Annotated in this window: 235 protein-coding genes, 2 tRNA genes, 1 other RNA gene and 4 riboswitches (2 of these 242 running past the window's edge); of the genes, 126 read left to right on the top strand and 112 right to left on the bottom strand. The window is 52.8% G+C overall.

Going from position 1 to position 230,686, the window contains the following annotated elements; translation table 11 throughout:
* Both BJU60_RS02650 and BJU60_RS02645 read left to right on the top strand, forming a co-directional pair.
* Positions 1–198: the final stretch of a mandelate racemase/muconate lactonizing enzyme family protein gene (locus BJU60_RS02650; protein ID WP_070327364.1), read on the top strand. It extends 933 nt beyond the left edge of the window; the window shows 198 of its 1,131 coding nt (coding positions 934–1,131); its start codon lies off the left edge, out of view; it ends in the stop codon at positions 196–198.
* The gene (locus BJU60_RS02645; RefSeq protein ID WP_070327363.1) at positions 185–856 is read left to right on the top strand and encodes a hypothetical protein; all 672 of its coding nucleotides are present in this window, start codon (positions 185–187) and stop codon (positions 854–856) included. The genes BJU60_RS02650 and BJU60_RS02645 overlap by 14 nt, the downstream gene beginning before the upstream one ends.
* Positions 857–891: 35 nt before the next feature.
* Here BJU60_RS02645 and BJU60_RS02640 read toward each other — a convergent pair whose 3' ends face one another.
* Positions 892–1,641, bottom strand: coding sequence for a GDSL-type esterase/lipase family protein (locus BJU60_RS02640; protein WP_070327362.1), 750 nt, complete (start codon positions 1,639–1,641; stop codon positions 892–894).
* Positions 1,642–1,758: 117 nt separating this feature from the next.
* Here BJU60_RS02640 and BJU60_RS02635 point away from each other — a divergent pair, with 117 nt between their 5' ends.
* From BJU60_RS02635 to hfq, 6 genes are all read left to right on the top strand, one after another.
* A complete protein-coding gene (locus tag BJU60_RS02635; protein WP_070327361.1) occupies positions 1,759–2,679 on the top strand; it encodes an ABC transporter ATP-binding protein in 921 nt (306 codons plus the stop codon).
* On the top strand, positions 2,672–3,670 hold the full coding sequence (locus BJU60_RS02630) for an ABC transporter permease (protein ID WP_070327360.1): 999 nt from the start codon (positions 2,672–2,674) through the stop codon (positions 3,668–3,670). The genes BJU60_RS02635 and BJU60_RS02630 overlap by 8 nt, the downstream gene beginning before the upstream one ends.
* A gap of 179 nt (positions 3,671–3,849) precedes the next feature.
* The gene (locus tag BJU60_RS02625) at positions 3,850–5,379 is read left to right on the top strand and encodes a M4 family metallopeptidase (RefSeq protein WP_070327359.1); all 1,530 of its coding nucleotides are present in this window, start codon (positions 3,850–3,852) and stop codon (positions 5,377–5,379) included.
* Positions 5,380–5,538: 159 nt separating this feature from the next.
* Positions 5,539–6,132, top strand: a complete 594-nt coding sequence (locus BJU60_RS02620; protein ID WP_070327358.1) for an AmiS/UreI family transporter — start codon at positions 5,539–5,541, stop codon at positions 6,130–6,132.
* A 237-nt stretch (positions 6,133–6,369) separates the two neighbouring features.
* Complete coding sequence (miaA, locus tag BJU60_RS02615) at positions 6,370–7,320, top strand: tRNA (adenosine(37)-N6)-dimethylallyltransferase MiaA (RefSeq protein ID WP_070327357.1); 951 nt, start codon at positions 6,370–6,372, stop codon at positions 7,318–7,320.
* Between the two features lie 12 nt (positions 7,321–7,332).
* Positions 7,333–7,581: an RNA chaperone Hfq gene (hfq, locus tag BJU60_RS02610; RefSeq protein ID WP_016509830.1), complete on the top strand. Its 249-nt coding sequence runs from the start codon at positions 7,333–7,335 to the stop codon at positions 7,579–7,581.
* Between the two features lie 41 nt (positions 7,582–7,622).
* Here hfq and BJU60_RS02605 read toward each other — a convergent pair whose 3' ends face one another.
* The gene (locus BJU60_RS02605; RefSeq protein ID WP_236633493.1) at positions 7,623–8,135 is read right to left on the bottom strand and encodes a hypothetical protein; all 513 of its coding nucleotides are present in this window, start codon (positions 8,133–8,135) and stop codon (positions 7,623–7,625) included.
* A gap of 157 nt (positions 8,136–8,292) precedes the next feature.
* Here BJU60_RS02605 and BJU60_RS02600 point away from each other — a divergent pair, with 157 nt between their 5' ends.
* From BJU60_RS02600 to BJU60_RS02575, 6 genes are all read left to right on the top strand, one after another.
* Positions 8,293–9,474, top strand: a complete 1,182-nt coding sequence (locus tag BJU60_RS02600; protein WP_236633494.1) for a DNA-binding protein — start codon at positions 8,293–8,295, stop codon at positions 9,472–9,474.
* 15 nt (positions 9,475–9,489) lie between these two features.
* The gene (locus BJU60_RS02595) at positions 9,490–10,425 is read left to right on the top strand and encodes a CobW family GTP-binding protein (protein WP_070327354.1); all 936 of its coding nucleotides are present in this window, start codon (positions 9,490–9,492) and stop codon (positions 10,423–10,425) included.
* Positions 10,422–11,204, top strand: coding sequence for a 5'-3' exonuclease (locus BJU60_RS02590; RefSeq protein ID WP_070327353.1), 783 nt, complete (start codon positions 10,422–10,424; stop codon positions 11,202–11,204). The genes BJU60_RS02595 and BJU60_RS02590 overlap by 4 nt, the downstream gene beginning before the upstream one ends.
* Positions 11,185–11,574 carry a reverse transcriptase-like protein gene (locus BJU60_RS02585; protein WP_070327352.1) on the top strand — a complete coding sequence of 130 codons (390 nt, stop codon included), beginning with the start codon at positions 11,185–11,187 and terminating at the stop codon, positions 11,572–11,574. The genes BJU60_RS02590 and BJU60_RS02585 overlap by 20 nt, the downstream gene beginning before the upstream one ends.
* Positions 11,575–11,685: 111 nt before the next feature.
* Positions 11,686–13,086, top strand: a complete 1,401-nt coding sequence (gene fumC, locus BJU60_RS02580) for a class II fumarate hydratase (RefSeq protein ID WP_070327351.1) — start codon at positions 11,686–11,688, stop codon at positions 13,084–13,086.
* A 171-nt stretch (positions 13,087–13,257) separates the two neighbouring features.
* Entirely contained in the window at positions 13,258–14,748 is a 1,491-nt protein-coding gene (locus tag BJU60_RS02575) for a GGDEF domain-containing protein (RefSeq protein WP_070327350.1), read from the top strand.
* A 14-nt stretch (positions 14,749–14,762) separates the two neighbouring features.
* Here the strand turns inward: BJU60_RS02575 and BJU60_RS02570 are convergent, their stop codons facing one another.
* Together BJU60_RS02570 and BJU60_RS02565 are read right to left on the bottom strand one after the other, a co-directional pair.
* Positions 14,763–15,248, bottom strand: coding sequence for a dihydrofolate reductase (locus tag BJU60_RS02570; RefSeq protein WP_070327349.1), 486 nt, complete (start codon positions 15,246–15,248; stop codon positions 14,763–14,765).
* Positions 15,245–16,039 (bottom strand): thymidylate synthase, encoded by a 795-nt coding sequence (locus BJU60_RS02565; RefSeq protein WP_070327348.1) that lies wholly within the window; start codon positions 16,037–16,039, stop codon positions 15,245–15,247. The genes BJU60_RS02570 and BJU60_RS02565 overlap by 4 nt, the downstream gene beginning before the upstream one ends.
* A 173-nt stretch (positions 16,040–16,212) precedes the next feature.
* On the opposite strand from BJU60_RS02565, the gene BJU60_RS02560 reads away from it, so the two are divergent.
* The 3 genes from BJU60_RS02560 to BJU60_RS02550 all read left to right on the top strand — a co-directional run bounded on the left by BJU60_RS02560 (position 16,213) and on the right by BJU60_RS02550 (position 18,694).
* Positions 16,213–16,737 (top strand): type 1 glutamine amidotransferase domain-containing protein, encoded by a 525-nt coding sequence (locus tag BJU60_RS02560; RefSeq protein ID WP_070327347.1) that lies wholly within the window; start codon positions 16,213–16,215, stop codon positions 16,735–16,737.
* 27 nt (positions 16,738–16,764) lie between these two features.
* A complete protein-coding gene (locus BJU60_RS02555) occupies positions 16,765–17,499 on the top strand; it encodes a Bax inhibitor-1/YccA family protein (protein ID WP_083273956.1) in 735 nt (244 codons plus the stop codon).
* Positions 17,500–17,578: 79 nt separating this feature from the next.
* Entirely contained in the window at positions 17,579–18,694 is a 1,116-nt protein-coding gene (locus tag BJU60_RS02550) for an NAD(P)/FAD-dependent oxidoreductase (RefSeq protein ID WP_070327346.1), read from the top strand.
* A 36-nt stretch (positions 18,695–18,730) separates the two neighbouring features.
* Here BJU60_RS02550 and BJU60_RS02545 read toward each other — a convergent pair whose 3' ends face one another.
* The gene (locus BJU60_RS02545; protein WP_254281626.1) at positions 18,731–19,306 is read right to left on the bottom strand and encodes a TetR/AcrR family transcriptional regulator; all 576 of its coding nucleotides are present in this window, start codon (positions 19,304–19,306) and stop codon (positions 18,731–18,733) included.
* Between the two features lie 111 nt (positions 19,307–19,417).
* On the opposite strand from BJU60_RS02545, the gene BJU60_RS02540 reads away from it, so the two are divergent.
* The 6 genes from BJU60_RS02540 (at position 19,418) to BJU60_RS02515 (ending at position 28,980) form a co-directional block, all read left to right on the top strand.
* Positions 19,418–20,290 carry an ABC transporter ATP-binding protein gene (locus BJU60_RS02540; protein WP_201740699.1) on the top strand — a complete coding sequence of 291 codons (873 nt, stop codon included), beginning with the start codon at positions 19,418–19,420 and terminating at the stop codon, positions 20,288–20,290.
* A complete protein-coding gene (locus tag BJU60_RS02535; protein WP_070327343.1) occupies positions 20,291–21,076 on the top strand; it encodes an ABC transporter permease subunit in 786 nt (261 codons plus the stop codon).
* A gap of 64 nt (positions 21,077–21,140) precedes the next feature.
* Positions 21,141–21,953 carry an aldo/keto reductase gene (locus BJU60_RS02530; protein ID WP_070327342.1) on the top strand — a complete coding sequence of 271 codons (813 nt, stop codon included), beginning with the start codon at positions 21,141–21,143 and terminating at the stop codon, positions 21,951–21,953.
* Between the two features lie 122 nt (positions 21,954–22,075).
* The gene (locus BJU60_RS02525) at positions 22,076–22,822 is read left to right on the top strand and encodes a TspO/MBR family protein (RefSeq protein ID WP_070327341.1); all 747 of its coding nucleotides are present in this window, start codon (positions 22,076–22,078) and stop codon (positions 22,820–22,822) included.
* A 270-nt stretch (positions 22,823–23,092) separates the two neighbouring features.
* A complete protein-coding gene (gltB, locus tag BJU60_RS02520) occupies positions 23,093–27,532 on the top strand; it encodes a glutamate synthase large subunit (protein ID WP_070327340.1) in 4,440 nt (1,479 codons plus the stop codon).
* The gene (locus tag BJU60_RS02515; protein ID WP_070327339.1) at positions 27,529–28,980 is read left to right on the top strand and encodes a glutamate synthase subunit beta; all 1,452 of its coding nucleotides are present in this window, start codon (positions 27,529–27,531) and stop codon (positions 28,978–28,980) included. Before gltB ends, BJU60_RS02515 begins: the two co-directional genes overlap by 4 nt.
* Before the next feature lie 148 nt (positions 28,981–29,128).
* Here BJU60_RS02515 and BJU60_RS02510 read toward each other — a convergent pair whose 3' ends face one another.
* The 3 genes from BJU60_RS02510 to BJU60_RS02500 form a co-directional block, all read right to left on the bottom strand.
* Positions 29,129–30,448 carry a Na+/H+ antiporter family protein gene (locus BJU60_RS02510; protein WP_070327931.1) on the bottom strand — a complete coding sequence of 440 codons (1,320 nt, stop codon included), beginning with the start codon at positions 30,446–30,448 and terminating at the stop codon, positions 29,129–29,131.
* 147 nt (positions 30,449–30,595) lie between these two features.
* Positions 30,596–31,309, bottom strand: a complete 714-nt coding sequence (locus BJU60_RS02505; RefSeq protein ID WP_070327338.1) for a YebC/PmpR family DNA-binding transcriptional regulator — start codon at positions 31,307–31,309, stop codon at positions 30,596–30,598.
* A 79-nt stretch (positions 31,310–31,388) separates the two neighbouring features.
* Positions 31,389–31,835 (bottom strand): MarR family winged helix-turn-helix transcriptional regulator, encoded by a 447-nt coding sequence (locus BJU60_RS02500; RefSeq protein ID WP_070327337.1) that lies wholly within the window; start codon positions 31,833–31,835, stop codon positions 31,389–31,391.
* Positions 31,836–32,221: 386 nt separating this feature from the next.
* On the opposite strand from BJU60_RS02500, the gene adhE reads away from it, so the two are divergent.
* A complete protein-coding gene (gene adhE, locus BJU60_RS02495) occupies positions 32,222–34,813 on the top strand; it encodes a bifunctional acetaldehyde-CoA/alcohol dehydrogenase (RefSeq protein ID WP_070327336.1) in 2,592 nt (863 codons plus the stop codon).
* Between the two features lie 40 nt (positions 34,814–34,853).
* Here the strand turns inward: adhE and BJU60_RS15140 are convergent, their stop codons facing one another.
* The 7 genes from BJU60_RS15140 to nikA form a co-directional block, all read right to left on the bottom strand.
* A complete protein-coding gene (locus BJU60_RS15140; RefSeq protein WP_141737213.1) occupies positions 34,854–35,138 on the bottom strand; it encodes a hypothetical protein in 285 nt (94 codons plus the stop codon).
* Between the two features lie 74 nt (positions 35,139–35,212).
* Complete coding sequence (locus BJU60_RS02490; protein ID WP_167615656.1) at positions 35,213–36,526, bottom strand: MATE family efflux transporter; 1,314 nt, start codon at positions 36,524–36,526, stop codon at positions 35,213–35,215.
* Positions 36,513–37,283, bottom strand: coding sequence for an ABC transporter ATP-binding protein (locus BJU60_RS02485; protein ID WP_070327335.1), 771 nt, complete (start codon positions 37,281–37,283; stop codon positions 36,513–36,515). The genes BJU60_RS02490 and BJU60_RS02485 overlap by 14 nt, the downstream gene beginning before the upstream one ends.
* The gene (locus BJU60_RS02480; protein ID WP_070327334.1) at positions 37,267–38,037 is read right to left on the bottom strand and encodes an ABC transporter ATP-binding protein; all 771 of its coding nucleotides are present in this window, start codon (positions 38,035–38,037) and stop codon (positions 37,267–37,269) included. Before BJU60_RS02480 ends, BJU60_RS02485 begins: the two co-directional genes overlap by 17 nt.
* 18 nt (positions 38,038–38,055) lie before the next feature.
* Positions 38,056–38,835: an ABC transporter permease gene (locus tag BJU60_RS02475; protein ID WP_070327333.1), complete on the bottom strand. Its 780-nt coding sequence runs from the start codon at positions 38,833–38,835 to the stop codon at positions 38,056–38,058.
* Positions 38,832–39,773, bottom strand: a complete 942-nt coding sequence (locus BJU60_RS02470) for an ABC transporter permease (protein ID WP_070327332.1) — start codon at positions 39,771–39,773, stop codon at positions 38,832–38,834. Before BJU60_RS02470 ends, BJU60_RS02475 begins: the two co-directional genes overlap by 4 nt.
* Before the next feature lies 1 nt (position 39,774).
* The gene (gene nikA, locus BJU60_RS02465) at positions 39,775–41,274 is read right to left on the bottom strand and encodes a nickel ABC transporter substrate-binding protein (RefSeq protein WP_070327331.1); all 1,500 of its coding nucleotides are present in this window, start codon (positions 41,272–41,274) and stop codon (positions 39,775–39,777) included.
* A gap of 266 nt (positions 41,275–41,540) precedes the next feature.
* Here nikA and BJU60_RS02460 point away from each other — a divergent pair, with 266 nt between their 5' ends.
* The 10 genes from BJU60_RS02460 to BJU60_RS02415 all read left to right on the top strand — a co-directional run bounded on the left by BJU60_RS02460 (position 41,541) and on the right by BJU60_RS02415 (position 53,508).
* Positions 41,541–42,737 carry a hypothetical protein gene (locus BJU60_RS02460; RefSeq protein ID WP_070327330.1) on the top strand — a complete coding sequence of 399 codons (1,197 nt, stop codon included), beginning with the start codon at positions 41,541–41,543 and terminating at the stop codon, positions 42,735–42,737.
* 111 nt (positions 42,738–42,848) lie between these two features.
* Positions 42,849–43,745: an alpha/beta hydrolase gene (locus BJU60_RS02455; protein ID WP_254281625.1), complete on the top strand. Its 897-nt coding sequence runs from the start codon at positions 42,849–42,851 to the stop codon at positions 43,743–43,745.
* 142 nt (positions 43,746–43,887) lie between these two features.
* Positions 43,888–44,634 carry a DeoR/GlpR family DNA-binding transcription regulator gene (locus tag BJU60_RS02450; protein ID WP_070327328.1) on the top strand — a complete coding sequence of 249 codons (747 nt, stop codon included), beginning with the start codon at positions 43,888–43,890 and terminating at the stop codon, positions 44,632–44,634.
* Positions 44,631–45,560 carry a 1-phosphofructokinase gene (pfkB, locus tag BJU60_RS02445; RefSeq protein ID WP_070327327.1) on the top strand — a complete coding sequence of 310 codons (930 nt, stop codon included), beginning with the start codon at positions 44,631–44,633 and terminating at the stop codon, positions 45,558–45,560. Before BJU60_RS02450 ends, pfkB begins: the two co-directional genes overlap by 4 nt.
* Positions 45,557–47,464: a PTS fructose transporter subunit IIABC gene (locus BJU60_RS02440; protein ID WP_070327326.1), complete on the top strand. Its 1,908-nt coding sequence runs from the start codon at positions 45,557–45,559 to the stop codon at positions 47,462–47,464. Before pfkB ends, BJU60_RS02440 begins: the two co-directional genes overlap by 4 nt.
* A gap of 132 nt (positions 47,465–47,596) precedes the next feature.
* Complete coding sequence (locus BJU60_RS02435; protein WP_070327325.1) at positions 47,597–48,118, top strand: GNAT family N-acetyltransferase; 522 nt, start codon at positions 47,597–47,599, stop codon at positions 48,116–48,118.
* Positions 48,119–48,196: 78 nt separating this feature from the next.
* Entirely contained in the window at positions 48,197–48,709 is a 513-nt protein-coding gene (locus BJU60_RS02430) for a hypothetical protein (RefSeq protein WP_070327324.1), read from the top strand.
* A 165-nt stretch (positions 48,710–48,874) separates the two neighbouring features.
* A complete protein-coding gene (locus BJU60_RS02425; protein WP_070327323.1) occupies positions 48,875–49,735 on the top strand; it encodes an SDR family NAD(P)-dependent oxidoreductase in 861 nt (286 codons plus the stop codon).
* On the top strand, positions 49,716–51,275 hold the full coding sequence (locus BJU60_RS02420; protein ID WP_254281624.1) for a class I adenylate-forming enzyme family protein: 1,560 nt from the start codon (positions 49,716–49,718) through the stop codon (positions 51,273–51,275). The genes BJU60_RS02425 and BJU60_RS02420 overlap by 20 nt, the downstream gene beginning before the upstream one ends.
* Before the next feature lie 253 nt (positions 51,276–51,528).
* Positions 51,529–53,508 (top strand): methyl-accepting chemotaxis protein, encoded by a 1,980-nt coding sequence (locus BJU60_RS02415; protein ID WP_070327321.1) that lies wholly within the window; start codon positions 51,529–51,531, stop codon positions 53,506–53,508.
* 63 nt (positions 53,509–53,571) lie between these two features.
* Here BJU60_RS02415 and BJU60_RS02410 read toward each other — a convergent pair whose 3' ends face one another.
* Both BJU60_RS02410 and cls (BJU60_RS02405) read right to left on the bottom strand, forming a co-directional pair.
* Positions 53,572–54,414, bottom strand: coding sequence for a GGDEF domain-containing protein (locus BJU60_RS02410; protein WP_158625523.1), 843 nt, complete (start codon positions 54,412–54,414; stop codon positions 53,572–53,574).
* Between the two features lie 228 nt (positions 54,415–54,642).
* Entirely contained in the window at positions 54,643–56,100 is a 1,458-nt protein-coding gene (cls, locus tag BJU60_RS02405; protein ID WP_070327319.1) for a cardiolipin synthase, read from the bottom strand.
* Positions 56,101–56,225: 125 nt separating this feature from the next.
* Between cls (BJU60_RS02405) and BJU60_RS02400 the strand changes: the two genes are divergently transcribed.
* From BJU60_RS02400 to BJU60_RS02390, 3 genes are all read left to right on the top strand, one after another.
* Positions 56,226–56,621 (top strand): OsmC family protein, encoded by a 396-nt coding sequence (locus BJU60_RS02400; protein WP_438802336.1) that lies wholly within the window; start codon positions 56,226–56,228, stop codon positions 56,619–56,621.
* An 85-nt stretch (positions 56,622–56,706) separates the two neighbouring features.
* Positions 56,707–57,195, top strand: coding sequence for a GNAT family N-acetyltransferase (locus BJU60_RS02395; RefSeq protein WP_070327317.1), 489 nt, complete (start codon positions 56,707–56,709; stop codon positions 57,193–57,195).
* 61 nt (positions 57,196–57,256) lie between these two features.
* The gene (locus BJU60_RS02390) at positions 57,257–58,252 is read left to right on the top strand and encodes a Gfo/Idh/MocA family oxidoreductase (protein ID WP_070327316.1); all 996 of its coding nucleotides are present in this window, start codon (positions 57,257–57,259) and stop codon (positions 58,250–58,252) included.
* 40 nt (positions 58,253–58,292) lie between these two features.
* Here the strand turns inward: BJU60_RS02390 and BJU60_RS02385 are convergent, their stop codons facing one another.
* On the bottom strand, positions 58,293–59,327 hold the full coding sequence (locus BJU60_RS02385) for a PTS sugar transporter subunit IIC (RefSeq protein ID WP_070327315.1): 1,035 nt from the start codon (positions 59,325–59,327) through the stop codon (positions 58,293–58,295).
* Between the two features lie 247 nt (positions 59,328–59,574).
* On the opposite strand from BJU60_RS02385, the gene BJU60_RS02380 reads away from it, so the two are divergent.
* The gene (locus tag BJU60_RS02380) at positions 59,575–62,238 is read left to right on the top strand and encodes a cation-transporting P-type ATPase (RefSeq protein WP_070327314.1); all 2,664 of its coding nucleotides are present in this window, start codon (positions 59,575–59,577) and stop codon (positions 62,236–62,238) included.
* 57 nt (positions 62,239–62,295) lie between these two features.
* Positions 62,296–62,427 carry a hypothetical protein gene (locus BJU60_RS15420; RefSeq protein WP_016509559.1) on the top strand — a complete coding sequence of 44 codons (132 nt, stop codon included), beginning with the start codon at positions 62,296–62,298 and terminating at the stop codon, positions 62,425–62,427.
* Between the two features lie 71 nt (positions 62,428–62,498).
* On the opposite strand, the gene BJU60_RS02375 is transcribed toward BJU60_RS15420, so the two are convergent.
* The 3 genes from BJU60_RS02375 to BJU60_RS02365 form a co-directional block, all read right to left on the bottom strand.
* Positions 62,499–62,753 carry a hypothetical protein gene (locus BJU60_RS02375; RefSeq protein WP_070327313.1) on the bottom strand — a complete coding sequence of 85 codons (255 nt, stop codon included), beginning with the start codon at positions 62,751–62,753 and terminating at the stop codon, positions 62,499–62,501.
* Positions 62,754–62,859: 106 nt separating this feature from the next.
* The gene (locus tag BJU60_RS02370) at positions 62,860–63,492 is read right to left on the bottom strand and encodes a hypothetical protein (RefSeq protein WP_016509573.1); all 633 of its coding nucleotides are present in this window, start codon (positions 63,490–63,492) and stop codon (positions 62,860–62,862) included.
* An 86-nt stretch (positions 63,493–63,578) separates the two neighbouring features.
* Positions 63,579–63,935: a PilZ domain-containing protein gene (locus BJU60_RS02365; protein ID WP_070327312.1), complete on the bottom strand. Its 357-nt coding sequence runs from the start codon at positions 63,933–63,935 to the stop codon at positions 63,579–63,581.
* 147 nt (positions 63,936–64,082) lie between these two features.
* On the opposite strand from BJU60_RS02365, the gene BJU60_RS02360 reads away from it, so the two are divergent.
* Positions 64,083–64,343: a hypothetical protein gene (locus BJU60_RS02360; RefSeq protein WP_254281623.1), complete on the top strand. Its 261-nt coding sequence runs from the start codon at positions 64,083–64,085 to the stop codon at positions 64,341–64,343.
* A gap of 16 nt (positions 64,344–64,359) precedes the next feature.
* Here BJU60_RS02360 and BJU60_RS02355 read toward each other — a convergent pair whose 3' ends face one another.
* From BJU60_RS02355 to BJU60_RS02330, 6 genes are all read right to left on the bottom strand, one after another.
* The gene (locus tag BJU60_RS02355; protein WP_070327311.1) at positions 64,360–65,055 is read right to left on the bottom strand and encodes a queuosine precursor transporter; all 696 of its coding nucleotides are present in this window, start codon (positions 65,053–65,055) and stop codon (positions 64,360–64,362) included.
* A 146-nt stretch (positions 65,056–65,201) separates the two neighbouring features.
* Positions 65,202–65,762, bottom strand: a complete 561-nt coding sequence (locus BJU60_RS02350; protein WP_070327310.1) for a hypothetical protein — start codon at positions 65,760–65,762, stop codon at positions 65,202–65,204.
* A gap of 137 nt (positions 65,763–65,899) precedes the next feature.
* Positions 65,900–65,970, bottom strand: a tRNA-Thr gene (locus BJU60_RS02345).
* Between the two features lie 109 nt (positions 65,971–66,079).
* The gene (locus BJU60_RS02340) at positions 66,080–68,461 is read right to left on the bottom strand and encodes an immune inhibitor A domain-containing protein (RefSeq protein ID WP_070327309.1); all 2,382 of its coding nucleotides are present in this window, start codon (positions 68,459–68,461) and stop codon (positions 66,080–66,082) included.
* Between the two features lie 147 nt (positions 68,462–68,608).
* Positions 68,609–69,400 (bottom strand): class I SAM-dependent methyltransferase, encoded by a 792-nt coding sequence (locus BJU60_RS02335; RefSeq protein WP_254281622.1) that lies wholly within the window; start codon positions 69,398–69,400, stop codon positions 68,609–68,611.
* A 41-nt stretch (positions 69,401–69,441) separates the two neighbouring features.
* A complete protein-coding gene (locus BJU60_RS02330) occupies positions 69,442–69,753 on the bottom strand; it encodes a hypothetical protein (protein WP_070327307.1) in 312 nt (103 codons plus the stop codon).
* A 181-nt stretch (positions 69,754–69,934) separates the two neighbouring features.
* Here BJU60_RS02330 and BJU60_RS02325 point away from each other — a divergent pair, with 181 nt between their 5' ends.
* From BJU60_RS02325 to BJU60_RS02285, 9 genes are all read left to right on the top strand, one after another.
* Positions 69,935–70,798: a cation diffusion facilitator family transporter gene (locus BJU60_RS02325; protein WP_070327306.1), complete on the top strand. Its 864-nt coding sequence runs from the start codon at positions 69,935–69,937 to the stop codon at positions 70,796–70,798.
* 86 nt (positions 70,799–70,884) lie between these two features.
* A complete protein-coding gene (locus BJU60_RS02320) occupies positions 70,885–71,361 on the top strand; it encodes a GNAT family N-acetyltransferase (protein ID WP_070327305.1) in 477 nt (158 codons plus the stop codon).
* A 46-nt stretch (positions 71,362–71,407) separates the two neighbouring features.
* A complete protein-coding gene (locus BJU60_RS02315; RefSeq protein WP_070327304.1) occupies positions 71,408–72,397 on the top strand; it encodes a LacI family DNA-binding transcriptional regulator in 990 nt (329 codons plus the stop codon).
* Positions 72,398–72,506: 109 nt separating this feature from the next.
* Positions 72,507–73,451 (top strand): carbohydrate kinase family protein, encoded by a 945-nt coding sequence (locus BJU60_RS02310; RefSeq protein WP_070327303.1) that lies wholly within the window; start codon positions 72,507–72,509, stop codon positions 73,449–73,451.
* Complete coding sequence (locus BJU60_RS02305) at positions 73,448–74,878, top strand: sucrose-specific PTS transporter subunit IIBC (protein WP_070327302.1); 1,431 nt, start codon at positions 73,448–73,450, stop codon at positions 74,876–74,878. The genes BJU60_RS02310 and BJU60_RS02305 overlap by 4 nt, the downstream gene beginning before the upstream one ends.
* A gap of 18 nt (positions 74,879–74,896) precedes the next feature.
* Positions 74,897–76,315 (top strand): glycoside hydrolase family 32 protein, encoded by a 1,419-nt coding sequence (locus BJU60_RS02300; protein ID WP_070327301.1) that lies wholly within the window; start codon positions 74,897–74,899, stop codon positions 76,313–76,315.
* Between the two features lie 125 nt (positions 76,316–76,440).
* Positions 76,441–76,734, top strand: a complete 294-nt coding sequence (locus tag BJU60_RS02295) for a hypothetical protein (protein WP_070327300.1) — start codon at positions 76,441–76,443, stop codon at positions 76,732–76,734.
* A 77-nt stretch (positions 76,735–76,811) separates the two neighbouring features.
* Positions 76,812–77,234 carry a hypothetical protein gene (locus BJU60_RS02290; RefSeq protein WP_070327299.1) on the top strand — a complete coding sequence of 141 codons (423 nt, stop codon included), beginning with the start codon at positions 76,812–76,814 and terminating at the stop codon, positions 77,232–77,234.
* Between the two features lie 82 nt (positions 77,235–77,316).
* Positions 77,317–77,733, top strand: a complete 417-nt coding sequence (locus BJU60_RS02285; protein ID WP_070327298.1) for a hypothetical protein — start codon at positions 77,317–77,319, stop codon at positions 77,731–77,733.
* Positions 77,734–77,758: 25 nt separating this feature from the next.
* Here the strand turns inward: BJU60_RS02285 and BJU60_RS02280 are convergent, their stop codons facing one another.
* On the bottom strand, positions 77,759–78,604 hold the full coding sequence (locus tag BJU60_RS02280; protein ID WP_070327297.1) for an alpha/beta fold hydrolase: 846 nt from the start codon (positions 78,602–78,604) through the stop codon (positions 77,759–77,761).
* Between the two features lie 116 nt (positions 78,605–78,720).
* On the opposite strand from BJU60_RS02280, the gene BJU60_RS02275 reads away from it, so the two are divergent.
* The 3 genes from BJU60_RS02275 (at position 78,721) to BJU60_RS02265 (ending at position 81,565) form a co-directional block, all read left to right on the top strand.
* Positions 78,721–79,716 (top strand): helix-turn-helix transcriptional regulator, encoded by a 996-nt coding sequence (locus tag BJU60_RS02275; protein ID WP_070327296.1) that lies wholly within the window; start codon positions 78,721–78,723, stop codon positions 79,714–79,716.
* A gap of 221 nt (positions 79,717–79,937) precedes the next feature.
* Positions 79,938–80,798, top strand: a complete 861-nt coding sequence (locus BJU60_RS02270; protein WP_070327295.1) for a metal-dependent hydrolase — start codon at positions 79,938–79,940, stop codon at positions 80,796–80,798.
* 8 nt (positions 80,799–80,806) lie between these two features.
* Positions 80,807–81,565, top strand: coding sequence for a DUF817 domain-containing protein (locus tag BJU60_RS02265; RefSeq protein WP_070327294.1), 759 nt, complete (start codon positions 80,807–80,809; stop codon positions 81,563–81,565).
* A gap of 38 nt (positions 81,566–81,603) precedes the next feature.
* On the opposite strand, the gene BJU60_RS02260 is transcribed toward BJU60_RS02265, so the two are convergent.
* Entirely contained in the window at positions 81,604–82,011 is a 408-nt protein-coding gene (locus tag BJU60_RS02260; protein WP_070327293.1) for a hypothetical protein, read from the bottom strand.
* A gap of 300 nt (positions 82,012–82,311) precedes the next feature.
* On the opposite strand from BJU60_RS02260, the gene BJU60_RS02255 reads away from it, so the two are divergent.
* The 3 genes from BJU60_RS02255 to BJU60_RS02245 all read left to right on the top strand — a co-directional run bounded on the left by BJU60_RS02255 (position 82,312) and on the right by BJU60_RS02245 (position 85,024).
* Positions 82,312–82,725: a hypothetical protein gene (locus BJU60_RS02255; RefSeq protein WP_070327292.1), complete on the top strand. Its 414-nt coding sequence runs from the start codon at positions 82,312–82,314 to the stop codon at positions 82,723–82,725.
* A 383-nt stretch (positions 82,726–83,108) separates the two neighbouring features.
* On the top strand, positions 83,109–83,969 hold the full coding sequence (locus tag BJU60_RS02250; protein ID WP_167615653.1) for an ABC transporter permease subunit: 861 nt from the start codon (positions 83,109–83,111) through the stop codon (positions 83,967–83,969).
* Positions 83,969–85,024 carry an ABC transporter permease gene (locus BJU60_RS02245; RefSeq protein WP_070327290.1) on the top strand — a complete coding sequence of 352 codons (1,056 nt, stop codon included), beginning with the start codon at positions 83,969–83,971 and terminating at the stop codon, positions 85,022–85,024. The genes BJU60_RS02250 and BJU60_RS02245 overlap by 1 nt, the downstream gene beginning before the upstream one ends.
* A gap of 42 nt (positions 85,025–85,066) precedes the next feature.
* Here the strand turns inward: BJU60_RS02245 and arr are convergent, their stop codons facing one another.
* Together arr and BJU60_RS02235 are read right to left on the bottom strand one after the other, a co-directional pair.
* Entirely contained in the window at positions 85,067–85,483 is a 417-nt protein-coding gene (gene arr / locus BJU60_RS02240; RefSeq protein WP_070327289.1) for an NAD(+)--rifampin ADP-ribosyltransferase, read from the bottom strand.
* Positions 85,484–85,613: 130 nt separating this feature from the next.
* Complete coding sequence (locus tag BJU60_RS02235; RefSeq protein WP_367946372.1) at positions 85,614–86,075, bottom strand: GNAT family N-acetyltransferase; 462 nt, start codon at positions 86,073–86,075, stop codon at positions 85,614–85,616.
* Positions 86,076–86,139: 64 nt separating this feature from the next.
* Here BJU60_RS02235 and BJU60_RS02230 point away from each other — a divergent pair, with 64 nt between their 5' ends.
* Complete coding sequence (locus tag BJU60_RS02230) at positions 86,140–86,379, top strand: hypothetical protein (protein WP_070327288.1); 240 nt, start codon at positions 86,140–86,142, stop codon at positions 86,377–86,379.
* Between the two features lie 188 nt (positions 86,380–86,567).
* On the opposite strand, the gene BJU60_RS02225 is transcribed toward BJU60_RS02230, so the two are convergent.
* From BJU60_RS02225 to BJU60_RS02200, 6 genes are all read right to left on the bottom strand, one after another.
* Positions 86,568–87,413 carry a GGDEF domain-containing protein gene (locus tag BJU60_RS02225; protein ID WP_070327287.1) on the bottom strand — a complete coding sequence of 282 codons (846 nt, stop codon included), beginning with the start codon at positions 87,411–87,413 and terminating at the stop codon, positions 86,568–86,570.
* Between the two features lie 643 nt (positions 87,414–88,056).
* Positions 88,057–88,587 (bottom strand): hypothetical protein, encoded by a 531-nt coding sequence (locus BJU60_RS02220; protein ID WP_070327286.1) that lies wholly within the window; start codon positions 88,585–88,587, stop codon positions 88,057–88,059.
* Entirely contained in the window at positions 88,584–89,000 is a 417-nt protein-coding gene (locus tag BJU60_RS02215; protein ID WP_070327285.1) for a group-specific protein, read from the bottom strand. Before BJU60_RS02215 ends, BJU60_RS02220 begins: the two co-directional genes overlap by 4 nt.
* A 10-nt stretch (positions 89,001–89,010) precedes the next feature.
* Positions 89,011–89,289: a hypothetical protein gene (locus BJU60_RS15320; RefSeq protein WP_070327284.1), complete on the bottom strand. Its 279-nt coding sequence runs from the start codon at positions 89,287–89,289 to the stop codon at positions 89,011–89,013.
* Positions 89,286–89,732 (bottom strand): hypothetical protein, encoded by a 447-nt coding sequence (locus BJU60_RS02205; RefSeq protein ID WP_141737212.1) that lies wholly within the window; start codon positions 89,730–89,732, stop codon positions 89,286–89,288. Before BJU60_RS02205 ends, BJU60_RS15320 begins: the two co-directional genes overlap by 4 nt.
* A gap of 13 nt (positions 89,733–89,745) precedes the next feature.
* On the bottom strand, positions 89,746–90,201 hold the full coding sequence (locus tag BJU60_RS02200; RefSeq protein ID WP_070327282.1) for a helix-turn-helix transcriptional regulator: 456 nt from the start codon (positions 90,199–90,201) through the stop codon (positions 89,746–89,748).
* A gap of 174 nt (positions 90,202–90,375) precedes the next feature.
* On the opposite strand from BJU60_RS02200, the gene BJU60_RS02195 reads away from it, so the two are divergent.
* The 5 genes from BJU60_RS02195 (at position 90,376) to BJU60_RS02170 (ending at position 93,606) form a co-directional block, all read left to right on the top strand.
* Entirely contained in the window at positions 90,376–90,675 is a 300-nt protein-coding gene (locus BJU60_RS02195; RefSeq protein WP_070327281.1) for an SMI1/KNR4 family protein, read from the top strand.
* An 11-nt stretch (positions 90,676–90,686) separates the two neighbouring features.
* Positions 90,687–91,262 (top strand): hypothetical protein, encoded by a 576-nt coding sequence (locus tag BJU60_RS02190; RefSeq protein ID WP_141737210.1) that lies wholly within the window; start codon positions 90,687–90,689, stop codon positions 91,260–91,262.
* A 152-nt stretch (positions 91,263–91,414) separates the two neighbouring features.
* On the top strand, positions 91,415–91,783 hold the full coding sequence (locus tag BJU60_RS02185; RefSeq protein WP_070327279.1) for a PH domain-containing protein: 369 nt from the start codon (positions 91,415–91,417) through the stop codon (positions 91,781–91,783).
* Between the two features lie 805 nt (positions 91,784–92,588).
* Entirely contained in the window at positions 92,589–92,876 is a 288-nt protein-coding gene (locus BJU60_RS02175; RefSeq protein ID WP_070327277.1) for a hypothetical protein, read from the top strand.
* Positions 92,854–93,606 carry a hypothetical protein gene (locus tag BJU60_RS02170; RefSeq protein ID WP_070327276.1) on the top strand — a complete coding sequence of 251 codons (753 nt, stop codon included), beginning with the start codon at positions 92,854–92,856 and terminating at the stop codon, positions 93,604–93,606. Before BJU60_RS02175 ends, BJU60_RS02170 begins: the two co-directional genes overlap by 23 nt.
* Before the next feature lie 434 nt (positions 93,607–94,040).
* Here the strand turns inward: BJU60_RS02170 and BJU60_RS02165 are convergent, their stop codons facing one another.
* Positions 94,041–94,757: a DUF5694 domain-containing protein gene (locus BJU60_RS02165; RefSeq protein WP_070327275.1), complete on the bottom strand. Its 717-nt coding sequence runs from the start codon at positions 94,755–94,757 to the stop codon at positions 94,041–94,043.
* Positions 94,758–95,036: 279 nt separating this feature from the next.
* Between BJU60_RS02165 and BJU60_RS02160 the strand changes: the two genes are divergently transcribed.
* The 3 genes from BJU60_RS02160 to BJU60_RS02150 all read left to right on the top strand — a co-directional run bounded on the left by BJU60_RS02160 (position 95,037) and on the right by BJU60_RS02150 (position 96,998).
* The gene (locus BJU60_RS02160; protein ID WP_167615650.1) at positions 95,037–95,519 is read left to right on the top strand and encodes an SRPBCC family protein; all 483 of its coding nucleotides are present in this window, start codon (positions 95,037–95,039) and stop codon (positions 95,517–95,519) included.
* A 77-nt stretch (positions 95,520–95,596) separates the two neighbouring features.
* On the top strand, positions 95,597–95,998 hold the full coding sequence (locus BJU60_RS02155) for a GNAT family N-acetyltransferase (protein WP_254281621.1): 402 nt from the start codon (positions 95,597–95,599) through the stop codon (positions 95,996–95,998).
* A gap of 19 nt (positions 95,999–96,017) precedes the next feature.
* A complete protein-coding gene (locus BJU60_RS02150; RefSeq protein WP_070327273.1) occupies positions 96,018–96,998 on the top strand; it encodes a Gfo/Idh/MocA family protein in 981 nt (326 codons plus the stop codon).
* Positions 96,999–97,134: 136 nt separating this feature from the next.
* On the opposite strand, the gene BJU60_RS02145 is transcribed toward BJU60_RS02150, so the two are convergent.
* Positions 97,135–100,515: a dynamin family protein gene (locus tag BJU60_RS02145; RefSeq protein WP_254281620.1), complete on the bottom strand. Its 3,381-nt coding sequence runs from the start codon at positions 100,513–100,515 to the stop codon at positions 97,135–97,137.
* Positions 100,516–100,531: 16 nt separating this feature from the next.
* Positions 100,532–101,152 (bottom strand): NAD(P)-dependent oxidoreductase, encoded by a 621-nt coding sequence (locus BJU60_RS02140; protein WP_083273951.1) that lies wholly within the window; start codon positions 101,150–101,152, stop codon positions 100,532–100,534.
* A gap of 187 nt (positions 101,153–101,339) precedes the next feature.
* On the opposite strand from BJU60_RS02140, the gene BJU60_RS02135 reads away from it, so the two are divergent.
* The 15 genes from BJU60_RS02135 to BJU60_RS02065 all read left to right on the top strand — a co-directional run bounded on the left by BJU60_RS02135 (position 101,340) and on the right by BJU60_RS02065 (position 115,409).
* A complete protein-coding gene (locus tag BJU60_RS02135) occupies positions 101,340–102,431 on the top strand; it encodes an FUSC family protein (protein ID WP_070327270.1) in 1,092 nt (363 codons plus the stop codon).
* A 117-nt stretch (positions 102,432–102,548) separates the two neighbouring features.
* Complete coding sequence (locus tag BJU60_RS02130; RefSeq protein WP_070327269.1) at positions 102,549–102,974, top strand: hypothetical protein; 426 nt, start codon at positions 102,549–102,551, stop codon at positions 102,972–102,974.
* Positions 102,975–103,699: 725 nt separating this feature from the next.
* On the top strand, positions 103,700–104,209 hold the full coding sequence (locus BJU60_RS02125; protein ID WP_070327268.1) for a PH domain-containing protein: 510 nt from the start codon (positions 103,700–103,702) through the stop codon (positions 104,207–104,209).
* The gene (locus tag BJU60_RS02120) at positions 104,206–105,708 is read left to right on the top strand and encodes a PH domain-containing protein (protein WP_070327267.1); all 1,503 of its coding nucleotides are present in this window, start codon (positions 104,206–104,208) and stop codon (positions 105,706–105,708) included. Before BJU60_RS02125 ends, BJU60_RS02120 begins: the two co-directional genes overlap by 4 nt.
* A 610-nt stretch (positions 105,709–106,318) precedes the next feature.
* Positions 106,319–107,581, top strand: a complete 1,263-nt coding sequence (locus BJU60_RS02115; RefSeq protein WP_016508713.1) for an NCS2 family permease — start codon at positions 106,319–106,321, stop codon at positions 107,579–107,581.
* Positions 107,582–107,644: 63 nt separating this feature from the next.
* A complete protein-coding gene (locus BJU60_RS02110) occupies positions 107,645–108,238 on the top strand; it encodes an Imm64 family immunity protein (protein WP_070327266.1) in 594 nt (197 codons plus the stop codon).
* A 109-nt stretch (positions 108,239–108,347) separates the two neighbouring features.
* Positions 108,348–108,836 (top strand): DinB family protein, encoded by a 489-nt coding sequence (locus tag BJU60_RS02105; protein ID WP_016508708.1) that lies wholly within the window; start codon positions 108,348–108,350, stop codon positions 108,834–108,836.
* Positions 108,833–109,324 (top strand): DUF3916 domain-containing protein, encoded by a 492-nt coding sequence (locus tag BJU60_RS02100; RefSeq protein WP_141737208.1) that lies wholly within the window; start codon positions 108,833–108,835, stop codon positions 109,322–109,324. Before BJU60_RS02105 ends, BJU60_RS02100 begins: the two co-directional genes overlap by 4 nt.
* Positions 109,325–109,486: 162 nt before the next feature.
* Positions 109,487–110,260: a hypothetical protein gene (locus BJU60_RS02095; protein WP_254281619.1), complete on the top strand. Its 774-nt coding sequence runs from the start codon at positions 109,487–109,489 to the stop codon at positions 110,258–110,260.
* Positions 110,257–111,180 carry an AAA family ATPase gene (locus BJU60_RS02090; RefSeq protein ID WP_070327264.1) on the top strand — a complete coding sequence of 308 codons (924 nt, stop codon included), beginning with the start codon at positions 110,257–110,259 and terminating at the stop codon, positions 111,178–111,180. The genes BJU60_RS02095 and BJU60_RS02090 overlap by 4 nt, the downstream gene beginning before the upstream one ends.
* Before the next feature lie 2 nt (positions 111,181–111,182).
* Positions 111,183–112,250 carry a DUF58 domain-containing protein gene (locus BJU60_RS02085; RefSeq protein WP_236634089.1) on the top strand — a complete coding sequence of 356 codons (1,068 nt, stop codon included), beginning with the start codon at positions 111,183–111,185 and terminating at the stop codon, positions 112,248–112,250.
* Between the two features lie 14 nt (positions 112,251–112,264).
* Positions 112,265–112,969 carry a hypothetical protein gene (locus BJU60_RS02080; RefSeq protein ID WP_070327263.1) on the top strand — a complete coding sequence of 235 codons (705 nt, stop codon included), beginning with the start codon at positions 112,265–112,267 and terminating at the stop codon, positions 112,967–112,969.
* Positions 112,966–114,339 carry a barstar family protein gene (locus BJU60_RS02075; RefSeq protein ID WP_070327262.1) on the top strand — a complete coding sequence of 458 codons (1,374 nt, stop codon included), beginning with the start codon at positions 112,966–112,968 and terminating at the stop codon, positions 114,337–114,339. The genes BJU60_RS02080 and BJU60_RS02075 overlap by 4 nt, the downstream gene beginning before the upstream one ends.
* 26 nt (positions 114,340–114,365) lie before the next feature.
* Positions 114,366–114,827: an NUDIX hydrolase gene (locus BJU60_RS02070; RefSeq protein ID WP_070327261.1), complete on the top strand. Its 462-nt coding sequence runs from the start codon at positions 114,366–114,368 to the stop codon at positions 114,825–114,827.
* A 27-nt stretch (positions 114,828–114,854) separates the two neighbouring features.
* On the top strand, positions 114,855–115,409 hold the full coding sequence (locus BJU60_RS02065; protein ID WP_070327260.1) for a suppressor of fused domain protein: 555 nt from the start codon (positions 114,855–114,857) through the stop codon (positions 115,407–115,409).
* A gap of 48 nt (positions 115,410–115,457) precedes the next feature.
* On the opposite strand, the gene BJU60_RS02060 is transcribed toward BJU60_RS02065, so the two are convergent.
* On the bottom strand, positions 115,458–116,168 hold the full coding sequence (locus tag BJU60_RS02060; protein WP_070327925.1) for a GntR family transcriptional regulator: 711 nt from the start codon (positions 116,166–116,168) through the stop codon (positions 115,458–115,460).
* Positions 116,169–116,332: 164 nt separating this feature from the next.
* Between BJU60_RS02060 and BJU60_RS02055 the strand changes: the two genes are divergently transcribed.
* Together BJU60_RS02055 and bglA are read left to right on the top strand one after the other, a co-directional pair.
* Positions 116,333–118,222 (top strand): beta-glucoside-specific PTS transporter subunit IIABC, encoded by a 1,890-nt coding sequence (locus BJU60_RS02055; protein ID WP_070327259.1) that lies wholly within the window; start codon positions 116,333–116,335, stop codon positions 118,220–118,222.
* A gap of 12 nt (positions 118,223–118,234) precedes the next feature.
* Complete coding sequence (gene bglA, locus BJU60_RS02050; protein WP_070327258.1) at positions 118,235–119,689, top strand: 6-phospho-beta-glucosidase BglA; 1,455 nt, start codon at positions 118,235–118,237, stop codon at positions 119,687–119,689.
* Positions 119,690–119,776: 87 nt separating this feature from the next.
* Here bglA and BJU60_RS02045 read toward each other — a convergent pair whose 3' ends face one another.
* Positions 119,777–119,992 (bottom strand): hypothetical protein, encoded by a 216-nt coding sequence (locus tag BJU60_RS02045; RefSeq protein ID WP_035386030.1) that lies wholly within the window; start codon positions 119,990–119,992, stop codon positions 119,777–119,779.
* 118 nt (positions 119,993–120,110) lie between these two features.
* On the opposite strand from BJU60_RS02045, the gene BJU60_RS02040 reads away from it, so the two are divergent.
* Entirely contained in the window at positions 120,111–120,374 is a 264-nt protein-coding gene (locus tag BJU60_RS02040; RefSeq protein WP_016508727.1) for an excalibur calcium-binding domain-containing protein, read from the top strand.
* A 32-nt stretch (positions 120,375–120,406) separates the two neighbouring features.
* Here BJU60_RS02040 and BJU60_RS02035 read toward each other — a convergent pair whose 3' ends face one another.
* Together BJU60_RS02035 and BJU60_RS02030 are read right to left on the bottom strand one after the other, a co-directional pair.
* A complete protein-coding gene (locus BJU60_RS02035) occupies positions 120,407–120,946 on the bottom strand; it encodes a hypothetical protein (protein WP_070327257.1) in 540 nt (179 codons plus the stop codon).
* The gene (locus tag BJU60_RS02030) at positions 120,936–121,802 is read right to left on the bottom strand and encodes an alpha/beta fold hydrolase (RefSeq protein ID WP_167615648.1); all 867 of its coding nucleotides are present in this window, start codon (positions 121,800–121,802) and stop codon (positions 120,936–120,938) included. Before BJU60_RS02030 ends, BJU60_RS02035 begins: the two co-directional genes overlap by 11 nt.
* A gap of 194 nt (positions 121,803–121,996) precedes the next feature.
* Here BJU60_RS02030 and BJU60_RS02025 point away from each other — a divergent pair, with 194 nt between their 5' ends.
* A complete protein-coding gene (locus BJU60_RS02025) occupies positions 121,997–122,755 on the top strand; it encodes a glucose 1-dehydrogenase (protein WP_070327255.1) in 759 nt (252 codons plus the stop codon).
* Between the two features lie 29 nt (positions 122,756–122,784).
* Positions 122,785–123,705 (top strand): NAD(P)-dependent alcohol dehydrogenase, encoded by a 921-nt coding sequence (locus tag BJU60_RS02020; RefSeq protein ID WP_070327254.1) that lies wholly within the window; start codon positions 122,785–122,787, stop codon positions 123,703–123,705.
* 85 nt (positions 123,706–123,790) lie between these two features.
* On the opposite strand, the gene BJU60_RS02015 is transcribed toward BJU60_RS02020, so the two are convergent.
* Both BJU60_RS02015 and BJU60_RS02010 read right to left on the bottom strand, forming a co-directional pair.
* Positions 123,791–124,603, bottom strand: coding sequence for a helix-turn-helix transcriptional regulator (locus BJU60_RS02015; protein WP_070327253.1), 813 nt, complete (start codon positions 124,601–124,603; stop codon positions 123,791–123,793).
* A 165-nt stretch (positions 124,604–124,768) separates the two neighbouring features.
* The gene (locus BJU60_RS02010; protein ID WP_035386026.1) at positions 124,769–125,029 is read right to left on the bottom strand and encodes a DUF1294 domain-containing protein; all 261 of its coding nucleotides are present in this window, start codon (positions 125,027–125,029) and stop codon (positions 124,769–124,771) included.
* A 208-nt stretch (positions 125,030–125,237) separates the two neighbouring features.
* Here BJU60_RS02010 and BJU60_RS02005 point away from each other — a divergent pair, with 208 nt between their 5' ends.
* Together BJU60_RS02005 and cls (BJU60_RS02000) are read left to right on the top strand one after the other, a co-directional pair.
* Entirely contained in the window at positions 125,238–126,020 is a 783-nt protein-coding gene (locus BJU60_RS02005) for a LysM peptidoglycan-binding and 3D domain-containing protein (protein WP_035386025.1), read from the top strand.
* Between the two features lie 170 nt (positions 126,021–126,190).
* On the top strand, positions 126,191–127,657 hold the full coding sequence (gene cls, locus BJU60_RS02000; RefSeq protein WP_070327252.1) for a cardiolipin synthase: 1,467 nt from the start codon (positions 126,191–126,193) through the stop codon (positions 127,655–127,657).
* Positions 127,658–127,706: 49 nt separating this feature from the next.
* Here cls (BJU60_RS02000) and BJU60_RS01995 read toward each other — a convergent pair whose 3' ends face one another.
* The 5 genes from BJU60_RS01995 to BJU60_RS01975 form a co-directional block, all read right to left on the bottom strand.
* A complete protein-coding gene (locus BJU60_RS01995) occupies positions 127,707–128,684 on the bottom strand; it encodes a hypothetical protein (protein ID WP_070327251.1) in 978 nt (325 codons plus the stop codon).
* On the bottom strand, positions 128,681–129,709 hold the full coding sequence (locus BJU60_RS01990) for a DUF58 domain-containing protein (protein ID WP_070327250.1): 1,029 nt from the start codon (positions 129,707–129,709) through the stop codon (positions 128,681–128,683). The genes BJU60_RS01995 and BJU60_RS01990 overlap by 4 nt, the downstream gene beginning before the upstream one ends.
* Before the next feature lies 1 nt (position 129,710).
* Positions 129,711–130,619 carry an AAA family ATPase gene (locus BJU60_RS01985; protein ID WP_070327249.1) on the bottom strand — a complete coding sequence of 303 codons (909 nt, stop codon included), beginning with the start codon at positions 130,617–130,619 and terminating at the stop codon, positions 129,711–129,713.
* Between the two features lie 95 nt (positions 130,620–130,714).
* A complete protein-coding gene (locus BJU60_RS01980; RefSeq protein ID WP_016508715.1) occupies positions 130,715–131,410 on the bottom strand; it encodes an amino acid ABC transporter permease in 696 nt (231 codons plus the stop codon).
* Positions 131,411–131,416: 6 nt separating this feature from the next.
* Positions 131,417–132,265, bottom strand: coding sequence for a transporter substrate-binding domain-containing protein (locus BJU60_RS01975; protein ID WP_070327248.1), 849 nt, complete (start codon positions 132,263–132,265; stop codon positions 131,417–131,419).
* 422 nt (positions 132,266–132,687) lie between these two features.
* On the opposite strand from BJU60_RS01975, the gene BJU60_RS01970 reads away from it, so the two are divergent.
* Positions 132,688–133,197 carry a flavodoxin family protein gene (locus BJU60_RS01970; protein ID WP_070327247.1) on the top strand — a complete coding sequence of 170 codons (510 nt, stop codon included), beginning with the start codon at positions 132,688–132,690 and terminating at the stop codon, positions 133,195–133,197.
* Between the two features lie 254 nt (positions 133,198–133,451).
* On the opposite strand, the gene BJU60_RS01965 is transcribed toward BJU60_RS01970, so the two are convergent.
* The 3 genes from BJU60_RS01965 to BJU60_RS01955 are packed head-to-tail and all read right to left on the bottom strand — an operon-like array spanning position 133,452 to position 135,263.
* Positions 133,452–133,901, bottom strand: coding sequence for a GNAT family N-acetyltransferase (locus BJU60_RS01965; RefSeq protein WP_016508735.1), 450 nt, complete (start codon positions 133,899–133,901; stop codon positions 133,452–133,454).
* Between the two features lie 18 nt (positions 133,902–133,919).
* On the bottom strand, positions 133,920–134,636 hold the full coding sequence (locus tag BJU60_RS01960) for an MBL fold metallo-hydrolase (protein ID WP_070327246.1): 717 nt from the start codon (positions 134,634–134,636) through the stop codon (positions 133,920–133,922).
* 15 nt (positions 134,637–134,651) lie between these two features.
* Complete coding sequence (locus tag BJU60_RS01955) at positions 134,652–135,263, bottom strand: NUDIX hydrolase (RefSeq protein ID WP_016508712.1); 612 nt, start codon at positions 135,261–135,263, stop codon at positions 134,652–134,654.
* Between the two features lie 173 nt (positions 135,264–135,436).
* Here BJU60_RS01955 and BJU60_RS01950 point away from each other — a divergent pair, with 173 nt between their 5' ends.
* Positions 135,437–135,946, top strand: a complete 510-nt coding sequence (locus tag BJU60_RS01950; protein ID WP_070327245.1) for a DinB family protein — start codon at positions 135,437–135,439, stop codon at positions 135,944–135,946.
* Between the two features lie 71 nt (positions 135,947–136,017).
* On the opposite strand, the gene parC is transcribed toward BJU60_RS01950, so the two are convergent.
* The 3 genes from parC to BJU60_RS01935 form a co-directional block, all read right to left on the bottom strand.
* On the bottom strand, positions 136,018–138,423 hold the full coding sequence (gene parC / locus BJU60_RS01945) for a DNA topoisomerase IV subunit A (protein ID WP_070327244.1): 2,406 nt from the start codon (positions 138,421–138,423) through the stop codon (positions 136,018–136,020).
* A gap of 2 nt (positions 138,424–138,425) precedes the next feature.
* Positions 138,426–140,393 carry a DNA topoisomerase IV subunit B gene (parE, locus tag BJU60_RS01940; protein ID WP_070327243.1) on the bottom strand — a complete coding sequence of 656 codons (1,968 nt, stop codon included), beginning with the start codon at positions 140,391–140,393 and terminating at the stop codon, positions 138,426–138,428.
* 132 nt (positions 140,394–140,525) lie between these two features.
* Positions 140,526–140,930 (bottom strand): CoA-binding protein, encoded by a 405-nt coding sequence (locus BJU60_RS01935; protein WP_016508698.1) that lies wholly within the window; start codon positions 140,928–140,930, stop codon positions 140,526–140,528.
* Positions 140,931–141,282: 352 nt separating this feature from the next.
* Here BJU60_RS01935 and BJU60_RS01930 point away from each other — a divergent pair, with 352 nt between their 5' ends.
* Both BJU60_RS01930 and BJU60_RS01925 read left to right on the top strand, forming a co-directional pair.
* Positions 141,283–142,335 carry a GGDEF domain-containing protein gene (locus BJU60_RS01930; RefSeq protein ID WP_070327242.1) on the top strand — a complete coding sequence of 351 codons (1,053 nt, stop codon included), beginning with the start codon at positions 141,283–141,285 and terminating at the stop codon, positions 142,333–142,335.
* A gap of 16 nt (positions 142,336–142,351) precedes the next feature.
* Positions 142,352–143,362 carry a tyrosine-type recombinase/integrase gene (locus BJU60_RS01925; protein WP_070327241.1) on the top strand — a complete coding sequence of 337 codons (1,011 nt, stop codon included), beginning with the start codon at positions 142,352–142,354 and terminating at the stop codon, positions 143,360–143,362.
* A gap of 58 nt (positions 143,363–143,420) precedes the next feature.
* Here BJU60_RS01925 and BJU60_RS01920 read toward each other — a convergent pair whose 3' ends face one another.
* The 3 genes from BJU60_RS01920 to BJU60_RS01910 all read right to left on the bottom strand — a co-directional run bounded on the left by BJU60_RS01920 (position 143,421) and on the right by BJU60_RS01910 (position 147,011).
* Positions 143,421–144,560, bottom strand: a complete 1,140-nt coding sequence (locus BJU60_RS01920) for a hypothetical protein (protein WP_070327240.1) — start codon at positions 144,558–144,560, stop codon at positions 143,421–143,423.
* Positions 144,557–145,768, bottom strand: a complete 1,212-nt coding sequence (locus BJU60_RS01915) for a hypothetical protein (RefSeq protein ID WP_070327239.1) — start codon at positions 145,766–145,768, stop codon at positions 144,557–144,559. The genes BJU60_RS01920 and BJU60_RS01915 overlap by 4 nt, the downstream gene beginning before the upstream one ends.
* A 70-nt stretch (positions 145,769–145,838) precedes the next feature.
* Positions 145,839–147,011: a MalY/PatB family protein gene (locus BJU60_RS01910; protein WP_070327238.1), complete on the bottom strand. Its 1,173-nt coding sequence runs from the start codon at positions 147,009–147,011 to the stop codon at positions 145,839–145,841.
* Positions 147,012–147,128: 117 nt separating this feature from the next.
* Here BJU60_RS01910 and BJU60_RS01905 point away from each other — a divergent pair, with 117 nt between their 5' ends.
* Positions 147,129–147,785 carry a M48 family metallopeptidase gene (locus BJU60_RS01905; RefSeq protein ID WP_070327237.1) on the top strand — a complete coding sequence of 219 codons (657 nt, stop codon included), beginning with the start codon at positions 147,129–147,131 and terminating at the stop codon, positions 147,783–147,785.
* Positions 147,786–147,833: 48 nt separating this feature from the next.
* Here BJU60_RS01905 and BJU60_RS01900 read toward each other — a convergent pair whose 3' ends face one another.
* The 4 genes from BJU60_RS01900 to BJU60_RS01885 all read right to left on the bottom strand — a co-directional run bounded on the left by BJU60_RS01900 (position 147,834) and on the right by BJU60_RS01885 (position 152,157).
* Positions 147,834–148,739: a methyl-accepting chemotaxis protein gene (locus tag BJU60_RS01900; protein WP_167615645.1), complete on the bottom strand. Its 906-nt coding sequence runs from the start codon at positions 148,737–148,739 to the stop codon at positions 147,834–147,836.
* A 368-nt stretch (positions 148,740–149,107) separates the two neighbouring features.
* A complete protein-coding gene (locus BJU60_RS01895) occupies positions 149,108–150,358 on the bottom strand; it encodes a hypothetical protein (protein WP_070327236.1) in 1,251 nt (416 codons plus the stop codon).
* Positions 150,359–150,367: 9 nt separating this feature from the next.
* Positions 150,368–151,669: a hypothetical protein gene (locus BJU60_RS01890; protein WP_070327235.1), complete on the bottom strand. Its 1,302-nt coding sequence runs from the start codon at positions 151,667–151,669 to the stop codon at positions 150,368–150,370.
* Between the two features lie 104 nt (positions 151,670–151,773).
* A complete protein-coding gene (locus BJU60_RS01885; RefSeq protein ID WP_070327234.1) occupies positions 151,774–152,157 on the bottom strand; it encodes a DUF302 domain-containing protein in 384 nt (127 codons plus the stop codon).
* A 174-nt stretch (positions 152,158–152,331) separates the two neighbouring features.
* Between BJU60_RS01885 and BJU60_RS01880 the strand changes: the two genes are divergently transcribed.
* Positions 152,332–152,727, top strand: a complete 396-nt coding sequence (locus BJU60_RS01880) for a Spx/MgsR family RNA polymerase-binding regulatory protein (protein ID WP_070327923.1) — start codon at positions 152,332–152,334, stop codon at positions 152,725–152,727.
* A 30-nt stretch (positions 152,728–152,757) separates the two neighbouring features.
* Here the strand turns inward: BJU60_RS01880 and BJU60_RS01875 are convergent, their stop codons facing one another.
* The 5 genes from BJU60_RS01875 to BJU60_RS01855 form a co-directional block, all read right to left on the bottom strand.
* A complete protein-coding gene (locus tag BJU60_RS01875) occupies positions 152,758–153,420 on the bottom strand; it encodes a methionine ABC transporter permease (RefSeq protein WP_016508742.1) in 663 nt (220 codons plus the stop codon).
* Complete coding sequence (locus BJU60_RS01870; RefSeq protein WP_070327233.1) at positions 153,392–154,426, bottom strand: methionine ABC transporter ATP-binding protein; 1,035 nt, start codon at positions 154,424–154,426, stop codon at positions 153,392–153,394. The genes BJU60_RS01875 and BJU60_RS01870 overlap by 29 nt, the downstream gene beginning before the upstream one ends.
* 9 nt (positions 154,427–154,435) lie before the next feature.
* Positions 154,436–155,257 (bottom strand): MetQ/NlpA family ABC transporter substrate-binding protein, encoded by an 822-nt coding sequence (locus tag BJU60_RS01865; RefSeq protein WP_141737206.1) that lies wholly within the window; start codon positions 155,255–155,257, stop codon positions 154,436–154,438.
* A 77-nt stretch (positions 155,258–155,334) separates the two neighbouring features.
* Positions 155,335–155,438, bottom strand: a riboswitch (SAM riboswitch).
* Between the two features lie 41 nt (positions 155,439–155,479).
* Positions 155,480–156,496: an iron-containing alcohol dehydrogenase family protein gene (locus BJU60_RS01860; protein WP_070327232.1), complete on the bottom strand. Its 1,017-nt coding sequence runs from the start codon at positions 156,494–156,496 to the stop codon at positions 155,480–155,482.
* Positions 156,493–157,668: an aminotransferase class I/II-fold pyridoxal phosphate-dependent enzyme gene (locus BJU60_RS01855; protein WP_070327231.1), complete on the bottom strand. Its 1,176-nt coding sequence runs from the start codon at positions 157,666–157,668 to the stop codon at positions 156,493–156,495. Before BJU60_RS01855 ends, BJU60_RS01860 begins: the two co-directional genes overlap by 4 nt.
* Before the next feature lie 76 nt (positions 157,669–157,744).
* Positions 157,745–157,845, bottom strand: a riboswitch (SAM riboswitch).
* 177 nt (positions 157,846–158,022) lie between these two features.
* Here BJU60_RS01855 and BJU60_RS01850 point away from each other — a divergent pair.
* The 3 genes from BJU60_RS01850 (at position 158,023) to BJU60_RS01840 (ending at position 162,261) form a co-directional block, all read left to right on the top strand.
* On the top strand, positions 158,023–159,123 hold the full coding sequence (locus BJU60_RS01850) for an AI-2E family transporter (RefSeq protein WP_070327230.1): 1,101 nt from the start codon (positions 158,023–158,025) through the stop codon (positions 159,121–159,123).
* Positions 159,124–159,381: 258 nt separating this feature from the next.
* Positions 159,382–160,626, top strand: a complete 1,245-nt coding sequence (locus BJU60_RS01845; RefSeq protein ID WP_070327229.1) for an MDR family MFS transporter — start codon at positions 159,382–159,384, stop codon at positions 160,624–160,626.
* Positions 160,627–160,767: 141 nt separating this feature from the next.
* Positions 160,768–162,261: a peptide MFS transporter gene (locus tag BJU60_RS01840; protein ID WP_070327228.1), complete on the top strand. Its 1,494-nt coding sequence runs from the start codon at positions 160,768–160,770 to the stop codon at positions 162,259–162,261.
* A gap of 53 nt (positions 162,262–162,314) precedes the next feature.
* Here BJU60_RS01840 and BJU60_RS01835 read toward each other — a convergent pair whose 3' ends face one another.
* Positions 162,315–163,610, bottom strand: coding sequence for a glutamine synthetase family protein (locus tag BJU60_RS01835; RefSeq protein ID WP_070327227.1), 1,296 nt, complete (start codon positions 163,608–163,610; stop codon positions 162,315–162,317).
* A 306-nt stretch (positions 163,611–163,916) separates the two neighbouring features.
* On the opposite strand from BJU60_RS01835, the gene BJU60_RS01830 reads away from it, so the two are divergent.
* Positions 163,917–164,954, top strand: coding sequence for an SDR family oxidoreductase (locus BJU60_RS01830; RefSeq protein ID WP_070327226.1), 1,038 nt, complete (start codon positions 163,917–163,919; stop codon positions 164,952–164,954).
* A 51-nt stretch (positions 164,955–165,005) separates the two neighbouring features.
* Here BJU60_RS01830 and BJU60_RS01825 read toward each other — a convergent pair whose 3' ends face one another.
* Both BJU60_RS01825 and BJU60_RS01820 read right to left on the bottom strand, forming a co-directional pair.
* A complete protein-coding gene (locus BJU60_RS01825; protein ID WP_035386614.1) occupies positions 165,006–165,329 on the bottom strand; it encodes a general stress protein in 324 nt (107 codons plus the stop codon).
* A 103-nt stretch (positions 165,330–165,432) separates the two neighbouring features.
* Positions 165,433–165,660: a hypothetical protein gene (locus BJU60_RS01820; protein ID WP_070327225.1), complete on the bottom strand. Its 228-nt coding sequence runs from the start codon at positions 165,658–165,660 to the stop codon at positions 165,433–165,435.
* A gap of 119 nt (positions 165,661–165,779) precedes the next feature.
* Between BJU60_RS01820 and BJU60_RS01815 the strand changes: the two genes are divergently transcribed.
* Entirely contained in the window at positions 165,780–166,838 is a 1,059-nt protein-coding gene (locus tag BJU60_RS01815) for a GTP pyrophosphokinase (protein ID WP_236633674.1), read from the top strand.
* An 89-nt stretch (positions 166,839–166,927) separates the two neighbouring features.
* Positions 166,928–167,365: a MarR family winged helix-turn-helix transcriptional regulator gene (locus BJU60_RS01810; protein WP_070327224.1), complete on the top strand. Its 438-nt coding sequence runs from the start codon at positions 166,928–166,930 to the stop codon at positions 167,363–167,365.
* Positions 167,366–167,848: 483 nt separating this feature from the next.
* Here BJU60_RS01810 and BJU60_RS01800 read toward each other — a convergent pair whose 3' ends face one another.
* The 5 genes from BJU60_RS01800 to BJU60_RS01780 form a co-directional block, all read right to left on the bottom strand.
* Positions 167,849–168,403, bottom strand: a complete 555-nt coding sequence (locus BJU60_RS01800; RefSeq protein WP_254281618.1) for a class F sortase — start codon at positions 168,401–168,403, stop codon at positions 167,849–167,851.
* A 31-nt stretch (positions 168,404–168,434) separates the two neighbouring features.
* On the bottom strand, positions 168,435–169,232 hold the full coding sequence (locus BJU60_RS01795; RefSeq protein ID WP_070327221.1) for a DUF4397 domain-containing protein: 798 nt from the start codon (positions 169,230–169,232) through the stop codon (positions 168,435–168,437).
* Positions 169,233–169,482: 250 nt separating this feature from the next.
* Positions 169,483–170,196 carry a glycerophosphodiester phosphodiesterase gene (locus BJU60_RS01790; RefSeq protein WP_070327220.1) on the bottom strand — a complete coding sequence of 238 codons (714 nt, stop codon included), beginning with the start codon at positions 170,194–170,196 and terminating at the stop codon, positions 169,483–169,485.
* Positions 170,197–170,207: 11 nt separating this feature from the next.
* The gene (locus tag BJU60_RS01785) at positions 170,208–171,674 is read right to left on the bottom strand and encodes a carboxypeptidase M32 (RefSeq protein ID WP_070327219.1); all 1,467 of its coding nucleotides are present in this window, start codon (positions 171,672–171,674) and stop codon (positions 170,208–170,210) included.
* Between the two features lie 66 nt (positions 171,675–171,740).
* Positions 171,741–173,273 carry an FAD-dependent oxidoreductase gene (locus tag BJU60_RS01780; protein ID WP_070327218.1) on the bottom strand — a complete coding sequence of 511 codons (1,533 nt, stop codon included), beginning with the start codon at positions 173,271–173,273 and terminating at the stop codon, positions 171,741–171,743.
* 202 nt (positions 173,274–173,475) lie between these two features.
* Here BJU60_RS01780 and BJU60_RS01775 point away from each other — a divergent pair, with 202 nt between their 5' ends.
* A complete protein-coding gene (locus BJU60_RS01775) occupies positions 173,476–174,453 on the top strand; it encodes a D-alanyl-D-alanine carboxypeptidase family protein (RefSeq protein ID WP_070327217.1) in 978 nt (325 codons plus the stop codon).
* Between the two features lie 351 nt (positions 174,454–174,804).
* Entirely contained in the window at positions 174,805–176,286 is a 1,482-nt protein-coding gene (putP, locus tag BJU60_RS01770) for a sodium/proline symporter PutP (RefSeq protein WP_070327216.1), read from the top strand.
* A 59-nt stretch (positions 176,287–176,345) separates the two neighbouring features.
* On the opposite strand, the gene BJU60_RS01765 is transcribed toward putP (BJU60_RS01770), so the two are convergent.
* From BJU60_RS01765 to BJU60_RS01740, 6 genes are all read right to left on the bottom strand, one after another.
* The gene (locus BJU60_RS01765; protein ID WP_236636158.1) at positions 176,346–176,642 is read right to left on the bottom strand and encodes a hypothetical protein; all 297 of its coding nucleotides are present in this window, start codon (positions 176,640–176,642) and stop codon (positions 176,346–176,348) included.
* A gap of 14 nt (positions 176,643–176,656) precedes the next feature.
* Positions 176,657–177,211 (bottom strand): hypothetical protein, encoded by a 555-nt coding sequence (locus tag BJU60_RS01760; RefSeq protein WP_070327215.1) that lies wholly within the window; start codon positions 177,209–177,211, stop codon positions 176,657–176,659.
* 78 nt (positions 177,212–177,289) lie between these two features.
* Positions 177,290–178,111 carry a YihY/virulence factor BrkB family protein gene (locus tag BJU60_RS01755; RefSeq protein WP_070327214.1) on the bottom strand — a complete coding sequence of 274 codons (822 nt, stop codon included), beginning with the start codon at positions 178,109–178,111 and terminating at the stop codon, positions 177,290–177,292.
* 110 nt (positions 178,112–178,221) lie between these two features.
* Positions 178,222–179,640 carry an alanine/glycine:cation symporter family protein gene (locus BJU60_RS01750; RefSeq protein ID WP_254281617.1) on the bottom strand — a complete coding sequence of 473 codons (1,419 nt, stop codon included), beginning with the start codon at positions 179,638–179,640 and terminating at the stop codon, positions 178,222–178,224.
* A 60-nt stretch (positions 179,641–179,700) separates the two neighbouring features.
* A complete protein-coding gene (locus BJU60_RS01745; RefSeq protein WP_070327213.1) occupies positions 179,701–180,606 on the bottom strand; it encodes a Gfo/Idh/MocA family protein in 906 nt (301 codons plus the stop codon).
* A gap of 69 nt (positions 180,607–180,675) precedes the next feature.
* Positions 180,676–180,858: a hypothetical protein gene (locus BJU60_RS01740; protein WP_016509062.1), complete on the bottom strand. Its 183-nt coding sequence runs from the start codon at positions 180,856–180,858 to the stop codon at positions 180,676–180,678.
* Between the two features lie 197 nt (positions 180,859–181,055).
* Between BJU60_RS01740 and BJU60_RS01735 the strand changes: the two genes are divergently transcribed.
* Both BJU60_RS01735 and BJU60_RS01730 read left to right on the top strand, forming a co-directional pair.
* Positions 181,056–182,018 (top strand): DNA/RNA non-specific endonuclease, encoded by a 963-nt coding sequence (locus BJU60_RS01735; RefSeq protein WP_070327212.1) that lies wholly within the window; start codon positions 181,056–181,058, stop codon positions 182,016–182,018.
* 242 nt (positions 182,019–182,260) lie between these two features.
* Positions 182,261–182,482: a hypothetical protein gene (locus BJU60_RS01730; protein ID WP_254281616.1), complete on the top strand. Its 222-nt coding sequence runs from the start codon at positions 182,261–182,263 to the stop codon at positions 182,480–182,482.
* Between the two features lie 99 nt (positions 182,483–182,581).
* Here BJU60_RS01730 and BJU60_RS01725 read toward each other — a convergent pair whose 3' ends face one another.
* Together BJU60_RS01725 and rnpB are read right to left on the bottom strand one after the other, a co-directional pair.
* Positions 182,582–183,748: a THUMP domain-containing class I SAM-dependent RNA methyltransferase gene (locus BJU60_RS01725; protein ID WP_070327211.1), complete on the bottom strand. Its 1,167-nt coding sequence runs from the start codon at positions 183,746–183,748 to the stop codon at positions 182,582–182,584.
* A gap of 110 nt (positions 183,749–183,858) precedes the next feature.
* Positions 183,859–184,226, bottom strand: an RNA gene (rnpB, locus tag BJU60_RS01720) — RNase P RNA component class B.
* A gap of 120 nt (positions 184,227–184,346) precedes the next feature.
* On the opposite strand from rnpB, the gene BJU60_RS01715 reads away from it, so the two are divergent.
* Complete coding sequence (locus tag BJU60_RS01715; protein ID WP_070327210.1) at positions 184,347–184,751, top strand: hypothetical protein; 405 nt, start codon at positions 184,347–184,349, stop codon at positions 184,749–184,751.
* Between the two features lie 55 nt (positions 184,752–184,806).
* Here the strand turns inward: BJU60_RS01715 and BJU60_RS01710 are convergent, their stop codons facing one another.
* Both BJU60_RS01710 and BJU60_RS01705 read right to left on the bottom strand, forming a co-directional pair.
* Positions 184,807–186,261 carry a S8 family peptidase gene (locus tag BJU60_RS01710; RefSeq protein ID WP_236633378.1) on the bottom strand — a complete coding sequence of 485 codons (1,455 nt, stop codon included), beginning with the start codon at positions 186,259–186,261 and terminating at the stop codon, positions 184,807–184,809.
* A 106-nt stretch (positions 186,262–186,367) separates the two neighbouring features.
* Positions 186,368–186,775, bottom strand: coding sequence for a hypothetical protein (locus BJU60_RS01705; protein WP_070327208.1), 408 nt, complete (start codon positions 186,773–186,775; stop codon positions 186,368–186,370).
* Between the two features lie 169 nt (positions 186,776–186,944).
* Here BJU60_RS01705 and BJU60_RS01700 point away from each other — a divergent pair, with 169 nt between their 5' ends.
* The 5 genes from BJU60_RS01700 to BJU60_RS01680 all read left to right on the top strand — a co-directional run bounded on the left by BJU60_RS01700 (position 186,945) and on the right by BJU60_RS01680 (position 191,635).
* Complete coding sequence (locus tag BJU60_RS01700; protein WP_070327207.1) at positions 186,945–187,835, top strand: hypothetical protein; 891 nt, start codon at positions 186,945–186,947, stop codon at positions 187,833–187,835.
* Between the two features lie 79 nt (positions 187,836–187,914).
* Positions 187,915–188,580 carry a response regulator transcription factor gene (locus BJU60_RS01695; RefSeq protein WP_070327206.1) on the top strand — a complete coding sequence of 222 codons (666 nt, stop codon included), beginning with the start codon at positions 187,915–187,917 and terminating at the stop codon, positions 188,578–188,580.
* Positions 188,577–189,932: a sensor histidine kinase gene (locus BJU60_RS01690; RefSeq protein WP_070327205.1), complete on the top strand. Its 1,356-nt coding sequence runs from the start codon at positions 188,577–188,579 to the stop codon at positions 189,930–189,932. Before BJU60_RS01695 ends, BJU60_RS01690 begins: the two co-directional genes overlap by 4 nt.
* Positions 189,933–189,998: 66 nt before the next feature.
* Positions 189,999–191,003 (top strand): ABC transporter permease, encoded by a 1,005-nt coding sequence (locus BJU60_RS01685; protein ID WP_070327204.1) that lies wholly within the window; start codon positions 189,999–190,001, stop codon positions 191,001–191,003.
* On the top strand, positions 191,000–191,635 hold the full coding sequence (locus BJU60_RS01680; RefSeq protein WP_070327203.1) for an ABC transporter ATP-binding protein: 636 nt from the start codon (positions 191,000–191,002) through the stop codon (positions 191,633–191,635). Before BJU60_RS01685 ends, BJU60_RS01680 begins: the two co-directional genes overlap by 4 nt.
* Positions 191,636–191,801: 166 nt before the next feature.
* Here the strand turns inward: BJU60_RS01680 and BJU60_RS01675 are convergent, their stop codons facing one another.
* Positions 191,802–192,215 (bottom strand): hypothetical protein, encoded by a 414-nt coding sequence (locus BJU60_RS01675; RefSeq protein ID WP_217265635.1) that lies wholly within the window; start codon positions 192,213–192,215, stop codon positions 191,802–191,804.
* Positions 192,216–192,392: 177 nt separating this feature from the next.
* On the opposite strand from BJU60_RS01675, the gene BJU60_RS01670 reads away from it, so the two are divergent.
* Entirely contained in the window at positions 192,393–193,271 is an 879-nt protein-coding gene (locus BJU60_RS01670) for an alpha/beta hydrolase (protein ID WP_070327201.1), read from the top strand.
* Here the strand turns inward: BJU60_RS01670 and BJU60_RS01665 are convergent.
* Positions 193,249–193,947: a CPBP family intramembrane glutamic endopeptidase gene (locus BJU60_RS01665; protein WP_070327200.1), complete on the bottom strand. Its 699-nt coding sequence runs from the start codon at positions 193,945–193,947 to the stop codon at positions 193,249–193,251. The two genes, BJU60_RS01670 and BJU60_RS01665, sit on opposite strands and share 23 nt — an antisense overlap.
* 87 nt (positions 193,948–194,034) lie before the next feature.
* Between BJU60_RS01665 and BJU60_RS01660 the strand changes: the two genes are divergently transcribed.
* Entirely contained in the window at positions 194,035–194,718 is a 684-nt protein-coding gene (locus BJU60_RS01660) for a lysozyme (RefSeq protein WP_236633385.1), read from the top strand.
* Between the two features lie 33 nt (positions 194,719–194,751).
* Positions 194,752–195,339: a DUF1643 domain-containing protein gene (locus BJU60_RS01655; protein WP_016509024.1), complete on the top strand. Its 588-nt coding sequence runs from the start codon at positions 194,752–194,754 to the stop codon at positions 195,337–195,339.
* A gap of 13 nt (positions 195,340–195,352) precedes the next feature.
* Here BJU60_RS01655 and BJU60_RS01650 read toward each other — a convergent pair whose 3' ends face one another.
* The 9 genes from BJU60_RS01650 to BJU60_RS01610 all read right to left on the bottom strand — a co-directional run bounded on the left by BJU60_RS01650 (position 195,353) and on the right by BJU60_RS01610 (position 204,196).
* Positions 195,353–196,090 carry an energy-coupling factor transporter transmembrane component T family protein gene (locus BJU60_RS01650; RefSeq protein WP_070327199.1) on the bottom strand — a complete coding sequence of 246 codons (738 nt, stop codon included), beginning with the start codon at positions 196,088–196,090 and terminating at the stop codon, positions 195,353–195,355.
* Entirely contained in the window at positions 196,090–197,418 is a 1,329-nt protein-coding gene (locus BJU60_RS01645) for an ABC transporter ATP-binding protein (RefSeq protein ID WP_070327198.1), read from the bottom strand. The genes BJU60_RS01650 and BJU60_RS01645 overlap by 1 nt, the downstream gene beginning before the upstream one ends.
* Positions 197,411–197,986 (bottom strand): ECF transporter S component, encoded by a 576-nt coding sequence (locus BJU60_RS01640; protein WP_070327197.1) that lies wholly within the window; start codon positions 197,984–197,986, stop codon positions 197,411–197,413. Before BJU60_RS01640 ends, BJU60_RS01645 begins: the two co-directional genes overlap by 8 nt.
* Entirely contained in the window at positions 197,979–198,572 is a 594-nt protein-coding gene (locus BJU60_RS01635) for a YkoF family thiamine/hydroxymethylpyrimidine-binding protein (protein ID WP_070327196.1), read from the bottom strand. Before BJU60_RS01635 ends, BJU60_RS01640 begins: the two co-directional genes overlap by 8 nt.
* 79 nt (positions 198,573–198,651) lie before the next feature.
* Positions 198,652–198,752: riboswitch (TPP riboswitch) on the bottom strand.
* Between the two features lie 65 nt (positions 198,753–198,817).
* Entirely contained in the window at positions 198,818–200,011 is a 1,194-nt protein-coding gene (locus BJU60_RS01630; RefSeq protein WP_070327195.1) for a GTP-binding protein, read from the bottom strand.
* Positions 200,012–200,346: 335 nt separating this feature from the next.
* Positions 200,347–200,613 carry a hypothetical protein gene (locus BJU60_RS01625; RefSeq protein WP_016509018.1) on the bottom strand — a complete coding sequence of 89 codons (267 nt, stop codon included), beginning with the start codon at positions 200,611–200,613 and terminating at the stop codon, positions 200,347–200,349.
* Positions 200,614–200,625: 12 nt separating this feature from the next.
* Complete coding sequence (locus BJU60_RS01620; RefSeq protein ID WP_070327194.1) at positions 200,626–201,507, bottom strand: SMP-30/gluconolactonase/LRE family protein; 882 nt, start codon at positions 201,505–201,507, stop codon at positions 200,626–200,628.
* A 163-nt stretch (positions 201,508–201,670) separates the two neighbouring features.
* Complete coding sequence (rlmN, locus tag BJU60_RS01615; protein ID WP_070327193.1) at positions 201,671–202,732, bottom strand: 23S rRNA (adenine(2503)-C(2))-methyltransferase RlmN; 1,062 nt, start codon at positions 202,730–202,732, stop codon at positions 201,671–201,673.
* Positions 202,733–202,801: 69 nt separating this feature from the next.
* Entirely contained in the window at positions 202,802–204,196 is a 1,395-nt protein-coding gene (locus BJU60_RS01610) for an amidase family protein (protein WP_070327192.1), read from the bottom strand.
* A 326-nt stretch (positions 204,197–204,522) separates the two neighbouring features.
* Positions 204,523–204,622, top strand: a riboswitch (SAM riboswitch).
* A gap of 61 nt (positions 204,623–204,683) precedes the next feature.
* Between BJU60_RS01610 and msrA the strand changes: the two genes are divergently transcribed.
* On the top strand, positions 204,684–205,202 hold the full coding sequence (gene msrA / locus BJU60_RS01605; RefSeq protein WP_070327191.1) for a peptide-methionine (S)-S-oxide reductase MsrA: 519 nt from the start codon (positions 204,684–204,686) through the stop codon (positions 205,200–205,202).
* A gap of 29 nt (positions 205,203–205,231) precedes the next feature.
* Here the strand turns inward: msrA and BJU60_RS01600 are convergent, their stop codons facing one another.
* Positions 205,232–206,095, bottom strand: coding sequence for a GRP family sugar transporter (locus BJU60_RS01600; protein WP_070327190.1), 864 nt, complete (start codon positions 206,093–206,095; stop codon positions 205,232–205,234).
* Between the two features lie 144 nt (positions 206,096–206,239).
* Between BJU60_RS01600 and BJU60_RS01595 the strand changes: the two genes are divergently transcribed.
* From BJU60_RS01595 to BJU60_RS01585, 3 genes are all read left to right on the top strand, one after another.
* A tRNA-Ala gene (locus BJU60_RS01595) sits at positions 206,240–206,312 on the top strand.
* A gap of 115 nt (positions 206,313–206,427) precedes the next feature.
* On the top strand, positions 206,428–206,760 hold the full coding sequence (locus BJU60_RS01590) for a four-helix bundle copper-binding protein (RefSeq protein WP_070327189.1): 333 nt from the start codon (positions 206,428–206,430) through the stop codon (positions 206,758–206,760).
* Positions 206,761–206,827: 67 nt separating this feature from the next.
* A complete protein-coding gene (locus BJU60_RS01585; protein WP_070327188.1) occupies positions 206,828–207,394 on the top strand; it encodes a 3'-5' exonuclease in 567 nt (188 codons plus the stop codon).
* A 27-nt stretch (positions 207,395–207,421) separates the two neighbouring features.
* Here the strand turns inward: BJU60_RS01585 and BJU60_RS01580 are convergent, their stop codons facing one another.
* From BJU60_RS01580 to BJU60_RS01560, 5 genes are all read right to left on the bottom strand, one after another.
* Positions 207,422–208,483, bottom strand: coding sequence for a bifunctional glycosyltransferase family 2/GtrA family protein (locus BJU60_RS01580; RefSeq protein ID WP_070327187.1), 1,062 nt, complete (start codon positions 208,481–208,483; stop codon positions 207,422–207,424).
* Between the two features lie 110 nt (positions 208,484–208,593).
* The gene (locus tag BJU60_RS01575; RefSeq protein WP_070327186.1) at positions 208,594–209,583 is read right to left on the bottom strand and encodes a sodium:calcium antiporter; all 990 of its coding nucleotides are present in this window, start codon (positions 209,581–209,583) and stop codon (positions 208,594–208,596) included.
* A 213-nt stretch (positions 209,584–209,796) separates the two neighbouring features.
* On the bottom strand, positions 209,797–210,645 hold the full coding sequence (locus BJU60_RS01570) for an HD domain-containing protein (protein WP_070327185.1): 849 nt from the start codon (positions 210,643–210,645) through the stop codon (positions 209,797–209,799).
* 115 nt (positions 210,646–210,760) lie between these two features.
* Complete coding sequence (locus tag BJU60_RS01565) at positions 210,761–211,465, bottom strand: SDR family NAD(P)-dependent oxidoreductase (RefSeq protein WP_070327184.1); 705 nt, start codon at positions 211,463–211,465, stop codon at positions 210,761–210,763.
* Between the two features lie 38 nt (positions 211,466–211,503).
* Positions 211,504–212,061 carry a glycerol-3-phosphate responsive antiterminator gene (locus BJU60_RS01560; RefSeq protein WP_070327183.1) on the bottom strand — a complete coding sequence of 186 codons (558 nt, stop codon included), beginning with the start codon at positions 212,059–212,061 and terminating at the stop codon, positions 211,504–211,506.
* A 121-nt stretch (positions 212,062–212,182) separates the two neighbouring features.
* Between BJU60_RS01560 and BJU60_RS01555 the strand changes: the two genes are divergently transcribed.
* From BJU60_RS01555 to BJU60_RS01545, 3 genes are read left to right on the top strand one after another with little or no spacing between them, the layout of a single operon-like run.
* Positions 212,183–212,602, top strand: a complete 420-nt coding sequence (locus BJU60_RS01555) for a GNAT family N-acetyltransferase (protein ID WP_070327182.1) — start codon at positions 212,183–212,185, stop codon at positions 212,600–212,602.
* Between the two features lie 37 nt (positions 212,603–212,639).
* Positions 212,640–213,833, top strand: coding sequence for a cation:proton antiporter (locus BJU60_RS01550; protein WP_070327181.1), 1,194 nt, complete (start codon positions 212,640–212,642; stop codon positions 213,831–213,833).
* Positions 213,834–213,839: 6 nt separating this feature from the next.
* A complete protein-coding gene (locus BJU60_RS01545) occupies positions 213,840–214,250 on the top strand; it encodes an arsenate reductase ArsC (protein WP_070327180.1) in 411 nt (136 codons plus the stop codon).
* 36 nt (positions 214,251–214,286) lie between these two features.
* Here the strand turns inward: BJU60_RS01545 and BJU60_RS01540 are convergent, their stop codons facing one another.
* Positions 214,287–214,916 (bottom strand): DedA family protein, encoded by a 630-nt coding sequence (locus BJU60_RS01540; protein WP_070327179.1) that lies wholly within the window; start codon positions 214,914–214,916, stop codon positions 214,287–214,289.
* A gap of 71 nt (positions 214,917–214,987) precedes the next feature.
* On the opposite strand from BJU60_RS01540, the gene BJU60_RS01535 reads away from it, so the two are divergent.
* The 7 genes from BJU60_RS01535 to BJU60_RS01505 all read left to right on the top strand — a co-directional run bounded on the left by BJU60_RS01535 (position 214,988) and on the right by BJU60_RS01505 (position 222,086).
* Entirely contained in the window at positions 214,988–215,578 is a 591-nt protein-coding gene (locus tag BJU60_RS01535) for a DNA-3-methyladenine glycosylase I (RefSeq protein ID WP_174545500.1), read from the top strand.
* Positions 215,579–215,705: 127 nt separating this feature from the next.
* Complete coding sequence (putP, locus tag BJU60_RS01530; protein WP_070327177.1) at positions 215,706–217,193, top strand: sodium/proline symporter PutP; 1,488 nt, start codon at positions 215,706–215,708, stop codon at positions 217,191–217,193.
* 138 nt (positions 217,194–217,331) lie between these two features.
* Positions 217,332–218,468 carry a CapA family protein gene (locus tag BJU60_RS01525; RefSeq protein ID WP_254281654.1) on the top strand — a complete coding sequence of 379 codons (1,137 nt, stop codon included), beginning with the start codon at positions 217,332–217,334 and terminating at the stop codon, positions 218,466–218,468.
* Between the two features lie 128 nt (positions 218,469–218,596).
* On the top strand, positions 218,597–219,808 hold the full coding sequence (locus BJU60_RS01520; RefSeq protein WP_070327175.1) for an argininosuccinate synthase: 1,212 nt from the start codon (positions 218,597–218,599) through the stop codon (positions 219,806–219,808).
* Complete coding sequence (argH, locus tag BJU60_RS01515; protein WP_070327174.1) at positions 219,801–221,186, top strand: argininosuccinate lyase; 1,386 nt, start codon at positions 219,801–219,803, stop codon at positions 221,184–221,186. The genes BJU60_RS01520 and argH overlap by 8 nt, the downstream gene beginning before the upstream one ends.
* Positions 221,187–221,296: 110 nt before the next feature.
* Positions 221,297–221,827 carry a biotin transporter BioY gene (locus tag BJU60_RS01510; RefSeq protein ID WP_016510846.1) on the top strand — a complete coding sequence of 177 codons (531 nt, stop codon included), beginning with the start codon at positions 221,297–221,299 and terminating at the stop codon, positions 221,825–221,827.
* Between the two features lie 64 nt (positions 221,828–221,891).
* Complete coding sequence (locus BJU60_RS01505) at positions 221,892–222,086, top strand: hypothetical protein (protein ID WP_070327173.1); 195 nt, start codon at positions 221,892–221,894, stop codon at positions 222,084–222,086.
* Between the two features lie 28 nt (positions 222,087–222,114).
* Here BJU60_RS01505 and BJU60_RS01500 read toward each other — a convergent pair whose 3' ends face one another.
* The 7 genes from BJU60_RS01500 to BJU60_RS01470 form a co-directional block, all read right to left on the bottom strand.
* Positions 222,115–222,957 carry a sulfite exporter TauE/SafE family protein gene (locus BJU60_RS01500; RefSeq protein WP_070327916.1) on the bottom strand — a complete coding sequence of 281 codons (843 nt, stop codon included), beginning with the start codon at positions 222,955–222,957 and terminating at the stop codon, positions 222,115–222,117.
* 95 nt (positions 222,958–223,052) lie between these two features.
* Positions 223,053–223,409 carry a hypothetical protein gene (locus BJU60_RS01495; RefSeq protein WP_070327172.1) on the bottom strand — a complete coding sequence of 119 codons (357 nt, stop codon included), beginning with the start codon at positions 223,407–223,409 and terminating at the stop codon, positions 223,053–223,055.
* Positions 223,410–223,634: 225 nt separating this feature from the next.
* Entirely contained in the window at positions 223,635–224,045 is a 411-nt protein-coding gene (locus tag BJU60_RS01490) for a WapI family immunity protein (RefSeq protein ID WP_070327171.1), read from the bottom strand.
* A gap of 91 nt (positions 224,046–224,136) precedes the next feature.
* Complete coding sequence (locus BJU60_RS01485; protein ID WP_070327170.1) at positions 224,137–225,024, bottom strand: alpha/beta hydrolase; 888 nt, start codon at positions 225,022–225,024, stop codon at positions 224,137–224,139.
* 41 nt (positions 225,025–225,065) lie between these two features.
* On the bottom strand, positions 225,066–225,848 hold the full coding sequence (locus BJU60_RS01480; protein ID WP_070327169.1) for an aminoglycoside N(3)-acetyltransferase: 783 nt from the start codon (positions 225,846–225,848) through the stop codon (positions 225,066–225,068).
* 5 nt (positions 225,849–225,853) lie between these two features.
* Positions 225,854–228,865: an AAA family ATPase gene (locus tag BJU60_RS01475; RefSeq protein ID WP_070327168.1), complete on the bottom strand. Its 3,012-nt coding sequence runs from the start codon at positions 228,863–228,865 to the stop codon at positions 225,854–225,856.
* Positions 228,862–229,968: an exonuclease SbcCD subunit D gene (locus tag BJU60_RS01470; protein WP_070327167.1), complete on the bottom strand. Its 1,107-nt coding sequence runs from the start codon at positions 229,966–229,968 to the stop codon at positions 228,862–228,864. The genes BJU60_RS01475 and BJU60_RS01470 overlap by 4 nt, the downstream gene beginning before the upstream one ends.
* Before the next feature lie 105 nt (positions 229,969–230,073).
* Here BJU60_RS01470 and BJU60_RS01465 point away from each other — a divergent pair, with 105 nt between their 5' ends.
* Positions 230,074–230,686, top strand: the start of a protein-coding gene (locus BJU60_RS01465; RefSeq protein ID WP_070327166.1) for an ABC transporter ATP-binding protein. Its footprint extends 1,121 nt past the window's final position; 613 of the gene's 1,734 nt are visible here — the first part of the coding sequence; the start codon lies at positions 230,074–230,076; its stop codon lies beyond the right edge, outside the window.

Genomic DNA, 230,686 nt, shown 5'->3' with positions numbered 1-230,686 from the left:
TCGAGTAAAATCGTTCAATCGGTCGAACTGACCGGCCCGCTCCGGTTCGCTACGGACGTCGGCAATTTGACGTACGATTTACCGTTCATCCGCTTGAACGACCGCCCGGGTCTCGGTGTCGACGTCGATGAGGACGTGCTCCGTCGCCTGACGACCGATTACTACGAAGTCGGAGGCGCCGATCATGTGGCACGGTGAATGCAATGGACTTGAACTCGACGTTCGGCATCTGACCGATATAGACATGACGGCCATCGAAGCGGTGCAACAAACCGTGATTGCTGATTTGGCCGAAGGTAGCCATTACCAAGCGCTCACGACAGACGAATTCATGAAGCTGTTGTCGGATCAGACGATCATCGGCGCGTTCCATCAAGGGGTGTTGATCGCGTTTCGGGCGTTGCTCATCCCGCCGCTCGATGACGAACATTTAGGTCGTGACATCGGGCGGCGTGAGGATGAACTCGATCGCATCATCTATCAGGAGGTGACGAACGTCGATCCGTCTTATCGGGGCTACCGTTTGCAGCAGCATTTAGGGAAGCTGTTGATGGAAGAGTTGAGCCAAGACGAGCGGTTTGACCTCGTCTGTGCGACCGTCGCCCCGTTCAACATCCCGAGCTTGAAGGACAAGTTTGTCCTGGGCCTAAGAATCGGCGCCCTCAAACAAAAGTATGGCGGTAAACTTCGTTATATCTTTATGAAAGAACTGCATACGGGTTGGCGACCGTTAGGTGAGACGGCGTGGCTTGAGATGAGTGATACGGACGGCCAAGTCGAATTATTGAAGACGGGTTGGTACGGCACGGCGATGAAACGAGTCGACGAGACGTGGCTTATCCAATATGAACGGTAAAAATGGCCTGATCCATGTGATCAGGCCAAACGTGTTTAGTCGAGGATAAATAAAATGTCATCGGCAAGTTTTTCATACGTCCGATCGCTCGGGTGGAACTGATCGCTTGCGAGGTCTCGGGTGACGTCGCTCACGTACGCGAACGGATCGATCACGTCGATGCGGTACGTATTCCCAAGGTTAGCCGCCGCAGCGTTCCAGTCGAGAATCAGCTGGTTGAACGCCTGTCCGTTCGTGTTCTCGGGGAACGGGTTGTAAAGCGCGATATAGACGATTTGAGCCGTGTCGTTCAGACCACGGATTTGTGCAAAGATATCATTTAAGTTTGCTTTAGCGTCCGTGACGACTTGTTCGATATCGACAGATTCGAAGTTATCGACGTTCTCGCCCCGGTTGAACAGGTCGTTGCCGCCGATCGTGAGCGTGATGTAGCGGGCGTTTTTGATTGTCCGCTGAACTTCCGGTTGAGCGAGCTGAGCGAGCAGGTCCTCGGTGCGTGCCCCCGATATGGCCAAGTTTTGTGTGCGGATATCTTGGTCTTCGAGAGCGGCGCTGACCGGTTGAACGTAACCGGCGCCTGACGTCGAACCGACGCCGCGTGTGATTGAATCACCGAGAGCGACGAAAATCTCGCCGTCCGGTTCAGGTCTCGTATCTTCGCTGACCGAGAGCGTACGCTCCGGCGGGTTGACGATGTCTTGATACCCGATCCAAAGACCAAACAAGGCCGTTGCCGTCAACAAGACAGAGCCGATTAAAAAAGCATACCATTTCCCATTTTTCATCTGATGACCTCACTTTCTATGTAACCATCATATCAAATATATTTGAACCTGCCCTATGTGAATGTTCGAATAGGACAGAAGCGGACGAGTCCGCTAGAATAGAGTTGAGGTGAGACGATGCAACCAACATTGAAAATAGACCATTTGACAAAAGTAATCGGGAAAAAAACCATCATCGACGATATCTCGTTCGATGTGTTTCCTGGGGAAGTGTTCGGCTTTTTAGGACCGAACGGTGCTGGTAAGACGACGACGATCCGGATGATCGTCGGCTTGATCAAACCGACGAAAGGGTCCGTCTCGATTTGCGGTTTTGGCGTCGAGCGCCAGTTCGTCCAAGCGATGAACCAGATCGGGGCGATTGTCGAGAATCCCGAGCTGTATAAGTTTTTGAGCGGCCGCGAGAACTTGAACGTGTTCGCGCGCATGTTACCGGGTATCACGGAGGCCCGGATTCAAGAAGTGATCGACCTCGTCGATTTGACGGCCCGGATCGATGACAAAGTGAAGACGTACTCGCTCGGGATGCGCCAACGGCTTGGAATCGCGCAAGCGATGCTCAACAACCCGCGTGTCTTGATTTTAGATGAACCGACGAACGGGCTCGATCCGATGGGGATCCGTGATTTGCGACTGTTTATCCGTCGCCTCGTCGAAGAAACCGGACTCAGTGTGCTCGTTTCAAGCCACATCTTGGCGGAAATTGAGTTGCTCGCTGACCGTGTCGCCATCATGTCGCGCGGCAAGATTGTGAAAGTCGGTACCGTTCAAGAGCTGATCAATGAATTGGCGTCGACGGTCGACGTTCACGTGGCGGACAGTTTTGAGGTGTTGCCGATTGTTCGTGGTTTTGAATCGATCGAGCAGGCGGACGTCGTCGACGAACGGACGATCCGTGTCTCGATGAACTTAGAAGACACGGCCCGATTAAATCGTTATTTGCTTGATCGAGATGTGGAAGTCTTTGGTCTCGAACGACGTGTTCAGACGCTCGAAGAACTGTTTATCACATTGACCGGGGGTGACCATATTGTCTAATCCATCTTTACTCGGCCTGATTCGTAACGAAGTGTTGAAGATCCATAATAAACGACGACTATTGGTCGTCTCGGTCATCCTCGTCGTACTCGTCTCGATGTTCACGTACGCTAACTATCGTCAAATCGAGAAGCAGCGTGAAGAGCAAGGGACGATCGACTGGCGTGTCGACCTGCAGCAAGAGATTGTCGATACGCAAAACCGGCTCGCCTCGGCGAACGTCCAAGACGAGTTCCGGCAAATCCTCGAGTTCCAAGTGCAACAAAATCAATACTACTTAGATAACGACATCAACCCGAGTTATCCTGGGGCGCCGACGTTCATGCGTGTCTTCTTCTCCCAAGGGACGACGCTCGTCCTGCCGCTGTTCATCATCGTTCTGATGGCAGACATCGTCAGCGGCGAGCATAACGACGGGACGATCAAGACGCTGTTGTCACGTCCGGTCCGGCGCTTTAAGATTTTGTTGGCGAAATGGATGACGACGCTGTTGTACACATCGATCCTCATCTTCATCACGGCGTTCGTCAGTTACGCCATTTCCGGGATCGTGCTCGGATGGGACGGTTGGACCGCACCGATCTTGACCGGATTCCAGGCCTCAGCGACCGGGACGTTCTCGACCGACTTCGTCCATACGCTGCCGATGTGGCAATACTTGCTCATGTCGGTCGGTCTATCGTGGTTCGTCGTGGCGGCCGTCGGTACGATCGCACTCATGATTTCGGTCCTCGTCAAAAATACGGCGACCGGGATCGGGATCATGATGGCCATCCTCATTTCGGGACCGCTCCTCACGTCGCTCGGTTCGAACTGGGACAGCTCGAAATACTTGGTGAACGTCAACTTCGGTCTTCATACCTATCTCGAGGGGCAAGCCCCGCCGATCGATGGGATGACACTGCCGTTCTCGCTCATCGTCATTTTCGTTTGGACGCTCGCGGCGTTGGCGTACGCGTTCTATCACTTCACCCAAAAAGATGTCTATTAAATGAGAAAGTGTCACCATCCCGGTGACGCTTTTTTTATACGGTTGAAAGCACTAAACAGGAAGACTGAATAGGTTAAATGTCTCAATAGTTAGAATTGTCAAAATAATCAATAAGTTGGATTCCTTAACTGTGGGAAACTATGTAAAGTAAGAGACACCACATAAGGAGGGAAACACATATGAAAAAAGTTTTATCGACATCATTGATCGCAGGCGTCTTACTCGTTCCACAATTCGCCGGGGCGGCAGAACTGAAGACAGGCACGTTGACAAAACCATCGACTGAGGCGCCGGCGACGATCGTCAAAGAGTTCGCCAAAGCGAAAGGAGAATTCAAAACGATCGAATCGAAGCGCGACAAAGTCGGACAAGTCGTCAAACTCCAACAGACGGTGGACGGTGTTCCCGTATTCGGCGGTATCGTCGTCGGAGTGGTCGACGAGGCCGGGCAATTGAAGACGGTCGTCGATGACACGAAACAACTGAAAGGACTACATAAATCGATCAAACTGAACGAACGAAAAGCAGTCGCCCGCTATAAAGAACTTGTCGGTCATACAGGCGCCTACGAGCTCGAGCCGGCAGCGGAACTCGTCATCTACCCGAACAAAGGTGAAGCGGCTTATGCCTATGAGGTGACCGGGACGATCCTCGATGCTGAGGAACCATCACGTTGGACGTACTTCATCGATGCGTCGAGCGGCGAGGTGTTGAACAAATACAACCAGTTGGCCCACGCCAAACCGGCGAACGGCGTCACAGGAACGTCGTTTACCGGAACGGGCATCGACGTGCTCGGACAGAGCCAAACGTTCAAGACGACGAAGAGCGGTTCATATTACTATTTACAAGACTCGACGCGCGGTAAAGGCATCTACACGTACGATGCCGGCAACCGGACACGTCTTCCCGGATCACTTTGGGCCGACGTCGATAACGTCTTGAACACGACGTATGACCGGGCCGCGGTCAGTGCGCACGTGAATGCGACGAAAACGTACGATTTCTTCAAAAACACTTACGGCCGCAATAGTTACGACAACAACGGGGCGGCCCTCAACTCGACGGTCCATTACAGCCGCAGTTACAACAACGCGTTCTGGGACGGCAGCAAGATGGTTTACGGGGACGGGGATGGACAGACGTTCACGTACCTCTCGGGTGCGCTCGATGTCGTCGCCCACGAGTTGTCACACGCCGTCACCGAGTACACGGCCGGTTTGATCTACCAGAACGAATCGGGTGCGATCAACGAAGCGGTGTCTGATATCTTTGGTACGGTCGCCGAATACAGTGTCGGATCGAACTTTGACTGGTTGGTCGGGGAGGATATCTACACGCCAGGCGTTGCAGGGGACGCTCTACGTTCGATGTCGAACCCGGCCGCTTACGGTGACCCGGATCACTATTCGGTGCGTTATACAGGAACGCAAGACAATGGCGGTGTCCATATCAACTCAGGAATCGTCAATAAAGCGGCCTACTTGTTAGGGAATGGCGGATCGCATTACGGTGTCTCGGTCCAAGGTGTCGGCGTCATGGAGATGGGGGACATCTACTACCGCGCCCTCACGGTCTACTTGACACCGACTTCGAACTTCTCGAGTCTTCGCCAAGCGGTCGTCCAATCGGCTAAAGACCTTTACGGTTCGACGAGCACACAAGCCGTTGCTGCCGCGAAATCGTTTGACGCGGTCGGCATCTACTAAGCTGAAAAACATCTCTTCCCACGTGGAAGAGATGTTTTTAGTTTGGAAGGTGAGTCCACCCTGTGAACGAATCATTTCCCTCTTGCGTTGAAAGCGAATCCAATGTACAGTGGACGTATCGAATCAGACGTCAGACATCTATACAAAGGAGCAATCATTGTGGGGAATATTAGTTTGTTGTTCGGCGGCGTGGCACTGTTCATTAACAGCCTCGTCCTGTTTGGGAAAGTCGATATGAAAAGTGCCGGGGTGTTCAGCCTGTTCACCGGTATGTTCCAGGCGTTCATCGCGACATGGCTCGTCATCGGGGCGAGCCCGTCAGAACTGTTTGGATACGCAGGTATTTACTTGTTCGCATTCACGTATTTGTACGTCGGTGTGACGTTCATCTTTAACTTGGACGGACGCGGTGTCGGCTGGTTCTCACTGTTCGTCGCGATTTCGGCACTATTTTACGCCGTCGTCGGGTTCGCGAACGGTGACAGCATGGGCGCGGTGACGTGGTTGTTCTGGTCGTTCCTTTGGGGATTGTTCTTCTATGGGATGGCGCTGGAACGAGCGAGCGACGGCGTGACAGCACGCGTCGCCTTCGTCCTCGCTTGGTTGACGTTGATCGTACCCGCATTGCTCGGCTTGGCCAATTTGATGACGCCGCTCTATGACGTCATTTGGTGGGCGGCGAGCGGTACGGCTGTTCTCTACTTTGCCTTCGCGATGTCGCGGTTCAAACGCCAAGTCGAGACGGCAAACTAAAAACGCTCATCCTGAGCGTTTTTAGTTTGCATGTTAAATTGTGTCTAAAGTGTGAAAAGTGGGAAAGGAGTAGGTAAAGGAGGCGGTCACAGATGAGTGATGGCTTGATTTTACTGCTCGGTTTATTAATCTGCGGTTGGATGCTGTTTGCGGTCGTGTTTGATGATACAATTAAAAGAAGAATTTGACGGGCCGTTTCCTTTTTAGGAACGGTCTTTCGTTTGAGGAGTGACAGAAATGAAAAAGACACCAGTCATCGTGATTGTCGGGCCGACGGCAGTCGGGAAGACGAAGACGGGCATCGAGCTCGCCAAGGCGTTCGACGGAGAAATCGTATCAGGCGACTCGGTCCAAGTGTACCGCGGAATGGATATCGGTTCCGCCAAAGTGACGGTCGAAGAGGCGGAAGGCGTACCGCATCATTTGATCGACATTTGTGACCCGGATGAAGCGATGAGCGTCGCCAAATTTCAACGTCTCGCCCGCGCGGCGATCGACGATATTTACTCGCGCGGGAAGGTGCCGATTGTAGTCGGTGGGACGGGCCTGTATATTCGGGCGATTTTATACGATTACGAGTTCACGGAGCGACCGGTCGATACGGAACTGCGTGCAGCGCTTGAAGCCGAAGCGGAAGCGCATGGCGCGGAGGCTTTGCACGACCGCTTGCGTGGCCTCGACCCGAGGCGCGCCGACATTATTCATCCAAATAATGTCCGCCGTGTCATCCGTGCCCTCGAAGTCGCGCTCTCAGGTGACGAGCAGGCAATGGATAGTGCCCCATCTGAGCACTACGATTACAAGTTGTTCGTCCTGCACGCCGATCGCGACGTCTTATATGAGCGGATCAATCATCGCGTCGATTTGATGATCGAAGCGGGTCTCATCGAAGAAGTCGAGCGCTTATTGCGTGCCGGGTACCGGGAGACACAGGCGCTACGGGCCATCGGCTATAAAGAAGTCGTGCCATACTTAGACGGGAAGCTGACGCGAGAGCGGATGACCGAGACGTTGAAACAACATACACGCCAGTTTGCAAAACGGCAATTAACGTGGTTCCGTCATCAATTTGATGGGATTTGGGTAGATATGGGAAAAAAATCATTTGAACTATCGTATAAAAATATCTATGATGAGGTTGAGGAGTTTTTTCGAAAATTCCGATTATTTGAACGAGACATAGACTAGGGGGAATGCAACATGAAGGCAAGCTATAACATCCAAGATCATTTTCTGAACCAATTGCGCAAAGAGATGGTTCCGACGACCGTGTTTTTAGTCAGTGGCTTCCAAATTCGCGGAGTCATCAAATCATTTGACAACTTCACAGTGATCGTCGAGTCGGAAGGGCGCCAACAGTTGATTTATAAACATGCGATTTCGACGTTCTCGCCAGCACGGAACGTCACGTTGTTCGAACCGGAAGCGGTCGAGATGACGGAAGGTTAATTAAAGCATAAGAAAAGAGCGGCCCGGGGACCGCTCTTTTCTTATGCCGTTTTTATGTTGCGGTCATCATGGAGCGCCTCGAGGACGCGATGGATGGCGCAGCCACCGAGCAACGAGTCGAGTTGCTCGCACATTTGGGCGGGACTCGACCGATACAAGTGCGTATACGTCCGTTTCCACGAGCGGTCGGCCGACTGGATGCGGACGAGCAGGTCGGCGTGACCGAGCTCTTTCAGCTTATCGATATTCATCCGGTTCGTCCGGGCGAAGGCAGATAAGACGACCGCTTTCGCGAGCGGTGTTTGCACCGGATACCCTGAGACGATTAAAGCGGCCATCGCCCCTTTCATCTCATGCGCGACTACCGAGTCGATGAGGTCGTCGTGCGTATATGGATTTCCAGCGTGACCGGCGACTGCCTGCTCAAGCTCATTGTCTGATACGGGACAGACCGCCCCTTCAAGGATACCGTCAATCGTTGGATGGACATCTGCATAACGTGCCGCTTCCCCTGTCGCGATCAACCGTTCATACGTGTCTAGTAGTGAAATCATCATCATTCCCCCTTTTTGTAACTACTTATATCGTAACAATATAGGTAAGCGCTTTCAATATATTCCTCGCAAGTTTCTGACCAGTAACGAAAGTATGTTCGCCTCGAACGATAAAACACGATACAATGGGCAAAGAGAAGAAAAAGGGGGTCATATCATGAATTATTATCAACAGATCGACGCGGTCGCGGGTGGTGGTACGTTCGACCGGGCCAGGTTTCAAGTTCCGAAAGTCGAGAAGTCGACGCTTCGGCTAACGGATTTGTCGGACGGGACACCGATTCAGACGAATGCGCTCGTCAGTTCGGTCGAGGTGCGGGAGGGGAAGTCTGGCGCCAAATGGTTGCAACTTAATTTGACGACGTCTGGCGGGCTGATCCGGGCCAAACACTGGCTGCGGGGAAACGAAGATCAACTGCTACCGATTTACGAATCGGGCGTGATCGCCTTAGAAGGAAAGATCGACGTCTATCCGAAGCCGGACGGCGCCAAATCGATCACGATCGATCGTGTCCAACCGATGTCCCGGGACGAGGCGGTGTCGCTCTTACCTGGACTTCCAGGCGACGAGACGTTCGATCAGTATGCCGAAGAGCTGTTCGCGATTTTGTCGACGCTGTCTCCGGACTATGAGGCGATCGCGTTGGCGCTCCTCGATCAATATTGGGACGATTTCGTATTGGCGCCGGCTGCGCTCTATCATCACCACAACTACGTCGGTGGACTGTTAAAACATACGGTCTGCATGCTGCGACTCGGCTACCGCATCCAAGAGCAAGACGATTATTTAGCGACTGCGTTCCGGATCATCAAAGAAGCGGAGCAGTTGCACAAAGTAGACGTATGGAATACGATGAACGGTGTTAAAGTCGAGCAGGCGTTCCGTGGGACGTTTGAGTCGCTCTATACGGCGTGTGAGGCGATGGCAGAACTGAAAGAACCGCTCCGCTGGGACGAGCTCGCGCTCGGTATCTTGTTCCATGATATCGGCAAGTTGTTCGAATACAGTCATCTGTTGTCGTCACCGAGACGGTTCGAGCAGCTGTTTTACGTCACCGGCACGAGTGAGACGACAGGGATCGCCATCAATCCGATGGGGAGTCTGGTCGGTCACATGCCATACGGAGGGCTGTTGTTCGAGAAGAGTCAGCAAGCCGCCGGCATCACGTTGCCGCTTGACGTCCACCACCGGATTTGGCATATGATCTTGTCCCACCACGGAAAACGGGAATGGGGTTCTAGCGTCCTGCCGGCCACGACCGAAGGGTGGCTGCTCCATTTGATCGACTTATTGGACGCTCGCTACGAGAAGTGGGCACGGGTCCACGAAAATTTATAAAGTGAGGTGCAAGGCATGATTCCCGTGCAATTAGTGACCGGCTTTCTAGGCGCCGGAAAAACGACATATATGAACCGTCTTTTAAAAGCGACGGACGAACGATTGCTCTTGATCGTCAACGAGCTCGGCTCGGTCAACATTGACGAACAATTGATCGTCAACATGGATCAAGAACAGATCGAACTGTCGAACGGTTGTATTTGTTGTTCGATCCAAAATGATTTGAGCAAGACGTTTTATCAACTCGCCTCGCGAGGCGAGTCGTTCGATCGCATCGTCATCGAGACGACAGGTGTTGCCGACCCGGCCCCAATCATCCAGACGATTTATTACGACGATTACTTACGCTCGCGCTTTAAACTGACGGCGATTTTGACCGTCGTCGATGCGAGCCAGATGGACCGCGAACTGTTCATCGAAGGTATCCATCAAATCGCCTATGCCGATGTGATCTTGCTCAACAAAGTCGATCTCGTCAGCGAGGCCGAGCTCGGTCGTGCCCACGGCCGGATTCGTGAATTGAACCCGACCGTACGTGTCATCGAGACCGAGCAGACGGTCGGAGCGTATGAGTTACTCGAGAACACGTTCCAGCTCTCCCGCATCGATGAACGTCTGCTCGGCGAGCTGACAGCCGGACATACGTCCGTCTCGACGCTGCGGGCCATCACGATCACGACCGACGTGCCGTTAAACCGCGAGCGGGTCACGCGTTACGTCAGAGAAGTGCTCATGCACTATGAACAAGACGTCTATCGTCTCAAAGCGATTGTCCGTATTGAAGGCGAGTCTTCAAAATTTGTCGTCCAGGCGACGAACCAGTTGATGGGCGCGACGTTCGCCAATGAACCGAGCGACGATACCCGGTCTGTTTTTGTCTGGATCGGCAAAGAACTTGACCGGGAAGCGCTTGAACGCGGGATGAAAGCTTGTGAGGTGAATGAACGATGAGGTTGATGCTAGTAGATGGATTTAACTTATTATCGCGTTATTATTTTGCGACCGAACGGCGCCGGGCGCTCGACCCCGAAGTGACGTTGAAAGGTTTGCTCCGTAAAGTCGACGGCTGGACGAACGAGTTTACCCATATCGCTTTCTTTTGGGACGGACCAAGAGAGACGACCCATCGGTTCGCCTTGTTTCCCGACTATAAGGCGACCCGGACCGGTCTGCCGGAACCGTTGTTTCATGATTACGTCAAACTGCGGGCCGCGCTCACGGAACGCGGCATCTTTCAGTCTGAGCTGGCCGGGTACGAGGCGGACGATTTGATAGGGGCCGTCGCGACGGCGTTCCCCGGGGAATCGTACATGTACTCGTCCGACCGGGACTTGCATCAACTGTTATCTTCGAACGTGTTTCAAATTGTCCCTAAAAAAGGCGAGGAACTGTTGATGAGCCGGGAATTGTTCGAAGCGACGTACGGGGTGAGACCGTTACAGTTCGTCGATGTGAAGGCGCTCCAAGGCGATGCGTCGGACAACATTCCGGGCGTCAAAGGGATCGGTCCGAAGACGGCGACGATCCTCGTGCAGTCATACGATACCGTCGAGCAATTATACGAGCTGTTGCGAACGGAACAGTTGCTTGAAGCACATCAAAAGTATGCGAAAAAATTGGACGGTCACGAAGAAGTCGCGTTGCTGTCGAAGCGTCTGTCACAAATCGATATCGACGCTCCGATCGAGACCGACTGGGAGGCGTACCGCTTTGGTTCACGTTTATTTTGACGCGGCCACGAATCAACAGACCGGGGAGAACGGGCTCGGTGTCTGGCTAAAGGCGACCGATGGGACGGTCGTTACGTTCACAGAGAAGCGGACCGGGCTATCGAGCGTTCAAGCCGAGCTCGCGGCACTCGTCTTCGCGCTCAAACAAGCTGAAGCGCTCGAAGGGGAGTCGACGTTCCTGTTTTATTCAGACGCCGAGACGATTGTGCGTGCGCTCGAGCAACGCTTTATGAAAGACAAATCGGTCAAACCGCTATTTCTTGAGGCGTTGATCGCCTACGACGAACTGCCGGTCACGTTCATCAAGTGGATCCCACGGGCAGACAACCGGGCTGACTCGGTCGCAAAGGCAGCGCTGCTTGGCAGATGAAGAAGTCGAGACGTGTCTCGACTTTTTTTCGATTCTCATAGGCGCACGTTTCTTTTTTGCAAAAATTTCGCTAAAATGAAAGCGTAGTCAAAAAAAGAGGGGGAATTTTTCATGGATTATCGGATCGAACGGGACACGATGGGGGAAATCAACGTCCCAGCTTCAGCAAAATGGGGAGCACAAACACAACGAAGCTTAGAGAACTTTAAAATCGGGACGGAGAAAATGCCGCTCGAAGTCGTTCATGCGTTCGCGATTCTGAAAAAAGGCGCGGCCTTGGCCAACGCTGAATTAGGGGTCCTCGAGCAGGGCAAGGCGGACATTATCGCCGAGGTCGCAGATGAGATTGTGGCGGGTGATCATGACGCCGAGTTCCCACTCGTCGTCTGGCAGACAGGATCAGGCACACAATCCAATATGAACGTCAACGAAGTGATCGCCCACTTGGCGAACGACAAGTTAAAAGCACGCGGGCAGACGCTGACGATTCATCCGAACGATGACGTCAACAAGTCACAAAGTTCAAACGACACGTATCCGACTGCGATGCATATCGCCGCCATCCTTGCCGTCGAGGATAAAGTCATTCCGGCGATTGAAGCGCTCCATGCGACGCTCGACAAGAAGGCCGAAACGTATATGGACGTCGTGAAGATCGGGCGCACCCACTTGCAGGACGCGACGCCGGTCACGCTCGGGCAAGAGATCAGCGGCTGGGTCCGCATGCTTGAACTATCGAAACAGATGATTGAACGGACGCTTGAACCGTTAACAGAACTCGCGCTCGGAGGGACAGCGGTCGGGACAGGCATCAACGCGCATCCGGATTTCGGTGAAGTTGTCGCTGCCAAAATTTCGACTGAGACCGGTAAACGTTTCGTGACGGCCGTGAACAAGTTCCACGCGCTCACGAGTCACGATCAACTCGTCTTCACGCACGGGGCGTTGAAGGCGCTCGCGATGGACGCGATGAAGATCGCCAACGACGTCCGCTGGCTCGCTTCTGGTCCTCGTGCCGGGATTGGCGAGATCACGATTCCTGAAAATGAACCGGGTAGCTCGATCATGCCTGGAAAAGTGAACCCGACGCAAAGTGAGGCGTTGACGATGGTCGCGGCCCAAGTTCTCGGCAACGATACGACGATCGGGTTCGGTGCGAGCCAAGGGAACTTCGAATTGAACGTCTTTAAGCCGGTCATCATGTACAACTTTTTACAGACGTGCCGTTTATTGACAGACAGCCTTCATTCGTTCGATGTGCACTGTGCCGTCGGGATTGAGCCGGATTTAGATGTGATTGCCCATAACGTTGAGCGCTCGCTTATGCTCGTCACGGCGTTGAATCCGCACATCGGCTATGAAAATGCTGCGAAGATTGCCAAGCATGCCCATAAAAAAGGCATCTCATTGAAGGAGTCAGCGCTCGAGACAGGTCTATTAACTGAAGAGCAGTTCGATCAGTGGATTCGTCCGGAAGAGATGACATCACCTAATCTAAAAGTTGGTAAATAACAGGGAGAGCGGTCGTTGAACCGCTCTTTTTTTTGATTTTATAGGACGTTTGAACTAGTTTAATGTCAAACAATAGGAATTAAATGAGGAAATAGTTGTATTTTCGTGGGTGAAGTCGCATAATCAGAGACAGAAGCGAATATCGGGGAGAACGAAACTGGGGGATCGGGCATGGAGCAACATCAACTCACAGATCGCGTATATGGAATTTTGGCGAAAATCACAGAAGCTAGACAGATTCAAAAAACCGAAATCGAATTTTTATTAGATTGGATGAAAACGGAAGTAAAAAACCGTCGACTCATGCATCTGCTTGAGATTTTTAGTCGGGTCGAGTCTGACGTGCGTGAACTGCCGCCCGTCTTGACGCAGTCAGAAGCGATTGCGTTGATTGCGCCGGTCAAACGTTATATTCATACGGTTTTGGGAATCGAACAAGAAGATGAAGACTTAGTATTGATTTTATCGGGTAGTTTCTCTACGTTTAGTCGCTACAAACCGAGAGTTGAAAAGTTAGGGGCGAGGCCGGTGTTTCTGCAGACGATCGCAGAAGCGGTCGAGTACGATTATGAAGACGTCCCGAAAGCGATCGTCATGGATGTCGAACTATGGTCTCACTTCCCAGAGCGAGACATTCAGTCGTTCGTCAGCAAAATGAAGAAACTCTATGTGCCGCTCATCGTCATCGGGACGAATGAGCATTATCGCTTGGCCGCTTATTCATACGGCTTTGATGATTACTGGGAATCGTGGATCCCGATGGAAGAACGGCTCGTCCGGCTCGGCTTACATATTGAAAAGGCACGGCTCGTCTCGAACGCGCTTCTCGTCGATGAATTGACGGGCGCTTTTAACCGTAAATACTTAAAAGCGACGTTCAGCCGGTTCGTCTCCCGCTTAGAACGTTCCGGAGAGAGCTTCACGCTCGCACTTTTAGACATCGATCACTTTAAGCAGTTAAATGACACGTTTGGCCATGCGTATGGCGACGAAGTGTTGCATCGCATCGCCGAAGAGATCCGTCTAGCCATCCGCTCGAGCGATGAGTTGATTCGGTACGGCGGCGAAGAGTTTTTGGTCATCCTTAACGTTTCCGACCGGACCGTCGTCGACGCGGTACTTGAACGGGTCAGGACGCGGATCGAGCAGATGGAGTTTCCTTATGAGCACCATGTCACCGTGTCGATCGGTTATACGCGCGTCTGCCAGACCGGGATGACGCTCGGAGAGTGGTGCGCCTATGCCGACGAGGCCTTGTATAAAGCGAAGCGTGACGGGCGTAACCGCATCATCCGTTATTCGTCTGCAGTTCGAGAAGAGAAGCGTCTCGCTTATGTGACGATGAGCCCGCAAAAATACGCCTCACTAGCCGAACAGCTGCCGAAACAGCATCGTCGCTACGAGGTCGTCTATCGACCGTACGACTTATACGCCTGTAACGATAACGTCGAGATGTTCATCTTAGACGAGTCGGGGTCGACCGCGACGAAAGGGACGCTATCGGCCGTGAAAGAACAACGCGGCAAGTATAGCCATATCCTTGCCGTCACGAAGCGAACGGCGACCGAGCTCGGGACGCTGTACGATGATTTGGCGGAGCAAGACCGTAACGACATCATCACAGAAAAAATTGAGCAATGGCTTGAAAAATTACCAGATTGAAAAAGACATCGATCTCATTCGATGTCTTTTTTGTCGTATTGGCGGAACGTGAAACTATAATCATGCCGCTCATCTTTCGGATGGAACTGTTCGTCCGTGACGATGAGATTTTGCGGCGTGAGCGGGTAATACGTGTCTGCCTCGAACGTCCCGTCGACTTCGGTAATATAGAAGCGTTCGGTGACTGGCATCGTCTGTTCATAAAGCGTCGCCCCGCCGATGACCAAGAAGTCCTCGGTGTCGCGCGCGGTGAGGATGCGATCGAGGTCGTGCCAGACTTCGACGTCGGGTGCTGAAAATTCACGGTTCGATGTGACGACGATGTTGCGCCGGTTCGGGAGCGCCCGGCCGATCGATTCAAACGTCTTTCGACCCATGACGACCGTCTGACCCATAGTGACGGCTTTGAAGTACTTCAAGTCGTCAGGCAGGCGCCAGAGCAAAGCGTTGTCTTTCCCGATTTCACGATTTGATCCACAAGCGACGACATGGATGATCATACGCTGACCGCTCCTTTAATGTGCGGGTGCGGGTCGTAACCGACGAGTTCAAAGTCCTCGAACCGGAAGTCCTCGATCGATGATACGTCACGCAAGATGTTCAGTTTCGGAAGCGGGCGCGTGTCACGCGTCAGCTGCAGCTGCACTTGCTCGAGGTGATTATGATAGATGTGCGCGTCACCGAGCGTGTGGACGAAATCGCCGACCTCAAGACCGGTCACGTGGGCGACCATGTGCGTCAACAAGGCGTATGACGCGATATTGAACGGCACGCCGAGGAACGTGTCGGCGCTGCGTTGATACAACTGGCACGACAGTTTGCCGTCGGCGACGTAAAACTGGAACAACAGATGGCACGGCGGGAGCGCCATGTCCTCGAGTTGACCAGGGTTCCAAGCAGACACGACGAGTCGACGAGAGTCGGGATTCGTCTTGATCTGTTCGATCACTTGGGCGAGTTGATCGACACTCGAGCCGTCTGGTTTCGGGAACGAGCGCCACTGGGCACCGTATACCGGGCCAAGATTGCCGTCCTCATCCGCCCATTCGTTCCAGATACGGACACCGTTGTCTTGTAGGTAACGGACGTTCGTGTCGCCAGAGATGAACCAAAGCAGTTCATGGATGATCGAGCGCGTATGTAATTTCTTTGTCGTGATGAGCGGGAACCCGTCCTGCAGGTTGAAGCGCATCTGATAGCCGAACACGCTCGTCGTTCCGGTACCGGTCCGGTCTTCTTTGACGACGCCGTGGTCGAGAATATGGTTACATAAGTCGTGGTATTGTTTCATGGTAGGTGTGCCCCCTTTTCAATCATTCATTTCTAACGTTATCACATCTACCACAAGATGTAGATGATTTCTTGACTGTAAAATCGATATACAGCTACGAGACAGTGATTATTCGTTTTCGGGATGTCCGATTTCGGGTATACTAGGGAAAGACAATTAAAGGGAGGGATTCGATGAAGTTACAAGGTATGAATATTTTGCAGATCGTCAGTGACGACTTTGAAGATTTAGAACTCTGGTATCCGGTCCATCGCTTACGTGAAGAAGGGGCGAACGTCATCCTCGCCGGCGAGAAAGCGGATCACGCTTATATTGGAAAGTATGGCGTCCCGGCAAAGTCCGACGTGGCGTTCGATGATGTCGACATCTCTTCATACGATGCATTGCTCGTCCCGGGCGGTTGGTCGCCCGACTTGTTGCGCCGTTTCGACTCGGTGAAAGGCTTCGTCCGCTACATGGATGAACAAAAGCGACCGATCGGTCAAATCTGTCACGCCGGCTGGGTATTGATCTCAGCCAATATCCTTCAAGGCGTCAACGTGACGAGTACGCCGGGCATTAAAGATGACATGGAAAACGCGGGCGCGATCTGGCACGATGAGCCGGTCGTCGTCGATGGCCATATCGTCTCGAGCCGTCGTCCGCCAGATCTGCCTGACTATATGCGAGAGTTCATCAAGGTCATGGCCAAAAACTGAAAAACGAATTAAAGGAGCTAGTCACAGTTGAACTTAAAATCTAACCCAATTCTCCGTAAATCGATGGAGTCGACGTCTTACAGCACGGAGCCGATGACGAAAGCCGGTACGTGGTCGAAAGTGTTCACGTTGCTCTTGCTCGTCACGGCCGCGGCTGGCACGACATGGCTGCTCGTGCCGACGATCGGTGAAGCGCTCTTGTTCCCACTTATGATCGGGTCGCTCATTCTCGGCTTGATCATGGCGCTCATCATCACGTTCAAACCGAACACGGCGCCTGTCGTCGCACCGCTGTACGGCATCGTCGAAGGTGTCTTCGTAGGTTCAATTTCGTATTTCTTTGAAGCGATGGCACCTGGCATCGTCGGCCGCGCCGTCTTGACGACGTTTATCGTCGCCTTCGCGATGTGGTTCGTCTATTCGACCGGGCTCGTCAAAGTGACGCAAAAGTTCCGGGCCGGTGTCACGGCTGCGATCTTCACGGTCATGCTGTTGTACCTCGTCCAGATCGGGATGAGTTTCTTCGGTTCCGGACTTCCGTTCATGACGGGGTCGTCACCGCTCGCGATCGGTGTCCAGTTCGTCATCGTCATCATCGCCTCACTCGCGCTCGTCCTCGACTTCGACTATATCGCTCGTCAAGTCGAAGACCGGGCACCGAAGCAGTTGGAATGGGTGGCGGCGTTCGGATTGATCGTGACGCTCGTCTGGCTCTATATCGAATTGCTCGATTTATTGTACCGCCTCGCGATGCGAGACTGATCATCGGCCTTGGGCCGATGATTTTTTTAGGAAGACAAGAAAGGATGTGACCGCCCCCGCAATCAAGGGGGCGCAACTTATGAAAAAAATAGTTATCATCGGTTCGGGCATCGTCGGTATCTCGGCCGCTTACCATTTGGCCGGAAAAGCCGACGTCACCGTCATCGATCGAAAAGAAGTGGGGCGGGCGACCGACGCGGCGGCGGGCATCGTCTGTCCGTGGATCGCCCAACGCCGCAATAAAGCCTGGTACGCGCTCGCCAAAGGCGGTGCCCGCTATTACAGTGACATCGTCGCCGAGTTACTGGCTGAAGGTGAGCGTGACACCGGCTATAAACGTGTCGGGACGCTTGCGTTACATGAAGACAAGAAGTTGAACGAGATGCTCGAGCGGACGACGCTGCGCCGGGACGAGGCACCCGAAATCGGTGAGTTGACAAGACTGTCCGCAGACGAGGCGGTTAACCTCTTCCCGCCACTGTCAGATGAATACGATGCGCTCCTCGTCGAAGGCGGGGCCCGTGTCGACGGCGAGAAATTGCGCGCGGCGCTAGAACGTGTCGCCATCAAACGGGGCGTGAAACTAGTCGACGGCTCTGCCGTTCTCGTTGAAGAAATCGGCTATCACGTCGAATGTGACGGGGTCCGCTACGACGCGGATGAAGTCATTTTGGCGTGTGGGGCCTGGTTGCCTGAACTGCTCGAGCCGATCGGCTACACGGCGCACGTCTCGGGGGAGAAAGCTCAGATCGTCCACGTTCAGCTACCAGACGTCGATGCGTCAGATTGGCCGGTCGTCATGCCGCCGCGGCGCCGGTATTTGCTCGGGTTCGAAGGGGGGCGGGTCGTCATCGGCTCGACCCATGAGCGGGGTAAGGCGTTCGACGCACGCCCGACGGCGATCGGTGTCCATGAAGTGCTCACAAAAGGGTTAGAGTCGGCACCCGGCTTAGCCGAAGCCGAATTGATCGAGACACGTGTCGGCTTCCGTCCGGTCACACCGAACTCGATCCCGGTCCTCGGCCGTGTGCCCGGGGCAGAGAACTTACTCGTCGCCAACGGTCTCGGTTCATCGGGCTTGACGGTCGGCCCGTTTATCGGCAAAGTGCTAGCTGACTTGGTGCTGACGGGAGACTGCGAACTTGATCTGTCGCTTTATCCGATAGAAGACCATGTCTACCGACAACTGCAGTAACCGAAACAGGCGACAATCCGCGGATTGTCGCCTGTTTTAATCACTTCGTCGCATGATCCCGTGCAAGAAAAAATGAAAATATTCCTGCATCGTCTCGGTCATTGCGTGTAAAGTGAAATCTGGATCTGATAAAACTGCCTGTTGCATCAAGCGAACGTAGCGAAGGTAAGCATCGGTCGATACGTCTGGGTCGATCGCCCCGGTCGTCTTGCCGTACTCGATCAAGCTTCGAAACGCGGCATAGCCACGGGCAGCGAGTTGCTGCCACGCCGGGTCGGCCGTGACGATTGATAACACCGCGTCATCGAACAATGCCGCCGATTCAATTTTCCGTCTTAATATCTCAATCAGTAACTCCTCGAACAGGATGTGTTCCCCGATGCGCTCCTCGATCCAGCCCATCTCATCTTCGGTGAGACGCGTGAGCACTTGAAGGACGACTTGTTCCTTCGAGCCGAAGTAATTGTAAATTGAGACAGGTGAGACTGAGGCAGAGCGGGCAAGTTCACTGATCGTGAAGCGTGACTGCTTCTCGCTCATCAGCGACTTGGCGGCGTCAAGTATGGCCCGTTGTTTCGTCTCCGTCCGTTTCGTAAAACCGTCCACCTTCATCCCTCTTCTCCATTGTTTTGTAATCAATATACCATTTCCATTTCAAAAAATAACGTGATATACTAGTTTTGTAATCATATCATGTTTATATTTCAAAAAGGAGAGGGCGAAATGATCCAAATTGAGAAGTTGACGAAACGGTTTGACCAGACGCACGGTATTTTCGATGTCTCATTCCGTGTCGAGCCCGGCACCGTTTTTGGCTTCATCGGTCCGAACGGGGCCGGGAAGTCGACGACGATTCGTCATTTGATGGGACTGCTCCACGCCGACTCAGGGAAAGCGACCGTGATGGGGCATGACTGTTGGAAGGAGACCGAGACGGTGAAGGCGCTCGTCGGCTATTTGCCAGGTGAGATCAACTACCCACAAGACATGACCGGGGAAGAAGTCATCCGTCTCACGAGACGCCTCCACGTGACGAGTGCGGAGCGGGAGCGTCAATTGCTCGACGTGTTCGCTTTCGATACGGGTTTGAAAGTCCGGAAGATGTCGAAAGGGATGAAGCAAAAACTCGCTATCGTCACGTGTTTCATGAAAGACGTTCCTGTATATGTCCTCGACGAGCCGACGAGCGGGCTCGACCCGCTCATGCAAGAGCGTCTCGTCGACTGGGTGCTCGCTGAAAAAGCGGCCGGGAAAGCGATTTTGATGAGCTCGCACCACTTCCCGGAAATGGAGAAGACGTGTGACCGGGCCGCCCTCATCCGCGACGGCCGGATGATCATCGAAGAAGAGATGGCGGAACTGAAACGGCGAAGCAAAAAGACGTATCGCATCGGCATGAAAGACGAGGCGGCGGCGATCAAATTGAGCGAACAGATCGGTACACGTGAACAGACATTCGTCACGGTATCGTTATCGACGTCAGAAGAGTTGAACGGCTTGATCGAGCTGCTCGCCCGACACGACATCGCGTCTTTGACGAGCGGCACCGACGAACTCGAGCACATGTTCATGCAATATTACGGGGAGGCGACTTAAATGGTACTCGTATCGTCACTGTTCAAGCAAAATCGGGGTTGGATATTAGGTTACGCGCTCGGGACGAGTGTGTACTTGTTCTTCTTGGCGGCCATCTTCCCATCGATTCAAGAGACCGGCCTGATCGAAGGGAAGCTCGATTCACTACCGCCAGAGCTGCTCGACGTGTTCAAGATCGACCCGAATCTCGCGATGGACAACGTCATCAACCTGCTCGCCGGGAACTATTATGGGCTCATCTTCTACGTGCTCGCCATCTTGTTCGCGTCAAGGCTCATGGCCAAACCGGTCGACTCGGGCGAGGTGATGCTCTACATGGCGGCCCCGATTTCAAGAAGCGGCTACGTGACGGCGAGTATCGCCTTGCTGGTCATCGCGACCGTCTTGTTCGTCGGGTTGAACGGGCTCAGCCTCATGCTCGCGAACGTGTTGTTCTACTTAAACATCGATAGCGGTCTGTTGTGGACGTTGCAACTCAACGCCGGTCTCATCTTGCTCGTCCTCGGATCGCTCGCTTACGTGCTCGCGAGCCTGTTCGATGACAGCACCCGGTCGTACATGGTCACAGGCGGCATCTTTTCAATCTTCTTGATTGCCAACATCTTCTCAGGCTTCAGCGATCAACTCGACTGGTTGCGAAACCTGTCGATCTTCTCTCTATTTGACGCGAACGCATTGATTCAAGGCGATTCGGTTTGGTTGTCGTTGTTTTGGCTGACAGCGCTGAACGTGTTGATCATCGTCTCCTGCTATGGCTGGTTCACACGGAAAGACTTGACGATTTAGTTTTTCGGAATAAGATGTCGGGTATGTTACAATCAGCTCGACAGATTAGAAAGGGGAATGATTTATGCAACTCGCAACGTTACGAAACGGCGTTCAAATCCCGATGATCGGATTTGGCGTCTGGCAAGTAGACAATGAGACCGAGGCACCGCAAGCTGTCGCCGAGGCGTTGAAAGTCGGGTACCGTCACATCGATACGGCGGCCGTCTATAAAAACGAAGAAGGCGTCGCCAAAGGGATTATGACTTCAGGCGTCAACCGCGCCGACATCTTTTTGACGTCGAAGATTTGGAACGAGGACATTCGTCAAGGACGGACGAAGGATGCGTTCGACGAGTCGCTCGCTCGCCTCGAGACCGACTATTTGGACTTGTGCCTGCTTCACTGGCCGGTCGACGGTTTCGTCGCCGCTTGGAAAGATCTTGTCGACTTGTATGAGGCCGGAAAAATCAAAGCGATCGGCGTCTCGAACTTCAAAGAGCATCATCTTGAAGCGTTGAAAGAAGCGGGTCTGATGACGCCACTCATCAACCAAGTTGAACTTCATCCGCAACTCCCGCAACCGGACCTCGTCGAGTACTGCCAAGATGAAGGCATTCAAATCGAGGCGTGGAGCCCGCTCATGCAAGGAAAATTCCTCGATGTCCCGGTGTTTGCCGAAATCGCTGACAAGCATGGGAAGACACCGGCCCAAGTCGTCCTCCGTTGGCACTTAGAGACAGGGAACGTCGCCTTGCCGAAATCGGTCACACCACACCGGATCGAAGAAAACTTCAACGTCTTCGACTTCACACTCGATGCGGACGATATGGCGAAAATCGATGCGGTCGCGACACATGAACGCATCGGTCCAGACCCTGACACTATTGAATTTTAAACCGATTGAGACTCATTATTTGAGTCTCTTTTTCATTTCGCTTGTGTATGAGCAGAGACACACGGGTATAGAATACTATGTTAATAAAGGAGGTGTCAGGTCTTCTTCGGAAGATCCTATTTATGGACTTGTCAAAATGGCCTTTAGTCAACTGGCTGGCGTTTTTAGCAACAGTCGTCATCAACTACTTCGCGAGCGGTAATAACGCGGCCGTGTCAGACCGGATCGATATTTATTTCAAACCGGCTGGATACGCTTTCTCGATTTGGGGACTCATTTACGTCGCGCTCGCAGTATGGCTCGTACTCCAATTGAAGAAAGGGTCGGTCGCGAACCGACAGGCTAACCGGATGAAGGCAGGCTTCCTCGTGTCGTGTATTTTGAACGGTCTTTGGCTGCTCGCGTTCACAAACGAGTGGTTCATCGCCTCGCTCGTCGTCATGGCGGCGTTTTTAGCGACGCTCGCTTGGTTGTATTACATCGCCTTCCGCACGTCGACGAGCTGGCTTGACCGTTTCCCATTCTCGGTTTACCTCGGTTGGGTGTCGGTCGCGACGATCGTTAACGTCTTCATCGTCATGAAGACGGAACGGATTACGACGTTGCTCGGCTTAGATGAGTTGGCATGGACGTCACTCATGCTCATGGTCGGGGTCGTCCTCGCTTTGGTGTTCATGTGGTGGCACCGCGACTTCATCTACCCGCTCGTCTTCGCCTGGGCGTATGTGGGCATCTTCGCCCGAATCGACAACGGGACGCTTTACGTCGTCCTCGTGAGCGCGCTCATCGTGCTCGCGCTCGGTTACGTCGGCTTGATCATTTGGAAACGGCCGCGTTCATTTTTGCATCACTCCAGAAAAACAGTATGACAAGCAAAAAGATAGCCTAAAACGGGCTATCTTTTTCTTTGGGAATAACAAGTTCTGATGAACCTATACATAAATATATTTGATGGATAAATATTCATTATGGATTATAAGTTGTTTTTAGAAATCCCTTGATATCAAATATGTATCCGCTTTCAAAAAATATTCATTCCGTTACCGTTATGCAAAAATTCATTCAACATACTTGATTTTTCAGAATATTTAGAACAGAATAAAAATTACGAACAAGATGGATAGAGAGGGGCTGATTCGATGGAGCGAACAAGTTTGTACGATCCACGATTCGAAAAAGATGCATGCGGTATTGGGTTATATGTCAATTTAATGGGAGAAACAAAGCACGATATCGTCAGCAAATCGCTATCGATGCTCTGTAAGCTCGAACATAGAGGTGGGCAAGGCGTCATCGACGCTGGTGACGGGGCCGGCATCATGACCGAGTTGCCCCACGAGTTATTCACTCAGACGATGAACTTGCCAGCGCCGGGGGGCTATGCGGTCGGCATGGTGTTCTTCCAACCGAACGAGACAAAGCTGCGCGACAAGCAACAACAAATGGAGCGACTCGCCGATGAACTCGATTTCGCGACAATCGCCTGGCGGGAAGTACCGGTCGACAGTTTGGCGATCGGTGAACACGCTCGGGTGACACAACCGACGATTTATCAATGGTTCGTGTCGTGCCCGTTCGCGGACTATGATTCAAACGAACGCTCGCTCTATCAGCTTCGCCGGATGATCGAGAAAACAGACGAATTAAACCTTTATCTTCCGAGCCTATCGACGAAGACAATCGTTTATAAAGGAATGTTGACGCCGATCCAGATTGAGCGGTTTTATCTCGATCTGCAATCGCCGGCTTATAAGAGCACGTTCGGGATCGTCCATTCACGGTTCTCGACGAACACGTTCCCGTCATGGGAGCGGGCCCATCCGAACCGGATGATCGTGCATAACGGTGAGATCAACACGTTGCGCGGGAACATCGATGCGATGCGTGCCCGCGAAGGTGTGACCTCGACCGACCTGTTCGATGATGTGAACGAACTGTTCCCCGTGCTCCAAGAAACGGGCAGTGACTCCTCGATGCTCGACAACGCGTTCGAGTTCTTCACTCGGACCGGTCGTTCGATCGCACACACGGCGATGATGCTCATCCCTGAGCCGTTCGCCGAAGTATCGATGGATCCGTTCAAAAAAGACTTTTATCAGTACCATTCGTCGATCATGGAGCCGTGGGACGGACCGACGGGCGTCGTCTTCACGGACGGGCGTCAAATCGGGGCAATCTTGGACCGGAACGGCTTGCGGCCGATGCGTTATATCGAGACGATGGACGGGGAACTCATCCTGTCGTCTGAGAGCGGGGTCATCCCGGTCCATGCGGAGAACGTCAAGACGAAGCAGCGTCTCCGTCCCGGGCAGCTCCTCCTCATCGACTTGGAATCGAAACGTCTCATTCCGGATGCTGAGATCAAACAGACAATCGCCCGGGCCGAACCGTACGGGAAATGGTTGAAGCAGATGACGACGATTGCGGACCAGCCTGTGAATGAACCGGTCGTCGAACAGGTGCACCGTAAACAACGGGCGTTCGGATACACGAAAGAGGATATCGAGCAGTATCTCGTGCCGCTCATCCTCGAGAAAAAAGATCCGATCGGCTCGATGGGCCATGACCAACCGGTCGCGGTCTTGTCAGAGCGACCGCGGTCGCTGTTCCATTACTTTAAGCAACACTTCGCCCAAGTGACAAACCCTCCGATCGACGCGTTGCGCGAGAAAATCGTCACGGCGACGTTCACTTGGCTCGGTCCTCAAGCGAATCCGGTTCATACCGGTCGGGGACACGCCCGCCGCGTCTGGCTCGAACATCCGATCATTGACGCGGCGACAGTCGAGGCGGTGAAGTTGAAAATGAACGTCGTCCGCATCACGACAACGTATGAAACAGACCTCGAACGTTCGCTCGAGTCATTGTTTGAACGTGTCGATGCGGCCGTCCGAGATGGGGCTGAAGTCATCGTCTTGTCTGACCGTGACATGTCCGAGTCATCGCTCGCGATGCCGGCCCTGCTCGTCATGAGCGCGGTCCATCAACATTTGATTCGGTCGAACTTACGGGCGTCATGCAGTCTCATCGCTGAAAGCGGAGAAGTGAGAGAAGTGCACCAAGCCGCCGCTTTGATCGGATACGGGGCCGATGCGGTCTATCCGTATTTAGTGTACGCGACGATCGCCGAAGCGGTAGAAGCCGGATTGATTTCGTTCTCGGTCGAAGAAGCGATCCGCCGCTATCAAACGGCTGCAGTCGATGGAATCGTCAAAATTATGTCGAAGATGGGGATTTCGACCGTGCAAAGTTACCGGGGAGCACAAATTTTTGAGGCGGTCGGCATCGACCGCGCATTGATCGACCGTCATTTCCGCGGGACGACGTCACAACTGTCCGGGATCGGGTTCAAGGAGCTCGAAGCAGAATCACGGCGTCAGCACGAATCGGCGTTTAGCCGTGACCGTCCGCTTGAAGCGGGAGCAGATTTCCAGTGGCGAGCCGACGGAGAAGAGCACGCCTTTAACCCTAAGTCGATTCACTTGTTGCAACGGGCATGCCGCGAGAACGAACGCCGTTACTATGACGCTTACGTCAAACAGCACGAAGCATCCGGTCAATTTTTAAGACAGTTGTTCGACTTTAAAACGCAAGAGCCTATCCCGATTGACGAGGTCGAATCGGTCGCCTCGATCGTCAGTCGTTTCAAGACGGGCGCGATGTCGTTCGGCTCCCTGTCGAAAGAGGCACATGAGACGCTCGCCATCGCCATGAACCGGATCGGCGGGAAGAGCAACTCAGGTGAAGGTGGCGAAAACCGTAACCGCTTCACTCCTGACGCGGACGGGAACGAACGCATCAGCCGGATCAAACAAGTGGCAAGTGGACGATTTGGTGTCACGGCCGAATATTTGTATCATGCCGATGAGATTCAAATCAAGATGGCGCAAGGTGCGAAACCAGGGGAAGGTGGGCAGTTGCCTGGCAATAAAGTCTACCCGTGGGTCGCCGAAGTGCGCGGCTCAGTCCCAGGTGTCGGGCTCATCTCGCCGCCACCGCACCATGACATCTACTCGATCGAAGACTTGGCCCAGTTGATCTTTGACTTGAAGCACGTCAATCCGCAAGCAAAAGTGAGCGTCAAGCTCGTCTCGAAATCCGGTGTCGGAACGATTGCGGCCGGCGTCGCGAAAGCGAACGCCGACACGATCGTCATCAGCGGCTACGATGGCGGGACAGGTGCTTCGCCTCGAACGTCGATCAAGCATACGGGTCTCCCGTGGGAGCTCGGATTGCTTGAGACACACCAGACGCTCGCATTGAACGGACTTCGTGGACGCGTCACGCTCGAGACGGACGGCAAGCTCATGACCGGACGCGATATCGTCCTCGCCGCCATCTTTGGGGCGGAGGAATACGCGTTCGCGACGGCACCGCTCGTCGTGCTCGGCTGTATCATGATGCGGGCCTGTCATCTGGACACGTGTCCGGTCGGCGTCGCGACACAAGACCCGGCGCTTCGCCAAAAGTTCATGGGTAAACCGGAACACGTCGTCAATCTTATGACGTTCCTCGCCGAAGAAGTGCGCGAAATACTCGCCTCGCTCGGCGCGAAGACGATCGGTGAGGTCATCGGCCGAACGGACTTGCTAGAAGAGAGCGCCTGGAAACAGGAGCACACGAAAGCGAAAATGCTCGATTTGACACCGATGTTATCGGTCCCGACAGCGTTACCGGGGAAGGAAGAGTTAGCTCATCCGGCTTTTCAGTCGTACGACCATCGAAAATTGATCCCAGCCGTATCGCGTTCGATCAAATCGCTTCAACCGACGTTCTTCGTCGGGCGGGTCCGCAATACGGACCGGGCCGTCGGGACGATGCTCGGCTACGAAGTGACGAAAGTTCACGGTAACATCGGTTTGGCTGAAGATACGATCTCACTCCGACTGAGCGGATCGGCCGGACAAAGTTTAGGCGCATTTCTTCCTCATGGCATCACGATCTCCGTGATCGGGGATGCGAACGATTATGTCGGAAAAGGGTTGAGCGGCGGGAAACTCGCGGTCATCGCTGAGAAACATGCCCCGTTCGACGAGAGCGAACAAATCATCGCCGGCAACGTCTGCCTGTACGGGGCGACATCGGGGATGGCATTCTTCAACGGACACACGGGGGAACGGTTCGCGGTCCGAAACTCAGGTGCCGTCACCGTCACTGAAGGCGTCGGGGATCACGGGTGTGAATATATGACCGGTGGGACGGTCGTCGTCCTAGGAACGGTCGGCCGCAACTTCGCGGCCGGGATGTCCGGAGGTGTCGCCTTCCTATACGGTGACCAAGACTATGACCAACTCGTCAACACGGAACTCGTAGCGGTCGAACGCGAGTTGACCGATGAGGACACAGAACAGATTTACACGCTGCTCGAGATGCATCAATTCCACACGGATAGTGTGAAAGCGAGTCGTATCCTCGAGTCGTTCGATGACGAGCGGAAGCGCTTCGTCAAAATCGTACCTCGCGATTATGCGAACGTACTTGACGTCATGCGTCAAATTGAAGCCACTCGTCCGGAACTGAACGAGGCAGACCGTGCCCTCGAACTGTTCCGGGTCGTGACTGAAGGAGGCGTAGTATGAGACATAAATTTATCGATATCCCACGTGAGACGCTCCCTGAGCGTACAGTGCTCGAGCGGATACGTGACTATGATGAGTATGCATCCCGGATGGACGATGAACCGATCGTCAAGCAGGCCGAGCGCTGCATGGACTGCGGGACCCCGTTTTGTCACGTCGGTGACATGATCGGGCAAGAGACGATCGGGTGCCCGATCCACAACTTGATTCCGGAATGGAACAAGCTCGTCTCGGACCAAGACTGGTATCGTGCCTACGAGCGGTTGATGGAGACGAACAACTTCCCAGAGTTCACGGGCCGCGTCTGTCCGGCCCCATGTGAAGGGTCGTGTACGCTCGGCATCAGCGAAGACCCGGTCGCCATCAAATCGATCGAACGGACGATTATCGACCGCGCCTTTGAAGAAGGGTGGGTCCAGCCGCGACTCGTCCAGATGCGGACCGGACGCTCGGTCGCCATCATCGGCAGTGGTCCGGCGGGTCTCGCTGCGGCGGACCAGTTGAATCAAATCGGTCATCACGTCACTGTGTATGAAAAAGCTGACGAGGCGGGCGGGTTGTTGTTTTACGGGATCCCAAACATGAAGCTTGATAAAGACGTCGTCCGGCGCCGGATTCACTTGCTGGCAGCGGAAGGAATCCGCTTTAAGACAGGTGTCAACGTCGGTGTTGATGTGACGGTCGAGTCACTCCGCCACAAGTTTGATGCCGTCATCCTCGCGACGGGGGCGCAGAAACAGCGAATGCTCGGGATCGAAGGGGACGACGCGACCGGCGTCGAACCGGCGATGGACTATTTGACCGAGTCGACACGGGTGCTCGGCGGAAAAATGATCGACGCACAGTATGACGCGGCCGGGAAAGACGTCATCGTCATCGGTGGCGGTGACACCGGGGCCGATTGTGTCGCGACGGCGATCCGGCAAGGTGCGAAATCGGTCACACAGTTCGGCAAACACCCGGAAAAAGGCATGTTCCGGGCGCCAGAACGTCCGTGGCCACTTCAACCAGACACGCTTTCGGTCGATTATGCTTACGCCGAGGCGATCGAACGTTATGAGCATGACCCGAGAACGTATTTGATCCGCTCGAACCGAGTTATTAGCCAAGACGGTCGCGTCGCCGGCATCGAGACGGAACGGATGGAGAAGATCGTCAAACCAGACGGTCACGCGACGTTCTTCGTCGTCGAAGATTCAGTTAAGACGTATCCGGCCGACCTCGTCCTCGTCGCCATCGGTTTTGAACGTCCTGAATCCGAATTGCGCAAACTTGGCGTCGAAGCGAAGCAAGACTACGTTTCGAACGTAGACGGCGTCTTCGTCGCCGGGGACGCGAGACGCGGACAAAGCTTGATCGTCTGGGCGATCCGCGAAGGGCGAGAAGTCGCCGAAACGGTCGACGCTTACTTGGAGGCTTGTCAATCTCGTCTAAAAACTTCATCATAAAAAGGAGCGACGCGATGTCGCTCCTTTTTAGATTGATCAATAGGAGGAGTCAGAGATGCTAATAGAAGTCCTCATGTATACGGGTTTTTGGTTTTTACTCGTGCTCGTCTTGCTCGGCACGATTTACGCGCGGCGTAACCGGAAGTGATTACAGCACCATTGCGGCAATCAAACCGAAGACGATGAGCGGGATGTTGTAGTGGAGGAACGTCGGCCAGACCGTCTCACGCAAGTGGTCGTGTTGCCCGTCCGCGTTCAAACCGCTCGTCGGTCCGAGCGTCGAATCACTCGCCGGGCTACCGGCGTCACCGAGTGCTCCGGCCGTTCCAATGATGGCGATCGTCGCCTCGACCGAGAAACCGTACTGGATACATAACGGCACGAAGATAGCGGCGATGATCGGTATGGTCGAAAAGCTCGAGCCGATACCGAGTGTGATGACGAGACCGACGAGGAGCATGACGAGGGCGGCGAGGAACTGCGAGTCACCCATCAAGTTGCTTGCTCCGCTCACGAGCGGTTCAATCGCACCCGTTTCACGGATGACGGCGGCGAATCCGCTCGCAGCGATCATGACGAAACCGATGAAGGCCATCATGCGCATGCCGCTCGTAAAGATATCGTCTGCTTCTGACCAAGGGATGAGACGGAAGAGCGTCAACAGGATCAAACCGGTCACGGCCGAAGCGATCATCGATTCGGTCTGCAATTGAACGACCAAGACGACCAAGACGACGATCGCCGTCAACCAAATCTTCATGTTGCTCAACGTGCGGACCTCATAGTCGCTCGGACCGAGTTGGATCGTTTCATACGACCGCGGTTTCCGGTAGTGGAAGAAAGCGGTGATGAGTCCGACGAGCATACCGAGTGCCGGGATGGCCATGATGCTGACGATATTGACGTCACCGACGGCCATCCCGTTCGTCTCGACGTTCGGGAGCAAAATCTCGTTCAAGTAGATGCCGCCGAAGCCGACCGGTAGCAACATGTACGGTGTGACAAGCCCGAACGTGAGGATCGTCGCGACGAGCCGGCGATCGAGTTTCAACTCATTGAACAAGACGAGTAACGGCGGTACGACGATCGGGATGAAGGCGATGTGGATCGGTAAGACGTTCTGTGAGCTGATAGCGAGTAAGAGCAGCAGCGACAGCAGTATCGCTTTGACGCGACCGACACTCTTGCCGGTCACATCACGGCCAGACATGCTGATCAACCGTTCAGCCAGGACATCAGGCAGGCCGGTCTTTGACAAGCCGACAGCGAACGCGCCGAGCAGGGCGTAGCTGAGGGCGATCGTGGCACCGCCACCAAGCCCGTCGCTGAAAGCGGTCAACGTGTCGTTGAAACCGAGTCCTCCGACAAGTCCACCGACGATGGCGGCGAGGATGAGCGATAAGACGATATGGACACGACTGATCGCGAGAGCAAATAAGACAATGACAGCTAATAATACAGCATTCATGAGTTCCAACACCTTTCGAATCATAAGTTCTTTCTCTTGTTATCGCTTTAATACGATAAAGACTTTTGAAATTTAACATACGTTTTATGACTTGTCAAATCATGAAAACAAAAAAAGCGACAACTTCGAAAAGTTATCGCTTCTTCATCATAGTTCGACGTTATGGTACACCTGACGAACGTCTTCTAAGTCTTCGAGTACGTCGAGTAGTTTCTCGAATTGCTCTTTCGACGCTTCGTCGAGTTCGACTTCGTTTTGCGGTAGCATCGTCAGCTCGGCGACTTCGAACGTCTCCACACCCGCCGCTTTGAACGCGGTCTGGACGGCATGGAATTCTTCCGGCTCGGCATAGACGATGACCGTCTCGTCTTCTTCGATGACGTCACGGACATCGAGGTCGTGCTCCATCATGAGTTCGAGCACGTCGTCTGCTGTCATCCCGCCGACACCGATGACGGCCGTCGCATCGAACATATACGCGACCGACCCGCTGACTCCCATGTTACCACCGTTCTTGCCGAACGCGGCCCGAACTTCAGAGGCGGTCCGGTTGACGTTGTTCGTGAGCGTGTCGACGATGAGCATCGACCCGCTCGGCCCAAAGCCCTCATAGCGGAGTTCGTCGAAGTTCTCTTCGTCGCCGCCTTTCGCTTTGTCGATGGCCCGGTCGATGATCGCTTTCGGGACGTTATACGTCTTCGCGCGCTCGACGACGAACTTGAGCGATTGGTTCAATTCCGGATCAGGTTCACCTTGGCGGGCGACGATGTAGATCTCGCGGCCGAACTTCGCGTAGATACGACTCGTATTGGCGTCTTTAGACGCCTTTTTCTCTTTAATGTTGTTCCATTTACGACCCATTACGTGTCATCTCACTTTCCATTGTTCGATAGATTCACTGTTGATTATATAAGAAGAAGCGAGCGTTGACGAGAGAAAATCATCCCTCGCTCTTGTCCATCTTCTCAACGATCTCGGTCAGCGTCTTTAAACTGTCGATCAAGCGGTCGGTCTCATCCTCATCGAGGAACGCTAACCGATCCTCGAACAGGCGCCGAAACGAGTCGCGCCGCTCGAGGAGCACGCGCTCTCCTTGGTCGGTCAATTGGTTCCAGATGACACGGCGGTCGCGCTCGTCAGGGACACGTGTAATATACCCTTCGTCGACGAGCTTCGTGATGAGCGGCGTCACGTTCGGCGGGGCAATCGATAACGTCTCACTAATTTGTCCGTTCGTGACCGCGCCTTCATCCTCGATCAACATCAGTAGATGAAAGTGAGAGAAGTTCAAGTTCGGGATTTGCGGGAGGTCGGAGCGGCGGAGCAGTTTTCTTCTGATTAACGGGATCAGTTTCACAAACTGATCGGCTGCATCTTGTCTTGGCATAGTCATAGTCACTTCCTAGTCAGGTTCTTTCTTCATTATACACGACCACAGGCGGGGTGGACGAGCAATCATCGGACTGTGAGCATTTACACACCGATTCCGCCAAACTAATGACACAAACAATGTAAGCGTTTACATATGGATCTGTCCTTGTTTTCATGAAAACGCATACGATTTTACTGAGCTGATCTGTAAAAATCAAGACCTATCCTCAAACAGCAAAAAAATATTGTGAAAGAGTTCACATTGTTGTCACGCACAAATTGAATGAAACGGTGTATTCTATGAATGTGAAGGAAAGCACAAACTCTTATCAGGCAAACCGATTATCCCGTGCTCTCCATCAAGTCAGAAGATCAGCTCTCATTCATGAGGAGGAAACCAACATGGCAGTTAAAGAGAAAGCAGTAGTGGAAACATCAGCAGAACAGATGGTCGACACGCTCGTCAAGCAAGCGCACACGGCACTCGACACGTTGATGACGTTTGACCAAGAGAAAATCGACACGATCGTCCAAGCGATGGCGTTAGCCGGACTCGAGCAACACGTCGCACTCGCTAAACATGCATTTGAAGAAACAGGTCGCGGTGTGTTTGAAGACAAGATGATCAAAAACATCTTTGCGACAGAATATATTTTCAACTCACTTCGCGGTGAGAAAACAGTCGGCGTCATCGAAGACGATGAGCAAAACGGCATCACATACATCGCCGAGCCGGTCGGTGTCGTCGCCGGGGTCACACCGGTCACGAACCCGACATCAACGACGATGTTCAAAGCGATCATCGCCATCAAAACACGTAACCCGATCATTTTCGGCTTCCACCCGTCAGCACAACAATGTTCAAGTGCAGCGGCCCGCGTCCTTCGTGACGCAGCGATCGCAGCAGGTGCACCGGAACATTTGATCCAATGGGTCGAAAAACCGTCACTCGACGCGACGAAAGCACTCATGAACCACCCAGGCGTGGCCATGGTACTCGCAACAGGCGGCGCGGCAATGGTGAAGTCGGCTTACTCGACAGGTAAACCAGCGCTCGGCGTCGGACCTGGTAACGTCCCGGCTTATATCGACAAGACAGCGAAAGTAAAACGCGCCATCTCGGACGTCATCTTATCGAAAACGTTCGATAACGGCATGATTTGTGCGTCAGAACAAGCGATCATCGTCGACCAAGAAGTATATGAAGACGTGAAACGTGAAATGACAGCGCTCGGCTGCTACTTCTGCTCACCAGAAGAAAAAGCCAAACTCGAAACACTCGTCATCAAGACAGACACATGTGCGGTCAACCCTGAGATCGTCGGGAAACCGGCAGCATGGATCGCCGAGAAAGCTGGACTCAGCGTCCCGGCCGACACGAAAATCTTGATCGCTGAACTCGAGACAGTCGGCGCAACAGAACTGCTCTCACACGAGAAGCTCAGCCCGGTGCTCGGCGCTTATAAAGTTCAATCACGAGAAGAAGGCTTCGCGATCGCTGAGAAAATGCTTGAAATCGGTGGTCTCGGTCATACGGCCGCAATTCACTCGACAGACGACGACGCGATCCTCGCGTTCGGACTTCGCATGAAAGCTTGCCGCATCATCGTCAACTCGCCAACGGCACACGGCGGTATCGGTGACCTTTACAACGAAATGACACCATCACTCACACTCGGTTGTGGGTCGTACGGTAAAAACTCCGTCTCTGAGAACGTGACGGCGAAACATCTACTCAACGTGAAAAAGGTGGCGAGACGTCGCGTGAATATGCAATGGTTTAAAGTCCCTGAAAAAATTTACTTCGAGAAAAACTCGGTTCAATACTTGCAGTCGCTCACGTCAAAAAAACGAGCAATGATCGTCACAGACGAAATGATGGTCAAACTCGGATTTGCTGACAAAGTCATCAAAAACTTGCCGGCTGGTGTTGACTACCGCATCTTCGACCAAGTCGAACCAGATCCATCGGTCGAGACGGTCATGGCAGGTGCTGAAGCGATGCGCCAATTCCAACCGGATATGATCATCGCGCTCGGTGGTGGATCACCGATGGATGCTGCGAAAGGGATGTGGCTCTTCTACGAACGTCCAGAAGAGAAGTTCTCAAACCTTCGCCAGAAGTTCATGGATATTCGCAAACGGACGTACAAGTTCCCGACGCTCGGCAACAAGTCGATGTTCGTCGCGATCCCGACAACGTCAGGTACAGGTTCAGAAGTGACACCGTTCACGGTCATCACTGATAAAAAACGGAACGTCAAATACCCGATCGCCGACTACGCGATCACACCAGACGTCGCCATCATCGACCCTGAGTTCGTTATGACGGTACCGGCTTCAATCACGGCTGACACAGGAATGGACGTCTTGACACACGCCATCGAAGCGTACGTATCGGTCATGGCGAACGACTATACAGACGGACTTGCCCTCCGTTCGATGAAGATGATCTTCGACTACCTCCCGAAAGCTTACGAAAACGGAAGCGACGCTGAAGCTCGTCAAAAAGTGCACAATGCCTCAACAATGGCCGGTATGGCATTCGCGAACGCGTTCCTCGGAATCAACCACTCGATCGCGCACAAAATCGGTGGCGAGTTCCACGTGCCGCACGGTCGGACGAACGCGATCCTCATGCCGCACGTCATCCGCTACAACGCGACACGCCCATCGAAACTTGCGGCGTTCCCGAAATATGAGTCATTCATCGCTGACGAGCGCTACGCTGAAATCGCACGCTTCCTCGGACTCCCGGCGAAGACGACTGAAGAAGGCGTCGAGTCACTCGTCCAAGCGATCATCGAGCTCGGACAGCGCTTGAACATCAAACTCTCGTTCAAAGCACAAGGCATCAAGAAAGCGGACCTCGATGCGAAGATCGACAAAATGGCGGTCGACGCGTTCGAAGACCAATGTACGACGGCGAACCCGAAAATGCCGCTCGTCGAAGAATTGAAAGAAATCATGTACGCAGCGTACGAAGGCGTATAATCAAAAAAAGGCGATCACTCCAACGAGTGGTCGCCTTTTGTCATGCAATTAAGGAAAGTCCCATGAACAGGAGGATGACGGATAAAGCGATGACGTTGAACCAGACGACAAACTTGATCGCGATCTCAGCCCACGCTTTATTTCTCAGCCCAAAATAAAGCAAGAATGCATAAAAAACTAGACCGCCGACGAGTCGGTACGGAGAGGATGCGTCAAAACCAATGTCGTATGCATGTTGTACTGTATTGAGCAAGGCGAGGAGGAGGAAAGCGCACAGGTAGCGCTTTTTCTTTATTTGTTGATTCGGATTGTAAACATTATTCATAGATTGCACCAACCGTCTTTGGGTTTTCGTATTTCTATCTTTCGACTTTGTAATATCTTTTCACTATACCATTTTTATGAAAGGTGAGATGGCGAAAACAGACAATTTCGTCTCCTGCGTTCATTCATCGCCAACGAGAGCGACCGTGTGAGACTGAAGCAAAGAAAAGCTAACCAAACCCCATGATTCCCGATGGAGGGGACGAGCAAGAAGGCCACAATCGTAAACACGATAAACGCATAGATGAGTGAGTTACGGACGGGCCGAGCGTCTCCGATGCCGGCAAAGACACCTTCATACAACATGGCCAAACCACCGATGAACGGATACAAAATAATCCACATATAATACGTCTCAATCGTCGAGCGGAGCGCTATATCTTCCGTGAAGAGGTGAATGATTCCATCCTGTGCCACTGACAGTAGTACGGTGATAATAACCGTTGACCACAAAATAAACCGAGAGCCGATCTGAACCGTGAGTCGATAGGTTTCATTCGATTTTTGCCCGATTGCGCGCCCAATCAATACGGTGGAAGCTTGACCGATGCCGCTGAACCAATAAGCGATCACATACTGAAATTGAAACAAGATGGCATTCGCACTCAATGCCTCGACGCCTTGTTTGGCTCCAAGTGCAGTGAACGAGCCCGTCATGAGAAGTAAGAAGACGGTACGGATGAACAAGTCACGGTTGACGGTCAAATAAGTAATATAAGCGCCCGTGTTCATCAAATCGCGGCTTATCTGTGCGGAAAACGTGATACGGCTTTGTACGAACAGCCAACCCAATCCAAACGTCATCACTTCTGACAAACTCGTCGCAAAAGCAATCCCGGCAACCGGATCGTAAAACACGTGGATAAACCAAACGTCTAAGATGATGTTCATCAGGTTGCCACCGACTTGGATGACTAAGGCGGTGCGCACGCTCCCATGCCCAATCAGCCAGCCGAGTAGGACGTACGTACCAAGCGCGAATGGAGCGGCGTAAAGTCGCGTCGTAATATAAGTCCGAACGGAGTCGGCCATGGATGCATCCGTTACAAGTAGATGAATGGCGGTTTCGCGAATCGGGATCAGGAACAAGAGAAAACTTGTTCCAACAACAAACGCGATGACGAGCGGCCGGAACAAACTCATTTGAACGCGTGTTGCATCTTGTTTCCCGAGTGCTTGCGCTGTGAATCCGCTCGTACTAATCTTTAGAAAGCCGAACAGCCAATAAAGGGTGTTAAAGACGACCGCACCGACGGCGACTGCACCAATCGCGGTCAATTCGTCCGTGTTCGCGATTACAATCGTATCGACGACACCAAGCAGCGGCGTTGAGAAACCGGCGAGCACGAGCGGGTAAGCGATGAGCCAAAATGATTTAGTCGACACCATGCAAGAACCGACCCTTCTCGACGAAGGCGTCGCGCAATGCAATCGTGTACGGATGGCGCGAGTCATCAAACAATTCATTGCCGTTGAAAGAGTCCACGATCGTCCCTTCGGACAAGACAAGGATACGGTCACACAGTTTCGATACGACCGATAAATCGTGGGAGATGATTAAAAATGCCATCGACTGGTCGCGATGATAGGACTTTAGCATGTCGACGATGTGATGTTGCGTGATGGTGTCCAGTGCTGTCGTTGCCTCATCGAGAAGAATGAGTTGAGGATTCAGGCTAAGAGACCTGGCGATGGCGGCACGTTGTTTTTGCCCTCCGCTCAATTCACGAGGATACGAGGCCATGCATGTGTGCGGAAGTTGAACGATGTCAAACAAGTGTTCTAACTTGGCCCGTTCATCGTACGGTTCAATCAAACGAAAATGACGAAGCGGCTCCAAGATGGAATCTGCGAGCGTCCATCTCGGGTTGAACGATTCGGCGCTGTCTTGAAACACAGCTTGAATGCGTTGCCTCATCTGTGTGACTTCCCGACATGAAGCGGTCTGCCAAGACAGATCACATAGCTGAATCTGTCCTGCGTCAACCAGCTCAAGTCCGAGTATACAGCGAGACAAGGTGCTCTTTCCGCTACCGCTCGTCCCAATCAAGCCGACCGATTCGCCAGCCTGAACCGTGAACGTGACGTCACATAATACAGAGTGGCTACCATAGTTTTTCGAGACTTTTTCAACGTGTAATAACATGTTCGAGTCGTTCCTCTCGTTTTAAAATCGGTGCCGCTTGAAGCAAAGACTTGGTATACGGGTTCTCCGAGGCGATCAGGTGCTCACGATTTCCCGCGTCAACGATGCGCCCATCTTTCATGACGAGGATGTGATCGGCATAGGTCATCGCTTCGGCTAAATCGTGAGTGACCCACAGCATGCTCGATGTTTGACCGATCATCGACTTCAACCATTCGGTCACTTGCCGAGCCGTCAGCACGTCGAGCGCATTCGTGATCTCGTCCGCGATGATGAGTGTTGGTTGAAGAATGCTCGCAAGTAATAAGCAAAACCGCTGAAGTTGACCACCGCTCAGTTCGAGTGGATAGCGATTGAGGAGTTCTTCCGATAAATGAATCTCGGCCATGGCGGAGCGGATACGGTCTTTGTCGTATGCCTCGTCATGACTTTCGAACAAGTCCCGAATATGCTCATCCATCGTCAAAAATGGTGCGAACGACGTCGTGTAATGTTGTGGGATGTATCCAATCTCGCACCCATAAATGGAACACGTTTTACTCGCATCCCCAATCTCTTGGTCGTTCCAATAAATTGTACCTGTCGTCTGAAGCGTGTTGGGAAGCATCTGCAAAATCGATTTGACGAGAAGTGATTTGCCGCTTCCGCTCGCGCCGACGAGACAGACCCACTCATTTCGTTCGATGGCGAATGAGACGTCTTGTAAAAGTGGACGTTCGTCATGCTTGATAGAAAGTTGATCAATGACTAACATTACGTTGCCTCCTAACGCTTAAACTTGAAAATGACGTGTCAGTTTTGTCGAGAGTCTCGTCGACCCGATAATGGTTAACACGATACAGAACGCCGGCCAAAAAACGAGCGCCGGATTCGTTGCAAGGTAATGTCGTCCTTCACTGATCATCCCCCCCCATTCTGGTAACGGTAATTGAACACCTAGTCCAATGAAGGAGAAGGCGGAAATCAAGAGAATGACTTTTCCAAGGTCAAGACTCATGACGACAAGAATGTGCGGACAGACGGCAGGAAGGACGTGCCGGAGTGCGATTTTCGGTTTCGAAAGACCGTTCACGCGCGCAGCGAGGACGTGTCCCTTCGTGCTCTCTTGCAGGACGAGCGTGTGTACGAGGCGTGTATAGGACGTCCACTTAATCAAACTGATGGCGAGCACAAGGCTTTGAATGCTCGGACCTAGGACTCCAGCGAGGACGATGGCGAGCACCGTATCCGGAAAGATGATGGTCGCATCTGTCACTTTTGTGACGATTCGCTCCAATTTGCGATAGACGAACCCGCTGATCGTCCCAAGAATGATGCCGACCGTCGCTGTGATGAGAATGATGACGGTACTTAAACCGACCGTGATCCCGCCTGCAAGAAGGAGTCGTGACAAGACGTCTCGCCCTAGATGATCGGTGCCGAGCAGATGATGCAGCGATGGTGAGGCAAGTCGATTCGTCACGTTCGTCGCGAACGGGTCGACCATCGATGTCAATGCATACATCACGACGAAGATTGCCAAACCGCTTATGATGAATCGGCGCTGTTTCATCGGGACACATCCTTTCGATAGAGGTGAGGCTGCAGTAAACGTAACATCACGTTGGTCACGAGATTGATACTGACGACTAAACAAGTCGTAAAGACGAGATACCCTTGCAAGACGGGGAAATCACGGCGTAAAACAGAATCCACCATCAGTTTGCCGACCCCGGGATAAGCGAATAACACTTCGAGCACGACGACTCCTCCCATGAGGCTCGCCACGCTCACGCCGAACATCGAGATGACAGGGGGCAAGGCGGCCCGGGCGATATAGCGCGTCAGTAACTTTTTTGAACGGATTCCCCGAACTTTTGCTATCACGACGTAATCAGCCGCCATCACGTCGAGTAATGTCGAGCGGATGAGCCGGATATAGACGCCGCCAACGGCAATGCCTAACGTCAAAGACGGTAAGACGAGGCTGTCCCAGCCGTTTCGTCCCATTACAGGGAACCATTGGAGTGACACGGCGAATACATACATCAAAAACAAGCCGATTAAAAAACTAGGGACCGATGACCCGACAATCGACAATCCGGTTGCTAGCTTGGAAAAGACAGACATTGGTCGGAAAGCGCTGATGGTACCGAGCGGGACGGCGAGCACAATCGCCACGAGGAGACCTCCGGCCGCGAGTTCGAACGTCGCGGCATAGTTGTTTTTAAACAATTGTGTCACAGGCTGACCGGTGATGAGTGAATCGCCTAAGTTTAATCGAACGATTTCAGAGAGCCAATTCACGTATTGGACCCATACCGGATCCGTGAAGCCAAGCTCCTCGCGGAGGCGGTCAATCTCGGCGACATCGACTTGCAGTTCGTCGACCTTCAATAAGTATAGGACGGGATCTCCCGGGACGAGTCGGAGAAGCAAAAAACTGAAAAAAGTGAAGACTAGAAAAGCTAGTCCCCACTCAAGCGATTTACGTGCCACGAATCGCGTCATATCACAACACATCCAAATCTTTTGTGATCATATAGTATTCGCTCTTTTCAGTGACCCACCCATGCACGTTGTCTTTCAAAGCAACATTCGTCGAAGGGTGGACTAAAAATGAGTTGATGACACGTTCATCGACATATTGCGCAATTTCTTCGGTCATTCGGTCGCGTTCAGCACGGTCGACCGTCTGATTCAAGCGGTCGATTTTCTGCGTCAATGTCGCATCTTCTACGCCACTGAAATTCAACGCGCCGTTCGGATGGAACGTGGCGTTCAAGTAGTAGCCGCCGTCCCCACGTGGTGCGGTCAAATTGCTATACGTCGCAAGGTCCCAGTCTCGTTCGGCGGCCATATATTCTTCCGGTGTGTCAATCATTTGAATATCGATTTCTATCCCGACTTGCTTCGCATCCGATTGAATCAACTGTGCGATGAGTGGTAAGTCAGGTCGTGAGCTATACGTCAACAGATTGAGCCGAACCGGCTCACCGTCTTTCATCAACACGCCGTTGACTTGCTCGTAACCGTCTTGTTTGACCAGGTCCAGGACATCTTGTCCCTCGTCAGAAGGGTAGGACGGGGCGAACGGGAAAGACGGTAAGAATGGACCGACAGCAGGTGTGGCATAGCCATTCAAAATGCCGTCCACGATTTGTTCGCGATTGATGAGCGAGTCAATCAGGCGGCGCATCGCGAGTGACTGCATATGTTCACGTTCAAGGTTCATCGTCAACTGATGGACACGGAACGTCTCCGCCTTGTCGACGACGAACCCGTCCTGCTCCAACGTGTCGATCATCTCGATTTCTGGACGATAGACGATGTCTGCTTCGCCAGACCGGAGCGCCATCGTGCGCGACCCCGGGTCTTCGTTGAACGTGAACGTGACCGTATCGAGTTTCGGTTGACCGTCCCAGTATGCATCATGCCGTTCAAGTTGGATGTTCGAGCCGGGTTGGAACGACGTCACTTGATAAGGGCCGGTCCCGACAGGTATTTGATCGATGGCATCATCTGCAGTGACGTCAATGATGGATGTGTTCGGATGGACGAGTTCATTGACGAGTTCTGGATAAGGGACGGTCGTCTCGATTAGGAGGCTCGATGCTTCCGCTGTAATCGATTCGATACGCAATGCGCTGCGGATCCCTGTATTCTCTTCGAGAGAACGGTCGAGTGAACGTTTGACGGCCTGCGTGTCGAGCGGTTTCCCGTTATGGAACGTCACATCTTCTCGTATGTAAACGCGCCACGTCGTTTCGTTCACTTGTTCGAACGATTGTGCGAGCCAGGGGTCGACCGATAACGTCTCATCGTTCAATTTAAAAAGCGTCTCTGTCACACCGGCCCGGAGCGGAACGTAACTTGAATCGCGGTGGGGGTCTAGCGACTGAGTTGAGAAGTTATAGACGAAATGTAAATGCCGATCGTCTTGATTGGAATCGTTGCAAGCCGTTAAAAAAAATAGAGCGATAGTACATATGAGCGGAACTACATATTTCATAGAGATGACATCCTTCTTTCAAATTGTAATGATTACGAATTACATCATAGCGTAATCATTACAATGTATCAACTGGTGAATTTTATGTTTAAATTAACAGGTAACACTGGTGGTGATTGAATGGTTATGTGTTGTTAAATATATTTAAACCTATAAAAAATTAAATGCAAAAGTACTAAAAGCCATTTATAATAATAATTTCCAAGTTATCCATTGTTTCTTGATCATTGGTTGAAATTATTACTTAGTTATTGGAGACAACTCGTATGAACATTATGTTTAGCTTACTATCGGTACTATATGTCGTCTTTTTGTACGTCAGTCCGTTCACAAACGCCACCCCGTATGAGACGGCCGAATACTTTGCGTCGTTCGACCGAGACGTTAACAGTTGGGAGAACGTCGAGCTGTTCGAGTCGCTCGGGACCGAGCTCGATCTTGAGATGAACCGTTTCGTCCATTATGCCTCCGTACCGAGCCATTGGACGACGTTGACCATTGAAGATGACGAACGATTCGATGGTGTATCTCATTTCATCTTAGAAGCTGGATTTGACGGTGAAGTGATTCAAACGGATTGGAACGAACCGATTGATGATGTAGAAGGAAAAGTCGTCGTTTTGCCGATGACGGTCAAATCACTCGAGCTTGACAGGAGGGACACGTCGGCTGATCCATATGGAGAGGTCCTCATTGATGATGAGGCGAATCGCCACTTACTCAACCTGTTGGAGGCAGGAGCCGAAGGGTACATTGTCACGCCCGATGAACAAGAAGAGGCTTATTACGGAACCATTTATACTTCGCCACGGACGCGGCTGCCCGGCATCGGCGTCGACGTTGAGACAGCAGATCGTTTGACGGACGGGACGCATGTCTCGGTCGAACCGTTCGTCGACGACGAGGTGCCGTATGTCGAATTTATTCAACCTGGTAAAACAGACGAGGAGATTGTGATCTTGGCTAGGCTTGACGGCACGAGTTACGGGGACCATGCGTTATGGAGCCTTGGTGGTTCATCGATATTGTACGCGCTCATCGAACAAATGGATGGCATTGATACGGATGCGACGATCCGTTATGTCTTCTTGAACGGAAGTGGGGGTGGCTACGAGACCGCCATGGATTATTTAGAAACAGCGAAACAGGGTGAAACTTTGCCGTCTTTAGTACTGTCATTAGATATTCTTGGTACCGGGGAAGATGCACGTTTTGTAAGGACAAAAGGGATGACAAGACTGCCGGTCCTTGAGCAAGGAAGCTGGTCATCACTTGATGTGAAGCCACTCGGGACGTCGTATTTAGATGAATTTCATGCGGAAGGCGTACCGGTCATGTCATTAAGCGATTCATTGACGGCTGAGTTTGATGCTTTAACTGAAGCCGATACAATCGACCGTTTGTCGAACGAGGCGATGGAAGACCACGTCGCTTGGCTAACAGATTGGCTCGCCACACAATGATGTCTTGAACCGTCCCCGTGTGAGGGCGGTTCTTTCTTTTTGACTGAAACACTCGTCCTCTCTCGAATTGTTCGGTATGATGAAAGAGGAGGCGATACAATGGAACGAAACATGAACATTACAAGACATTACGGTGAACTGGCCGGTACGCTTTTATTGCATGACACGCCGCGAAAGACGGTCGTCATCTTGAGCGGGAGCGGGCCGAGTGACCGGAACGGCAATGTCGGACCTGTCCAGTTCAATACGTATAAAAAACTAGCCGACGCGCTATATGGCATGGGCGTCAACGTATTTCGGTACGACAAACAAGGGATTGGGGAGTCGGATGGTGACTTTAATAAAGTCGGACTCCATGACTTGGTCAACGATGCGATCGAAGTCGTGAAAACGATCCAACGGTTGCCTGAAACAGGCGATGTCTACGTGCTTGGCCATAGCGAAGGGGCGGTCATCGCCCCGGCCGTTCAACTCGAGACAAATGCGTCCGGATTGATCCTACTCGCCGGCTTCAACGACTCGTCGAAACAGATGTTTTTACATCAAGCCGACGCGCTCGCGTCCGAGATCGGGCGCGTGAAAGGGTTGAAAGGGATGTTTTACCGGTTGACCGGCGTCCCGAAAAAAGTCAGACAACGGCAAGACGATCTGCTCGAGCGCTCGCTCCGGACGAACGTCGCTGCGTTCAAATACCGAGGCCAAGTCGTCAACGCCAAATGGATTCGTGAACATGCGTCGTATGACGTCCGGGAACGGCTCGAGCTCGTGCGCGTCCCGCTGCTTGCCATCACCGGTGACCGTGACGTCCAAGTCCCGCCTGAACACGTCCATTCACTGCAGACGAAAGGCGATGTCGACAGCTATATCATTAAAGATATGAACCACCTGCTCGTCGAACGGACGAGCCCGCATTCACTTTTAACGTTGCACAAAGAATATCGTGAGGCGATCGAGGCTCCGCTTCATCCACAGTTGTTACAGAAATTGAACGATTGGTTAATCAAATAGTGAAAAACAGTCGTAAACGGTCACTTAGTGACCGTTTTTTGTGTTATAATTGTGACGATAAGATAAAAAGTGAATGAATTTGAATGTTTTTGATTGTTTTTTGAATGTAAACGCTTTATATTGGAGATACGGAGGGAATACGATGTTAACGAAACAACGACATCAGATGATTTTGCAACGGTTGTCGGAACAAAAGATCGTCAAGCTGAAAGAGTTGGTCGAATGGATGGGGGCGTCAGAGTCGACGATCCGCCGTGATTTGACGGACCTTGAGGCCGAAGGCTACCTTGAACGGGTCCATGGCGGGGCGACGCTCGTCGTTCGCGCTGAAGACGAACCGACGTTCGAGGAAAAACGGGATCGGCACGTCGATGAGAAAGTCGCGATCGCACGGAAGGCCGCGACGTTCATCGAAGACGGGATGTCCGTCTATCTCGATGCCGGGACGACGACACAGGCGATGGTCCCTTACTTGACAGGTAAGAAAGTCATCGTCGTCACGAACAGCCTCCCGATTGCCAACGACTTGTTCGATCTCGACATTAAGACGTTCGTGATCGGCGGCGAGTTGAAACGTTCGACGCAGGCGCTCGTCGGCTACAACGCCCGCGAAAGCATGATGAACTATCGGGTCGATGTCGCTTTTCTCGGTATCAACGGGGTCGACCTAGAAGCGGGCTATACGACGCCTGACCCAGAAGAAGCCCTCGTCAAAAAAACAGCGATTGAACTGGCTCGGGACGCCTACATCTTGGCGGACGATTCAAAATTCGGGAAACGTTCGTTCAGCCGAGTGGCGCCCCTCGAGGCGGCGACACTCATCACGATGAGCGGTGCACCGTACGTCAGTTCAGTCGAAACATTAACAAAGGTGGTGAACGCCCAATGATTTACACGTTAACACTTAACCCATCAATCGATTATTACGTCACATTGCCAGAAGTCGTCTTAGGTGAGGTCAACCGCATCCAAGAGACGACGCAACGGGCCGGAGGAAAAGGTATCAACGTCTCGTTCGTCTTACGTGAGTTTGACGCCGATACGGTCGCCCTAGGATTCATCGGCGGAACGACAGGTGAATTTATTAAGAAAGCGTTGACGGACAAGGGTGTCGAGACCGATTTCATCGAAGTCGATGGCGAGACCCGAATCAACGTCAAGATCCGGGCGAAAGAAGAGACGGAATTGAACGCGAGTGGTCCTGTCATCTCGGACACGGAACTTGAACAGTTGACAGCACAGTTCGAACACGTCCAAGCAGGTGATATCGTCGTCTTGGCCGGAAGTATTCCTGGCAATCTGCCGAGCACACTTTACCGGACGCTCGCTGAGAAAGTTCGAGCGAACGGAGCCGACTTCGTCGTCGATACAACAAAAGAGGCGATGCTCGAGGTGCTCTCGCTCGAACCACTCATGATCAAACCGAACCATCACGAACTCGGTGAACTGTTTGATGTCGATATCGAGACGTTTGACCAGGCGCTCCCTTACGCGGAACAGTTAGTCGAGCGTGGCGCCAAAAACGTCATCGTCTCGTTCGCAGGAGACGGCGCGATGCTCGTCAACGGTTCAGGCGCCTATACGGCGAACACGCCGAGCGGGAAACTCGTCAACTCGGTCGGAGCGGGTGATTCACTCGTCGCCGGTTTTGTCGCTAACATTTTAGACCACGACGCAACCAAGGCGTTCCGCTATGCGGTCACGACCGGCAGCGCGTCTGCTTATACGTTTGGCCTCTGTACGAAACAAGACGTGGACCGCTTGGTCGGCGAAGTCGACGTCACCCCACTATCCCGATTGGAGGAAACAACATGAACATCACGGACCTACTCAAAAAGGACACGATCCAACTGAATCTCCGCAGTCGTTCAAAAGCAGACGTCATCGAAGAGCTCGTCGACGTGCTCGACCGGGCCGGTAAGCTATCGGACCGGAACGGTTATCGCGACGCCATCTTGGCCCGCGAAGCGCAAAGCACGACCGGACTCGGTGAAGGGATTGCCATCCCGCACGCGAAGACGAAAGCTGTCAAAGCACCCGCAATCGCCTTTGGTCGCTCGAGCGGGATCGACTATGAAGCGCTCGACGGCCAAGACAGCCGCCTGTTCTTCATGATCGCAGCAGGCGAACACGCCGACAACGAGCACTTGGAAACACTCTCGAAATTATCCGTCTTCCTTATGGATCCAAAATTCCAGGAACGTCTCTATGCGGCAACGTCAGAAGATGACGTCATTCGCGCGATCGAAGAGAAAGAAGCGGCCGAAGCGGCACCGGTTGCTGAAAAAACGGTCAAAAAGGATGCACCTTATATCCTTGCCGTCACAGCTTGCCCGACCGGCATCGCTCACACGTATATGGCAGCAGACAGCCTGAAACAAAAAGCAGAAGCGATGGGTGTCGACATCAAGGTCGAGACGAACGGTTCGACTGGCGTCAAAAACGAATTGACGGCAGCTGATATCGCCAAAGCGACAGCTATCATCGTCGCGGCCGATAAAGCCGTCGACATGGAGCGGTTCGCCGGGAAACACGTGATCGAAGTACCGGTCGCGCAAGGCATCCGCAAACCGGAAGAGTTGATCAACCGGGCTGTGAAACAAGATGCACCGGTTTACCGTTCGACAGGGACGTCAGGCGCTCCTAAAGAACAGCGCACCGGCATTTACAAACACTTGATGAGCGGGGTATCAGCCATGCTGCCACTCGTCGTCGCCGGTGGTCTGTTGATTGCCCTCAGCTTCTTCTGGGGCATCAACTCGGCAAACCCAGATGACCCGTCTTACAATGAATTTGCGGCTCAGCTCATGACGATCGGTGGCGCGGCGTTCGGTTTCCTCGTCCCAATCCTTGCCGGTTTCATCGCGATGTCGATCGCCGATCGTCCGGGTCTCGCACCTGGTCTCGTCGCCGGTGTGCTCGCGAGCGAAGGGAATGCCGGATTCCTCGGTGGACTCATCGCCGGTTTCTTAGCTGGTTACGTCGTCCTGTTCTTGAAAAAAGCACTCGCGAAATTGCCAGCGACGCTTGAAGGAATTAAACCAGTCCTCCTGTATCCGTTGCTCGGCTCGTTCATCTCAGGGATGATCATGCTACTTGTCGTCAACGAACCGATTGCAGCGTTCATGACATGGTTGATGGATACGCTCAACAGCATGAGTGGTGCTAACGCCATCTTGCTCGGTGTCATCGTCGGTGGGATGATGGCCGTCGATATGGGTGGCCCGATCAACAAAACGGCGTACGTGTTCGGTACGGCGGCGCTTACAGCCGGTAACCAAGAAGTCATGGCGGCCGTCATGGCAGGTGGAATGGTGCCACCGCTTCTCGTCGCGCTCGCGTCAACCGTGTTCGCTCGTCAGAAGTTCTCGAAACAAGAACGTGAAGCTGGTAAGACGGCGTACATCATGGGCGCCTCGTTCATCACAGAAGCGGCCATCCCGTTCGCTGCGGCCGATCCGATCCGGGTGTTGCCGTCAGCGATCCTCGGGTCAGCACTCGCCGGTGGATTATCTGCCTTCTTCGCGATTCAACTGCCGGCGCCGCACGGTGGGATCTTCGTCTTCCCATTACTTGAAGGAGCTGGAAACGTCGCGATGAGCATGGGTCTCTACGCACTTGCGATTCTCGCAGGGGCTCTCGTCGGAGCACTCCTCCTCTCATTCTTGAAAAAACCACTTACGACTGCGACGGCAGAATCAACGCGTAACGTTGCTTAATACACTCGACCGTAGGGATTCCTACGGTCGTTTTTTGTCAAATGATTGTCAGTCGTTTCTGGAAGAAGTGTGATTTCGATTCGGTGATTTGTGGTAAAATACTTGTAAAACTTAGGGTAGGAGGGGGTACGGATGCAAATACGGAAAGCTGAGCCGAAAGACGCTTACGGGATCGCGCGCGTCAGGGTCAATGGTTGGCGAACGACTTATCGGGGAATCGTTCCGACCGAGTTTTTATTAAAGCTTTCTTCTGGGTCGATCGAGTGGTCGGAAAAAGTCCGGAGTGCCCTTTCCAACCGCGAAATCAGCGGATTCGTCGCCATGGTCGATGAGGAGATTGTCGGTTTCGTTTTGTATGGGGACGAGCGGACGGGTGACTACCCGGACCATCCGAACGAGATTTACGCGATTTACATTTTAGAAAATCATCAACGGAACGGAATCGGCTCACTCTTACTCGAACGCGCGGTCCAAACGATGTCTAGCCGTGGACTACTCATTTGGGCGCTCGAGCTGAACCCGCATCGGGCGTTTTATGAACAGCGCCAAGGGCGAGTCGTCGATGCGAAAGAGCGCTTGTTCGGCGAACTCGCGTTGCGCGAAGTCGCCTATGGCTGGACGGAAGCGACCCATGATGCGATCATCGGGGCATGAACGGACGCGACAAAACTGTCGCGTCCGTTTTATTTAGACAACACACAAATATATAGCAAAATAGGTGACTGCATGTACATGTATAACGTAACTAAATATCATCCTGAAACTAGAGGGAAGATTGACGAGTGGACGGAAATCTCGGACATCGATCAAACGTTTGAAGGTGTCGTCTTCACGTTGGAGGAATATCTCCGCATGGAGTCTAATTACGTTAAAGCGATTGAGCGAATCATGGGCTATTTAGGAGTGAAGACATTGACCGTCTCCTATCTTGAGCGACGTGACTATGCGTATCGAGCCTCTTCGAAATGCGCGTTCAATGCGCTCTATCCAATCCGGATGAGAGACCTTCGCAAAAAAGTGAAGCCAGGGAAGGTGCTGTCACGAGACCAAATCCCGAACATGCTTCGCCTCATGTTAAGGAATACGCTTTACGCCGAGTTAGAGTATAAAGTGAATGAGTCAGACGAAGAATATAGGTTCAAAGTGTTCTTCGGATACGACTATATGATGGGTGTCCATTCGATGAACGATTTGTCGCCGCTGCGACATGAGTTGTTGCATTTGGATATGTATCTCGAAGATTGATGCAGAGGTGACACCTAAAAAACGATTACAAGATAAGGGGAGGACGATGTTTATCTTTTCTCCTTACCCATTCCATTAATCGGGTTTAAATAGTAAAATTTATAAAAATAAGAGTCGGAAGATTCCTGATTTTATAACGATATCTTACAAAAAGGTGCTGGCTAAATGCATAACTACACTCTACTGGAGAGAGCCCTATTTTTATCGCCTTCCCTCAATTTCGAGAAGATGAAAAAAGAGATGGATGGAAAGACTGTCCTGATTACTGGAGCGAGTTCAGGAATCGGCAAGGAGTTCGCCTATCTATTAGCGAATACAACTGCGCATCTGATTCTGGTGGCCCGCAGAGAAGCAAACATGAACGTCATGAAAGTCGAAATCGAAAAAGCTACAGCCAGTGTAACGGTATTCCCGGCAGATTTGCGCAATGAAGAGGAACGAAAAGGATTGCTAACATTTCTTCATCAATTAACGGACGGAGTGGATGTTGTCGTCAGCAATGCCGGCATCTCCATCAACCGTCCAATCGTCCAGTCGCTGGATCGTTACCATGACTTCACACGTACCATGGCGCTTAATTATTTTGCTCCGGTACAGTTGTTGCTATCGCTCATTCCGGTGCTTGAGAAAAAGAACGGGCACATCATCAATGTCTCCACCATAAATGCTTTGCTATTCCCTATACCTCACTGGGCTGCCTACCAGGCGTCGAAAACCGCTTTTGATACGTGGTTGCGCTCGGCGGAGCCGGAACTGAAAATCAAAAACATTTCCACCACTTCCATTTATCTGCCGCTCGTGAAAACACCCATGATAAAACCGACGATTGCTTATCAGACTTCCCCTGCCATGTCACCGGTTCACGTGGCGGAAATTATAGGACACGCCTTGTATACGAAAAGAAAAGTTTATAAACCGTGGTGGCTGATTCTAGGTCAATGGGCTTCAGCTATTTTCAGATCACCGTTATCGTTTATCGTCCTCAGGTTATTAAGAAAAAAGGAGCGTGAAAGAGGCAATGTTTAATTTGCTGAAAATATTGTCGCAACTCAATCTTCTTTCCCCATCAAACTTAGGACGTCTTTGCTTCGCGATCCATCAAAACGGTGTAAACCTTATGCTTCTTTTTTCATTGACGGAAAAGACGGGAGGCCAAAAAACTGCTTTGGTGGATAGTCGGGAAACACTCAATTATCTGGAGCTGCAGAAGCACTGTGAAAATCTCGCTCATCTTCTAGCGGAGAGGTATGGGATTTGTAAAGGACATAAAGTGGCGTTCTTCTGTAAAAACCACGCGTCCTTCGTGCAGGGCATTTTTGCTGCTTCGCGGCTCGGCACAGATATATACTTGCTCAATTGTTCCATGAGTCAACTACAGTTCGATCGACTAGTGCAAGAACATCATTTCGACTTGCTGATTTACGACGAAGAGTTTAGCGGATTGATTGAAAAATCGTCTTACCAACATTCAAAAATCGTCAGTTATCATGAAAAAATTGAATCCATTAACAGTTTGTCGGATTCGGCTATACATAGAAAAGATAAATTGACGGCTTCTTCCAGCGGAAAGATTGTGCTGTTGACCGGTGGCACCACTGGAAAGCCCAAACAAGTGATTCACCGCCCATCCCTCTTTAATTTCCTGGATCCTTTTGCTGCTTTACTGAACCGACTGCAGCTGCCAACATACAGCACTGCCTATATTGCGACGCCGATTTACCATGGCTATGGCATCGCTGTACTGTTATCATTTCTTGCTTTGGGAAAGAAAGTTGTCATTCAGGAGAGTTTTGATGCGAAAGGAGCATGCGCCCTTATTCGGCAGCATCAAGTAGAAGTTGTCACGGTAGTTCCTTTGATGATTCATAAAATGTTGAAGCACGATAAAGAAGCGCTCGGCTCCCTAGCTTGCATTGCGTCTGGGGGTGCAAAACTAAATCCGGTTTTAGTGAATGAAGTAAACAATCATCTGGGGAATGTCTTATACAATCTATACGGAACTTCGGAAGCCGGCTTGAACATCATTGCTACACCCGAAGATTTAAATTTTCATGCAAACACGCTTGGAAAAGCAATTTCGGGAAGTCAATTGCAGGTAGTCGTGGACGGGAAAAAAGTTGAACCCGGCAGTATTGGACAATTTTGTATTCGGAATAAATGGTCCATGAAAAACAGCCCAAGCCACTGGATTCAAACTGGCGATATCGGATACCGGGACGAGAACGGCTATTATTTCCTGTGTGGACGAACAGACGACTTGATCATTTCGGCCGGCAACAACATCTATCCTTCGGAAATAGAAGTTGCATTGTGCAGCCATCCGAGTGTTGAAGACGTCGCTGTAATCGGTGTAGAGGATGTCTACGCTGGCAACATTCTGAAGGCATATGTGCAGTTGTATTCTGAGAAAAAAATGAGTGAAGAAGAACTTTTCAGCTGGTTACGCACACGAGTGGCAGCATACCAAATCCCTCGAGAAATCGCTTTCGTTGAAGAGCTGCCTTATACACCTGTAGGAAAGCTGGACCGAAAACGAATTCAAACAATTACTCGTATCGGGGGTTAAGTGATCTAAGAATAGAGTTATAAAGATGTTGAGAGTACTTTGATCGCGGGGGAAGGAAGTGGAATTGAACGAGGTAATCATCGAACGGATGAAGTGTTGCGCTTAATTCGACAAACCGCCGGATGTAAAGGTTTTCAGGTTAGAAAAATAGAAAAACGGTGACGATTTTTTGTCTAGGTCATCAAAAAGCCCCAGTTCTAGCCGATAGATAGAATAACGCAGCGGGAATTATTCTCGGGAAAAGGGGTTTTCTATGAATCGGACGAAACAACGAACTATCAGCATTAAACAAAAGTTGATCACGATGTCATTGCTCTTATTATTGATTCCATCGTTATTGATCGGCTTTGTCGCCTATTATCAGGCGAAACAAAAAATTACGGATCAAATCATGCAGTCGGCGCACGCGGGTGTGGAGCGGATGAATGATGAGATCACGAATTTGATTGAACCGATTGAGCGCGACGTCGCCTTTTTTGCGGGGCGGATTGACGAGTCGCTCTACGAAGAAGGAGAAGACAACCTTGGGTTAGAGGAGAAGTTCGTCGAATATTTGGCGACCCATCCGAAAGTGACGAACATCTATTACGCGTCGACGGAAGGCGTGATGACGATTTACCCTGTTCAGTCGTTGCCTGACGGCTATGATCCCCGGACACGTCCGTGGTACGAAGCGGCAGATGGTGCCGGAGGGAACGTCGTCATCACGGACCCTTACGTCGATGCGTCATCAGGTAAAATGATGGTCACGCTATCGCAGACAACCGATGACGGTCGTGGCGTCATCGCAGTCGACGTTGACGTTGATGACATCGCGAGTGTTGCGGCTGGCATTCAAATCGGGAAAGAAGGCTATGTCACGATCCTTGATGCGAACCAGCAGTTCGTGACCCATCCGACGTTAGCCGCAGGCGAGAAGGCATCAGGCGATTGGGTCGAATCGCTTTACGACGGCAAAGATGGCAGCTTTTCATATGTGTTCGAAAATGAAGACAAACAGATGGACTTCATGACGAACGACTTGACGGGCTGGAAAGTGGCCGGGACGCTGTATGATAAAGAAATTACAGATGAGACGGTCGGTATCCTGTGGACGACATTAAGTGTCATCGCCGGGATGAGTTTGCTTGCTGCCGTCATCTTATACTTCATCTTACGCTCGATCATTCGACCGTTGAACCGGTTGACGACGGGCGCGGAACGGATTCAGGCGGGAGATTTGACGGAAGAAGTCATCATCGATTCGAACGATGAGATCGGCCGGGTCGCTGAAAGTTTCAACGGCATGACGGCGTCACTCCGTTCGATCATCATCAACCTCGATCAATCGATTGGACAAGTCGCCGCATCGTCGCAAGAACTGATGGCCAACTCGGCGCAAAATACAGCATCTTCTGAGCAGATTGCCGGAGCGGTCCAACAGATGGCGGCAGGCGCCGACGATTCGAAACGTCAGCTCGACGACAACGCCGTCTCGCTCCAAGCGATCACGGCAGGCATCATGCGCATCGCTGAAAGCTCAACGGACGTATCGGAACTGTCTCGCGAGACGGCGATCGAAGCGGAAGACGGGACTGCTGCCGTCACCCATAACGTGACGCAAATGAAAGCAATCGACACATCGGTCGAGACGTTCGGTGCAGTCATCGAGTCGCTCGCCCACCGCTCGAATGAAATCGGGAATATTGTCGATGTGATCAACGGGATCGCGACGCAGACGAACTTGCTCGCCTTGAACGCGGCGATCGAGGCTGCCCGCGCCGGTGAGAACGGGAAAGGGTTTGCCGTCGTCGCGAGTGAGGTCCGTAAGTTAGCCGAACAGTCACAGGACTCGACGAAGCAAATTTCGCAGTTGATTGAGAACATCAAGCAAGAGACGGAGCGGTCTGTCACGTTGATGAAAGAAGTGTCGGCCCATACGAAAGCGGGTCTTGAGACGACCGAGAACACGGCGGAGCGTTTCAAGAAGATTATGTTACGGACGCAGGAGATGACGCCACGGATCGAGGACGTGACGGCCACTGTCGAAGAGATCGCGGCGAACGTCGAAGAAGTATCGGCTTCGGCGACGCAAATTGCGCACATCGCCGACGAGAATTCGAACGCCTCGAAACAAGTCGCGGCAACGACAGAAGACCAGCTCGGTTCGATGGAGGAAGTGTCGCAATCCGCGAAAGCACTCGCCGATATGGCGGAGGAGTTGCAAGAACTCGTATCACGATTCAATGTATAAACGAAAGGCAGAGCGGATCCGCTCTGCCTTTTTGGTACACTTCGATTCTTCTTAGAGTTCATATCATCGTTTGCTCGACACTTGGTTGCGGCCTGAGTTTTTTGCCACGTACAGCGCCTCGTCCGCGTCTTGAAGTGCTTGTTCGACGGTCTTTCCGCCATCAAGCGAACTGACGCCGAACGAACATGTGACGTGCGGGACCGGACCGAACGGTTCGTCGTTGATCTTTTGACGTAACTTGTCGGCCAACTGGATGCCATCAGTAAGTGTCGACTGCGGGGCGACGATTAAAAACTCCTCGCCACCCCAGCGACCGATCGAATCGGTCTTCCTTATATTGCGGCGGAGCAATTGAGCGATCGAACGTAACACGAGATCGCCGGTCGGGTGACCGAACGTGTCGTTGACGAGCTTGAAGTAGTCGATATCGAGCATGATGACGGCGGCAGGTGCTTTCGTGTCGACCGTATCTTGGACAGCCGAGGTCAGGACGTCGCCGACTTTTTTACGGTTGAATAACTCGGTCAACGGGTCGAGTGACGACAGATGCTCCATCCGTTCTTCATAACGTCGCTGTTCGGTCATGTCTTCGATGACGCCGACCCCGCCGTCGATTCGGCCATCAGCCTGAAAGCTTGGTGACATCGTCGTCCGGACGAAACGGGGCTGTCGATTCGGAGGGGTATACCAACCGGCTAAACGGACGGTCTCGCCTGCCAATACACGGGCGACGGCACCGTATAAGTCAAACGTTGAGGTCGTGCACCGTTCAAACGTCGAGCTTGTCATCGGGACGACCCCGAGTAAGTCGACGAATGAATCGTTGTAACTGATGATGCGTCCGAACGTATCGAATGCAAAGAGACCGATCGGTAACTGGTCCCACGAGGAAGGATCGGGTTTCATGGTGTGGGTGTCTTGGTGAATTCGTTCTTGATCAGCCATAGAATGACATATGCGCGAACGCATACTTCCTCCTTTCTTTAACGAAACGAGAGTTTAGGACGTTCGTACTGATACTTTATACCCTTATTTGGAAGAATATTAGCTAAAACATGATAAAAATAAGCTGAAATCTAGAATCTGTCGGCTGATGGACATAAAAAAGAGACCGCTGGCGCGATCTCACAACGGTCATAAGATTGGGCTGAGCAACCGTGACACACCTTCGCGCATCCGGATGCTCCACTTCCGGACCGCATAGTCGTCGACCGTATAGCGCCGACTGACGGCGACGTCCGACTCGAACAACGAGGCGAGCTCAAGAGCGACCCGCTCATCGTAGATGATGGCGTTCACTTCGAAGTTCAAGCGGAAGCTGCGGGCGTCCAAATTCGTCGTGCCGACGGTCGAAATTTCGTCATCGACGACGAGCGTCTTCGCATGCAGGAAGCCCTCATCGTACATGTAGACGTTCGCTCCGTGATCGAGTAGCTCGCCGAGGAACGACAGCGACGCCCACATGACGAACGGATGGTCCGGTTTTCCAGGGATCATGATGTCCATCTCGACACCGGAGAGGAGTGCCATCTTACAGGCGTCCATGAAGCTCGTATCCGGGATGAAGTAAGGCGTTTGGATGATGACTCGCTGCTTGGCCGACGCGATCATTTTGATCATCATATTTTTCAAGTGCTCGGTGTCCGAGTTCGGTCCGCTCGTCACGATTTGCATCGGTGACTGCTCTTTAATATCGTGGCGCGCGAAGCAGAACGAGTTTTCAGGATCGTGATGTTTGCTCCCCGAAAAGTTCCAGTCTAAGATGAACCGGTGCTGCAGGTGATAGACGACGTCCCCCTCGACCCGGAGATGAGTGTCACGCCAGTAGCCGAACTTCTCGACGAGACCGAGATACTCGGTACCGACGTTGAAGCCGCCGACGTAGCCGATCTTCCCATCGATGATGACGACTTTCCGGTGGTTCCGGTTGTTCAACTTGAAATTGATCAAGCCGAACGTCGGTGGGAAAAAGACACGGACTTCACCGTTATGCGCGATCAACTCCTTAAAGTCTGAATCGCGCAGGCTGCGCGATCCGACCGCGTCATACAACAGCCGGACTTTGACGCCCGCTTTGGCGCGCTCGATCAGTTCGTGAATCAGTGCCTTCCCGAGGGCATCACGCTGGATGATGTAGTACTGGATGTTGATCTCGGTCTCGGCGCTCCGAATATCGTCCATCAGCGCCTTGAACTTCTGTTCCCCGTCATGCATGATGGTCGACTTGTTGTGGACGCTGATGAGTGACTTCGATGAGCGCAAGTTCATCTCGAGCAACTGCTCGTACTTCTCAAATAGCGGTTGGGCGAGCATCGTCTCTTTACGGTGAATCTGCTCGATTTGACTCTCGACTTGCAACGAATGAAACGATCGTTCCTCAACACTCAAATTAAAGAAATTATCTTTTTTCAGCTGTCTACCGAGGAACAAGTAAATGATAAATCCGAGGATCGGTAGGAAAAACAAGACGAGCAGCCAGGCCCAGGTGGCACCGACATCGCGGCGTTCCGCGAAGATAACGGCTATAGCGAACAATAAATTTAACCCGAGGACGATATACAGCCCCCAACTGATCATGACCGACCACTCCATGCGACCCACTCCTAAACGACAAATTGTGCAACTAGCTTTATAATACCTCAATCGAGGGAATAGTATGCTAGTGAAAAAATAAGGGGGAGACTGAGATGAACTTGAAAGTGGATTGGCAACAAGGGATGGCGTTTCAAACGACGACACCTTCCGGACATAGCGTGACGCTCGATGCGGCGGCGGATGTCGGGGGATTGGATACGGGGCCACGGCCGACCGAGATGTTGCTGCACGCCACGGCGGCCTGTACGGGCATCGATATCGTTTCGATTTTGCACAAGATGCGCCTGCCGCTCGAACGGTTCGGGATGGAAGTCGACGCGGTGCGGGCGACCGAGCACCCGATGCGGTTCACGACGATCCATATTTTATATGTACTCGAAGGGGAGATGCCGGAGGAACGGGTCCGCCGTGCCATCGAACTGTCCGTCGACCGCTATTGCTCGGTATCGCATAGCTTGAACGCGACTTTGACGTATAGTTATCAATTGAACGGGGGCGACGTCATCCCGTTCCCATGACATCGCTCAGGCAAGATGGTTGAAATCGGTCAAACGTCTCCGTTATATTGGTATTTCAAATACTGTATATATAAAGGAGGACGTTATGATTCGACTCGCGACGAAACGCGATGCTAAACACATCGCGCACCTAATCGAACAACGAGCCGTAGCGCTTAATGAAACAGGAAGTGACCAGTGGACGGAATATTTGGAGCTAGATTTGTTAGAACGCGTGCGAACCGACATTGCGACGGGAAGTGTGTACGTGTATGAACAACATGGCTATGTCTTGGCCTCGATCGCCTTGCTTCCTCCGGATGAATGGGATCACAATTTATGGGAAGATGGCGAGCGCGGTCAATACATCCATCGCATCGTCGTCAGTGAGCAATTGAAAGGCCGTGGCGTCGGTCAACAGCTGATGCAACATGTACTCCGCGAAGCCGTTGGTAACGAGCCGATCCGTCTCGACTGTGTCGCCGACAACGAGTTTTTGAACGAGTATTATCCACGTTTTGGTTTCGTTTACGTCGATTCACGTAACGGATACAACACGTTTGAATATGGTTTGGATGAAAGTGTCAGTGCGTGAGGGGTCAATGTACCCCTTTTTTTGTTACAATCAATCATGAAGAAACAAAGGAGGAATAGATATGATCAACACTATATTGGTCGGTTTCGGCTTCTCGGCGACAACGTTCCACCTGCCATTTTTGACGACGCTCGAGGAATTCAACATCACTGGGGTGGTCTCCTCTAGACCGGATGACGTCCGTGCCGTGCTCCCTGATGTGGACGTATATGCGACGCTCGAAGAAGCGATCGCGACCGATGCGACGCTGTTCGTGATCACGACACCGTCGAACTTACATAAAGACATGGTAACGACGTGTCTCGACGCAAACAAAGACGTCCTCGTCGAGAAGCCGGCGTTCCTAACGTCTGAGGAAGGGGAATCCCTCATCGCCCTCGAGAAGACGCGTGACGGGATCGTCAACGTGTTCCACAACCGACGCATGGACGGAGATTTCTTGACGGTGGCGTCACTGCTCGAATCAAACCGAATCGGAGACTGGAAAGTGTATGAATCACGCTTTGACCGGTTCCGTCCGCTTGTCCGGGACAGATGGCGTGAGAACGCAGGTCCTGGGTCTGGTATTTTGTTCGACCTCGGCAGTCATTTGATCGATCAGGCGCTCGTGTTGTTCGGCGAACCGGACCACGTCTCAGCAGATGTCATGGTCCAACGAGACGGCGGACAGTCCGACGACGGCTTCAACGTGACGCTGCACTACGGTGAAAAGCGCGTCTACTTACGTTCGAACCCGTTCGTCGCCGTTGAAGCGCCTCGCTTTGAAGTCCACGGTACGGCAGGCAGCTTTATGAAATACGGTCTCGACCCGCAAGAGGCCGCGCTCCGAGACGGCACGATCGAAGCGGGTGTCCGTGAGACGGGGACGCTCGTTGTAAATGAGCCGCAAATGATTGAAATCGAGCCGGGGCGTTATTTGGCATTTTATCGCCAGCTCGCTGACAGTTATTCGACGCGACGGCCGGTCGTTTCCCTCGAGGACGCTTTGTTGACGACGCGTGTGATCGAACTTGCACGGCAATCGTCTCGAACGCAAACAACGTTATCGTTTGAATAACGAAAAAGCAGGAAGTCCGCGAATTGGACTTCCTGCTTTTTCATGCGGCTTCCTCTTCCGGATTTGCCATCTTTTCCGTATGTCGAACGATCGGGAAATTGCTGAACAGTTTGCTGCCGACGAGACCGGCGATGATGCCGACGGCGAACACGATGATTGCCGTCACCGTCACCGTCTGCCAGTCATTAAAGCCATACATGACGAGCAGTCCCGGGATACCGGCGGCAGACCCAGGTGCGTTGTTCACCATTCCGGTCATCGCGACGATGAGTCCGGCGATGGCACCACCGACAAAGTTGACGCTATAGATTGGAATCGGATTCGCCGAGATGAGGTCGGCTTGTGTGAGCGGTTCGATCGCGACCGAAAGTTGGTCTTTCTTCGAGCCGATGTTCAATCGCTTAAAGAGTAAATAGTTCATCGAAATCGACGCCGTCAAGGCGAGGGCCGCGATTGCCATCGGGACACCGGTCAGACCGAGCATCGCCGTGAGCGCCATCGAACTGAGCGGTGATGTCGAGACGACCGTGACGATTCCGCCAAGGACGAGTCCCATCACAATCGGATTTTGCGTCGCTGCGAGCTCGATGACCGCCCCGATTTGAGCGAGCGTGTTCGAGACGAGCGGATCGACACCGATGGCGACGAGACGGGCGAGCGGTGCCATGATGATGACGTAAAAGATCATGTCGACACCGGCCGGAAGGTGCCGGTCGAGCTTGCCGCCGAGTAAGGCGAGGACGTACCCTGCGAAAAAGCCGGGGAGAATCCCGAAGCCTGACACGGACAAACCGAGCATCAACGCGTAGACCGGGTTGATGCCGAGCGCAATCGCGACAAGTGCCGCTGCCGCAGGTCCCGACAGCGCACCGGCAGCTTGGCCGACTTCTTCATATAAAGGGAGCGGCAGTAACCCACCGATCGCGTAGGCGTTGAACGCTTCGACGAGGAAGCTCGCGATTGCGGCGCCGGCGAGTGCTCCCATCGCTTTCATCCCGAACGGTGCTTTGTAACTGAATAACGTGAACAAGGCGAGAATCAACAGCAACAGGGCGATCCCTTGAATAATGACCATACGTGTACCTCTTTCTCTCTGTTTTATTTTCTCTATAGTTAACCATTCAGACCTTTATGTAAAGCCATTTCATCCATCTGACACGACTTTTTTTGGATGAGAGCGTTTCCAAATGGGAAACGAGACAAATGTGAACGGTTTTTTTGAAAAAGTTGTGAAAATGTGTCGTCTGATGTGTCAGGAAGTCGTGGAGTGGGAACATAAAAGAGATAGATTTTCATATAGGATCGACCAAGGAGGAGTAGAGATGCAGATGGAGAACAAAAATTGGCACGCACTCGAACCGGAAGAGGTGAGGAGTAGTCTTGAGACAGACGTAGACAACGGGCTGTCGAAGCAAGAAGTGTCGAGTCGGCAAGAACAGTTCGGGAAGAACGTTCTGCCGGAAAAGGAAAAGACACCTGAAATCATAAAATTTTTGAGACAGTTCAATGACATTCTTGTGTACGTCCTGATCGGTGCGGCCGTCGTCACTGGCTTTTTAGGTGAGTATATCGATACGATCGTTATCGCGCTCGTCGTCACGATCATTGCCGTCGTCGGCTATTTGCAAGAAAACAAGGCTGAACAGGCGCTTGAGGGGATTAAAAAGCTGCTCGAGACGAAAGCAAGCGTCATCCGAGACGGCAAGCAGTTCCAAATCGAATCGAGCGAACTCGTCGTCGGAGACGTCTTGGTGCTCGCCGCCGGTGACAAAGTCCCAGCCGATGCGCGAGTCATTCTAGCCGAGAAGTTCAAAGTCGAAGAATCGGCTTTGACAGGTGAAGCGACGACGGTCGAGAAGAAAATTCAAGTCGTGGCGGAAGATGCTGTCCTCGGTGACCGGAAAAACATGATTTATTCAGGAACGAGTATAGCGACGGGCAGCGCGAAAGCAATCGTCACGTCGATCGGTGAAGGGACGGAGCTCGGTCAAATCAACGCATCGATTGCTGAAGTCGAGACGGTGAAGACACCGCTTATCCGTCAGACGACGAAATTCGGTCAAACGGTCTCGATTGCGATCCTTGTGATCTCGGTCATCATTTACGCGTTTGGTTACTTTGTACGTGATTTCGATCCGATCGAACTGATGCTGACGACGATCGGGTTAGCGGTCGCAGCAATCCCGGAAGGTCTCCCTGCCGTCATCTCGATCATTCTCGCACTCGGTGTTCGTAACATGGCCGAGAAGAAAGCAATCGTCCGTAGTCTACCGTCCGTCGAGACGTTAGGGGCGGTCTCTGTCATCTGTACCGATAAGACGGGTACGCTGACGAAAAACGAGATGACCGTCAAGCAAGTCGTCACGGCGAAGCACGATATCGAAGTGTCAGGCGGCGGATACGCTCCAGATGGTGACCTCGAACAAAACGGTCAACCGTTCGACCTCGATGACGACGAGTCGATGATCGATCTGCTCACGGTCGGGAAGACGTGTAACGATGCCCAATTGTATGAAGAAAACGGCGAATGGGTCATCAATGGCGACCCGACAGAAGCTTGCTTGCTCACGCTCGCCGAAAAAGCGGAGCGACCGATTGAACGGCTGAAAGTCATCTCGAAAATCCCGTTCGATTCGGAGTATAAGTACATGGCGACGCTCGTCGACTATAAAGATGAGCGGATGATCTTCATCAAAGGGGCGCCAGACCGCCTGTTCGATATGGCTGAAGATACGGAATTTGACCGCACCTATTGGGATGAGAAACGTAAAGAGATCGCCGACCGCGGACAACGTGTCCTCGGTGGCGGATTCAAACGGGTCGATCGCTCGAAAGAGACGGTCGACCATGAGGACGTCCAATCCGGTATCACGTTCCTTGGTTTGTACGGAATCGTCGATCCACCACGTCCAGAGGCGATTGAAGCCGTCGCGGCGTGCCGTGACGCCGGTATCCGCATCAAGATGATCACGGGTGACCATAAAGACACAGCCGTCGCCATCGCCCGTGAACTCGGCATGGAAGTCGAAGGCGCACTTGAAGGGAAAGAATTGACGAACATGTCGGACGAGGAGATCAAAGAAGCGTCGGTTCATAACGATGTGTTCGCCCGGACGAGCCCAAATGATAAGCTGCGTCTCGTCAAAGGATTGCAGCAAAACGGGCTCATCACATCGATGACCGGTGACGGTGTCAACGATGCCCCGGCCTTGAAACGGGCCGATATCGGTGTCGCGATGGGTATCAAAGGGACCGAAGTCGCAAAAGAGGCGTCGCAGATGGTCCTCGTCGACGACAACTTCAAAACGATTTACAACGCGGTGCGTGAAGGCCGCCGTGTATACGACAACTTGAAGAAGACGATCTTGTTCTTGCTCCCGACGAACGGTGGACAAGCGCTCCTCGTCGCGATGAGCATCTTGCTCGGTGCCGCGGCACCGCTCAGCCCGGTCCAAATCCTTTGGGTCAACATGGTCGTTGCCATCACGCTGTCGCTAGCGATCGCCTTCGAACCGCTCGAAGAGAGCACGATGAAACGTCCGCCGCGTCCGGCGAACGTCCCGCTGTTGAGTCGCTATTACGTATTCCGGATCATCTTCGTCTCGATCTTGATCGGGGGAGGCAGCTTGATCATCAACTACATGTTAGCTGATTTTGATTTCTCGACTGCGAAGCTGCAGACGATCACACTCAATACGATCGTCATGGCCCAGTTGTTCCACTTGTATAACTGTCGGACCGAACTCGCTCCGGCGTTTAACCGCCACTTTTTCGATAACAAGATTGCGTTTATCGTATCGGCACTATTGATTGCACTTCAACTGTTCATCACGTACGTGCCGTTTATGCACACGTTGTTCGGGACAGCGGCACTTGATTTGAATGATTGGATCTATCCGGTCGTCTTCGGTGCCATAGTCTTCGTCATCGTCGAGATTGAAAAAGCGATCTCACGTCGTGTCATCGGCAATAAAGACATACACTGATGTTTCGACTCTTGATCAATGTGGAATTAGTCCACTATGACAGAGGAGGGATGCTCAATGAAACGTGACGAATCGCAACCTGGGGTTCACCCAGACCCGATGCCAGACGATGAGTCTGATCCGGCGAAAAAACCGGCTCCGACGCAACATCCAGATCCAGACCCGGAAGAAGATAACGAGGAGTCATAACGCACGTCGATGACTCGAACGATAAAAAGGCGACTTTCCCGATTAAATGGGAAAGTCGCCTTTGCTGTGGGTCACTTTTTCGGTGCGACCACACGATACTCGTTCATTTTATCAAACTCTTTTTCATTGAAGTATTCGACGACGACGAAGTCACCGACCGGGCATTCCCACCGGTCTTTCGCGACTTGGCACTCTTTGAGCGTCACTTTCTCGTCGAACATGTCGAGCTCTAACGTATCTTTGAGGAATTGTTCAGCCTGTTTGTCGGCGATTTTGAAATACTCGCTTAGGATGACGTCTTCTCCCTTGTCGTTCGTGTGTGTCATTACTTTAAAAAATCTCATTGGATTTGACCCTTCTTTCTCTAGATAAACTCTCGCTCTAGTATAAAGGAAAGAGTGGGTTTTGGGAAACCCACTCTCAAGTACAACATCAAACCACTTTCGGCCGTCGCGGCGGCGCCTCGTTGAACGGTTGCTTATGACGAATGATGAGCCAAAACAATAAACCGAATAACGGGATGTACGGGAGCGGCCACAAGCTCATCTTATAGCGCTTCGCATCCCGGGTCATCAATGTCATTTGGACGAAGGCGAGCAAAAAGAAATCGACCGTCATCGTGCGGACGAATTGATTCTGTTCGACGTATGACCAATACTGTGCGACATTCCCAGTCATCGCGGCAGCGATGAATAAACCGATCGTGACGAGGAGCAACACGACCCCGAGCAGTCTCGTCGGCAACGGCTTGATTGGCGTCGGGTAGGGCGACTGCCGTGCGAACGCGAGATACGGAGCGATGATGAATCCTCCGACGACGAAACCGGTTGCTGCCGGTAGGAGTGGATTCGGCCGCAGTTGGTTCACTTCCGACCAAAGCAGCGGGAACAGCGCGAGCGGGTAGACGCCTAGCACGCTAAAGAGGGACAAAGAATATCCTTCATAGGCATCGGTATTGTACGTCAGGAAGTCGAGCAAGAACCGGCTCGAGAACGGGGTGTTGGGACCAAGTAGCGCGATCGCGATCGCGGCGGCCCAAGGAATCAATAAAAATTTTCTGGTCATGGCTACACCTCTAATCTGTCTCTGTTGTCATTAGTATACCCTGTTATCGGACGAACAAAAAATGAGAAGTGTCTGACGACACGTTCTCATTGGTTCTCTCTTGCATAAGCTTTGATCATCGTCACGAGCTGTTGGGCTTCTTCTGAATTCGCTTCAAGACGGATCCCGTAATCGTACATGCTTCCCATTTGACTACGGTGACGGACGTGACCAGTCAATTCGATTGATTGGATTAAAGGAACGAGGTCGAGCACGACCTGAACTTTCAGCCCTTCCGACAGTGGGAACAAGTAGTCGCAGCGCAACTTCAAGCCGTGGGCACTAATGTTGAGCAGCATGCCTTCACCGTCATGCAACTCCTTATCTTCCCATACGAGGCGGTAGGGGATGAAACGGGGGTTCGGTAAAATGTAGCGGAACGTTTCTTGTCGGCGATAACGCATCGGTTCACCTCATTTCTCTTCTAGATTATCGGTTCGATTCCACCATTTTTGAAGCGTTGGACTGCCAAATTTTCGGGAAGCACGGTTTACAGAATCGTAAGCGCTTTCTATAATGAGGATAAAGGTTTGGTTTAAGGAGGGGATCGCGTGAACGTGTCTGATTTACTCCGACGTTACTCGATTGACGAACCAATCATCTATGTGAAGAACCTGCACGGGCAGTGGGTCAAGCTCGAACATCTGCCGCCCTACACCATACTTGAGGTCGAGATGACGGACGAGACCATCGAAGCGCTCGCTATCGACGCTTACATGGCGCTCACTGTTTGTCGGGAGACGTCGTCACTCGAAGATGCGCGGCCTTACGCGGTGCGTCTGCAAATTCGAGAAAAAACCGCAACCCGTTGAGGTTGCGGTTTTTTATTTAGGCTGCTTTTTCCGTCTCGTCGTCTTGTGGTTCGGTCCGTTTCGCATAATACATGAACGGCGTGGCCATCCAAGCGATGATGAACTTCGCGACATACGTCGTGACGAAGATGTTCCACCAGATATCCCATTCCATTCCCCAAAAGGCGATTGTACAGAACGTGAGCGTATCGATCAACTGTGAGACGACCGTCGATCCAGTCGTCCGGAGCCACAGTTTCTTCTCACCCGTTTTCGCCCGAATCTTCGAATAGATGAAGACGTCGAACAGTTGCGAGACGAGGTACGCCGCGAGACTGCCGAGCGTGATGAGCGGGAGCATCGAGAACAACGCCTTGAAGCTCTCATGCATATAGAGCGCTTCTTCGAACGGTTCGTAAAGCAAGGCGAACTGCATGAGTACCGTCGAGACGATCAAGATGAAGAACCCGAGCCAGACGCCTTTGCGGGCGGCGTGACGGCCATGTTTCTCGTTCAAGATGTCTGTCGCTAAATAAAGGGAACCGTAGACGATGTTCCCGAGTGTGAAGATGAAACCACCAATCACAATCTGCTGCGTCACTTGGATGTTGGCGACGACCGAGGCCATCGCGATCCAGGCGTACAGTCCGACCCGTCCGAACAGTTTATAGCTGAGGACGAGCAGACCGAGCGTGAGCAGGGCAGAAGGGATCCATAACCATTCATTCAGCATCTGTCATGCTCCTTCCGAAAAATCATTCAATTCAACTTTTCAAGTTTATAGAGGAACCGGAGACGTGTCAAGACAGTTTCCATGACTGTAAGAAAAAAGCCCTCACCCGAGTTTGGATGAGAGCAGCCTATGTAGTTGATATAATGTCACACACCACTTAGATAAATGGCGATGCCTTTCATAATCGAAGATAGGTGATTCAATCGGGTACGGGCATCTTCCCAATAAGCCCAATCGTCAGCCTCTAAAAACTGCGTCAACCCCTCACTAACGGATGTGAGTTCGTTCAATACGCTGGTCAGCCCTTCACGATCGATTCCTGATACGTCAGATGACACAAGGTGGTCAAGTGCCGGAAGAATTTCATCAATATCGGCACGGATTGATTCAAGCTCTTCACGGTTACTGTCGATTTGAGTAGAGATTTCTTCGAGCGGACGGTCTTCACAAGACGTCCCACAGGCGAAGATGGATTGCTCGGATTGACGCAGCGCACCGAGCGTATCACTGCTCAGTGACTCGAGATAGCCTAAAAATATCGAGACTTCTTCTTCGGTCGGGACAGGTTCGGAGAAAGGTTGCGTCTCAGATACATCGATCACGATATTTTCATTCTTTGGTGGTGAGTCAATCGGACGATCCGTTGTCTCTTGGGTACAAGAGGCCAACAAGGCGACGGCAGCTAGTAGTGTGATGAAACGTTTCATATCTAGTCTCCTTTAGGTATGTATCTGCTCATTATACCATTTATTGGAATATCAAATCGGATTAGATACAATAAAAAGCACTTTCTCTATTTTTCGAGAAAGTGCTTTTTATCGCTCCGTAAAACGGATTCAGTTGATGCCTCCGACGAGAATCGAACTCGTGCTGCAGCATTACCATTGCTGAGGTCTGCCACTAACCTACAGAGGCGTTACAACTAGTATGTTACACAGTCTCGATTGAAAATTCAAGCTTTTTTAGAATAATAAGACCCCCGTTCTTCTCTTGATGAGAAGGGCGAGGGTCAAACAAATCATGCTTACTTCGTCCGGACCCAAACAGCTCCAGCCGAATTGTCTTTCGCTTCGCCGACGACGTCGACGACGAGTCCGTATTGTGGAAGCTTACGGCCCGCATCCGGGATGAGCGAGTTGATGTACGTATTGGCGTCATTGAACTGTTTCACGCCAGATTGCGCCTTGTAGTCGTAAATTCCGCGGCTCGGAGAATCGAGGTACCAAGCGAGCGTTTTGTCTAAACTGAACGCGGCGTCCGCGATTTGGTAGCGCGTGCTGCCTGAAACCGTTTCTTTGCCGTTCAAGTTACCGACAATCGCCTCTGGATGTGAGTCGACGACTCCGAGGAAACCTTCACCCGGGTGGATACCGACCCAGTTGTCCGAGAACGAGTCGTCGGCATACCAGACGACGAGACCGGTGTTGTACTTGACGCCACGGCCGTTCAAGAGACCCGTGTCAGCGCCTGCGTGGTTACGCCATTCGAGGTAGTAGTAGTGCGGTTTCGTGTCATAACCGTCCGACTTGACGAAGCCGTCGAGCGTGACCGCCTCAGCACCTTCCGCGTCATCTGCGAGAAGTGTCTGTCCGCCTGACGTGATCGCCAAGTTGTCGAGGGCGAATCCTTCAAGGGCGAGACCGCCGTCTGTCACGTATTCGAACACGATCTGGACGTCTTGACCGGCGAACTGTGACAAGTCGTACGATTTGTTCACCCACGCGCCGTTTGTTGACTCGGCGTCATTTCCGGTGTTGTCGTCACCATAGACGTCAAGGACGACTTCTTTGCCGCCGCTCAGTGCTTTGACGTACAAGTAATCGTAATCATATTCGATATCGAACCGTGTATCGAAGGCGAGTGTGCCGTCAGCACCGAGCTTGACGCTTGGTGTCACGAGTTCAGTGTGCAAGTTATCACCTTTTGTCGAGTAGTAGTAGTACTGTCCGAACTCAGGTTCAATACCTTTCACTTTCTTGTCCGGAAGGTTCACTTTCAACAACCCTGGGTTGTTCGATTTCGTCACCGATTGATCGAGCTTCGAGACGAAACCTTGCTCAGTGATGTCTTCAAGATCGACTTCCGTGATGTTGGCCCAGTTGCCGCCCATCAATTTTTGGAAGTATTCCTTGTTTTGTGGCGAGAAGCTCGTCGGCTCCGTTCCTGCCACTTTACCAGCCCAACTGCCGCCGCTCATGATCGACCATGATTGGACCGGCTCGCCTTGGCCTGTGTACTGCGTGTCATATTCGTCAGGAAGACCGAGGTCATGACCGAATTCGTGGGCGAATACGCCGACCGCTCCATCTTCAGGTTGGATTGTATAATCGTATGCGGCCATTTTACCGCCCCAATACGGGACGTCAGCCGTCGTGTTCTCAACACCATATACGCCATCCAGTACCCAACGGTGTGACCAGACCGCGTCGTCACCGAGGACACCGCCGCCCGCTTCTTGGCCGGTACCAGCATGAATGATCATCAAGTGGTCGACCAAGCCGTCCGGTTCGTTGAAGTCGCCGTCGCCGTCGAGGTCATACAAGTCATACTCATCGTATTCGGCGAGGTCCATTCCTGAAGCGACCGCCGCGTTCAACGTGTCTTTGACGAGTTGACGGGGACCTGGACCGATGTTGTCATTCCCGCCGGCCGGGTTGTCACCGCCGTAGTCTTTCGCCGTACCTGGTACGGTCAACCATTCAGAGACGGTACCGTCGACCGTGTAGCTGCCGCCAGACTGTTCTTCATAATACTGTTTGAACGTCTGAACTTTCTCACCGTTGAACAGTTCGAACGACTCATCGCCGAACATATACTGCTCGTAGTGTTCTTTGCTGAAATTGTCGCTATACATATAACCGGGATCTTGGACAATGTTGTTATGCTTGAAGTCGCTGTACTCGACGAGGAGGACGAGCACTTTGTCTTCACGAACCGCACCGTTATAGCCCGTTGCTTTGGCCGGATCGACTTTGATTTGGCCATTCGGTTTGCCTTTTCGATAGTTGCCTTGACCTTTTTTCGCTTTGTCGAGGAGACGTTTCGATTCTTTTTCGAATTGGTTATGTATCTTCTCTTTCGCTTTCGCCGCTTTGTCATTCAATTTGTCATCATGTTTGTGATCGTGGGCATCTTTCGCTGTACCTTGTTTCTTTTTAATATACGCGTCGACGGCTTTCTGTCGCTCTTTCGTTGAAAGCCCTTTTTTGATGACGCCACGCTTTTCGAGCGCTTTGGCGAGACGATCCTCATCGATGATATTGTGATCGAATGGGGCAGTATTTGTTGCGGTTGGTAACGGTGAAGCGGCAAGTGGAGCGGCACCGACGGCCGGGATCGCACTGACGCTCATGACCGATGTCAGCGCGACGGCGAGCGTCGTACGACGGATGGAACGTTTTTTCATTTGGACTGACCTCCTGTAAAAATAATGGGAAATTGTGTGAGCTTGATGTAAACGTTAAACTTGTGTCTGATTAATGTCAATATTCAGAAAATAATAATTATGAAAAATAAGAAAAAAGAGACTTTCGTCCCGATTAAGTCAAATTACCTAATCCGAACGAGTCTCTTTTTCGATATATCCATAATGGAACTTCGAAGTTTTGCGTGAAAGTCGCTTAAATCCATACTTTTCGAAAGCCGGGCTCTCATAATGTGCTTTTAGGACAATTCTGTTTTTCGCAACGCGTTTGGCTTCTGAAATCAGTTCATCTGACAACTGCGCTTCGTTTGCCAACGCTCGTAACGGGTTCAGATGAACTGATTCTGAAATCGTTTTTTCGAACATCGGATCGAAATAGACGACCTCAAATTCGTCATCCGCACAATTTTTCAAATAAGTGAGGGCGTCGGTCCAAACGACCTCGATGTGTCGCATCGCTTCATTCAAAGCGTTCTCTTTCTCTTCCCAGACCGACATGCCTTCTTTGACGAGTGTCGCTGTGATGAATTCGCTCTCGAGGCCGACGACGCGACCGCTCGGGCCGATGGCGTGGCTCATGACGATACTGTCGGAACCGAGTCCGAGTGTACAATCGAGCACGCGGTCTCCGAGTTGAAGGTCGGCCGCATCAATCAGTGGGTCGCTGCCATCACGAAGCAGTTGCTTGACACGGAAGACCGAGCTTGATGGATGGAAGAAGAACGGCTCTTTGGCGCCGAGCGGCGTATACTCAACGCGGCGCTTATCGAAAACGAGGACGGCGGCACCGTGCCGGCTCATCAACGTCTCGATTGAATGCTTTCGCCGCGAGACGAACGGCACATCGTGTAGCAATGAGTGCTCGTTTGCCTTATGAATGATTGCTTCAGTCGGCCGTAGACAAGTTGTGACGATATACATCATTTAATCTCCTTACTTAAAAAATGAGACGCGGTGGCGTCTCATTTTTTCTTACTGAGTAGATCCGACAACTCATCGATGAGCGCCTTGTTCGAGGCGAGTTCTTTCTTTTTCTCATCGTTCGGGTTGATCGGGCGTTTCGAGCGGGTTTGGAGCGCTTCGAGCGTCTCATCGATCGACGTTTTGAGCGTATCACGATCTTCTGGCTTAAGTGACGCTTCTTGTGGGCTCTCACCACTCGCATCAAGTTCGCGTAAGCGTACCATCAATTGTTTCGCTTCACGATTCAAATCGGATAACAATCTGTCAATTTGTTCCAAACGAAGTTTAATACCATCACGTTCTGTGAACATATGTTTCACCTCTTTTACGGTTTAACCACAAGGGTCTCTTCTTGTTTACTTTACCATAATTTTCGGAAGACGAAACTACCGGGAATATATTCCATTTATTTTGACTTCGGGAAACACTGTTTCTCTATGCCCACACGAAGAACAACTGGTATACTAACCTAGCTAAAAAGGAGGTGGGCGGATGCATTCGACAAATCATCCACCAAAAGCGCTCAAAGGAGCCATTTTATCAATCACGACTTATTTGATTTTATCTGTCCTCAAAGTCGTCTTCGGCTATATTTACAATTCGGAAGCCGTGCTCGCCGACGGTTTCAACAATACGACCGACGTCATCGCATCAATTGCCGTCTATATCGGGATTCGTGTGGCGGCAACGCCGCGGGATGCTGAACATAAGTATGGCCATGCGAAGATGGAGACGATTGCCGCGCTCGTCGCTTCGCTCATCATGGTCGCGGTCGGGGTGTTCGTGTTATTGAACAGCATCGCCAACCTGCTCGCCGGTGTCTACGTCGAGCCGAACCCGCTCGCCGCCGTCGTCGCATTCTTTAGTGCGATCGTCATGTACGGTGTCCATCGCTACAATTTGAACTTGGCGAAACAGACCAAATCACTCGCGCTGAAAGCGGCCGCGAAAGACAATTTGGCCGACGCCTTGATCTCGATCGGTGCGACGCTCGGCGTCTTGTTCGCTTACTTTAAGCTGCCGTGGATGGATACAGTGCTCGCGGTCGTCATCGCCGGACTCATCATCCGCACCGCCATCCAAATCTTTCTCGATGCGACGCATCAACTGTCTGACGGGTTCCCGCCTGATCTCGTCGAGTCTTATGAAGAGACGATTCAACATTTTGATACCGTCAAAGAAGTTCGGGAGATCAAAGGCCGGCATCTCGGTAACCACGTCATGCTCGACGTGACGATCGCCGTTGACGGTGCCTTGACCGTCGACGAGGCCCACACGCTTTGTGACGATATCGAACGGGAACTCGATAAACACCACGCCGTCGATTCGGTCCACATTCATATCGAACCGGTCTGATTTAGGTTATCTTTTGCGCTTCGTGACGCGCTTCGTATATAATGAGTTTGGAAAGACGTTGGAATAACTGTTAAGGAGGGCACGGGATGAAAATCGTGCGTCAACCTATTCGCCAGATCGATGAGATCGAATATGAACATTTTCAGAAATATGGTCAAAGCTCTTACGGCATCTCAGCCGAAGAATTAAAAGGTATTTTCGTCGAGATGGGGGCCGAGCATGTATACACGGCCGACGAACATAGTTATGGGGAGGACTTTTACTTCGACCTCGTTCAAGACGGACAAATCGTCGGTAAAGTACTGCTTCTCAAGCTTGCTCGCGTCTATCAGCTCGATTTGATGGTGTTTGACCCGTATAAAGATAAAGGTTATGCGACAGAAGGATTGCGCCTCGCGCTTGAGCAATCCGATTTAAAAGACGGTCATACCGTCCGCGCCGGCATTCCGCCGACGAGTCCACATAAAGATGCGATGCGTCGCGTCCTTGAAAAGAACGGCTTCGAGAAACGCAACGGACTTTATTATTTAAACTTTAAAAAACGATACGTGATGAACCACTGAACTGACGGCGTCTAGCGCGTCAGTTTTTTCGTATGGAGGTTTTAAGATGAAACAAGTGACGATCAACGACATCGCTAAACTCGCCGGTGTTGCCAAAAGTACTGTCTCCCGTTATTTAAATGGAGGATCGGTCGGGAAGGCTACCCGCGAAAAAATCGAGCGGGTCATCCGTGAGACGAAATATGAACCGAACCAGTTCGCCCAAAGTTTGAAGTCGAAGCAGACGAAAATGATCGGCGTCATCGTCCCACGGCTCGATTCGTACGCGGCTTCAAGGACGATGATGGGGATTGACGAACGCTTGACCGAGTACGGCTATCAGATGCTCGTCGTCAACACTGCCCAACAGACCGAGCGTGAGATCGAGCAACTGTATAACTTAGCCAAACAAAAAGTGGCCGGCATCATTTGGCTCGGGACGACGGTGACACAAGCGCATCTACAGGCGATCGCAGCGATTCAAATCCCGGTCCTGTTGATCGGTCAACAGCACGATGACGTGCACAGCCTCGTCTATCCGGACTATGAGTCGGCGTATGCGCTCGGGCAACAGTTCATGGAGTGGGGGCACCGGGACATCATCTATGTCGGAGTGGCAGAGGATGATATCGCCGTAGGACAAGCCCGTCGTGACGGATTTTTGAGAGCGTTCAATGAAGCTGGCGCCGTCGTCCGTTCGATGACGACGACGTTCAGAATCGACGACGCCATCCCGATCGGTGAGCAGCTCGCGACCGACGTGACGGATGCGACGCTCGTCGTTTGTGCGACCGACAATATCGCGCTAGGTGTCTTGAAAGGGTTAGCGAACGGCGGCAAACGAGTGCCGGACGACATCTCGGTCAGCGGTTTCGGTGGGTACGATTTCACAGAAGTATTGCATCCATCGCTGACGACGGTCCACCTTCCATATCGGCGGACTGGTTCTCGTGCGGCTGACATGATCCTCCAGTTGCTGACAGGTGAAGCCACCCCGATGAAAACGTTCACAACTTTCGAATTAAAATTGCGAGAAAGCGTTGACATGTTGAATTAAATCGTTTACATTTGTGTTGCGGAACCGGTTCCGCAACATTTTTTATTTGTTTATGGAACCGGTTCGATAAACGATACGAAGCAATACATTCAAACATGGAGGTGGACGAATGAACACCGTACATTGCATTGGTGAACTATTGATTGATTGGGTTTGTGAAGACGCGTCGAGCGATCTCGTCAATGGGACGACGTTCGTGAAGAAAGCAGGTGGCGCACCGGCGAACGTGGCCGCCGTCGTCAGTAAACATGGGGGACGCTCAAGTTTTCTCGGACAGGTCGGAGCCGACCCGTTCGGACAATTTTTAAAACAGACGCTCGTCGACAACGGCGTCGGCGTCGAGAATCTAGTCGAACAGGGTGACACGACGTTCGCTTTCGTCTCGATCCAAGCGGACGGGGAGCGCGACTTCACGTTCCGTCGTGGGAGTGACGGCGACTATGCGTTCGAAGCGATCGATTTGACCGCTTTCAAGCCAGGCGACATCGTTCATTTCGGTTCAGCGACGGCACTGCTAGACGGTGAGTTGAAGAATGCTTACTTCAAACTGTTACAGTTCGCCAAGCGTGACAACTTATTCGTCTCGTTCGACCCGAACTACCGGGACGCGCTCGTCACAGATATCGACGCGTTTAAACAAGACTCGCTCCACTTTATCGCAGAAGCCGATTTTGTGAAGTTGAGCGAAGAGGAAGCGCAACTTTTGACCGGGCATGACGATTTAGATCAAGCGGTCGCGTCACTTCTCGAAACGGGTGCGACACGGATTGCCATCACGCTCGGCTCGCGCGGGACATTGATCGCCACGAAGGACGGCAACAACGTGATTTCGTCGGTGAAGATTGACAGCGTCGATTCGACGGGAGCAGGTGACGCCTTCGTAGGTGCCTACTTGTATCGCTTAGCGACACTCGGGGTCGATGACGCTCGTTTAGTAAAGGATATCGAATATGCGAACGTGACCGGCGCGCTTACGTGCACCGCTTACGGCGCGATTCCAGCCATACCATCACAACAACGTGTGCTTGAAGCGCTAGGAGGGAAATCAGAATGAACTACAGACAAGAAGCAGAAGCGATTTTAGAAGCGGTCGGTGGAAAAGATAACGTCGCCGCCGCGGCCCACTGTGCGACCCGGCTCCGCCTCGTCCTAAACGACGAGTCGAAAGTCGATGAGAAAAAACTCGACGCACTTGACGTCGTCAAAGGAACGTTCTCAACAGGCGGCCAGTATCAGGTCATCATCGGCCAAGGTACGGTCAACAAAGTGTACGCCGAATTCGCCGAATTGACAGGTCTCGGTGACATGTCAACGACCGATGTCAAGTCGGCCGGGGCGAAGAAGATGAACCCGCTCCAACAGTTCGTCAAGATGCTATCTGATATTTTCGTACCGATCATCCCGGCCATCGTCGCCGGTGGTCTCTTGATGGGGATCAACAACTTGCTCACGGCACCTGATTTGTTCTTCGACGGCAGCTCGCTGATCGATCAGTACCCTGGTATCGCCGACCTCGCTGCGATGATCAATACGTTTGCGAACGCCGCCTTCGTCTTCTTACCCGTCCTGATCGGGTTCTCCGCCGCCAAGCGGTTTGGGGGTAATCCATACCTCGGCGCCGCGCTCGGGATGATCATGGTCCACCCGGATCTCGTCAACGCCTACGCACAAGCGACGGTCGGTGACATCCCGGTTTGGAACATTCTCGGCTTTGAGATTGAGAAGCTTGGTTACCAAGGACAAGTGTTACCGGTCCTCGTATCGGCTTATATCTTATCGAAACTTGAGATCAACATCCGCAAATTCATGCCGGTATCACTCGACATCTTGCTCACACCGCTGCTTACACTCCTCATCACGGCGTTCGTCACGTTCGCCTTCGTCGGACCGATCACGCGTGAAGCAGGTAACTTGATCATCGATTCGCTCGTTTGGACGTATGACTCACTCGGCTTCTTCGGTGGTCTCGTCATGGGTCTCTTGTACGCCCCGATCGTCATCACAGGGATGCACCACAGCTTTATCGCCATCGAGACGCAGCTTCTCGCCGACATCGCGCGCACAGGTGGTTCGTTCATCTTCCCGATCGCGGCCATGTCAAACGTCGCCCAAGGCGCGGCTACGCTTGCCGTCTTCTTCTTGACACGCGATAAGAAGATGAAAGGTGTCGCTTCGGCATCAGGCATCTCGGCACTGTTAGGAATCACTGAGCCGGCCATGTTCGGGGTCAACTTGAAACTACGCTATCCGTTCATCGCCGCCATCATCGGTTCTGGGATCGCCTCGGCGTTCATCGTCGGTCGTGAAGTCCTCGCCGTCGCCCTCGGCGCAGCAGGTCTTCCAGGGATCATCTCGATCGCACCGGCATCGATCGTGTCGTATATTATCGGCATGGCAATTTCGTTCGCGGTCGCATTCGGATTGACGTTCGTCCTTGCGAAACGCCAAGCGAAAAAAGAAGCAGTCAAACAAGCAGCTTAAGAAAAAGGAAGTGATTGTATGAGTTGGACGAAGGCAGAGCGTTACCGCTCGTTACGTGACGTGAGTGCCCTCGAGATGGAGACGCTCCGCACGAAGACGGCCGCTTCCCCGTGGCGGTTCGGATACCATATCCAACCGCCGACAGGACTCCTGAACGATCCGAACGGATTCACGTATTACAACGGGGAGTATCACATGTTTTATCAGTGGTTCCCGCTCGGACCGGTACACGGTCTGAAGCATTGGTATCATGTCACATCACCCGATCTCGTCACGTGGACGGACCGCGGGGTGGCGTTAGTCCCGGAGACGACCGAAGACTCACACGGTGCCTATTCGGGCAGCGGCTTCGTGAAGGACGGTGAACTCCACGTCATGTACACCGGCAACCACCGGACGGACGACTGGACGCGTCACGCCTCGCAAATCATCGGCGTGCTACGAGACGGCAAGATCGAACGCCGGAACGTCGCCATCCCGGACGTACCGGCCGGCTACACGGAACATTTCCGTGACCCGAAAGTGTGGCTCGAGAACGATGCCTATTACGCCATCGTCGGAGCGCAGCGTGATAACGAGACGGGATGTGTCGTCTTGTATCGTTCAGCTGATTTGAACGACTGGACGTTCCTCGGCGAAGTCAAAACGGGTCTCGACCCGTTCGGCTACATGTGGGAATGCCCCGACGTGTTCGAACTGAACGGTCAACACGTCCTCGTCTTCTCGCCACAAGGCATCGAGCCGGATGGCCACCGTTATCACAACATCTATCAGTCTGGATTCTTGATCGGCAAACTCGACGTCGAGACGTTGACGTTCACACACGGAACGTTCGAAGAACTCGATTTCGGGTTCGACTTCTACGCACCACAGACGACCGAACATGAAGGCCGCCGTGTACTTGTCGGTTGGATGGGTTTGCCGGAGATTGACTACCCGACGGACCGCTACGGCTGGGCCCACGCCTTGACGTTGCCGCGTGAACTCTCGCTCGAGGACGGATTGCTCAAACAGCGTCCGGTGCAAGCGATGACGAAGCTACGCCAAGACGAATTCGTCAACACATCCGGTACGGTGATTGAAACTTCGACACCGGACCGTTACGAGCTCGAGCTGAAAACGGACGGATCTGACTTCACGCTCGACCTGCTTCAAGTCGGGAATGAGTCACTCGTCATTCGTTATGATGCAGCGACGCATGAACTGACGATTGACCGGACGAACGCCGGTGAGCCGTTCGCGACCGAGTTCGGAACGACCCGGACGAAAACGATCGCCGTCGAATCACTTCACGTGTTCGTCGACTCGTCGAGTGTCGAATGTTTCGTCAATGACGGCGAGGCCGTCGCCACGCTCCGCGTGTTCCCGAGCGAGCTTGAAAAACAGTTGCGTTATGAAGGAGCGACTGCGAGCCTGACCGGTTGGACGTATCAATAAGGAAGAGCTGGGCTTCGGCCCGGCTTTTTTTGTTGTCCTAAAAATCCGACTGCTTCATTCCTTGCGTGTGTTATTCTGGGAATAGGAAATAACTTACATATCAAACAACAGGAGACGATAGGACAATGTGGATCATATTTGGATTACTTGCGATTGGGGCGACGTTATTTAATTTATATACGTTCAGTGTAGGGAAAGATTACAAGCTGCCGATGGCAATTGCTTTATCGCTGACCGCGTTGACGCTGTGCGCGGATTATAGTTATTTAACAGTCTGGGTCGAAGCGGAGGATTGGAGTGCGTTGGCGGATGTCGTACCGGGCATGGGACGAGCGTGGTGGGTGCTGACGAGCATCTCGATTGGATTGAACATGTTGCCAATCTTTTTAGAACGAAGCATGAAGAAACGAAGATTATAATTCCGAAATGCAAGTGAAACCAAGCGCTCACTTTTTGCGTATGAAAGGATAATCATAAACTTGGGAGTGATGTAATTGTGGACCGACTGTTTGATTTTATGAAAGAAGTAAGGCGGATCACGTTGCCATATGGATATGGCAGAGAACGACTCAAGGCGATTGACGCTGAAGAGATGGATCAGGTGAAAATCGCTGAGTCCTCAGGGCGGACGCGATTCAGTGAACAATTTTTAGTCGAGTTGAATCGATTAAATGACATTAAAGTGTTCGCGGACATGCTTCGAAATGCTGATGAGTTTACGGGCGAAACGATTCACAATGAACCGGATTTTGATCTCGAAATCCGTTACAAGGGCGATGACGTGGAACGCTATCAACTTTGGCTCGGAAGAAGGGGGACTCCGAGTGTGTTGATGAATGTCGCCCACACACACCTCGTCTACAGAGTACCGGCGGACGTCACGGACCGCTTGATTTTTACGCTCGGGATTGACGACTAAAGAAGTTAATTGTGTTCATCCATGAAACCTAGCATACGCGTCTCTCGTATAGATACAAGACAACATGTGGAGGTGAGACTAGATGAAACGCCGGGATAAATGGATGACAGGTATAGCTGCACTGACCGTAGGGTTAATGGGAGGGTGCGAAACGAGCGAGCTCGTCGCGGAAGACATCGCGCAAGTCCGTATCGCTGAATCGGTCGACTTTGGTCGGTTCCAGGAGCAGGCCGTCGTCACGTACGACAGACTTGAAGACGTCAAGGTATTCGCGGACATGATTCGAAATGCTGACGAACAACCAGGAATCGTGAATATGGCGACACCCGAATATGATGTGGAAGTTCGATTTAAGAGTGACGAGACGGATCGCTATTACGTCTGGATTGGGGAATCCGGTAAACCGACTAGCCTGATGAACGTGAATGATACGAACACGGTGTACCTCGTCCCGGCTGACGTGACGGACGAGTTGATTGAACTGCTTGAGACGGATTGAAAAAAGACACCTGACTAAAGGTGTCTCACGAGTTGAAGCGGATAAAGCGCTCGATCTGTTGTTCGCTCTTCCGGGCGTGGCGGCCGATCCAAATCAAGTGGCCGGGGCTGTTCAAGATGATAAGTTGAGCGTGCGAGATGAGCCGCTTCGCATAATAGGCGTGACGGATCGGGACGGCCTTGTCGTTTTTAGAGTGAACGATGTACGTCGGACAAGTCACCCCGAGCAACGCCTCGGCGGCGACACGTTGCCTAAGATCGAACTGGGCGCCAAGCCCGAACGTCATCTGACTCGCGACCCGCTTCAATAAGAAGATATCGTACGGCGTCACTTCGTCGCGAACGGCGTCTAGTGCGAGCAGACTCGTCGATTCGATCATCCGCGCCGTCGCCTCGAACGGTTGCTTTTGAAGCGCTTTAAAGACGAAGTACTTCATCGCATATTGCGCCAGGATGAACGCGGGCTGGGCGACGTTTCGGCTGACGTAGTCTCGGTACGGGAAGTCGACCGCGCTCGTCACGGCGGCGGCGAGCGTCAAACTCGACGCCCGCTCATTGTCAGAAGCGAGCTCGATCGCCGTCGGTCCACCTGCCGAGATGCCGTAGATGTGATAGCGATCGATGGCCATGACTTCCATCAAGCGCTGTAAGTGTCCTGCGAACTGTTGGGGCGTGGCCGAAAATGAGTACGGAGTCTCACCGTATCCAGGTCGCGATGGGACAATGACCCGGAATCCGGACAAGACGAGACGGTCCACATGGTACGGTTCTAGACTCGACGATTGGGTCCCATGAATCAAGATGACGACCGGACCATGACCGCGGTCCATATATTCGATTTTCGTGCCGTTGACATGGGCATAGTGTTTCACAGCGGCGTGCGCCTCCTTAAATGAATTGTAATGGAAAATAACTTTATTTCATGGAAATTACATGATAATGTCTGTTTATACATCATACATATAGAGAACTGAAAGGGGATTAAACCGTGAACAACCGAGAACGGTTACTCGAGGTGAGACGGTTTTTCGAACGCCACACAGATGACAATCATCCAAAGACGTTAGAAGACTTGCTCGAATACTTATCGACAATTGGAGATACTTCTAAGTTAGCAAAAAAATCGGTGAAAGACGACATTCAAGCATTGACCGATTCGGGGTTCGAGGTGCAGGATGAGCTTGAAAAGAACGGTCTCGCCAAAAAATACTGGCATTCGGCCCGTCTATTTGAAATTCACGAGCTTCGCATGATGGTCGATGCGATCGTCGCGGCCAAGTTCATCTCGGAAGATGTGACGGAAAGTATCGTCGAGAAGCTCCAGAAGCTGACGAGCATCCCGGAAGCAGAGACGCTCCAATCGATCATCAAGACACCGAAGAAAAAGCATGGACAGATCCCGTACCATATCGACCGCATCCAACGGGCGATCCAAGAACAGAAGGCGATCTCGTTCCAATACACGGACGTCGTCGGCTTTGACGTCACGAAACGCACGTTCCCGCTCCGCCGTGACGGCGAGCGCTACGTCGTCAATCCGATCGACCTACACTGGAACCATGAGCAGTACTATTTGATCGGCATCGACGAATCGATCGGGGAGATTCGCAACTACCGTGTCGACCGCATCGTCAATTCGGAAATCGTCGAGGACGACACGCCGCGCCTGAAGCATCATCTGGCGGACGATTACTTCCAAAAATCGTTTAACATGTATAACGGGCTCGATGAGGAGATCATTCTCGCCGTCGATGAGCGGGTGCTCCCGGTCATCTTCGACAAGCTCGGGGAAGACGTGTCGATCACACGTGAAGAGGAACGATTCCTCATCCGCTTCGACGCGGCCGTATCAGACGGTTTCGTCTTCTGGCTCCTGTCGCTCGGTACGCAAGTCGAGGTGCTCGAACCGGTCACGCTGCGCGACCATATGCGTGAAACGATTGAGTCGATGGCAAGCCGTTACGCCAAGGCGAGCATCCACTAAAACGATTGATTTGAAACTGTGATATACTGCTTGCGACACTTGTAGAAGGGGGACAGGCGGATGTTGAATTGGATGCCTTTGATCATTCCGATTGTCGCTGTCATTTTTGTCGCCGTCGTCGCAAGACGCGCCATGAAAATGGACCAAGAGAAATAAAGCACGGACGGACATCCGCCTCGCGATGAGGGGGATGTCTTTTCAAAACAGAAAGAAGGTGTTGCATGGATACGATCACACATACGTTGTTCGGCTTGACGCTGTACGGGGCGGCCGACAAACGTGAACTACAAAAAAACGAAAAGCGGGCGCTGTTCGTGACAACACTCGTCGGGAGTCAGATTCCGGACAGTGACGTCGTCTCGCGGTTATGGGACACGGAAGGGATGTATCAGATGTGGCACCGCGGCATCACCCACTCGATTTTCCTCGTGCCGCTGTTCGCGTTACTGATTTACATACTCGTCCGCGTACTGTTCAACGTGACCGATGTCCGCTATTTCTGGTGGGCGCTCTTATCCGTCTTCATCCATAATACGGCCGATTTGTTCAACGCCTGGGGGACCGGTTATTTCGAACCGTTGTCCGACGTCCGGGTCACGTTCGGCGTCATCCCGATCGTTGACTTCGTCTATTGGGGGATTTTCCTCGTCGCTTGGCTGATCGCGCGTCGGGCGGACGTCCGGCATACGGTGTATCGCTACGCTTGGGCAGCCATCGTTGTCCACGTCTTGGTTCAAAGTGCGCAGGGTGCGTACTTGTATCAGACGTACGCCGCCGAGCACGATGAAGTGGCACTATCGGCCTCGTTCATCCCGACCCAGTTCACGGTCGTCACGAAAACGGACGAGAGCGTCTCGATCTTCAGTGACTCGATCTATCAGACACCTGAGCTCGAATACGAGCTGACGAGCGCGGACGATGCCGACTTGACGCCGCTGTTTGATGAGAATAAAGAAGCGATCACGCTCAAACAGTGGTCCCCGTTCGTTGTCGTCGTCGAAGAGGATGAACGTCTCGGTCTATACGATCCGCGTTTCTTTGACGGCGAGTCGTCATTCCTCTATGAATACATCGAATTGTAGGTGACATCATGCGACGTATCCGCTATTTGTTCATTTTCGGTTACGAGCAGGCGCTCAGTTGCATCTTCCCGGTTGCGATCTTCGGTGCGCTCGCGCTGACAAAATGGCTCGACTTTCCGCTGCCACGCTATGACGTGCTGCTCATTTGGTGCCTGCTCGTCCAAGTCGTGCTCGTCAAAACCGGGCTCGAGACGATGGAAGAACTGAAAGTCATCAGTTGGTTCCACGTCATCGGTCTCGGCCTCGAACTGTTCAAAGTACAGATGGGGTCGTGGAGCTATCCCGACGAGGCGCTGACGAAACTTTTTGGCGTCCCACTTTACGCCGGCTTCATGTATGCGAGCGTCGGCAGTTACGTCGTCCAGTCGTGGCGCCGGCTCGACCTCGAGTTTTTGAAGATGCCACCACCGCTGATCGCTTTCGGGCTCGGTATTGCCATCTACTTCAACTTCTTTTGGCACCATATTTGGCTCGATTTGCGCTGGCTGTTGATCGGACTCGTCTTTCTCACGTTCGGTCGGGCCATCGTCACGTACCGGCTTGACGACCGCCGTTTCACGATGCCGGTCGTCGTCGCTTTCTTTTTGATCGCCTGCTTCATCTGGTTCGCCGAGAATATCGTCACGTTCTATAACGGTTGGGCGTATCCGAATCAGTTGAGCGGCTGGGCACTCGTCGACCTCGGCAAGTTGTCGTCGTGGTTCTTGCTCGTCATCATCAGCATCTTGCTCGTGGCGTGGCAGAAGCGACGCCAGGAACTCTCGTAAAAAACGTGTGCAACCGGAATCGGTCGCGCACGTTTTTTTTAGGTCGTTTGTTGTTTGGAGCGGGCCCACATATGGACGATGAATATATAGAGTGGGAACGTGAGCGTGAGGGCGATGATCAATAGCCCGAAGGCGGGACTCGGCCAGGCTGCTTCGTTAGGAGGAGGGATGATACGCGTCCAGCCGTATGTGAACAGCGCCAAATAAGGGAGCCATGAAACGTACAGGGATAGGTTCCATGGTGAAGGTGCGAGTCGCCTGATGCGTTTGACGATGACCTGTGTGAACAAGACGAGTGAAGCAAGACCGATAGTAGCGATGACAAGCATATAAACATGATCCATTATCAAATAGAGCCGTCCACTGTTGGCGAGCAGTTGAATGTTCAAACATAGTAGGACCGCTAGCAAGATGGAGATTGTTTGTAATTTTAGAAAATGGGTCATAACAGTCTCCTTGGAAATGAAGAATTGATGAAACATTATTCAGAAGAGTTCGTATAGTATGGAAGAAGTGATTAGGTTGGCATAATTAACTGCGTTTTGGTTTGTTGGATTCATGTGTGTGCTCTCGACGTTTATGTATGCATCACAGTGGCGGAGCGAGCGCAAACTGATGAAATTGTTGGGAGCCATGTTTAGTATTCTCTTTACCATCATGTGTTTCCTGCTTGCCGTTCCGGATACATATAGTCGATATATATTCAAATGTTTTCTCCTACACACTGAAGAATAGGTAGTGATGGCATGATTGATTTGATTGGTTTTTGGTGCATCGCGCTCGCACTTATTGGTGCGACATTGATGTATTATGTCCAGTGGCGAAAGGAACGGAAAGTTGCAAAGCTGTTTGCGTCCATAGGATCGATGCTATTAGTGGTTCTCGTGTTACTCATAACAGTCCCTGATACGTATGACCGGGCGAGCGGTCGATATAAAACGGAGACGGGTTCGTGTTATGTCGTTGATAACGGGGCGAGAGCCCGTGATATCGACGTCTATATGAATGACATACCGTATGAGACGCGCGTTCGGCCCGATATACCGTACGGTCCGGGAAATGAATTTGATTGCATTGTTACGTTGACGCAACAATTGAATACGCTCGTCGATTATGAGTTACGGTCTGAGGATGGTGACGTTCTGTTTTCGACATACTAAAGTATTCCTTTCAAATGGGAATACTTTTTTTAAAGAATAATATGTAATAGGCTGCTTTATTTTGTGAAATGCCTATAAGGCCTAGCACTGCCATTAGTTACGATTAGATGTTACTCCGTCTTAAATACATAATTTTCGGAATATTGTTTTTATTTCTATATGGATTGTGATAGAATCATAACAGTGTATATGGATATTTTTTACTTTCGTATCAACGATATGCTTTATTTTGGTTTGGCTTCTTTATTACCGATAAAGATTTTTCGACTAGATGTTCCTTTCATAAAGAACACAACGGTTAGAAAATCCCATGGCTCATTGCTTATTTGCAAGCCCAACGACCTCATCAAAAATCGATTTATTTTTAGAAAGGGGAAGACATGATGAATTTGATTGCTCAAAAATCGGCTCAGTTTTTCATCACACTGTTTGTGTTGATTGCGATCAGTGCCTTGCCGTCACTCGTCGCGCAGCTCGAGTTCGTGCCATCGAATTACTGGAACGGGCTGCAACAACAATTTAGTCAGTTGGCGAAACTTGATGAGATTACATACTATAACGTCACAGCGCAACGAGAGTTACCGTTATTGCCTGCACTCGGTCCGCTCATGAAAGAGACGGTCATCATCTTTATGACGTCACTCGTCGTCTCGGTCGGGTTCGCTCTTCTATACGCTTATTTCTTTTATCGAAGCGGGAAGCGTGTGCGCACGGTGCTCCAACAAACGAGCCAGACGCTCGAGATGATTCCGGATTTATTTTGGCTCATCTTCTCGCAATTCCTCGCCATCACGATTTACAAGCAGACGGGGTTTGATCGGATTGAAGTCGCAGGCGGGTTTGCCGAATACATACGCTTTTTGCCGATTGTGACGTTGACGCTCACCATCCTGTTCTTCTTCCTCAAATGGTTGACGAAACACATCCTTGAGGAGGAAGCGACGCTGTTTCTCGAGCTGGCGCGGGCCAAAGGCGTCCGACCGGCCGCCCTGTTCTGGAGACACTTGCTCCCGAATTTGGTGTATCGCTTCTATCTCTTTTTCCGCTCGAACCTAATTACGGTATTATCAAGTCTTTTAATCATCGAATATTTATTTAACGTACAAGGGATTTTCCGTTTCGTCGTCTATAATCCTGTCATGCCGATCCTACTTGTCATCTTGTTGGTCGTCTATATCCCGATCTTTATATTGGATTTACTGGCGGAATGGCTCATCCCGAACGCTTGGAAAGGAGGGATTTGATGCGTCGTACACTCCTGCGTGACCCAATTTTTATGATCGGTTTTATAATTTTTGTAAGTCTGCTGTTACTCAGTATCGGGAATACCGTGTTCCGTGATGGGCAAGTCGATCAATTCCTGAACCGTTACTCTGACGAGGGCCGCTTGATCGGCATCCCACCACTCGAACCATCTAAAGATCAATGGCTCGGAACCGACCGGGCCGGGAATGACTTGTTCCAAATGATGATCGAAGGTTTTAAGTGGACGGTCGGCATTTGTGCGACTGTCGCGCTCGGACGGATGGCGCTCGGCTTACTCGTCGGGATTCCGCTCGCGTTTCGCGGGGCACGCTTGAACCGAATCTTCAAAATGGTGTTAGATGGATTCTTGATTCTGCCTATCTCATTGTTGGCCATGATGATGTTATTCCCGTCCTTTTTCTTCGCAGACTCGACGATGGTGCCGCCGTTATTAGACCGCGTAACGCTTCAGTTGACGGTCTTCGTGGTGCTCGGATTGCCTGCCGTCACGCTCTATTTGACTACAGAGGTACGGCAATTACTTAAACAAGAGTTTATGATCGTCGCCGAGACGTTAGGAGGCAGCGTCTGGCATCGGACGAGGCGGCACCTGTGGCCGCACCTTGTCCCGACGTTGGTCATTGTCTTCATGCAACAGTTCGTGCAAACACTGATGTTGCTCATTCATCTCTCTCTGTTTGGGGTCTTTTTCGGAGGGACCGTTTTCCTGTTTGAAGGGGTCCGACCGACACTGTTTGAATGGTCGTCGATGTTCGGTTTTTATTTCAAGCAGTTCACGGCAATGACTTGGATGACGAACCATATGTTCCTCGTTCCGGCCCTCGGGCTGTCCATGCTCGTCTTCCTCAGCAACTTGTTGACGAGTCGGCTCGAGCGGGCGTTCCGATTACGACGTCAAAAATCAGTCGTCACCGATGACACGACGTCTCAAGCCGAGGCTTCAGCAGCAACGCTTGCGGATCCGTTCACACTCGTGCATGCGAATACCTCGTTTCAACAGATGAATCAAAAGAAAGCGGATGACATCATTTGATGACATCCGTTTTCTTATTCTTCAATGTGTTTCTCCTTCGTGTCAATCGTCAATCACATCTTCTCCAGCTTGCCGCAGTTTCTCAAGCGAGACGAGCATGTGCGCAATCACTTCGTCAGGATGACGTTCCCAAGCCCCGAGTACGGCCACGACTTTGAGCGGTGCCGTCGAGCGGTACGACCGGGTCGGGTTGCCGGGAAACCGTTTGTCGGTCAAGTTCGGATCGTTCTCGAAGTCACCGGTCGGTTCGACGAGATAGATGCGTTCACGGGCATCGGACTTCGCAAGCTCCGCTCCCCATTTGGCGGCATCGAGCGTCGCCGTGAAGTAGATATAATTCGATTGCTTGTCTTGATAATTTGAGTCGCGTCGGGGCTCAAGTACCTCCCCAAGCTTCAGTTCGACTTTTGTCCCGTGGAAGAACGGGCCCGGATCGAGCGGTTTTGATTCATTTGTCATGAGGCATCTCTCCTTTTGTCATGTATCCAAAGTATAGTGGCTAAAATTAGGAGGAGGTAGTCTGTTTTTGGTTACGGAATCACGATACAATGAGGCTAGGAAGAGCGGCTCGCTCTTCCCTTTTCCATATCTACAATTGTTTCCGGAACGAATAGCTGGTGATGGCGTAGCCCATCTTGTCCGTATAAAAGCGGTGCGCATCGGTCCGGGCGAGCCCAGACTCGAGCGCGACACATGTCGCCCCCTGATCACGGGCATACTCTTGGACGAAATCGAGCAACATCTCACCATATCCGCTTGAACGGTGGTTCGCACACGTGACGAGGTCGTAAATGAAGATGTGCTTCCCGAGATACAGGTTGACGCGTACCTCGATGCCGGCTAATGATACGATGTCGTCGTCCGCATATAATGCATGCAGCTCATACCCTTGTGGCCGCATCTTGGCGACGAGGTCTCGATACGACGCGAGGGTCAGGTCGGGCCGAAGCTGGTTCATGACAGCGAACGATTGGTCGAGTGCGAACGGCGTCTCGATCGGTTTGATCGAATAGATGGTCGATTGAATCGGAATCAGGCCTCCTTGGCTCAAATGGATTGTATCGTTTCAGTTCGCCTTCAAATGGCACAATTCCTGTTCGTAAGCGTCAGACGAAATGAATCGAGAGGGTGGGGGGGATGAGACATGCGTTGGTGATTACCATGACAGCATCCAAATGGCGGAGTCGGTGAGACAAGCAGTTGCCGAGCGAGGAGGAATCGACGTAATCGTCGCCTGGATCCATTCTGACGCGCCTGACACAAGACGTTGGTTGACGCACGAGGAGATTGCCGGGGGCGTGATCATGGCGATTCAGGAGAGCAAGTTGTGTCACATTGTAGGAGTTGTAGACTAACAAAACGAGTTATTCGTCATTTGATACAGCTAGGGATGTGGCAATATGAAAATTCTTATTGGTCAACCGAAGCTTGAACAACATCTACAGCAATTCATTCACCTCAAATGAATAGAACGTGCGATTACATATAAAAAACCTTGAATGACCACTTGTACCCAGTGATGATCATTCAAGGTCTTATAGTCTTATACGTCTAGGCTAGTTGCTGATGCTTTAGAGAGGATTTGCTCGACGACCGCATTGCAATTCTCTCGACTCACTTCATAAAATGTATCCTCATACGTCAATCCAACGTGTTCGCCGCTCTGCAGTTCATATTGTTCGAGCAGTGGGCGGATGCGATCATGGACGACTTGTGCAGATTCAGGTGATGTATACGGGAAAATGATAGCGAACGTATCGTGTGCGATCCGATATTTTTGATCGGTTCGTCTTGTTGCCATGTGGAGTTCGTCACTGAAGTAATTCAAAAACCATTCATATTCGGTGCGTCCATAACGTTCCTCGAAATGCGTGAACTCGTGCAGCTGGATAAACGAGACCGCGAAGGAACCACCGTGGCGGATGAGACGGTCTCGTTCTGAGTTGACGTCCATCCGAAACCGTTCGGCGTTGTCGAGCCACGTCTCGGGATCGACGGCAATCAGTTGCCGGGCCCGTTCTTCTAGCTCATGTCGTGACAACTGGACCTTCTTCACGAGTTGATGAATGAGGCCAGACACGATAGACATGGTGAGGAGGAGAGCTGTATAGCTAAGCCCTTTCCAGTTGAAAAACTGAACTTCTCCTTCTTGATAGATAGGAGCGAACCACAAGAAGTAGACAAACAAGAATGCCAGCAAGGCGACAGAAAACGTCAATCCTGCCCGCATCCCAAAGGCGAGCGAGGCAATGACGATGATTGGTAAAATGACTAACCCGATGACTCCAACGTCACTCATCAAGAGTAGAGACACGTATAGGATGGTGCCGATGATGAGGCAAGAGATGAGCCCGAATAGTTTAATTGATTCTTGAGTCCATTGATTCATGATCATTCCTCTTTCTGAGTTCGTGTTGTCCCATGTTTACGGAAATTCCTCGTTTATCTAGTAATAGTATAGACTAAACTATTGATTATAGACTAAGCAACAGAATTGGTGTCTGAATTCATCCCAATACTTTTTAAATAAATTTGACGACAGCTTATATGATCATACGTTAGTATCACGGCGGACAGTACATTCAAACTCACTATTATCTTGTGGCACTTACAGATACGTTGGCGTCGAGCCAGATTGATCAAGATATTTCAGCTGTGCAGTGGGTGTCGATTGATTCAATGCATACAATCAGTCATCTCTACCAAGAAGATGTTCAAATCATTTTGGATACGTATGAGCGATTTCAAAATAAACTTGAAATCTATAACTTATAGCTGGGGCATTTAGCAAACGATTCTCTCGGCGGATAGCCGACTTGTGATTGCGGAGCAAGCGTCGCACGCAATCCATTTAGATTGTCCAGACGTCATTATTTCGGTCGTAGAGGAATGTTTGTCTCGGCTGAAAACGAGTAGACATATTGAATAAGGACTTATTCAATATGATTTTAGATTCAAATAAAAACCGGCTAGTGAGAGTTTTTTCTCAATCAGCCGGTTTTATTGGATTACGACTCTTCTATTTAGAAGGATCAATTTTTGGCGTTAAGTAATTCGATTTTAAATACGCTCGTCATCCCCGATCGATCTTTCATCAGGATGACTGAGATTAAATCCTCTTCAGACAAGTCAGAGAGTTGGATGATTTTATCCTGTCGATAGATGCTCACCTGTTCTTCCACAATCTCATATCGAAGCGCGCCTTGATCAGTTGCGTCATCGAACGACATCTTTTGCACTTCAATGGCATCGTCTTCCACTTCTCGTACTTCTGCATAAAATGTTTCAATGTCAGACGGTGAAAGGACCCAGACATCTTGTTCATACGCTTTGTAGGCGTCGGTGTATCCTGCAACATAACTGATCAAGACGCTCACGACTATAGTGACGATGAATAAGACAATCGCAAGTTTATCAGGCGGTGCGATGGCGGCACCTTGGCCTGGATTTGATTGTACAGTGTTAGTTCGACGTCGTTTGTACACTTTGATATAAATGGTGGTAGCAGTTGCGACCAGAACCAAAATGACAAACCCTGTGACTAAATAAATCGGGAACATCATAAACTATCCTGCTTTACATATGACGTTACGTAATGGGCAGCGATACATGAAGGAATGTCCTCGAGCGGTCCCGTCAACTTGATGACGTGGGGGAGATGATAAAACGTGCTCGTCGTCTCGAAGTCATCGAAACGATTTGCTGCGTCATGGATGAACAGTGGTACGTCCGCGCCGAGGGCGATCCCGAGTTCGACGTGGCTGCTCTTCCCGGCCGGTAGCAAGATGACGACAAAATCAGATGTACGAATCGCTTCGTATTCTTTGGCGCCGATGTCTCGCAAGTCCTCGATTGTCGCTGCTCGTTCATTCATGGTCCAATCGTATGTATGGGTGTGGCCTTGTTCGATGAAATGGTCCCGCAATTGCCGGACGTGATTGATGTTATAAAAACCGGACCCGATGTAAAACTTCATAAGTAGCCTCCTAAATCGTGTTCATGTTGTATGCGACGACTCGCCATAATAGAAATAGAAACGCGAGAGCATAGGCTGTGAGCAAGCCGATCCCGAAAGTAATGCCTTGTCGTCGCGTCCACTTTCGACTGTGACATATGTGAAAGCTGAAACCGATGGCCGAAATGATGAGCAAGGTGGCTGTACCGCCTATCCAGACGAATCCAGCATGCGTCCAGTTCGGAGCGAGTAGAAAGTAGGGAATGGCAATCAGCAGGCTTGAAGATCCGATGAGTTGCGCTTTTGTCATAGCCGTTCGCGTGAAGCCGTGATCGCGACCTCGTGGATGATGAGTAACAGAATCGCGATGAAGAAAGTGATCAACGCGACGTATTCCGCTCCAACGTTCAAAAAGAAGTTGAGGCCGAACAACGGAGACACGAATAGAATGTAGAGCGGATATTGGATTGAAAATAAAGCGTCCAAAAGAAGGATGTCACGCATATATGTCTCGAAGCTGTTCAATGTAAAAACGGTGACACTCGCGAACAGGAGTGCCGTGATATATAGCTTGGCAACCTGGTTTCGTAATAAACAAGTTCCTAGTAGACAGAACAGGAGCGCGACCGAGGCTGCTGCATGCAGGGGACGAATCGTTGCGTCGGGGAAGGTGGCCGACGGGATAATGTTCACGATCAACGCGATGACATACACGACTGACAACGTCACGATGCATCTTTTATTAGTTTTCACGATCTGACTCCTTTCATGCGTCTTGCGCTAGTTTGACCAACACGAGTGTGGCTTCTTCTACGTCGAACGAGCTGTGCCACCGGACGTTTTGACGATCTAAAATCCGGTAATGGCCGCTGATCAAGTTTTGTTGCAACACATAATCTCCTTCTGTTGCGGTTTGCTTCCACCAGACACGACCACCGAGTGTCTTTGACTTCGGTTCGTACGAGACGTCTTTGGCGATCAGTCTGACGAACTCGACTGGGTCGTCCCCGATTTCGCTCAAAAGAATCTCGCTATCATTAAACAGGGCGCACAATGTGACGACCGTGCTCCAGTTGGCGATGGTCCGCTCTTTTTCGATTTGAATGAGCGTCTTTTTGGATAAGCCTAAGATGTCAGCCATCTCTTCTTGAGAATATTGTCGTTCAAGACGAACCGTTTTTACTTGTTTCGATACGAGTTGGATGAAATCCGATTTGTTCATCGAGCACCTCTTTGCTTGAAAGCATTAACCCTTTTCCAGGTGTTTTATTTACAATTAGTTACAAGTGTAATTTTACACTTAATGAGGTTGGTGTCAATGCAATTTCTCATTTCATGTATATAACTAGGTATCATTATTGCGATAAACTAGAGAAAGTTGGAGAGGAGAATGAGTATGACGAAAGAACAGTTGATGGCGCTGTTGCCGACTTCCGAGATAGAAATTAAACTTGAGGATACAGAAGGGCTAAAGCGTTTCGCATTTTTAAATGAACGCGATCGCTTCGACGAGGAAGAACCGTGGCCAAACCATCTCCCCATCATCGGGTATGAAGACTTCCTCGGTGACCTCGTCTGTGTCGACTTGAAGACGAACGAAGTCGTCATTGTCGACCATGAGACAGGTGAACGTGTCGAACAAATCGTGCCTTCGTTTGAAGATTGGCTACGTTCAGCCGATGGCGACTCACCATGACATGTGAAGACGTGCTGAAATCACTCCTGACCGAAGAGCGTCCCGTCAGCATTACGACATTTTCGGGTGAGCGGTTTCATGCGACGCTGCTCACTTTCGAGGATGCTTCGCGTCTTACGTTCTCTCGGCTCGGGCAACGACTCGGATATGACGCTTCTGGTGACTGGCTCGTCTATGGACGGGATGAGACGCTCTCTTTATGGAATGAGACGACTGATCAAATCAAGTCGATTCGGACGCCGATTGAGATGGTGCTCGACATTGTGCCGACGAATCACCGGCTGATCGAGCTCTTCAAGCAGGTGAACCGTGGCGAGTTGACGCCAGACGAGCTCCCGAGGCGCCGAATCCCACCTTTACGAGAGGATCTTGTCGATTGGTTATCCGCTGTCCGTACAGGCGCGCTGACGTTAGAAAACGTCTCCGACTTGGCCGCACATGCATTATGGCGGACGGAAGACATGCACCTTGATGCGCGCGTGATGGCCGGATTGGCGTTTTTGCACGGAGTCGATTTTCAAACGGAGCCCGGTGTGTATCTGTATGGGGAAGAAGAGCTCGGTTGGTGGCTACGATACCTTCGATAATTTCGATAATTTCGAAATATGATGAGAACTTAAGTACTGACTTTATAGTTAGCGATCGTTCGATTGTTTGTTCGATAACTTCTTGAGTATGGATAAATTAAATTGTAAAATATAGTTAATGCTATAAAAATCAAGAAAAAGGAGAACTTTATATGTCTAACTCTTTAACGCAATTAACTTGGACTTTTAATTCTGAGTGTGAAGTCCCACAAGATGTTTCGGATTTACTTATTTCAGGAGAAAACCCGGTCGCAGCTTATAAAACTATTCGTGATGTTGCAATTTTCACAAACAAACGACTTATTTTACGTGACGCACAAGGGCTTAGCGGAAAGAAAGTGGAAATTTATTCACTTCCATATCATTCGATTAATATGTACTCGACAGAAAATGCTGGTGGAATGTTTGATTTAAACTCAGAGGTTCAGCTTTTTACAAAAGCGGGTACAATCAAAATCAATTTAAACAAAAAAGTGGATATTCGAAAATTTGATCGTTTAATAGCGGAAGCGATTTTATGATTAATTTCAGCTGAGGTAGTTTGCCTCAGTTTTTTAATTCATTGATATTCTCAAAATTCTCCACCGCTATGGATTCTTACTGTCCATGTAGTGACTCATGGAAGGGACCTGATGAAACCGGATGGATTCATTGCTTTTATTTGATGTCTAGTCAGTCACTTGAGAAATAGTGCTTAGAGCGTTAATCGTACCAAGTATAAAGTCATATCGTTTATCTATTGCAAGAATGAGCGCACGGTGAAAAACGTATGTATGATGATAACGATATAAATCAACATAAGAGTTAAATAAAGGCGAGGGTTGTCGTTCTTTTTGAAGTAGCGAATCGTGTATTCAGAGATGATTACGCTACATACAGGCGCAATCGCCAAGGTCATCATGAATGGTAAGAAGAGAAGATGATCAAAAGCTACCAAATCAAGGAGTGCACTATCCCTTTCAATAAGTTTCACTTCAACTTTGAAATAAGATGTATTTAAAATGCAGTTCCAGGCTAAAAACGAGATAATTCCTATCAATCTTGTTCGCATAACACGACTCCCGTTAAACCAAATTTTAGATAATGATTACATAAATTATATGATAGGTTAAAAGTATAAACAAATTTATTATTGGTTCGTTGATGCGTTCATTCATCCATCAAATATTTAGAGCAGGGGTGAAATATGCGGTAACTATCTTATTCCAAGAACTTATCGGTTAAGATACGAATTGAGGTTTGCTTTATTGAAAGAACCATCGGGCGAAGATGTGCAACATTTCGAACGAATCTTGATGGGAGTCACTTCAAATCGGAGGGAATCACGTGGAGCTGCATTTGCCTAAGCGAATAAATCCGTTTTTCTGGTCGATGTTTCCGTTTGTTTTTGGGCTGGTCGGTTATTATCAAATTTTTATCAGTTGGGAGATTCCACAGTTTGGTTTTCGTGAGCTTGAAGACGTCTGGCGATTGGCTTTCATCCTATTCACGAGTGCCTGTGAGGCTGCCTGGATCATTGTCATTTTATGGATTGGGATTCAGTTGCTGAAAAAATGGTTTAAGTCAGCCAAACAAAAAGGAGTGAAACGCGATGACGATGAGCGGATCACATAACCGGTTACTTGATGCCGACTTGTGGGGCGGGACACTCATCACGCTGCATCAAGCAGACGACGCTGCCATCGTGACGTGGCGAGGCGAAGAAATAAAACTCGCACTCGCATTGACAGATCCGTTCATTCGCGTGATGGATGAAACCACATTTGTGCTTGTCGACTTCACACGCGATAACTTGCGACCAAACGCCTGGGTCGTTCGAGCGGACGGTTCCATCGAGACAAGTTTTCACGCCGGTACGTTTATCGCGTCCATCGTCGTCGATGAGTCGGGTATTTGGGTCGGCTATGGAGATGAGGGAATCTTTGGCGAGGGGATATCGACCGAGGCGCTCGTCTGTTTCTCAAGAAGCGGGTACGTCTTGTTTCGCTATAACCACGACACGCGTAAAGCCCCGATTATCGTCGACTGTGAGTTGATGATCACGACTGCCTCTGGCGTGTGGCTTTGTCCGTCCATTTGGTATGCCTTGATTCATCTCCATCGTGACGGTCGACTCGTCACATACCGGACGCCGAAGATGCTCCATGACAGCGAGGCGATGACGATTGAGGGCGAGACCGCGTATTTCGTGAAAGAGGGCGTACTGTATCGCTGGGCGTTCGGTCTGCGGGAGAAAGCGGTCGAATGTGGACAGCTTTCAGGAAAACTACGAGGCGCCCACGATAACGAAGGTGCCGGTTTTCTTCAAATCGAAGGGACGGATGTCACGTTCGTTTGTGTATGAATGGTACTTTTACCCGATTAAAGACGAGCGGTTTTTCAACAAGACATGGGACGACATCATCCGGGCGAACACGAATTGACGTGACGGGTTGTTGTTATTTCAACGCGTGAGCTTCCACTCGCATGCCAAGTGGAAGAATGGGTGAGCTATCCTCTGATTGAGTTGCCGTTTGAATTGTTATGCGGACTGGTCGATTGATTTGGAAGGGGTGGAGTCCATCCTGAGGCAATCATCGATTATATAGAAAACGATATAAGTTTATGATATTTCACATACCGTAAACGTTCATATATTTCAAAAAAAGTGGATACGATGATAAGTCGCTTCACGCATAAACACAACCATCCGCTTGCCGTCGAAAGGCTTCAAGACATCCCAAAGGAGAGAAGCGGAGAGCTTGCCCAGGCCATTCACCGAGGAGAACGGTAGAAAGCTTAGCCGAGGACTTGACTGAGCGTATGAACAGTATAGCGTTCGTTCGCTTCAAAAAGATGCCGCAACAGGTGGACGTGCGCCAATCCGTATAACATCACGATGCGGTCTCCTGTTTTAGCATCACGTGTCACGTGGTCATAGATTCGATGATTTCGGTAATTCCAATAGGATTCGACCCAGTGTGCACCAGTCGGACCAGTGGCGGCGATGTCCATATAAGCTTGATGCATGAAACGTGTAACCTCTTCTTGATTGATGTAGGTATAGAAATCGTTGATTGAATGTTGATGGAAAACAGTCTCCACGTTTTGCATGAGTGCGCGTTGTGTTGCGATAATCGCCTGCATCTCGACCGGATGCGTGTCTATCACGTCACCGAGGCTGACACCGTCGACCGTCTCGTTCCAATCAACGGCTCGAACGAAAGGTAAGCCGCACGTCTTGGCGAGCCGGAATCCAATTTGTTCACGTTCATCTTCAGTTGCAGCGAGCGGATCTGCCACATACGCTTGATAACGTTGATTAAACGAATGCTGATCAGTTTTCGCGACTTCGAGACAGACGGTGGTCGGCTCGAACCGAGCTAGTACACGGATAAAGTCGTCGATCTCTTGTTGACGTTTTGCGCCAAGAATATCGGTCGTCCCCGGCATGATCACATCACCGTTGTTCGGCATGTTCAGATGCGTTGTTCCGACGATTAATAGTTCGATCATGTTAACATCTCACTCCCTATCAAACATAATGTATAGTTTCCTTTTACGGATTATTGAATAAAAGGTTTCACTGCAAAATTCACGAACAGGAGAGCCGATTGAATCGAGACGACCTATGTGTATTTCGTTCGGTAAACGGAGAACAATCCATTCATCAAGCGACATGGACAATGCTTATCCGAACCGGACTTTTTTTGAAAACTGTATGGACAATGCGCTAAAACCAATGCTTCAATGAGAAGAAGAATGGGCGTCTATACCGATGAAGGAGGGTTTGATTTGAAACAACTTGAAGTAGCTACATACCACATGACAATTGACGCACCAATCGACCATGTTTTCTCCTGCCTCGCAGAAGATGAACATATCGTCAAATGGAACGACCATTTGATTGAAAACATTTATGAGGATGGGGACGCGTCACTCGTGACGGGGAAACGGTTCATCTCGGTCCAACAGTTCGAGAAGAAAGAGATTCGGGTCGAATCCGAATTGACGTATGTGAATCGCCCTTATGAGTGTGAAGTGCTAGCGATGACGAATCAGGGAATATCGACGTTTACTTATGTGCTGACCGAGACCCCGAATGGGACGGACGTAATAATTCGCCTCACACTCATCCCATCATCATGGTTTTATAAATTATACGTGAAAGGCTTTGCTTGGGCGATTCGACTCATTTACGACGATCAGTTCAAACAATTTCGGATCTATACGGAAGCGAGCGCACCGAAGCAGCCTTCCGTTCAGGGGGCGGAGTGACAATGATTCGACCTATTATTCCGACGCTGCGTGAGCCGGTGCGTGACGTCTTTATCGCTGAGTGGGGATAACCTCAAATGGTCATCTCGACCGGGACGTATGACTGCGCTACGCTCGACGGTTTCGTCGCGATGGAAGAAGCGACAATCATCGGGCTGATCACGTATGTCATTAGAGAAGAGGAACTTGAAATCATCTCGCTCGATAGTTTACGAGAAAACCGCGGCATCGGGTCGTCACTACTCGATGAAGTGGAGCGCTTGGCCCGGCTTCATCGACTCAAGCGTATGTCGCTCATCACGACGAACGACAACCTGAAGGCGCTTGCTTTTTATCAAAAGCGGGGTTGGCGCCTCGAACGAATCATCCCTGGTGCGGTTGATGAGGCCCGCCTACAAAAATCGTCGATTCCAATGATCGGCGAGCACGGCATCCCGCTCCATGACGAAATCATCCTACATAAAATTATCATCCACTAAAGAAACGAGGTACATCCTTATGATTCGATTCGGTATCATCGGCACGAACTTTATCACCCATTCATTTTTAGAAGCCGTCCACGAAGTCGAAGGTGCGACCGTTGCGGCCGTCTATTCACGGACAGCGGAGCGGGCGACCGAGTTCGCAAACGAGTATGGGATCGTCCATACGTTCACATCGCTTGACGATATGGCGATGAGCGACGTCATCGACGCGGTCTATATCGCAAGTCCGAACTCGCTCCATGCCGAGCAGAGTATCCTGTTCATGCGGCACGGCAAGCACGTCCTCTGTGAGAAACCGTTCGCCTCGAACGTCGACGAGGTCAAACTGATGCTCGAGACGGCGCGCGAGCACGACATCGTCCTCCTTGAGGCACTCCGCAACATGTTCATGCCGAACTTCCAAATATTGCGTCAAGCGCTGCCTCGCATCGGTCCCGTCCGGCGTGTCATCTTGAACAAATCGCAATACTCGTCGCGCTACGACTTGTATAAGCGCGGGGACAACCCGAATACGTTCAATCCCGCTTTCTCTAATGGTTCGCTGATGGACCTCGGCGTCTATTGCCTCGGTCCCGCCTTGAAACTGTTCGGTCGACCGGACGCCGTGCAAGCGAACGCCGTCAAACTCGAGTCGGGCGTCGACGGGAGTGGTTCGGCCATCTTGTCGTATGACGGCATGGACATCATCGTGCTTCATTCGAAGATTCACGGCACGGACGCACCGTCCGAAATCATCGGGGAAGCGGGGCGTATCGTCATCGACGATATCGCCTCACTCGACCGCTTGACGTTCGTCGGGCGCGACGGGACGACCGAGGAACTCGCCACGGAACAGACGACACACATGAAGTACGAGATTGAAGCGTTCGTGCTTATGATTCTAGCAGGCGAGAGGGAGACCGAGATCCACTCATTTGACGACATGCAGTTGCTTGCTGACGTCATGACCGATATCCGGCGCCGCATCGACGTCCGTTATCCGGCAGATGTATAAAAACAAGCCTCGAGCGCGCGCTCGAGGCTTGTTTTATGATTCTTTATTGAGATACAAATGGCGGATAAACAACCCGAGTGCGACCGTCATGATGACGGCCGGGATCAGGCCGACGAGCAGTAATGAACCCATGCGTTCAATCCTTTCTGAGCGCATCGAGGCGCTGTTTCATGTCATCGAACGACTGTCCGTCCGTCAGTACGCTCAGCTCACCGGCGACGAGGTCGTTCACTTCACGGTTCCAAGCAGTGCTGAGCGTCGTCTCGAGCAATTGTAAGTGCGAAGCGGTCCGTTCGGCTTGACGTGTCCCGACTGCTTCGAGCTGTTCCCGGACGGCGGCTTTCAAGCGCGCGCTCAAGTCGTCGCGCAGCTTCGTCCGGCCGTCGCCTTCGAAGAACTGGTTCGCGTTCTTATAATGCTTCAACACGGGACGGAACGGGTCCGCCTCGAACGAGACTGGGTCGACGGCGTCGCGGAGCCAGTTGATGTCGATGCCTTCTTCGTACGATAACGTCGGCAAGACGGGGCGCAGTTTGAGCGTCTCACGCTCGATCAATCGGTCTGTCTCTTGATTCAAGAAACGCTCGAGCCGATATTGGAAGACTTGCAGCTCTTGGTGGATGTCGTAGGCGTACTTGTCGAGCGTACGCGTCAGGGCGCGCTCGAGACTCGCCTTCGAGCCGTCGACTTCGACCGGGTGGAACGTCTCTTTGACGAAGTCCGAGAGCCGGAAGAGGGAGCGCGTCTCGAGGTGGGCGAGCAGTTCGTTCACTTCGCGCGTGAACGGGTCGACGAGCGTCGTGACGTCTAATCGGTTGTCGGACTCACGCAACTGTTCGAGTTGTGTGCGATGTGTTTCTTTAACAGTCGCATCGGCTTCGGCTTCGCGTAAGACGTCCTCGAACGCGGCGACGAGAGCGCTCGACTCGTCTTTAATGCGGATGGCGTTCGCTTGGCGCAGGTCATGGTCGACGAACTGCTCGAGCTTGGCCGAGAAGCGGTCGAAACCATTGTCTCTGCCTTGGATGGCGTTCCGGCTTGAGATCGGCAGGACGGTCGGGTTGCGCACGCCGAGCTTCGTCAACTGGTTCGACACGTAATCGGTCACGGCATCGCGTTCCGCGTCATCGGCCGCCAAATCGGACGCGTTGACGAGGAAGAACATGTCATGGCCGCCCGTCCCTTGGACCCGCCCGAGCTGGATGACGAGCTCGCGGTCGGCCTCGGTGAAGGCGTGGTTGTAGTACGTCACGAACAGGACGGCGTCGGCGTCGCGCATATAGCCGAACTGTACCTCGCTGTGGCGGTTGAACTGGGAGTCGGCGCCCGGCGTGTCGACGAAGATGATACCGCGCTCGGCCCAAGGGGAGTCGACATATAGCTCGATCTCCTTGACGATGCAACTCTTCTCTTCCTCGGTGACGAACGAGCAGAACGTGTCGTAGTCGACCGACTGCTCACTGCCGAGATAGGACAGGGGAGCGTTCTTGACGGCGTTGACGAACGGGTGGTCGATGCTGAGCGCTTCAAGCGAAGCGCCGTAGCCGTTCAGTTCCGCCTCGAGCTCGTCCCGTGTCTTGAACGTGATCGAGGCGCTCTTATGGGCTTGACCGTTCGGGGGCACGATCTTTGTGATCGAGGCCGTCAGTGGGTTCGGCGACGTCGGGAGCACCGTCTCGCCGAGCAACGCGTTCAGCGTCGACGACTTTCCGGACGAGAACGCACCAAAGATGGCGAGCGTGTAACGCTCGGACTCGGCCCGGGCCAACTTGAGACGCAACGACTTCACGCGTGACTTAAATAACGGATGACGTTCTAATATTTCACATACCGCATGTTCATAAGAAAAATCAAAGGAAAAAGCAGTAATATCATCCACCAAAAGCGAGGTCGACGCAACTTCTTGTTGCTGGTGTTCGACTTGTTTTTTCGGTAACTGGTCGGCCTCTACGTAATGGCGGGTCTCGAGGTCGCCCAACCGTTCTTCCGAGATGTCACGTGTGGCGTAAGTAGAGAGCAGCGCTTGCTTTTCAGTAAGCCGGCGTTGAAGCGCCAGCGTATCGAGCATGTCATTTAAGTCGGCTTGCTCGGCCTTGATTTGGTCGATCCGGTTTTTTCCTTCAGCCTCGAGATACGTCTCGACCGAGGCGACCCACGGGTCGGACACTTTCGTCACCCAAGCGGCGAGGGCCGACTCGATGTCACGGCTGAACTGGAGGACCGTTTCGCCACTGAGTGACGCCCCGGACTTCACTTGCTCGCTGATGAGCGTCTTCGGTGCGGACGGCAATGTGTCGGGACGAGACAAGATCGCTTCTGGCAGTTTCAAGTCACGGACGATGTCCTCGGCGTATTTGATCAAGTGGGGCCGCAAGTTCGTATCAATCAATCGGTTGAACTCTTTGGCGGCGACGTCTTCACGCCGCATGCGTTCCTGGCGCGTCTTTTCTTTTGAGAAGAACAGGCCGACTTTGAACTCAGGTGCACAACTCTCCAGATAATCCCGCAACAGTTCACGGAACTCATAGTTCATGATCGGCGCACTGGCGACGATCGGGGACTGGTGTTTAAAGAACTCACGACGGAACGACTGCAGCCACGTCGATTTCTTCTCGAGTCGCTGGAGCCGGGATTGGATCTCCGCCGTCTGCTTCTCGACGACTGGAAGCTGTTCGAGCGCTGTCTCGATTGACCGTACAGACCGGTCGAGCAACGTGTCGACGAGGAGATTTGCTCGCGCCTCACTCTGCTCTCGGACCGTCTCGATGACGGCTTGGACGTGGGTCCGGAGCCGGACGACCTCGTTCTCCGGGTGGTCGAGCTCGCGGAGCGAGATGTAGAACATATCGTCCGGATTGATGGTATGACGCATAAACGCCGTCTCGAGCGAGCGTTTGAACGCATCAAACGGAAGTTCCGTCTCATCGTGCTTGTCGATCTGATTGATGATGATCGAGTAGGGGCGGGCTTCGGCGCTGAACTGTTTCATCAACTGGATGTTCTGTTCTGATTGGACGTGATTGTAGTCCATCATGAAGAACAAATGGTCGGCGAGGAAGAGCGACCGTTCCGTCGCTTGGCGGTGACGCTCATCGGTCGAGTCGATACCTGGTGTGTCCATCAAGACGACATCACTTCCGAACGGGAAGCGCGGTAGCGCGTATTCGACTTCTTTGATCTCTTCGATTTTGCAGTAGTCGCCCAAATGTTCGAGCTCGTCGGTCCCGAGTCGGATCCAGTCCGTGTCATTGACGGCGACCGAGGCACTTGCGTCACCATTACGGAGCGTGACGATGTTCGCGCTCGTCGGAATCGGGCTCGTCGGCAATACCCCGTCGCCGAGCCAGTTGTTGAGCAGCGTCGATTTACCGGCCGAGAAGTGACCGCAGACGGCAATCCAAATCTCGTCACGCGTCACTTTCCGGAGTGCGGTCCGGGCGAGCCGGGCCGACTCGGTCTCGTCTTCTGTTTCAAATACGTCGGTCAATTGCGCCAGGCGCATGCGTTGTTCGCTCATAATCCCCATCCCCTAATCATGATTCCGTCGTGATCCCGACGCGGTGTCTGATGAATGTTCTGTCTTTCCAGGCGCGAAGCATGAGCTCGGCGACGTCATCCCGTGCGATCGGTCCTGAGTTCAACGTGCCCAACACGTCGGCCGTGATGACGATCTCACCGACAGATTCGCCTTCGATCAATTGCGTCGGACAGACGATCGTGTAGTCGAGGTCGGAGGCTTCGAACAGCTCATAGGCTCGGGCGTGGTCTTCGGCTGCGGTCGTCATCGACCGTTTCGACTCACGCGTCTCGAAGCGATAGTTGTCCGAGTCGTGTGCCCGTAAAATGCCGGCTGTTCCGACGATCAAGATGCGTTTGAGTCCTGCCTGTTGCATCGCCGCGATGACGAGCGGGGTGAAGCGCGACAAGACGTTTTGTTTGTCGGTGCCGAGCGCTGACATGACGACGTCAGCACGTTGTATCGTTTCAATGACGGCTTCCTGGTCGGTGGCGTCGCCGATGATGACGTCAAGACCGTCCCTCGGTTGAAGCGGTCGTCTCGTTAATAGGCGGACGTGATGTCCGTCCTCCAGTAATCGTTCAAGCATCCGCATCCCCGTGCGGCCGCTTCCTCCAAATAAAGCAATGGTTGACAAGTAAACCCCTCCCCATCAAGATTAAAGAAAATATCCAACGCCATCATACCACGGAAGCGCTCTCGAATCGGGCAAAATGACCTGACTTCGACCGGTTCGAAGGGCAAATGTTTCACGCACGCCGAAGTCGGCTAAAAAAATTGCATGACGTGTACAAAGGGGGAAGACACTCCGGTGTCGAGAACGCATGAGATTTGGAGCTAGAACGATCAAAACTGGGATTTCTGTCGCCCTGGTGTTACTTATTGCCGAAGCGTTTCAATTTGAACAAATCGTCGTCCCTGCACTCGCGGCCTCGCTCGCCTTGCTGCCGTCGGTGTATCAGACGGGTGTCCGGCTTTTAGAGGAGATGAAAGGGAACTTGATCGGCGCCTTACTGGCCGTGTTCTCGTTGATGCTGACACCGAACCCGACACCGATCGCGATCGGCGTCGTCATCATCATCGCCATCTCGATCCTGCTCTTCTTGAACCTCGAGTCGACGACGCGGACCGTCATCTTGACGACGATCTTGATCATGGAAGGGGCGAGCCAGTCCGACCTGTCGATCTTTATGTTCGCCGGCGAACGTTACTTGCTCATCATGATGGGGATCACCGTCGCGCTGCTCGTCAACGCGTTGTTGTTCCCACCGCGCTATGAACGGAAGCTCGAAGACGAGATCACGACCGTCTTTCAAATGGCGGTCCGGATTGCCCGCTTGTTCTCCGAGACGGAAGGCGGCCGCTCGTCGTTCGAATCGCTCGACGAGACGAAAAAGAAACATCGCGGTTCGAAGACGACGTATGATTACTTCGAAGAAGAGATCAAAGCCAACCGCTGGCTCGAGAAGAAGACGCCGATCTACCGTCGGGCCGTCCTCAAGTCGAAGATGATCGACACGAACAGTGCCGCCATCCACGTGCTCGACAAGTTGTACGACGATTATTTGACGGTCGAACATCTGCCGCCACAACTCGAGGAAGAACTGTTGCGCCATATGCGGCACTTGCTGCGTCGGCATGAGCGTTTGTTCTCGGCATATGAGCTCGAGAACGAACACATCATCGACCGCGAGGAAGACTTGATCCATGAGAACTTCGACTTCGCCAAGCTGATGATCGAGAAGATGCGCGACGAAGAGGAAGAACTCATCTTGACCGTCGTCCCGCTCGTCGCGGCGATGACGAACTGGGTCAAGGCGATGAACGAACTCGAACGCTACCTCATCACCGAGATGAAGAAGCATAGCGACAATTTGAAAGTGGAACCGCGCAAGAAGTGGTTCTTTGAAGACTAAACGTTTCACGTACATGCCAAGCCGCTCATGCGACTTGGCTTTTTTGCCGGATAAAAAGGAATGTGGAAAGTGACTACCGAACGGAATAAAGGTAATCAGTTAAAAGGAGGAGACGGAGTGAAGAAACTGAAAGTTGAACTAGGAATGATTGGCCTCTTTTTAGTGATATGGGTGGGCTTTTCACTGACACTCCCGCCAAAGCTCGTTGCGAGTTCTGAAGATGAAAAGTTTAACGCAATTTATACCGTGTCACATTCTTTAAAGGAGACATGGGCGGGCGAATTGACGTGGGACGAATTGGACGGAGAGATTGTCGACTTGTCTTTTTATGAAAATGACACTCAACTGACTGGAGACTTTTTAAGTGAGCCAATTGACATGCGGCAAAATAGTTACTACGAATTTGTATTTTTAGGATCTGAACCGAATTCAGATAGTGACTATACGCTCCGTATTTTGTGGAAAGCAAGCGGTGAGAGTCATGAGGAGGTTCTGACATTTAAAGAAAAGAAGCGATTCTTCGTTTTGCCGACGCTTGATTGATGGTGCATTGTGCGATGTTTTATAGATATGATGAAACCTTGGATGGGATATTTTTATCGAGTGTCGTTCATCTAAAGGTTCATTTAGAATAAAGAGAAGCTCGCGTCATGATTAAGTGGACTACGTTGATGAATTCCTATATTTCGTTACATACTGCACTTCATCTAGATTTTTCATATTCCAAAGAACATGAAATCGATTTATTAATTAGCCAAGGAGCGATTGATTTTTATTATTGAATCTATGTACGAGAAAGACAACTCATTAAATCTCTAGCAGTGGACACATGTAGTGCTCAGTGACCTAGATGAGCTTCGCCTGGCAGATAAGAATGACGATAATTCTTCCTAATAAAAATTTAGGACGCTTCTTTTTTTAATTCATTATATATGCGTATGCACTGGCGCTATTACGATACCGCTGCGCGCACCTATATAAGCGAACAACTCAAAAGTCTTTATCAGCATATAAACGGATGAATGTTATTTGTTCTCAATTAAATTAAGCTAAGCTGAGGAGCTTTATGTGCATCCTACAAAATTTTGGGACACTCAAGATACATCGAACATTTCCAAGAAGACTTTTAGTTAGACTGCACGAATGAGTAAGGACCGTTCGGGCGCACTCGAACACCTTCCCTGTAGCGGAATGAAACTTTTTTCAAATAAACGACGTATACTAAAAGAGAGACGGACAAGCGTCCGAACGGATAGGGGGAAATACCAATGTCAGACATAGAAACAGTACCAGCATCACTCAGCGGTAAACTACCGATCGAAGCACGGACCGTGTTCCGGTTGTCTAGCGCCATCTTTTACTTGATCGGGCTCGTCATCACCGGCGGTCTCGTCGTCGCCTCGCTCTATTTCGACTGGCCGACATGGCTTCAATATACGATGTATGGCTTGCTCGCCATCGATCTCATCTATAGCGTGATCGACATCGTCGTCTTCCAAAAGTGGAAGCAAGAACGCTTCACGTATGACGTGCGACCGCTCGAGATTCGTCTGCACCACGGCATCATCACGACACACGACGTGTTGATCCCGATGACGAAAGTACAGTACGTCCACGCCCAACAAGGACCGCTGCTCCGGAAGTACGGCCTGCAGACGATCACGATCGGCACTGCGGCCGGGTCGCATGAGATCTATGCGATCGAGGAGTCGTTCGCGAAGACGCTCCGTGAACAGATCGCAGTCTATGCCCGCATCGAGGAGGAGGATGTCGTATGACGGAAGCGACGCTCACCTGGCATCGTCTACCGACTCGCGTTTTACTGTTACGTGTATTAGAGGTCATCAAGTCATTTATCATCCCGCTCGTACTGCTATTTGTGATCAATAACGATTGGAGCTCGACGTTCGGCATCATCTTGCGCGTCGGGATCTTGCTCTTCCTCTTGCTCGACGTGATCCAAAAGTTCTTCGGCTGGCGCAATTTCCGTTACGCCTTGGACGACAAGACGATGTATATCATCGACGGGAACTGGATCAAAAAAGAGAAGTCGCTCCCGCTCTATAAGATCCAGAGCGTCCATTCGAACAGCCCGTTCCTTTACCGTCTGCTCAGTGTCGTCGAGTTGACATTCGACACGAACGCGAACAGCGATGACGCCTCGTTCAAACTGGCCGGCGTCTTCCCGAACGAGGCGAAGCGGCTCGAGGACATCCTCGACCAGGTCCGTCATCGGAAGACTGAAACGGACTTACCCGTGGAAGAGGAGACAGACACGACATCTGCACCGGTGGCGATTGAAAAACCAGCGAGCCGTTTGTTGTATGCCATCTCGACCCGCGAGATCATCATCGCCTCGCTGACGTCACTGTCGGTATTCGCCATCTTCCCGGTCGCCTCGACGGTCGTGTCCTCGATCGATGACTTCATCAACCTTGATGGGACGTTCGACCAAGTCGGGGAGTGGGTCATCAGCGCCTCGATCATCGCCATCGGCGTGCTTGTCCTTACTGTCTTGTTCCTGTCTGTCATCATCGGCATGGTCATCAACTTCTTGAAATATGGGAACTTCCAACTCGAACGAAGAGGGGACCGGATCCGTGTCGAGAAAGGGCTCTTGAACCGCTCGGCGAAAGAGATCCCGTACGAGAAGATTCAAGCGATCCGCATCAAAGAGACGTTCATCCGGCGCTGGTTCAACATCGTCGGCGTCGAGCTCGTCGCTGCGGGCACGATGGACGAGTTGAAAGACGAGTCATCGACCATCCTCCCGTTCGTCAAACGGGACAAGGCGATGGCCGTGCTGAACGAGCACTTCAACCAGTTCACATGGGCCGACACGCTCCATCGTTTACCGACACGGTCGCTTTGGATCAAGCTGATGCGGATCAGTTGGTTCGGTCTCATCATCAGTGGTGTCGTCCTCTATTTCTTCCGCGATTACGCCTGGTGGCTCGTCCTGCTGTGGGCCATCATCATCGGCGGCCGCCTGTTGAGCTATATGACGACGCGCTACGCTCGGAACGGTCGCTTCGTCGAGCTCCGGACCGGTGCGTTCAACGTCCACTCATTTTTGACGGACAAGCCGCGGATCGAACAGGTCCAAGTGACACAGACGCCGCTTCAGCGCCGTTTCGATGTATGCAACGTCCTGTTCTCGACTCGTGGTGTCTTATCGAATGAAATGATCGAGGATATCCCGAAACAAGAGGCGGATGCCATGTTGAAATGGTTCTCCCGCTACACGGTAGAAGAAGATATGAAAACACCGGGTTAAATCACCCGGTGTTCGTCACGTCAAATTCATCGTTTTCGTGTTTCTAATACTGAAAACCGGGAACAGATATGGTATGATGCAAGTAGAAAGAGACCGGTGCTCGATACACCGGCCTCTGGCTTACAGGCTACCACTTCAAGAGTGGCCCAGCCGCCACAATGGTTAGTGAATCAGAAAGTGACCCATCTCATTGCGCCGAGGGGGTCATTTTTTTGTGCGTTCAGACGTTGCACGATCGGATGTTTGGTGGATTACCAAGTGAACAATGATCGGAGCGAGGATCGGGACGATTACGTAATCGCCGACCCAGGTCCATAGTTGTTCCATCCGCACCACCGCCTTCCTCCATTGTGGACTTGGCGGCTGACCCCACTATTGCTGCGTTAACCTGCCTCTTCATTATAGCAGATTCCGACTAAAATAGATGCTGAAAATAAGAACGTTTGTTCTTATTTTATAAAATAAACCTTTAGATGGAGTCGTCTCAACACTGGGTCCAAAGGTGGAATTGAACTACGATAGTGTTGCATGTCTGAAGTCAGACAGGATATAATGAGTCTCGTGTGTAACCACATGGGTGGGTGAGGGTGCCAACAAAGGATTGATTCCTATGGCAAAACAAACAGAATGGAAAACAGAAACATACGGGGGCGTGCTGAACTTTCTGGCGACAGCATACATCCCGGCCGTACATGCGGCAATCTTGACACAAGCCGGACTCCCGTTCGAGGGAGCGCTCGTCGGAGCGATTTTGACAAGCATCATCGGGACGTTCATCGCGGGACTGTTCAACTTACCGTTGTTGCTCCTACCTGGTATGGGCATCAATGCGTTATTCACGTACACGCTCGTCCTGCAGATGGGACTGAGCTGGCAGAGTGCGCTCGCCGTCTCGCTCGTCTCGGGGGCGCTTGTCGTCCTCATGACGGTGACAAAAGTGGCGAGGAAACTCGCGAACGCGTTCCCGCCGATCATTCATGACGGACTGACGGTCGGGCTCGGCCTGTTCCTCATCTTGATCGGGCTCGAAGCGGCAGGGATCGTCTCGGGCGGTGGTGGGGCACTGCTCCACATCGGAGACCTCGGGGAGCGACCGGTGCAGGTCGCGTTCCTGACGCTATTCGTCGCGATTCTTTTGTTCTTGAAGATGGGACCGAGCAGCTTCCTCTGGACGATCGCGTTCGGTGTCGGTTTGAGCGCTGTCACGGGCACGCTCGACTGGACAGGTGAGTTCGCGCTCACACCGTTCTTCGAGTCGTTCGGGACCGTGTTCGGCAACGTGTCGTTCGCGCAGTCGACATCACCGATCTTCCTGATCGCGGTCGGCGTGTTGACGCTCGTCTTGTTGATCGAGAACATCAGCCTGATCCAGAATCAGACGCGGGCGATCGGAAAGGACGATCAAGCCCCGAAAGGTTTGATCGCCCAAGGGTTGTCGACGATGGCGGGTGCCATGTTCGGCTCGAGCCCGACCGTCTCGACGGTCGAGGTCGCGGCCGGCATCTCGGTCGGCGCACGCGGCGGCATCTCGTCGTTCGTGACGTCAGGTCTTTACGTCGTCTCGCTCTTGCTCTTGCCGCTGTTCGCGATCATTCCGGTGACGGCGATCGCGCCGGTCTTGATCATCATCGGCATGATGATGTTCCAGAACGTGAAGCATCTGCCGCTCGACAATTGGGAGCAGGCCTTCCCGGCGATCCTCGTCATTATCATGATCCCGTTCACGTACTCCATCGTCGATGGCATCGGGCTCGGCTTCATCGCCTATACGATGATCGTCTTGTTCAAGAAGGGCTATCGCTCGCTCAGTCCGGTCGTCGGTGTCTTGACCGTATTGTTCTTGGTTTTCTTTTCTTTACCAGTCTGGCTATAAGATGGGGCGGTACCGTGTATACGGTGCCGCTTTTTTGTATGATGAAACAAAGGGGGTGTTTGAATGGATCAAGCAGGCGGATTCATTTCCATCGGGATGGCTTATCCGAGCCATTATCTGTTACCTGAACTTGCTCAAAATGTATGTGCGGAACTGTTAAGTAGCGGTGGCGAAATCATAAACGTGACATACAGTCAGGATGAGGCAGGCACTAGTTGGACGACAACGACAGATACCGACTTTGCTCAGATCGGGCATTACGGATCTATCCATTTACAAAGCAACTATTTTGGAGACGTGGACATGACGATGACCGTGTCCCTTCAAGAGATGGACACCTATGTCGGGATTCTCATCGATATAAAGTGGAATGATGTCGTTTCACACCCTGCATCGAGACCCGTGTTCACACAGAAAATCGAACGACTGCTCGTTGACGTGTATCGCCACATGCCATTCTCGTACGCGCTTGCCGGGCACGAACTTGAGCTCGATTGGGCACCTGATACGTTTCCGACATCAGCGGACTGGTTGGATACGTTCCCTCTTTCTATGGTCCCGTCACCACAAGGCGTGGCGGTAACTTACGGTTCAATTTCAATCGACGGGATGACTCCTCAAACCAATAAGAAGAGGTCTATCCCTTTGGATGCATAAGTGAGGCTCAATCACCCCCACCAAGCATTCCTTGATTGACGAAGCTCAGAGCTGGGCGGCCGGAACATGATACAATTTTCTTAGCTTATAACCGAAGGAGGACACTTTCATGACGAACACTTCAAACGTCATCGACGAGTTTGCATCCTATACAAAATGGCTTAACACGCTAACGGAATTGGATGAAACGACGTGGGAGAGCTCGATTTCGACCAACAAATGGTCAATCAAAACGATCGTACTTCACATCGCCCATTGGGACAACCATCTGTTGAGCGTCATCATCCCGGCCGTCAAGGACGGGGAAGGGATGATCTTCCCTGAGTTCGACTCGTTTAACGCGCGAGCGACCCAAAAAGCAAAACGTCTCTCGGGAGAAAACGTGCTCCAATTAGCCAAAACGAGTCGGAGTTCGCTCGTAGAAGCGCTAACGTCACTTAGTCAAGAGACGCTGACTTCGCAGACGACGGCGAACGGAGCGACTCATTGCCCGCATCAAGGTGTCCCGTATACGATTGCCTATATCGTCACCGAGTTCATCGAACATGACCGACATCACCAGCGGCAAATCGACGCTGTACTAGGGACAACGTCTTGAGGAGACGGGCGAAAGTACGCGGTGTCAGACGAAGACTGAAACGGTTGCGCATGTATGTCGACGAACAGACCCATTCGTTCCCGACGACGTTTCACGACGGGTATTGGCACAACAAAATCCCAATCGATCAACCGTTCTTACTATCGGTACAGGAGAACAGCCGGATTCAATATGCGGTCATCGAGGCGATGATGGAGGGGCCCTCCCGTCTCGTGCGTCTCCGAGAAGAGGAGCGGAACCGGGTCGTCGTCTTGTTGGACCTTCCGACGATTTGGCAGTCCGAACTCCTCGTGTTTGAAAATGATGCACGATTGAAGGTGTTTATGAAACGTGACTCACCGGATCAGACATGGACGCCCTTGCCCTTAGATGATGTGTTTCAACAAAAGCTCGTAGCCTCAGCGGATGTCGAGGTGCATCGGTTCCACGAGCGGATTCAAGATGAGGATGATATTTATACTGGAGAAGTCTGGTTGCTCGTACAATAAGCGAGCAACTTTTTTTGTTAAAAAACTGAATATTCCATTAATCCATATGCTATAATTCTTTCAAAACCATTTTCCAAAAAAAGGATTAAATGGTATTACCTAATGGAAGGAGCCGTTGAATGAGATGCAGTCCAATCTAAATAGGCATGTACGGATCATCGCATGAGAAAAGCCAAGTTTCTTTTTGTGTCAGCAGTCTTGATTTCCTTTATGTTGGTCGCTCTCTTTTCATTCTCTGGTCAACTCGCTTATACGTATTACAAAGGGTTGGATATCTCAGGGAGTGAAATCACGAGTTGGGTCACGGACTGTCACGACAAGCGAAAGTTGTTTGGGTTCATTGAGGTTGTCGATACGGATATTTGGTGTGGAGATGGTAGTGAAGCAGATCCCGGGCAAGGTATTTCTGAAGCAGGAGCGATTATTGGGCCATCAGATGATGAAGGCGGCACACCAAGGGAAGATGAGAATGACTCGTCTCCGTCATACGGTAAACCATCTACAAGCGATTCCGATCGCCTTTCCCTGTTACCTTACATTTTGAGCGCAATCCTTCTTTTGATTGGCATATGGATGTGGCGTAGACGTCGCTTCAACGAAAAGGAGAGGGAAGCCGTTCCGACAGACGAAAGGATCAACTCAAAGCAAGATCCAGACGAAATGTTCGAACAGGCAAAACGCCCCGCTCATCCACTGCCGGATTCTCCGTTACGGCAACATCTGATTCTATTCGAACAAGCGCTGCCGTCGCAACAACGACGACGACCTTTCGAGACGTTATCCGCCTGGGCGAGCCGCATCGAGCTCGACGCCTCACTTTTGAGCTATTTAGAGATTCGTTATGACAAAGTCGCCATCACCCCGCAACGTGAACAAACGTTCAAACAACAGCTTGATGCCTATTTACTTCGCTTAGAAAAGGAGTCTACCCCATGACCATCAAACGCGTATTGGAACAATTAGACCAGATTTATCTCGGGAAACCTGAAATCACGCGCCTCTGTTGCACGGCGTTACTCGCGAACGGGCACATTCTGCTTGAAGACGTGCCGGGTACCGGGAAGACGCTGCTCGCCAAAAGCATCGCGAAGAGCTTTGAGGCCGAGTTCACACGAATCCAGTTCACGGCCGATTTACTACCGTCAGACATCATCGGATCAGATTTCTTTAACATCCAAACACAGACGTTCGAAAATCGGACGGGACCAATCTTCACCAACATTTTGTTGATTGATGAAGTGAACCGGGCCGTACCAAGGACACAGTCGGCATTACTCGAGGCGATGGAGGAGCGTCAAGTCTCGATCGGCGGGGTCACGTATCAACTGCCGGAACCGTTCTTCGTCATCGCGACGCAAAACCCGATCGAGTCGGCAGGGACGTTCGCCTTGCCAGACGCACAACTCGACCGCTTCTTGATGTCTCTTCAAGTCGGGTACCCCGAAGCGGGCGAGGAGCGTCAATTGATTTTACAGACGATTTCAAAAACTCGGCACGTCGTCCATGCGCTCATGACAAACGAGGCGTTCTTGACAGCGCAACAAGAAGTCGAGGAAATCCGACTTCATGACGATGTCGTGACATATCTACTTGCCCTCATCCAAGAGACACGGAATCATCCGCTCGTCGAAGTCGGGGCCAGTCCACGCGCGACACTCGCCCTCGTCAAGGCGTCTCAAGCTTACGCTTATATCGAAAATCGTCAATTCGTGACCCCAGAAGATGTCCAAGCCGTCGCGCTACACGTCCTATCACACCGATTGACACTCATGCTCGAAGGGGACGTGAAGTCGACAAAACGAGAAGTCCTCGCTGATGTACTAGAACGAGTCGATGTACCGGTCGAGAAGGTGTGAAGATGCGACAGGTCGAAGTTAGCACACCTTCCTTCTTAGACGATAAGCTATGGTCGGCCTATACCGGAATGCTTGTCTTGTTTGTTTGGTTCCCATACGTTTGGCCGCTCGCTTATCTATGTGGTGCCGTTCTAGGACTGATGGTTATCCGTAAATGGTTGACGAAAACGATTGTCGAGGCGACGAGTTTGTCTTTCTATCAAAAAGAACAGTTGTTGTTCGTGAATGATTGTGTCTCTCTAAGGATGGATGTGACAGCTGTCGAGCGTCTCGAAGAATTCGGGATTCCGACGTCGGTGCGATTGGTCACGGGACACGGCTTGACGTTTGATGAGGATCAGCGCGTGCGTGTCATTCAACTTTGCGATGAATCGACCTATTCGCTTCCAATCCATGCGACAAAGCGCGGGCCCGTTCAAGTCGAAGAATGCATTCTTCAATTTAGGCTCCCGTTTTGGCTCGGCACCATCTTCGTCACGGACCATGCGCTCACGCTTCCATCGTGGACCATCCTCCCGTCCATCACGAAACGGAACAGGTTGGACTCGCGCATGTTGCGGATGGGGGATCGACTCGTCAAACATTCACCGCTCCACGACCCGTTGATGATCCAAAGCTCAAAACAATATGAGCAAGAGCCGGTGAAACAAATTGACTGGGTCGCTACAGCCAAGACAGGGAAGCTACAGGCGAAAGTATATGAGCGCCAAAACCTCGATACGTTCACATTGATGCTTGACTTGAGCGGTCCGCTCGGGAATGGTCTCCACGCCCGTTACGAAGAGTTGATTCAACAGGCCGCTTATCTGGTATCCTATTTGGTGAAGGAAGAGTGTAAAGTCGAGCTGTTCATCAATCGCCTAGATGCTGATAATAAAGTCGATCACCTTCGGATGAGTGACGGTCGTAAGCAGTTGCGCCTCGCACTCGTGCGCCTGGCGTCGATTCACGAGTCGAATCGATTCGTCGCCTCAAAACGGTTTGGCCGAATCATCGAGCGCCAAAAACATCCACATGCGGAACTGATTCGGATTGATGCGTCATTCCTAAAACAAATGTCTGTCGGTTGAAAGGAGAAAGAAACATGTTCCGCCTGATCACAACATTCGCTTTAGCCGGGGTCTTCACGCTCGGTGCTACGTCGGCAGCGGCGGCGCCGACAGAACGATCCGCGGAGCGTTTCGCTGAAGAACATTTCGAGTCGATCGTCCTCGACCATATCGAAGGAGACGACCCGAGTAACTATCACTTGACGGAAAGTCGCACCGTCTCGTTCGGTCCGCTCCATGAAGTATTGATTGCCGCGCAATCCTGTTATTCGTCGGACGAAATGTGTACGTTCGTTCCGAGTGACGAGTACGTGTCGGCCGTCCTACAAGATGGGGAGCCGAGAAATGTCATCGGGACGTACGAGCAAGAACCGGGCCTCTTCGCCTTCTCCACGTTCGGGTATGGTGACGAGTTGGCCATTGCCTTAGCTGATGTGTCCGGTACATTGGTCCATTCCGCGCGCGAGAACGCCTGGTTTGACTATGATGGGGAGACGTTGACCGCCTTGACGACCGATGCGAAACGGTTCATCGACGGAGACACGATCACGCTCGAGATGTATCAGAAACTCTTGGCCGAGACACGTTCAAACAATCAAGGTTCTGTGGAGGATGCCCTTACTGGTGGTTCAGGTGACGTTCAGACGATAGAGCCGAAATCTTTTCGGATGATTGGACTCGCGTTGTTGACGGGACTCCCGCTCGGTTATCTTTTTTACCGGAGGCGATGGAAAAGATGAATGTGAAACGTCCGTGGTTACGTGAAGTTGACGCGACCACGGCTTTATTTGTGCGTCGACACGCAGTGGACACGGATAAATTTGAACAAAAGACGGAAAGATTATCACGTTCGAACGATGGGACGTTATGGAAAATCGACCGTTATGAATTCGACCAAGTCTATGATCAAAGGCTTGATGAGGTGTATCGCTCGATTCGTCGACAAGATGCTGACATCTTTTCATTTCATTCGGATGACATACAGATCGATAAGGGTTTTACCGATGTAACGATACTACGTTACCTCATCTTGCATCCGTTCACGCGAGACGTCTATGTCGATGCCGCATCATCTGGGGTCGTTGAGACGGTGTATGTCTGGATGCATCCGATTGAGGTGTGTAAACAGAGAGACCAAATCACCCGTGTGACGCTAGACGTCTCAAACATCGCGACGGAAACCGAGTTGCATAATTTGTTAAAAGAACGGTTCCATTTCCCTTCGCATTATGGGATGAACTGGAACGCATTTTGGGACGCTATCACCGATGAAAACGGGTTACCGGACATCGTGGAGCTATACGGATGGACGGAGTTAGAGCGACGTTTGCCTGAGGAGGCATACATGCTCGCGACTTATTTTACGGATTATGCGAACGAGCCGGACTTGAAACTTTGTCGAATCCTCTATCATCAGAAAGAGATGCTGATTTTACCGAGCCATGCATTCAAAGAGGGAGAAGCAAATCGCCTAATTTACCGACATCTCGCCGACGCAGAGTTCCCGTTACGCGTGGAGCGGAAAACAAAGGTACTGTTGCCAAAGAGACATCGTTTCTCGTTTGAACGCTTAGAAGAGGAGTCTGTCACATCCGGGATTGTTCGCAATCGTGAGGAGATTGAACCATGGCTGACACTTTCCCGTGACGAACATCGCCAAGGCGTCGTCACGTTCTCAAATGAAACGGATTTGCTGGTGAGCTATTACCGTGAGGGACTGGCACTCCAAGGGACGACAATCGAATCCGTTGAGTCGATTGACACAGCGGATTATGAGACGTTCTTTCACCACGTGACAAAGGGTGTGTTTCCAATCGAGTTGACGTTCTGTCTCGGAGGAACGTTCGGCCCGAGGGAGAAAGTGTATCGATTGACGCTTCATGATGACGACTGGAAGAAGTTGATTGAAGACAAGCTGCTGCCCCAGCTCGGCAATCTGAAAGCAAGCGGGTTTTGGCAGTCCCTCTCATCCCCTACATCTGTACAGACACTTGAAACGTTCATGGGAGAGTATCATCCTCATATCTTCGGAAACTTCGCACTGGCGCATGATGCGCACGACGTGTATCACTTTCTCGACCATGTGAACGGAGTGATTAAGCGGTTTTGAAATTCATAATGAAAAGAGGAAATGGATTGAACTACATACAGGACATGCGGGACCTCATTGGAACTAACCTATTAATGACGGTCGGTTGTGGCGTCATAATCGAGCACAATAATCAAATTTTGCTTCAGCATCGTAAAGATCATGACGTTTGGGGAATCCCGGGTGGTGTCATGGAACCTGGTGAAACATTCGAGAGCGCAGCACAACGCGAAACATTTGAAGAAACGGGTCTTACAGTCAGTCAACTAAGCTTGTTTGGGCTTTATTCAGGAAAAGAAGGATATGCTTCTTATGAAAATGGAGATCAAGTCTTTAGTGTTCAAATCATTTTTCATGCGACGGGATTTTCAGGAGAACTTACGCAGGAAGGAGAAGAGAGTCACGAGCATCGTTTTTTCTCACGCCATGAACTTCCAACATTGAACAGCCACCAAGAGAGGTTTATTATGGATTGGGTGAATAGAGAACAGGGACCCATAGTAAAGTAAGAATCTATGAGGAAAGTTGGAAACATAATGAATTATTTAGAGCATTTAGAATCCCATTGTGGAGAATTCACGAATCAATTCGAAACAGAGGATTTGTTAGAGCAGGCCGTGCAGTTCTTGCAGTTCGATGATAGCCCTATAACCGATACGTTCACGATTTCGACGCTAGGCCTTCATTGGCATACGCTACAAAACGAGGACGGGACTCATACACATCAAGAGTTACAGTTGAGTTTTAAGCAAAAACGTTCGTATGAAGATGTGCTTGAGTTGTTGTGGCAATTAACGACGCATGCACTCGAGACACATCACGCTTTCAAACTCGGTGAGTATTTTGAACTCCCCCCGAACGTCTTCAAACGATTGAAATTCTCCTCGATTTATGTGACGACACCGTTTTATTTTGATGAATCGTTTCTCGTCTATGAAGGAGACGAACAGACCGTGTTACCGGTATGGTTTATTCCAATCTTCCCATCCGAAGAAGCGTTCATCGAAGCGCATGGTTCAGAACGATTCAACGAATTGCTTTACAAAACGGATGATACGTTACTGGATTTGAAACGTAAACCGCTCATCTGAACCCCACACAAACACCGCTCCACGCAAATTCGCGTAGGAGCGGTGTTTTCACATATAAGGTCCGTTCGCCTGAACGACGAACTGCGAGTGCTCATAATGATAGGTGATGCGGGAGTAGTCGAACGGCTTCCCGTTCGTGAGATGAAAGATCGTCTCGATGCGAAGCGTCGGGTCGTCCGCCTGCAAGCCGAGGTATCCGGCTTCCGTCGCGTTCAACCGACCGACCTGCATGTACATGTCGGAGAAGCCGATCGTGACGCCGAGCGCGCTCTGGACATAATCGAAGATCGAGTCGGCAACGATCTCCCGGTTCAAATACGGGACGATTTGCTTCACGTAATACGACTCCTCGTGACAAAGCACCTCGCCATCGACGAAGCGGACCCGTTCGACGTGATAGACGTCGTCCGTCACGTCGATCCCGAGGTTCTGCGCAACTGTCTCGTCAGGTTTTGTGACCGAGACGTCGAGCACGTCCGACGTCAAGACGCGGTCGCCGAGATTGCTCTTGAACCCTTGCGTCGAGAACAGGCTCATGTAGCCCGGGCGGTTATGACGCCGGACGAAGATGCCGCTCCCGCGAAGTTGGAAGACTACCCCACGCCGTTCGAGCAGTTCGAGCGCTTTCGTCACCGTGCTCTTACTGACGGCATATTGGCTCATCAACTGTTCGAGCACGGGAAGTTTATCGCCTTGTTTCAAATCATGTTGATTGATGTACTGTTCGATCTCTGCTGCAATCTGTTGGTATTTTAGCACGTTCATCCCTCATCTACTTGAAAATGTTGCCTTCATTATACCACACACATGTTTGCTAAACGTTCACAAACTTTTTTATTGTATCGCTATTTATTAATTGTACCGGTACAATTATAGTAAGGGTGTACAAAATGTAAGCGTTATGAAAAAAGGAGGGTATTCACTTGAGTAAAGTTCGGGATTATTCAAAACTCGCCAAGGACATCTTGGAGGCTGTCGGCGGGGAAGACAACATCATCAACGCAGCCCGGTGTGCGACACGGCTTCGTCTCGTCTTGAAGCGGTCAAACCCGCAGGCGAAAGAGCGTGTCATGGCGATGCCAGGCGTCATCACGGTCGTCGAGACGGGCGGACAGTTCCAAGTCGTTATCGGACAGCACGTCGGAGAAGTGTTCGAGGAGTTCACGCAGCTCGTAAAAATCGAAGGCACTGAAACGGAGGCGGACCAAAAAGGAACGATACTCAACCGGATCATCGCGACGATGTCCGCGGTGTTCGCGCCGTTCATCTATATTTTAGCGGCAGCCGGGATTTTGCAAGGGGTACTCATTTTAACGACATTGTTGTTCGAAGGTTTCGCCGAGACGGGGACGTACGAAGTGTTCAGCTTCATCTCATGGGCACCGTTCACGTTCTTACCGATCTTTATCGCCATCACGGCATCAAAACACTTCAAGACGAACACGTTCATTTCCGTCGCGGCAAGTGCGGCCTTGGTCAGTCCGACATGGGCCGAGATGGCGGCACGCATCACGTCAGGGGAGGCGATCAGCTTCCTTGGGATTGCCTTGTCCGGTACGACGTACACGTCTTCCGTCTTGCCACCGCTCTTCCTCGTCTGGATCTTGTCGTACGTCGAGCGGTTCTTGAACCGGCATATGAACGAGGTCATTCGTCCTCTATTTGTGCCGTTCTTCAGTTTAGTGCTCATGGTGCCGCTCACGATCCTCGTCATCGGACCAATCACGACGATGGGTGCGGTCGGGATCGCCAACGGCTATAACTTCCTAGCTGAAAACGCGCCGTTGCTCGCTGGCGCCATCATCGGGGGACTTTGGCAAGTCGTCGTCATCTTAGGGGTCCATTGGGGTGTGACGCCGATGGTGCTCGCCAACTTCGACTTATACGGCCGTGACTCGTTCCAAGCCTATCAGACGATCGCCGTCATCGCCCAAGTCGGCGCCGTTCTCGGTGTCATTTTGAAAGCGAAGAGCCAAGAAATTAAAAAAGTCGGAGTGTCGGCCGGGATCACTGGACTGTTCGGTATCACCGAGCCCGCCATCTACGGGGTGACGCTACGCTTCAAGAAACCGTTCATCTTCGGATGTATCTCGGGTGCGGTCGGTGCCATCGTCGCAAGTTTCTTCAATCCTTATTACTTCGCCTACGCCGGACTCCCGGGCCCACTCACGCTTGTGAACGGAATCAGTGAAGACGTGCCGACATCGATTTGGGGACTGTTGATCGGGACGGCGATTGCCATCATCCTCCCGGTCGTCTTGATTCAAATCTTCGGCTTCGGGGAAGACACTGCCAAACAGGCAAATGAAGAATTGGCGACGCCAGCGACAGCGGAAGCGAGCGCGACGGTCGTCCAAGAAGAAACGATTACGTCACCGCTATCAGGGAAAGTCATCGCCTTGAGTGATGTCCCGGACGACGTGTTCGGCTCTGGGGCAATGGGGAAAGGTTACGCCGTAGAACCAAACGGGAATAACATTGTGGCGCCATTCGATGGGACGGTCGTCATGGTCGCACCGACAAAACATGCGATTGGACTGCGTTCGAACTCAGGGATCGAGCTCTTGATTCACGTCGGGCTCGACACAGTGACACTTGACGGGAAACCGTTCACTGTCCACGTCAAAGATGGGGACAGCTTCAAAGCGGGCGATGTATTGATGACGTTCGATCGCGACATGATCGCCGCCCATAACTTATCAAGTATCACACCAGTCATCGTGACGAATAGCTCGACTTACGCCGATGTACTCGTTCAACCAAGCGATGAGACAGACACAACGAAGCCGATGCTCACGATTGTTCATCAATAAGGAGGAATAAACATGAAGACATTACCGAAAGATTTTCTATGGGGTGGCGCCCTCGCCGCCCATCAATTTGAAGGCGGCTGGGACGCCGACGGCAAAGGCCCGAGCGTCGTCGACGTCTTGACAGCAGGCGCCCATGGCGTCGCACGCCGGATCACGGACAAGGTCGAGCCGGACGAGTTTTATCCGAACCATGAGGCAATCGACTTCTACCACCGCTATAAAGAAGACGTCGCCTTGTTCGCCGAGATGGGTTTGAAGTGTCTCCGGACGTCGATCGGCTGGAGCCGCATCTTCCCGAACGGTGACGACGCCGAACCGAACGAGGCCGGGCTCAAGTTTTACGATGACTTGTTCGATGAGCTGTTGAAGCACGGCATCGAGCCGATCATCACGTTGTCACACTTCGAGATGCCGCTCCACCTCGCCCGTGAGTACGGCGGGTTCCGCAACCGGGCCGTCGTCGACTATTTCGTCCGCTTCGCCGAGGTCTGTTTCGACCGTTACAAAGACAAGGTCAAATATTGGATGACGTTCAACGAGATCAACAACAAGATGGACGTCAACAACCCGCTCTTCCTCTGGACGAACTCAGGCGTCATCGTCGAGGAAGGCGAGAACGCCCGTGAGGTCATGTATCAGACGGGTCACCATGAGTTGATCGCGAGCGCGCTCGCCGTCGCGAAAGGGAAAGCGATCAACCCGGACTTCGAGATCGGGGCGATGGTATCGCACGTGCCGATCTATCCATATTCGTCGAACCCGGACGACGTCATGCTCGCCGAGGAGATGATGCGCCAGCGCTACTTCTTCCCGGACGTGCAAGTACGCGGATTCTATCCGAGCTACGCCTTGAACGAGTTCGAGCGTGAAGGCTACACGATCCCGTTCCTTGAAGGGGACGAAGAGATTTTGAAGAACGGGACCGTCGACTATCTCGGTTTCAGCTACTACATGTCGACAACCGTGAAGAGCGACGTCGTCGCCGACAACAGCGGCGACATCGTCAACGGCGGTCTGCCGAACGGCGTCGAGAACCCGTACATCAAGTCGAGCGACTGGGGTTGGGCAATCGACCCGGTCGGTCTCCGCTACGTGCTTAACCGGTTGTATGACCGCTATCAGATTCCGCTCTTCATCGTCGAGAACGGATTCGGCGCCGTCGATGAGATTGTTGACGGGAAGATTCACGACGCGGCCCGCATCGATTACTTGAAGGCCCACATCGAGCAGCTCAAACAAGCGGTCGTCTATGACGGCGTCGACTTGATCGGCTACACGCCGTGGGGCATCATCGACATCGTCTCGTTCACGACGGGCGAGATGAAGAAGCGGTATGGTATGATTTACGTCGACCGTGACAATGAAGGCAACGGCTCGATGGAGCGGATGAAGAAAGACTCGTTCGATTGGTATAAGCACGTCATCGAGACGAACGGGGAAGCGTTGGAATACGAAGCGACAAAATAATTTTCCATAAATAAACCCACCTCTTTCAAAAAAAAGAGGTGGGTTTATTCCTTCTACAGATGTTGCGGCAATAGGAATTTGCAAAAGTCACTGATTATAGCCGACGAATAACGTAAATGTGATGAGCATGACGGATGAAATCATGAGAACCACAGCGAGTGAGCTGGCGAACAGCAAAAAAAGTTTTGAGAAGTTGATCCGTTTCTTCCAAACCCCTATTAGGAATGCAAGATTCAGTACCAAGAAAAATGTGAGCACGAGCAGAGGTACTGCGCGCTCTTGCATCAATATGAATAAGTCCATAATGTAATACTTCCTTTCTTCCGTCATGACATTTCCAAAAGAGGTATATTGCTCGTAATCAACCGTATAATGATGAAAACTGCTAGACGTATCGTCTGCTAATTTGGAGGAAATAAGAATGAAGAAACTGCTTCGTGCAACTGTGGCCTGTCTTGCTTTGTTTACGCTGAGCCTCGCTCCTGCGAATCCGGCTGATGCCGCTGCCAAAAAGTTTAAAAACTGTACCGAGCTCAACAAGACATACAAAGGCGGTGTCGCGAAAAACAAGACCATTAAAAACAAAGGCGGCAAGACGCAGTATAAGCCGCTCGTCAACGCGGCACTCTACCAAGCAAACATTGGGAAAGACCGTGATAGAGACGGGATCGCCTGTGAACGTTAAGAGATTTGGGGACTACTCCCCGAATCTCTTTTTCATTGAGGATAGCGATACACGACGTCACCCGAGGCGTCATAACCCGTGATGGCGTCAATCGATTCGATTTGGTCGACGACGACGAACCAGACGTCATTCCCGGCTTTCGTTTTCATTAATTCCGGCTCGAAGCGGTCCCCGTCCAACTCGACGACGACACGTGTCGTCGTCCCATGATTCATCCCATATAAGATATCAAACGGAACACAGTCTGGCTCATCCCCGCACGTCCGTCCGTCGACCGACCAGGTGAGCCCGTCTTCTGACAGCGAGCGGGACGTGACCGATTCGACACGGTCGTCGATGGTGATCTCCAAGCCGATGCCTTCGATGAACAGTTCATCGCTCAAATCGTCCGTTGAGTAGCGTTCTGTGAAGAAACGGATTGTCATTTCAGGGTCAGCGACCTGATGGACCAGGATGGGCTCGGCCGTCGCTGATAATTCGGGTTGCTCGGTCGATTCCACTTGCCAGACAATCCCGGCAGAGAGTAGCAACACAACGACGATGATGAGCACAAGCTGTTGATTACGCTTCATAAGAACTCGCTCCTTGTGTTGATAATAAAAACTGACGCACCCGCTCGAACGGAAACTCCGGACTCCAATGAACGAAGTGACCTCCAGGAACGGACTGATAGGTGACTGGAGGTCGATCTTGCTGAAGATTCGCAACGGCAGACTTCGTCAATTCAGCTTCTTTCGTGTCCACGCCGATAAAGTCGGCGTAGACGAGAAGCGTCGGTACGCGGAGCATCCTCATGAGCTGGCTCATGTCCAAGTTATAGTAGCCGAACAGTAAGTTCATTCCACCGGGACCTAGTTTGGCAGGAGCATCCAAGGCCCGGCGTACTTCGTCCCGCTCAGGTAACCCCGTCTGCGTGCAGAACGCTTTGAACTGTTCCTCTGAAATCGATTCTGCCGCTTTGTCCGTTATGAATTTCGCCTCGATTTTCCGGACGGCTGTCGGCTTAAGCATGCGGTAGATCACGTTCAAGAGCGGCACGACGAGTCCAAACGCGCCATATTCTTGCAGTGGGACACGCGGGAACGGCTTATGTCCGGCGTCGAGCAAGACGAGCCGTTCCAGCTTTTCAGGGTAATGGGCGGCAAACGCGAGGGCGACCGCGCCCCCGAGCGAGTGACCGCTCACATGGACAAGGCCGAGTCCTGCTTCCACGATATAGCCGTTCACCCAATCCGCTAATTCCAAAGAAGTGACTCTCCCTTTGAGTCCTTCGCTGCGACCGAACCCTGGCAGATCGAGCAGATGGACCTCGAAGTCGTCGGCAAGCGCCTCGGCGAGCGTCAGTCCCTCGTTCCCCGAGAACCCCCCAGCCGGTAGAAACAAAAGCGGAGACCCGCTACCGATCACTTCAGCATCATATCGTCCCAAGTCATCAATCCTTCCTCAAATCCCAATATATGTATTCCTTTCATTGTAAAGGAGATATCGTACGAAAAGAAGAACATTCTTCCATCAACAGCATGCAGGTCACTTAAAATTCGGGTATAGATTACTGACACGTGTCCAGTCCGCACTTGTCGTTTTGCTGTGTCGTCTTCTACTTAGCCAAGGAGGAATGCTGTGTGAAACTATCAGGCAAGACAGCGCTCGTGACCGGTGCCGGTTCTGGAATGGGGCGGGCCATCGCCAAGCTATACGCCGCGGAAGGTGCTCGCATCGTCGCCGTCGATATGAACGGGGATACGGTCGAGGCGGTCGCAAGTGAGATCAAGTCGTCCGGCGGGGAAGCGGTCGGTATCGCCGCGAACGTGACGAAGCAAGCGGACATCGACAACATGGTCGCGACGGCGACGAGCCAGTTCGGCTCACTCGATATTTTGGTGAACAATGCCGGCATCATGGACAACTTCATGACGGTCGGTGAAGTGACCGACGACGTGTGGGACCGTGTCATCGCGGTCAACTTGACCGGTCCGATGAAGATCGCCCGGGCCGCCATCAACGTGATGGAGACGCAAGATTCGGGCGGGGTCATCATCAACATCGCCTCGGTCGGCGGCTTGTTCGGGACACGAGGCGGGGCCGCGTACGTCGCATCAAAACATGCGCTCATCGGTCTCACGAAAAACATCGCCGCGACGTATGGCACGTTCGGCAAGATTCGGGCCAACGCCATCGCACCAGGCGGGGTCAATACGAACATCGGGGCGACGATCACGGCGCCGAGCGAGCTCGGGATGCGCGCCATTCAAGCGGCAGGAGAAGCACCGATTGGCGAACCGGACCAAATCGCAAGCGCCGCGTTGTTCCTCGCTTCAAGTGACTCAAGCTTCGTCAACGGGGACGTCTTGAAAGCAGACGGTGGTTGGACCGCCCGCTAAAAGACAAGCGACTTGTGAGGAGGTACACGATGAGAGCAGTGATTTGTACCGCATATGGTCCGCCGGATGTGTTACAGCTTCAAGAGATCGAAAAGCCTGTGCCGAAAGCAACCGAACTGCTAATTAAAGTACACGCATCAGCCGTTCAATCCGGGGACCGCCGGCTTCGTGCGTTAGATGTACCGGCAGCAGGCAAGTTGCCGATGCGGGTCGTCGTCGGCTTCAAAGCGCCGAGACAGCCTGTCTTAGGTGTCGTCCTAGCAGGTGAAGTGGTCGAGACGGGCCGACGTGTGCAACACTTCAAGGTGGGAGATCGTGTCTATGCGCTGACCGGGATGCGATTTGGCGGCTATGCCGAATATGCATGTATCAAAGAGACGAAATGTGTCGAGCTCATGCCTCAACACGCAAGCTTTTCAGAAGCAGCCAGTCTTCCGTTCGGTGGAACGACAGCCCTTCATTTTTTGCGTAAGGTGAACATCGAACAGGCGAAGTCCGTATTGATTTACGGAGCTTCAGGGGCGGTCGGCTCCATCGCGGTACAGATCGCCAAACATTTCGGTGCTCACGTGACAGCTGTCTGTCGCGAACGAAACTTCGAATTGGTCAAAAGCCTTGGCGCAGACGTAGTCATCGATTATACAAAAGAGGGCTATGACAGCGAACTGACAACGTACGACGCTGTGTTTGACGCGGCAGGGAAAATCGATAAACGGATGGCTCGTAAACATGTCGGGGAAACAGGCCGGTTCAGTTCGGTTGCCGGACAGGGAGTAGCAAGCGAACGGAAAGAAGATCTGAGCCTGCTGAATCAGATGTTTGAAGCCGGAGACCTGAAGGCCGTCATCGATTCGATCTATCCGATGGAGGAAATCGTCGCAGCGCACCGCTATGTGGACGCCGGTCAGAAAGTTGGAAATGTCATCGTGTCGGTCGTGCATGAGGAATGACATCGTCTCTCGTCCATCGAGAACGCAAAAAGAAGGAGTCTAGCCATCGAAACTCGGCGGCCAGACTCCTGTTTTCATTTCCTCTTCACTTGGTCTTCTTGCCCTTGCGGTAGACGAGCGGGGTGACCTTATGTACTTTCTTGAACGTCTGGACGAAGTGACTGACGCTCGTGTAGCCGTAGTGACTCGCTATTGCGGCGACCGACTCCGTCGTCTCTTGTAACTGATGCGCCGCTGCTTCCATGCGGACGTCACACGCATAGGCGAGCGGGCTCGTGGCGGTCCACTTCGTGAAATAGCGGCAACATTCCGCCCGGCTCAAGCCACCGGCCTCGGCAATCTGTTCGAGCGTCACGCGCTCCGTCACATGTTCATGGATATAAGCGAGCATCGCCTTCATCCGGTCTTGACCGACGAGTCTCGATTGCTCGTTTGTCTGTTGAATCCAGTAACGCCAGACGACCGCCATCTGGAGCGTGGCATCTAAGAGGGCGAACGATGAGTCGCCATGTAAACTTCGGGATACCTTGTCGATCGTGTCTAACACGGCCTTCTCCGCGCGCTCGGTCGGCGTGAGGAGTTTTAGGGGCAATGTCGCCCCCGTCATGAACGGCGTGACGAACCTTTCGGCAAGCAACGGCGCGAACAAGTCGTATGGATCGACACGGACGTCGACGAACCGAGTCGCTTCTTCGGACGAAACGACTTGATACAGTTGCCCCGGCGCTAACAAAAGGCCCGACCCAGTGCGGAGACCATGACGGTCCCCGTTGACCATCAAGTCGACGCGACCTGCCCTCACTATAAAGGCGTGGAAGTGATCGGTCACATGGATCATAGCTGTCATGACCGCGCCTGTTGACGATTCCACGCTCTGAAGTGAACTTTGTTCCAACATCTTCATCCCACCTCAATATTTGAACATTTGTTTCGGGATTACACCGGGCTGACAGTCTTGAACCCGATGAATTCATGATTAATCCGACATTTATATCTCTATTGTCACGAGACGTCTTATCACGTTCCTTCTATATAATGGAGCAGAAAAGATAGCCGGCTCCACTCAGAAGATGAAAAGTGACGTGATCCCGGCGTGAACGAGAATCGCGACCGGGACCCCGATCCGAAACTTCGGCTTCAACGTCTTGTGACGGAAGAGGCGCATCGCGACATAAGCCCCAAACGCTCCCCCGATCCAGACGAGAATGAGCAACGTTTGTTCCGAAATACGCCAAGCCCCGGATTTTGCACGTCGTTTATCGATGAAAAATGACATAAACGCTAGTAAATTAGTCACAATGTAATACAGCAGTAATAGTTCCAAAGACTAAAACCTCCTTTCTCACCTTATCAGTATAGCTGAAAACGGCTCAACAAAGCCATTTTTATCTGGATTGTAAGAATTCAGACTCCTCTCATCTCCCTGAAAGCTTCTGTAACTGAACTGATATCACTCTCATATCAGCCTGTAACGGCAGTGAAATATAGAGGTGTTACAGTAAGGGAGCGTTAGAAAAGGGAGGAATATTCTTATGAAAAAACCACTATTGACACTAACGGCACTCGCTGGCCTTAGTTTAGGAGTCGCTGCTCCAGCTTCGGCAGCATCAACACACACGGTTCAGTCTGGAGATACTTTGTACCGTATCGCCGTGAACAACGGTGTATCTGTGAACGACATCAAACAAGCAAATAGCTTAAACTCGAATATGATTTATCCTAACCAAGTGTTGAAGCTTGCGAAGTCGGAAGCAAAAGCGACAGCTTCTTCAAACACTTACACAGTTAAATCAGGCGACACGTTGTATCGGATCGCGACAAACAACGGTGTCTCTGTCAATCAATTGATGACATGGAACGGTCTTAAATCAGATCTCATTTTCCCTGGTCAACAATTCGCTGTGAAAGGTGCCAAAGCAGCATCGGTTGCGAACAGTGCACCAGCAGCTAAACCAAAAGCATCAACGTCTGCACCGGTGACAAAACAGTCTACGTCTACAACGCAAACTCAAGCTCCGGCTTCGGGTAAGACGATGACAGTTGAAGCAACGGCGTACACGCCATATTGTGCAGGTTGCTCTGGTATCACGGCAACAGGTATCGACGTTCGTTCGAACCCGAACCAAAAAGTCATCGCGGTTGACCCTTCAGTCATCCCGCTCGGCTCTAAAGTATGGGTTGAAGGCTACGGCGAAGCAATCGCTGGAGACACTGGCGGCGCAATCAAAGGGAACAAAATTGACCTCTTGATGCCGACACAACAGCAAGCGCTCAACTTCGGTCGTAAATCAATCACAATCAAAGTCTTAAACTAATCGATCGACCCCAAAAACACCGCAGGCGCGGTGTTTTTTTGCGTTCTATTCGCTCAAACCTGCAAGCTCGTATACCTTTCTCCTTCGAAATCAGGCAAACTAGACATATCAGGTCTTGTCTGGTCAGAAAAACCGGGTATGTACCAAATCGTAAAAGGGGGGAGAACCTGATGCTCACGACAGAAATCATCATCAGCGTGTTCGGCATCCTGCTCGTCATCTTGAACATGACGTTCGCCATCACGATCATCTTCTTTGAACGGCGCGACATCGGCTCGACATGGGCCTGGCTGCTCGTCCTCTTCTTTTTGCCGCTCATCGGCTTCTTCATTTATATCTTCTTCGGTCGTTTGATCAAGTCGAACAACTTCTATCAAGTCGATGAAGAGCGGCGTAGTGAGTATGCGTTGCACGTTCAACAACAGCTCGATGAGTTGGATGGGAACCAGCTGATCTTCAAGCAAGACCCGCTGTTAGCAAAATACCGGCGTCTCGCCAGGTTGAACCTGTCGTCGACGAACGCGCTCGTCACGTATCATAACGACATCCAAGTCATCCATGACGGGAAACAGAAGTTCGCGGCCTTGTTCGACGATATCGAGGCGGCTAAACAAGAAATCAATATCCAATACTACATCATCCAGAACGATTCGCTCGGCCAGGCGTTGATTGCGGCGCTGACCAAACGGGCCCAAGCCGGTGTCCGGGTCCGGTTGCTCTATGACGCCGTCGGCTCGAGAGGGCTGAGACGTAAACATTTCAAAGAGCTGCTTGAAAGCGGAGGCGAGGTCAAGTCGTTCTTCCCGTCGAGCCTCGGCATCAACTTCCGCGTCAACAATCGCAATCACCGCAAGCTGTGTGTCATCGACGGGGACATCGGCTATATCGGCGGCTTCAACGTCGGCGACGAGTACATGGGGACGAACCAGCATTTCGGCTATTGGCGTGATGTCCATCTGCGGATGAACGGGGAGGCGGTCCAAGAACTGCTTGAAAGGTTCTTGCTCGATTGGAACCGTTCCGTCCCAACGAAACAAAAAGCGTTGAAAGAAGAGTTCATTTGGCCAAGCAAGACACTCGAGGCGTTCAAGTCACCCGTCCAGATCGTCACGTCCGGCCCGAACTCGACGACGGAGCATTTAAAGAATATGCTCGTCAAGATGATCGGGGAAGCGAAAGAGACGATTTACATTCAGACGCCTTACTTCATCCCGGACGCGAGTTTCCTTGACGCCTGCCGGATCGCCCTCATGTCCGGGACGAAGATTCAACTGATGATCCCGAACAAACCAGACCACATGTTTGTCTACTGGGCGACATACGCCAATGCGGCCGAACTCGTCCGGTACGGGGCCGAGGTGTATACGTACGAAGGCGGTTTCTTGCATGCGAAGACGCTCGTCATCGACGGCGAGGTCGCTTCGATCGGGACGACGAACATCGACGCCCGCAGCTTCCACCTCAACTTCGAGATTTCGGCCCTCGTCTATGATGAGGCTGTAGCCCGGTCCGTCATCGACGCGTTCGACCGCGACAAATCGTGCGCTGAGCTGTTGACGCTCGAACGTTATGAGACACGGACGAAATGGATCCGTTTCAAAGAGAGCGTTTCGCGTCTGTTGAGTCCAATCCTATAAAAAAACCAGTCAAGACGCCCGGGTTCAATCCCGAACATCTTGGCTGGTTTTATTTTTTCAACACGTGCTTGACGTGTCGTTCAAACGCCTCGACGACCGTGGTCGGCGCTTCTTTCTCACCGTACTCGGCCGCCTCGAGCCAACTTGCGAACAAGCTTCCATCGGTAAAGTCGATCCGTTCCAACCACTCGTGCGCGGTCTCCTCGCGATGGCGAGGGTGCACCTGTTCGAGCCGGCGTCCGGCCTCGAGCAAGCGGACATCACGTGGCGTCCGCGTCAAGCGACGTTCCGTCCGTGCCGTCTGATGGGCCTTTTTCGGGACCGACAGCACTTCTTGGATGTCTTTTCGCTTTTGTAAATAGAAGAACAACAGGACACCGCCGACGAGCAGGACGATGAAGAAGATGACTAGCGCGGAAGACTGATTCTTCGCCGATTCGAGCAACGTCTCGTTCGCAATCGTCTCGGCATCGATGTTCGGGTTGTCCGGTATCATGAATCGATTGACCCGGTCGGACGGGTCGAGCGTGATCCCATCGAACCAGCCGCCGATCCAAAGCAAGAACGGTCGGATCCAAGTGACGAGGTCGCCGAACAACAGCTCTTTGACCGTCCGGATGACAAAAGCCAGTCCGAGACCGACCGCTAGGCCGACGACGAGCGTCGACAACATCCGTTTATAGTCGCGACGGTAATATAGGCTCCGTTGCCAAAACAAAAACAGGAACGGGAACACGATCATGAGGAGCGGTTGCTCGGCCGGTGGGAACAGCCAATCCGTGATCAAGAACAACACGCTCGCGATCGCGTAACGGTCGGTCCAATCGAGCGTGCGGATGAAGGCGTGCACATACGTGAACAACAGCAACGTGATGCTCATCTCATACGAGAACCAGAGCGCACCGATACTGAGCAAAGTCTGGACGCCGAGCTGCCAGTTCCGCGGCAGACGGAGCGTCAACAGGAAGACGAGCGGATAGACGTGACCGACATAAAATGCGGCGAACAACCACCAGAGCCAGTTCATTTGCCGTCACCTCCGAGCCGAAGAATCGATTGGCTGCCGCCATATTTGGCGACTTTCCGTTCGAACAATGACCGGGCCATCGGGAAGTCTCGTTCCGACAGACAAGCGAGCGTCGTCATGACCTTGCGAAAATGGGTCTCGCCGCTCCCAGGTGCGAGGTCGTACGTGATCCCATCTTTCGTCAGCGTCGGGACGATCAGCCCATAGCTCGCGTTCTCTTTCTCGAAGTCACGGCACAGCGCCGCCGCTTGCGAGATCACCCGTTCCATCTGATGGGTGAGGGCGCGGCCGTCTTTCGTCAACAAGTCCAAGACGACGACGTACTCGTTCGCCTGGACGGGCTGTTCGGTCCGGGCCAGCAGTTCGCCCGTCTTCGCGTAAGCCGACCAGTACAGTTGACGCATCGGTTGACCGTGATACGGGGCGACCGACTGGAACGTCTCCGGGTCCCGGTAGGCGCTATGCCGGACCATCTCCTCGCCCGGTAGCGTCGGCGGACGTTTCGGGATCGGATAAGGCAGGAACTCTGGGAAGACGTACCCGATCCTTGCGAGCGGTTCCTCTTTATAGAGCGAGAACATGCGGAGCGGGTCACGGATCTCCATGCCGATCGCCTCGACACGGATCGGACCTCGCTTGATGGCTTTGAGCGGTAGGTCGTAGGAGACGACCGCCTCGCCGCCGACATAATTCTCTTGGCGCCAGAAGGCGTGGTTTTCCACTTCGACGGTCGGGTGGAGATAACCCGACAAGCGGACGACACCGAGCGGGACTTTCGCAGTCGAGATGAGGCGGATGACGTACGACTCTTCGTCACCCGGGAACAGTTTCAGTTCGTCCGTCACTTCGACACGGACGTGTTCGGCCAGGCGGAACAACAGCTCGGGCATGACGAGCGCGTAGATGCTGACGCCGAGCAAGGCGCTCGCGAGGAACACGTTCCCGTAAAGCGCCGTGAAGACCCCGACGACGAACAAGAGCCACATGTAGGCGGATTCTAGATAGCGCGGGCTGACGAGTTGCATGTCACACCTCGGATGGGACCGCGATGGTCTCTAACACAGATTTGATCAGTTTCGACGGTTTCGTCTTGAGCGATGCCTCGACCGTCAAGACGATCCGGTGTCCGAGAATCGGCAAGGCGAGCGCCCGGATGTCTTCCGGTGCGACGTAGTCCCGTCCGTCCATGTAGGCGTGGGCCCGGGCCGCCATCGTGTAAGCGAGTGTCGCCCGTGGGCTCGGCCCGACCTCGATGTCCCGGTGGTGCCGAAGCGCCTCGACGAAGTCGAGCAGATAATCCTCCATCGCCTCGTGCAGCGTCACGTCACGGACGGCTTGCTGCATCACGGCGAGCTCTTCATGTTTCAACGTGAACGGAGCGGCGCTCAAATGCTCGTTCCGGAGCAGTCGGCGCTCTGACTCCCGTGACAGCGGGGCGAGCGAGAGCTTGAACAAGAACCGGTCAAGCTGTGCCTGCGGAAGCGGGAACGTCCCTTGTCCGTCGAACGGGTTCTGCGTCGCGATGACGAAAAACGGGTCCGGCAAGCGAAGCGACACCTCACCGAGCGTCACTTGACGCTCTTGCATCGCCTCTAAGAGCGCCGACTGTGTCCGCGGTGTCGTCCGGTTGATCTCATCGACGAGTAAGATCGATGTGAAGATCGGTCCGGTCCGACGTTCGAACGCACCTGTCGTCGGATTGAACAGTTCCATCCCTAAAATGTCACTCGGCAGCGTGTCCGGCGTACATTGCACGCGCTGGAACGCGGCCGATACGGAGGAGGCAAGGCTCCGGGCGAGCGTCGTCTTGCCCGTCCCCGGCCGGTCCTCGAGTAAGACATGTCCCCCTGAAAGCAAGGCGATCGTCGACAGCTTGATCGCTTTCGATTGCCCGATCACTAAACCGTTTAAATGTGTCGTCCATTGTTGCACCATAATAAAATTCCCCCGTCTGTTTTCTGATAATTAAGAAAATCATAGCACACTCGACGCTTACACAAAAAGGAAAACAAAAAACGATGACCGCAAAGTCATCGTTTCGGTGTATCCAAATAGCGTTCGAAATGCCGCTCGAGCCAATCTTGGAAGAACGACATGAACGTGCAGATGCCCCAGTAGATCAGAGCGACGACCAAATAGACGGTCATATAGTCGAACTCACGACCGCCGACGATCTTCGCCTTGTTGAAGATCTCAGGGACGGTGATCATCGCGGCGAGCGAGCTCGCCTTGATCAGATCAAGGAACACGTTCGAGAGCGGGGGCAGGGCGATCCTCGTCGCTTGAGGCAACGTGACTCCTTTCAACGTCAGCCACTTGTTCATGCCGAGCGACCGGGCCGCTTCAATCTGTCCCTGATCGACGGCACGGATCGAGGCGCGGATGATCTCCGCGATATAGGCGGCCGAGTTCAAGCTGAAGCCGATGATCGCTGCCGTCAACGCCGCGAACTCGATCCCGATGAACGGGAACCCCGAGTAGAGAATGAACAAGATGATCAAGATCGGGACGCCGCGCATGAACGAGACGTAAAACGTCGACGGATAACGCACTAACCTTGACGGAGACAGCTTCCCGAGCGCGAGCACGAGTCCTAACACTAAACCGAAGAACATGCTGAGGAAGGAAATCCAGAGCGTGTTCGGTAGCCCACCTAGCAAGTATGGGAACGAGCGGATGGCGAGGTCGGCGTCAAAGATCGCTTCCCACTTCACACCTTCGAACATATCGCCTTAGTCCAATTCGACGATTGTCGCGTCGACGTCCGGTTCGACGGATACGTCAGCACCGTTATAGAACTGTTCGGAAAGCTCCTTCACCGTGCCATCCTCAAGCATCTCTTCGAGGACGCGGTCGATGTTCTCTTGCAAGTCGACGTTGTCTTGATTCATCAAGAGTGCGACGTCTTGCGGGTTATAGGCGATATCCGGGTGGATCGCGATATCGAATTCCGGGAAGAAGGCGAGGGCGAGCGTCTGGAGGTAGTAGTCGTTCAAGATGACGTCGGTCCGACCTGTCGACACGTCGCGAAGATACTGATCGTTCGTCGCGTTGTCATAGATGACTTCTTCAGCCCCATACTGGCGCGCCACGTCCATGAAGACGGTCGTCGCTTCACCAGCTGCCTTTTTACCTTTCAAGTCTTCGAGCGACTTGATGCCTGAAAGATCGCTCTTCCGGACGATTGCCGTCCCGTACGTGTGCTTATACGGTACGGAGAAGGCGAACTTCTCTTTCCGGTCTTCCGTCACCGAGATGTCGTTCGCCACGACATCGACTTGTCCGTTTTGGACGCTCGTCAACATGTTATCGAACGCCATTTCTTTGAACTGGACCTCGAGGTCGAGACGTTTTCCGATCTCTTTCATGACCTCGACGTCAAACCCTGTCAAGTCGTCACTTTCTTCTTCGCGGAACGAGGCAGGGTAGAGTGTCCCGGCCGTACCGACCGTGAGCGTACCTTCTTCTTTGATCTCATCCCAGCGTGTCGTATCGGCCTGATCGGTGCTAGAATCACCACACGCCGCGAGCGGGACAGCGAGCAAGATAACCGCTGCTAAACCTTTTGTCATACGTTTCATTCGTGTTCCTCCTTAAAGTATCGTCTGTCTAAAAATAGCATGATGAACGCCTACAGGCAACTGCGAAGAACATAGAAACAGCAGGTAAGATATTTTTGAAACGTTTATTCTAAAAGCGCTGTCATGTCATTGAATCAGGGTTTCATACAGGTAATACAGATAAGAATAATTTATGGAACAGCATGCGATTCACCAACCTTCAACCTCTAGAGAATCGACAGGTGCGCAAGTGTGAGATAGAGGCAAGATGAGTCCTTAGCTTTTTAAATTAGGTGAGAGGACTGTGCTAGGTCCCGAGAGGAAGGCCTATGCTACCCTGTCCAAGAACAGGCGAGGACAGTTAGGTTCTTTGCCATCGTTTAAGGGTATTTCCTCTGTAGATAGAGGGAGGAAAAGCTAAAAACGAGGTAAGGAGTGACATAATGAAGAATAGTAGCTTGATTGTATATTACTCATGGATCGGCAGTACAGAAGTAGTCGCGAAAGAAATTCAAAGGCTTACAGAGTTTGACATTCAAAGAATTGAAGATAAAAAGCAGCGAAAACTCGGTAACATCGCCGGTGCAGCAATGGGAGCGTTTGTTGGTCTGAGAGGCGTTATCATACCAATGGACTTTGCATTAAAAGAATATGAGCATCTATTCCTAGGAACCCCAGTCTGGGCAGGAAAGACGCCTCCGGCAATTAATAGTTACTTAAAAAAGACTTCTTTCAAAAACAAGAAAGTTTGGCTGTTCATAACTAAAGGTGATGAAAAAGTTCCCCAACAGGTTATCGATTCAATTACAAAAAGGATTGAGAAGAAAGGCGGAAAAGTGATGGGCAGTATTTCGATAACGACAAAATGGGATCCCAAGACGAACATTCCTATTGCGCTTGAGGATGTCCAGAAACCGATCTATGACTGGCTGAAAAGAGGAGGCATTTTATAAAATCTGAACGGAATCAAGCTGTGCCAACGTCCGAACGAGGAACAACAAAACGAATCGGTGGCTAAGAGAAGCACGACCTGCCGACATAACTGATCACATAAACGTGGGAAGCAGGTGAGTCCTGAAAACTACCGAGGAGCGGTTCAAATTTTATTAGTTTACATAACATATATTATCAGTAAAAATAAAACTCCGTCTCAATCCTTTAGTATACTTAAAGTAGTGAGACAGAATCTGAAATTATGAGATCGGGATCAAATTCGCGTAAACCGGATCAATGTGACACCTGGTTCCGGTTCGAACTCGGCGCTCGGCTCGAAGCCAAGTTTCGAATACAATCGTTTGGCCGGACCGTTATGTTTGCCGGTATGCACGTAGACGAGTTTGTCCTCGTGTAGACTGAGCACGTGTTCTAACAACGTCGTCGCGAGCCGCGCCCTGAAGTATGTCGGATCGATGCACAGCTTCGTGATCTCGACCGTGTTCTCGGCCGCCTCGATCGTCACAAACCCGATCATCCGCTCCTCGTTGTATAAGCCGTAGCTCAGACCCGGCAAGTTTTGAATGACCTCGACCGTCTCATATCGGGCCGGGATCTCGTCAAATCCGATCAGTTCGGCCTCGACCGCATAGGCGTTCCGTTGAATCTCGAGCATTTGCTCGGCTTGCCGGTAATCCGTCGTCCGAATCTCCCGTAACTCCATCTGTCATACCCCCAAAGATTATCGTGAAAAGCGACGGGCTTGCTTACGCTTAGCCCGTTTCAGTGCCAAATAGAGCCGATGTGTGCCTTCAAGCGCTTTGCCGTGGCCGACGAACGTATGACGCGGTGCCAAGTCAAGCAACCGCTCGGCATGGTCGACCGCGGCCCGCTTGTCCCATGTCGCCAGACCCGGGAGCGGGAACAACGGACGCGTGTCCCCTGCCACTGCGACTCCCCCATGTGATTGGAACGCGTCACCGGCGAACAACAGGCGATGCTGTTCATCGAAATAAGCGATCGAGCCCGGGGTGTGGCCGGCGGCGGCATAGACGCGAAGACCGAACAGCCGCTCACCCGGGTCGAGCAACTTGTCCGGTAGCGACCGGATCGGCGGCAACGAGCCTCTTATGTTGAGTGGCCGCTCACCTGAGTCCGTCGTTCGGTCCCCTGCTAACAAGCGGGCGTCACGGCGTGAGACGTAAAGCTCGGCGTGTGGATGCGCCTTCAGGATCGTATCGACCCCACCGACGTGGTCCCCGTGGGCGTGGGTGAGCAGAATCGCGAGGAGGGGGCGGTCTTGTGCCTCGATATACGTTAAAATGTCAGCGGCGTTCTGCTTCAACCCGGTATCGATCAAGACGAGGCCGAGCTCTTTCTCGATCAATTGGACGTTGATCGGCAAGACGGGTGAATAGAACGTCAGCTGGTGGACATCTTCAATCCGTGTGACTTTCATAAGACCTCCCCTTTCCTAGTCGAACAGTGTGACCCAATCGTCCTGCCACCGGGCGTCAAAGCACATATGGAGCTGTTCGAGCGTGTTGCGGGCGAGCGACAACGGCGGCAAGGCGTCACGCGAGAAGAAGCCGATCTCGCTCGTCTCATGGCTGACTTGAGCTTCCCCGCCGATCAGCTCACACTCGATGAACAGTTTATAATAATGTTGTGACAACGGCGGGTGCGGGTGACGGTGCATATCGAACAAGGCGACGAGGCGCATCGGGGCGACATCAAAGCCTGCCTCTTCCCCGATTTCCTTGATGATATTGTCTGACGGTGACAGCCCGACCTCACAGAAGCCGCCTGGCAGCGTCCACAGCCCGTCCGACCGCTCACGCACGAGCAGCAACTCGTCGTCTCGGAAGACGACACCGCGTACGTCGAGCTTCGGTGTCGGGTAGCCGTTGACGTGCGTCAGTTCAGTGATCTCATGCAAGGCGAGGTTCGACTGTCGTTCGAACATATCGGTCGCAATCTGCTGGAGCTCGAGATAACGCTCGCGGTCGAACTCGTCCTTCGTGAACGTCAAGCCCGCTTGCGACAGTGCTTGTAGCCGTTTGGCCCAAGTGAGCCAGTCTGACATAGAAATCCCTCCATCGTTTGTCCTGCTTATCCCATTCGCCATCGGGCTTGATTGTTCCTTTTCATAATACCCGCTCCCGCAAGAAAGTATTTGTCGCGCCAGTCTGGAGTTTACGACACCCGGCTCATGGTATACTCGACGGAAACATCCGTAGCAGTAGAAGGAGGAGGCATATGTCCGCTATCGAATTGTTGTCCCGATTCAAGCAAGACCTCGACCAATACTCATCAAATCAACTCCGCTATAAGGAGAAGACGGATGTTTGGTCGATCGGGCAGATGTATGACCATATCATCGTCGTCGCCCATGAGTATCTAGACGAGATGGAAGCGTGTCTGACGAATGCTGAGCACCAACCGCTCGGGAAGACCGAGTTTGGGGAGCTGTTGTTTAGCGACGGTGGATTCCCCCCTATTAAAATCAAACTACCGGACGAAATGAACGCCCCGCCCGACAATACCGATAGCCGTGAAGCTTTGAAACGCCGTCTTGACGACCTCATCACACGGTTGGAGAAGTGTGCGCCGATGATTCACGCGGCCGACCCGAACTGTAAAGCGCTACATGGCGGCTTCGGCTGGTTGAACGCGCAAGAGTGGTACACGCTCATCGAGATGCACACCAGACACCATTTGCTTCAACAGGCGGACTTGGAACGGTATCTTAGAGCGTTCCATGACTGACAAAGACGAATAGAGACAAAAAAAGCCTGCACACGCGACAGTATATGTCATGTGTGCAGGCTTTTGCTGAATCAATCGAGATAGACGTCCTCGATGTCACCGAACGTCTCCTCGTCGAAGACGAATGAGCCGTTGGCGTAGCGGTCGAGCAGTGTCAGTTGTTTCGCGTTGACCGTCTTCGCGGTCTCTTTGCCGACGATGTGGATCGTCTCATCCCCATGCACCGGCAGCACGCGGCGAATCTGGTGCGGTTTTGATTTGACCTCACGGATGAGCATCGTGCCACGCAGGTTGCGGTTCGTGCAGTCGAACTGGTCTTCGAGTTTCATCTTCTTGACCGCTCCGCGTTGCGTCACGAGGACGAACAGCGGCGGTGTGAAGAAGGCGAACGCGTCGGCGACGACATCACCGTCTTTCAAGTTCATCGCTTTGACACCGGCGGCACGCTGTCCGACGACCGGGACGTCGTCTTCTTTGAACCAAAGCCCGTATCCACGCTCAGAGACGAGGAAGAGTTGGCCTGGACCGTCACTGATACCAGCGAAGACGACCTCGTCGTCCCCTTTCAGTTTCAGCGCCATGAGCGCCTTCGACTTGCGCTGGGCGTCATAGTCACGGAGCGGTGTCCGTTTGACCATGCCGTCTTTCGTGACGAACAGGCAGTGTGCGTCCGTCTCGAACGTCGAGACGACGTCGGCCGAGACGACTTGCTCGCCTTCGATCGGCACGAGGTTGGCCACGTGTTGGCCCGCGTCTTTCCATTTCGTCTCCGGGATCTGGTGGACCGGGATGAGCAGGTAGCTGCCTTTGTTCGTCCAGACGAGCAAGTGGTCGGTCGTCATCGCCTGTGTGAGGAGGACGGACCGGTCTTTTTGTTTCATCTCCGGCATATCCTCGCTCGAGGCGCCGTATGAGCGCATCGACGACCGCTTGACGTAGCCGTCACGGCTGACGAACACCATCGTCTCTTCGACGGCGATCATGACCTCGGTCTTCAGTTTCAATTCTTCGACTTCGGCCTCGATGACCGAACGCCGCTCATCACCGAACTCGTCGCGGAGCGCCGTCAACTCTTTTGAGATGAGTTTCCGCTTCGTCGCGTCGACGTTCAAGATGTTGGCGAGGCGCGCGATCTCTTTTTGCAACACTTTCGCTTCTTTTTGGAGCTCGACGATGTCTGTGTTCGTCAAACGATACAATTGAAGCATGACGACCGCTTCGGCTTGACGGTCCGTGAACGAGAAGCGATCCATGAGCTTCTGCTTCGCCTCGGACTTGTCCTTGGCCGAACGGATCAGTTCGAGCGTCTCGTCAAGCACTGAGATGGCTTGTTCGAGCGCGTCGACGATCTCGGCGCGTTTCTTCGCCTGTTCGAGCTCGAACGTCGTCCGGCGGGTGACGACTTCCTCGACATGTTTCAAATACGCATCGATGATCGGTAACAGACCGAGCTGTTTCGGTGTCCGCTGCACGATCGCGACCATGTTGTAGTTATAGGCGAGCTGCAGGTCGGTATGCTTCAAGAAGAAGTGAAGCACACCTTCCGCATCCGCTTCTTTCTTCAATTCGATGACGACGCGGACCCCGGTCCGGTCGGTCTCGTCACGGACTTCGGCGACGCCTTCGACTTTCTTGTCGAGGCGGAGCTCTTCCATCTTCTTGACGAGGTTGGCTTTGTTCACCTCATACGGGAGCTCGGTGATCGTGATCTGTTCACGGCCGCCCTTGAGCGGCTCGATGACCGATTTGGCGCGGATGATGATCTTGCCTTTACCGGTCTCGAACGCTTTCAAGATGCCGTCTTTGCCCATGACCGTGCCACCGGACGGGAAGTCGGGACCTTGCATGTAACGGAAGGCGTCATTCGGTGTCTCGACTTCGCCGGCGAGTCGGGCGATGGCGAGATTGAGCACTTCGGTCAAGTTGTGCGGTGGGATCTCGGTCGCATATCCAGCCGAGATCCCGGTCGTCCCGTTCATGAGCAGGTTCGGTAGGAGTGACGGCAAGACGAGCGGTTCCTCGGTCGAATCGTCAAAGTTCGGCGTGTAGTCGACCGTGTTCTTGGCGATCGACGTCAGCATGACACCGGCGATCTTCGACAGCCGTGCCTCGGTATACCGCATCGCGGCAGCCGAGTCGCCGTCCATCGAGCCGTTGTTCCCGTGCATGTCGATGAGCGGGTAGCGGAGCTTCCAGTCTTGCGACAGACGCACCATCGCCTCATAGACAGAAGAGTCACCGTGCGGGTGGTAGTTCCCGATGACGTTCCCGACCGTCTTGGCCGATTTCCGGTACGCCTTGTCGTTCGTGTTGCCTTCATGGTGCATCGCATACAAGATCCGGCGCTGTACGGGCTTGAGCCCGTCGCGCGCGTCCGGGAGCGCCCGGTCTTGGATGATATATTTCGAGTAACGCCCGAAACGGTCTCCGACGACCTGTTCGAGCGACAAGTTTAAAATGTGTTGAATCGTCGACATCGTTACATCACTTCCTCAATCGCTTTAGTCACATGTTCATTGGCGATGATCGAATCATCTTCTTGGAGCCCGAAGGCGACGTTCTCCTCGATCCATTCGCGTCGGTGGGCAACGTTGTCCCCCATGAGCACCGAGACGCGCTTGTCGGCGACGGCAGCGTCATCGATCGTCACGCGGATGAGTGTCCGTGTGTCCGGGTTCATCGTCGTCTCCCACAGTTGATCGGCGTTCATCTCACCGAGACCTTTGTAGCGCTGGATGATATAGCCTTTTTTGTACACTTTGACGAGTTTCTCGAGCGCTTCCTCGTCCCAGGCGTATTCGAACTGCTCCGACTTGCCTTTCCCTTTCGAGATGCGATAGAGCGGCGGCAAGGCGACGAACACTTTGCCCGCCTCGACGAGTGGTCGCATGTAACGGAAGAAGAACGTCAACAAGAGCACTTGGATGTGGGCCCCGTCCGTATCGGCATCGGTCATGATGATGACTTTGTCGAAGTTGCAGTCACTGAGATCGAAATCGTGTCCGACCCCGGCGCCGATCGCGTGGATGATCGTGTTGATCTCCTCATTTTTCATGATGTCATTCAGTTTCGACTTCTCCGAGTTGATGACCTTCCCGCGGAGCGGCAAGATCGCCTGGATCGTCCGGTCACGGCCTTGTTTGGCCGAACCGCCGGCCGAGTCCCCCTCGACGAGGAACAGCTCGTTCTTGGCGGCATTTTTTGATGTCGCCGGCGTCAGTTTCCCGTTCAGAATGCTCGAACGTTTCTTTTTCTTGCCGTTACGCGCCTCTTCACGCGCTTTTCGGGCCGCTTCACGGGCCTGGGCCGCGCGGATTGCTTTCTTGATGAGCATCGTCGCCATCTGCGGGTTCTCCTCGAGGAAGATCGTCAGCTGCTTGGCCATGACGGCGTCTGCGCTGGCGCGGGCTTCAGGCGAGCCGAGTTTCGACTTCGTCTGTCCCTCGAACTGGAGGAACTCTTCCGGGATCCGGACCGAGACGATGAGCGTCAAGCCTTCACGGACGTCGCCGCCGTCGAGGTTCTTGTCTTTTTCTTTCAACAAGCCGTTTTTGCGGGCGTACTCGTTCATGATCCGGGTCATCGCCGTCTTGGCGCCGACTTCATGCGTCCCGCCGTCCCGGGTGCGGACGTTGTTGACGAACGACAACACGTTCTCCGAGTAAGCGTCCGTGAACTGGAAGGCGAGTTCGAGCTCGATGTCGTTCTCGGTCCCTTCGAAGTAGACGGTCGGGTGGAGCGTCGCCTTGTCGTCATTCAAATAGTGGACGAACTCGGCGATCCCGTTCTCGTAATGGAACGTCTCTTGCTTGTCCGAGCGTTCGTCGGTCAACGTGATCGTCAACCCTTTCAATAGGAAAGCTGACTCCCGGAGCCGTTCGGCGAGCGTGTCGTAGTTATACGTCGTCGTCGAGAAGATGCTTGTGTCCGGCTTGAAGTAGACGCTCGTTCCGGTCTGGCGGGCTTTCCCTGTCTCGAGGAGCGTCGTCTGTGGCACACCGCCGTCAGCGAACATCTGCTCGAACACCTTGCCGTCGCGATAGATCGTGACGAGCAGTTTGCTCGAGAGCGCGTTGACGACCGAGGCGCCGACCCCGTGCAGTCCGCCTGACGTCTTGTAGCCGCCTTGGCCGAATTTTCCGCCGGCATGGAGGACCGTGAAGATGACTTCCGGCGTCGGTTTTCCCGAGGCGTGCATCCCAGTCGGCATACCACGCCCGTGGTCACGGACCGTGATGGCATCGTCTTTATGGATCGTCACATCGATCTGGTCACCGAAACCGCCGAGCGCCTCGTCGATCGCGTTGTCGACGATCTCGTAGACGAGATGGTGCAGCCCGCGATGGTCGGTCGAGCCGATATACATCCCTGGTCGTTTCCGAACGGCAGCGAGCCCTTCGAGCACTTGGATGGCGTCTTCATTATAATTAAATAGTTTTGTTGACATGTCAGTCACCTCATCTTCGAACACATGTTCGTTTTTCATACCTAATTGTATAGCTGTTTCGGGATTCTGGCAAGCCTTCCTCTCCGCGCCGTCGACGCGTGAAAAAAAGTAGACCTGCCGCAGGGGCAGGTCTCAGCCGAGGAGTCGAGCGTGCTCGACGTAAATACACCGGTTCTCGATGTAGTCAAGTCCGGCAGCATGAACGATTCGTTCGGCGTCCTTGCTCGACAGACCGAGCTGGTTAAAGACGAGTCCGACATCCCCATGACGGACCGCGTCCTCGGCAACGCCGGCCAAATATTCGTTCCGGCGAAACACGTCGACGATATCGATTCGTCCCGGGATGCTCTCGACCGTCGGATACACCTTGCGGCCGTTCCACGTCTCGAGCGTCGGATTGACAGGGATGACCGTATACCCTTGCAGGAGCAAATACTCCGCAATCTGGTTGGCGGTCTTGTTCGGGTTCGATGACACACCGACGACAGCGATCGTCTTCGCTTCAGCGAGATGTTGTTTCAAACGTTGGTCGTCCATCCTGAAATCCCCCTTTTGTTTACGTTCTCAGTGTAACGTTACCTCGTTCCCCGTTTCAAGCTTTATTTTCGCTTAACGGATGAACGGCTGTCGAAACAAAAGTTTATATCCCTCATAGTGGTTTACATAATAATGTATTGTCACCCCGTTGATTCGCTTTTAAATCGAACGATGCCACCACGTCTGTTTTAACGAATCAAACGACGCTTCTATAAACATTGCGTGAAATATCTATTTCACGCAATTATAACGTCCTGAAATCAACGTTTACAGAGAGTCGATTGACTTGATTCATGAACAGGCGTAGGCAAATCCTTACAGTTTCGGTATACTGGAACGAGGAGGTGTTCACGTGGGGACTGCCTATGAGGAACGTCGCGGTACACTGTATAATTACCGCATCACTTTTTACGGGAACGCGCTCGCATGGCTCATCCATGTCGTGTTCCTGATCACGTCTTGGCGGCTCGACGTCACGGTGCTCGCCTGGTCGAACGTGTTCAGCGTTCTTTATTACACGCTCTCATTCTATTTCGTACATAAACGGTACTACCGGATATTCTTTACCGGACTGTTCGTCGAAGTCGTCTATAACGCCATCATCTCGACGATCGTCCTCGGGTGGGGCGCAAACGTCCATTACTTCATCATCATGGTGGCGTACGGTGTGTTCTTCATGCCGAACGTCAGCCGCTTGGTCCGCGTCATGTCGACCGGGCTCGCGATGGCGATCTACGGGTTCCTCTACTTGAACGTCACGGTCGGGACAGAGCCGCTCGCCCCCATGATCGAGCAAGTGATCGGGCTGACTTGTCTGTTGTCGACGATCGCACTCATCGCCGGGCTGACGTTCGTGTTCGAGAACTCGGTCGTCGAGGTGACGACCGAGTTAGAACGGTCGAACGAACGATTGAACGTCCTCGCTTCACGGGACGGATTGACCGGGCTATATAACCGGATGACCGGCTATCAACGAATCGAGCAAGCCATCGCAGAAGCGGTCGCAGACGGCCGCCCATATGCCGTCGCACTCGCCGATATCGACCACTTCAAAGCGTTCAACGAGCGCCACGGCCATGATTGTGGCGACCTCGTCCTCAAACAAGTCGCCGCCGCCCTCGAGCGGACCGACGGGATCTGTGTCCGTTGGGGCGGAGAAGAGTTCTTGCTGTTCATGAGCAATCAGACAGCAGACGAGGTCGCACAGACGCTCGACTGTCTCCGGGAACGGATCAAGACGACCGAGACGATCTATGACGGGCGTCGCCTCAGCGTCACGATGACGTTCGGCGTCTCGTGCCGCGACGGATTAGAGGCCGTCGACACACTCGTCAAAGAAGCAGACGACCGCCTCCGGGCAGGGAAACAGGCCGGCAAGGACCGGATCGTCACATCGATCAGTTAACAAAAGGAGAGATTTTTTGAGTATATTCCGCCAGCTCGGGCAAGCGCCGGCACGTGTCACGACGCAGCGTTTCAAGCTGAACGGATACGAGCGCATGCCCGGCTTCATCCAACGTTTCTTGAACCATCTGGCCGCGAAACACTATTCAGAACAGACCGCCCAGCGGTACTTATACGATTTCTTCGACTTCTTCCGGTGGGTCGAGGCCGCGAGCGCATCCGAGGTCGACCCAACCACGGTCGACCTCGCCTCGTTCGTCGAACTCGATTATGCGGGCGCGGATGCCTACGCGTCCTATCTCGCGCTCGAGCTCGACAACGCCCCGAGCGTCATCAACCGAAAGTTGTCGACGATGCAGTCGTTGTTCAACTTCTTGATCGAGTCCGGGATCGCGTCACACAACCCGTTCCAAGCGGTCGAGCGTCCAAAGCGCGCCAAACGGAACCCGGTCTATTTGACGGAACACGAGTGGCTCGACTTCTCGACGCTCGTCCGCAGCAACGTCGGCATGTCCGATCGCGAGGCGAGCTGGTACGAACGGAACCGCGACCGTGATTTTCTGATCATCCAGCTGCTCGGACTGACCGGGATGCGCGTCTCCGAACTCGTCGGGCTCGACTGGAGCGACATCGACCTCGCGACCGGGACGATCCGCGTCATCGGGAAGGGGAACAAAGAGCGGGTCATCCCGCTCGCCTCCCCGCTCGAGCCGTTGCTGCTTGACCATCGTCAAGACGGGACCGGGCCGCTGTTCCGTTCCGAGAAAGGAAGACGCATCTCGGTCAGGACGGTGCAACACCTGCTCAAAGGACATATCGACCGGTTGAAACCGTATCTCCCGTTCTTGACCCACAAGCAGGTCACGCCCCACAAACTTCGCCACACGTTCGCTTCCCGGTTGGCGATGAGCGGGGTCGACGTCTTGACGATCCAACAACTGCTCGGTCACGAGTCGGTGGCGACGACGCAAGTCTATGCCCATATCGGTGACGAGAAGAAAAAACAAGCGCTATCCGGTTTACGATAATATGTTATGTAAACCATACTGTAAAAGCACGGCCCTCGATTCGTAGAGGGCCGTGCTTTTACAGTTGTTTCGTCGACAAGATGACGATCGTCTCGTCGAGTACCGTATAATAAGCGTCTTCGAACGCCTGTCGCTCGTTCGCCTCCAAGTTGAAGATGCTGACCCCGCCGTTGCGCCCATCGGCCGATTCGTGGATGAAGTAGTTCGCGTCGAGCACCCGTTCGAACGGTGCCGTGTCCAAAAATCGCGCCCCGGTCGTCGCATCGATCAACTCCGTATGCTCCATCGATTCTTCGACCTTGATGAAGATCGTCGAACTGACGTCGTCATACGTGAAATCGATCGGCTCATAGGCACCCCAGTCGACGACGGCGAGCTCGTGCAGGACGTCCGGTGCCGCCAGTTCGTACACCGTCTCCTCATTGGCTGCGTCGATGAACGCCGCAAACCGGAGTTTTTTGTCACGCTCCCCGAGATACTGGACCGTGTCCCCCTCCCCTTGCAACCGGATCAAATCATCGAACGGGATCTCGTCCGCTTTCGACCAAACGGCCTCGACCGCCTCGTCGAGCGGACAGATGAGAATCGCTTCGGAATGGTCGATCGGGTCATCGGGTGAGATGCGTCCCGATTCGAGCGCGTCATAGTAATCAAACTCGTCCAACCGTGCGTTACATACGATGTAAGACACGCCTTCGAGCTCCGTCGTGAACAAATACAGTTCACGGAAGCGCCCGGCATGGCCGACGAGCCGCTCGTCACGAATGCGTTCTTCGCGAGACGTCTCGGCGTCGAACAGCCACGCCTCGTCCGTCGCCTCGAAACTCGTCAAAAAGAGGAAGTAACGGTCGGCGAGCACCCAGTATAACGTGCTGTTGCCCCGTTTCTCGAACGTCGTCAGCACTTCTTCATCACCTGTACGGTAGTCGAACGCGATCAGTTCCGTGCTCACGACCCCGGTCCGGTCCGGGGTTTCGTTCAAAAAGTAGACACGGTCGGCGCTGATGAACAGTTTTGATATGCCATAGTCTTCGAAGACGCGGCGATTGATTTGCGTGATGGTGCCATCCGCTTCATCGTACCGAAAGATGGAAAAGCTCGTCTCCCCCGTCTTCTCACGGTAGTACACGGACGACTCGGTGACGGCGATCAAGTCTTCGTGGCTGATTGACATGGCACGTGCATCGACGATTCTCATAGAGCACCTCTTTCATAAGTGGATTCGATCGGTTCGACTGTGACGATACCGGGAGGACGTTTCGGGAACGAGATCCGAAGGTGGGCGTACTCGATGATCGACTGGTGAGAGTCTGCCTTCTCGACCCAGCGGATCCGTTTCTGGTTCGCGAGCGCGTGGCCGATCTTTTCTTCGATTTGAAACTTGGAGATGCCGCGATAAGCGACTTCTTGAATATAGGTCGACTCATCGGACTCGAACTGCTGCCACACTCCCATGACGAGCTGTCCGAGGGCCGAGACCCGGTTCTCGGGTAAACGGACCGTGCGCAACGTCTGCTCGACTTCTTTCAGACAGACGACCGGGTCGTCGGCGACCGCGAACAGCCGCTTCGCCGAGTTGTTCATGACCCGATAACGGCGCTTCCCGCTCTCGAGCCGAAGCACTTGGGCGTACGGTTCGACCGGTACGCCGTGGAAGAACGTGTCCGTCCCGCCCCAGGCGAACCCGAACGACGGGTCGAACTTCCGGATCGTTCGCATGAACGCGAGCATGAAGTCTTCGACTTCCCTGCGCTCGAGCCGGAGCCATTCGGCGAGCGCCAACGGTCCGTGCTGTTTCGAGATCCGGTCGACCGGGAAGAACAGGTCCCCTTCGGCGAGACGGTGGGGGCGCAGTTCGACCCCGTCGGCCCGGTAGTCGGTCGCTTGACGGCCGCTGCGCCCCGCGTAGATGATCCACTCGTCGTCCGTGCTCTCGATGGCGTACGCCTGATGCGCCCAAGGCGGTGTCGCGTATAGCGCCGGGAACTCCTCATACGTCTCGAGATGCAAGTACGAGCGGTCGTTCCAGATTTGGGCGAGCAATCGGACGATCTCCCCCGTATCCGAGTCTTTCGGGGCGATATAGTTGCCGGTGTTCCCGATATAGGTCAAGATGTGGAGGTCGTAGGCGTGGTAGAGGTGCCGGACGATCCGTTCGAACACCGCTGCGATCATCCGCTCGAACAACGGGTGGTCCTCGCTCCGGTCGACCGTCGTCGCATCGACGGTACACATGAGCCAGCCCATGCGCACATACAGCCGGATACGGAGCGGATAAGAGATCAACGGCGACGAGGACGCGTGGATCTCCGTCATTCCGATGTTGGCCATATTCTCAACCTCTAGCGTAAACCCGCTACGCCTCAGCTGCTCCTCCATCTTCTTCTTCCAATTGATCGTCTCCATCTGCCTCACTCGCTTTCTGTCGCCACGTCATCTTGACTGACTCGTTCTGAAATTTTTCCCGTTTCTCGTTTCATACAAACGCTTTTCCGTCGGAATGGGTCTTGATCCGTCCGAGCGCCTCGTCAACGATCGTCCGGGATGTACCGAAATTGAGACGCTCGAACGTCGACGCCGACGCCCCGAACGGAACACCCGGTGACAAGAAGACCCGCACTTCCTCGTGGAGCCATTTCTTCCGAGCTTCGGGCTCAAGGCCGAGCGCGGCGAAATCGATCCATAACAAGTAACTCGCCTCCGGCATGAAGCACGTCAGCCGGGGTAACTCGGCATTCAGGCGCTCGACGACATAGGTGGCTTGTTCCTCGAGCTCGGCCGTCAGCTGGTCGAGCCATCGTTCCGCCCGGACGTCTGTGTAGGCGGCGATGATGGCCGTATTGGCGAACGGTGTCGGTAGGACGTGGTGTTTGTTTTGGACTTGGATGATCCGTTTGCGCCAGGCGTCATCCGGACAGATGATGTACGACGCGAACAGGCCGGCGATGTTGAACGCCTTCGACGGGGCGCTCACCGTGATGACCCGGTCGTCGAGTCGATTGATCGCCGTATGGTGCTGCGACGGATACGTCAGATCGGCATGGATCTCGTCGGCGACGATGATGACGTCGTACGTTCTCGCCAACTCGACGACGCGCGCGAGCTCGGACTCTGTCCAGACGCGACCGACCGGATTATGCGGTGAACAGAGCAAAAACAGTTTCGCCTGTCGCATTGCGTGTTCGAGGGCGTCAAAATCCATCTCATACTTGCCATCGACTTGTTTGAGCGGGGCGTCACGCACAACGCGTTTCAACCCGGTCACGAGTTCATGGAATGGTGGATAGACCGGGGATTGGATGACGACCCCGTCCCCTTCCTTCGTCAACGCCTCGACGATGTGGGTCAGTCCGGGCACGACCCCGCTCGAGAACAGCACATGTTCGGGGGTGACGACGAGTCCGTGTCTCCGCCCGTACCAAGAGCTGACGGCCTCCTGGGCTTCTTTCGCGAACATCGTATAGCCGAACTCTCCTGTCGCCGCACGCGCCGCGAGCGCTTCCGAGATCGAAGGTGCCGTGCGGATATCGATATCGGCCACCCAGAGCGGCAGTACGTCAGACTTCACATGGAACCAGCGCTCGAGGCCGTCCCATTTCACCGAGTCGGTGCCGACCCGGTCAAGCGGTTGATGTAAGATTGATTTCATAGTGATCCCTCCTGTCCCTACTGTAACAAAAATTGAAGCCACTGGTCGTCAAAAGCGTGGCGGATTTTCGAGACGTCGGCTATAATCGACCGAGAACAGTGTTTGGAGGTGACAACGATGACCGTACGCATCATCCGCCATAAACGGCGAAAGAAAGCGGCTTTCTACATAACGGCCGAAGGGATCGAGCTCCGTATCCCGGCCCGACTGTCGAACCGGGTCGTCGAGACGATCTTAAGCGAGCATGCGGACTGGATAAACGACCGGCTCGCGGCATTACCTAAAGCCCCGTCATTGCCGAACGACCGGCTCCGCTATCGAGGTGAGACCGTGCCGCTCGTGCGCACGAACGCCGTTGACGCCTTCGACTACGACGGGACAGCTTTCCGGTGCCCGGACCGGTGGGACGAGTCCAGGCTAGGGGCCGCATACGAGACGTGGCTCCGCGACGAGGCGCTCGCTTATGTCACCGAGCGGGCGCCCCACTATGAACGTCTGCTCGGGGTGAGCGCTGCGAAAGTCCGCATCGGCCATCAGAAGACGCGCTGGGGGTCGTGCAGCTCGCGCGGGACGATCTCGATCAACGTCCGGCTCATGCTCGCCCCGATCGAAGTGATGGACTATGTCATCGCCCACGAATGGACACATCTCGTCCATTTCGACCACTCCAAATCGTTTTGGTCGACTTTATCCTCTGTTTATCCGGACGTCGATGGGGTGATGGCGTGGTTGAGACAACACGGTCACACGCTCGTCGTCAAAAAAACCAATTGAAGGAACCGCCACCGTCGTCGGTGGCGGTTCCTTCAATTGGTTTTTTCGTCAGATCGCCGAAGTGAACTGTTCGGCCGTCCCGTTCAATGACTGGGCCGACTGCTCGATCTTCCCGAAGCGTTCGAGCGTCGCTTCCATGATGTTGACACTCGCATGAATGTCTTCGTTCGATCGTGAGACGCCGTCGACGATCGAGGCGAGCTCTTTGTTCATCCCCTCGGTGTTGGCCCGGACCTCGATGACGGCGCGCTCGACGAGACGAGACAAGTTACGGACCTCGGTCGCGACGACGTTGAAGCCGAGGCCGTGTTCACCTGCCCGCGCCGCCTCGATGGCGGCGTTCAGTGACAACAGGTTCGTCTGGGCCGCGATCTCTTTGATCGTGCTGGCGATTTTCGTGATCTCTGCCGCTTGGTCTTGAAGGTTGCCGAGCGTCTTCAAGTTTACCGATGCGTCCGACTCGAGCCGCTCGATCGTCCGCTTCAAATGTAGGCTCTCCTCCATGCCACGGCGGGCCCGGTCATCAAGATTCTCGGCCATATCACGGAACGTGCGGGCGTATCGTTCGATCGTCTGTTGCCGCTCGGTGATGTCCGAGGCGATCTTGACGACACCGATGACGTCATCCCCCTCATAGATTGGCATATACGTCGCCTCGAGCCAAATCGAGTCGCCCCGGGCGTCGATGCGTTCGATCTTGTCGGCCGAGCTGAACCCGTCGAACAACTTGTTCCAAAACGCTTGATAGTCCGTACTGTTGACGAAGTTCGGCGTACAGAACAGATGGTGCTGCATCCCGACCATCTCATCGCGTTTGTATTTCATCGCCTTGGCGAAGGCGTCGTTCACATCGACGACACGGCGCTGGCGGTCAAATCGAATCATCGCCATGTTCGCTTCGATGGCGCGAAGCACGTCTGGTGACGATAGGCTGACATCTCTCGTTTCAATCATTCCGATAATTCCCACCTTTATAATTTGAGTTATTTCAGGACATTTTTCCTTTGTTAGTACAATCGAATTCAAGTGTAACTTGTGATAAAAGTCCTGACTAGCGCCGTTTTTAACAGTAAGTCAATATCTTGAGTTTGAAGTATTTACCAACTTCATCACAGGTTATCAGACAATGAATCGCAAAAAAAGAACTCCTCGTTTACAGGAGTCCTATTCGGACCTTTTCGTGAAACTGACGGTGCTAATCTTGTAAAAAGATTTGCTTCTACGTAGTTGTCGATTCTTCGGTCAGTTGCGCGCGTCTGGCGGATTCATCGACACCGCCAATCGTCACTGCAGCCGAAGTCTCATCAAACCAAACGCTCTGCTTACTCCACGGCACCGGGAAAAAGTTCATGGAATATTTTCGCACCTTCACTCGACAACTTGAACTGTTCGTCCGTGTTCATATCTTTCACGAAGACATCAACTTTCTGCGAACGTTTGTGGTAACTCAACTCGAACTGTTGACCTCGATTTCCTTTCAGCAGCGTCAAATACATGTACTCTCCCGCTTCCCCATTCTTGGTCGAAGGTGTCCCCGTCTCGAGCGCCTCGGTCAATCGTTCATAGCCTTGCCCCTCGATGCTGACTGCGTCCGGATAGTAAAACGGGACACTGGGATGGTACGGGTATTTATGGACATAACCGATCGAGACGGCATCGGTATCGGTCGGCTCTGTGATGAATGGATTCGGTTTGAATCGAATCGAGATCGTCTTCGTCATCTTTTGACCGTTTGACTCGTAGGTTAATTCGTATAACGGAAACGGTTCGAGCGGTTCGAGCGTACCGCCTTCAAGCAGCGTCCGGACATTTAAGTTGTCGACTCCGTCCAGTAATTCGCCATCGTTCAACGAATGCTGTCCATAGTGAATCCCGTCACTCGACATTAACATGTATGGCGTCTTCGTCTTCGTGCCATATCCTAACGCAACATGAGTGTCCTCCCTGACCACGTGAGGAGCAAAATCTAAATACGGTGTGAAGACCCCGTCGTCCCCGATTCCAAACTCGATGGACCCGTTGAAACCGGGCGAGATCGTATAAAGACTGTTCATGAACGGTCGAATGGTGAGGTCTTGCCTGTAAGAATGAATCGCTTCTTCCCGTGATAACCTTTCCCGAATTTCTTCTGTCCCGCTTACTACGCTAGGTAGCAACGAGATCTCGCGTGCGGTCTCGTCTTTCAAAAACTCCGGTCTTGCATCCAGCTTGACCGCCCGATATCCCTCGACATGGTCCGACTTACACAGCGCGTAAACGGCATCACCTTCGACGAACGATGTCTCATTGAAGGCGTATGTTTCAGTATCGGGCTCAGTGAACGGCATTCGGCTTGCAAACGTCACGCCAAGCAAGGATAGATGGTCCTCCTCGATATCGTTGAGTAACTCGCCTTGTTCACAATAGGTCAACATGTCCTTGGCCTTGATTGCCTGCACTTCAAGGTCATGTGTGATGTGCTCTGCCGTCCAATGGGCCTCGACAACATCATATCGGACTACTTCTTGGTCCCGGGCGCATCCTGCAGCCAAAACGAATAGCGATAGACAGATTCCTAATCCGAACTTTTTCATCAGTTCACCTCAATTCTTCGGTTTCTTCTTCAAGTCGGGGAAGTAGGACAAGAACGTCTCCGCCCCTTCGCTCGTCAGTTTATACGTTTCCTCAGTAGATTGGTCCGTCACGTAGATATCCAGTTTCTTCGATCGCTGTTTATAAGTCACCTTGAATTCCTGACCTTTGAGCCCGTCGACGATCGTTAGAAGCGGATAGTCGCCCTGATCGCCTACACGTTTCGTCGGCTCGGCGGAATCGATTGCTTGAATCAGATCATCCATCTCGTTGCCGGCCGCACGCAACACAGCGGGATAGGATACTGTCGATTCGTTGTCAAACGGTTCCTGATGGAGATACACGAGTGGCCCGGTCACAATCGGCATATACTCCTCGTTAGGATGTGTCTCGAGCGTCTTTCGTTCATCAGTGGACAACAGCTTTGCGGCACGATATGTGATGCTTGCTGTCTCGGTCACCGCTTCTCCGTCGCGGGTGTAACTGAACTCATATAACGGATAGGTCTTATTCGGCACGAGTTCCGTGTCAAGCGGGAGTCTCTTGACGACGAGGTCGTCATACGTCGGTTCTTCTTTCGTTGGATCATTGATTGTATGTAACGGACTGACCGAAACGTAAAGGTCAGCAAGTAGTAATAACACGTATGGTTTGGCGTCACGCGAATCATAGCCAATGGCTAATTTGACATCTTCCACATCCGCCATCATCGGTTCGAACGCGAACAAAGGGAATTGGCTCGGCCGATCCCCGACGGTCAATTCGATCTCTCCGTGGATCGCAGGAGAAAACGCCATGACCGTATCGGGAAACGGCTCGATTTCATTCCCGGCCTCTGTCAATTCATCAGCATTTTGCACGGCGAGGCGAGCGGCTTCGTCTGCTGGACGGACAGAGGGATAGTGCCGAATCGAATGACCCGCAGTCAAATCGACGAACTCCGGGAATGCATCGACCATTTCCACTGAATAATGTGGTGAGGCCATATCCCGACACATCGCATAATTTTCGTCCCCTTGTATGTATGTCACGGCTTTAAATCCATATTCCCAACCCGTGTCCGTCATCGGATGGCGGCTCGCCACGACCGTATCGAACACAGTCAGGTCGCCCTTCAACTCGGTCGTCAAGTCCCCAGTGCAGGCCGCGAGCGTCTCACCGGCCGATTCGAGCACCACTGGTTGTTCTAGTGAGTATTTGCTGACAGTCCAATGGGCGTCGACATACGACAATTTCACGACGTCTTGTTTCTCTTCACCACACCCGGCCAACAAGCTCGTGGATATTACAAGTAAACCGACTAACTTTTTCAAATTATCCGCCCCTTGAATTTTATTATCTCCAATTTTACCATTATATTACTTTGGAGAGGGTATGAAAAACCCGCCCATGAAATTGGACGGGTGCGATGAATCGATTAGATGCTGTTATCGATGGCGCGTGTCAGTCTCGTCTCGACATCCAGTGCGATGGACTGGAGCGACTCGTCCTCGATCAATTCGATCAGTTTCGTCGGTTTCGGCATCCCGACGTGGGTCGCCCCGTCTTTCGTGAAGACGGCGAGCTTGCACGGCAGGAAGTAGCCGCCCTCCCGGTGCGCCGTGATGACTTTCTTGGCCTCTTTCGGGTTGCACACTTCGAGGATACGATAGTCCCCGTCGATGGCTTCACCTTTCTCTTTGAGCGTATCACTCAAGTCGAAATCCCACAGCACGCCGAACGCTTCGTCCTTGAGCGTCGCTTTCAACTTCTCGACCACTGCTTCGACCGACTGATCCGTCTTCACCGTATAATCAAACATGTAAGCCCCTCCTTGTTTGTTGTCTCTCTCGTCATGTACCCGAACTCGCTTGAAACGAATCGTTCCGACGATTTCGAAAAAAGTATATGTGATTTGAAACATATTCTACGCCGAACCCGTATAATCGAGAGACAATAAAGTAATCCAACCTTAGGAAAAGGAGAAGTGGTTGTCGTGACGGTCACCGTATTCACGCATACAAGCTGCAGTTCTTCCCGCAAGACGCTCGATTGGTTACGCGAACAGAATATCCCGTTCATCGAGAAGAAATTGACCGACCAAGGAATGTCGTTCACCGAGTTCAAGGAGATGCTCCGGCTCACCGAAAACGGGACGACCGATCTCTTGTCTGTCCAAAAAAGTGTCTACAAACAAGCGGCCGACCAGCTCGACGAGATGTCGCTCCGCGAACTGTACAGTTTTGTCGCGACGCATCCGCAGATCTTGAAGAGTCCGATCGTCGTCGATGACAACCGGATCCAGATCGGGTTCAGCGAGAAAGAGATCCGGACGTTCATCCCGCGGCATAACCGGATCGCCGATTTGAAACGACTATTAGACAAACAGTAAGAGCGCCGCAAATTTTGCGACGCTCTTTTGTCAGGCTTTCTTTAGACGGGCCGCCAAGCGGTTGCCGAATGATTGGATCGACTGCACGAGCAGGATCAAGACGAAGATCGTCACGTACATGACTTCCGGCTCGAACCGGAGATGCCCGTACTGATAGGCGATATCGCCGAGTCCGCCCGCACCGACGAGACCCGCCATCGCCGTCGCACCGATCAGACCGATCGTCGCGATCGTCAGACCGAGCACGATTGACGACCGCGCCTCACGGATCAATACGTACCAGATGATCTTACGCGTCGAGATGCCCATCGCCTCGTACGCCTCGACGACGCCGCGATCGACTTCGAGCAGTGCCGACTCCATCAAACGGGCGATGTATGGCGCCGTGAAGACGATGAGCGGCAACAGCACGCCTTGGACGCCGATCGTCGTCCCCATGATGAAACGGGTGAACGGCAAGATGAAGAATAGCAGAATGATGAACGGGATCGAGCGGACGACGTTGATCACGCTCGACAATGCCCCGTAAAAGTAACGGTTCGCGAGCCGTCCATTCGGCCGCGTCAAGACGAGGAGCGTCCCGAGCGGCAAGCCGATCAGTGTCGAGATGACGAGCGCGATGCCGGTCATCGTCAGCGTCTGGATCGTGCCCGTCCAAATCAAGTCACCCCAATTTCCCCAAAACTGCAGCATGGTTCGTCACCTCCTTCACTTTGACGCCGCTCGCTTCAAGGTAGCGGACGGCTTGGTCGGTCTGTGCCTGGTCCCCGTCGAGATGGACGAGCAAGTTGCCGACGAGACCGCCTTTCAGCTTTTTGATCCCGCCCCCGATGATGTTCGGCAGCAGGCCGAACCGTTTCGTCAACTCGGCGAGGACGGCCTGTTCGGTCTGGTGACCGATGAACGACAAGTTGACGAGCGTCCCGTGCGAGCTCAACACGTCGACGACTTCTTTCGGCACGTCGAGGTTCGCTTTCAAGAAGCGGCGCGTCGTCGGATGTTGCGGGTCCGAGAAGACGTCGAGGACGTCCCCTTCTTCGACGATCTTGCCGGCGTCGATGACGGCGACCCGGTCACAGATGCGCTCGATGACTTCCATCTCATGGGTGATCAAGAAGATCGTCAGCCCGAGCTCGCGGTTGATCTCGAGCAACAGATCGAGGATCGATTCGGTCGTCTCCGGGTCGAGCGCGCTCGTCGCCTCGTCGCTGAGCAGGATGTCCGGCTCGTGCGCCAACGCCCGGGCGATGGCGACGCGCTGTTTCTGGCCGCCGGAGAGTTGCTCCGGGTAATGTTTACGGTGATCGGTCAGTCCGACGATATCGAGATACTTGTCGACCCGCTCGCTGATCGAGCGTTTATCGAGTCCTTCTAGGCGGAGCGGGATGGCGACGTTGTCTTCGACGGTCGCCGTCTTCAGCAGGTTATAGTGCTGGAAGATCATCCCGATGCGGTGACGGAGCTTCGATAACCCTTTTTTGTCGAGCGTCGTGATGTCTTGTCCTTCGATCTCGACTTGACCTGACGTCGGCCGTTCGAGCAGATTGATCATCCGGATGAGCGTGCTCTTGCCGGCGCCGCTCCGACCGATGATGCCGAAGATCTCACCCTTTTCAATCGTCAGCGAGACGTCGTCGAGCGCCGTGACGGTCCCTTTGTTTACCGTGAATGTTTTTGAGATCTGTTTGAGTGCGATCATAGTGCCTCCTTAAAACGCCGGGACGATCGAGCCGTCGAACGTCTCTTCGATGAACGTCCGGACCTCGTCCGAGTGGTAGTAAGATTTGAGTGTCTCGACGACTTCATCGTCTTTGTTGTCGGTACGGACGACGACGTAGTTCGGGTACGGGTTGTCGACCGTGTCTTCATGGAACAAGGCGTCCTCATTGATCGATAGGCCGGCACCCATCGCGAAGTTCGTGTTGATGGCCGCGAGCGCGACTTCCGGGAGCTGGGTCGGGAGCTGTGACGCCTCGAGCTCGATGAATTCGAGGTTGAGCGGGTTCTCGGCGATGTCACGTTTCGTCGCCTTGTCCGTCAATCCTTCTTTCAAGGTGATGAGTCCGGCCGTCTCATACAGGCGCAGCGCCCGAAGTTCGTTCGCCGGGTCGTTCGGGACGGCGACTTTATCGCCCTCCTTCAACTCCTTGATGTTCGTCAGCTTGTCCGAATAGAGCCCCATCGGGAAAGCGACCGTCTTGAACACGTCGTCGATCTTATAGCCTTTGTCCGCCTTCTGCAGCTCGAGGAACGACAGCGTCTGGTAACTGTTCACGTCGAGACTGCCTTCGTCGAGTGCGGTGTTCGGCGTGTTGTAGTCGTTGAACACCTTGATGTCGAGCTCGAGGCCATCCTCGGCCGCGAGTTCTTTTACTTTCTCGGCGATCTGCTGGTGCGGTCCGCCTGTCACGCCGATCGTGAGGGCTTCTGTGCTGAGCGATTCGCTCGCGTCCGATTGGCCGCACGCCGACAAGGCGATGGCCGCGAGTAGAGATGTTCCTGCGAGTACTGTTTTCTGTTTGATGTTCATGAATGATTCCTCCTCCAAAATAAAAGCCCGCTACTCATAAAGAGTGGCGGGCACGACAAGTCAAAGACAGTCGGACACGCTCATCTCCCAGACGTTTCGTCTGTTGGAATTAGCACCATGATCATTACGATCTGGTTGCCGGGTTTCATAGGGCCAGTCCCTCCACCACTCTTGATAAGCTATCGGTCTTATTTAATTGTTATCATCTTACTTTTAATTCTTTTATTTGTAAACAGAAAATACTAAATTTTCAAAAATTATTTTCAAATAGTCAATATCGAGCGGGACGGGTGAGCGTTGCAACTCGGTCTCGACCCGGACCGCGTCGACCAGTTGCGAGATGTCGGCCGGCACGAGTCCGAGCGTCTCAAGTGACGTCGGCGCGCCGATCCTGGCGAGCCACGCCTCTAAATACGGGGCGTCAGACGAGCCACGCAACCGTTCTTGGACAAGGAGGCCGAAGCCGACCTTGTCACCATGTAAGAACGGATGGGTCGACTCGAAGCGGCTGAGCGCGTTGTGAACGGCGTGGGCGACGGCAACGCGTGTCCCGGCGTCCCCGAAACCACCGACGGCACCGCCGACGGCGAGGATGTGATCGACCGCGAACCGGGTCTCTGGCCCATACGCGGTGAAACTGGACTCACTCAAGTCGAGTTCGACGAGCCGGCCGCATTGCTCGGCCAAGGCGAGACCGGTGTTGACGCCGGCGTCAGGCGAACTGTCGCCGCTCAAATAGCGGGCCTCGTAAAACTTGGCGACCGTGTCGATGACGCCGGCCCGGAAGTAGTCGTACGGCGAGTCGGTCACGACCCTTGCGTCGACGATGACCCGCTCGATGACGACGCGGAACACGTCGTAGCGGTCATAGGCACCCTGCTCGTCATAGATGACGCTGAGCGGCGTGAAGGCGGCACAATTCGAGGCGAGCGTCGGGATGACGATCAGCGGGACACCTTGCCGGTAAGCGACGAGTTTCGCCGTGTCGACGAGCTTGCCCCCACCGACGGCAATGAGGACGTCCACATTTTTCAAACGGAGCCGTTCGACCTCGGCGTCCGTGCATTCGCCACGGAACAGCGATGTCGGATAGGCAGTGATCGCTGGCAGGACGCGCTTGACGACGTCAAAACCGTTCTGCCCGCGCAGCACGTGAGCACGACGGCCAGCGATCAATTCATCGAGCCGCTCGAGCGCGTCATCCGCATGGTCGTACTCGAGCACGGCTTGGCGGATCATGCCCGGACCTCTTCATACGTCGCGAACAGTTTCTCGATCCGCTCGACGGCCTCGTCGATCTTCGGCTCGGCGGAGACGAGCCCGAACCGGACGTACCGCTCGCCTTCTGAGCCGAAGAAATAGCCCGGCGTCACGGCGACCCCTGCCTCGTGGAGCAGCTTATGCGAGAACGATTTGGCGTCCCCGTCCGGCACTTTCGCCCAGACGAAGAACGAGCCGCTCGGGGCCGTGATGTCCCATCCGGCCTGACGTAACCCGTCGACGAGCCGGTCGCGGCGGGCCTCATACAACCGTGACAAGTCGTCCCGGAGCGAACGCGGTGACTCGAGCGCGGCGATGGCCGCCTCTTGGATGGCCGAGAACACGCTCACATGGACGTGGTCCTGATACGTGTTGATCGCCTCGATGATGTCGCGGTTGCCGACGGCGAAAGCGACCCGCCAGCCGGACATGTTGAACGCCTTCGACATCGTATACACCTCGATGCCGATGTCTTTCGCTCCCGGTGCCTGCAGGAAGCTCGGCGGGACGTGACCGTCGAAACCGATGCTGCCGTAAGCGAAGTCGTGGACGACCATGAGGTCATGCGCATTCGCGAAACGGACCGTGTCGTCAAAGAACGCGGGCGACGCGACGGCACCGGTCGGATTGCTCGGGTAGTTCAAATACATGAGTCGCGCTCCCTGCGGATCGAGCGTCTCGTAATCAGGAAGATAGCCGTTCTCTTCCCGGAGGACGAGGTCGTGGACGACCGCACCGGCGAGACGCGCCCCCGAGATGTAGTCCGGGTAGCCCGGGTTCGGGAGCAACATGCCGTCACCTGGCTCGAGAACACATTGCGGGAGCGTGATGAGTCCCGACTTGCTGCCGATCAAGATGGCCACTTCGGTCTCGGCATCGAGCGCGACGCCGTATTCGGTCTGGTAGAACGTCGCGACCGCTTGCTTCAGGCGCGTCTGTCCCCGGAACGGGCCGTATTGGTGTGTCGCCGGGTCGAGCAGGGCCGTCTGCAACGCCTCGCAGATCGGGGCCGGTGTCGGCAAGTCGGGCGTCCCTTGGCCGAGCCGGATGACGTCGCGGCCTGAACGCTCGAGTGCGGCGACTTCAGCGGCGAGTCCGACGAAATGCTGGGGGGGTAACGTTTTAAGTAACTTCGAGCGTCTGTCTGTCATGAATAGTCCTCCTATGCAAAAACACCCCTTTCCGAGGAAAGGGGTGTCGAGATACGGACGTATTCAAACAACCACCTTTCCATCTCTCAAGGTCACCTTGCTGGAATTAGCACAGTATTGAAACAATCTGTTGCTGAAGCTTCATCGGGCCAGTCCCTCCGCTTCTCTTGATAGAAAGTGTTTTTATATGCAATTGATAATTTCTGTAATATGTCATTTAGTAAACCAAACGTTACCAACCTTGTCAATCCTTATTTCAAAAATTCCTTACCGCTATTGAATCCCGGTAAAAAAACGTTCATAGTAAAAGGTGAACGTTATTCTGCAAAATTTACAGCATGAGGGGATAGACCATTGGAACTAAACCGTCAATTGATATGGAAGTTAAGCGTGATCGGGCTGATTCTGCTCGTCCTATGGAAAGTCATCAGTGAGCCGGACACGATCTCTCGGGTCCTGCAGTATGCGTTTCAGCTGTTGACGCCGATCATCATGGGAATCGCCATCGCGCTGCTCCTCAACACCGTCCTGTCCTACATAGAAGAACGGTTCCACTTGAAGCGCTACCAAGGCTTGTTGATCGTCTACGTCACGTTCATCGGGATCCTTGTCGTGTCAGCGGTGACGCTGTTCCCTCGCATCTATTCGAGTGTCGCGTCTCTCATCGAGGAGCTCCCGTTTTATATTCGCCAAATCGATAGCTTCCTCGGTCAATTCAACACGTATTTGCGAGAATACAACGAGACGATCGCCCAAGCCATCGACTTGAACCGGTTCGAGGAGCGGTATTCCGGATGGGTCGAGACGGCCGTCGTGTCTTCGGTCGGTTACGTGTCGAGCTTCACGATGACGTTGATCAACTTGTTGATCGGGATCGTCATCTCGATCTACTTGTTGAAAGACAAGGAAGTGTTCGCCCGGATGTTCAAACGTCTGCTGTATGCGATGTTCCCGGTCGCTTCGGCGAAGACGACGATTGACATCTTCCAAGAGATGGACTATATCTTTAAACGCTACATCATCGGAAAGTCGCTCGACTGTCTCATCATCGGCGTGATGGCCGTCATCGGGCTCTTGATCATCGGCGCGCCGTACGCGCTCTTGCTCGGTGTCATCATCGGGGTGCTGAACTTCATCCCATACGTCGGGCCGCTCTTAGGGATGATCCCGGCGTTCATCATCACCTACTTCTACGACCCGTTCACGGCCCTGCTCGTCTTGTTGTTCATCTTCTTGCTGCAACAGTTCGACGGACTTTGGCTCGGCCCGAAAATTCTCGGCGACAGCGTCGGGATCACTCCGTTCTGGGTCATCACATCGATCATCATCGGGGGGAGCCTGTTCGGCCTCGTCGGGATGTTTATCAGCGTACCCGTGACCGCGATGATTCAAGTCGTCTTGTCCCGGTTGATCGATTATCGGCTCACCCGCAAGAACTTAAATGAACTGTTATGACGCAAGTCAAAATCTGTTGACACATTTCAAGAATCTGTCATACAGTTGAAACGAAGAGTAAACTTTCAGAAAGGAGGACCCGCCATGTCAGTCATGACGCAGCCACATCGTATCCAATTTCATACTGACAGGTCGGGGTCTTCCGTTTCATGAACTGAAGTCACCCGCCTGTCTTCCGAGGCGTGCATAAGCAAGTAGGGACGAGTATGCCTCCGTGCATCCTTCGTCCCTTTTACTTTGTAGAAGCAGGTGAAACGCATGATTCAATCACTCAAACGGCTCGACCGTAACATTTGGATTCGCTTCCTCGGCGAGACGATCACCGGTGTCATGATGTTCATGATCGCCCCCTTCCTCGTCCTCTATTACAGCGACAAGCTCGACAGCTACGTCCAAGTCGGCGTCATCTTGGCGACCGGGCCGATCATGGCGCTCATCGGCTCGGTCGTCGGCGGACGTCTCGCCGACCTGTACGGCCGAAAACCGGTCATGATGACCGCCATCCTCGGTGATGCGGTCGCCCTCATCGGTTTCGCTTTCGCGGAAACGTTTTGGCCGCTCCTGCTCTTGAACGCCATGCTCGGCTTGACGAACTCGCTGTTCCACCCGGCAGCGAGCGCGATGGTCGCCGACGTGACCGAGCCGGAACAGATGAACGAGGCGTTCGGTCTCTTACGGATGGGGCATAATATCGGGGCGGCGTTCGGTCCCCTTCTCGGGAGTGCCGTCTTGTTCATCGACCGACAGTACATCTTCTTCACGGCAGCGTTCGTCTTCGCCCTGTATGCGCTCGTTCTCGGACGTTTCATCCGGGAGTCGCTTCCTGAGACGACCGGAGCGGAGACACCGTCGAACCGTGACGTCTTGCGCGTCTTTTACAACGACAAAGTCTTTCTCGTCTTCATCTTCGCCGGCGTCTTCATCTCGATGGGCTTCTCGCTGATCGAGAGCATGTTGCCGCTGTTCTTGAAAGAGTCGATGCCGTCGTTCACCGACCGCGAGAACCCGTTCGCCTATCTGCTCGCCTTGAACGGCATCATGGTCGTCTTGTTCCAATTCCCGATCGCCTCAAAACTCGGGCGCAAACCGTTCGGCAACGTCATGCTGGCCGGAGCGACGATTTTCGGGATCGGGATGATGTTGATCGCGATCGTGCCGCGGCTCCTCTATACGCTCGGCACCCCGTACCTCGTCCTCGTCGGTATCCTGCTCGCCGTATACGCGTTCTATACGCTCGGCGAGATGATCATGTCGCCCGTCCAACAGACGTTCATCGCCATGATCGCCCCCGAAAACATGCGCGGTGCCTATAACGGGGCCGCCAGCATCCAATGGTTGATCGGTGGTGTGACCGCGCCGCTCATGGCCAGCCTGTTCCTCGACCAACGCGCCGGTCACATCGCCCTCATCCTCGTCGGGGCGGCGAGTTGTCTGTCGGGTCTCATCTATTGGCGTCTCGGGAGATACGTCAGCGCGGAAGAAGCCAAACAAAAGACCGCTTAGTTCATCAATCCACCTAAACAACTTGGTTTAGGTGGATTTTAATTTCGTTTCAAACCTGTTAAAATTTGAACTTCACTTTCATTTTTCCTTTACAAACATAATGATTCTTCTTATGATAATACGGTCAAGGAGGGATCTTTCATGGAAAGGATCGATAAACAGAAAATTGTGGACAGTGTGCCACAAAAAGGATTTTTCGGACAGCCGAAAGGCTTGTTCACGTTGTTCTTCACTGAATTTTGGGAACGTTTCTCGTATTACGGGATGCGGGCCATCCTCGTCTTCTACATGTATTACGAGGTATCGGAAGGCGGGCTCGGGCTCGACCAGAACGTCGCCCTGTCGATCATGTCCGTGTACGGCGCGCTCGTCTACATGTCAGGAGTCATCGGGGGATGGCTCGCCGACCGCGTCTTCGGGACGTCCCGGGCCGTATTTTTCGGTGGTGTGTTCATCATGCTCGGTCATATCGTCTTGTCGATCCCGGGCAGCCTCACGTTCTTGTTCATCTCGATGGGCCTCATCGTCATCGGTACGGGTCTTTTGAAACCGAACGTGTCGAGTATCGTCGGTGACCTGTACCACGAGACGGACCGTCGCCGTGACGCCGGGTTCAGTATCTTCTACATGGGGATCAACCTCGGGGCCTTCATCTCGCCGTTGATCGTCGGCGGCGTCCAAAAGAGCTACGGCTTCCATTGGGGCTTCGCTCTCGCCGCGGTCGGGATGTTCATCGGTCTCGTCGTCTTCGTCCTCACGAAAAAAGGCAACCTCGGCCTCGCCGGGTCTTACGTGCCGAACCCGTTGACGGCGTCTGAAAAGAAGAATGCGATCAAGTACACGACATTGGCCGTCATCCTCATCGGAGGATTACTGGCCATCCTGATCCCACAAGGCTTGTTCACGATCAACACGTTCATCGGACTCGTCGGTGTGTTCGGGATCGTTATCCCGACGATCTACTTCATCGTCATGTACCGGAGCCCGAAAACGACAGAAGTCGAGCGGTCACGCATCATCGCCTACATCCCGCTCTTCATCGCCTCGGTCATGTTCTGGGCGATTCAAGAACAGGGCGCGACGATTTTGGCAAGCTATGCCGATAAGCGGACCGATCTTGAATTTTTAGGGTTCACGCTGTCGCCGGCCTGGTTCCAATCACTGAATCCGTTGTTCATCATCCTGCTCGCCCCTGTGTTCGCCTGGTTATGGGTGCGGCTCGGTGATCGTGAGCCGAGCATCCCGACGAAGTTCGCTTTCGGAATCTTGTTCGCCGGTTTGAGCTTCCTCGTGATCTTGCTGCCGGCCTACTTCGGTGGACCGGACACGCTCGTCAATCCGCTCTGGCTCGTCCTCAGTTACTTCATCATCGTCCTCGGTGAGCTCAGTCTGTCTCCGGTCGGTCTGTCGGCGACGACGAAACTCGCCCCGGCCGCCTTCTCGGCCCAGACGATGTCGCTTTGGTTCTTGTCGAACGCGGCGGCACAAGGGATCAACGCCCAGCTCGTCCGGTTCTACTCGCCAGAGAACGAGATGCTCTACTTCGGGATCATCGGCGGAGTAGCGATCGTGCTCAGCATGATCTTGTTCGCGCTGGCCCCGGTCATCAAAAAGTACATGCGCGGTATCCATTAAGTCAAAAAAACGCCATTCCTCGCGCGAGGAATGGCGTTTTATTATTTATCGGATTACTTACGGACTTGGATGAGCGACAAGTAACGGTCGATCATGTCGTGGTTGAAGTAGTCGTGGAAGTGGTCTTGCTTCAATGCTTGGATCGACTCATGGAACGTCGCCGGGAGCGACGAGATGCCTTGGCTCTCGATCTGTTTCGCCGAGTACTCGAACAAGTCGTCCTCGTTCGGTGCCGACGGCTCGATCTTATGCTCGATCCCTTCAAGACCGGCGTAGATGAGCGCCGCAAGTGCCAAGTACGGGTTCGCGCTCGGGTCTGGGTTACGGACCTCGACGCGTGTCGCGCTGCCGCGTGAAGCTGGGATGCGGATCATCGAGCTACGGTTCGACGGGCTCCAACAAATGTTGACCGGTGCTTCGAACCCTGGGACGAGGCGCTCGTATGATTCTGGGAGCGGGTTCGTGAAGATGGCCGTCGCCCGGGCATGCTTCAAGATCCCTTCGATGAAGTGGCGGGCCGTGTGCGAGAGACCGTAGTCAGACTCCGGCTCTTCAAAGGCGTTATCGACCGGGTTGCCGTCTTTGTCGTTGTTCCAGACCGAGATGTTCAAGTGCATCCCTGAACCGTTGACGTCACGGAGCGGTTTTGGCAAGAACGATACTTTAGCCCCTTTTTCCTGTGCCGCGAGCTGGACGACTTCCTTGAAGAACTGGATGTTGTCCGCCGTGTGCAAGGCGGTGTCGTACTTGATGCCGATCTCGTGTTGGGCCGGTGCGACCTCGTGGTGGACCGCTTCGATGTTGAATCCGACCTCGCTCAAGCGGTTGGCGATATGTTGACGTACTTCGTAGCCTTTATCTTCTGAACGTGTCGAGAAGTAACCGGCCTCGTCATAAAACTCGCCGTTTTCGTCAAAGATGAAGAATTCTGGTTCGGCCCCTACGAAGATGGAGTAACCGTCACGGGCAGCGCGCTCTAACGCGTCTTTCAACACGTTGCGCGGGTCGAACTCGTAACGTTCGCCGTCTGGTGTACAGACGTCACAGAAGAAAGCGAGGATGCTCTCGTCACCGTCTTGTTCGTAGCGTGGTCGATCTAAATCCGGTCTCAAGAATAGGTCTGAGTTTTTGATAGAAGAAAAACCGGCGATTGACGAGCCGTCGAACATCGTCTTCCCTTCAAAAACTTCCGGCAACAACTTTGCAGAAAGAGTCAACAGCTTCAAGTCTCCGATCACGTCAGAGAAATACATGTGGATTTGTGTAATCCCTTTCTCTTGGACCGTTTTTTCAATCTCTTCTTGCTTCTTCCTATTGCCGTCCTTATCAGTTCCGAATAGATTTGCCATGATTCTTAAAAACCTCACTTAATTTATTTGACAGGTCATCACTGTCATGACGTACCATACGTACGCTTCTCCTTAAGTCATAACCTACTTTTTAAAAAGTTAAACCCCTATTCTTTCGATTTTGGCGTCTCGGCATCGATGAGCATGCTGCTCGGGAAGGAAGTTCGCGGCCCCGCTCGCGCGTTTGTTTTACTCGCGGCGGACCGCGTAGACCGTTGATGCTGCTATAAAAATCTGAGTTCGAAGTGGCTCATTCTCGTGACGCTTGGTATGATGGGTAGAGACTGAACAGAGAGGAAGAACGCTGTGAATATATTTATGACCGGTGCGACCGGATTTTTAGGAGGGCGGCTCGCCCGCGAACTGATTGCCCGAGGACATCGACTTTGCGTCTTGGCCCGAACGCCACAGAAAGTGACGGCGATGTTTACGAAGAGTGAACTTCGTTCGATTGACGTGCTCGCCGGTGATTTGACGGCTCCGCTTCTTGGAGCGGACGAGGCGTTTATCCAATCAAACGTTGATCAATTCGATTTGGTGCTCCACATGGCGGCGCTCGTCAAATTCGACGAAGAATTGCGCGAGGAGCTGTTCGATACGAACTTGACGGGGACGAGACAGGCCCTCGCTTTAACGAAGGCGTTGCACTGCCCCCGCTTCTTCCATGTCAGCACGGCCTACACGCTCGGGGCTCGTGAAGCAGGGGATGAGACGCTATATGCGACGGACCAACCGTTCCATAATCCATATGAGGAGAGCAAGGCCCATGCCGAACGCGAAGTCTGGGCGGCCCGACACGACCTCGCCGTCTCCATTTTCCGGCCGGCCATCATCGTCGGCGACTCGAAAACCGGGGAAGCCGACTCGAAGTTCACGATGTACGGTTACATGCGCGCCCTCGAGGTGTTCAAGCGCCGCCTCGAGCGTCGAGGTGCCCCGGCCGAACCGATCCGTCTGCTCGGCTCGGAGACCGGTACGTCTAACCTCGTCCCGGTCGATTACGTGGCCGACGTGTTGCTCGCCGCCATCGAGCACGCCCGCCCGAACACGATTTACAACGTGACGAACGATGCCCCGCCCCGGAACGAGACGATGCTCGAGTATATGAAGCAGGCGCTCGCGTTCCCGCATCTCAAGATCACCGAGACTCAATCCTCAAAGCTCAGCAACGTTGAGCACACGTTCAACGAGATGGTGAAAGTGTTCAATCCTTATTTGAATCGTAATATCGTCTTCAACGATCAAAATACGAAGCAACTTTTAGCCGATGCCGGCTATAAGCCGCTTGATTTGGATGAACGGTCGCTCCGCCGGATCGTCGATGCCTACTACGATACGAAGTGACATCAAAAAACGGACCTGACAAATTTGTCAGGTCCGTTTTAAAATGGTCATTCAACTTTTGTCGCAAACGAGAACGATTTTACCGTCCTGAATCTCACTTTCAAGTGATTCGACCATCTGCTTCGTCAGCCCGAGGCTCTCGAGCTGGTCAAGACGGTCATCCGAGTTTTTCGTGAATTTTGACACGAGTGATTCCCACATGCCTTTCTCGGTGATGCGGTAAGGCTGCACACCCGCTTCGGCAGCGAGTCGAATCGTCAATTCTTCATCTTTGGCAAATAAGTAAATGCTCTCATTGACGCATCCGCCCGACACCATTCCGTTCACTTCATGGTCGACCGAAGTCATATCTGGCACAATTCTCGTTTCTAACATCTTTCATCCTCCTAAACGTTCGCTTTCTAAAATCGAATAATATACTATTCCCGAAAAGTGAGTCATAAAACCCGATTGGACGAATCGTTTTATTAACAAGAGGTCAATGTATCGTGTAAGACCAATACTCGATCTCGAAGTGGTCGACGAGCCCTTGGATGCGCTGCCGCTCCTCGGCTTCGGTCTCCACCCCTTCCCGTCCGACTTTTATCCGGAACAGTTCGGGTTGCGAGCTGGGCTTCGAGACTTTGTAACCGGCCTGTTGCAACAGGCCCGAAACGATTTCAAGTTTCTCGCGCTCAGGCGATTTGAACGTATGCGACACTTTCATAACATTCTCCCTTCCCCTTTTTCTCTGACGTATTGTATCATATCAACCGGGAAGTACCGCCGTGCTATCAAGTTTTCATTGATGATATAATAAGAACAATGAGACAAGGAGTGATTGAGATGCCGAGACAGGATATGAACACAATCATGCTCGACTATATGAATGAGAAAGAGGACTATGAGGCGTTCGCCGCCAAGCTGAAGTCGCTGCTGAGCGAACTGTTGGACGATGCCGGGATCCAGTTCCACTCGATCGTCGCCCGAGCGAAAGAAGCCGAGAGCCTATATGCGAAACTGTCCCGCAAGCCGTACCAGTATCGGTCGCTGCGTGACGTCCAAGATTTGGCCGGGATCCGGATCGTCACTTATTTTCATGATGACGTCCGCGCCGTCGCCCATATTCTTGAAGAAGAATTTCGAATCGACCGCGAGCAGTCGATCGACAAGTCGACGTTGCTCGACCCGAACGAGTTCGGATACCTGTCCGTCCATTACGTCGTCGGATTGAGCGATAAACGGCTCGCCCTCGGTGAATATCGCCGTTTTGAGGAGAAAGAGGCCGAGATCCAAGTCCGCTCGATCCTCCAGCACGCCTGGGCCGAGATCGAGCACGATTTAGGTTATAAGAATCCGAACGCGGTCCCACCGGAGATCAAGCGCAGCTTCAGCCGTGTCGCCGGACTGCTCGAGATCGCGGACTCGGAATTCGTCAATATTCGCAAACAGTTGCGCACGTTCGAACAAGAGACGGTCGAACGGATCGTCGAGTCACCGGAGAAAGTCACGATCACCCGCGATAACTTGAACTACTATATCGCCAACGACGTCACCGTCGAGAAGCTTGATAACGCCATCTTCCAAAGCGACTGGCTGCTCGAGACCGACTTGTCGACCATCGTCGAGCTGACGCGCATGTTCCATTATGCCGAGATCCGAACGTTCCAAGATTTGAGGGATACGCTCGATCGTTACTTCAATCGAGCCGTTCAATGTGCGACGCTACTGCCGTCCTCGTTGCTGCCGCGTCAAGGGATGGGTGTCGTCTATGCCGTCCTCGCCAAACTGCTCGCGGAAGGCGATGATCAACAGATCGAATTCTTCTTCCGTCGGTTTTATCCGGACTTGAAGCATTACGACGAAATCATTCAAGAATTGCGTATCCACGAAGAGCCATCATAACTTTACAGACTTCATGTTTTTGTTGTAGAATGTTTTTATGTACTGAAATATATGCAAATAATGATTTTTTATAGAAGGGACTTTCGAGGATGACAACACCTGTACACACGGCATCCCGTCGCCAGCTCGTCGCAGACGCCGAGCGTGGGATTCGCATGAACTACCGCGGAGTGAAAAAGAACCTCCGCTCGATGTTTTCGCAATACTTGACGCGTAACGAATTCTTCATCCTCCGATCGCTCTGTCAAAATAGTCCACAAATCGCCTCGGCTTTGTCGAACGAGTTTCAATTCTCGGCCTCGATGATCACGGCCCTTGCTGATGAGTTGACGAAAAAAGGCTTGATCTCGCGCGAACGCAGCGAGCGCGACCGTCGTGTCGTCGAACTTCAAGCGACAGAGGAAGGCCGTGTCTTGTTCGAAACGCTCGAACACATGAAAATCGAGTACTTGATGGACGTGTTCGGCGATTTTTCAGACGAAGAATTGGTCCTTCTCTCGAAGTTGCTCGACCGCATGGACGCCTAAGGCGAACCAGACTTTATAGTGAATACGACTTAAAACAAGCAACAGGTCCCGAATCATCGGGACCTGTTGCTTGTTTTAGATATCAGATTCATTCACCTAGCCGCGTCTGATCGGCTGCCTGTTCACGCGCCCTCATCTTTTCATTCCATCTTCGGTGCTCTTCAAAAAACAAGTCTTGCTCATTATGGAGACGCATTTCTCTCATTTTTTTACTCAGTTCCCGTTTCTCTTTCACTGAGTCACGACCTAGCACGAACTGCCAAGTCAAATATATGCCGATCGCAAGTAGGAAACTGCCGCTGCCAGTCCCAACTCTCTCATAACTGATTAACCAAAAAATAATGAACAGTCCTACATTTGCGATGTGTTTTCTTTTTAGCACGCTCTGTTAAATCCCCCGTCAATTTATTCAATCAATTTTCCGACAGTTTATAATATATCAAAAAACTCGGGATGATTTTCATCCCGAGTTGAAAAATTGTGCTATTGCTTAACAATCGCCGTGACGACGATCCGGTCTCGATACCCATGTTCTGGGTCATAAGGACCCGCACACGTGATGAGTTGAAGACGAACCGATTGTGTCGCCGCGAAAATCGAGGCGAGCGGAACATCTTCGACCCGGTACCGTTCGACTGACACGACCTCATATTCGATCACTTGCTTGTTACGTTGGAGCGTCACCTGCTCTCCAAGTCGTATCTGATCAAGATTAGCGAAAATGGCCGGGCCTTGTAAATCGTCTAAATGTCCGGATAAGACGACGTTGCCTTTCGCTCCTGCTTTCGCCCCGTAACGATACCAGCCGACTTCGTCTGCTTCAGCCGGTGTGTCCATCCGGTCGTATCGGTCTTTACCGACCGGTTGGATGACAGTATCGACTTCAATAGACGGAATCTTCAGTCGTTCCGGAACGAACGTCTCGGTGTGAAAGGACTGACGATCGATTTCAGTAGCGGCCAACACGAGCGGTTCTGCGAATCCGACAGTTGAAAGTTTCGCATCCATATCCGGGGCATCCGCTACTGGTGCTACCATGAGGAACGAGAACGTTCCGATCAAAAGTAGCTTAAGCGTCTTGTTTCTGACGACGAAAGACGTAGAAGCCAGCTGCTGCTGCGCCAAGTACTGCTGCTGCTAGCAACCAGTTCATTGAAGCTGTCTGAGCGAGACCGCCTTGACCTGTCTCAGGAGCTTCGGCCATTTCTCCACCATCAGCTGCGAGGAGTACTTCGAAAGCCGGTTCCCCTTCAAGAAGGCCGATTGCGAATGCCGTATAGTTTTTACCGCCTTCGAGGGCGACGCCGTCAAGCGCTTTTACGACGTCAGTCGCGCCAGCTGGGCGAACTTCAAGATCGTACGTTCCAGCATCGAGTGTACCGTAGTCACTGACTGCTTTGAACTCGAGGTTTGAGAAGAGTGGGTCTCCACCTTTTGGAGCTACATCGACTGCAGGTGCGTCAGGTGCGAAGTGAGCGACGCGGACTTTCGATTTGCCATCTTCAAAGTTGGCATCATCTTCCATCGCTGCGATTTCGATGTTTGCAAGTTGACCGATCGCTGCCGCTGTGTAGAATTTACCAGCTTCGATTGAAAGATCGGCTGCGACGACGACTGTCTCAGTGTCGCCTGCTGGTTTGATTTCGACGTTGTAGTCACCAGCCGGTAGTGTCAAGTAATCCGTAAGCGCTTTGAACTCCGCGCCTTCGACTGCGACTTCACCGTTGACATAGACGTCCACCGCAGGGGCGTCAGGCGAAGCGTGGAGCACACGGACCATCGCGTTCTCGTGTCCATCTGCACTGACTGGCAGGATGAACGCGAACGCTAGAGCAAGTGTACCAAGTAAAGACATCAATTTCTTCATGTGAAATTTCCTCCTTTTTTTCCTTGGGTTGACCGATCGACTGCATACGACAAGTTTGATGCGATGCTGCATAGTGTGCTACATCTGATTGCTATGTAGCTGGTGACATCTTAAACTTAAGACAACAGGACGATGGCGTAAAGATGACGGTGTGCTTCGAATATGCCAGTCGGCACATTTGGTTGTTGCCGTTTTCTTTACATAGTCTTCCTTCCCGTTTCCATAAATTTAAAAACCCCGTAACGACATGTTACGGGGTTAAATGTGCTCGGGCCCATTCGATATCGTTGACGAAGACCGCATCGACACCGAGCCGTTCGAACCGTTTCAGCTGTTCGAACGTCTTGATCGTGTACGGACGGACCTTGACACCGTTCTGTTGAATGAGCTTGATCTCGTCATCGGTCATCGTTCGGACACTTGGATGCACGCCTGTCGCCCCGAGCTCGTTCAAGTAACCGGCCAAGTCGAACAGCGGTTGGGCGATGAGCGCGGCAGACTCGTACTCGGGTGCTAACCGCTTCAATCGGTAGAGCGTCTCATGATTGAAGGAAGAGAACAGGACGCGGTCGGCCGGGAACTGATGGGCTCGCAGCGTCTCGACGAGCCGGTCTTCGATCCCCTCGTACCGGTCGATGTCCGTTTTCACTTCAAGGTTGAGATAGACGCCCGTTCCTTTTACTAAGTTTAACAGGTCGTCTAGTGACGGGATGCGCTCCTCGAGGTCGAATAAGACACCGGCGTTGTATCGTCCGAGCTCGGACAACGTCATCTCGGCAATACGGCCCGACCCGTCTGTCGTCCGGTCGATCGTCTCATCGTGAATCAAGACGAGGCGACCGTCTTTCGTCAAATGGACGTCCGTTTCAATCCCGTCGGCATGGGCGGCGAGCGCTGCGCGAAACGCCGCCATCGTGTTCTCCGGGAACTGGTTCATCACCCCGCGGTGCGCGAATAGCTTCATCGGAAGACTCCTTACTCGGTGACGTATTTTTTCGTCAAATAGCGGACGAGCGGACGGACCGAGATATCGCCTCCGGTCACTTGCTTGATCAGCTCGTTCGGGGTGAGCGACTTGCCGTGGCGATGGACGTTCGTCTCGAGCCACTGTTTGATCGGACCGAACTCGCCTTCATGCACTAACGTCTCAAAGTCGGACCGTTCCGATTTGAGCGTCTCGGTCAACTGCGCCGCATAGATCAATCCGAGCGCATAGCTTGGGAAGTAGCCGAATGAACCGCCGGCCCAATGGACGTCTTGCAATACGCCTTTCGCATCATTCGGCACCTCGACGCCTAAGTACTCTCGATATTTCTCGTTCCAAGCGTTCGGCAGCTCGGCGACGGTCAAATCACCTTGGATGAGTGCCTTCTCAAGCTCGTAGCGGATGATGATATGGAGGCTATACGTCAGTTCATCCGCCTCGATCCGGATGAGCGATGGTTTCGCCTCGTTCACGCCTGCGTAGAACGTATCGAAGTCGATATCTTGAAACGCCGGATGCCGTTCTTGTAGCCGTGGATAGACGCTGCGTAAAAATGCTTCGCTGCGCCCGACGAAGTTTTCAAAGAAGAGCGACTGTGACTCGTGGATACCCATCGATGCGCCTCCCCCAAGTCCGACCTCGTCGAGCGCCTCGTCGATCTGTTGCTCGTACGTCGCATGGCCCGCCTCGTGCATCGTCCCGAACAGGGCGTTGCGGAAGTCCGACTCATCATACTTCGTCGTGATCCGCACGTCGCGGCGGTTGATCGTGATCTCGAACGGATGCACGGTCGCGTCGAGACGACCGCGGGACAAGTCATAATCGACGACCCGCATCCAATCGTGACAGATCTGTTCTTGCACCGCCGCCTCCATCGACCAGTCGAGTTCATGCTTGCTCGACTTCAACTGACGGATCAACGGGACGAGCTCGTCCCGTAGCGTCTGGAACAATTCGTCGAGTTGTTCGACGGTCATACCCGGTTCGTAATCATAGAGCAACGCATCGTACGGGTGCGTCTCATATCCGAAATAATCCGCGAACTTACGCTGGAACGCGACGATTTTTTCTAAATACGGGGCGAATGTGCCCCAATCGTTCTTGTCTTTCGCCTTTTCCCATGCCGTCTCGGCTTCAGAGACAAGTGTCACGTAGGCCTGATACTCCGCCGGAGGGATCTTGGCGTTCCGTTCATATTGCGTCTTCGCCACGTCGACCGAGCGGACCTCGGTCGGTGTCAACTCTTCGGTCGCCGTCATCTCGGCGAGTAGTTCCGCGAACGAATCGCTCGTCTGACGTTTGAACGCCTCTGTCGACAAGTAACCGATCGTCTCGGCACGAAGCGGGGCCGACTGTTCCGGCATCTGTGTCCGCATGTCCCAATATAGTAGCGAGATCGCCTCATCGAACGCACGTAACTGTTTGAAATGTTCACGCCATTGCTTTGTAATTTCCATCTGATTCCCACCCCTATGACAGTTGTTTCCTTACCTCTCTACTTTAATCGATGTGACGAAAAATGCCTATTCTTTCGACACATCCACTTTTCGCTCATAGTGGAGCGGCTTCGTCGCCGGACCTTCAAGGACGTTTCCTTGCGTGTCAAAGCGCGATCCATGACATGGACAGTCCCAAGACCGCTCCGCGTTGTTCCAATTGACGCCGCAACCCATGTGCGTGCAACGGGTCGATACGAGATGACAGTTGTTATCGAGATCCCGATAAGCGCCGACTTTCTTGCCATCGACGTGAACGACCCCACCTTCGTCGAGTTGGAGGTCGTCGAGCGAGCCCGGCTTCTCGAGCGTTCCTTTGACGAATTGGGCAGCCGTGTCCATATTCGTCTTCAAGAACTGACCGACATCCGCCGGTTTGAACTTCGAACGGAGCGGATCCAACAGTTCGGTAAACCGGTTCTCGTGACCGGTCAGTAGGTCGGCGAGCAACAGTCCGGATGCGATCCCGTTCGTCATCCCCCATTTGGCGAATCCGGTAGCGACGAAGATGTCCGGTTCACGACTGAACATTTGACCGACGTAAGGAAGATGGTCCAACGTGATCAAGTCTTGGGACGACCAACGGAAACTTGATTTTTTAGCGCGGAACGCCTCATTCGCGAACTGCTCCAACCGGTCGTAGCGTGTCCGCGTCTCCGTCACGTGACCGCTCAGATGCCCCTCCCCTCCGACGAGGACGTACGAGCGATCGCCGTCATCGAACGTCCGGAACGAGCGACTCGGCGAATCGACGCTCAAATACATGCCGTCCGGCACGGGACCGTTCGTCTCGCAAGCGACGATGTAGGACCGTTCGACCTCAAATTTCGAGAAGTATAGTCCACGGATGTCGTTGAACGGATAATGCGTCGCGACCACGACTTGATCGGCTTGGACACGGCGCCCGGTCGATGTCGTGACGATCGGACGCGGACTTTGGCTGATCTCCGTCGCCCGTGTTTTCTCATAAAGCTTCCCGCCCGCTTCGACAAAGCGACGCGCCAGTTCATTCAAATATTTCACCGGATGAATCTGGGCTTGGTCGCGGATGACGGCTGCTTGTTGTACCGGAAATGGAAAGACTGCGTTGACCTCGTTCGTCGCATCCCCACCATTCAACCCGATTTTTTGATACGCCTCGATCTCGGAGCCGAGCTGACTCGAGCTGTCGATCGTATAAAGATATGAATCTTTCACTTCGTAATCGATGTCAAATCCGGTTTCGACTTGACGTCTCAAATAGTCGAGCGCCTCATCGTTGAACTCATAGTAAATACGTGCCGTCTCTTCATTGAACGTCTGCATCAATTTCGAATAGATGGCGCCATGCTGGACGGAACATTTGGCCGTCGTGTGCCCGGTCGTGCCGCGGCCGACTTCCATCGCTTCGAGCAGGACGACCTGCTTGCCCCGGTTTTGAAGCTCATAGGCGGTGACGAGTCCGGCGATTCCCGCCCCGATGACGACGATGTCACAAGAAACGGAACTCTCGAGTCGTGGATACTGTAGGGTGCGATCGTGTTGTCGCCACAATGAATTCGTGAATGGATAGCGATGCATGATGATACCTCCTTTAGGAATGAATGTGTCTGCTTATGTGTATACCCATTCCCTTCTGTTTCATCACTCGATAAATATTGACCTGTTTCTCGATTTTGAAGACGATTTCATTGCCCGACATCCATTATGGTAGAAAAGTAAACTATGAAGGAGCGATTGCAAAGTGAAACGTACCCGTAGACATCGTAGACACACCTATATAATGAGACGCTTGACCGTCGGCTTGATGCTCGTCGGAATGATCGCGATCATTCCGGCACTCATCGGCTTCAAGCAAGAAACACCGGTGAAACCTGATCCGAAGGCGCCGGTGGCCGAACCGGTCAAACAAGGACCGTCTTTCCCGGATATCCCGATCCAAGAATGGGTAGAAGATTCCATTTTGACCGCCGACCCGGAACAGGTTCTTGTCGGGGCGATGACGTTCGTTGATTTGACGGACGGTGTCGTCTTGTTGGACAAACACGGGGAGGAGCGTGTATACCCGGCCAGTACGACCAAGCTGATGACGGCATTGCTCGCCTATGAGAAAGCGGCGGTCTCCGGTGAACTGGACCGCCCCGTCGTCGAAGTGCACGCGACGACGCTCGATATCCCCTGGGACAGTCACATCGTCCATCTCGCCGTCGGCGACCGCCTGACCGTCCGGCAAGCGCTCTACGCGACACTGCTCGAATCGGGCAACGATGCCGCTAATAGCTTGGCTGAGTATGTGAGCGGCTCGACGGCGGAATTCGTTGAACTGATGAATGAACGGGCTCGCGTCCTAGGCTTGACTGGAACAAACTTCAAAAATGCCCACGGCTATTCGGACCCGGACCACTATACGACGGCACGCGACATGGCTAAAATCACTTACGCGTTCGGGACGTATCCCGAACTCGTCGAAATCGCCGGAACGTATGAGTACGAGGCGAAGTTCGAAGACAAAGATGGATTGATGAAGCGACGGTGGTGGTATCACCTCGGGTCGGCGATCAACAGCCGCAGCATCCACTACTCGGACCTCGTCAGAGCGACGAAGACCGGCTATACCGACGAATCGGGCTACACGATGGTGTTCTTGATGGAGCATCAAGGCAAGCAGTACGCGCTCGTGACGATGCAGGCGCGTTCCGGACAGACGTTCCCGACGATGCGGCTCGTCGAACAACTCGCATTTGGACGTCAGGCTGAATGAACGTTACATATGACGAAGACCTGAACCGATCGGTTCAGGTCTTTTTTCGTGGCGTGTTCGTCTTCAAAACAGCCGCTTATGTTACAGGGAGATTACAGAGGCATTGCCTCAATATTTCTAATTGTAAGAATATTTAAACTTTTCGAATGAAAAATAGCTTGCTTATCCGTTGGTATAATAGGCTTTAGAGCCGTTTTTATGAAAAGATGACAGTTTGCAATCACTCTGAAGGTCCGTTAAGGTTAGTGACAAGTTCGGAATATCAGTTGGGTTCGTCATCTTTATGGGAGACTTCCCACATTCCAAACCAAAACTGTTGAACAACATTGAAAGCGTACAGGAGGTAATCAAATGTTATGGCAAGAATGGGTATCCATCGCGCTTTACCTCGTGATGATGCTAACTATCGGTTACGTCGCTTATAAGCGAACGACCGACTCATCAGATTATATGTTAGGCGGCCGCAAAATGGGGCCGGGTGTTACCGCCATGTCAGCCGGAGCTTCGGATATGAGTGGTTGGATGTTAATGGGTCTTCCGGGGGCAATGTATGCCACAGGATTATCAGCGATTTGGTTAGCCGTTGGATTGGTCATCGGAGCTTACTTGAACTACTTGTTAGTCGCTCCCCGTCTACGTGTCTTCACGGAGATGGCAAATGACTCGATCACGATTCCTGACTTTTTAGAGAATCGGTTCCGAGATCACTCGAACTGGCTACGGATCCTATCAGCTTCCGTTATCATCATCTTCTTCACGTTCTATACGTCAGCTGGACTTGTGTCTGGCGGGAAGTTGTTCGAAAGCTCGTTCGGGATTAACTATCAGACCGGTGTCATCGCCACGATCAGCGTCGTCATTCTTTACACGCTCTTCGGTGGGTTCACTGCTGTTAGTTGGACAGACTTTGCACAAGGAATTATCATGTTCATCGCACTCGTACTCGTACCGGTCGTCGCTTTGACAGACGTCGGTGGGATGACGAACGCCGTCAACACGGCGACAGCGATCAACACCGATCTTTTCGACTTGTTTAAAGGGACGACAACGCTAGGGATCATCGGTCTCCTCGCTTGGGGACTCGGTTACTTTGGCCAACCGCACATCATCGTTCGCTTTATGGCGATCAGAGATGTGAAATCATTGAAGGCGGCACGCCGGATCGGTATGGGCTGGATGACCGTCTCGATCATCGGTGCGGTCATGACCGGCCTCGTCGGTATCGCCTACTTCCGTGGTCAAGGCAATCCGCTAGCAGACCCGGAGACGGTGTTCATCCGTTTCTCTGACGTCTTGTTCCACCCGTTCATCACCGGATTCTTGCTCGCAGCGATCCTCGCAGCCGTCATGTCGACTGTATCGTCGCAATTGCTCGTCACGTCGTCGGCGTTGACTGAAGACTTCTATCGTAAGTTCTTCAACAAAGATGCAAGCGATAAAACGATGGTACTCGCCGGTCGAATCGGCGTATTGACGGTCGGTGTCGTGGCGACACTCATTTCGCTCAACCCATCGAACACGATCTTGACGCTCGTCGGCTATGCTTGGGCCGGATTCGGCTCGGCCTTCGGTCCAACGATCCTCTTGTCGCTCTATTGGACGAAGATGACGCGCCAAGGTGCACTCGCCGGTATTCTCGTCGGTGCCATCACGGTCATCCTTTGGATCATCACGGGACTCTCGAGCGTCATCTATGAGATGGTGCCAGGCTTCTTCTTGAGTATGCTTGCCATCGTTCTCGTCAGCACGTTCACGAGCCAACGCGAACAAAAACGGATCAGCCGTGAGTTCAGTGAAATGGAAACAGAACTTGCTGCCGCTAGAAAAGATTAAGTCATACAAAACGCTCGACCCCATTCACGGGTCGAGCGTTTTTTGTCGGTTGTACTTCTTTAGTACATCGTCCCCGCCATCACCCAAAGTTGGAGGAAGAACGTGGCGAGCACGAGTGCGAGCATGGCATTTCTCATCCATCGATTTCGGTTCCAATAATACGCCATTAAGACGAACGGATGAAGCGCGGTCAATTCGTAGGGATTGAACCAAAACCAAGTGAGGATCAAGACGAGCAGGAAGTAGAGCACCGATTTCTGTTTCGTGGCACGATACTCCCGCCACATGTCGTAAGCCCCTTTAAAAAAAGCGACGAACGTGACAACCCAAAACACGATAACAATTATATTATTCAATCACCTTACCACCTTCATGAGACGTTTTCGAAATAGAAGCCACCCCAGTAAATATGTCGATACGTGAACTCCTTGCCGCTCTCGGCCGTGATCACGATCTCATCTTCGGTCAAGACGAGCACGTGAACAGGGACCTCTCCTTCCCGTAACATCGGGCTGAACAGCTGGAACTGCTTGTTCAACCACTTCCGTTCCGTGAAGTCACGATAGTGGTGCAGTGCCAACGACGGGTGGACCAAGAACACTCCGACGATCAAAGCGATGGCACCAGGAGAAGCGGAGAGCTCGATCAGTAAAAACAGGACGAGCACGAGCGACAAGACCGCATAGCCGAATTCTAACAGCTCCATCAAGGAAGCCCGGCTGGCGACCACGTATTGGATGACACGAAACGTGACGTACAGCAGGAGGCTGACCATCAAGTATTGCGAAAATGGAGCGGTGCTCATTGAGATATCCAAATAAAAGAGTACCGGTAATAACATGACCCACTTCCATAATTGTAAGGCGAGGTAAAACAATGTTTGATCGATGAAACGACGATTGTGTACGAGCCGTTGCATATCCATGTTTCCCACCTCCGATTAAAAGATGTGTCTTAACGGTATCATTCCCTCAATCATTGAATGATAACAAGCATTTGCAGGTCAATCGGAAATTTCTTTTCGTTCAATGAGCGTCGCGTTCAATAGCCCTCCAAGGAGGATGACGGAAGCCGCCAAATAAAACCAAACCAACAAAATAATAAACGCACCGAGCTGACCGTAAAACTGTTCGTAGTTGGCATATTGAGAATAGTAGCTGAAGACGTTGGAAACTGTCAATATGCCGATAGTAGCGAGTGTTGCCCCGGCCCAACTGTCACGGAACGTCCCGCGATGACTCGGCAGCCATTTGTAGACGAGCAGGAAGACACCAAACATGACGAGCGTCCCGACGACCCAGCGGAAGTAAAACCATATTTGCGCATATCCCGCGACGATGTCGTCGACAAAGATGATCCGCGTCGACAGTTCGCGCAACGCGGTCTCGGCCACAGGGATGACCAATGAGAACGGCAGAACGAACATGAGTGCCAGCGTGACGGCGATGTCCTGGAGAGCCCCTCTTAAGAACGACTTGTTCCGGATGAGGCGATACGCATCATTCAATGACCGGACGAGCGACTGGACCGCCATTGACGAAATCCACAGCGCCGGCAAAATGCTGAGCGACGCCAGACGCAGCCTCGAGTCATCAAATATCGCCTCGATGTTCCCTTCTAGCAGTCGGTAGCTCGCTTCCGGCATGACGAGAGACAGCGCCGAGATGACGTCCCCGCTCGTGAACGGGAGCCATCCAACAATGCCGAGGACGAACAATAAGAACGGAAACGTCGACAAGATGAAATAATAAGCCAACATCGCGGCTTGATCGAAAAAACGTTCGGCAAAAAAGCGCTTGAATAAAACTTTAAACGTCTGTATCATGCTGTCTACTCTTTTCTTAATTTATTTAATATAAATGCGGTATTTGAAATAATAATAATGTTGCTTGAAAGGCAAGAATACGACAGTCGTTGCCTATTCTTGCCTCGTCCTTAACTGATGTGTTCTCGTTTCGATTCCCACGCCTCGAGATGTTCCTTGCCCGGCAGATCGACATCATCGCGGGAGAACACCGGATCCCGTCCGGACCGTTTTTGGGCGACGTAATCGTCGAGCAACAGCTTGGCGACTTTGCTGAGACGGAAGATGGCGTACATGTTGACGAGCGCCATCAATCCCATGAAGATGTCGGCAATCGACCAGACGAGTCCGGCCGAGCGGACCGAGCCGAACATGATCATCCCTAGCACGGCGATACGATAGATGACAACATACACTTTCCGTTCCGAGATGAACTCGATGTTCGTCTCTCCATAGTAATAGTTCGCTAAAATCGAGCTGAAGGCGAACAGCAGGATGGCGATCGTCATGAGCGTCGTCGCGACCGGTCCGATCTCCGTCAGCAGCGCCTCTTGCGCGAGCTCGATACCTTGGAAGTCTTCAGAACCAGGAACCCCGGAGATCAAGACGATCATCGCGGTCGCCGTACAGATGAACAGCGTATCGACGAAGACACTGAGCGATTGGATCAACCCTTGCTTCACCGGGTGGCTGACCTCAGCGGTCGCGGCGGCGTTCGGCGCCGACCCCATCCCCGCCTCGTTCGAGAACAAGCCGCGCCGTATACCTTGAAGCACCATCGCTCCGACGGCCCCGCCGAACAATTCTTGGAAGCCTAGCACACCTTCTGAGAAGATGGCCGAGAACACGGCCGGAACGACGTCGAGATTCGTCAGCACGACCCAGAGCGCGAGCAAGATATACCCACCCGCCATGATCGGGACGATGATCCCGGACAGCGTCGAGATCGACTGGATCCCGCCGAAGATGACGATCCCCGTCGCAACGGCCAAGATAACACCAACCCAGACCGTATCGATGGCGAAGACGTTATTGACAGAAAGCGCGATCGTGTTCGCTTGCACGGAGTTAAAGGCAAAGCCAAACGCGAACGTGATGAGGATCGCAAAGACGATCCCGAGCCAACGTTGACCGAGCGCCCGCTCGATGTAATAGGCCGGTCCGCCGCGCCACGCCTTGCCGTCATGCACTTTGTACACTTGGGCAAGCGTGCTCTCGACAAAAGCCGAGGCCGAACCGATCAAGGCGATGAGCCACATCCAAAACACGGCCCCAGGTCCCCCGAGCGCGATCGCGGTCGAGACACCGGCGATATTTCCGGTGCCGACCCGTGCCGCTGTCCCGATGGCGAACGCCTGGAACGAAGACACTTGCCCTTTCTCATGTTTGAGCCCTTTGATGAACAATAACTTGAACATTTCCGGCAACATTCTAAACTGCACGAATCCCATCCGGATCGTGAAGTAGATCCCACCGGCAATCAATACGAAAATAAGAACGTACGTCCATAACAGGTCGTTCGCTTGCATGACCAATTCGCGGACATCCACTGCGCATCCCCTCCTTTTATGGAGTTCTTACCCGGTCTAGCCCCGCCAAAAACGATTCCGTCACCGCGTTGCCGCGTCTAGTATTTGTTCACAAAGGGCATGGGTCGTCAAGCTGTCCTCGGCGCGAACACAACCGTTCGGCTCCCCGTTCAACAGTTTGAGAAACGCGTCGATCATCGTCGTAAAGCCGCGCCGTGTCAAATTCGACTCCCACGGGCTCAAGGCGCGCTCGAGCATGCCGTCGGGCGTAAAGTCGTAGACGCGCTCGACGTCTCGAGAGACGCGTTTTAGACCCGGTGACATCACTTCCATCACTTCTTCGGTGCAGCCGTTGTCCCGGTTCATGATGCCGACCGCCTCGACGCCGCCGGCCGTGAAATTGATCTGGAGCTGCTTGAGCGTATCCCCTTCATAACGCGTCCGAACAGACAAGTCCTCGACCGGATTGAGACCGGTCAAGTAACGGAGCGTGTCGACGACGTGGACGAAGTCCTCGATGATGAACTCACGCAGCGTCGCCGGCTGATATGTACGATTCTTTTGGATCAAGACGAGGTTCGGGTTCTCGACTTCTTTGAGCGCCGCCGTCGCCGTCGCAAAACGACGGTTGAAGCCGGTGACGAGTTCGACCTCGTGCTCGTCTGCGAGTCGGACGAGACGTTCGGTCTCCTCGAGCGTGAACGTGACCGGTTTATCAATGAAGACGTGGACGCCTTGCCGAAGGGCGTACTCGGCTTGTCCGGCATGCGCTGACGTCGTCGAATGGATCAACACCGCATCCATCTCACCGAGCGGGACGTCCTCAAGCGTTCTGAAGTGACCGCTGAATCGATATTGACGGACGAGTTGTTCCGCTTTCCCCTGATCCCGCGAGACAAGATAAACATCTACCCCATCTAGCCCGGCATAGACCGGTAAGTACGCTTTCTTGGCAACATCACCTAAACCAACAACGACTAATTTCATTTCAACATCACTCCTCTTTCGATTGACTGAACAAAACCCCAAAGCGTCGGCCCGGGGTCGATGGTTCATTTAATGAACCGCTAAAATTTCAAAACTCGTGATCGGCTTACGAATCGCATCCGATACGATTTGATAAAGATCAGCGAGTTGCTCGTTATCGTTCAAGTCCGGCGTTCGATCAAGCTCGACTTCACACGTTCGTGTCGTCTGCTCCTTGTCTTGAAACGCATATTCAATCGTGTATAGTTGCATGAGACGTCTCCTCTCCACTATGTATACGTATGTATAACCTGTATCTGAACGATTGAAACGCTTCAAGCAGATCAAGTCAAATCGTTCAAGTTATATATATTCAGAAATCCTACAATTTCCAATCATAAGCCTTGTATAATCATTCAAAGATTCCTAGAATGAACAAGTATGTACCAAATGAGTGAAGGAGTTTTTAAATGAAAGCACGATTTACTTATTTAGCCTTACCGCTGGCGATGTTTCTACTGGCCGGATGTAGCACCGAAGAAGTGTCTTCCCCTATCGATGATACGACTGAAGTGACCGATTCGCAAGAAGAATCGTCCGATGTGCCCGAGTCAACAGAGGAATCTGTCGAAGTGATCGATTCACAAGAAGAACCCGCTGTCGAGACGGAAGCGGAGGAACAACAATCGACTAGCGATCGCTTCTCTGGTTATGAACGTGTCGAAGTCGATGGTGGTGATTTATCCGGACATCGCGAGGCGAATGTTGTCGTCGACGTCGGTTTCGGAGACCGTGAGTATTGGGCGTTCACGAACGATCATGGGCAACTCGTGAAAGTGACAGCTGACGAGATCATCCTACAAGATGATGAGAGCGAGGACGTCACCTCGTCAGGACGCTACTACTGGGACGAGGCGAAAGTCCCCGGCGTTGAACATCAATCTTTAGATGAAGGACATGTCATCGCCGATTCACTTGGGGGCGTCTCTAACGCCTTTAATATCACCCCGCAAGACAGCACGCTCAATCGGCACGGGGACCAGGCTTATATGGAAAGTGTGATCCGTAGTGCGGGCGGGGCGACCGATTTCGAGGCCATCATCACGTATCCGGATACCGAGACGCAAATCCCGTCGAGCTATCAATACACATACACGTTGAAAGGCAATGTCATCGTCGACAAGTTTGACAATGTGAACCCGGACGAGGTCAATGCCGGCCTCGGTCTGACCGAGAGCGAACCAGAACCGGAGGCTGCTCCCGCTCCCGCTGCAGAGCCGGTTGGCGACGTATCAAGCGTCGATACGAACGGGAACGGGCAAGTGACGATCCAGGAAGCGAAAGACGCCGGCTTCAGCATGCCGATCACGAGCGACCACTGGCTCTACCCGCATATGCGGGATAATGACGGGGATGGAATGGTCGGCGAATAACACGTAACCTCCCCGCGTGAGTCAACTTTTTTAACGCCGATTTCACAGTATACGTGACGACGCTCTTTCTAGTTAAAGGAAGAGCGTTTCTTTTTGTTGAATAAGATATGCAGTCAAATGTTTCACGTTTCTCTTGAATGATGGTGAATCGGGATGGAACACAAATTTTCAAATTTTTAACCCCGCCTTATTAGGAGTTATTGCTGTCAGTACGGCATACATATAGTTTAGGAGGTTCAAATATGAAACGCTTGGTGGGTTTGCTGATCATTACGCAAACAATTTTGTTTGGCATGTTAATCTTTCAATTGAATGAATTAGCTGATTCTGTCTTACAGGCTGGATCTTACGTAGCAACACAAGAAGGATCGCTTGCATGGGGTGGAAACATGTCGCCTTGGTTTTTGTTTTTACTTCTCGGACTGACATTGCTAGGCGCCTATTTAACGTTTTCTAAAGAATAAGAAGCGTTTTTGTCGTCTGAACAGAAAAAGACCATAGACATGTGTCTACGGTCTGAAGTCGCTCTAAAAGCTTTTTTTGTATCTACGTGCACTGACGACTTACTTACCTTCTGAAGTCGGCTCGACAGCACGTCTCGGCGGACGCTTGCCGAAGAACTGGTAGTACTGCGTCTCGATGTTGCCGTTATACAGCTTGCGGCGTTTTGTCGCCGGGCGGCCGTAGGCTTTCTCGAAGTCTTCGTAACTCGTCAACATATAGACGCTATAACCCGGATATTTGGCATATTGCTGCCCGATCCGCTCGTACAGCTCGATGATCTCGTCTTCCGTCTGCAACCGCTCACCGTAAGGCGGGTTGCCGATGATGATCCCGTAATCCTCGGTCGGCTTGAGCGCCGCCGCATCGGTGTGGACGAACGTGATCGCGTCACGGACGTCGGCGAGGTCGGCGTTGTCTTTGGCGAGTTTGACCATGCGCGGGTCGAGGTCGATGCCGTAAATCTTGAGCGGCTTGTCCCACTCGGCTTTTTCGTTCGCTTCATTGATTGCCTCGTACCAAGCTTTCTTCGGTACACATGGCCAATCTTGCGAACAGAATTCACGGTTTAATCCCGGTGCGATATTGCGACCGATGAGTGCGGCCTCGATCGCGAGCGTACCAGAGCCTGTGAACACATCATAGAACGGCATGTCCGGCTTCCAGTTCGTCAGTTTGATCATCGCTGCGGCCATCGTCTCTTTGAGCGGTGCCTGCGAATGGAGCTCGCGGTAGCCGCGACGATGGAGCGCGTCACCCGACGTGTCGATCGTGATCGTCGCCACGTCTTTCAAGAGCGCGACTTCAATTGGATAGATCGCACCCGTCTTCGGAAGCCATTCATCCGGTTTGTTGTAGCCGCGTTGCATCGCATCGACGATCGCTTTCTCGGTGATTTTTTGGCAGTCGCGGATCGAGAACAGTTGCGACTTGACCGAACGTCCGTCGACGGTGAAACGGGCGTCCCACGGCATCAGCTCCGTCCAAGGCAAGTCGACGACACCGTCGAATAGTTCCGTGAACGTCGTCGCCTTGAACTCGGCGACGACGAGTTTGACGCGGTCGGCCGTTCTGAGCCAAATGTTCAAACGGGGAATATCCTCCATCTCGGCGTCGATGTAGACGCGTCCATTCTCGATTTCACACGTGTAACCGAGGTCACGTACTTCTTTAGCGACGAGCGCCTCGATGCCCATCGCTGCAGTTGCGATCAGTTTTCGTTTTGCCATATGATCCCTACTTTCCTAATTCGTAATTGTTAAGCGTAAAATGGTCAAGTAAAAAGGAGCTCAAGTAAGATTGCTTGAACTCCTTGTCAATGTAAGTTGAGACTATGCTGCCCTGTAAGCCATGTTCTGTACTCCGGTGCTCGTAGCGGTTTCCCTGGCACGATGGAGTGACAATCATCTATCTGCGCCGCTTGGCGCCTTCCGTCCCGTTCGATTCCAGTCAGGAAGTTCCCCTACCATAGTTTGGGTTTCTCGCTCGTGGGGTTTACCTCGTTCCACTCTGAACGTTTCCGAACAGACTCCGTCACTGTGGCACTTTCAAGAAGCTTGCACCGTATCCGAAGACTTAGGTGCTTCTTCTGCCGTCAACTTGCGTTGCCTACACTTATCTTTTCGTGTAGCACGATCACTACAGCCATCACAGGCTGTGCGAGCATGGACTTTCCTCAAGACTTGCGTCCCGCGATTGTCCAGACTTCATAGTCACTTAATCATTGTAGCGGATATTGCCAAATATGACAACTAAGAAACCGAACTTGATTTTCATTGGCGTCAGCGCTAAAATAAGGCGTGTTCCATTGAACAAGGAGGGATTTTGATGCGTCAAGATGCAAAGAAAGGTTGGATCCAACGACTGACCTATGTGATCGAGATCGATGACATTAAAGCGCTCCACCCGAACAACGGCGTATTCGCCTTCTACCGTAAAAATCGACTCGTCCGAGGATTTGAGCCGTTTGACATTAAAGGACCGAATGAATTGTCTAAACGCGCTTATCACTTCGATCACCATAACTTGGCCCATTTACAGGAACGTTTTCCTGAATCGATTCCTTTATTCGACGCGTCGAAACAGACGCGACGCGTTTGGAGCGACGCCGTTCGCGTCGGTCTATGTGAAATCATCATCGACGGGAAGCTAAGTTTTGAACACATCGACGACAACGGCAACGTCTTAGAAGCGAATATCCGCTGGAGCGGTGAAGCTATCACAATCGATTAACGAATTAAAAACGCCCGCATCTCTCGACTCGTCTGTCGGAGATGCGGGCGTTTTTTTATATCGCTTCAGTCGTGTCCGTCGTTTCTTCGACGACAGGTAATGCCGGGGCATACTTCGTCGAGACGACTTTTTCGGAGATGTCGGTCGGTTTCAAGAGGACGGTAAGGCCTTCGGCGGTACTTTTACGGACCGGAAACGTTCCCGGTATATGCAGTGCCTCATAGACGACTTGATTGTCTTTATCGAGCACGGTGACGGTCCCTTTGCGCGTCGTCGTCAGTTCGAACGTCTGCGCATCGGCCACTTTGATCGCCACGGACGGTTTGACCGGGTTCACGTACGTGAACGAACGACTGGCTGAACGTTTAAATTTCCCGTCCGTCACGACCGCGGTTAGACGGTACTGCCCGCTCGGGAGCCAGTCCCCACCGGCGAACATGGTAAAAGCCGGATTGTTTGCGGTCAACGTCTTCACTTTGCGCGTTCCCTGATAGAGGTAATAAGACGTCTTCAAGTTCGGTTTGTTCGAAAGAGCCAGCTTCGCCTCCGTCACATAACGGTTCCGTAGCGTCGCTGGTGACGTGATCGTGACCGGACGCGGCGTCGCGTCAAGCAACCGCTTCGTGTTCAGTTCGGTGTACGTCTTCCCGCTGACGCGAGGCATTTTTTGAAGCAGTCCCTCGATCTCAGCCGGTGTCAAATACGGATTGACCGACTTGACGAGCGCAAGCCCAGACGAGACCATCGGCGCCGCCATCGATGTCCCATCCATGTAGATAAAACTGTTCTTGACGCCGAGCGATAAAATGTTCACGCCCGGTGCGACGATTTTCACTTGGCTATCCATGTTGCTGAACGAGGCGACACGGCGATTCGCATCGACCGCTCCGACGGCGATGACTTCTTTCATATTGGCGGGGAAAGATGTCTTCGCGCCGTCATTTCCAGACGAGGCGACGATGACGACACCTTTCGCCCGGGCCCGGCGGATCGAGTCGGCGAGCACTTTATCGTAATCCTGTCCCCCGAGTGACAAATTGATGATGTTCGCACCTTTGGCAACGGCCGTGTCGACGGCTTTGGCGACCGTCCACGAATCCGTGAACTCTGAGTTCTTCCCGTAGAAGACGTTATAGAAATGATAGCGGACGTTCGGTGCGAGACCGGCCATCCCAAATTTATTGTGCAGTCCCGACATGATTCCGGCCGTGTGCGTGCCGTGATAGTCGACACTGTATGGCCCTTTAATCGAATTGACGACTCGTGGTACGTTATAGAGCTCTTTATGGCTCCGGTCTGCAGATGAATCGATCAAGGCGACGACAATGTCTGACGCCCCACGGGTCGTGTTCCACGCTAAATCGGTACCGGTCTGCTTGATGTAATATTGGTTCCCGACCCGCGGCTCTGTCACAACGTACCCATGCTTCTCTAACAACACCGGCTTAGACGCCCCGGCAGTCGAAGGCACGAGTAACGTCAAAGCCGTCAGTAGAAGAATTTTTTTCATCGCCTTACGCTCCATTCCAAACTTCCTAAGATTTACCCATTATCTCAAATTTCACGACGGATTTCCCTTTTTTCTTAAAAAAAGGTTGTGACATTTTTCTGACGGTTTACCAGTAGTCCGGCTCATCAGGATGTTCCATCTCAAAATCGATAATTTTACCGATCGTCAAGTACGTATAATACCGGGCCAACTCCGTCCGGTAAGGGTCCGGTGTAAAACCATCTAAATCTTCACCGAGCGGCGAACCGTCAATCGTTTCAAACTGTTGACAGAAGAATGACTCCGTCTCTTTATTCCAGACGATATTGTCACCGATATAGCCACTTCCAAAGCGGATATAGTCGATGATCGAAGGGACGATTACTTCAGCCGGGAGCCGTTCACTCATCCGTCCGACCAATTCATAGCGATCCCGGTCCACATAATCGGCTTGTTCAAGCGACGTACATTTCAACACTTCTTTATTGATCTCGATCAATACGACATAATCCCCAGACTCAATCGACAGCTTCATCTCTTCACCTCATCTCAATCTCCACTGATCCGTCTATGTTAACAACTATTCGGAATAAAATGCCGAAATCCTGTATACCTGTACAAATTTTCCAACGGCTCGATTCGCACAACATGATGAAATCTGTTTTTGTTATACTAAGGATATGAATCAAGAGAGGAAGTGCACTATGGCCAAACGCCCTTTGACCCCTCGTGAAAGCGAATTGATCGCGACCGCCCTGTTTGTCGTCGGGAGCGTCCCTTACGCCGGACATATCGACCGGCTCGAATCGCTGACACTTCGCGACATCGCAGACGACTACTTGTCCGGAAAACGTCCTGCCGCGGACGCCGTCGAGGCGCTCGACCAGTACATTTTCGTACGCCGCCATCGCTTTAAAAATGTTACGCCTCATAACCTATGGACGCTCGACGACCGGACCGAGCAGGAAGCGCTCCGTTACATCGTCAGACGTCCGGAATTGAAGAAAGGTGAGACGTTAAACAAGCAAAACTCACCGTTCACGATCGGACAAGATGTCGAATTCAAAGTCGACAAACAACTCGATCGCGGGCAATTCCGCATCTATATCGGGAAATTGAACGGGTACACGATTAAAGCCCAGTCGAAAGAAAAAGACAAGCTTAAATCCGTCAAAGGCTGGATCACCCATCTCGACCGCAAAGACCGGCTCGTTTTCGTCAATATTTCCGAGTTCGGGCGCGAACCGATTGACGCCGACATGTTGGTCCAGTTCGAGGCGATGAGCGCGGGACTGCTCGGCTGGTTCGATACGGCCACCCTGCCGACCGAAGACGAAGCGAAGACGGCCAAACAAATGATCGCCACGCTACAACGACGCGACCAGCCGTATTGGTTCACACTGACCCAAGCGTTGAACCATCCTCGACCTGAACATGTGAAACGCTGGAATACGGTCGTCAACTTGCTCGTCAAAGCAAGCGCCGGTGACGCGGCCGCCGTCGAGACGCTCGAAGTCAAAGAAGACAAATACTTTAAAGACGCCTTTTTACGGGCGCTGCGATCACTTCACGCCGAATTGACGAAAGCGACGTGACCGTATTTGGACAGGTGGCTTCGGATTACCCGAGGTCACCTGTTTTCACCGTGGTCGCCATATGGAAAGGAAGAGGGATATGCACGTATTGATCGTAGAAGACGACCCGGCCATCTTACGCCTCATTGAAGGGACGCTGCGGCAGGCCGGGCATCACGTGTCGGTCGCCATGGACGGACACGCGGCTGAGCAATTGTTTATATCGAACCCGGCCGACGCCGCCGTCATCGACATCATGTTGCCCGGGATGGACGGGCGACAGTTGTGTCATCGCTTGAAAGAGCTCGTGGACATCCCCGTCATTTTGCTGACGGCGCTCGGGGAATGGGAAGACAAACGGAGCGGGTTCGAGCATGGCGCCGATGACTACATGACAAAACCGTTCATTCCGGAAGAACTATTATTCCGGCTTCAAGCCGTGGCGAAACGGTATGAAAAAGTCGCCGCCTCATTGATCAAGGCCGGGCCGCTCACGTTAAATCTCCGGGAATATCGCCTCACCTTCAATCAAGAGACGATTCACCTGCCAAAACGCGAATTTGAGCTGTTGTATCAGCTCGCGGCCTTTCCGGGACGCGTGTTCAGTCGCGACGAGCTGATCGAGAACGTGTGGGGGTTAGAGTTTGACGGTGACGACCGGACGATCGACGTCCACATCAAACGGCTCCGTAGCCGCCTACCTGATGAGACGGTCATGATCCGAACCGTCCGGGGCATCGGCTACACGCTCGAGGTGAAGCCATGAGATCGCTCTATTCGCGAATCGTCGTGACCGTGTTCATGATTTTACTCTTGTCGGGTGCCATCGCCCTGCTCGTCAGTAACGTCGCCTATTACACGTGGTGGCAGCCATCGTATAGCGCGAAGACTGAACAGATGGCAAGTTCCGCGCGCGGCTACTTTGACAATCATACCGATCAGGACGAGACCGCATTTTATTCGTTGCTCGCTCAAAGCGGCTACCAACTGTTAGTCGTCAAACCTGACGATCGCATCATGCGTTACGGTGGAACGTTCCGAGACGAGACGATCGATGACGAAACGATCGATGCGGTCCGCTCGGGCATCGCCTATGAAGGGATGCGCGATTACCCGTTCCACTTGTTTTTGCTCGGTCTGTTCGATAACGAGGTCATCAATACGTACGGCTTCAACGTCGCAGGGACTGACGGGGATGATGCCGTCTTCCTACGTCCGGACTTAGGTGCCCAAATTCGTGAGCTTCATCTGTTCGTCGGACTATTTTTCGCCGTTCTGACCGCTTCGGCTTTCATCTTGATCGCCTTGGCGACCACGCTGCTCGTCCGGCCGCTTAAGATCCTCACGGCTGCGACGAGCTCTGTCGCCTCCGGAGAGCGCCCGAGCTCGCTCCCGCTCAATCGTCATGATGAGATCGGTACGCTCGCACGTCGTTTCGCCCTCATGGTCGATTCACTCGAAAAGTCAGAAGGTGAACGGCGACGGTTCGTCTCGAACGTATCGCACGAATTCCAATCACCGCTCACTTCGCTCACAGGCTACGCGAGTATTCTGGCCGATCAGTCGACAGGCGAGGCGAAAGAATATGCGACGATCATCCGGAATGAGACGGAACGTCTGTCAGGGTTGACCAAACAGCTGTTGATGCTCGCCCGTCTAGATGAGGCCAACGTGTCTCTCCAGACCGAGGTCGCGATTGGCCGCTCCATCGAAGACGTGATTCGCATGCACGCGTTCGAACTCGATCAAAAAGGAGTCGCTGTCACGACGGATCTCGATGCGTCGCTCGTCGTCACGGGCGACCCCGTCTTGTTGTCGCAAGTTTGGTCCAACTTGTTGTCCAATGCGATTCATGCCTCACATGAGGGCGGGATGATCACGATCCGGGCCTACGAGGAGACACGTCCGACCGTCTCGATCCAAGACGAAGGTGTCGGCATGGACGATGCGACAAAGGCTCGCTTGTTCGAACGCTTCTATAAAGCCGATCTGTCCCGGACGAGTCGCGGCACCGGACTCGGGCTCGCGATCGCGAATGACATCGTCCGCTTGCACGGCGGGGAGCTCCTCGTCACTTCAGAGCTCGGGCGTGGCAGCGTCTTTATCGTTCGCTTGTAGGTTTGTTCATATTCCGTTCATGTTCGTCAGCTATGCTTCCTTCATCGACATGAAGGAGGTTTTTTTATGGAGTTAGGACTGAAAGAAATGTGGCGTCAAAAACGGAGGTTCTCGCTCATTTTTGTGATCACGCTGCTCATCGTCTTGTTGACGACGCTGATCACCGGACTCGCCGATGGGCTCGCTTACGATAACGGTGCGACCGTACGTGAACTTGATACAGACACGTTTCACTTGTCCGCTGACGCGGAAGGTCAATTGACGCGATCGTTCATCGAACAAGCGCCAACGGACGGTTTGACACCCCTTGCAGTCAAACCGCTCACGTTCGTGAACGAGACGAAAGTCGATGCGACCGTTTTCGCCTTGCCGGCCGATTCGTCGATTGGACCGTCACTCGACCTCGCCGTCGGGGAAGTGCTCGTCGACCCGAGTTTTCTTGAGACATTTGTCGTTGGAGATACGGTCGAAGATTTCACGAGTGGGTATCGCTTCACCATCGCCGGCGTGACGGATGGACGGTTCAGCCACGCCCCGGTCGTCTGGACGACGATGGAGACATGGGCCGCCTATCAACAGGCGGCCGGTGGTCCGACTTACGTGTCTGCTTTACTTGGAGAAGGCGACACGTCCCTCTCCGCGTACACGAAACAAGAAATCATCGAGTCCGTTCCTGGCTATTCGGCCGAACAAGGCACGTTCAATATGATGCGCGGTTTTCTATTAGTAATCGGCGCATTCATCTTGACAGCATTCTTCTATATGGTGACGCTACAAAAGTTGCCAGAACTCGGGATTTTAAAAGCAATCGGCATTCGGACACGTTCGATCGGCACAGCGCTCGTCAGCCAAGTGTTCGTCACCGTCGTCTTCGCGAGCGGCGTCGCGTCACTGATCACATGGCTGTCGACACGTATCGTCCCAGAAGCGATTCCATTTCAATTTGAGCTTGCGAACGTGATGCTCTTTAGCGCACTCTTCGTCCTCATCTCGCTCCTTGGGACGATCTTGCCACTACAAACACTACGCCGGCTCGACGCAGCTGACGCCTTAGGAGGTCGAATGACATGAAACTGACTGGCATTCATCACGCATATGAACAACCGATTTTGTCTGGGATCGACTTGACCGTCTCTCCTGGTGAGTGCATCGGGATCGTCGGACCGAGCGGTAGCGGGAAGAGTACGCTCCTGCAAATTCTCGGGTTATTGAAACAGCCGGATGCCGGGACACTCTATCTCGATACGGTCGATGTATTTACACTCGACGAAGAAGCGAGACGGAAGTTACGCCTCAATGAGATCGGGTTCGTCTTTCAAGACACCCACCTCGTCCCGTATTTGACGGTCATTGAACAACTTGCACTCATTCAGGCGGAAAGTGACACAGACGGCGACGCGAAACAGCTGTTGACAGATTTCGGACTCGGCCATCGATTGAACGAGTTGCCGAATCGTCTCTCCGGCGGCGAACGGCAACGGGTCGCTGTGGCCCGCGCACTCATCAACGACCCGTTGCTCCTGTTGGCTGATGAACCGACAGCAAGTCTCGATTATACGAACGGCCGCCTCGTTATGGAGCGTCTCGCCGCAGCGGCGCATGAACGGAACAAACGAGTGATCGTCATCACCCACGATGAGCGCATGCTTGATGTGTGCGACCGGGTGCTCCGTCTACGAGACGGTCAGCTCGAAACGCTCTAACATGCTCGCACACTACCGGCTTAATCGGGGGCGCTAGCATGGGGACACCCCGCTTCTGATCGGGGAGATTGAAGAACTTTAACTGATTATGAGAAGAGGAGCGCCGACCCGGAGGGGATGACGCTCCTCTTCTTTCAGTATCTACGACAGCGTGTTGAAGTTTTCATCAACCGACCCGATGCCTTTCCGGATGACGGATGAGGTCGAGATGATAGGACAACCAGGCGCTGAACGTGATATGAACGGATAACGTCCGCATCACATCGATGTCAATCTGTTGAATCTTCAGAAGCCTCTCTTCGATATGGTGTGAGACGAGGAAGACGTCGGATAACGCCAGGAGCGCCCGCATCGCCTCATCTGGTTTGACGCCCGCGGTTATCGCGAGCGTATGTAGCGACAGATGAATGCTGCGAGTTGTCCCGGTCAAGTAACATTCGATCAACGCATCGAGTACAGGCGACAAATGTGTGGTCTCGTGCGTCCCCCGGTGATAGATGCTGATCCCCTCTTCGGTCACGTAATCCGTCCGCCCCATTAAACAAGCTTGAATCATCCGATACATCGCTTCACGCGTCACGTCCATCCGCCTCCTTCATTTCTGCCGTTTCAGCATAATGTCAAACGACTCACGGGGCAAATTTCCTTGTTCACACTTCCATAGACAATTCGGTCACATATGCTCGGACATTAGTAACTCGAACGTGAACGAAACGATTCGTTTCGGGTACAATAATGGAGAAGGGAGCGGTTTTATATGCAGAAAAAATGGAAGTACGGTCTCGCGACTTTGTTCACAGGCTATTACGCCGTCAGTTATTACGCGTTCAAGCGGATGACTCGCGGAAAACGTAAGACGCCCGAGATGCTCTTAGCACCCTATACGAAAGAAGATCAATCCTTTTATCACGACGTGCCGTTCGAGCACGTCTCCCTCCGTTCCCGTGACGGCTACCGTCTGTATGGCCGGGTCTATCGGAACAATAATCATAAAAAGTGGATTGTTTTTGTCCACGGTTATACGGCCTCCCACAGCTTTATGGCACCGCACTTGGCGATGTTCCACCGGCTCGGCTATAACTTGCTTGCGGTCGACTTGCGCTCACACGGAGAGTCGGAAGGGGTGTACGCCTCGTACGGATACCACGAGAAACATGACATCGTCGACTGGGTCGAGTGGTTACGCGACCATGAGACGGTCGATCAAGTCGGGCTCCACGGCGTATCGATGGGCGCCGCGACGATTCTTCAGGCCGGCCCGCTCACTGATGTGGATTTTTTGATCGCCGAGTGCCCGTTCGATGACATGAGGCAACTCATGCGCCACCAATTGAACGTGCTACATCGCTTACCGGGTGACTTGTTGTTGCCCGGCATCAATTACTTCTTGTGGAGTCGGGCTCGGTTCACGATGCGGCAAGTCCGACCGAAAGTAGCGCTCGCATCAATCACTGCACCGGTGCTGTTCATCCACGGCACGAAAGACGACTTTGTCCCGACCTGGATGTCCGTCGAGATGAACGCACTCAACCGCCAGAACGCGCTCGCACTCATTCACGGCGCCGAGCATACGAATTGTATCTTAAAAGACCAACCTGCCTACGAGAACGCTGTCAGTCAGTTTTTGCGTCGGTGACGTGAATCGGCCCGGCGATCAAGTCGAGCAACGTATGGATGAGGATCAACGGCCACAACATTCCCATCGTCAAATATAAATAACCGAACAGGAAACCGACAAGGCCCGTCGTGACAACCCCTTTCGGACCCTGGTACGCATGGGCCAGACCGAACAGCCCGCCCCCGATGATGGCGAGCGTCGCATCCGGGACGTCCGTGTATAAAGAAATCGTATACAAGAGGACGCCGCGGAATATGAACTCTTCGGTCGCCCCGGCCGTGAACGATACTGCGCCCCACGCCCTCGCTTCGTCGGTCGTGCGCGGAAGGAGCAACCGTTCAATCTCAAGCCCGTAAAACGGCCGAAGCTTTGTCCGTAACGCGGCCGACGTCTTGACGAGCAAATAGAACGCGATGAGACCTGAGATGACTATGGTCGAAAAGAAGAAATACTGCCAGGCGCGCCCGTCCCCATCCGGCGGCGCGAACCCGAGGCCGACCGCTTCCGGCGGGACTTGGAACAAGAAGACGAGCGCTAGTAAGAGCAGGCTCAGCCCCCATGCCGACTTGATCGTCTCTTCATAGACACGGGTTCTCCCGAGCGCCTCGATCATCGGCTTCACGAGCCGGGCGTTGAATAGTTGTACGATCAATAAATACGCAAGAATAATCGTAAAGACGACCTGTTCAAGCATCTATATCCTCTCCTGTCCTTCCTGTTAGCTATATGCTACACTATTCGGGTATTGTCTAGAAAGCTAGGAGGCGGAATCTTGAAACGAATGATGCTGCGACTGACCGGCGTAATGCTTGTGATCGTGCTGTGCCTCGGCGCAATCGGCTGGTTTGGTCAACATGATAAAGTGAACAACGCCCTCTACCGGGCCTATTACGGTGACCACGGTATCCCGGCGGTCCACCAAGACGTCTACAAGGAAGCCGCGGCCACCTATGACGTCGATTGGCGGCTACTCGCCGCCGTCCACCGTGTCGAGACGATCTTCTCGCACAGTTCATCGATGCGCTCTTCGGTCGGCGCGATCGGACCGTTCCAATTTATGCCGCGGACGTGGCTCGGTTGGCAGTACGATACGGATGACCAAAAAGGTGATGTCCCGGAAGACGAAGTCGATTTGACCGACTTGACGCTGATTGAGCAGTACGGCGGCTTAGGCCGAGACGGGGATGATGACGGCAAGGCCGACCCTCATAGTTTGGTCGACTCGGCCCATGCCGCCGCTTACTATTTGAGCGAGCACGGCGGGCAGACGACTGATTCAGTCGACTCGATTCAAAACGCCATCTTCGAATACAACCGGAGTGACCAGTACGTGTCAGACGTCATGTCCTTTTATGAGCAGTATCAGGACGAGCTGTCGTTACTGCCTGGTGACGCGACGACGACAACGCAGCAGGTCGCCCGGTATACGATCCGGTATCTCGATTGGTTCGCAGGCTGGGCATGACCCGGCACTACTTGGTTAAAGTGAGGAAACAACATGAACACGCATATCGAGGAAGTGACGATTCGAGTCAAATCGATATTTAACGAAGACAAGACAAAGCGTTACATGCGAACGTATGAATTCACCGACGTCGTCGATGGGGTGATTTGTGCCGTCATCATCTATTCTCCGCGGATGAGCGATGCATTTTTATCTGGTACGACGACTCAACGCGCCTACATGCTCATGCGGAACCATTTGGACAAACCGATCCGCGAGATGCGCGTCATCAGTCTCGTCCCGACGCTCGCCATCAATGACAACCTACCCTACGTCGAGTCTCAACTCGACGAAGTGAACTTTCATTACGTGGAAGCGACGCTCGACGAGGTCGAGACGAGCGGCGGCATGATCATCGTCGGTTGGGGTTCGCCTGGGCGCCTCATGCACCATTCCACACTGTACAAGACGTTATTCGCCGAGCACGAGGCGAGCATGTATTGTATCGGTACGACGTCAAAAGGCGAACCGCAACAAATTCGCATGGCCAATGAAAATACGGTACTCGAAGCGTTCAATAACGAATCGATCAAACCGAAATTTAAGATCTTGAAAGAGACAAAACAGGACGACTCGAAATGAGTCGTCCTGTTTTTTATCGCACGCCGATCCATACACTTACTCCGAACAGCGTGAACAAGAGTGACGCCAACAGAAAATCGTTTCGCGTGACCGGAATCACCTCGTACGTGGAACGATGTTCACCCGTAAATCCCCGAGCCTCCATCGAGAACGCGATCCGCTCGGCTTGACGGATAGCGCCGGCAAGAAGCGGGATTAGGAGTTTCGGGATGTGCCGCACGTGATCGATCCGGGTGTCGAGGCGCACGCCACGTAAGGCATGCGTTTCATAGAGCTGCATCAGTTCGATCTTTAAAATCGGGAAAAAGCGAAAGCCCACGAAGACGCTATAGGCGATGTTCGGAGACAATCTCGCCTGCTGCATCAGACTGTAGACGAACCGCTTCGGGTCCGTCGTCAGCGTGAACAGAAGCGACAGGACCGTAAAGGCGAGGACCCGAAGCGAAAGTGTCGCCGCCCACAACACGTTCTCCTCGGTGACATCATTGCCGAAGAGCGAGAACACGACTTGCCCGCTCGCCTCTCTGCCGAAGACGAGCGTCGTCCAAAGCGTCCCGAGCGCGGTCAGTAAAAATGGAATCATGAACAGTCCCCATCGCTTCCAGCTCACGTCGGAAAAGATGAATTGGAGGACGAGTGTGCCGAAGAAGACGACGAGCGGAGTCCACGGGTTGTACATGAAGGCGAGACCGAACATGAGACATGTCACGGTCAAGAACTTGATTGTCGGGTTCATCTCGTGAAACGTCATCAAAACGCCTCCGTCAACAGTCCGTGGGCCCGCAATAAGTCCGAGTCGTCCCAAATCGACGCATCGTACGGCCCACTCAAGTTCCCGTCACCCATCAAATAATACGTGCTCGCGGCACGGGCGAAACTGAGATCGTGCGTTACGAACAAGACCGTCTGCCCCGCACGGACTCGTTCAGCCATCAATGCATGGAGCGCTCGAAGTGATGCCTCGTCTTGACCGGCCGTCGGTTCATCAAACGCGAGCAGTTGTTTACCCGACAGAAGCATCACCCCGATGGCGAGTCTCCGTTTTTGACCGTGACTGAGTGAGAGTGGATGGGCGTCACGCAGACGTTCAAGCCCGAGGCGTGCCAACATGTCCTCGATTGAACGGTTATGTCCATACGCTAGTTCCCGCGACACGTCACTCGTCACAAACAAATGCGCCGGGGATTGCGGGACGAGCCCGACTTCACGGTGATGCCGCGCCAGGCTTTTTAGCCACGTCGATTTGCCGCTGCCGTTCCGACCGAGGATGGCGATCACATCCCCGGGGCCCACTGCGATTTTGCTCGCTGCAAGTTGGAACTTTTTGTGATTCACTTTCGGTATCTGAAATAATATGTTTGTGCCCCGTGTCGTTTCAATCGGCGTAAATGTATAATCCGGTTGAACGACGAACGATCCATCGCCTGCGATCCTTCCGTTCACGAGTTCCAGGTGCCGGTCAAAGAAGTCGCCCCACATGTACGGACGATGCTCGATGACGACGATATTGACGTTCCGTGCGGACTTATCGAGCCAGCGAACGAACCGACGTGCCGTCGCCGGGTCGAGGTGTGAGAGCGGCTCGTCGAGTAAGAGCCATTCCGGACATCCGATCAAGGCACAGGCGACGGCGATTTGCTGCTTCTCGCCCCCTGATAAATCATGGATGGTGCGGTGGCGATAATCGGACAAATGTAACTCGTGCAAAATCGCTGAGACACGGTCCATCATCTCGCTTCGGGCGACCGAAAAGTTTTCGAGCGTGAAAATCAGCTCTTCCTCTACCGTCTGCATGACGAACTGGCTGTCCGGGTCTTGAAACACCGTCCCGACGCGGCGATTCACCTCGCCAGGCCGATACGTGGCATAGGACCGACCGAATAGATGCAATCGCCCCGTCACAATCCCATCACAGTTGTCCGGGTAGAGCCGATTGAACAAGGCGAACAAAGTCGACTTCCCCGACCCGCTCGCCCCGGTGATGAGCGTCCTGCCGTCCTTAAGACGAAGTGTGATATCTGTCAATACGTCGCGTTCTTCCCCCGGGAAACGAAACGCCAGACGCTCGGTCTCAACCATGTGCCTTCCTCTGCCGGGTGACGGCATATCCTTCTAGCGCACCCGTTCGAAGCAACAAGTCGCTCAAAATCTTCCCGCCGATCCCTGCGATGAGCATCCCGCTCGTCGCCCGTAGTGCGAACATCAAAGCCACGTATGTCGGACTGAGCGCACTGAGACCTCCCATGACGTACGTATATGCGAAACTCGTCACTGCCGCACCGAATCCGGCGAGCATGAGCACCCACAAGTCATACCGCTTATACCCGGTTAGTGCGAACGCCGCTTCGGCGCCGAGTCCTTGAATGATGCCGACGAGGATGATGCGCGGACCGATCGCATTGCCGATCATCATCTCGATCGACGCTGCGAGCACTTCCGACAAAAAGGCGGCGCCTGGCTTTCGAATGATGTAGGCGGTAATAATCGAGACGATGAACCAAATCCCAAAAATCCATTCATAGGCGATCGGCCCGATCAAGCCGGCCCACAAGTTCCCCACATGGACGAACGCCAAATAGACGACGGCAAAGACGACCGATAAAATCGACAACAAAACGATTTCTTTCAACTTCCATGAGTTAAGCATCAACGCGTCCCTCGTGCGACGGACTGTTCACACTGAACGTGACCGTCATGACGACGTGGCTCGTCTTCTCGCGGACGCGGTTGAACGTCGCCTCATAAAACGCGAACACCGGCTCGATATCTCCGTGGATCCCTGAGGCATAGTGCATCGTGTCATTAAAGACGCCCCGTGCTTTCGCGAAATCGACCTCTTCATAGATAATGTCCATGTAATCGTCATCACCGAGCGGGTAGAGTGCGAACTGTGATGAAACGTATTGGGCAGCCGCTCGCCCGTTCACCGGCTCACTCGACACGTCGAGCAGATTGTCCCCGGCCGTGTCGCCCGGACATCCGGCCGAGAACGTCCCGCTCATCGACACATGCGCCCCTGTTCTCGTGGCGTGTGACAAGACTGCTTTCGCGACGTCAAACACGTGCTCGGCCCGACCGCGAATCACGGTCGACACATCGTCCGTGTGCCTCCAGACGTTGCTTAAATCAGTCTCTTTGAGTGCTCCTTTGATGACCGATATGAACTCTGACGTCATCGGGCTTAGCGTAAAGCGGAACCCGACGATCGGGCTCGTTCCACATTGTTGATTCATGATGATTCCCCCCTTATTTGGTTACACAAAAAAGCCGCATCCATGAGAATGCGGCCACTTATCCAATCATCAATCCATCAGAAAAAGTGCCACACTTCCTCACGCCAGTATTACCTGGATCGAGTTATAAGGGATTGGAGCCATGCTCACATCTCAGCCGAAGCACCCCTAGTGTAGTCCAATGTATGCGGTTGTTCATGCAAGCAAAAGTATAGCCGTTCGATTCTGAATTGTAAACGGTTAAATCATGAAAACGTCGCGATTCCGTTTCCTGGAAGCGTATCCCGTAACGTTGTCCAGTCTGACGCCATCTCTTCGTCTGACAGTAGACAGGCGTCAAGTTCAAGCTCGACGCGCACTCGGTCCATTCGGTGACCGATCAAGACGAGCTCCGTCTGGCGGTCGCCGTACGGCTCGATGTAATCGGCCTCAAGCTCTGGTTCGGCGGCGAACATCTGCTTTCGTTCCGCGTCAGGAAGCGTCGCGAGCCAACGCCCGGCATGTTCGAGCGTCGACGCGTACCCCGCTTGGGAGAACAAGCACGCGATGTCGTTCCGTGAGGCGATCCATAAAAAACCTTTCGCCCGGACGACTTCTTCCGGGAACTGTTCGATCCACGCATGTAAACGCTCCGGGTGGAACGGACGGCGGCGGCGATAGACGAACGAACTGATGCCGTACTCTTCGGTTTCAGGGGTATGGTCGTCTGTCTCGAGCTCTTGGATCCATCCGGCGGCATGCATCGCCTGGTCGAAGTCGAACAAGTTCACGTCTAACAGGTCGGACAACAACACGTTCCCGTATGTGCTTGTCAAAAGTCGCGCCGCCGGGTTTAACGCGCGTAACAGACTTTCGATTTCGTGCAGTTCCGGTTCCGTGACCCGGTCCGCCTTGTTGAGGACGATGATGTCGGCAAACTCGACTTGATCGACGAGCAAGTCGACGACTTCCCTGACATCACCCGTGTCGACAGCCTGTTTCCGTTCATGCAGCGATTCGCCCGAGTTGAAGTCTTTTAAAAATCGATATGCGTCGACGACCGTCACCATCGCGTCAACATACACACGGCTCGTCAAGTCGATACCCAAGGCGTCATCCGCATATGTAAACGTCTGCGCGACCGGGATCGGTTCCGAGATGCCTGACGACTCGATGATGATGCCGTCGAGCTGTCGGTCGTTCGCAATCTCGCTGACCGCCTCGAGTAAATCTTCTCGCAACGTGCAGCAGATGCAACCGTTAGACAGCTCCACCAACTTCTCGTCCGTCCGTGAAAAACCTGCCCCGTCAATCAATCGCTCATCGATGTTCAGCTCGCTCATATCGTTGACGATGACGGCATATTTTTTACCATCCCGATTGTTCAACATATGATTGAGCAACGTCGTCTTGCCACTTCCTAAATATCCGGACAAGACTGTGATCGGAATTCGTTTCATGATGTATACCACCTTTAAATCGTAATCATTACTTTTTAGATAATGAACGGGATCACGTCCGTTGTCAACAAAAAAACACGCTCAAAAGGAGCGTGTTTTCTTGTTGACTAACATGATTGTTATCGCTCGTCCTTCCAGCGCCCACGCTTTCCGCAGGCAATCCCGGAGCCGCATCGCGACTCACGTCGCTGCTGGGTCTCCGTTGGATTGCTCTCCTGCAGGAGTCGGGGCGCCATCGAACGAGCAACGCAAACGGTCGCCATCTGGCGGCCGTTTGTCTTTTTCTGAGGCCTCGACGGCCGAAGAAAAAGCTCTGGATATGTTCTTCGTACCAGTTATTCTTCTAACGCTTTCCGTTCCGCCTCGGAGCGAGGATACGTATTCGCCTGCCACTCGGCCCGGTAAATCGAATCGAGTTGCGTCAATCCGACCTCGTCATCATCCTTATCGGCATCCACACTCGGCGTCTCGTCCCACTTTGGTTCAAGATACGTATGGTCTTCTTTCCGGGCCCGGTCGTCCAATATCTTTTGAATCCCGACCCGAGCCACCGCCGCTAGTGCCAATCCGATTCCCGCTCGCACAAGCAATCGCTTCACCATAGCCGTCCCTCCTTAACGTCCAAACCGATAAAGTGGCATCCCTTTCACGTCCGTATCGATCTTGAAGACCGAACCCGCATCCGGATGAGCGGCGAGCGCCTCGTCGTCCATGCCTTCCCGTGCCGTCGTGATCGCCAATTGTTTTAAGTCATCCCCGATAAAACTACACGACGTGACGTTCGGCGCCGGGACGATGACTTCAAGCACTTTTTCACCCGTCTCCGGATTCCACCGCGTGACGCGCCCGCCTGCAAAGTGGGCAATCCATAAAAAGCCGTCTTCATCCGACGTCATGCCGTCCGGGAACCCGTCCTCATTCTTGAAATCAATGACGACCTCACCTTCCCCGAGCGTGCCCGTTTTCAAATCGAACGGGAACTTGCGAACCGTCTCGGTCGGCGTATCGATATGGTAAAACGACGTATGGTCAGGTGACCACGTCAACCCGTTCGATAACGTCAATCCGCTCAACATAACCTCGGTCGTGCCGTCGCGGTTCAAGCGGAACAACGTCGCCTGCTCAGACTCGTCTTTTAAGTGGAGCGTCCCGGCGAAGACACGACCGTACGGGTCGGCTTTCCCATCGTTGAAGCGAAGGACACCTTCCGGGTCATCAAGTTCGACGAGTTTATCGAGTTGTTTCGACGTTTCATCCCACTCATAGATACCATCCTTCAATCCGACGATCACGCCGTCGGTCACTTTAGGGACGACAAACCCGACCTGCTGTCCCATATCAAACGAAGATAATTCATCTTCTTTCTCATCGTACCACCAGAGCGCGTGCCCTTCGATATCGACCCAGTAGAACCGCTTCAGTTCAGCGTCCCAGCAAGGCCCTTCCCCGAGCGTGTTTCTGACTCGAATCCATAACGTAGCGTTTACTGTCTCCATTGAATTGCCTCCACTCTCTGCTTTGATATCAAAAGACTATTCCCTGAGGGGGTAAGGACTATTCATTATTCACAAAAATGTTTAAAGATATTTCTCGTCTGACGCATTATACGCCCGGGCACGATAAAAACGCTCCGAATCGGTTTCGATTCGGAGCGCTCGTTTATTTGGCACCTTCGACGTTCATTTGTTTACTGCGTAATTGGCCGCACGCCGCATCGATATCGGTCCCGTGCTCGAGACGCACGCCCGTATTGATGCCCCGTTTTTTCAAGACGTCGTAAAACGCCATGATGTCCTCGGTCGTACTCCGCTCGTACTGGATGTGCTCGTTGACCGGGTTGTATGGGATCAAGTTGACGTAAGACTTGTCTTTGATGTCATCGATCAACGCCGCGAGTTCTTCGGCATGTTCCGGCAAATCGTTCACTTTCGAGAGCAAGATGTACTCGAACGTGATCCGTTTATTCGTCTTCTCGACGTAGTAGCGGATCGCCGGCATCAGTTTATCGAGCGGGAACGCCCGGTTGATCTTCATGATTCTCGTCCGCAGCGCATCGTTCGGCGCGTGCAGCGAGAGGGCCAAGTTGATGCGCAGGTCAAGGTCCGCGAACTTGTAGATCTTGTCGGCGAGTCCACTCGTCGAGACGTTGATTTTACGAGGCGCGATCGCGAGACCGCGCTCGTCTTTGACGACACGGAGGAAGTCGACCAAGTTATCAAAGTTATCGAACGGCTCCCCGATTCCCATGACGACGATGTGGCTGACGCGGTCACCTTCACCGACCTCGTCTAAATAATGTTGGACGGTCATGATCTGTTCGACGACCTCGCCCGCCGTCAAGTCGCGTGTTTTTTTCAAGAGGCCGCTCGCACAGAAACTACAGCCGATGTTGCACCCGACTTGTGTCGTCACACAGACGGAACGCCCATACTTATGGCGCATGAGCACCGTTTCGATATAGTGCCCATCGTGCAGTTTAAGTAAGAATTTGACCGTGCCGTCACCCGCTTCTTGTTTGACGAACAGTTCTTGTGTCGTCAGCGCATAGTTCGCCTCGAGCTGTTCGCGCACTTCGGGACGAACCGCGATCTCGTCGAGCCGTCTGACACGGTCGATGTAAAGCGAGTCCCATATTTGTCTGGCGTGGTAGGCACTGTATCCCCAAGATACGCAAGCGTCCGACAGCTGATCAAATGTCAGCCCATATATAGATGATTTCATTGTAATCTGTCCTTTCTTCAATCCGCATACGTACCATTGTAGCGGACGTGAGCGACAGGTGCAACGTTCTTACATAGGCGGGATCGGACGCGTCACGTGGCGTTCGAACGCGTAGGCGATGCGGATGAGGTCTCGTTCCGCATAGCTCGTACCCGTGAATGACAGCCCGAAAGGTGCCCCGCTCTGTTTGAGCTTGTATGGGATCGTGACCGTCGGGTGCCCTGCCTTCGCCGCCATATCGTAATTCAAGTCGTGTGGCAACGCCAGGGCGTGAAGCGTTTGTTCCATCAATAAACGATCGAGGCCGTCCGTTTTCGCGTGCCGGACGTCGGCTAAGCGTCGCTCTAGGTAGCTTGACTCGGTCAAACGCCCTGATAACTGATTCGCTTTCTCGAACGTAACTTGTCCGTGCGGGATCGTTTCCGGGTGACGCTTGTTCCAATCCATCAAGTCCTTGAGCGTTTCATACGGGAGCGCTGTCGTCGCCAAATACGCCTCGATCCCGAGCTTGAACTCATGGTAGAGGACGTCGCCTTGGTCAAGTCCGTCGTTTGACGGCAGGTCGACTTCGACGAGCTCGACCCCGCTCGCTTTGAGTAACGCCAGCGCCTCTTGATAGAGCGTCTGTTCTTCATCCGACAATTCCGCCTTCACGAAACCGACGCGCATGCCGACGGCTTGACGTTCGTCGAGACACGTCCGGTACGGTGGACCGGCCGGCAGATGTGTCGTCGCCGGGTCCGAGTCGTCTTCCCCGCACATCGCTTCTAGTGCGAGCACCGCGTCGCGGAGCGTCCGCGCCATCGGACCGGCCGTATCTTGCGACCGCGAAATCGGGATGATCCCACTCCGGCTGATGAGCCCGACCGTCGGTTTGATGCCGACGATGCCGTTATGGACGCTCGGGTGGATAATCGACCCGCTCGTCTCGCTGCCGACGGCGAGCATCGTCAAGTTCGCCGCAACGGCAGCCGCCGAGCCAGAGCTCGAACCGCCGACGTCGAGATTGTCACCATACGGATTGAGCGTCTGGCCACCGACCCCGCTCCATCCGTTCGGCATGTCCTCCGTCAAAAAATTGGCCCATTCCGATAAGTTGGCTTTGCCGAGAATGACCGCCCCATGCTCACGGAGGCGGCGGACGAGTTCAGCGTCACGACCGGCAAAGTGATGCTCGAGCGCCACGGCGCCGGCAGTCGTCCTCATGAGTCCCGCCGTCTCGATGTTGTCCTTGAGTAAAACGGGAATACCGAGGAGTGGCAGCCGGTCTCCGCGACGGTAGGCACGGTCCGCCGCCTCCGCCTCAAACAACGCGTCCGGGTTCACTTGGATGACCGCTTTCAGTTTATCGTTCAAGCTAGCGATCCGTGTCAAATAGTAGGCCGTCACGTCCCGGGCCGTGAACGTCCCTTCTTTATAGCCGCGCTGTGCGGTCTCGATGTCTAGTTCAAATAAGTCTTGCATCCAATTCCCTCCTTATAGGCAATGTTATTCGGTATTCGCTTAATGCATCGAATCCCCTTCTTTTTATCGCCATTGGATGTGCAACTTGATACACTAGAAGAAACGTTATTGGAGGTAGCCATGTCCCGCTCTTACATCCTTGTTTTACTCTCCGTGTTCGCCCTGTTCTTTCTACAATTGTTCGGGGATGATTTGCCGTGGGCATTCCCTGCGTCCATTGCCCTCATTATCTTGATTGTTGGTGCCACGCTATTTCAACTTCGGCGCACACCAAATCGTTGACGTTTAAACGAGACAGATGATATGATGCTGTCACCAACTACATATCGATATCTTGAGTGAACGAGAGACCTGGCTCTATGACTTCACAGCAACCTGCTTCGGCAAGGTGCTACTTCCAGCAAGGCATCGCCTTGGACGATATGACAAAACGCTCATGTCGATGACATGGGCGCTTTTTTTGGAATGAACACAAGGGGGATTTTTTTTGGAAAAAGCTACATTCGCAGGCGGCTGTTTTTGGTGCATGGTGACACCGTTCGAGGAACAGCCAGGCATCGAAGGCATCGTATCCGGTTATACAGGCGGGCACGTCGACAATCCGACGTATAAAGACGTCAAGACAGGCACGAGCGGTCATTACGAGGTCGTCGAGATCACGTTCGATCCGGCTCAATTCACATATGAGCGCCTGCTCGAACTGTATTGGATTCAGACCGATCCGACCGACGACGGCGGCCAGTTCCAAGACCGCGGGCAACAATATGCGCCCGCCATCTTCTATCATACGGAAGAACAACGCGTGAAAGCAGAACAGAGCCGCGACGAACTCGCCGCGAGCGGACGATTCAAACAACCGATCGTCACGAAAATCTTAGCGGCTGACGTCTTTTACCCGGCCGAAGACTATCATCAAGATTATCATAAAAAAAATCCGGCCCACTATAAAGCGGACCGGAAACAATCTGGCCGTGACGAGTTCATCGACCAAACGTGGACAAGCTGACAACGACGGGCCTCATGCCCGTCGTTTTTTTAGCTCTTGGCGAGCCCGAGCATGAATCCAGCGACCACGATCAGACCGATCCCCATAAAGACGAAGACACGTTCTTTCGACGTCTTTTCTTCTTTTAACAAGTAAATACCACCGAGTGTCGCCACGACGACGTTCAATTGAGACAGTGCGAACGACGTTGCGATGCCGACTTCTCCGCTCGAGACGAACAATCCGAAGTTCCCGATGCCCCAGGCAAGCCCGGCGAAGATGTTCTTGAACGTCTTCGGATCAAACTTTTTCACATCTTTTTCACGAAGACTGAACAAGAGCGCGGCGATGAACATCCCGAGTGACTGTGGCAAGATGGCGGTGATGCCATCGACCTCAAAGTAGTTGGTCAGGACGGCGTACGTCACGTAACCGATGCTCGAAACGAGGAGCACGAGTAGCCCTTTTTTCAAAGCACTACTGCTGTCAGACTCTTTATTTTGTTGATATGACGTCATGACGGCCCCGATGATGATCAAGACGAGGGCCGAGAAGCCGAGCCATAGCTCGGTCGATGTCTTCCAGTCCCCAAGGACGATGACCCCGAACAGTGACGTCCCGACAAGCTGCATCCCTGTACTGATCGGCATCGCTTTCGAGACGCTTAAAATTTGGAACGACTGGAACTGAAGGTATTGTCCGAGCGCCCAGAACACACCCGAAATGAAACCAGTCACGATCGCGAGCGTCGTGAACTCTGGTTTGAAGACGAGCGCGATGACAACCGCCATCACCATCGCGCCGATCGTCGTGCCGATCAATTGTTGAATCGGCTTGCCGCCGACAATAGATACGATCAGCGGGATACTCCCCCACATGAGTGCGGGCAGTAGCGCTAGCAAAATCATCTCCATACGTTGCACCTGCTTTCTTAATATAACATTCTGTCTATTCTTCCCGGCTCTAGCGCTCATTAAACTTCAAAAAAATGATTTTCAAAGTTCTTTCGTTTTTCTTATTGCCAAATCATTTATTAGAATGATATAATAATCTCCAACGGGGCATTAGCTCAGCTGGGAGAGCGCCACGCTGGCAGCGTGGAGGTCAGCGGTTCGAGCCCGCTATGCTCCATTCCTTAAGTCGGTCCACTGATGTGGGCCGGCTTTTTTGTGTCCCCGCCTCGGTTTAAGTCGACACGAACCGGGTAATGATTGTAAGACATCATTTATCTTAAGGGGGACTTCCAATGAACCGAGCCTCTGTCGAAGAGACGATTTTGGCCGTGATCGATTGTATCCGGGCGAGCAACCATTGCTTCTCGAAATGTTTACAAGAAGAAGATTTACTGATGGTGTCGGAATGCATTCGGTTGACGAAAGAATGTTCCGAAGTCGCCACACTCACCTTGAACGCGCTCGAAACCGACTCGGCGTTCACAAGACCGATCGCGGCTCTCTGTGCGCAAGTGTGTAATACGTGTGCCGTCGAATGCGGGCGTCACTTGTATGACCATTGCCAACGTTGCTCTGAGGCTTGCTCGCGCTGCGCCGAGGCGTGCCGGCACCTCTCGGCCGCATGATCGCTTTCCCGTCTAACCTTGTGTTAGACTTTTTTTGTACAGATTTTTAACGAAGAGAGGAACTTTTATGCCACATTCTATTCTAGCAATCGACGTCGAGACGGCCAATCGCGACAGTCGGAGCATCTGCTCTGTCGGTTGGAGTTTACTGACGGACGGTGAAGTCGTCGAGACGAACCAATTGCTCGTCAATCCTGAGGAAGACTTTGACCAAGGCAATATTCGCGTCCACGGAATTCGCCCGAGCGACGTCTGGGACGCCCCGGCATTGCCCGAAGTGCTCGAACAGCTCTATCCGACACTGAACGCCGTCGACGTCGTCATAGCCCATAACGCCGCGTTTGACATGGGCGCGCTCCGTAAAGCGATCGCCAAGTACGACTTGTTCACTTTCCCGACGATTGAATACGGTTGCACCGTCAAGTTGTCCCGCAAGCTATACCCGGGGCTACCGAACCATAAGTTGAACACGATGGCCGAGCATTTGAACGTCCCGTTCATCCACCACGATGCCGCCGAGGACGCCCGCGTCTGCGCCCTGCTCATGCGCGACATGATGATCAAGACCGGGATCGCCGACGTGCGCGAGTTGCACCGCTACACGTCGGTCAAACTCGGAACGCTCGCTTATTGACAAAAGGCCCGACAGCTGTCGGGCCTTTTAGCGTTTGAAGATCCATCTCTTTTGGACGTAGTAACTCAATACGAACAATACACTGTCGACGGCGACCTTGAGGATGACCTCGCCGTCCCGGAACAGCAGGAACAACACGTAGACGAGACTCGCCGACAGCGCCATCTGCACAGCGACCAGCCCAAAGTATTTCAACATCGAGCGCTTCGCTTTCGATTTGAAGACGACTTTCCGGTTGACGTAATAATTAAATAACGAAGACACGATGCGCGCCAAAACCGTCGCCACGATGACATGGACTGATTCGAACCATGGATTCAATAAGAAGATCAACAACGCGTAGACGCCGATGTCCATTAAGAATGAAGCGACTGATGATAAGGAATAGGCCAAAAACATTCGATAAATGAGAATCGAATCGATGACTGGACGAAAATGTGAAGACGCGTTCTCGTCAACGTATACCGTTTCGATCGGTGTTTGATGGATCGGTACTTGCAATCGTTTCGTGAACGTCAACATGTTCATCTCGAACTCATAGCGGTTGCCCGGAATATCGATCAGTTGCTTGGCATAGCGGAGCGGAATCGCCCGCAGTCCAGTCTGTGTGTCGTTCAGACGGAGACCGCTGCCGAGCAACATGACAAATCTCGTCATTTGATTGCCGAACCGGCTCCGGAACGGAATCGCAGGCGACGAGAAATCACGACAACCCATGATCAGATGATGCGGCCACTTTACCCCTTCATCGTACAGGTTACGGACGTCCGCCGGCAGATGTTGTCCGTCCGCGTCGACGGTGATCACGCCGGTCGTCTCCGGGTACGCGTCGACGATGTGACGGAGCCCGGTCTTTAGCGCTGCGCCTTTACCGGCATTTTGTTCATGCTCGAGCACAGCGGAGACGTCTGCCTTTACGTCATCGAACACGACGCGGCACGTGTCGCCACTACCGTCGTTGACGACGACGATATGGACAAATCCTGTTTGTTTCAACTCCTGGACCAGTGTGACGAGCGCTTGATCAGGGTTATAGGCCGGTATCAATACGACATAGTCGTCTAAACGTTCCACGGCATGCATTTGCATCGCCACCCCTCCTTCTTTCCTCTTATACCCCAGTCAGACGAAAGTGATACCGAGACAAGAAAAAAACGTGATGGCTTCGCGCCATCACGTCAAACAGACGAGCTGATGATTCATCCGGTAAAGATGAGATATGAAGAAACGGCGTAGACGAAGACGACGAGAATCGAAGGAAGGGCGTATCTGACTTTCGATGTCACGTCTTTGCGAAGGACGCTGTACATGACCAAGATCGACAGAATCGTGATCCCGATCGCCGTGACCAAGTGTGATGCCGACACATCCGCTAAAATCGACCCGTTCTGATAAAATACGTCCGACATGGCGATGATGAGCATGTTGAAGATGTTGCTCCCTAGGATCGAGCCGAACGCCAAGTTGACGTTACCGAGTTTCAAGGCGACGAATACCGCGACCGCTTCAGGCAGCGACGTCGACGCCGCAATCAAGAAACTACCGACGAAGCTTGAACCGAGCCCAGTGACGACAGCAATCTGGTCACCCGTGATCGACAGCGCCGTCCCGGCCGCCATGATGACGAGTGCCGCGATAACGAACCCGACGCCGGCTTGTTTCACTGAAATCGTATCAGTCACGCTCGCACCGACTTCTTGCTCGACTTCTCGTTCGGCCGTCGGTTCTTGAGGCCGCTTGCCGATGTAGTAAATCCCAATCGCATACAAGACGGCAATTAATATCGCGTCAATGCCAATTCCTAGTACCGTATAATCAATCCGGACGATGAGCGCGATCATCGTGACGAGCGTCAACATCAATCCGAGACTGGCCGTATATAGGTGGTCTCGACTCGCGTCATTGAACAGTCGCTTTTGACGATAAAATAGATCGAACATCGCCAAAATGAAGATGTTGAACAAGTTCGAACCGAGCATGTTCCCGATCGCGATATCCGGGTTGTTGATCAAGACGGCGGATACGCTCGTCGTCACTTCCGGAAGTGACGTCGCACCTGCAAGCAAGACCGTCCCGACGAGCATCCCGCTCATCGTCGACTTCTCACTGATGACATCAGCGTACGTCGATAATTTTATGGCAGCATACACTGTAATCGCAGCGGCCAAAATAAAGTAAATAAATACCATGTAAATTTTTCTCCCCTTTTCATGAATTCAAAAAGACCTTTTTATGGACGCCGAAAACGCATCCATAAAAAGGTCTTGCGGACTTGGTAAGAAGCTCGATGGACCGAGTGCATACGCACCGTAATGACGACCCATCGACCACGTTCGTGGTCGCTACTCCCCTTCTCATGTTCATGACGAATATAACACGTTCAAGGTCACTTGACAATCATTTCACTTCAACAACGTGATGACGTCCTCAGACCGGAGCGCGGCCCGGTAAGATAATTCGTTGATTGCTTGCAAGACGGGAATTGACAAGTCTTGTCTAAGACCGCTGTCTTGCAGTTGATCTTTCAGCGTTTCGAGTTCAAGCCTTTCCGCTTCAGAGCCGTGACGATAGCCTTCCCGCATCGACTCGTTCAACTCGTAAGCAGTTTGACAAAGCGTCGACGACTCTTGGAGCCAATCGTCTTCGTGGAACCCATGCCCGATCACATCGAACAGTTTGTTCAACTTCTCGTCACGGTCTTCTTCGACACCGTAGAACAGCAAATTCAACTCGATCTCAAATTCATCGATCAAACTCGTCGTCTGACTGAAAGGCTGAAGCTCGTGGAGCAGCTCATGATAGTACCAAGACTGATCACGAAGCGGCCGCTTGAATCGTCCCCATACCTGCTTTCCTTCACGCTCAATGTCGAGTCGGATCGAGCGCAGATTATGTAACTTGTCTGCCGCTAGAAGCGCGACTTCATCATACTGGAGCGTGTGCACTTTCTGAATCGTCATCCGCTTACGTTCTTCCCACGAGTGATGCTTCCCCGGTTCCGAAACGGCTTGGACTAACCGGGCGACTTCTCGTCCGAACTCCTGTTCAATCTCCTCGGCCGTCGTCAGCGTGTCTTCTAGTAAGTCATGAAGCAGTCCGGCCGCTACGACCGGAATCGGCTGCCGGTCTTCGACGAGCAACATCGAGACGGCGACCGGGTGGGTCACATACGGAATGTTCGTCCCTTTGCGAAACTGTCCGTCATGACGGACGGCCGCAAAGCGTAAAGCCTCTTCGATCAGCTGGTGCACGACGCTTCCCCCTTCAAATTTGTTTACTCACTCCTTCCTGTTATACCCATGACTAGGACTTATCACTCACATCCGCATTTAAAATATAGGGTAATGGTCCTACCGGCAGACTTCATCAAGACTCGTAAATCATTTTCTTTGTCATTCCACCATCGACGACGAGGTTATGTCCGTTCACGAAATCGTTCATCGGATCGATCAAGTACGTAACGGCACGGACGATATCTGTCGTCGTACCGACCCGGCCCGACGGATGTTGACGATGGTCGACGTCTCGCAACGGATCGTCGGACGTATGGATCCAACCTGGGCTGATCGCGTTCACCGTGACCGGTCGAGACGCGAGCGAGACGGCCATCGAATTGGTCAACGCGACAATCCCGCCTTTTGACGCTCCGTACGCTTCCCAGTCCGGCTCGTTTTGGTGCGCACGCGTCGAAGCGAGATTGATGATGCGTCCATACTCCGCACCTTCATTTAGCGTCAAAAATGCTTTTGAACAAGCAAACGTCCCGACAAGGTTGACATCGATGACATGTTTAAACGTCTCGACGTCCAACTCTTCGATCGGGGTCACAAGTGACGACACGCCCCCATTATTGATTAGAATATGTACGACACCGAAGTCTTGTCCAATCTTCTTGAAAGTGTTGGACACGTCCTCATGGTTGCCTAAATCCATCTGCATGAACGTCACATCACGAAGCAACGGGTCCTCTCCGATATCGAGTCCGATGACGTGATAAGACTCCGCAAAATGATGCGCGAGCGCGTAACCGATCCCTTGACTGACTCCTGTAATAATCATTGTCTGTTTCATCTTCTATCCCTCCTCGAAATCATTTACCCGGAATGTGCTTACTTAAGTCCTGCCGCACGCCAAAGCGTTTGATCGGACGTCGTCACGACCGTCGCTCCGGCCGCGAGTGCTTGCTCAACTTCGTCTAGCGACGTAATCAATCCGCCCGCGAACACGGGGATCCCCGTCTGTTCTTTGACGAGCCGAATGTATTTAGGGACGAGCCCCGGCAAGACCTCGATGTAATCAGGTTGCGTCCGATTGATTAACCGATAGCTTTTTTCGAGCGAGCTCGAATCGATCAAAAATAGGCGTTGCACGGTCTTGACTTGTTTTTGTTTCGCCTTTAGGATCACATTCCCTTTCGTCGAGATGATGCCGTACGGTTTATACGACTGACAAATATATTCGGTCGCGAACTCGTCGGCCTTCAATCCTTGGATCAAATCGAGATGGACGAAGACCTGCTTACCGTGCGTCTCAAGCAACCGAAAGACCGCATCGAGACGCGATATGTGGATCTCGAGCAAGACGCCGATGGCGAATTCACTTTCTAGAAAAATTTCTACATCCCGCATATCACGAAGCGCGGGCAAAATCGATTGGTCCTCAAACATTTGGCCGCCACACCCTTTCCATTTTCTTTCATTATTCGGACAAAGGCTTTATGAAATCAAGGTTTATGAATTCAATATAGCGGGAAAACGATTACAACTTGTGTGGAGGGGGACTCATCTTATGGTAAATGAAGTCGAGGTACGGATTGAAACACCGACACCGGAGCAACATCAACAGCTCAGGGTCAAGGCCGGAATGCCAAAGCGTTCAGACAAAGGAACGATAAAAGGACTGGCCAACACGCTATTCGGTGTGTGCCTATATAGAAACGATGAGATGGTCGGCATGGGTCGCGTCGTCGGGGACGGGGGGATGGTATTCCATCTCGCCGATATCGTCGTCGACCCGGATTGCCAAGGCCTTGGGCTCGGGAAGCTGATCATGGAACATTTGATGGACTGGATCTTAAAAGAAGCGGACGAGACGGCCATCATCAGCTTAATTGCCGACATCCCGGCCGACGGGCTGTACAAGCATTTCGGTTTTGACTACTCACGGCCGGAATCGGTCGGCATGGAGTACCAGTGGAATCAAGACTAGTCGCTGTGGACGGCGACTCGTCATAAAGGGGTGACGTATGGAACTATTGAATATTATCGTTTTACTCGGTTTAGGACTGACCGTCATCTCTGTTCTTAGCCTCATCATCGAGCGACTCTTCTTCCCGAGTATATTGGCATTTATCGCGATCGGGGTCGCCGTCGGCTTCTACTGGGATGGGAACGAAGTGTTCAAGGTCGCCGGTGAGATTGGGATCATCTTATTGTTTTTCTTGCTCGGACTGAAGTTCCCATTGAAAGAGCTCGTCAAACGGATGAAACAAGTCTGGAAAGCAGGCGTTTTAGACATCGTGCTCGCGTTCGGTGTCACGATCGGTATCGCTTTGCTGTTCGGGCTCGATTTTCCGCAAGCTTTCTTGATCGGGGCCGTCCTTTATGCGACGAGCTCGTCCATCTCGGCCCGATTGCTCGAACGGAACCCGGACAAGCACGAAGATATTAAAGAATTCGTGCTCGCCTTGCTCATCTTTGAAGACATCTTCGCACCGCTTATCTTGACCGTCGCTCCGTTCATCATTCAAGACGAACCGATTGCTTTCTCTGACATCGGCAAAGTGTTCGTCGGTTTCCTCGTGTTCGGTGTTTTGTTGTTTGTCGGCTCACGCTTCGTCACGAAACAACCGAAGATCGCGAAGCATATGCTACTTCAGGACGATGCGAGCATCGGCTTGATCGGCTTGATCTTGTTCTTCGCGGGCATCGGCATGATATTCGGGTTATCGGAGATACTCGGAGCGTTCATCGCCGGGATCATGTTGGCCGACATTCACGACGTCAGACCGTTGAAACGTCTGACCGCACCGGTCCGCGATTTGTTCTTACCGATCTTTTTCATCTCATTCGGTATCTCGATCAACCTCGAGCAAGGAGTGATCATCAACACGCTCTTCTTCGTCTTGATCGTCTGGGGCGTGCTGTCGAAGTGGATCGTCGGCCGTGTCGGCGGCAGGCTGTACGGGTTGACGCGGGTTCAAGCGAACGAGGCCGGTTTCTCGCTCGCACCTCGAGGCGAGTACTCGATTCTTTTCACCGCCCTCTCGAACGGGGCCATCAACTTGTTCGTCGGGTTATACATTTTCGTTTCCGCCATCGTCGGCATCGTCTTGTTCCGCTTCTCTGAAAGTTTAGCGGCGAAGACGGAGCAGACGCTCAAAAGAGTCTTGCCCGAGGAAACTGATAGAAAACCTGACCAAACCGATAAAGGAGACTGAAAACTCATGGTTGAAGTTGCATTCGTATGTATTCATAACTCATGCCGTTCTCAAATGGCAGAGGCGATCGGACGCGATGTGCTCGGAGATATCGCCCGCGTCCACTCAGCCGGCACGGAAGATTATCCGGAAGTAAAGCCGCTCGCGCTCGAGGCCGTCCGGGAGATCGGTCTTGATCCGTCGGGTCAACATCCGAAACGGCTTGACGAGATTCCGGACCGGATCGACTATTTGATTACGATGGGTTGCGGGGTCGAGTGTCCGTACGTACCGACGACATATCGGGACGACTGGGGGCTCGACGACCCTTCCGGTCAGCCGCTCGAAGCGTTCCGGGAGACGCGTTCGCAAATCATCACGAAGATGAAGCAGTTGCGCGAACAGATTTTGAACGACCATCCTGAACTCCAAAAATAACGGGCCCTCTTAGGAGGACCCGTTTTTTAGTCGCCATCAAACCGACGACGCTTTGTTCGACTGTTTCCGTTTCCGCCGCTTCCGCCACACGACGAAAGCGATGATCGCGATGACGAGAAGCGCGTACATCACGTATGAGTACACGTCGAGATAGCCTAAGATCGATTCCCAGTTCTCCCCGACCCGAATTCCAATATAAATCAGAATCGAATTCCAGATCACCGTTCCGGCTGTGCTCAACAGCAAAAATTTAAGGAACGGCATGTTCGACATACCGGCCGGCAGCGAGATCAAACTCCGAACGACCGGCATGAGCCGACCAAAAAAGACCATCCAGCCGCCATAGCGGTCAAACCACGCGTCCGCTTTTCGGACGTCATCGATATCGAGTCGAATCCACTTCCCGTGCCGTTTCGTCCACCGCTCGATTTGTTCGACGTCTAAATATAATCCGATGCCATACAACAAGACCGCTCCTAAAATGGCACCCGCTGTCGCCGCCAAGACGACAACCCAGACAATCAAGTTTGTTTTGACCGCAAAGAACCCACCGAACAGCAAGACGACCTCTGACGGGATCGGCGGGAACACATTCTCGATAAAGATCATGAACGCGATGCCGAAATAACCGTACTGTTCAATGATACTGATCATCCAATCTCGCATAAATCCATCAACCCCCAATATGACGTATTATACCCGTCCATGAACGTCGGCAATCGTTCCGACGTGCTAAAATGAATCGACAACGAAAAGGAGATGAAAGCAACATGGAAGAGACGTCACGCTGCCCTTGGTGCGGCACAGACCCGGACTACGTTCGGTATCATGACGAGGAATGGGGCAAGCCGGTCCACGATGACAAGAAACATTTCGAATGTTTGACGCTCGAGAGCGCGCAGGCAGGGCTCAGCTGGATCACCATCTTACGGAAGCGTGAGAACTATCGGCGCGCGTATGCCGATTTCGATGTCACGCGCGTCGCCGACTATACCGATGTCGACATCGAACGGCTGCTGTCAAACGATGGCATCGTCCGTAATCGCCGCAAGATTGAAGCGTCGATCAACAACGCCAAACGGTTTCTCGAGATCCAGCACGAGTTCGGTACATTCGATGCGTACATCTGGTCGTTCGTCGACGGAAGGGTCATCAACAACGACTGGACGTCGGTCGAAGAGGTTCCGGTGACGACGGAGCTATCGCATCGCTTGAGCACAGACTTGAAACGACGCGGCTTTAAATTTCTCGGTCCGACGACCGTTTACGCCCATCTGCAAGCGACCGGTCTCGTCAACGACCATCTGATCAACTGCCCCGCCAAATGATTTTTTGTTATTTTAGTCAATGATGAAAAATAAACGTGCAGCCGATTCAATTTTGTGACAAAATCTTGTCAAGGTATAAGATATAGATTTTGAAAACGTTTTCACAACTGAATGAGGGGGCTGTTACATGAACGGGATTTTAGTTTCCATCACGATTTACATGGTGCTCATGGTCGTACTCGGCGTCGTCGCCTATCGCCGGACAGAGAGCATCGGCGACTATATGCTCGGAGGACGAGGGCTCGGTCCAGGCGTCGCCGCCTTGTCGGCCGGGGCATCTGACATGAGCGGTTGGCTACTGATGGGCTTGCCGGGCGCCATGTTCGCGACCGGCCTCTCGAGTGGGTGGATCGTCATCGGGTTGACGATCGGCGCCTACTTGAACTGGCTCCTCGTCGCCCCGCGTTTACGCACGTATTCATATTTGTCGGAGGATGCGATCACGATCCCAGACTTCTTCGAGAAGCGGTTCAAAGATTCTCGAGGCACACTGCGGACGTTCTCAGCCGCCGTCACCTTGATTTTCTTCACACTGTACGCGACGAGCGGCTTCGTGGCCGGCGGCCGGTTGTTCAACGCCGTCTTCGGCATCGAATTTGTGACGGGCGTCTTGATTTTAGCGTCGATCATCATCCTGTATACGTTCATCGGCGGGTTCCTCGCTGTCAGTTGGACGGACTTCGTCCAAGGACTGATCATGTTGTTCGCGCTCATTTTCGTCCCGGCGATCGCGATCACGGCGACCGATGGCGTCTCGAACGCGCTCCAAACGATCGGTGATATCGATTCGGCGCTGCTCGATCCGTGGACGGGCCAATCGTTCATCGGGATCGTGTCTTTATTCGCCTGGGGGCTCGGTTACTTCGGACAACCACATATCATCGTCCGCTTTATGGCCATCGAAAAATTACGAGATATTAAGACGGCCCGCCGGATCGGTATCTCGTGGATGCTCTTCACCGTCGTCGGGGCGATGGCGACCGGATTGATCGGTCTCGCCTACTACACGCAGCAAGGACTTGAGATCGACAATCCAGAAAATATTTTCATCAATCTATCAGACCTATTATTCATCGACTTGATCACGGGCGTGTTACTCGCGGCACTGCTTGCCGCCATCATGTCGACCATCTCGTCGCAGTTGCTCGTCTCGTCTAGTGCGGCGACGACCGATTTCTATCAGAAGTTTTTCCGCAAACAGGCAGGTGACCGTGAACTCGTCATGGTCGGCCGGATCACCGTCATTCTCGTCTCGGTCGTCTCGATTTGGCTCGCCTTCGGTGCCGATGATACGATCTTGAACCTCGTCGGCTACGCTTGGGCCGGTTTTGGTTCCTCGTTCGGTCCACTCATCTTGTTCAGCTTGTTTTGGAAACGGACGACGCGCCAAGGCGCACTCGCCGGCATGTTGACGGGTGCATTTGTCGTCATCGTCTGGAAGAACTTCGCCAGCGACTGGTTCGGGACCGTCGGTGAACTGTATGAGATGGTTCCAGCGTTCTTCTTGTCGGCGCTTGCCATCTATGTCGTTAGCTTGATGACACCGCCACCGAGCACGATAATCACGAACGAGTTTGAACAGATGGAGCACATATTGAAAAAAGAAGGCATCTGAACCGCACAAAGTGCCGGGATCCACTACCCCGGTACTTTTTTGTCTGTCGTGACAAAAGGAGATTTAGCGCTTTTGCCGAACTCCTCTATATACACGTTCGATTTTAAACGAAAGGAAGTGACCACTCACTTGAAACGAGTGATCTTGCTAAAACAACCTGCCATGCTTTTGTCCCTCCTTTTCCTGTTCGGCTGCACCTCAGCCGATGTCGAAACTACGCAACCCGAGCAAACTGAGAATCCGCCGGTCGAGACGGAACAACCGCTTGAGACCGTGCCCGAAGAACCGAAACCGGTCGTGACGACGACGTCCATTTACGCGATCGGCGATATTTTATTGCACGACTCCGTCTACAACGCCGCCAAGAGCGGTGACGGCTATGACTTCACCCCCGCGTTTGAAAAAGTTGCGCCCGCTTTGGCCGAGGCCGACATTACCGTTGCCAACCAAGAGAGCATGATCGGCGGCAGTGACATCGGGTTGTCGAGTTACCCCGCCTTCAATAGCCCCTACGAGATCGGTGATGCGTTGCAAGAAGCAGGCATCGACCTCGTGACGACAGCGAACAATCACACGCTCGACCGCGGCGTGAAAGCGATTGAGAATTCAATCGCCTACTGGAACTCGATCGATATGCCGTATACCGGTTCGTTCTTATCAGAAGCAGATAAAGCCAACGTCCGGACGCTGACCGCGAACGACATCTCGTTTGCGTTCCTCGCCTACACGTATGGGACGAATGGTGTCGTGCCGAAGCAGCCGTATCACGTCAATTACATTGACGTCGAAGCGATGAAACGAGATATCGAGGCGGCCGAACAAACCGCCGAGCTGACCGTCGTCGCACTCCACTTCGGGAATGAGTACGAGCCGCTCCCGAACGAATCGCAAGAAACACTCGTCCAACAACTGTCCGATCTTGGTGTCGATATCATCATCGGCCATCATCCGCACGTCCTGCAGCCGACGTCCTGGGTCGACGGCGCTGCAGGCAATCGAACGTTCGTCGCCTACTCACTCGGAAACTTCTTGTCTGGCCAGCAAGGCGATGAGCGGAATACGGGCGGCATCGTCGGTATCGACATCGTCAAGACGACCATCGACGGCGAATCGACGTTTGAGCTCACGAACCCGATGTTCTATCCGACGTTCACACGGCAATCGAGCGCGGGCCATTTCGAGGTCGTTCCTCTCCAGTCCGCCAAACCTGAGCTATTCAACGAGACGAGCGAGCATATGAAACAATGGATGCCAGAACTCGAGATCATTCAGTGACGAACCACTTTTCATAAGTGGTTCTTTTTTTTTTTAGGAAAACCATTGCTTTCCACCCCAGCATCCTTTAATGTAAGTTGTATATTTATAAAAACAGATGAATAATTATGTATAAGGGGTGCAACGAAATGAAACAAAAACTCGTATTAGCTTATTCAGGTGGATTGGATACTTCGGTCGCCATCAAATGGTTGAACGAACAAGGGTATGACGTCATCGCTTGTTGTTTGAACGTCGGGGAAGGCAAAAATTTGGAGCATATCCAACAGAAAGCGCTCAAGGTCGGCGCCGTCAAATCAGTCGTCATCGATGCCGTTGATGAGTTCGTCAATGACTTCGCCCGTTACTCGATGCAGGCTCACACGATGTACGAAGGTGTCTATCCGCTCGTCTCCGCCTTATCACGGCCGCTCATCTCGAAAAAGCTAGTCGAGGTCGCACAAGCCGAAGGAGCCGTCGCTGTCGCTCACGGCTGTACCGGCAAAGGCAACGATCAAGTCCGGTTCGAAGTATCGATCCACGCGCTCGACCCGTCGCTCGAAATCATCGCACCGGTCCGGGAATGGAAATGGTCGCGGGAGGAAGAAATCGCCTACGCCGCCAAACACGATATCCCGATTCCGATCGTGCAAGCAGAACCGTTCTCGATCGACCAAAATATTTGGGGTCGTGCCGTCGAGTGTGGCATCCTCGAAGACCCGTGGGCCGCTCCGCCAGCAAGCGCCTATGAATTGACGGCGCCGCTCGAGGATACGCCGCATGAACCGACGTACGTCGAGATCGAATTCAAACAAGGCGTCCCTGTCGCCCTCGATGGGAAACCAGCGACGTTCACGTCGATCCTTGAACAATTGAACATCGCCGCCGGAGCCCACGGGATCGGCAAGATCGATCATATCGAGAACCGGGTCGTCGGTATCAAGTCGCGTGAAGTGTATGAGGCACCTGGGGCGATGACGTTGATCACGGCACACCACGCGCTCGAGGCGTTGACGCTCGTTCGTGAAGTCGCCCATTTCAAGCCGATCGTCGAACAAAAATTGACCGAGACGATCTATAATGGCCTGTGGTATTCACCGCTCACGAAAGCACTCCTCGCCTTCATCGATGAGACACAACAGACGGTGACCGGAACGGTGCGGATGAAACTGTTCAAAGGTCAAGCCATCGTCGACGGACGGAAGTCGCCGATCTCGCTCTATGATGAACAACTTGCCACGTACACGTCGGCCGATACGTTCGACCAACAGGCTGCCGTCGGCTTCATCAAACTTTGGGGCCTACCGACAAAAGTCCAGGCCGAAGTGTTAGCCGAGAAAGGATTGATGCCCCATGAGTAAACTATGGGGGGGACGGTTCGAGCAGACAGCGAGCGAATGGGTCGACGAGTTCGGTGCCTCGATCCATTTCGACGCCCAGCTCGTGCTAGAAGATATCGAAGGGAGCATCGCCCATGTGACGATGCTCGGGGACCAGCACATTTTAACCGCTGACGAGTCCGAACAGATCATCGGCGGTCTGAACACCCTCGCTGAGAAAGCACAAGCCGGCGAGCTGTCGTTCAGCGTGTTCCATGAAGACATCCACATGAACCTCGAGTCGTTACTTCGCGAGGAAATCGGTCCGGTCGCCGGGAAGATGCATACGGCACGCAGTCGAAACGACCAAGTCGCGACCGACATGCACCTGTATTTGAAGCGTCGCGTCGGTGAGACGATCGAAGGCATTGAAGCACTACAGACGGCGCTCTATAACCATGCGGCAAACAACGTCGAGACGATCATGCCGGGCTACACGCACTTGCAACGGGCACAACCGGTCTCGCTCGCCCACCATTTACTCGCTTATTTTTGGATGCTCGACCGTGACAAGGAACGCTTCAGTGACAGTTTGAAACGGATTGATATGAGTCCACTCGGTGCCGGTGCGCTCGCCGGGACGACGTTCCCGATCGACCGCCATCGGTCGGCCGAGCTGCTCGGTTTCAGCCGGGTCTATCCGAACAGCCTTGACGCCGTCAGCGACCGTGATTTCATTTTAGAATATTTGTCGAACGCATCACTCCTGATGATGCACTTGTCCCGGTTTTGCGAGGAACTGATTTTGTGGAGCAGCGAAGAATTCAAATTCATCACGATTTCAGACGTGTTCTCGACCGGTTCGAGCATGATGCCGCAAAAGAAAAACCCGGACATGGCCGAGCTCGTCCGCGGCAAATCGGGTCGTGTCATCGGTAACCTGATGGGTCTACTCACGATCATGAAAGGTCTGCCGCTCGCTTACAATAAGGACTTGCAAGAAGACAAAGAAGGTATGTTCGACACGGTCAAGACACTTCAAGGTAGTTTGAGCATCATGACCGGCATGATTCAAGACATGACGTTCCACGCCGACACGATGAAACAAGCGACCGAGCGCGATTTTTCGAACGCGACCGAGCTCGCCGATTACTTGACCGCGAAAGGATTGCCGTTCCGCGAGGCCCACGAAGTGACGGGTACGCTCGTCCGCTACTGTATCGAGCAGCGCCTCTACTTGTCAGAGCTTCCTTTAGAGACGTATCAAACTCACTCTACTTTGATCGGGACTGACGTCTACGAGGCACTCTCACCGGTCACGGCTGTCAAACGCCGGAATAGCTACGGCGGGACCGGCTTCGATGCGGTACGGACGCAACTTACGGAAGCGGCCACAAAACTTCATCAACCAACGAGTTGACACGAAAGCACCTGGCCACTCATGACCAGGTGCTCATTTTATGCTTGCCAACGTAAATCACTAGATGTTAACCTATATACAGTCAACGTTAACAGAAAAGAGGTTTACATATGAAGATTCATGATTTGACACAAGTGGCCATCGGTGCCGCATTGCTGGCTAGTATCGGTTCTGTCGCCATCCCGATCGGACCCGTCCCGATCACGCTGCAAATGCTCGGCATCATGACGATCGGCGCCATTCTCGGTGCCAAAAAAGGCGGACTCGCCGTCGTCGTCTATCTACTTCTCGGAATGATCGGTCTCCCGGTGCTCAGCGGTTCCGGCGGCTTGGCCCCGTTCGTCGGCCCGACGGTCGGTTATTTGATCGCGTTCCCGATCGCCGCTTACTTGATCGGGTGGTTGTCGGAGCGATATCGCTCTTTCCCCGCCCTCGTTGCCTACAACTTGTTGATTGGTCTCGGTTTCGTCTATCTCGTCGGCAGCCTCGGCCTCCAAGCCGTGTTCGGTCTATCGTTTATCGATGCGCTTAAAGTGAACATCCCGTTCATCTTCGGCGACGTCATTAAAGCGGTGCTCGCCGCAGCCATCGCCGTCAAAGTCTCGGCAAATTCGCAAGTACGACGTTTACTTGCTTCGTGAGTGTTCAAACGTTTCGCCTTCTTCCTTATGTGGAACTTATATAGTATGGAAGGGGGGTGTCCTTATGAGCGATTCAACGTTTAAAAAACGCTTGATGAAAGCGACCCATCTCCATCGCTCCACAAAAGGACCAAAGCGCGGCAAAGATGAATCGCGTAATGAGAAACGCGACACAGAGGCGTTCGAACGACGACTCCGTGAAGCAAAGAGCAAAGTCGGCGAAATCCAAGAGAACATTGATCATATTTCTAGACGCTAAAACCCCGTCCACGGACGGGGTTTTGTTGTCATTTCTTTCGTCGCGGCCGAATGAACAGTGCGACGATGAACGAAAGCGCCAGGACGACGAGCAGTCCGAGCGAGATGTCATTGAAGCCGAGCAAGTTAAGGGCGACGCTGATGGCGACGGCGACGTAAAATCCGCCGAGCGCTTTCTTGACGAGCTGCGAACTGAACCGTTGTAACTGCTTCGCCCCGATCGGCGAACCGATCATCGCACCGGCAATAAGCGCCAAACCGTGCCAATAGTTCGTATCGGCACCGGCGACCGCGTAATTGATCACGCCCGAGACGACGATGAGGAACGCCGCGGCGATACTCGTCCCGACGGCCCGTTTCATCTCGGTGTTGAGCAGCTTGACTTGGAGCGGGGTCAATACGAACCCGCCGCTGACGCCCATGAGTGACGAGATGAATCCGCCGAACAGACCGATAAAACCGAGTCGTGGCACCGATTCCGATCCGATACTTCCCTCCTCATGTTGCTTCGAACGGAAAAACGAGATGGCGAAGTACGTGAGTAGCGCGATGTAGGCGAGCGAGATGACGGGCTTCGCCCCGTCGAGCGTCTCTAGGTAAAAGACGAGCGGCGTCGCCACCCACGTCCCGACGACCCCGAACGCCCCGATCAAGAGGGCGTGTTTTGGATTGACGTTCTTCAGTTTGATATGTGAGATCGTACCGGCCGTCGTCGACCCGAGCGTCAGCATCAAGCTGAGCGCGATGGCCGCACTCGCCTCGTACCCGAAGACGAGTAGGAGCGGCGTGAGTAAGATACCGCCCCCGATGCCGAAGAATCCGCTCAAAATCCCGATGAGCGTACCGAGCAGTAGAAACGATAGTAATGCCATTACATCCATGGTAGTCCCTTCCTTCTTTCCTTTTCATAACTAATCATATCAAAAAAGGAGCGCTTCATGCGCCCCTAGAATTAACTTTGAATCGATTACGGATACAAGTCTTCATCCTGTAAGTAACCAATATACAAGTCCTGAAGATATCCTTCCGTATCGACATCATCGAGCAACAATGTCGCTTCAATGTCTGATCCATTCAATCCCGAGCTACCGTCAATCAATCCGAAGATGTGTGAGACCGTGTCCACCATCACGACTTCAATCATATGCATCATCAACCGTTGTTGCTCTGCATTCATCTGTTGATACATGTGAATCGCTTGACTGTATAAATCATCATCTGAAGAAGATAGTTCTTCTTCGTACATTTCCTTATACATGTGAAGACCTTCCTGCACGACAGTCTCATACACAGCCTTCACGAATAGTTCAGTCTTTTCACTCATCTGTACATCTTCCCCTCTTACACCTCGAATATCGAAGCGCGTATTCCTCTCATATCGTCCATCATGCTTCAGCAATCACTTTTCTTAACAATACCGTTCACGTGCCTCAGCCCGTCGCTTAACGTATTGGAGGTCATCGACAGCATGCATTAGTCTGAAATAAGTTCCATTCTCATCTGCTTCAGTCTCATCCCAGTCAAAAGCATAAATCGCTTTATGATTCACTTATGGCAAAAACGGCGGAGGCAATATTTCAGTCATCTCTTGCTCCAACTGTCTATAGAACTGTTCCATCTCCTCTTTCGGGAAGAAGAATGCATCCACCCGCTTCGGTCCAATCCTGGCCCAGAACGTCCATTTATACAAGTCGTCCGCTTTACGTTCAATCCTCAATACGAAATACGGTTCAATCGGATCGAGTAAACACTTGTCCGAGGTGCCATCTAACAATTTCCTCATATGAAACAAAAGATCTTGGAACTCCGATTTGAGGAGCAACGAGCCATAAAACTTGAAGATGAATAGCTGTTCTACCTCGATCGTGAACAAGGAAGCGATGAACACGTCTTCCCCTTTTTCTGAATACTTTCTTGGGAACAGTTCAATCGTTACGTCCTCATGTTGAATCTTCGCCATATGCCACTCCAATCGGTTTCACTTTACCTATCGACGCCGCGCCAATGACCGTTCTTACGACAAGAGTCCAGGTTTCGCTGGACTCTTTTGATTACAGTACCCGCTCTAAAAAGTCGAACAGTTTTTGACGGTACTCCGTCTGGAATGATTCGTGTGACGCCACGTGTCCGTCATTGTCGGTCACCCAGAGCTCGATCCCGTCATTTTTCTCCACCAACTGCTCACTTTCAGACACTGGGATGGCGTCGTCGCCTTTCCCGTGAATGAGCAGGATCGGGGCCTCAATTTGAGCGACATCGTCAATCGGCTTCACGATATCCGCGTCAAGGCCAGTGAACCACGGCGTCACGGTCATGATGACCGGTGTGAACGGGAAGTTCGGCAAATCGCTCCATATCGGCAGATTCGTCTCGAGATAACCGCGAAGATCGCTAAACGGACTGTCGGCGATGACGGCCGCGACGGCCGTCTCATCGGCTGTCGCGAGTGCCGTCGCCGCTCCCATCGATACGCCGTATAGGACGATCGGTCCATCCGTTCGCTCATTCGCAAAATCGATGGCCGCCATCAGGTCCGTCTGTTCTTTCGCCCCGACCGTCACGCGATCTCCTTCCGAGATGCCCGAGCCACGAAAATCAAACGTCAAAAACTGGTAGCCTTGCTCATGGAACTCAGGGATGAGTTCTTTCAGCGGCAAGTCGGACTGCTCGCGGTTTTTCCCATAACCGTGGGCGAAGACGATCGTCGCCCGTGGCGTCGGATGAGGGATCCACCAACCGTACAGGTCGCTGTCGTCCTCTGCCTGGATCGTCACGTTCTCATATTTGATGCCGAGCGCCTTTGGCGTGAACGTCAACGTCTCCCGCAACGGCGACGTCAATTGGTCGCCGATATGGGCCGAGATGCCGACGACGGCCAACATGGCGACGATCACAACGACACTTACCGCAATTCCTATATATTTTCCCCATCGACTCATCGCCCGACTCTCCTTCATCTTCAAAATATTGCCCGATCGTTTCATCGGAGCCAGCTCCGTAACGCGATCAAGGCGTGTTGCACCGGCTCCCATGTCGACGCCGGGATCAAGTAACACGTTGCTTCATGGATCACGAACGTCTTGACGTCCGCCCGCTTGACGATGTTCTCCCCGATGGCACCGAACGGGTCGCTGTTGACGTCCGTATGTTCGAACGTCTTCCACACCCGCTCGCCATTCTCGTATAAGGCGCAACCGAACTGCTTCACCGGTCCGTCGATCCCATATTCGGCATAATGCCATAACGTCGTCGCATCGAGCGGCGACCCGAGATGGAGGATACGAGCATCTCGTTCGATCATTTTTTCAATCGGTGACCCTGGTCCGAATCCGATATCGGTCGTGTGATTCGCGACCAGTTGCTCGGCGTCACGACCCCAGGCCGCGACCGACCACATCGGATGCTCGCTCCGGTGTACGTCCGGATACGTCCGGAACAGCTCGGGGACGCGGCCCATGCCGCGAGTCGCCGTTTTCCGTTGATCAAAAGCAGGCATCTCGGCTCGGATTTCGTCCCACCACTCGCTTGGGACGGGCGGCGCCTCCCATTCGGCCGGGTCGGAGTTGTCCCCACTTTGAGTCGCCATCATGATGAGCCCGGTCGGCCCGACGACGTCTTGTAACGCTTCGATCACCGCCTCCGGTCCTCCGCAAACCCATCCGAGCTTGGATAATGCACTATGGACGAATAAGGAATCTCCTGTCTGAATGCCCACTGCACGCAACTGGTCAGCCAAACTTGAACTTGTTACCATATGTTTCATCGGTTTCACTCCACAACGAGCTGGATCGTCGACCCGCTTCTTGATTTTTTCACTTCGATCCGCGCATCGACGCGGTCTTTCAACTCTTGGACGTGGCTGATGACACCGACGAGCCGTCCGCTCGATTGGAGCGACATGAGCAACTCGATCGCCTGGTCGAGCGATTCGGCGTCGAGCGTCCCGAAGCCTTCGTCGATGAGCATCGTCTCGAGGCTGACACCACCGCTCAGTTGCTGGACGACCTCGGCCAACCCGAGCGCGAGGGCGAGCGAGGCTTTGAACCCTTCCCCGCCCGACAAGTTTTGGACGCGCCGGGATTGTCCCGTATAGGCGTCAAAGACCAATAGTTCGAGTCCAGATTTTGCGTTCCCTTTCGCCGTCTCGACTTTTCGCTCGAGTTGGAACTGCCCACTCGTCATCAGATCAAGATGAATGTTGGCCGCATGTAAAATCTGATCGAAGAACGCGGTCTGCACATACGTCTCGAACGTCAGTTTCTGTGGGTTCAAACCACGACCCGTGTCGGCGATCAGTTTGACCGTCTCGAGATTACGTTGCTCGTCTGCGGTCTGGTCTCGAAGCCGGTCCCATTCCGAAATGACATGGCGATGGCGCTTCAATTGGCTGTCCGCAGTGACGAGTTGTTCCGCCAATGCGTCGAGACTTGCCTGCGCTGTCGTCAGTCGGTCGTTTAACAGAACGAGATCCGGTTTGACCGCATCACCGATCTTGTCGGTCAATGCGTTGAAGCCATGTTCGAGGCGGATCCCGTCTGCCTGTTCTTCCGCGAGTTGTTCTTGCAGCGACGACAACGTGTCGATCTGTTCGACGTGTGTCAAAAAGACGTCACGGCTCAATTCATTATTCGCTAGCGACTCCTCGAGCTCGGTCTCGGTCTGGTCAAAACGTTTCTGCTCGAGGTCGAGCCGTTCGTTCAGAAGCCGCAAACGTTCTGCTTCGGTCCACTTCAAGCGTGTCACGTCCTCGAGTTCGTGTTCATACTGCGCGATAACTTGCTGCAGTCGTTCGAGCCGCGTCGATTGCGCGTCACGTTCGGCTTGCAGTTGTTGCAGCGAGGCCGCGTCCGGTTGCCGCATCGCTTGCAGCCGTTCTTGGACGGCTTGCAACCGCTCGAGCAATTGCTGCCGTCGCTCCGTCAGTTCGCGTTTCTCTTTCTCTAATCGTTTTAGTTCTGTCATGACCGTGCGGTACGTGCGTTCCGCTTGAGCACGCGCCCGCTCTTCATCTCGAAGCGAACGGATGAGTCGCTCTTGCAGAGCGGTCGCCTCCTGAACCGACCCGGACAAGTCGAGTGCCTGTCGTGACGATTCGAGTTCGCCTCGGACTTCTTCGGCCTGTTGCTTCAACGCCCGGTAGTCCGCTCTCGCCTCGTGCAAGGCCGCCTCATATTGTTTCAGCGCCTCCGTCGCGGCGACGAGCTCGCCTTGGTCACTCGTCACCTCGTGCGACGCGACCGTCCCATGGGTCCGCGATCCACATACGGGACAAGGCTCACCGTCGACGAGCGTCGCACTGAGCTTCTGTGCCCATAACGCCTGCTCTTCATGCATGAATTGCTCGACGATATCCGACTGGGCCTTGTGACGCCGTTGTGCTTCCTTGCCGTTGCGCTCGCACGATGCGAGCCGCTCCGTTACAGCTTGAAATCTTGCCTCGAGTTGCGCGTGTGCCGTGAGCCGGTCATACTTCCGTTCAGCTTCGACGAGACGGTTCGGTGTCGTTTCCTGTGCGAGCTCTGCTGACAACATCTCTTCCTGCCGTCTCAGTTCGGTTAAACGAGAATCGTCCTTGAAGACGGCGAGTTGGTCGGTCAAGCGTTTCAACTCGTCTCGCTCTGTCACGGCGGTCTGCCATTCGTCCACGAACGGAAGCATGTCATCGATGGCTTTCAGACGGGCGGTGATCGTCTCGACTTCTTGCTTCGAAGACGCGATGCTCTCCGTCTTGGCGTGGAGCTCGTCTAGTTTACTCGCGTATTGTGTCAACCGTGTTTGAACACCGTCGATATCATGATTTAGCCGTTCGATATCTTGTCGATTCGCCAAGTAGCGATCGTATAACGGCCGGACACGGCTTGACGCCTCCAACCGTTCAATCAATCGGCGGCGCTCCACCCGGTCGGCTTCACCCGATTTGTAGCGTTCAAGGGCGCGTGCCTGCTCGTCACGTTCGACGAACAAACGGACGAGCGCGTTCGCCTGTTCGAGTTCGCTCCGTATCGCATCGACCCGTTTCGATTGTATATCCCGTTCGCCTCGTAACGACTCGGTCGCCGTCAGCAGGCGCTCTTCTCTAGCCTCGAGCCAGTCCTGAATCTCCGGCAAGTTACGCTCGGCGACGGTTTCGATGTCATCGTCTTCAAGTTCGAGCAGCTTCAAGCGTGTCGTCTCGGTCGCCCACTCGACTTGTTTCCGATACTTGCCATACCGCTCGACCCAATTCTCTTGAAACGCTCGATACGCCTCGGTCTTAAAGATCGACTGGAGGATCTGTTGTTTCTTCATCGAGTCCGAGTCGAGTAGTTGGCGGAACTGGTTTTGCGGGAGCAGCAGGATTTGGCTGAACTGCTCATAATCAAGTTGCAGCAACGATTCGATCTGCTGCTCGACGTCCCCGACTTTCGTCGCCAGCGGTTTCCAGCTGTCCGTCCATTCATAGAGGACGGCCTCATGCGGGATCGGTGTCTTATTTTTCGGGTGCGGTTGTTGGGGCTGGCGGACGATCCGGTACCGCTCCTCGCGAATCGTGAACGAGAAATCGATCTCCGTCTTTCGTTCCGGGTCGGCGTATTGGCTTCTAAAATCACTGGCGTTCCGAAGGGCACCGCTTGCCCGTCCATACAAGGCGAACGTCATCGCGTCAAAAATCGTCGTCTTGCCGGCGCCGGTTCGTCCACTGATGACGAACATCGAGCGCCCTTCAAGCTGTGTGAAGTCGATCTGTTCCGTCTCGGCGTAAGGACCGAATGCGGTGATCGTCAATCGTTCAGGTCTCATATCGGTCCATCTCCTTCCACGAATCGTCGTACCATCTCATCGGCGTCTCGGCCATGGACAGCTTTATAGAACTCCATATAGACGTCCTCGATCGACTGCCGTTCGAGCGTCTCGCGCTCGAAGCGGGACGTCTCGTCTTGGCGGCGCAACAGCTCGAGCTCGAGATGCAAGATGTTCGGATAGACGGTCCGCAGTTTCGCCATCGGGTCGAATAACGCAGACTCGTCGGTCAAGACGATTTTCAAGTAATCATCCGTTTTCTCGTCTTGATAGAACACCGGGTCGAGCAGTTCATTCAACGTGCCCGTCAAGATGCGCAAGTCGCGTCTTGCTTGAAGCGGACGACGGCGGCGCGTCCATCCTCCGTCCCATTCGATGACGTCGACCGATTTCACGTGGTTCGCCTCAGAGAATGAATATTTCATGAGCGAACCGCTATAGGCGATCTTGTCGTCGCGGAGCGCGTCGCGGTTATGGAGATGGCCGAGCGCCGTATAACCGAACGGTTCGTATAGTCCTTTGGCGACTTGTCCGGCCGTGCCGACCGACAGTTGCCGCTCAGAGTCGGTCTCGAGACCGCCGGCGACGAAGCTGTGGCCGATCCCGACCGCTCGGGCATCGATGGAACCGAACGATTCGACGACGGCCGTGAGCGCGTCGTGATGGGTCCGGATCGTCTCGTCTTGCAGCGTGTAGCGGATCCGGGCCGGTTCTAAAAACGGCATCAAGTAAAACGGGATGCCCGCGACGATGATCGGTCCCGCACCCGGCTCATACTTCCCGACGATATGGAGCCCGACTTTCGTCAACAGTTTCGAACTATATTGGAGCCGTTCGGCCGAATCGTGGTTGCCGGCGATTGCGAGCACGGGGATGTTCCGCTCGAGCACGAGCGCTTTCCACATCTCATCGAGCAAATCGACTGCTTCAACCGGGGGAACGGACCGGTCATACAAGTCCCCGGCGACGATGATCGCGTCCGGTTGTTCCTCGTCGACAATCTGTAGAAACGATTCAAATAAAATGATGCGTTGATCTTCTGTCATGTGGCGGCCGTGGACGATTTTTCCTAAATGCCAATCGGCCGTATGTATCCATTTCATTCGTCCTCACCTCTATTTCTATTCTAGCATTTTTCACCGTAACGATTCGACGTCTTGACACTTGTTTTCGAAACAGCGACAGTTAATAGGAAAGGGGGACGTTCGATGGAGTCCACAACTACTTGGCAAGCTTTCCTTCGCTTGTTCCGAGTCGCAAAACCGCCGAAACAATTGTTTATCGGTGCCGTATTGATTTCTTTAGTCCAAGCGATGGCGGCCCTCGCCATCCCGCTCATTTTGCAACGTGTCGTCGACAATTGGAGCGAGGCCGTGCTCGACGCCCGGCTCGTCGCCATTTTTGTCGTCGCTTTTCTCGTCCAAGTCGTCTCGAGCGCCATTTCCATCTATTGGCTACATATCGTCGGACAACGCGTCGTCGCCAATCTCCGGACGACGTTATGGGAGCACCTCGTCGCGTTGCCGATCCCGTTCTATGACGGTGTCAAATCGGGGGACCTCGTCTCACGCCTGAACAACGATACGACGACGCTGCAACAGCTGTTGTCGGAACAGAGCGTCCGCCTGCTCACTTCGTTCGTGTCGGTCATCGGGGCCGTCGGTATCTTGTTCACGCTCGACTGGCAGATGACGCTCGTCATCTTGTTCTCGGTCCCGACGACGCTCGTGATCGTCATCCCGCTCGGCCGCAAACTTCGAACGATCGCCAAGAAGACGCAACACGAACTTGGCGGGTTGTCTGGATTTTTCGCCGAGCTGC

The sequence above is a fragment of the Exiguobacterium aurantiacum genome (assembly GCF_001766415.1).
Lineage (GTDB): Bacteria > Bacillota > Bacilli > Exiguobacteriales > Exiguobacteriaceae > Exiguobacterium > Exiguobacterium aurantiacum_A.
The sequence above is the reverse complement of the archived record's forward strand: the minus strand, read 5'-3'. Positions and strand labels throughout refer to the sequence as shown.

Bases quoted from the DNA above. Each gene is read 5' to 3' on its own strand.
- BJU60_RS01580 (WP_070327187.1), bottom strand. From the start codon at position 208,483: ATGCAAATGCATGCCGTGGAACGTTTAGACGACTATGTCGTATTGATA.
- BJU60_RS01690 (WP_070327205.1), top strand. From the start codon at position 188,577: ATGAGATCGCTCTATTCGCGAATCGTCGTGACCGTGTTCATGATTTTA.
- BJU60_RS01640 (WP_070327197.1), bottom strand. From the start codon at position 197,986: ATGCTTAACTCATGGAAGTTGAAAGAAATCGTTTTGTTGTCGATTTTA.
- BJU60_RS02425 (WP_070327323.1), top strand. From the start codon at position 48,875: ATGCATAACTACACTCTACTGGAGAGAGCCCTATTTTTATCGCCTTCC.
- BJU60_RS02165 (WP_070327275.1), bottom strand. From the start codon at position 94,757: ATGATCGAACTATTAATCGTCGGAACAACGCATCTGAACATGCCGAAC.
- BJU60_RS02215 (WP_070327285.1), bottom strand. From the start codon at position 89,000: ATGAAGTTTTACATCGGGTCCGGTTTTTATAACATCAATCACGTCCGG.
- BJU60_RS02255 (WP_070327292.1), top strand. From the start codon at position 82,312: ATGATTGATTTGATTGGTTTTTGGTGCATCGCGCTCGCACTTATTGGT.
- BJU60_RS02600 (WP_236633494.1), top strand. From the start codon at position 8,293: ATGAATTATTATCAACAGATCGACGCGGTCGCGGGTGGTGGTACGTTC.
- BJU60_RS01810 (WP_070327224.1), top strand. From the start codon at position 166,928: ATGACAACACCTGTACACACGGCATCCCGTCGCCAGCTCGTCGCAGAC.
- BJU60_RS02395 (WP_070327317.1), top strand. From the start codon at position 56,707: ATGATTCGACTCGCGACGAAACGCGATGCTAAACACATCGCGCACCTA.
- BJU60_RS02125 (WP_070327268.1), top strand. From the start codon at position 103,700: ATGTCAGACATAGAAACAGTACCAGCATCACTCAGCGGTAAACTACCG.
- BJU60_RS01725 (WP_070327211.1), bottom strand. From the start codon at position 183,748: ATGGCAAAACGAAAACTGATCGCAACTGCAGCGATGGGCATCGAGGCG.
- BJU60_RS01665 (WP_070327200.1), bottom strand. From the start codon at position 193,947: ATGCTTGAACAGGTCGTCTTTACGATTATTCTTGCGTATTTATTGATC.
- BJU60_RS02550 (WP_070327346.1), top strand. From the start codon at position 17,579: ATGAAAAAAATAGTTATCATCGGTTCGGGCATCGTCGGTATCTCGGCC.
- BJU60_RS01635 (WP_070327196.1), bottom strand. From the start codon at position 198,572: ATGAATCAACAATGTGGAACGAGCCCGATCGTCGGGTTCCGCTTTACG.
- BJU60_RS02335 (WP_254281622.1), bottom strand. From the start codon at position 69,400: ATGTATATCGTCACAACTTGTCTACGGCCGACTGAAGCAATCATTCAT.
- BJU60_RS02270 (WP_070327295.1), top strand. From the start codon at position 79,938: ATGGATACGATCACACATACGTTGTTCGGCTTGACGCTGTACGGGGCG.
- gltB (WP_070327340.1), top strand. From the start codon at position 23,093: ATGGAGCGAACAAGTTTGTACGATCCACGATTCGAAAAAGATGCATGC.
- BJU60_RS01845 (WP_070327229.1), top strand. From the start codon at position 159,382: ATGATTCAATCACTCAAACGGCTCGACCGTAACATTTGGATTCGCTTC.
- BJU60_RS01955 (WP_016508712.1), bottom strand. From the start codon at position 135,263: ATGTCAGACTGGCTCACTTGGGCCAAACGGCTACAAGCACTGTCGCAA.
- BJU60_RS02250 (WP_167615653.1), top strand. From the start codon at position 83,109: ATGAATTTGATTGCTCAAAAATCGGCTCAGTTTTTCATCACACTGTTT.
- BJU60_RS02365 (WP_070327312.1), bottom strand. From the start codon at position 63,935: ATGCGTTATCGCCGACAAGAAACGTTCCGCTACATTTTACCGAACCCC.
- BJU60_RS01680 (WP_070327203.1), top strand. From the start codon at position 191,000: ATGAAACTGACTGGCATTCATCACGCATATGAACAACCGATTTTGTCT.
- BJU60_RS02415 (WP_070327321.1), top strand. From the start codon at position 51,529: ATGAATCGGACGAAACAACGAACTATCAGCATTAAACAAAAGTTGATC.
- BJU60_RS02035 (WP_070327257.1), bottom strand. From the start codon at position 120,946: ATGAAGCGTAATCAACAGCTTGTGCTCATCATCGTCGTTGTGTTGCTA.
- BJU60_RS01575 (WP_070327186.1), bottom strand. From the start codon at position 209,583: ATGGTATTTATTTACTTTATTTTGGCCGCTGCGATTACAGTGTATGCT.
- BJU60_RS02560 (WP_070327347.1), top strand. From the start codon at position 16,213: ATGAAGTTACAAGGTATGAATATTTTGCAGATCGTCAGTGACGACTTT.
- BJU60_RS01920 (WP_070327240.1), bottom strand. From the start codon at position 144,560: ATGAGAATCGTCGATGCACGTGCCATGTCAATCAGCCACGAAGACTTG.
- BJU60_RS02515 (WP_070327339.1), top strand. From the start codon at position 27,529: ATGAGACATAAATTTATCGATATCCCACGTGAGACGCTCCCTGAGCGT.
- BJU60_RS02385 (WP_070327315.1), bottom strand. From the start codon at position 59,327: ATGGTCATTATTCAAGGGATCGCCCTGTTGCTGTTGATTCTCGCCTTG.
- BJU60_RS01915 (WP_070327239.1), bottom strand. From the start codon at position 145,768: ATGGAGACGATCAATTGGAAGAAGAAGATGGAGGAGCAGCTGAGGCGT.
- BJU60_RS02500 (WP_070327337.1), bottom strand. From the start codon at position 31,835: ATGCCAAGACAAGATGCAGCCGATCAGTTTGTGAAACTGATCCCGTTA.
- BJU60_RS01960 (WP_070327246.1), bottom strand. From the start codon at position 134,636: ATGAAAGTCACACGGATTGAAGATGTCCACCAGCTGACGTTCTATTCA.
- BJU60_RS02260 (WP_070327293.1), bottom strand. From the start codon at position 82,011: ATGACCCATTTTCTAAAATTACAAACAATCTCCATCTTGCTAGCGGTC.
- BJU60_RS02430 (WP_070327324.1), top strand. From the start codon at position 48,197: ATGTATAACGTAACTAAATATCATCCTGAAACTAGAGGGAAGATTGAC.
- BJU60_RS01970 (WP_070327247.1), top strand. From the start codon at position 132,688: ATGAAGAATAGTAGCTTGATTGTATATTACTCATGGATCGGCAGTACA.
- BJU60_RS01785 (WP_070327219.1), bottom strand. From the start codon at position 171,674: ATGGAAATTACAAAGCAATGGCGTGAACATTTCAAACAGTTACGTGCG.
- putP (WP_070327177.1), top strand. From the start codon at position 215,706: ATGAACGGGATTTTAGTTTCCATCACGATTTACATGGTGCTCATGGTC.
- BJU60_RS02115 (WP_016508713.1), top strand. From the start codon at position 106,319: ATGGCAAAACAAACAGAATGGAAAACAGAAACATACGGGGGCGTGCTG.
- BJU60_RS01775 (WP_070327217.1), top strand. From the start codon at position 173,476: ATGAGACGCTTGACCGTCGGCTTGATGCTCGTCGGAATGATCGCGATC.
- BJU60_RS02065 (WP_070327260.1), top strand. From the start codon at position 114,855: ATGAATTATTTAGAGCATTTAGAATCCCATTGTGGAGAATTCACGAAT.
- BJU60_RS02220 (WP_070327286.1), bottom strand. From the start codon at position 88,587: ATGATGTTCCCGATTTATTTAGTCACAGGGTTTGTCATTTTGGTTCTG.
- BJU60_RS01550 (WP_070327181.1), top strand. From the start codon at position 212,640: ATGGAACTATTGAATATTATCGTTTTACTCGGTTTAGGACTGACCGTC.
- BJU60_RS01590 (WP_070327189.1), top strand. From the start codon at position 206,428: ATGAACCGAGCCTCTGTCGAAGAGACGATTTTGGCCGTGATCGATTGT.
- BJU60_RS01755 (WP_070327214.1), bottom strand. From the start codon at position 178,111: ATGATACAGACGTTTAAAGTTTTATTCAAGCGCTTTTTTGCCGAACGT.
- BJU60_RS02230 (WP_070327288.1), top strand. From the start codon at position 86,140: ATGAATCGAGAGGGTGGGGGGGATGAGACATGCGTTGGTGATTACCAT.
- BJU60_RS02305 (WP_070327302.1), top strand. From the start codon at position 73,448: ATGAACTACAGACAAGAAGCAGAAGCGATTTTAGAAGCGGTCGGTGGA.
- BJU60_RS02535 (WP_070327343.1), top strand. From the start codon at position 20,291: ATGGTACTCGTATCGTCACTGTTCAAGCAAAATCGGGGTTGGATATTA.
- BJU60_RS01900 (WP_167615645.1), bottom strand. From the start codon at position 148,739: ATGATTGAAACGAGAGATGTCAGCCTATCGTCACCAGACGTGCTTCGC.
- parC (WP_070327244.1), bottom strand. From the start codon at position 138,423: ATGTCGACGATTCAACACATTTTAAACTTGTCGCTCGAACAGGTCGTC.
- BJU60_RS01645 (WP_070327198.1), bottom strand. From the start codon at position 197,418: ATGGTTGAGACCGAGCGTCTGGCGTTTCGTTTCCCGGGGGAAGAACGC.
- BJU60_RS02510 (WP_070327931.1), bottom strand. From the start codon at position 30,448: ATGAATGCTGTATTATTAGCTGTCATTGTCTTATTTGCTCTCGCGATC.
- adhE (WP_070327336.1), top strand. From the start codon at position 32,222: ATGGCAGTTAAAGAGAAAGCAGTAGTGGAAACATCAGCAGAACAGATG.
- BJU60_RS15420 (WP_016509559.1), top strand. From the start codon at position 62,296: ATGAAACGTGACGAATCGCAACCTGGGGTTCACCCAGACCCGATGCCA.
- BJU60_RS01820 (WP_070327225.1), bottom strand. From the start codon at position 165,660: ATGAAAGTGTCGCATACGTTCAAATCGCCTGAGCGCGAGAAACTTGAA.
- BJU60_RS01500 (WP_070327916.1), bottom strand. From the start codon at position 222,957: ATGGCATTACTATCGTTTCTACTGCTCGGTACGCTCATCGGGATTTTG.
- BJU60_RS02485 (WP_070327335.1), bottom strand. From the start codon at position 37,283: ATGTTATTACACGTTGAAAAAGTCTCGAAAAACTATGGTAGCCACTCT.
- BJU60_RS02340 (WP_070327309.1), bottom strand. From the start codon at position 68,461: ATGAAAAAACGTTCCATCCGTCGTACGACGCTCGCCGTCGCGCTGACA.
- BJU60_RS02595 (WP_070327354.1), top strand. From the start codon at position 9,490: ATGATTCCCGTGCAATTAGTGACCGGCTTTCTAGGCGCCGGAAAAACG.
- BJU60_RS01990 (WP_070327250.1), bottom strand. From the start codon at position 129,709: ATGCAACTCGTCAGCCCGCGCTATCTAGAATCCGCCTACATGTGGCTC.
- BJU60_RS02435 (WP_070327325.1), top strand. From the start codon at position 47,597: ATGCAAATACGGAAAGCTGAGCCGAAAGACGCTTACGGGATCGCGCGC.
- BJU60_RS01825 (WP_035386614.1), bottom strand. From the start codon at position 165,329: ATGTTAGAAACGAGAATTGTGCCAGATATGACTTCGGTCGACCATGAA.
- BJU60_RS01790 (WP_070327220.1), bottom strand. From the start codon at position 170,196: ATGAAGCTATTCGCGCACCGCGGGGTGATGAACCAGTTCCCGGAGAAC.
- nikA (WP_070327331.1), bottom strand. From the start codon at position 41,274: ATGAAATATGTAGTTCCGCTCATATGTACTATCGCTCTATTTTTTTTA.
- BJU60_RS01560 (WP_070327183.1), bottom strand. From the start codon at position 212,061: ATGTTTGAGGACCAATCGATTTTGCCCGCGCTTCGTGATATGCGGGAT.
- BJU60_RS02225 (WP_070327287.1), bottom strand. From the start codon at position 87,413: ATGAATCAATGGACTCAAGAATCAATTAAACTATTCGGGCTCATCTCT.
- BJU60_RS01620 (WP_070327194.1), bottom strand. From the start codon at position 201,507: ATGGAGACAGTAAACGCTACGTTATGGATTCGAGTCAGAAACACGCTC.
- BJU60_RS01540 (WP_070327179.1), bottom strand. From the start codon at position 214,916: ATGCGAGATTGGATGATCAGTATCATTGAACAGTACGGTTATTTCGGC.
- BJU60_RS01730 (WP_254281616.1), top strand. From the start codon at position 182,261: ATGAAACGCTTGGTGGGTTTGCTGATCATTACGCAAACAATTTTGTTT.
- BJU60_RS01800 (WP_254281618.1), bottom strand. From the start codon at position 168,403: ATGGTAGCACCAGTAGCGGATGCCCCGGATATGGATGCGAAACTTTCA.
- BJU60_RS01705 (WP_070327208.1), bottom strand. From the start codon at position 186,775: ATGAAGCTGTCGATTGAGTCTGGGGATTATGTCGTATTGATCGAGATC.
- BJU60_RS02525 (WP_070327341.1), top strand. From the start codon at position 22,076: ATGGACTTGTCAAAATGGCCTTTAGTCAACTGGCTGGCGTTTTTAGCA.
- BJU60_RS02170 (WP_070327276.1), top strand. From the start codon at position 92,854: ATGACGATGAGCGGATCACATAACCGGTTACTTGATGCCGACTTGTGG.
- BJU60_RS02020 (WP_070327254.1), top strand. From the start codon at position 122,785: ATGAGAGCAGTGATTTGTACCGCATATGGTCCGCCGGATGTGTTACAG.
- BJU60_RS02625 (WP_070327359.1), top strand. From the start codon at position 3,850: ATGAAAAAAGTTTTATCGACATCATTGATCGCAGGCGTCTTACTCGTT.
- BJU60_RS02575 (WP_070327350.1), top strand. From the start codon at position 13,258: ATGGAGCAACATCAACTCACAGATCGCGTATATGGAATTTTGGCGAAA.
- BJU60_RS02350 (WP_070327310.1), bottom strand. From the start codon at position 65,762: ATGAAACGTTTCATCACACTACTAGCTGCCGTCGCCTTGTTGGCCTCT.
- BJU60_RS01815 (WP_236633674.1), top strand. From the start codon at position 165,780: ATGCCGAGACAGGATATGAACACAATCATGCTCGACTATATGAATGAG.
- BJU60_RS02470 (WP_070327332.1), bottom strand. From the start codon at position 39,773: ATGACGCGATTCGTGGCACGTAAATCGCTTGAGTGGGGACTAGCTTTT.
- BJU60_RS02565 (WP_070327348.1), bottom strand. From the start codon at position 16,039: ATGAAACAATACCACGACTTATGTAACCATATTCTCGACCACGGCGTC.
- rlmN (WP_070327193.1), bottom strand. From the start codon at position 202,732: ATGAAATCATCTATATATGGGCTGACATTTGATCAGCTGTCGGACGCT.
- parE (WP_070327243.1), bottom strand. From the start codon at position 140,393: ATGTCAACAAAACTATTTAATTATAATGAAGACGCCATCCAAGTGCTC.
- BJU60_RS02090 (WP_070327264.1), top strand. From the start codon at position 110,257: ATGACCATCAAACGCGTATTGGAACAATTAGACCAGATTTATCTCGGG.
- BJU60_RS01985 (WP_070327249.1), bottom strand. From the start codon at position 130,619: ATGGTGCAACAATGGACGACACATTTAAACGGTTTAGTGATCGGGCAA.
- BJU60_RS01865 (WP_141737206.1), bottom strand. From the start codon at position 155,257: ATGAACATCAAACAGAAAACAGTACTCGCAGGAACATCTCTACTCGCG.
- BJU60_RS02300 (WP_070327301.1), top strand. From the start codon at position 74,897: ATGAGTTGGACGAAGGCAGAGCGTTACCGCTCGTTACGTGACGTGAGT.
- BJU60_RS02105 (WP_016508708.1), top strand. From the start codon at position 108,348: ATGACGAACACTTCAAACGTCATCGACGAGTTTGCATCCTATACAAAA.
- BJU60_RS02590 (WP_070327353.1), top strand. From the start codon at position 10,422: ATGAGGTTGATGCTAGTAGATGGATTTAACTTATTATCGCGTTATTAT.
- BJU60_RS02540 (WP_201740699.1), top strand. From the start codon at position 19,418: ATGATCCAAATTGAGAAGTTGACGAAACGGTTTGACCAGACGCACGGT.
- BJU60_RS02375 (WP_070327313.1), bottom strand. From the start codon at position 62,753: ATGACACACACGAACGACAAGGGAGAAGACGTCATCCTAAGCGAGTAT.
- BJU60_RS01910 (WP_070327238.1), bottom strand. From the start codon at position 147,011: ATGAAATCAATCTTACATCAACCGCTTGACCGGGTCGGCACCGACTCG.
- BJU60_RS02005 (WP_035386025.1), top strand. From the start codon at position 125,238: ATGAAAAAACCACTATTGACACTAACGGCACTCGCTGGCCTTAGTTTA.
- BJU60_RS02080 (WP_070327263.1), top strand. From the start codon at position 112,265: ATGTTCCGCCTGATCACAACATTCGCTTTAGCCGGGGTCTTCACGCTC.
- BJU60_RS01695 (WP_070327206.1), top strand. From the start codon at position 187,915: ATGCACGTATTGATCGTAGAAGACGACCCGGCCATCTTACGCCTCATT.
- bglA (WP_070327258.1), top strand. From the start codon at position 118,235: ATGAAGACATTACCGAAAGATTTTCTATGGGGTGGCGCCCTCGCCGCC.
- BJU60_RS02155 (WP_254281621.1), top strand. From the start codon at position 95,597: ATGGTCATCTCGACCGGGACGTATGACTGCGCTACGCTCGACGGTTTC.
- BJU60_RS02370 (WP_016509573.1), bottom strand. From the start codon at position 63,492: ATGACCAGAAAATTTTTATTGATTCCTTGGGCCGCCGCGATCGCGATC.
- BJU60_RS01840 (WP_070327228.1), top strand. From the start codon at position 160,768: ATGGAAAGGATCGATAAACAGAAAATTGTGGACAGTGTGCCACAAAAA.
- BJU60_RS02145 (WP_254281620.1), bottom strand. From the start codon at position 100,515: ATGAGCGAACAACGCATGCGCCTGGCGCAATTGACCGACGTATTTGAA.
- BJU60_RS01870 (WP_070327233.1), bottom strand. From the start codon at position 154,426: ATGATCGCACTCAAACAGATCTCAAAAACATTCACGGTAAACAAAGGG.
- BJU60_RS01625 (WP_016509018.1), bottom strand. From the start codon at position 200,613: ATGGTGAAGCGATTGCTTGTGCGAGCGGGAATCGGATTGGCACTAGCG.
- BJU60_RS01715 (WP_070327210.1), top strand. From the start codon at position 184,347: ATGCGTCAAGATGCAAAGAAAGGTTGGATCCAACGACTGACCTATGTG.
- BJU60_RS02040 (WP_016508727.1), top strand. From the start codon at position 120,111: ATGAAGAAACTGCTTCGTGCAACTGTGGCCTGTCTTGCTTTGTTTACG.
- BJU60_RS01855 (WP_070327231.1), bottom strand. From the start codon at position 157,668: ATGACAGACAGACGCTCGAAGTTACTTAAAACGTTACCCCCCCAGCAT.
- BJU60_RS02570 (WP_070327349.1), bottom strand. From the start codon at position 15,248: ATGATCATCCATGTCGTCGCTTGTGGATCAAATCGTGAAATCGGGAAA.
- BJU60_RS01600 (WP_070327190.1), bottom strand. From the start codon at position 206,095: ATGGAGATGATTTTGCTAGCGCTACTGCCCGCACTCATGTGGGGGAGT.
- BJU60_RS02325 (WP_070327306.1), top strand. From the start codon at position 69,935: ATGCATTCGACAAATCATCCACCAAAAGCGCTCAAAGGAGCCATTTTA.
- BJU60_RS02545 (WP_254281626.1), bottom strand. From the start codon at position 19,306: ATGAAGGTGGACGGTTTTACGAAACGGACGGAGACGAAACAACGGGCC.
- BJU60_RS01700 (WP_070327207.1), top strand. From the start codon at position 186,945: ATGGCCAAACGCCCTTTGACCCCTCGTGAAAGCGAATTGATCGCGACC.
- BJU60_RS01520 (WP_070327175.1), top strand. From the start codon at position 218,597: ATGAAACAAAAACTCGTATTAGCTTATTCAGGTGGATTGGATACTTCG.
- BJU60_RS01535 (WP_174545500.1), top strand. From the start codon at position 214,988: ATGAATCGACAACGAAAAGGAGATGAAAGCAACATGGAAGAGACGTCA.
- BJU60_RS01630 (WP_070327195.1), bottom strand. From the start codon at position 200,011: ATGAAACGAATTCCGATCACAGTCTTGTCCGGATATTTAGGAAGTGGC.
- BJU60_RS01470 (WP_070327167.1), bottom strand. From the start codon at position 229,968: ATGAAATGGATACATACGGCCGATTGGCATTTAGGAAAAATCGTCCAC.
- BJU60_RS02410 (WP_158625523.1), bottom strand. From the start codon at position 54,414: ATGAAACCCGATCCTTCCTCGTGGGACCAGTTACCGATCGGTCTCTTT.
- BJU60_RS02475 (WP_070327333.1), bottom strand. From the start codon at position 38,835: ATGAAACAGCGCCGATTCATCATAAGCGGTTTGGCAATCTTCGTCGTG.
- BJU60_RS02390 (WP_070327316.1), top strand. From the start codon at position 57,257: ATGATCAACACTATATTGGTCGGTTTCGGCTTCTCGGCGACAACGTTC.
- cls (WP_070327319.1), bottom strand. From the start codon at position 56,100: ATGGAGTGGTCGGTCATGATCAGTTGGGGGCTGTATATCGTCCTCGGG.
- cls (WP_070327252.1), top strand. From the start codon at position 126,191: ATGCTCACGACAGAAATCATCATCAGCGTGTTCGGCATCCTGCTCGTC.
- BJU60_RS01935 (WP_016508698.1), bottom strand. From the start codon at position 140,930: ATGGACGACCAACGTTTGAAACAACATCTCGCTGAAGCGAAGACGATC.
- BJU60_RS02400 (WP_438802336.1), top strand. From the start codon at position 56,226: ATGGCGTTTCAAACGACGACACCTTCCGGACATAGCGTGACGCTCGAT.
- BJU60_RS02245 (WP_070327290.1), top strand. From the start codon at position 83,969: ATGCGTCGTACACTCCTGCGTGACCCAATTTTTATGATCGGTTTTATA.
- BJU60_RS01495 (WP_070327172.1), bottom strand. From the start codon at position 223,409: ATGAGTGAAAAGACTGAACTATTCGTGAAGGCTGTGTATGAGACTGTC.
- BJU60_RS02380 (WP_070327314.1), top strand. From the start codon at position 59,575: ATGCAGATGGAGAACAAAAATTGGCACGCACTCGAACCGGAAGAGGTG.
- putP (WP_070327216.1), top strand. From the start codon at position 174,805: ATGTTATGGCAAGAATGGGTATCCATCGCGCTTTACCTCGTGATGATG.
- BJU60_RS02330 (WP_070327307.1), bottom strand. From the start codon at position 69,753: ATGTTCACAGAACGTGATGGTATTAAACTTCGTTTGGAACAAATTGAC.
- BJU60_RS01745 (WP_070327213.1), bottom strand. From the start codon at position 180,606: ATGAAATTAGTCGTTGTTGGTTTAGGTGATGTTGCCAAGAAAGCGTAC.
- BJU60_RS01980 (WP_016508715.1), bottom strand. From the start codon at position 131,410: ATGTTCGAAGGTGTGAAGTGGGAAGCGATCTTTGACGCCGACCTCGCC.
- BJU60_RS01670 (WP_070327201.1), top strand. From the start codon at position 192,393: ATGCAGAAAAAATGGAAGTACGGTCTCGCGACTTTGTTCACAGGCTAT.
- BJU60_RS02480 (WP_070327334.1), bottom strand. From the start codon at position 38,037: ATGTTAGTCATTGATCAACTTTCTATCAAGCATGACGAACGTCCACTT.
- BJU60_RS01480 (WP_070327169.1), bottom strand. From the start codon at position 225,848: ATGAAACATATGGTAACAAGTTCAAGTTTGGCTGACCAGTTGCGTGCA.
- BJU60_RS02120 (WP_070327267.1), top strand. From the start codon at position 104,206: ATGACGGAAGCGACGCTCACCTGGCATCGTCTACCGACTCGCGTTTTA.
- miaA (WP_070327357.1), top strand. From the start codon at position 6,370: ATGAAAAAGACACCAGTCATCGTGATTGTCGGGCCGACGGCAGTCGGG.
- BJU60_RS01795 (WP_070327221.1), bottom strand. From the start codon at position 169,232: ATGAAGAAATTGATGTCTTTACTTGGTACACTTGCTCTAGCGTTCGCG.
- BJU60_RS02135 (WP_070327270.1), top strand. From the start codon at position 101,340: ATGAGATTTGGAGCTAGAACGATCAAAACTGGGATTTCTGTCGCCCTG.
- BJU60_RS02150 (WP_070327273.1), top strand. From the start codon at position 96,018: ATGATTCGATTCGGTATCATCGGCACGAACTTTATCACCCATTCATTT.
- BJU60_RS01505 (WP_070327173.1), top strand. From the start codon at position 221,892: ATGAGCGATTCAACGTTTAAAAAACGCTTGATGAAAGCGACCCATCTC.
- BJU60_RS01660 (WP_236633385.1), top strand. From the start codon at position 194,035: ATGATGCTGCGACTGACCGGCGTAATGCTTGTGATCGTGCTGTGCCTC.
- BJU60_RS01490 (WP_070327171.1), bottom strand. From the start codon at position 224,045: ATGGCGAAGATTCAACATGAGGACGTAACGATTGAACTGTTCCCAAGA.
- BJU60_RS01975 (WP_070327248.1), bottom strand. From the start codon at position 132,265: ATGAAACGTATGACAAAAGGTTTAGCAGCGGTTATCTTGCTCGCTGTC.
- BJU60_RS02355 (WP_070327311.1), bottom strand. From the start codon at position 65,055: ATGCTGAATGAATGGTTATGGATCCCTTCTGCCCTGCTCACGCTCGGT.
- BJU60_RS01610 (WP_070327192.1), bottom strand. From the start codon at position 204,196: ATGCAAGACTTATTTGAACTAGACATCGAGACCGCACAGCGCGGCTAT.
- BJU60_RS01475 (WP_070327168.1), bottom strand. From the start codon at position 228,865: ATGAGACCTGAACGATTGACGATCACCGCATTCGGTCCTTACGCCGAG.
- BJU60_RS01685 (WP_070327204.1), top strand. From the start codon at position 189,999: ATGGAGTTAGGACTGAAAGAAATGTGGCGTCAAAAACGGAGGTTCTCG.
- BJU60_RS01735 (WP_070327212.1), top strand. From the start codon at position 181,056: ATGAAAGCACGATTTACTTATTTAGCCTTACCGCTGGCGATGTTTCTA.
- BJU60_RS02315 (WP_070327304.1), top strand. From the start codon at position 71,408: ATGAAACAAGTGACGATCAACGACATCGCTAAACTCGCCGGTGTTGCC.
- BJU60_RS02045 (WP_035386030.1), bottom strand. From the start codon at position 119,992: ATGGACTTATTCATATTGATGCAAGAGCGCGCAGTACCTCTGCTCGTG.
- BJU60_RS02645 (WP_070327363.1), top strand. From the start codon at position 185: ATGTGGCACGGTGAATGCAATGGACTTGAACTCGACGTTCGGCATCTG.
- BJU60_RS02310 (WP_070327303.1), top strand. From the start codon at position 72,507: ATGAACACCGTACATTGCATTGGTGAACTATTGATTGATTGGGTTTGT.
- BJU60_RS01760 (WP_070327215.1), bottom strand. From the start codon at position 177,211: ATGGATATGCAACGGCTCGTACACAATCGTCGTTTCATCGATCAAACA.
- BJU60_RS02320 (WP_070327305.1), top strand. From the start codon at position 70,885: ATGAAAATCGTGCGTCAACCTATTCGCCAGATCGATGAGATCGAATAT.
- BJU60_RS01885 (WP_070327234.1), bottom strand. From the start codon at position 152,157: ATGTTTGATTATACGGTGAAGACGGATCAGTCGGTCGAAGCAGTGGTC.
- BJU60_RS02110 (WP_070327266.1), top strand. From the start codon at position 107,645: ATGGATCAAGCAGGCGGATTCATTTCCATCGGGATGGCTTATCCGAGC.
- BJU60_RS01965 (WP_016508735.1), bottom strand. From the start codon at position 133,901: ATGGAGTTACGGGAGATTCGGACGACGGATTACCGGCAAGCCGAGCAA.
- BJU60_RS01950 (WP_070327245.1), top strand. From the start codon at position 135,437: ATGTCCGCTATCGAATTGTTGTCCCGATTCAAGCAAGACCTCGACCAA.
- BJU60_RS02200 (WP_070327282.1), bottom strand. From the start codon at position 90,201: ATGAACAAATCGGATTTCATCCAACTCGTATCGAAACAAGTAAAAACG.
- BJU60_RS02285 (WP_070327298.1), top strand. From the start codon at position 77,317: ATGAAACGCCGGGATAAATGGATGACAGGTATAGCTGCACTGACCGTA.
- BJU60_RS01780 (WP_070327218.1), bottom strand. From the start codon at position 173,273: ATGCATCGCTATCCATTCACGAATTCATTGTGGCGACAACACGATCGC.
- hfq (WP_016509830.1), top strand. From the start codon at position 7,333: ATGAAGGCAAGCTATAACATCCAAGATCATTTTCTGAACCAATTGCGC.
- BJU60_RS01545 (WP_070327180.1), top strand. From the start codon at position 213,840: ATGGTTGAAGTTGCATTCGTATGTATTCATAACTCATGCCGTTCTCAA.
- BJU60_RS01835 (WP_070327227.1), bottom strand. From the start codon at position 163,610: ATGGCAAATCTATTCGGAACTGATAAGGACGGCAATAGGAAGAAGCAA.
- BJU60_RS02015 (WP_070327253.1), bottom strand. From the start codon at position 124,603: ATGTTGGAACAAAGTTCACTTCAGAGCGTGGAATCGTCAACAGGCGCG.
- BJU60_RS01995 (WP_070327251.1), bottom strand. From the start codon at position 128,684: ATGAACTGGCTCTGGTGGTTGTTCGCCGCATTTTATGTCGGTCACGTC.
- BJU60_RS01710 (WP_236633378.1), bottom strand. From the start codon at position 186,261: ATGAAAAAAATTCTTCTACTGACGGCTTTGACGTTACTCGTGCCTTCG.
- BJU60_RS02440 (WP_070327326.1), top strand. From the start codon at position 45,557: ATGAACATCACGGACCTACTCAAAAAGGACACGATCCAACTGAATCTC.
- BJU60_RS01860 (WP_070327232.1), bottom strand. From the start codon at position 156,496: ATGATCCGCCAAGCCGTGCTCGAGTACGACCATGCGGATGACGCGCTC.
- BJU60_RS01875 (WP_016508742.1), bottom strand. From the start codon at position 153,420: ATGCTGCAGTTTTGGGGAAATTGGGGTGACTTGATTTGGACGGGCACG.
- BJU60_RS02460 (WP_070327330.1), top strand. From the start codon at position 41,541: ATGAACATTATGTTTAGCTTACTATCGGTACTATATGTCGTCTTTTTG.
- BJU60_RS02095 (WP_254281619.1), top strand. From the start codon at position 109,487: ATGAGAAAAGCCAAGTTTCTTTTTGTGTCAGCAGTCTTGATTTCCTTT.
- BJU60_RS02640 (WP_070327362.1), bottom strand. From the start codon at position 1,641: ATGAAAAATGGGAAATGGTATGCTTTTTTAATCGGCTCTGTCTTGTTG.
- BJU60_RS02635 (WP_070327361.1), top strand. From the start codon at position 1,759: ATGCAACCAACATTGAAAATAGACCATTTGACAAAAGTAATCGGGAAA.
- BJU60_RS02085 (WP_236634089.1), top strand. From the start codon at position 111,183: ATGCGACAGGTCGAAGTTAGCACACCTTCCTTCTTAGACGATAAGCTA.
- BJU60_RS01510 (WP_016510846.1), top strand. From the start codon at position 221,297: ATGAAGATTCATGATTTGACACAAGTGGCCATCGGTGCCGCATTGCTG.
- BJU60_RS02265 (WP_070327294.1), top strand. From the start codon at position 80,807: ATGCGACGTATCCGCTATTTGTTCATTTTCGGTTACGAGCAGGCGCTC.
- BJU60_RS02450 (WP_070327328.1), top strand. From the start codon at position 43,888: ATGTTAACGAAACAACGACATCAGATGATTTTGCAACGGTTGTCGGAA.
- BJU60_RS01905 (WP_070327237.1), top strand. From the start codon at position 147,129: ATGACCGTACGCATCATCCGCCATAAACGGCGAAAGAAAGCGGCTTTC.
- BJU60_RS01585 (WP_070327188.1), top strand. From the start codon at position 206,828: ATGCCACATTCTATTCTAGCAATCGACGTCGAGACGGCCAATCGCGAC.
- BJU60_RS01485 (WP_070327170.1), bottom strand. From the start codon at position 225,024: ATGAGTCGATGGGGAAAATATATAGGAATTGCGGTAAGTGTCGTTGTG.
- argH (WP_070327174.1), top strand. From the start codon at position 219,801: ATGAGTAAACTATGGGGGGGACGGTTCGAGCAGACAGCGAGCGAATGG.
- BJU60_RS02075 (WP_070327262.1), top strand. From the start codon at position 112,966: ATGAATGTGAAACGTCCGTGGTTACGTGAAGTTGACGCGACCACGGCT.
- BJU60_RS02295 (WP_070327300.1), top strand. From the start codon at position 76,441: ATGTGGATCATATTTGGATTACTTGCGATTGGGGCGACGTTATTTAAT.
- BJU60_RS02605 (WP_236633493.1), bottom strand. From the start codon at position 8,135: ATGATTTCACTACTAGACACGTATGAACGGTTGATCGCGACAGGGGAA.
- BJU60_RS01565 (WP_070327184.1), bottom strand. From the start codon at position 211,465: ATGAAACAGACAATGATTATTACAGGAGTCAGTCAAGGGATCGGTTAC.
- BJU60_RS02195 (WP_070327281.1), top strand. From the start codon at position 90,376: ATGACGAAAGAACAGTTGATGGCGCTGTTGCCGACTTCCGAGATAGAA.
- BJU60_RS02455 (WP_254281625.1), top strand. From the start codon at position 42,849: ATGAACATTACAAGACATTACGGTGAACTGGCCGGTACGCTTTTATTG.
- BJU60_RS15140 (WP_141737213.1), bottom strand. From the start codon at position 35,138: ATGAATAATGTTTACAATCCGAATCAACAAATAAAGAAAAAGCGCTAC.
- BJU60_RS02490 (WP_167615656.1), bottom strand. From the start codon at position 36,526: ATGGTGTCGACTAAATCATTTTGGCTCATCGCTTACCCGCTCGTGCTC.
- BJU60_RS15320 (WP_070327284.1), bottom strand. From the start codon at position 89,289: ATGACAAAAGCGCAACTCATCGGATCTTCAAGCCTGCTGATTGCCATT.
- arr (WP_070327289.1), bottom strand. From the start codon at position 85,483: ATGACAAATGAATCAAAACCGCTCGATCCGGGCCCGTTCTTCCACGGG.
- pfkB (WP_070327327.1), top strand. From the start codon at position 44,631: ATGATTTACACGTTAACACTTAACCCATCAATCGATTATTACGTCACA.
- BJU60_RS02505 (WP_070327338.1), bottom strand. From the start codon at position 31,309: ATGGGTCGTAAATGGAACAACATTAAAGAGAAAAAGGCGTCTAAAGAC.
- fumC (WP_070327351.1), top strand. From the start codon at position 11,686: ATGGATTATCGGATCGAACGGGACACGATGGGGGAAATCAACGTCCCA.
- BJU60_RS01740 (WP_016509062.1), bottom strand. From the start codon at position 180,858: ATGCAACTATACACGATTGAATATGCGTTTCAAGACAAGGAGCAGACG.
- BJU60_RS01655 (WP_016509024.1), top strand. From the start codon at position 194,752: ATGAACACGCATATCGAGGAAGTGACGATTCGAGTCAAATCGATATTT.
- BJU60_RS02530 (WP_070327342.1), top strand. From the start codon at position 21,141: ATGCAACTCGCAACGTTACGAAACGGCGTTCAAATCCCGATGATCGGA.
- BJU60_RS01650 (WP_070327199.1), bottom strand. From the start codon at position 196,090: ATGACGTTTCACGAGATGAACCCGACAATCAAGTTCTTGACCGTGACA.
- BJU60_RS01555 (WP_070327182.1), top strand. From the start codon at position 212,183: ATGGTAAATGAAGTCGAGGTACGGATTGAAACACCGACACCGGAGCAA.
- BJU60_RS01895 (WP_070327236.1), bottom strand. From the start codon at position 150,358: ATGAAAAAGTTCGGATTAGGAATCTGTCTATCGCTATTCGTTTTGGCT.
- BJU60_RS02185 (WP_070327279.1), top strand. From the start codon at position 91,415: ATGTCTAACTCTTTAACGCAATTAACTTGGACTTTTAATTCTGAGTGT.